This window comes from Devosia ginsengisoli (genome assembly GCF_024707105.1).
GTDB classification, from domain to species: Bacteria; Pseudomonadota; Alphaproteobacteria; order Rhizobiales; family Devosiaceae; genus Devosia; species Devosia ginsengisoli_A.
In genome coordinates this window covers 227,161-451,067 of the sequence record NZ_JANQAJ010000009.1, presented here as the reverse complement: position 1 = coordinate 451,067, position 223,907 = coordinate 227,161, and the positions used below count along the sequence as shown (strand labels likewise).

General features: G+C 63.3%; 217 protein-coding genes, 2 tRNA genes and 6 pseudogenes (2 of these 225 only partly in view). 114 read left to right on the top strand and 111 right to left on the bottom strand.

The features are described 5' to 3' along the window. A protein-coding gene (locus NVV79_RS12125; RefSeq protein ID WP_303989691.1) for a hypothetical protein crosses the window boundary here: on the bottom strand, positions 1-756 show its 5' portion. 405 nt of this gene lie to the left of the window's left edge; 756 of the gene's 1,161 nt are visible here — the first part of the coding sequence; its start codon is at positions 754-756; its stop codon lies beyond the left edge, outside the window. Positions 757-904: 148 nt separating this feature from the next. Between NVV79_RS12125 and NVV79_RS12120 the strand changes: the two genes are divergently transcribed. Next, positions 905-1,981 (top strand): acyltransferase, encoded by a 1,077-nt coding sequence (locus tag NVV79_RS12120; RefSeq protein WP_303989688.1) that lies wholly within the window; start codon positions 905-907, stop codon positions 1,979-1,981. Positions 1,982-2,052: 71 nt separating this feature from the next. On the opposite strand, the gene NVV79_RS12115 is transcribed toward NVV79_RS12120, so the two are convergent. Both NVV79_RS12115 and NVV79_RS12110 read right to left on the bottom strand, forming a co-directional pair. Further along, entirely contained in the window at positions 2,053-2,640 is a 588-nt protein-coding gene (locus NVV79_RS12115; RefSeq protein ID WP_303989685.1) for a hypothetical protein, read from the bottom strand. 227 nt (positions 2,641-2,867) lie between these two features. Further along, the gene (locus NVV79_RS12110; protein ID WP_303989683.1) at positions 2,868-3,395 is read right to left on the bottom strand and encodes a hypothetical protein; all 528 of its coding nucleotides are present in this window, start codon (positions 3,393-3,395) and stop codon (positions 2,868-2,870) included. Positions 3,396-3,632: 237 nt separating this feature from the next. On the opposite strand from NVV79_RS12110, the gene NVV79_RS12105 reads away from it, so the two are divergent. The 4 genes from NVV79_RS12105 to NVV79_RS12090 are packed head-to-tail and all read left to right on the top strand — an operon-like array spanning position 3,633 to position 7,244. Then, positions 3,633-4,574: an ATP-grasp domain-containing protein gene (locus NVV79_RS12105; protein ID WP_303989681.1), complete on the top strand. Its 942-nt coding sequence runs from the start codon at positions 3,633-3,635 to the stop codon at positions 4,572-4,574. Positions 4,575-4,577: 3 nt separating this feature from the next. Next, positions 4,578-5,621: an N-acetylneuraminate synthase family protein gene (locus tag NVV79_RS12100; protein WP_303989678.1), complete on the top strand. Its 1,044-nt coding sequence runs from the start codon at positions 4,578-4,580 to the stop codon at positions 5,619-5,621. Beyond that, positions 5,597-6,469 carry an NAD-dependent epimerase/dehydratase family protein gene (locus tag NVV79_RS12095; RefSeq protein WP_369684722.1) on the top strand — a complete coding sequence of 291 codons (873 nt, stop codon included), beginning with the start codon at positions 5,597-5,599 and terminating at the stop codon, positions 6,467-6,469. The genes NVV79_RS12100 and NVV79_RS12095 overlap by 25 nt, the downstream gene beginning before the upstream one ends. Next, positions 6,462-7,244: a 3'(2'),5'-bisphosphate nucleotidase CysQ gene (locus tag NVV79_RS12090; protein ID WP_303989676.1), complete on the top strand. Its 783-nt coding sequence runs from the start codon at positions 6,462-6,464 to the stop codon at positions 7,242-7,244. The genes NVV79_RS12095 and NVV79_RS12090 overlap by 8 nt, the downstream gene beginning before the upstream one ends. Positions 7,245-7,249: 5 nt before the next feature. On the opposite strand, the gene pseG is transcribed toward NVV79_RS12090, so the two are convergent. From pseG to NVV79_RS12025, 13 genes are all read right to left on the bottom strand, one after another. Next, the gene (gene pseG, locus NVV79_RS12085; protein ID WP_303989673.1) at positions 7,250-8,800 is read right to left on the bottom strand and encodes a UDP-2,4-diacetamido-2,4,6-trideoxy-beta-L-altropyranose hydrolase; all 1,551 of its coding nucleotides are present in this window, start codon (positions 8,798-8,800) and stop codon (positions 7,250-7,252) included. Further along, complete coding sequence (locus NVV79_RS12080; RefSeq protein WP_303989670.1) at positions 8,797-9,471, bottom strand: PIG-L deacetylase family protein; 675 nt, start codon at positions 9,469-9,471, stop codon at positions 8,797-8,799. Before NVV79_RS12080 ends, pseG begins: the two co-directional genes overlap by 4 nt. Next, positions 9,471-10,454, bottom strand: a complete 984-nt coding sequence (locus tag NVV79_RS12075; protein WP_303989667.1) for an aminotransferase class III-fold pyridoxal phosphate-dependent enzyme — start codon at positions 10,452-10,454, stop codon at positions 9,471-9,473. The genes NVV79_RS12080 and NVV79_RS12075 overlap by 1 nt, the downstream gene beginning before the upstream one ends. Further along, positions 10,403-11,500, bottom strand: coding sequence for an aminotransferase class III-fold pyridoxal phosphate-dependent enzyme (locus NVV79_RS12070; protein ID WP_303989663.1), 1,098 nt, complete (start codon positions 11,498-11,500; stop codon positions 10,403-10,405). The genes NVV79_RS12075 and NVV79_RS12070 overlap by 52 nt, the downstream gene beginning before the upstream one ends. Then, complete coding sequence (locus tag NVV79_RS12065) at positions 11,497-12,372, bottom strand: aldo/keto reductase (protein ID WP_303989659.1); 876 nt, start codon at positions 12,370-12,372, stop codon at positions 11,497-11,499. Before NVV79_RS12065 ends, NVV79_RS12070 begins: the two co-directional genes overlap by 4 nt. Next, positions 12,365-13,015, bottom strand: a complete 651-nt coding sequence (locus NVV79_RS12060; RefSeq protein ID WP_303989656.1) for a class I SAM-dependent methyltransferase — start codon at positions 13,013-13,015, stop codon at positions 12,365-12,367. Before NVV79_RS12060 ends, NVV79_RS12065 begins: the two co-directional genes overlap by 8 nt. Continuing rightward, the gene (gene pseC / locus NVV79_RS12055; RefSeq protein WP_303989653.1) at positions 13,012-14,157 is read right to left on the bottom strand and encodes a UDP-4-amino-4,6-dideoxy-N-acetyl-beta-L-altrosamine transaminase; all 1,146 of its coding nucleotides are present in this window, start codon (positions 14,155-14,157) and stop codon (positions 13,012-13,014) included. Before pseC ends, NVV79_RS12060 begins: the two co-directional genes overlap by 4 nt. Then, the gene (gene pseB, locus NVV79_RS12050; RefSeq protein WP_303989650.1) at positions 14,154-15,167 is read right to left on the bottom strand and encodes a UDP-N-acetylglucosamine 4,6-dehydratase (inverting); all 1,014 of its coding nucleotides are present in this window, start codon (positions 15,165-15,167) and stop codon (positions 14,154-14,156) included. The genes pseC and pseB overlap by 4 nt, the downstream gene beginning before the upstream one ends. 23 nt (positions 15,168-15,190) lie before the next feature. Beyond that, complete coding sequence (locus tag NVV79_RS12045; RefSeq protein ID WP_303989647.1) at positions 15,191-16,852, bottom strand: ABC transporter ATP-binding protein; 1,662 nt, start codon at positions 16,850-16,852, stop codon at positions 15,191-15,193. A gap of 83 nt (positions 16,853-16,935) precedes the next feature. Continuing rightward, positions 16,936-17,970: an NAD-dependent epimerase gene (locus tag NVV79_RS12040; RefSeq protein ID WP_303989645.1), complete on the bottom strand. Its 1,035-nt coding sequence runs from the start codon at positions 17,968-17,970 to the stop codon at positions 16,936-16,938. A gap of 1 nt (position 17,971) precedes the next feature. Next, positions 17,972-19,249 (bottom strand): Vi polysaccharide biosynthesis UDP-N-acetylglucosamine C-6 dehydrogenase TviB, encoded by a 1,278-nt coding sequence (tviB, locus tag NVV79_RS12035; protein ID WP_303989643.1) that lies wholly within the window; start codon positions 19,247-19,249, stop codon positions 17,972-17,974. A gap of 82 nt (positions 19,250-19,331) precedes the next feature. After that, on the bottom strand, positions 19,332-20,132 hold the full coding sequence (locus NVV79_RS12030; protein WP_303989640.1) for a hypothetical protein: 801 nt from the start codon (positions 20,130-20,132) through the stop codon (positions 19,332-19,334). A 183-nt stretch (positions 20,133-20,315) separates the two neighbouring features. Continuing rightward, entirely contained in the window at positions 20,316-21,710 is a 1,395-nt protein-coding gene (locus NVV79_RS12025) for an L-serine ammonia-lyase (RefSeq protein ID WP_303989638.1), read from the bottom strand. 151 nt (positions 21,711-21,861) lie between these two features. Here NVV79_RS12025 and NVV79_RS12020 point away from each other — a divergent pair, with 151 nt between their 5' ends. Further along, positions 21,862-22,479, top strand: a complete 618-nt coding sequence (locus NVV79_RS12020; RefSeq protein ID WP_303989636.1) for an alpha/beta hydrolase — start codon at positions 21,862-21,864, stop codon at positions 22,477-22,479. Here NVV79_RS12020 and NVV79_RS12015 read toward each other — a convergent pair. Then, positions 22,476-22,922 carry a hypothetical protein gene (locus NVV79_RS12015; protein ID WP_303989633.1) on the bottom strand — a complete coding sequence of 149 codons (447 nt, stop codon included), beginning with the start codon at positions 22,920-22,922 and terminating at the stop codon, positions 22,476-22,478. The two genes, NVV79_RS12020 and NVV79_RS12015, sit on opposite strands and share 4 nt — an antisense overlap. A gap of 131 nt (positions 22,923-23,053) precedes the next feature. On the opposite strand from NVV79_RS12015, the gene NVV79_RS12010 reads away from it, so the two are divergent. Beyond that, on the top strand, positions 23,054-24,823 hold the full coding sequence (locus tag NVV79_RS12010) for a diguanylate cyclase (RefSeq protein ID WP_303989631.1): 1,770 nt from the start codon (positions 23,054-23,056) through the stop codon (positions 24,821-24,823). Positions 24,824-24,877: 54 nt separating this feature from the next. Next, a complete protein-coding gene (locus NVV79_RS12005; protein WP_303989629.1) occupies positions 24,878-25,927 on the top strand; it encodes a DUF3298 domain-containing protein in 1,050 nt (349 codons plus the stop codon). Here NVV79_RS12005 and NVV79_RS12000 read toward each other — a convergent pair. The 3 genes from NVV79_RS12000 to NVV79_RS11990 are packed head-to-tail and all read right to left on the bottom strand — an operon-like array spanning position 25,921 to position 27,616. Beyond that, positions 25,921-26,223 carry a GNAT family N-acetyltransferase gene (locus NVV79_RS12000; RefSeq protein ID WP_303989627.1) on the bottom strand — a complete coding sequence of 101 codons (303 nt, stop codon included), beginning with the start codon at positions 26,221-26,223 and terminating at the stop codon, positions 25,921-25,923. The two genes, NVV79_RS12005 and NVV79_RS12000, sit on opposite strands and share 7 nt — an antisense overlap. 57 nt (positions 26,224-26,280) lie before the next feature. Beyond that, positions 26,281-26,847, bottom strand: coding sequence for a tetratricopeptide repeat protein (locus tag NVV79_RS11995; RefSeq protein ID WP_303989623.1), 567 nt, complete (start codon positions 26,845-26,847; stop codon positions 26,281-26,283). Positions 26,848-26,899: 52 nt separating this feature from the next. Next, positions 26,900-27,616 (bottom strand): DedA family protein, encoded by a 717-nt coding sequence (locus NVV79_RS11990; RefSeq protein WP_146290427.1) that lies wholly within the window; start codon positions 27,614-27,616, stop codon positions 26,900-26,902. A gap of 92 nt (positions 27,617-27,708) precedes the next feature. Between NVV79_RS11990 and NVV79_RS11985 the strand changes: the two genes are divergently transcribed. Then, complete coding sequence (locus tag NVV79_RS11985; protein WP_303990402.1) at positions 27,709-28,095, top strand: RidA family protein; 387 nt, start codon at positions 27,709-27,711, stop codon at positions 28,093-28,095. Here the strand turns inward: NVV79_RS11985 and NVV79_RS11980 are convergent. Further along, complete coding sequence (locus tag NVV79_RS11980; protein ID WP_303989617.1) at positions 28,092-28,532, bottom strand: VOC family protein; 441 nt, start codon at positions 28,530-28,532, stop codon at positions 28,092-28,094. The two genes, NVV79_RS11985 and NVV79_RS11980, sit on opposite strands and share 4 nt — an antisense overlap. Positions 28,533-28,914: 382 nt before the next feature. Between NVV79_RS11980 and NVV79_RS11975 the strand changes: the two genes are divergently transcribed. From NVV79_RS11975 to NVV79_RS11965, 3 genes are read left to right on the top strand one after another with little or no spacing between them, the layout of a single operon-like run. Then, complete coding sequence (locus NVV79_RS11975; protein ID WP_303989614.1) at positions 28,915-29,493, top strand: TetR/AcrR family transcriptional regulator; 579 nt, start codon at positions 28,915-28,917, stop codon at positions 29,491-29,493. Beyond that, positions 29,490-30,437 carry an FAD-dependent monooxygenase gene (locus NVV79_RS11970; protein ID WP_303989610.1) on the top strand — a complete coding sequence of 316 codons (948 nt, stop codon included), beginning with the start codon at positions 29,490-29,492 and terminating at the stop codon, positions 30,435-30,437. Before NVV79_RS11975 ends, NVV79_RS11970 begins: the two co-directional genes overlap by 4 nt. Next, on the top strand, positions 30,364-30,660 hold the full coding sequence (locus NVV79_RS11965) for an NAD(P)/FAD-dependent oxidoreductase (protein WP_303989608.1): 297 nt from the start codon (positions 30,364-30,366) through the stop codon (positions 30,658-30,660). Before NVV79_RS11970 ends, NVV79_RS11965 begins: the two co-directional genes overlap by 74 nt. Positions 30,661-30,744: 84 nt before the next feature. Here NVV79_RS11965 and NVV79_RS11960 read toward each other — a convergent pair whose 3' ends face one another. From NVV79_RS11960 to NVV79_RS11950, 3 genes are all read right to left on the bottom strand, one after another. Then, the gene (locus NVV79_RS11960) at positions 30,745-31,155 is read right to left on the bottom strand and encodes a DUF6634 family protein (RefSeq protein ID WP_146290423.1); all 411 of its coding nucleotides are present in this window, start codon (positions 31,153-31,155) and stop codon (positions 30,745-30,747) included. After that, entirely contained in the window at positions 31,152-33,020 is a 1,869-nt protein-coding gene (locus NVV79_RS11955; protein WP_303989603.1) for an AAA family ATPase, read from the bottom strand. The genes NVV79_RS11960 and NVV79_RS11955 overlap by 4 nt, the downstream gene beginning before the upstream one ends. A 127-nt stretch (positions 33,021-33,147) precedes the next feature. After that, positions 33,148-33,990, bottom strand: coding sequence for a hypothetical protein (locus NVV79_RS11950; protein ID WP_303989600.1), 843 nt, complete (start codon positions 33,988-33,990; stop codon positions 33,148-33,150). 722 nt (positions 33,991-34,712) lie between these two features. On the opposite strand from NVV79_RS11950, the gene NVV79_RS11945 reads away from it, so the two are divergent. From NVV79_RS11945 to NVV79_RS11935, 3 genes and pseudogenes are all read left to right on the top strand, one after another. Beyond that, positions 34,713-34,898 (top strand): NAD-binding protein, encoded by a 186-nt coding sequence (locus tag NVV79_RS11945; RefSeq protein ID WP_303989597.1) that lies wholly within the window; start codon positions 34,713-34,715, stop codon positions 34,896-34,898. Next, positions 34,838-34,969: a hypothetical protein gene (locus tag NVV79_RS11940; protein ID WP_303990418.1), complete on the top strand. Its 132-nt coding sequence runs from the start codon at positions 34,838-34,840 to the stop codon at positions 34,967-34,969. The genes NVV79_RS11945 and NVV79_RS11940 overlap by 61 nt, the downstream gene beginning before the upstream one ends. A gap of 268 nt (positions 34,970-35,237) precedes the next feature. After that, positions 35,238-35,818, top strand: a pseudogene (locus tag NVV79_RS11935) (histidine phosphatase family protein). A gap of 741 nt (positions 35,819-36,559) precedes the next feature. Here NVV79_RS11935 and NVV79_RS11930 read toward each other — a convergent pair. Both NVV79_RS11930 and NVV79_RS11925 read right to left on the bottom strand, forming a co-directional pair. Then, the gene (locus NVV79_RS11930) at positions 36,560-37,393 is read right to left on the bottom strand and encodes a hypothetical protein (protein ID WP_303989592.1); all 834 of its coding nucleotides are present in this window, start codon (positions 37,391-37,393) and stop codon (positions 36,560-36,562) included. Next, positions 37,390-37,860: a hypothetical protein gene (locus NVV79_RS11925; RefSeq protein ID WP_303989590.1), complete on the bottom strand. Its 471-nt coding sequence runs from the start codon at positions 37,858-37,860 to the stop codon at positions 37,390-37,392. Before NVV79_RS11925 ends, NVV79_RS11930 begins: the two co-directional genes overlap by 4 nt. Positions 37,861-37,960: 100 nt before the next feature. Between NVV79_RS11925 and NVV79_RS11920 the strand changes: the two genes are divergently transcribed. The 4 genes from NVV79_RS11920 (at position 37,961) to NVV79_RS11905 (ending at position 40,933) form a co-directional block, all read left to right on the top strand. Then, positions 37,961-38,938, top strand: coding sequence for a hypothetical protein (locus NVV79_RS11920; RefSeq protein WP_146290418.1), 978 nt, complete (start codon positions 37,961-37,963; stop codon positions 38,936-38,938). Positions 38,939-39,218: 280 nt separating this feature from the next. Next, entirely contained in the window at positions 39,219-39,779 is a 561-nt protein-coding gene (locus NVV79_RS11915) for a hypothetical protein (RefSeq protein ID WP_303989585.1), read from the top strand. Between the two features lie 11 nt (positions 39,780-39,790). Beyond that, on the top strand, positions 39,791-40,435 hold the full coding sequence (locus tag NVV79_RS11910; RefSeq protein WP_303989582.1) for a hypothetical protein: 645 nt from the start codon (positions 39,791-39,793) through the stop codon (positions 40,433-40,435). Between the two features lie 294 nt (positions 40,436-40,729). Continuing rightward, positions 40,730-40,933 (top strand): CsbD family protein, encoded by a 204-nt coding sequence (locus NVV79_RS11905; RefSeq protein ID WP_303989579.1) that lies wholly within the window; start codon positions 40,730-40,732, stop codon positions 40,931-40,933. A gap of 82 nt (positions 40,934-41,015) precedes the next feature. On the opposite strand, the gene NVV79_RS11900 is transcribed toward NVV79_RS11905, so the two are convergent. The 5 genes from NVV79_RS11900 to NVV79_RS11880 form a co-directional block, all read right to left on the bottom strand. Next, entirely contained in the window at positions 41,016-41,588 is a 573-nt protein-coding gene (locus tag NVV79_RS11900; protein WP_303989577.1) for a superoxide dismutase family protein, read from the bottom strand. A 198-nt stretch (positions 41,589-41,786) separates the two neighbouring features. Beyond that, positions 41,787-41,948, bottom strand: coding sequence for a hypothetical protein (locus NVV79_RS11895; protein WP_303989574.1), 162 nt, complete (start codon positions 41,946-41,948; stop codon positions 41,787-41,789). A gap of 315 nt (positions 41,949-42,263) precedes the next feature. Next, positions 42,264-43,964 carry a GMC family oxidoreductase gene (locus NVV79_RS11890; RefSeq protein ID WP_303989571.1) on the bottom strand — a complete coding sequence of 567 codons (1,701 nt, stop codon included), beginning with the start codon at positions 43,962-43,964 and terminating at the stop codon, positions 42,264-42,266. Beyond that, a complete protein-coding gene (locus tag NVV79_RS11885; RefSeq protein WP_303990399.1) occupies positions 43,961-44,635 on the bottom strand; it encodes an enolase C-terminal domain-like protein in 675 nt (224 codons plus the stop codon). The genes NVV79_RS11890 and NVV79_RS11885 overlap by 4 nt, the downstream gene beginning before the upstream one ends. After that, positions 44,541-45,173: a hypothetical protein gene (locus tag NVV79_RS11880; protein ID WP_303989568.1), complete on the bottom strand. Its 633-nt coding sequence runs from the start codon at positions 45,171-45,173 to the stop codon at positions 44,541-44,543. Before NVV79_RS11880 ends, NVV79_RS11885 begins: the two co-directional genes overlap by 95 nt. Positions 45,174-45,277: 104 nt before the next feature. Here NVV79_RS11880 and NVV79_RS11875 point away from each other — a divergent pair, with 104 nt between their 5' ends. From NVV79_RS11875 to NVV79_RS11825, 12 genes are all read left to right on the top strand, one after another. Continuing rightward, positions 45,278-45,958, top strand: a complete 681-nt coding sequence (locus NVV79_RS11875; protein ID WP_146291560.1) for a FadR/GntR family transcriptional regulator — start codon at positions 45,278-45,280, stop codon at positions 45,956-45,958. Positions 45,959-46,003: 45 nt separating this feature from the next. After that, on the top strand, positions 46,004-47,299 hold the full coding sequence (locus tag NVV79_RS11870; RefSeq protein ID WP_303989564.1) for a sugar ABC transporter substrate-binding protein: 1,296 nt from the start codon (positions 46,004-46,006) through the stop codon (positions 47,297-47,299). Between the two features lie 31 nt (positions 47,300-47,330). After that, on the top strand, positions 47,331-48,233 hold the full coding sequence (locus NVV79_RS11865; protein WP_303989561.1) for a carbohydrate ABC transporter permease: 903 nt from the start codon (positions 47,331-47,333) through the stop codon (positions 48,231-48,233). Continuing rightward, positions 48,230-49,051, top strand: a complete 822-nt coding sequence (locus NVV79_RS11860) for a carbohydrate ABC transporter permease (protein ID WP_303989558.1) — start codon at positions 48,230-48,232, stop codon at positions 49,049-49,051. Before NVV79_RS11865 ends, NVV79_RS11860 begins: the two co-directional genes overlap by 4 nt. 4 nt (positions 49,052-49,055) lie before the next feature. After that, on the top strand, positions 49,056-50,165 hold the full coding sequence (locus NVV79_RS11855; RefSeq protein WP_303989556.1) for an ABC transporter ATP-binding protein: 1,110 nt from the start codon (positions 49,056-49,058) through the stop codon (positions 50,163-50,165). Then, entirely contained in the window at positions 50,162-50,908 is a 747-nt protein-coding gene (locus NVV79_RS11850; protein ID WP_303989553.1) for an SDR family NAD(P)-dependent oxidoreductase, read from the top strand. The genes NVV79_RS11855 and NVV79_RS11850 overlap by 4 nt, the downstream gene beginning before the upstream one ends. A gap of 22 nt (positions 50,909-50,930) precedes the next feature. Beyond that, positions 50,931-51,347, top strand: a complete 417-nt coding sequence (locus NVV79_RS11845; RefSeq protein ID WP_303989551.1) for a heme-binding protein — start codon at positions 50,931-50,933, stop codon at positions 51,345-51,347. A gap of 150 nt (positions 51,348-51,497) precedes the next feature. After that, positions 51,498-51,704, top strand: coding sequence for an outer membrane protein (locus tag NVV79_RS11840; RefSeq protein WP_369684721.1), 207 nt, complete (start codon positions 51,498-51,500; stop codon positions 51,702-51,704). Between the two features lie 174 nt (positions 51,705-51,878). Next, entirely contained in the window at positions 51,879-52,115 is a 237-nt protein-coding gene (locus NVV79_RS11835) for a hypothetical protein (protein WP_303989549.1), read from the top strand. Between the two features lie 49 nt (positions 52,116-52,164). Beyond that, entirely contained in the window at positions 52,165-52,392 is a 228-nt protein-coding gene (locus tag NVV79_RS11830) for a hypothetical protein (protein WP_303989546.1), read from the top strand. A 307-nt stretch (positions 52,393-52,699) separates the two neighbouring features. Next, positions 52,700-53,053: a DUF982 domain-containing protein gene (locus NVV79_RS22635; RefSeq protein ID WP_369684720.1), complete on the top strand. Its 354-nt coding sequence runs from the start codon at positions 52,700-52,702 to the stop codon at positions 53,051-53,053. Positions 53,054-53,055: 2 nt separating this feature from the next. Further along, entirely contained in the window at positions 53,056-53,295 is a 240-nt protein-coding gene (locus NVV79_RS11825) for a hypothetical protein (RefSeq protein WP_303989543.1), read from the top strand. 327 nt (positions 53,296-53,622) lie between these two features. On the opposite strand, the gene NVV79_RS11820 is transcribed toward NVV79_RS11825, so the two are convergent. The 9 genes from NVV79_RS11820 to NVV79_RS11780 all read right to left on the bottom strand — a co-directional run bounded on the left by NVV79_RS11820 (position 53,623) and on the right by NVV79_RS11780 (position 63,301). After that, complete coding sequence (locus tag NVV79_RS11820; RefSeq protein WP_303989540.1) at positions 53,623-54,876, bottom strand: MFS transporter; 1,254 nt, start codon at positions 54,874-54,876, stop codon at positions 53,623-53,625. 170 nt (positions 54,877-55,046) lie between these two features. After that, on the bottom strand, positions 55,047-55,808 hold the full coding sequence (locus NVV79_RS11815; RefSeq protein ID WP_303989536.1) for an isochorismatase family protein: 762 nt from the start codon (positions 55,806-55,808) through the stop codon (positions 55,047-55,049). A gap of 1 nt (position 55,809) precedes the next feature. Then, entirely contained in the window at positions 55,810-57,072 is a 1,263-nt protein-coding gene (locus NVV79_RS11810) for an MFS transporter (protein ID WP_303989534.1), read from the bottom strand. After that, positions 57,062-58,777 carry an ABC transporter ATP-binding protein gene (locus NVV79_RS11805; protein WP_303989531.1) on the bottom strand — a complete coding sequence of 572 codons (1,716 nt, stop codon included), beginning with the start codon at positions 58,775-58,777 and terminating at the stop codon, positions 57,062-57,064. Before NVV79_RS11805 ends, NVV79_RS11810 begins: the two co-directional genes overlap by 11 nt. Next, the gene (locus tag NVV79_RS11800; RefSeq protein ID WP_303989527.1) at positions 58,774-59,055 is read right to left on the bottom strand and encodes an ATP-binding cassette domain-containing protein; all 282 of its coding nucleotides are present in this window, start codon (positions 59,053-59,055) and stop codon (positions 58,774-58,776) included. The genes NVV79_RS11805 and NVV79_RS11800 overlap by 4 nt, the downstream gene beginning before the upstream one ends. Before the next feature lie 28 nt (positions 59,056-59,083). Beyond that, entirely contained in the window at positions 59,084-59,971 is an 888-nt protein-coding gene (locus tag NVV79_RS11795) for an ABC transporter permease (protein WP_303989524.1), read from the bottom strand. A 14-nt stretch (positions 59,972-59,985) separates the two neighbouring features. Then, the gene (locus NVV79_RS11790; protein WP_303989521.1) at positions 59,986-60,933 is read right to left on the bottom strand and encodes an ABC transporter permease; all 948 of its coding nucleotides are present in this window, start codon (positions 60,931-60,933) and stop codon (positions 59,986-59,988) included. 20 nt (positions 60,934-60,953) lie between these two features. Then, positions 60,954-62,495 carry an ABC transporter substrate-binding protein gene (locus NVV79_RS11785; RefSeq protein WP_303989518.1) on the bottom strand — a complete coding sequence of 514 codons (1,542 nt, stop codon included), beginning with the start codon at positions 62,493-62,495 and terminating at the stop codon, positions 60,954-60,956. Positions 62,496-62,596: 101 nt separating this feature from the next. Continuing rightward, entirely contained in the window at positions 62,597-63,301 is a 705-nt protein-coding gene (locus NVV79_RS11780; protein ID WP_303989516.1) for an isochorismatase family protein, read from the bottom strand. A 192-nt stretch (positions 63,302-63,493) separates the two neighbouring features. On the opposite strand from NVV79_RS11780, the gene NVV79_RS11775 reads away from it, so the two are divergent. Beyond that, the gene (locus NVV79_RS11775; RefSeq protein ID WP_303989513.1) at positions 63,494-64,360 is read left to right on the top strand and encodes a LysR substrate-binding domain-containing protein; all 867 of its coding nucleotides are present in this window, start codon (positions 63,494-63,496) and stop codon (positions 64,358-64,360) included. 119 nt (positions 64,361-64,479) lie between these two features. Here the strand turns inward: NVV79_RS11775 and NVV79_RS11770 are convergent, their stop codons facing one another. The 3 genes from NVV79_RS11770 to NVV79_RS11760 all read right to left on the bottom strand — a co-directional run bounded on the left by NVV79_RS11770 (position 64,480) and on the right by NVV79_RS11760 (position 66,556). Further along, complete coding sequence (locus tag NVV79_RS11770) at positions 64,480-65,331, bottom strand: fumarylacetoacetate hydrolase family protein (protein WP_303989511.1); 852 nt, start codon at positions 65,329-65,331, stop codon at positions 64,480-64,482. A gap of 94 nt (positions 65,332-65,425) precedes the next feature. Beyond that, positions 65,426-65,857, bottom strand: coding sequence for an RbsD/FucU family protein (locus NVV79_RS11765; RefSeq protein ID WP_303989508.1), 432 nt, complete (start codon positions 65,855-65,857; stop codon positions 65,426-65,428). Positions 65,858-65,869: 12 nt separating this feature from the next. After that, complete coding sequence (locus tag NVV79_RS11760; protein WP_303989504.1) at positions 65,870-66,556, bottom strand: GntR family transcriptional regulator; 687 nt, start codon at positions 66,554-66,556, stop codon at positions 65,870-65,872. A gap of 202 nt (positions 66,557-66,758) precedes the next feature. On the opposite strand from NVV79_RS11760, the gene NVV79_RS11755 reads away from it, so the two are divergent. The 3 genes from NVV79_RS11755 (at position 66,759) to NVV79_RS22630 (ending at position 69,549) form a co-directional block, all read left to right on the top strand. After that, positions 66,759-68,297 (top strand): UxaA family hydrolase, encoded by a 1,539-nt coding sequence (locus NVV79_RS11755; RefSeq protein WP_303990393.1) that lies wholly within the window; start codon positions 66,759-66,761, stop codon positions 68,295-68,297. Next, on the top strand, positions 68,294-68,623 hold the full coding sequence (locus NVV79_RS11750; protein ID WP_303989503.1) for a TfoX/Sxy family protein: 330 nt from the start codon (positions 68,294-68,296) through the stop codon (positions 68,621-68,623). Before NVV79_RS11755 ends, NVV79_RS11750 begins: the two co-directional genes overlap by 4 nt. Before the next feature lie 164 nt (positions 68,624-68,787). Further along, positions 68,788-69,549, top strand: a complete 762-nt coding sequence (locus tag NVV79_RS22630; RefSeq protein WP_369684719.1) for an ArsR/SmtB family transcription factor — start codon at positions 68,788-68,790, stop codon at positions 69,547-69,549. Here NVV79_RS22630 and NVV79_RS11735 read toward each other — a convergent pair. Together NVV79_RS11735 and NVV79_RS11730 are read right to left on the bottom strand one after the other, a co-directional pair. After that, positions 69,531-70,157 carry a methyltransferase gene (locus tag NVV79_RS11735; RefSeq protein WP_303989499.1) on the bottom strand — a complete coding sequence of 209 codons (627 nt, stop codon included), beginning with the start codon at positions 70,155-70,157 and terminating at the stop codon, positions 69,531-69,533. The genes NVV79_RS22630 and NVV79_RS11735 overlap by 19 nt on opposite strands. Beyond that, positions 70,154-71,068 (bottom strand): SMP-30/gluconolactonase/LRE family protein, encoded by a 915-nt coding sequence (locus NVV79_RS11730; protein WP_303989496.1) that lies wholly within the window; start codon positions 71,066-71,068, stop codon positions 70,154-70,156. The genes NVV79_RS11735 and NVV79_RS11730 overlap by 4 nt, the downstream gene beginning before the upstream one ends. A gap of 225 nt (positions 71,069-71,293) precedes the next feature. On the opposite strand from NVV79_RS11730, the gene NVV79_RS11725 reads away from it, so the two are divergent. After that, positions 71,294-72,475: an alpha-hydroxy acid oxidase gene (locus NVV79_RS11725; protein ID WP_303989493.1), complete on the top strand. Its 1,182-nt coding sequence runs from the start codon at positions 71,294-71,296 to the stop codon at positions 72,473-72,475. A 4-nt stretch (positions 72,476-72,479) separates the two neighbouring features. On the opposite strand, the gene NVV79_RS11720 is transcribed toward NVV79_RS11725, so the two are convergent. From NVV79_RS11720 to NVV79_RS11700, 5 genes are all read right to left on the bottom strand, one after another. Beyond that, complete coding sequence (locus NVV79_RS11720; protein ID WP_303989490.1) at positions 72,480-73,283, bottom strand: anti-sigma factor; 804 nt, start codon at positions 73,281-73,283, stop codon at positions 72,480-72,482. Then, positions 73,280-73,786, bottom strand: a complete 507-nt coding sequence (locus NVV79_RS11715; RefSeq protein WP_303989488.1) for a sigma-70 family RNA polymerase sigma factor — start codon at positions 73,784-73,786, stop codon at positions 73,280-73,282. The genes NVV79_RS11720 and NVV79_RS11715 overlap by 4 nt, the downstream gene beginning before the upstream one ends. A gap of 15 nt (positions 73,787-73,801) precedes the next feature. Continuing rightward, positions 73,802-74,200: a hypothetical protein gene (locus tag NVV79_RS11710; RefSeq protein WP_303989485.1), complete on the bottom strand. Its 399-nt coding sequence runs from the start codon at positions 74,198-74,200 to the stop codon at positions 73,802-73,804. A 93-nt stretch (positions 74,201-74,293) separates the two neighbouring features. Next, positions 74,294-74,938 (bottom strand): response regulator transcription factor, encoded by a 645-nt coding sequence (locus tag NVV79_RS11705; protein WP_303989483.1) that lies wholly within the window; start codon positions 74,936-74,938, stop codon positions 74,294-74,296. Beyond that, the gene (locus NVV79_RS11700) at positions 74,935-76,317 is read right to left on the bottom strand and encodes a cache domain-containing protein (RefSeq protein WP_303989481.1); all 1,383 of its coding nucleotides are present in this window, start codon (positions 76,315-76,317) and stop codon (positions 74,935-74,937) included. Before NVV79_RS11700 ends, NVV79_RS11705 begins: the two co-directional genes overlap by 4 nt. Before the next feature lie 228 nt (positions 76,318-76,545). On the opposite strand from NVV79_RS11700, the gene NVV79_RS11695 reads away from it, so the two are divergent. Further along, positions 76,546-77,646: a TRAP transporter substrate-binding protein gene (locus NVV79_RS11695; RefSeq protein ID WP_303989477.1), complete on the top strand. Its 1,101-nt coding sequence runs from the start codon at positions 76,546-76,548 to the stop codon at positions 77,644-77,646. Between the two features lie 132 nt (positions 77,647-77,778). On the opposite strand, the gene NVV79_RS11690 is transcribed toward NVV79_RS11695, so the two are convergent. Beyond that, the gene (locus NVV79_RS11690) at positions 77,779-79,170 is read right to left on the bottom strand and encodes a TRAP transporter large permease subunit (protein WP_303989474.1); all 1,392 of its coding nucleotides are present in this window, start codon (positions 79,168-79,170) and stop codon (positions 77,779-77,781) included. Then, on the bottom strand, positions 79,170-79,733 hold the full coding sequence (locus NVV79_RS11685; protein WP_303989472.1) for a TRAP transporter small permease subunit: 564 nt from the start codon (positions 79,731-79,733) through the stop codon (positions 79,170-79,172). Before NVV79_RS11685 ends, NVV79_RS11690 begins: the two co-directional genes overlap by 1 nt. A 318-nt stretch (positions 79,734-80,051) precedes the next feature. Between NVV79_RS11685 and NVV79_RS11680 the strand changes: the two genes are divergently transcribed. After that, on the top strand, positions 80,052-81,029 hold the full coding sequence (locus NVV79_RS11680; protein ID WP_303989469.1) for a PfkB family carbohydrate kinase: 978 nt from the start codon (positions 80,052-80,054) through the stop codon (positions 81,027-81,029). A gap of 22 nt (positions 81,030-81,051) precedes the next feature. On the opposite strand, the gene NVV79_RS11675 is transcribed toward NVV79_RS11680, so the two are convergent. Continuing rightward, positions 81,052-82,641, bottom strand: a complete 1,590-nt coding sequence (locus NVV79_RS11675; protein ID WP_303989466.1) for an L-aspartate oxidase — start codon at positions 82,639-82,641, stop codon at positions 81,052-81,054. Between the two features lie 76 nt (positions 82,642-82,717). Here NVV79_RS11675 and NVV79_RS11670 point away from each other — a divergent pair, with 76 nt between their 5' ends. Continuing rightward, entirely contained in the window at positions 82,718-83,161 is a 444-nt protein-coding gene (locus NVV79_RS11670; RefSeq protein ID WP_303989464.1) for a hypothetical protein, read from the top strand. On the opposite strand, the gene nadA is transcribed toward NVV79_RS11670, so the two are convergent. Further along, on the bottom strand, positions 83,158-84,225 hold the full coding sequence (gene nadA / locus NVV79_RS11665; protein WP_303989463.1) for a quinolinate synthase NadA: 1,068 nt from the start codon (positions 84,223-84,225) through the stop codon (positions 83,158-83,160). The genes NVV79_RS11670 and nadA overlap by 4 nt on opposite strands. 126 nt (positions 84,226-84,351) lie before the next feature. On the opposite strand from nadA, the gene eda reads away from it, so the two are divergent. The 4 genes from eda (at position 84,352) to modB (ending at position 86,852) form a co-directional block, all read left to right on the top strand. Beyond that, a complete protein-coding gene (gene eda / locus NVV79_RS11660; protein ID WP_303989460.1) occupies positions 84,352-84,987 on the top strand; it encodes a bifunctional 4-hydroxy-2-oxoglutarate aldolase/2-dehydro-3-deoxy-phosphogluconate aldolase in 636 nt (211 codons plus the stop codon). Between the two features lie 6 nt (positions 84,988-84,993). Then, on the top strand, positions 84,994-85,362 hold the full coding sequence (locus NVV79_RS11655; protein WP_303989458.1) for a winged helix-turn-helix domain-containing protein: 369 nt from the start codon (positions 84,994-84,996) through the stop codon (positions 85,360-85,362). Positions 85,363-85,427: 65 nt separating this feature from the next. Continuing rightward, a complete protein-coding gene (gene modA / locus NVV79_RS11650) occupies positions 85,428-86,159 on the top strand; it encodes a molybdate ABC transporter substrate-binding protein (protein WP_303989456.1) in 732 nt (243 codons plus the stop codon). Between the two features lie 12 nt (positions 86,160-86,171). After that, entirely contained in the window at positions 86,172-86,852 is a 681-nt protein-coding gene (modB, locus tag NVV79_RS11645) for a molybdate ABC transporter permease subunit (protein WP_303989454.1), read from the top strand. Here the strand turns inward: modB and ligD are convergent. Next, positions 86,849-87,787 carry a non-homologous end-joining DNA ligase gene (gene ligD / locus NVV79_RS11640; RefSeq protein ID WP_303989451.1) on the bottom strand — a complete coding sequence of 313 codons (939 nt, stop codon included), beginning with the start codon at positions 87,785-87,787 and terminating at the stop codon, positions 86,849-86,851. The two genes, modB and ligD, sit on opposite strands and share 4 nt — an antisense overlap. A gap of 137 nt (positions 87,788-87,924) precedes the next feature. Here ligD and NVV79_RS11635 point away from each other — a divergent pair, with 137 nt between their 5' ends. The 3 genes from NVV79_RS11635 to NVV79_RS11625 all read left to right on the top strand — a co-directional run bounded on the left by NVV79_RS11635 (position 87,925) and on the right by NVV79_RS11625 (position 90,758). Further along, positions 87,925-88,917: an SPFH domain-containing protein gene (locus tag NVV79_RS11635; RefSeq protein ID WP_303989448.1), complete on the top strand. Its 993-nt coding sequence runs from the start codon at positions 87,925-87,927 to the stop codon at positions 88,915-88,917. A gap of 12 nt (positions 88,918-88,929) precedes the next feature. Further along, positions 88,930-89,379, top strand: coding sequence for an NfeD family protein (locus NVV79_RS11630; RefSeq protein ID WP_303989445.1), 450 nt, complete (start codon positions 88,930-88,932; stop codon positions 89,377-89,379). 98 nt (positions 89,380-89,477) lie between these two features. Next, positions 89,478-90,758, top strand: a complete 1,281-nt coding sequence (locus NVV79_RS11625) for an outer membrane beta-barrel protein (protein WP_303989442.1) — start codon at positions 89,478-89,480, stop codon at positions 90,756-90,758. Between the two features lie 18 nt (positions 90,759-90,776). Here the strand turns inward: NVV79_RS11625 and galU are convergent. Further along, positions 90,777-91,662, bottom strand: a pseudogene (galU, locus tag NVV79_RS11620) (UTP--glucose-1-phosphate uridylyltransferase GalU). A 94-nt stretch (positions 91,663-91,756) separates the two neighbouring features. Here galU and galE point away from each other — a divergent pair. The 4 genes from galE to NVV79_RS11600 all read left to right on the top strand — a co-directional run bounded on the left by galE (position 91,757) and on the right by NVV79_RS11600 (position 95,178). Continuing rightward, entirely contained in the window at positions 91,757-92,743 is a 987-nt protein-coding gene (galE, locus tag NVV79_RS11615; RefSeq protein ID WP_303989441.1) for a UDP-glucose 4-epimerase GalE, read from the top strand. A gap of 16 nt (positions 92,744-92,759) precedes the next feature. Beyond that, complete coding sequence (locus tag NVV79_RS11610; protein ID WP_303989439.1) at positions 92,760-93,968, top strand: lytic murein transglycosylase; 1,209 nt, start codon at positions 92,760-92,762, stop codon at positions 93,966-93,968. A 53-nt stretch (positions 93,969-94,021) separates the two neighbouring features. Continuing rightward, positions 94,022-94,528, top strand: a complete 507-nt coding sequence (locus NVV79_RS11605; protein ID WP_303989436.1) for a hypothetical protein — start codon at positions 94,022-94,024, stop codon at positions 94,526-94,528. Positions 94,529-94,626: 98 nt separating this feature from the next. Beyond that, positions 94,627-95,178 carry a hypothetical protein gene (locus tag NVV79_RS11600; protein WP_303989433.1) on the top strand — a complete coding sequence of 184 codons (552 nt, stop codon included), beginning with the start codon at positions 94,627-94,629 and terminating at the stop codon, positions 95,176-95,178. Positions 95,179-95,309: 131 nt separating this feature from the next. Here the strand turns inward: NVV79_RS11600 and hpt are convergent, their stop codons facing one another. The 7 genes from hpt to NVV79_RS11565 all read right to left on the bottom strand — a co-directional run bounded on the left by hpt (position 95,310) and on the right by NVV79_RS11565 (position 106,371). Further along, positions 95,310-95,849: a hypoxanthine phosphoribosyltransferase gene (hpt, locus tag NVV79_RS11595; protein WP_303989431.1), complete on the bottom strand. Its 540-nt coding sequence runs from the start codon at positions 95,847-95,849 to the stop codon at positions 95,310-95,312. Positions 95,850-96,009: 160 nt separating this feature from the next. Beyond that, positions 96,010-97,437, bottom strand: coding sequence for a glutamate synthase subunit beta (locus NVV79_RS11590; protein WP_303989428.1), 1,428 nt, complete (start codon positions 97,435-97,437; stop codon positions 96,010-96,012). 185 nt (positions 97,438-97,622) lie between these two features. Beyond that, positions 97,623-102,308 (bottom strand): glutamate synthase large subunit, encoded by a 4,686-nt coding sequence (gene gltB / locus NVV79_RS11585; protein WP_369684729.1) that lies wholly within the window; start codon positions 102,306-102,308, stop codon positions 97,623-97,625. 789 nt (positions 102,309-103,097) lie between these two features. Continuing rightward, positions 103,098-103,697 carry a class I SAM-dependent methyltransferase gene (locus NVV79_RS11580; protein WP_303989423.1) on the bottom strand — a complete coding sequence of 200 codons (600 nt, stop codon included), beginning with the start codon at positions 103,695-103,697 and terminating at the stop codon, positions 103,098-103,100. A gap of 64 nt (positions 103,698-103,761) precedes the next feature. Next, positions 103,762-104,823, bottom strand: a complete 1,062-nt coding sequence (locus NVV79_RS11575) for a hypothetical protein (RefSeq protein WP_303989420.1) — start codon at positions 104,821-104,823, stop codon at positions 103,762-103,764. A gap of 330 nt (positions 104,824-105,153) precedes the next feature. Next, positions 105,154-105,627: a DNA starvation/stationary phase protection protein Dps gene (dps, locus tag NVV79_RS11570; RefSeq protein WP_303989417.1), complete on the bottom strand. Its 474-nt coding sequence runs from the start codon at positions 105,625-105,627 to the stop codon at positions 105,154-105,156. Positions 105,628-105,912: 285 nt separating this feature from the next. Continuing rightward, positions 105,913-106,371, bottom strand: a complete 459-nt coding sequence (locus tag NVV79_RS11565) for an Hsp20 family protein (protein WP_303989414.1) — start codon at positions 106,369-106,371, stop codon at positions 105,913-105,915. Positions 106,372-106,590: 219 nt separating this feature from the next. Between NVV79_RS11565 and NVV79_RS11560 the strand changes: the two genes are divergently transcribed. After that, on the top strand, positions 106,591-107,073 hold the full coding sequence (locus NVV79_RS11560; protein ID WP_303989411.1) for a hypothetical protein: 483 nt from the start codon (positions 106,591-106,593) through the stop codon (positions 107,071-107,073). A 358-nt stretch (positions 107,074-107,431) separates the two neighbouring features. After that, positions 107,432-108,406: an alpha/beta fold hydrolase gene (locus NVV79_RS11555; protein ID WP_303989409.1), complete on the top strand. Its 975-nt coding sequence runs from the start codon at positions 107,432-107,434 to the stop codon at positions 108,404-108,406. Positions 108,407-108,595: 189 nt separating this feature from the next. On the opposite strand, the gene hisN is transcribed toward NVV79_RS11555, so the two are convergent. Further along, positions 108,596-109,384, bottom strand: coding sequence for a histidinol-phosphatase (gene hisN / locus NVV79_RS11550; protein WP_303989407.1), 789 nt, complete (start codon positions 109,382-109,384; stop codon positions 108,596-108,598). Between the two features lie 242 nt (positions 109,385-109,626). Beyond that, positions 109,627-110,523 carry an N-formylglutamate amidohydrolase gene (locus NVV79_RS11545; protein ID WP_303989405.1) on the bottom strand — a complete coding sequence of 299 codons (897 nt, stop codon included), beginning with the start codon at positions 110,521-110,523 and terminating at the stop codon, positions 109,627-109,629. A 250-nt stretch (positions 110,524-110,773) separates the two neighbouring features. On the opposite strand from NVV79_RS11545, the gene cpdR reads away from it, so the two are divergent. From cpdR to NVV79_RS11530, 3 genes are all read left to right on the top strand, one after another. Continuing rightward, a complete protein-coding gene (gene cpdR, locus NVV79_RS11540) occupies positions 110,774-111,133 on the top strand; it encodes a cell cycle two-component system response regulator CpdR (RefSeq protein ID WP_046105558.1) in 360 nt (119 codons plus the stop codon). A 224-nt stretch (positions 111,134-111,357) separates the two neighbouring features. Beyond that, positions 111,358-111,432: transfer RNA gene (locus NVV79_RS11535), tRNA-Val, on the top strand. A 30-nt stretch (positions 111,433-111,462) separates the two neighbouring features. Continuing rightward, positions 111,463-111,537, top strand: a tRNA-Val gene (locus NVV79_RS11530). A 158-nt stretch (positions 111,538-111,695) separates the two neighbouring features. On the opposite strand, the gene NVV79_RS11525 is transcribed toward NVV79_RS11530, so the two are convergent. After that, positions 111,696-112,484 carry a metallophosphoesterase gene (locus tag NVV79_RS11525; RefSeq protein WP_303989394.1) on the bottom strand — a complete coding sequence of 263 codons (789 nt, stop codon included), beginning with the start codon at positions 112,482-112,484 and terminating at the stop codon, positions 111,696-111,698. Between the two features lie 66 nt (positions 112,485-112,550). Then, complete coding sequence (locus NVV79_RS11520; RefSeq protein ID WP_303989392.1) at positions 112,551-112,952, bottom strand: helix-turn-helix domain-containing protein; 402 nt, start codon at positions 112,950-112,952, stop codon at positions 112,551-112,553. Positions 112,953-113,076: 124 nt separating this feature from the next. Between NVV79_RS11520 and NVV79_RS11515 the strand changes: the two genes are divergently transcribed. Continuing rightward, positions 113,077-113,670, top strand: coding sequence for an NADPH-dependent FMN reductase (locus NVV79_RS11515; protein WP_303989390.1), 594 nt, complete (start codon positions 113,077-113,079; stop codon positions 113,668-113,670). Positions 113,671-113,673: 3 nt separating this feature from the next. Here the strand turns inward: NVV79_RS11515 and NVV79_RS11510 are convergent, their stop codons facing one another. Then, positions 113,674-114,288: a pyridoxamine 5'-phosphate oxidase family protein gene (locus NVV79_RS11510; RefSeq protein WP_303989388.1), complete on the bottom strand. Its 615-nt coding sequence runs from the start codon at positions 114,286-114,288 to the stop codon at positions 113,674-113,676. 108 nt (positions 114,289-114,396) lie between these two features. On the opposite strand from NVV79_RS11510, the gene msrB reads away from it, so the two are divergent. After that, the gene (gene msrB, locus NVV79_RS11505; protein ID WP_303989386.1) at positions 114,397-114,801 is read left to right on the top strand and encodes a peptide-methionine (R)-S-oxide reductase MsrB; all 405 of its coding nucleotides are present in this window, start codon (positions 114,397-114,399) and stop codon (positions 114,799-114,801) included. Positions 114,802-114,821: 20 nt separating this feature from the next. Beyond that, positions 114,822-115,604, top strand: a complete 783-nt coding sequence (locus tag NVV79_RS11500; RefSeq protein ID WP_303990387.1) for a hydroxypyruvate isomerase family protein — start codon at positions 114,822-114,824, stop codon at positions 115,602-115,604. A gap of 36 nt (positions 115,605-115,640) precedes the next feature. Here the strand turns inward: NVV79_RS11500 and hrpB are convergent. After that, a pseudogene (gene hrpB / locus NVV79_RS11495) lies at positions 115,641-118,086 on the bottom strand (ATP-dependent helicase HrpB). 230 nt (positions 118,087-118,316) lie between these two features. Between hrpB and NVV79_RS11490 the strand changes: the two are divergent. After that, on the top strand, positions 118,317-119,180 hold the full coding sequence (locus tag NVV79_RS11490) for an aldose 1-epimerase family protein (RefSeq protein WP_303989383.1): 864 nt from the start codon (positions 118,317-118,319) through the stop codon (positions 119,178-119,180). Positions 119,181-119,282: 102 nt separating this feature from the next. Here the strand turns inward: NVV79_RS11490 and NVV79_RS11485 are convergent, their stop codons facing one another. Together NVV79_RS11485 and NVV79_RS11480 are read right to left on the bottom strand one after the other, a co-directional pair. Continuing rightward, positions 119,283-120,719 (bottom strand): sigma-54 dependent transcriptional regulator, encoded by a 1,437-nt coding sequence (locus NVV79_RS11485; RefSeq protein WP_303989381.1) that lies wholly within the window; start codon positions 120,717-120,719, stop codon positions 119,283-119,285. Then, complete coding sequence (locus tag NVV79_RS11480) at positions 120,716-122,701, bottom strand: ATP-binding protein (protein WP_303989379.1); 1,986 nt, start codon at positions 122,699-122,701, stop codon at positions 120,716-120,718. Before NVV79_RS11480 ends, NVV79_RS11485 begins: the two co-directional genes overlap by 4 nt. A 205-nt stretch (positions 122,702-122,906) precedes the next feature. Between NVV79_RS11480 and NVV79_RS11475 the strand changes: the two genes are divergently transcribed. From NVV79_RS11475 to NVV79_RS11465, 3 genes are all read left to right on the top strand, one after another. Then, positions 122,907-123,890, top strand: coding sequence for a tripartite tricarboxylate transporter substrate-binding protein (locus tag NVV79_RS11475; protein ID WP_303989377.1), 984 nt, complete (start codon positions 122,907-122,909; stop codon positions 123,888-123,890). Between the two features lie 202 nt (positions 123,891-124,092). Then, positions 124,093-124,554 (top strand): tripartite tricarboxylate transporter TctB family protein, encoded by a 462-nt coding sequence (locus NVV79_RS11470; RefSeq protein ID WP_303989375.1) that lies wholly within the window; start codon positions 124,093-124,095, stop codon positions 124,552-124,554. Between the two features lie 15 nt (positions 124,555-124,569). After that, a complete protein-coding gene (locus NVV79_RS11465) occupies positions 124,570-126,075 on the top strand; it encodes a tripartite tricarboxylate transporter permease (protein WP_303989373.1) in 1,506 nt (501 codons plus the stop codon). 149 nt (positions 126,076-126,224) lie between these two features. Here the strand turns inward: NVV79_RS11465 and NVV79_RS11460 are convergent, their stop codons facing one another. From NVV79_RS11460 to NVV79_RS11420, 9 genes are all read right to left on the bottom strand, one after another. After that, complete coding sequence (locus NVV79_RS11460) at positions 126,225-127,736, bottom strand: ATP-binding protein (RefSeq protein ID WP_303989371.1); 1,512 nt, start codon at positions 127,734-127,736, stop codon at positions 126,225-126,227. A gap of 257 nt (positions 127,737-127,993) precedes the next feature. Continuing rightward, a complete protein-coding gene (locus NVV79_RS11455) occupies positions 127,994-129,628 on the bottom strand; it encodes a hypothetical protein (RefSeq protein WP_303989369.1) in 1,635 nt (544 codons plus the stop codon). Positions 129,629-129,795: 167 nt separating this feature from the next. Continuing rightward, positions 129,796-130,869 (bottom strand): ABC transporter ATP-binding protein, encoded by a 1,074-nt coding sequence (locus NVV79_RS11450; RefSeq protein WP_303989367.1) that lies wholly within the window; start codon positions 130,867-130,869, stop codon positions 129,796-129,798. A 211-nt stretch (positions 130,870-131,080) separates the two neighbouring features. Continuing rightward, positions 131,081-132,004, bottom strand: coding sequence for a carbohydrate ABC transporter permease (locus tag NVV79_RS11445; RefSeq protein WP_303989365.1), 924 nt, complete (start codon positions 132,002-132,004; stop codon positions 131,081-131,083). Between the two features lie 163 nt (positions 132,005-132,167). Continuing rightward, positions 132,168-133,061 (bottom strand): carbohydrate ABC transporter permease, encoded by an 894-nt coding sequence (locus NVV79_RS11440; RefSeq protein ID WP_303989363.1) that lies wholly within the window; start codon positions 133,059-133,061, stop codon positions 132,168-132,170. Positions 133,062-133,188: 127 nt separating this feature from the next. Continuing rightward, positions 133,189-134,490, bottom strand: coding sequence for an ABC transporter substrate-binding protein (locus NVV79_RS11435; RefSeq protein WP_303989360.1), 1,302 nt, complete (start codon positions 134,488-134,490; stop codon positions 133,189-133,191). A gap of 179 nt (positions 134,491-134,669) precedes the next feature. Beyond that, positions 134,670-135,512 (bottom strand): phytanoyl-CoA dioxygenase family protein, encoded by an 843-nt coding sequence (locus NVV79_RS11430; protein WP_303989358.1) that lies wholly within the window; start codon positions 135,510-135,512, stop codon positions 134,670-134,672. A 585-nt stretch (positions 135,513-136,097) separates the two neighbouring features. Next, a complete protein-coding gene (locus NVV79_RS11425; protein ID WP_303989356.1) occupies positions 136,098-138,644 on the bottom strand; it encodes an ABC transporter permease in 2,547 nt (848 codons plus the stop codon). Continuing rightward, positions 138,644-139,312, bottom strand: coding sequence for an ABC transporter ATP-binding protein (locus NVV79_RS11420; RefSeq protein WP_303989353.1), 669 nt, complete (start codon positions 139,310-139,312; stop codon positions 138,644-138,646). Before NVV79_RS11420 ends, NVV79_RS11425 begins: the two co-directional genes overlap by 1 nt. A gap of 259 nt (positions 139,313-139,571) precedes the next feature. Here NVV79_RS11420 and NVV79_RS11415 point away from each other — a divergent pair, with 259 nt between their 5' ends. Then, entirely contained in the window at positions 139,572-140,045 is a 474-nt protein-coding gene (locus NVV79_RS11415; protein ID WP_303990384.1) for a heme-binding beta-barrel domain-containing protein, read from the top strand. 342 nt (positions 140,046-140,387) lie between these two features. Here NVV79_RS11415 and NVV79_RS11410 read toward each other — a convergent pair whose 3' ends face one another. Then, a complete protein-coding gene (locus tag NVV79_RS11410; protein WP_303989349.1) occupies positions 140,388-141,668 on the bottom strand; it encodes a Gfo/Idh/MocA family protein in 1,281 nt (426 codons plus the stop codon). A 226-nt stretch (positions 141,669-141,894) separates the two neighbouring features. Here NVV79_RS11410 and NVV79_RS11405 point away from each other — a divergent pair, with 226 nt between their 5' ends. After that, positions 141,895-142,557, top strand: a complete 663-nt coding sequence (locus NVV79_RS11405; protein ID WP_303989347.1) for a GntR family transcriptional regulator — start codon at positions 141,895-141,897, stop codon at positions 142,555-142,557. A 204-nt stretch (positions 142,558-142,761) separates the two neighbouring features. Here the strand turns inward: NVV79_RS11405 and NVV79_RS11400 are convergent, their stop codons facing one another. Beyond that, positions 142,762-143,346, bottom strand: a complete 585-nt coding sequence (locus tag NVV79_RS11400) for a TetR/AcrR family transcriptional regulator (RefSeq protein WP_303989344.1) — start codon at positions 143,344-143,346, stop codon at positions 142,762-142,764. A 79-nt stretch (positions 143,347-143,425) separates the two neighbouring features. Here NVV79_RS11400 and NVV79_RS11395 point away from each other — a divergent pair, with 79 nt between their 5' ends. Further along, entirely contained in the window at positions 143,426-143,836 is a 411-nt protein-coding gene (locus NVV79_RS11395; RefSeq protein WP_303989341.1) for a VOC family protein, read from the top strand. A gap of 82 nt (positions 143,837-143,918) precedes the next feature. Next, positions 143,919-145,043 (top strand): Gfo/Idh/MocA family protein, encoded by a 1,125-nt coding sequence (locus NVV79_RS11390; RefSeq protein ID WP_303989337.1) that lies wholly within the window; start codon positions 143,919-143,921, stop codon positions 145,041-145,043. Positions 145,044-145,194: 151 nt separating this feature from the next. Here NVV79_RS11390 and NVV79_RS11385 read toward each other — a convergent pair whose 3' ends face one another. After that, positions 145,195-145,797, bottom strand: coding sequence for a hypothetical protein (locus NVV79_RS11385; protein ID WP_303989335.1), 603 nt, complete (start codon positions 145,795-145,797; stop codon positions 145,195-145,197). Between the two features lie 114 nt (positions 145,798-145,911). Here NVV79_RS11385 and NVV79_RS11380 point away from each other — a divergent pair, with 114 nt between their 5' ends. The 4 genes and pseudogenes from NVV79_RS11380 (at position 145,912) to NVV79_RS11365 (ending at position 149,380) form a co-directional block, all read left to right on the top strand. Further along, positions 145,912-146,367, top strand: coding sequence for an Rrf2 family transcriptional regulator (locus tag NVV79_RS11380; RefSeq protein WP_303989332.1), 456 nt, complete (start codon positions 145,912-145,914; stop codon positions 146,365-146,367). After that, positions 146,360-147,251 (top strand): annotated as a pseudogene (locus tag NVV79_RS11375) (NAD(P)/FAD-dependent oxidoreductase). Before NVV79_RS11380 ends, NVV79_RS11375 begins: the two are co-directional and overlap by 8 nt. A 319-nt stretch (positions 147,252-147,570) precedes the next feature. After that, positions 147,571-148,551: an iron exporter MbfA gene (gene mbfA / locus NVV79_RS11370; protein WP_303989329.1), complete on the top strand. Its 981-nt coding sequence runs from the start codon at positions 147,571-147,573 to the stop codon at positions 148,549-148,551. Further along, on the top strand, positions 148,544-149,380 hold the full coding sequence (locus tag NVV79_RS11365; RefSeq protein ID WP_303989326.1) for an alpha/beta fold hydrolase: 837 nt from the start codon (positions 148,544-148,546) through the stop codon (positions 149,378-149,380). Before mbfA ends, NVV79_RS11365 begins: the two co-directional genes overlap by 8 nt. 3 nt (positions 149,381-149,383) lie before the next feature. Here NVV79_RS11365 and NVV79_RS11360 read toward each other — a convergent pair whose 3' ends face one another. After that, positions 149,384-150,313, bottom strand: coding sequence for a LysR family transcriptional regulator (locus tag NVV79_RS11360; protein ID WP_303989322.1), 930 nt, complete (start codon positions 150,311-150,313; stop codon positions 149,384-149,386). A 77-nt stretch (positions 150,314-150,390) separates the two neighbouring features. Then, positions 150,391-150,909, bottom strand: a complete 519-nt coding sequence (locus NVV79_RS11355; protein ID WP_303989320.1) for a DUF6622 family protein — start codon at positions 150,907-150,909, stop codon at positions 150,391-150,393. A 110-nt stretch (positions 150,910-151,019) separates the two neighbouring features. Between NVV79_RS11355 and NVV79_RS11350 the strand changes: the two genes are divergently transcribed. Next, positions 151,020-151,793 carry a LytTR family DNA-binding domain-containing protein gene (locus NVV79_RS11350; RefSeq protein ID WP_303989318.1) on the top strand — a complete coding sequence of 258 codons (774 nt, stop codon included), beginning with the start codon at positions 151,020-151,022 and terminating at the stop codon, positions 151,791-151,793. Here NVV79_RS11350 and NVV79_RS11345 read toward each other — a convergent pair. Further along, positions 151,790-152,830, bottom strand: a complete 1,041-nt coding sequence (locus NVV79_RS11345; protein WP_303989315.1) for a rhodanese-related sulfurtransferase — start codon at positions 152,828-152,830, stop codon at positions 151,790-151,792. The genes NVV79_RS11350 and NVV79_RS11345 overlap by 4 nt on opposite strands. Positions 152,831-152,891: 61 nt before the next feature. Here NVV79_RS11345 and NVV79_RS11340 point away from each other — a divergent pair, with 61 nt between their 5' ends. The 3 genes from NVV79_RS11340 (at position 152,892) to NVV79_RS11330 (ending at position 158,189) form a co-directional block, all read left to right on the top strand. After that, complete coding sequence (locus NVV79_RS11340; protein ID WP_303989312.1) at positions 152,892-153,929, top strand: aldo/keto reductase; 1,038 nt, start codon at positions 152,892-152,894, stop codon at positions 153,927-153,929. 177 nt (positions 153,930-154,106) lie between these two features. Continuing rightward, positions 154,107-155,081: an aldo/keto reductase gene (locus tag NVV79_RS11335; protein ID WP_303989309.1), complete on the top strand. Its 975-nt coding sequence runs from the start codon at positions 154,107-154,109 to the stop codon at positions 155,079-155,081. A 201-nt stretch (positions 155,082-155,282) separates the two neighbouring features. Then, complete coding sequence (locus tag NVV79_RS11330) at positions 155,283-158,189, top strand: insulinase family protein (protein WP_303989306.1); 2,907 nt, start codon at positions 155,283-155,285, stop codon at positions 158,187-158,189. A gap of 155 nt (positions 158,190-158,344) precedes the next feature. Here NVV79_RS11330 and NVV79_RS11325 read toward each other — a convergent pair whose 3' ends face one another. Continuing rightward, the gene (locus NVV79_RS11325) at positions 158,345-158,644 is read right to left on the bottom strand and encodes a hypothetical protein (RefSeq protein ID WP_303989303.1); all 300 of its coding nucleotides are present in this window, start codon (positions 158,642-158,644) and stop codon (positions 158,345-158,347) included. A 289-nt stretch (positions 158,645-158,933) separates the two neighbouring features. Here NVV79_RS11325 and NVV79_RS11320 point away from each other — a divergent pair, with 289 nt between their 5' ends. The 3 genes from NVV79_RS11320 (at position 158,934) to NVV79_RS11310 (ending at position 161,986) form a co-directional block, all read left to right on the top strand. Beyond that, positions 158,934-159,941: a ligase-associated DNA damage response exonuclease gene (locus NVV79_RS11320; protein WP_303989300.1), complete on the top strand. Its 1,008-nt coding sequence runs from the start codon at positions 158,934-158,936 to the stop codon at positions 159,939-159,941. Next, positions 159,938-161,515 (top strand): cisplatin damage response ATP-dependent DNA ligase, encoded by a 1,578-nt coding sequence (locus tag NVV79_RS11315; RefSeq protein WP_303989297.1) that lies wholly within the window; start codon positions 159,938-159,940, stop codon positions 161,513-161,515. Before NVV79_RS11320 ends, NVV79_RS11315 begins: the two co-directional genes overlap by 4 nt. 183 nt (positions 161,516-161,698) lie before the next feature. Next, complete coding sequence (locus tag NVV79_RS11310) at positions 161,699-161,986, top strand: UvrB/UvrC motif-containing protein (protein ID WP_303989294.1); 288 nt, start codon at positions 161,699-161,701, stop codon at positions 161,984-161,986. Here the strand turns inward: NVV79_RS11310 and NVV79_RS11305 are convergent, their stop codons facing one another. Genes NVV79_RS11305 through NVV79_RS11290 form a run of 4 tightly spaced genes read right to left on the bottom strand, consistent with a single transcriptional unit; the run spans position 161,987 to position 164,651 of the window. Continuing rightward, positions 161,987-162,250, bottom strand: a complete 264-nt coding sequence (locus NVV79_RS11305; RefSeq protein ID WP_303989292.1) for a Txe/YoeB family addiction module toxin — start codon at positions 162,248-162,250, stop codon at positions 161,987-161,989. Next, positions 162,247-162,501, bottom strand: a complete 255-nt coding sequence (locus NVV79_RS11300; RefSeq protein WP_303989290.1) for a type II toxin-antitoxin system Phd/YefM family antitoxin — start codon at positions 162,499-162,501, stop codon at positions 162,247-162,249. Before NVV79_RS11300 ends, NVV79_RS11305 begins: the two co-directional genes overlap by 4 nt. Positions 162,502-162,552: 51 nt before the next feature. Further along, on the bottom strand, positions 162,553-162,945 hold the full coding sequence (locus NVV79_RS11295) for a MerR family DNA-binding protein (protein WP_303989287.1): 393 nt from the start codon (positions 162,943-162,945) through the stop codon (positions 162,553-162,555). Next, complete coding sequence (locus NVV79_RS11290; protein ID WP_303989284.1) at positions 162,942-164,651, bottom strand: long-chain fatty acid--CoA ligase; 1,710 nt, start codon at positions 164,649-164,651, stop codon at positions 162,942-162,944. The genes NVV79_RS11295 and NVV79_RS11290 overlap by 4 nt, the downstream gene beginning before the upstream one ends. A gap of 496 nt (positions 164,652-165,147) precedes the next feature. Here NVV79_RS11290 and NVV79_RS11285 point away from each other — a divergent pair, with 496 nt between their 5' ends. The 9 genes from NVV79_RS11285 (at position 165,148) to NVV79_RS11245 (ending at position 177,019) form a co-directional block, all read left to right on the top strand. Beyond that, complete coding sequence (locus NVV79_RS11285) at positions 165,148-167,616, top strand: acyl-CoA dehydrogenase (protein ID WP_303989281.1); 2,469 nt, start codon at positions 165,148-165,150, stop codon at positions 167,614-167,616. A 172-nt stretch (positions 167,617-167,788) separates the two neighbouring features. Next, positions 167,789-169,750 carry a 3-hydroxyacyl-CoA dehydrogenase NAD-binding domain-containing protein gene (locus NVV79_RS11280; RefSeq protein ID WP_303989278.1) on the top strand — a complete coding sequence of 654 codons (1,962 nt, stop codon included), beginning with the start codon at positions 167,789-167,791 and terminating at the stop codon, positions 169,748-169,750. A gap of 1 nt (position 169,751) precedes the next feature. Then, positions 169,752-171,035: an acetyl-CoA C-acetyltransferase gene (locus NVV79_RS11275; protein WP_303989275.1), complete on the top strand. Its 1,284-nt coding sequence runs from the start codon at positions 169,752-169,754 to the stop codon at positions 171,033-171,035. Further along, positions 171,032-171,187 carry a hypothetical protein gene (locus NVV79_RS11270; protein ID WP_303989272.1) on the top strand — a complete coding sequence of 52 codons (156 nt, stop codon included), beginning with the start codon at positions 171,032-171,034 and terminating at the stop codon, positions 171,185-171,187. The genes NVV79_RS11275 and NVV79_RS11270 overlap by 4 nt, the downstream gene beginning before the upstream one ends. A gap of 262 nt (positions 171,188-171,449) precedes the next feature. Beyond that, positions 171,450-173,066 (top strand): peptide ABC transporter substrate-binding protein, encoded by a 1,617-nt coding sequence (locus NVV79_RS11265; protein WP_303989269.1) that lies wholly within the window; start codon positions 171,450-171,452, stop codon positions 173,064-173,066. Positions 173,067-173,171: 105 nt separating this feature from the next. Further along, on the top strand, positions 173,172-174,095 hold the full coding sequence (locus NVV79_RS11260) for an ABC transporter permease subunit (protein WP_056235791.1): 924 nt from the start codon (positions 173,172-173,174) through the stop codon (positions 174,093-174,095). Beyond that, positions 174,095-175,015, top strand: coding sequence for an ABC transporter permease (locus NVV79_RS11255; RefSeq protein WP_303989264.1), 921 nt, complete (start codon positions 174,095-174,097; stop codon positions 175,013-175,015). Before NVV79_RS11260 ends, NVV79_RS11255 begins: the two co-directional genes overlap by 1 nt. Before the next feature lies 1 nt (position 175,016). Beyond that, positions 175,017-176,000, top strand: a complete 984-nt coding sequence (locus tag NVV79_RS11250; protein WP_303989263.1) for an ABC transporter ATP-binding protein — start codon at positions 175,017-175,019, stop codon at positions 175,998-176,000. Continuing rightward, positions 176,000-177,019, top strand: a complete 1,020-nt coding sequence (locus tag NVV79_RS11245) for an ABC transporter ATP-binding protein (RefSeq protein WP_303989261.1) — start codon at positions 176,000-176,002, stop codon at positions 177,017-177,019. The genes NVV79_RS11250 and NVV79_RS11245 overlap by 1 nt, the downstream gene beginning before the upstream one ends. 158 nt (positions 177,020-177,177) lie before the next feature. Here NVV79_RS11245 and NVV79_RS11240 read toward each other — a convergent pair whose 3' ends face one another. Further along, a complete protein-coding gene (locus NVV79_RS11240; RefSeq protein ID WP_303989258.1) occupies positions 177,178-177,672 on the bottom strand; it encodes a PleD family two-component system response regulator in 495 nt (164 codons plus the stop codon). A 217-nt stretch (positions 177,673-177,889) separates the two neighbouring features. Between NVV79_RS11240 and ykgO the strand changes: the two genes are divergently transcribed. Then, positions 177,890-178,015: a type B 50S ribosomal protein L36 gene (ykgO, locus tag NVV79_RS11235; protein WP_035098668.1), complete on the top strand. Its 126-nt coding sequence runs from the start codon at positions 177,890-177,892 to the stop codon at positions 178,013-178,015. 103 nt (positions 178,016-178,118) lie between these two features. Here ykgO and NVV79_RS11230 read toward each other — a convergent pair whose 3' ends face one another. Beyond that, positions 178,119-179,063: a zinc-binding alcohol dehydrogenase family protein gene (locus NVV79_RS11230; protein WP_303989252.1), complete on the bottom strand. Its 945-nt coding sequence runs from the start codon at positions 179,061-179,063 to the stop codon at positions 178,119-178,121. 59 nt (positions 179,064-179,122) lie between these two features. Between NVV79_RS11230 and NVV79_RS11225 the strand changes: the two genes are divergently transcribed. Then, the gene (locus NVV79_RS11225; RefSeq protein WP_303989250.1) at positions 179,123-179,599 is read left to right on the top strand and encodes a MarR family winged helix-turn-helix transcriptional regulator; all 477 of its coding nucleotides are present in this window, start codon (positions 179,123-179,125) and stop codon (positions 179,597-179,599) included. A gap of 51 nt (positions 179,600-179,650) precedes the next feature. On the opposite strand, the gene pyk is transcribed toward NVV79_RS11225, so the two are convergent. Both pyk and NVV79_RS11215 read right to left on the bottom strand, forming a co-directional pair. Further along, on the bottom strand, positions 179,651-181,090 hold the full coding sequence (gene pyk / locus NVV79_RS11220) for a pyruvate kinase (protein WP_303989247.1): 1,440 nt from the start codon (positions 181,088-181,090) through the stop codon (positions 179,651-179,653). Continuing rightward, positions 181,087-181,656, bottom strand: a complete 570-nt coding sequence (locus NVV79_RS11215; protein WP_303989244.1) for a DUF1036 domain-containing protein — start codon at positions 181,654-181,656, stop codon at positions 181,087-181,089. The genes pyk and NVV79_RS11215 overlap by 4 nt, the downstream gene beginning before the upstream one ends. A 173-nt stretch (positions 181,657-181,829) precedes the next feature. On the opposite strand from NVV79_RS11215, the gene NVV79_RS11210 reads away from it, so the two are divergent. Next, complete coding sequence (locus NVV79_RS11210; protein WP_146290298.1) at positions 181,830-182,093, top strand: DUF2312 domain-containing protein; 264 nt, start codon at positions 181,830-181,832, stop codon at positions 182,091-182,093. Positions 182,094-182,228: 135 nt separating this feature from the next. Here the strand turns inward: NVV79_RS11210 and NVV79_RS11205 are convergent, their stop codons facing one another. Further along, on the bottom strand, positions 182,229-183,248 hold the full coding sequence (locus tag NVV79_RS11205) for an SIS domain-containing protein (RefSeq protein WP_303989240.1): 1,020 nt from the start codon (positions 183,246-183,248) through the stop codon (positions 182,229-182,231). A 12-nt stretch (positions 183,249-183,260) separates the two neighbouring features. Then, positions 183,261-184,166 carry an N-acetylglucosamine kinase gene (locus NVV79_RS11200; protein ID WP_303989237.1) on the bottom strand — a complete coding sequence of 302 codons (906 nt, stop codon included), beginning with the start codon at positions 184,164-184,166 and terminating at the stop codon, positions 183,261-183,263. Positions 184,167-184,410: 244 nt separating this feature from the next. Between NVV79_RS11200 and NVV79_RS11195 the strand changes: the two genes are divergently transcribed. From NVV79_RS11195 to NVV79_RS11170, 6 genes are read left to right on the top strand one after another with little or no spacing between them, the layout of a single operon-like run. Next, the gene (locus NVV79_RS11195; protein ID WP_303989234.1) at positions 184,411-185,349 is read left to right on the top strand and encodes an ABC transporter permease; all 939 of its coding nucleotides are present in this window, start codon (positions 184,411-184,413) and stop codon (positions 185,347-185,349) included. Then, positions 185,346-186,215, top strand: coding sequence for an ABC transporter permease (locus NVV79_RS11190; RefSeq protein ID WP_303989232.1), 870 nt, complete (start codon positions 185,346-185,348; stop codon positions 186,213-186,215). Before NVV79_RS11195 ends, NVV79_RS11190 begins: the two co-directional genes overlap by 4 nt. Next, positions 186,212-187,207 (top strand): ABC transporter ATP-binding protein, encoded by a 996-nt coding sequence (locus NVV79_RS11185; RefSeq protein ID WP_303989230.1) that lies wholly within the window; start codon positions 186,212-186,214, stop codon positions 187,205-187,207. The genes NVV79_RS11190 and NVV79_RS11185 overlap by 4 nt, the downstream gene beginning before the upstream one ends. After that, positions 187,207-188,199, top strand: a complete 993-nt coding sequence (locus NVV79_RS11180; RefSeq protein ID WP_303989229.1) for an ABC transporter ATP-binding protein — start codon at positions 187,207-187,209, stop codon at positions 188,197-188,199. Before NVV79_RS11185 ends, NVV79_RS11180 begins: the two co-directional genes overlap by 1 nt. 9 nt (positions 188,200-188,208) lie before the next feature. Beyond that, positions 188,209-189,324 (top strand): mandelate racemase/muconate lactonizing enzyme family protein, encoded by a 1,116-nt coding sequence (locus tag NVV79_RS11175; protein WP_303989227.1) that lies wholly within the window; start codon positions 188,209-188,211, stop codon positions 189,322-189,324. A 29-nt stretch (positions 189,325-189,353) separates the two neighbouring features. Then, a complete protein-coding gene (locus tag NVV79_RS11170) occupies positions 189,354-190,358 on the top strand; it encodes an aldo/keto reductase (protein ID WP_303989224.1) in 1,005 nt (334 codons plus the stop codon). A gap of 3 nt (positions 190,359-190,361) precedes the next feature. Here NVV79_RS11170 and NVV79_RS11165 read toward each other — a convergent pair whose 3' ends face one another. Further along, entirely contained in the window at positions 190,362-191,594 is a 1,233-nt protein-coding gene (locus NVV79_RS11165) for an ROK family transcriptional regulator (RefSeq protein ID WP_303989221.1), read from the bottom strand. 216 nt (positions 191,595-191,810) lie between these two features. On the opposite strand from NVV79_RS11165, the gene NVV79_RS11160 reads away from it, so the two are divergent. Continuing rightward, the gene (locus tag NVV79_RS11160) at positions 191,811-192,749 is read left to right on the top strand and encodes a LysR substrate-binding domain-containing protein (protein ID WP_303989218.1); all 939 of its coding nucleotides are present in this window, start codon (positions 191,811-191,813) and stop codon (positions 192,747-192,749) included. Here NVV79_RS11160 and NVV79_RS11155 read toward each other — a convergent pair. Together NVV79_RS11155 and NVV79_RS11150 are read right to left on the bottom strand one after the other, a co-directional pair. Then, a complete protein-coding gene (locus NVV79_RS11155) occupies positions 192,746-194,002 on the bottom strand; it encodes a D-amino acid dehydrogenase (protein ID WP_303989215.1) in 1,257 nt (418 codons plus the stop codon). The genes NVV79_RS11160 and NVV79_RS11155 overlap by 4 nt on opposite strands. A 36-nt stretch (positions 194,003-194,038) precedes the next feature. Further along, positions 194,039-194,521, bottom strand: coding sequence for a RidA family protein (locus NVV79_RS11150; protein ID WP_303989213.1), 483 nt, complete (start codon positions 194,519-194,521; stop codon positions 194,039-194,041). A gap of 315 nt (positions 194,522-194,836) precedes the next feature. Here NVV79_RS11150 and NVV79_RS11145 point away from each other — a divergent pair, with 315 nt between their 5' ends. The 5 genes and pseudogenes from NVV79_RS11145 (at position 194,837) to NVV79_RS11125 (ending at position 200,070) form a co-directional block, all read left to right on the top strand. Further along, positions 194,837-196,441, top strand: coding sequence for an ABC transporter substrate-binding protein (locus NVV79_RS11145; RefSeq protein ID WP_303989211.1), 1,605 nt, complete (start codon positions 194,837-194,839; stop codon positions 196,439-196,441). 58 nt (positions 196,442-196,499) lie between these two features. Beyond that, complete coding sequence (locus NVV79_RS11140; protein WP_303989208.1) at positions 196,500-196,919, top strand: VOC family protein; 420 nt, start codon at positions 196,500-196,502, stop codon at positions 196,917-196,919. Positions 196,920-196,999: 80 nt separating this feature from the next. Further along, positions 197,000-198,377, top strand: a pseudogene (locus NVV79_RS11135) (aminotransferase). Between the two features lie 3 nt (positions 198,378-198,380). Continuing rightward, positions 198,381-199,052, top strand: a complete 672-nt coding sequence (locus NVV79_RS11130; RefSeq protein ID WP_303989205.1) for an RraA family protein — start codon at positions 198,381-198,383, stop codon at positions 199,050-199,052. A gap of 13 nt (positions 199,053-199,065) precedes the next feature. Beyond that, positions 199,066-200,070 carry a phosphoglycerate dehydrogenase gene (locus NVV79_RS11125; protein ID WP_303989203.1) on the top strand — a complete coding sequence of 335 codons (1,005 nt, stop codon included), beginning with the start codon at positions 199,066-199,068 and terminating at the stop codon, positions 200,068-200,070. Between the two features lie 85 nt (positions 200,071-200,155). On the opposite strand, the gene NVV79_RS11120 is transcribed toward NVV79_RS11125, so the two are convergent. Continuing rightward, positions 200,156-200,926 (bottom strand): class II glutamine amidotransferase, encoded by a 771-nt coding sequence (locus NVV79_RS11120; protein WP_303989200.1) that lies wholly within the window; start codon positions 200,924-200,926, stop codon positions 200,156-200,158. 1 nt (position 200,927) lies between these two features. Next, positions 200,928-201,638, bottom strand: coding sequence for an aspartate/glutamate racemase family protein (locus NVV79_RS11115; protein WP_303989198.1), 711 nt, complete (start codon positions 201,636-201,638; stop codon positions 200,928-200,930). A 159-nt stretch (positions 201,639-201,797) separates the two neighbouring features. Between NVV79_RS11115 and NVV79_RS11110 the strand changes: the two genes are divergently transcribed. Both NVV79_RS11110 and NVV79_RS11105 read left to right on the top strand, forming a co-directional pair. Beyond that, positions 201,798-202,262, top strand: a complete 465-nt coding sequence (locus NVV79_RS11110; RefSeq protein ID WP_303989195.1) for an Lrp/AsnC family transcriptional regulator — start codon at positions 201,798-201,800, stop codon at positions 202,260-202,262. A gap of 7 nt (positions 202,263-202,269) precedes the next feature. Continuing rightward, positions 202,270-202,620 carry a hypothetical protein gene (locus NVV79_RS11105; protein WP_303989193.1) on the top strand — a complete coding sequence of 117 codons (351 nt, stop codon included), beginning with the start codon at positions 202,270-202,272 and terminating at the stop codon, positions 202,618-202,620. Here the strand turns inward: NVV79_RS11105 and dxs are convergent. The 5 genes from dxs to NVV79_RS11080 form a co-directional block, all read right to left on the bottom strand. Further along, positions 202,617-204,548 carry a 1-deoxy-D-xylulose-5-phosphate synthase gene (gene dxs, locus NVV79_RS11100; RefSeq protein ID WP_303989190.1) on the bottom strand — a complete coding sequence of 644 codons (1,932 nt, stop codon included), beginning with the start codon at positions 204,546-204,548 and terminating at the stop codon, positions 202,617-202,619. The genes NVV79_RS11105 and dxs overlap by 4 nt on opposite strands. 340 nt (positions 204,549-204,888) lie before the next feature. Next, complete coding sequence (locus NVV79_RS11095; RefSeq protein ID WP_303990381.1) at positions 204,889-206,502, bottom strand: DUF882 domain-containing protein; 1,614 nt, start codon at positions 206,500-206,502, stop codon at positions 204,889-204,891. A gap of 387 nt (positions 206,503-206,889) precedes the next feature. Continuing rightward, positions 206,890-208,452 (bottom strand): murein L,D-transpeptidase, encoded by a 1,563-nt coding sequence (locus NVV79_RS11090; RefSeq protein ID WP_303990379.1) that lies wholly within the window; start codon positions 208,450-208,452, stop codon positions 206,890-206,892. 314 nt (positions 208,453-208,766) lie between these two features. After that, entirely contained in the window at positions 208,767-209,018 is a 252-nt protein-coding gene (locus NVV79_RS11085; protein WP_303989187.1) for a hypothetical protein, read from the bottom strand. A 98-nt stretch (positions 209,019-209,116) separates the two neighbouring features. Then, on the bottom strand, positions 209,117-209,917 hold the full coding sequence (locus NVV79_RS11080) for an ABC transporter permease (protein WP_303989184.1): 801 nt from the start codon (positions 209,915-209,917) through the stop codon (positions 209,117-209,119). Here NVV79_RS11080 and NVV79_RS11075 point away from each other — a divergent pair. Beyond that, a complete protein-coding gene (locus tag NVV79_RS11075; protein WP_303989180.1) occupies positions 209,916-210,743 on the top strand; it encodes a hypothetical protein in 828 nt (275 codons plus the stop codon). The two genes, NVV79_RS11080 and NVV79_RS11075, sit on opposite strands and share 2 nt — an antisense overlap. Here NVV79_RS11075 and NVV79_RS11070 read toward each other — a convergent pair. Beyond that, complete coding sequence (locus NVV79_RS11070) at positions 210,710-211,711, bottom strand: ATP-binding cassette domain-containing protein (RefSeq protein WP_303989177.1); 1,002 nt, start codon at positions 211,709-211,711, stop codon at positions 210,710-210,712. The two genes, NVV79_RS11075 and NVV79_RS11070, sit on opposite strands and share 34 nt — an antisense overlap. Before the next feature lie 68 nt (positions 211,712-211,779). After that, a complete protein-coding gene (locus tag NVV79_RS11065) occupies positions 211,780-213,264 on the bottom strand; it encodes a sigma-54 dependent transcriptional regulator (protein ID WP_303989174.1) in 1,485 nt (494 codons plus the stop codon). Positions 213,265-213,467: 203 nt separating this feature from the next. Here NVV79_RS11065 and NVV79_RS11060 point away from each other — a divergent pair, with 203 nt between their 5' ends. The 6 genes and pseudogenes from NVV79_RS11060 (at position 213,468) to NVV79_RS11035 (ending at position 219,875) form a co-directional block, all read left to right on the top strand. Continuing rightward, a complete protein-coding gene (locus NVV79_RS11060; RefSeq protein ID WP_303989171.1) occupies positions 213,468-214,451 on the top strand; it encodes an ABC transporter substrate-binding protein in 984 nt (327 codons plus the stop codon). A 79-nt stretch (positions 214,452-214,530) separates the two neighbouring features. Next, positions 214,531-216,333, top strand: a complete 1,803-nt coding sequence (locus tag NVV79_RS11055) for a M3 family oligoendopeptidase (RefSeq protein WP_303989168.1) — start codon at positions 214,531-214,533, stop codon at positions 216,331-216,333. A gap of 51 nt (positions 216,334-216,384) precedes the next feature. Further along, positions 216,385-216,549: an aa3-type cytochrome c oxidase subunit IV gene (locus tag NVV79_RS11050; RefSeq protein ID WP_303989165.1), complete on the top strand. Its 165-nt coding sequence runs from the start codon at positions 216,385-216,387 to the stop codon at positions 216,547-216,549. Between the two features lie 64 nt (positions 216,550-216,613). Further along, positions 216,614-217,861 (top strand): annotated as a pseudogene (locus NVV79_RS11045) (Re/Si-specific NAD(P)(+) transhydrogenase subunit alpha); the annotation flags it as partial. 300 nt (positions 217,862-218,161) lie between these two features. Continuing rightward, entirely contained in the window at positions 218,162-218,464 is a 303-nt protein-coding gene (locus tag NVV79_RS11040) for a proton-translocating transhydrogenase family protein (RefSeq protein ID WP_146290263.1), read from the top strand. A gap of 7 nt (positions 218,465-218,471) precedes the next feature. Next, positions 218,472-219,875, top strand: coding sequence for an NAD(P)(+) transhydrogenase (Re/Si-specific) subunit beta (locus NVV79_RS11035; protein WP_303990377.1), 1,404 nt, complete (start codon positions 218,472-218,474; stop codon positions 219,873-219,875). A 454-nt stretch (positions 219,876-220,329) separates the two neighbouring features. Here NVV79_RS11035 and NVV79_RS11030 read toward each other — a convergent pair whose 3' ends face one another. Continuing rightward, positions 220,330-220,545 carry a SlyX family protein gene (locus tag NVV79_RS11030; protein WP_303989160.1) on the bottom strand — a complete coding sequence of 72 codons (216 nt, stop codon included), beginning with the start codon at positions 220,543-220,545 and terminating at the stop codon, positions 220,330-220,332. Between the two features lie 135 nt (positions 220,546-220,680). On the opposite strand from NVV79_RS11030, the gene NVV79_RS11025 reads away from it, so the two are divergent. From NVV79_RS11025 to NVV79_RS11015, 3 genes are all read left to right on the top strand, one after another. Continuing rightward, complete coding sequence (locus NVV79_RS11025) at positions 220,681-221,223, top strand: hypothetical protein (RefSeq protein WP_303989157.1); 543 nt, start codon at positions 220,681-220,683, stop codon at positions 221,221-221,223. A 70-nt stretch (positions 221,224-221,293) separates the two neighbouring features. Then, positions 221,294-221,932 carry a DsbA family oxidoreductase gene (locus tag NVV79_RS11020; protein WP_303989154.1) on the top strand — a complete coding sequence of 213 codons (639 nt, stop codon included), beginning with the start codon at positions 221,294-221,296 and terminating at the stop codon, positions 221,930-221,932. 50 nt (positions 221,933-221,982) lie between these two features. Further along, entirely contained in the window at positions 221,983-222,810 is an 828-nt protein-coding gene (locus tag NVV79_RS11015) for an alpha/beta hydrolase (RefSeq protein ID WP_303989150.1), read from the top strand. A gap of 121 nt (positions 222,811-222,931) precedes the next feature. Here the strand turns inward: NVV79_RS11015 and rpsU are convergent, their stop codons facing one another. Next, complete coding sequence (gene rpsU / locus NVV79_RS11010) at positions 222,932-223,204, bottom strand: 30S ribosomal protein S21 (RefSeq protein WP_303989147.1); 273 nt, start codon at positions 223,202-223,204, stop codon at positions 222,932-222,934. Positions 223,205-223,438: 234 nt separating this feature from the next. On the opposite strand from rpsU, the gene NVV79_RS11005 reads away from it, so the two are divergent. Continuing rightward, positions 223,439-223,907, top strand: partial view of an alpha/beta fold hydrolase gene (locus NVV79_RS11005; protein ID WP_303989145.1) — the 5' portion only. The gene runs 218 nt beyond the window's last position; the window shows 469 of its 687 coding nt (coding positions 1-469); the start codon lies at positions 223,439-223,441; its stop codon lies off the right edge, out of view.

Below are 223,907 nucleotides of genomic sequence, written 5' to 3'. Positions count from 1 at the left end.
GTCGCTCATGAAGCCCAGCATCTCCGAAACGGCGATGGTGCATGAGGCCTGCTTGCCGGCTCTTTGGATGAACCCGTCGAACACGTCGGACAACGCGCCGGTCCACCAGTAGATCACCACCCCGCCAAGCATGAAGACGCCTAGAAGAAACCCAAGGAATATCGCGCTTTTTTCCCGTATCGACTCACGCCAATACAGCCGGATAATCAGTTCGAAGAACGCGATACGGGCCAGAGGGGAGAATTTGTCGCCGTAGCAAAATGCGAGGACCATCAGGATGGACCACAGGATTGTCCTGTTGCGCGGGCTGATGCGAACCGCCAGGGAGATGACAAAGACCCAGCTTATGGCATTATCGAGTTGACGCAGGTCGGAGACGAATTCCAGATTGGCGAATTCATATCGGTTCAGGCCGGTAAATATCGGCGCGCCGTAGACGATCAGCGGCAGGCAGGTAACCACAACCAGCGCCGCGAAGATCATGTAGAGATGAATGGGCGAAACCTGAGACGGGGAGCGATCTTCGGGCTCGGCCGTGCCGACGGCCCGCGACAGCAGATAGATAACCCAGCAAGCGACGGCGAAGCTGAACAGCATATAGAGAATGGATGTGTCGCTTACCGTCGTGGCAATGTTGCTATTGCGCACGCCGAAACTGGCCACGATCAGGCCGATCAATCCAAAGATAGGATAAAACAGGATCGCGGTAAAATATTTGCCCATTCGCAGTCCTTGCTGCCTGGGCTTATAGCCCATCTTCGCGAATTTTCCTCGCAAATCACTAATAAGATTCGCGTTAAGGTGCGGCCTGCTGCGGCCTACACTGATTGAACTGGTGTGCCATGTATTGCCCCACGAGCCACCCTGTGGCAGTGAGGTTGTCTCTTAGCGTGTGAGGTCCGGTTTGGAAACCGAGCGTCTGAACAACTTTGCGCTCGTTCGGCTATTGCTCGCATTTGCAGTGATAGCGAGTCACACGCCGCTCTTGTTGACGGGCGATATCTCCAGCGAGCCTGGCCTGATGCTCTGGGGCACTCTGCGCCTCGGCCAGATGGCGGTGGACGGCTTTTTTCTGGTGAGTGGCTACCTCATTGCTCAGAGCTTCGAAAATTCCTCCACAATTGGTGTCTATCTCTGGAAGCGGGTTTTGCGAATTTATCCGGCGTTTCTTGTTGCCGCCGCATTCACCGTTGTCGTTGTGGCCCCCTTGGCCGGCGTCCCCTTCACCGAACCAGTGGAGTTCATCAGGCAGCTAGCTGGTGCGCTTGTTCTTTCACGGCCGGTGGCTGAAGGTGCCTTCCAGGGGGTCGGCTTTGGCGACCTCAACGCGCCGTTGTGGACCATCGCCTATGAATTTAGATGCTATGTACTTTTAGGGCTTATTGGGTATCTGGGACTACTTCGAAACACACGGTTCGTAGCGGCCGTCGCTGCGGTGTTTCTGGCTTTGACGGCCACCGGTCTCGTTCCTCGGATTGGTGTCCCGTATATCTCGATGCTGACCGGGGCACTCGACGACAACATACGGCTATGCGGTTATTTCCTCACCGGCACATCATTTTACCTATTCCGCCGTTCTATTGACTATTCACACGCCCTGGCGGCTGTCGCGGCGGTTGCGCTGTTTGGCTTGCTATTCGTGCCTTGGCTGGCGGACCCTGCTCTCGCTTTGTTGGGTGGGTACATTGTCTTTTGGTTCGCATTCAAGGCTCCGGTCCTCTGGCTGAGCACGAGGATACGAGAGGACCTGTCCTACGGCATCTATCTCTATGCCTGGCCGGTGCAATGTGTGCTGATCTACTATCACGTTGCCACCACCGAATGGGCGGTTACGTTGATCGCGACGCTCGGATCGGCCGTCCTTGCGTTGCTGAGTTGGCGACTGATAGAGAAGCCGGCGCTCTCTCTTAAGTCGTGGCGGCCGCAGGCGGCAACCCTGGCCGAGTCTTCCCCGGGCGAGAGCAAAAATGGCGGCCGATAATGCCGCCTGCCGATTGGCACCAAGGGCCTGACCGTGCTCGTTGACGAACACCCCTGGTGGCATGACGTGGTTCAGATGCGCACGTTCACCACGGCGTGCAATACCGCAATATCGGCTTGCGATAGATCCGCCCATTGAACGACCTTTACAGTCCGCTCGAAAATCGCTTCAAAAGTCGCAAATGGTTCGTAGGTAAGCGGTGCCCGGGCGGCATCCAGGGTCGACGTTCTCACCACGTTGGGAAGACTGGATATCCAATTATTGGCGAGAACGAGAACCGGGATTTTGCGAAAGAACATCTCGACCGCGACGGTTCCGGTCGTGGTAGCGATCAGGTTGTCCGTCGCCAGGTTCTCGTCGACTTCGCGCGTACGCGGCAGGAACCCCTCGGTCCGACGTTCCAAAGCGGCGTAGAACTCGTTGTTGCGCCAAGTCGCGCCGCGTAACAGCGCTCCGTCCCCTGGAAAGTTCAGTTGGATGGGATGCTCTTTGACGAAAACCGGCCGCCCGGTGCTGGACAATTCCTCCACACCCTCGATGAGGTCGTAATAGGGGTAGGCATCGGGAAGAGTAGTGCGTTCGGGTTGGAAGTTGAGCAGGAAGACGATGCTGTCCTTGATCGGAGACAGGCCGGGACCGTTTGCCTCGAGCCGCAACAAGACATGTCTCAGCGCGGCGGTTTTGACTATGGTCTTCGTCCAGAACGTCAGTCTGTCGATCAGGTTGCTATTCGAGATGTTGCGCGATAACCCGGCGCTTCCCGCAACATTGTCGCCGACAATGCTGGACTTTACGACATAGAGATAGGCCCTGACGATTTTCGAGAGATTGCGAAGCGGACCCTGCCCGACTTTTCTCAGGCCGTGATAGTTCTTGCGCAGGTCATTCAGCGAGGCAATCTTGCGTTGTTCAGGGGTGAACGAGAATGCTGGCAGACCGGGAATAGTCGTTGCGGAGCCTGGTTGCCGGCTATGGATGTCGCTGAAAATAAATGCTCGCTGGAAGTAACCGGTCTCATCGAAAAAAGAGTCTCGATGCCACGAGCCCTGGCACAGTGGTAAAGTGCAAATTCGTGCGGCATATGCGGCACGGTACGGAAGATGATGCGACGATAGGCTGAGCGGGCCAGCATCTGGTCTGCGTTGGCAAGGACCTGGCGTGCTATAGCTCGAACACTTTCGGTCTTGCCGGTGTAGCAACGCTGGAGGGACAGTTCGATTTCGCGGTGCGCGAGGTCGGGCAAATCGGGAGCAACGTCCTCCCCGGGCCGGTATAGGTCATGTTCGGGAAGAAAGGTTGCGGCCGGTCGCCGTGCCTTTACAACTATGTCCACATGCTTGGGCGCAAATTGGCGTCGCAGCTGTTCGGCCCACGCGGGAGGGTAGGTCAGCATCAGGACAGTTGGTTGAGACATTCGTGGTGTTCCTCGGACATGGTCCCTTCTGGTATAGGGCCTCTACGGTGAGGCAGTTAGCACCATCCGCGGCCGTGCAAAACAGCTCAATGGTGGCAATCTTGGTATGACTGTGGTTTGGGTCGTCGGACTTGCAAAATCAGACGAGATGCCTCACCTGTGCACCGATAGACCTGCTCGGTCGATCTGCGGCGGAGTGGCGTTTGTGGTTACTCCGCATATTCGGAGCGCGACCGTATGACCAGAATTCTGCTGACCGGTGGTGGCGGCGCAGGCAACGAGGCGCTCTGGACATTGTTGAGCCCCAAGTATGAGATTCACTTTGCGGACGCCGATCGCCTCGCCATTGATCCTTCGATTCCGGATAACCAGCGGCACGAAGTTCCATTGGCGAACGATCCACGATTTGTAGAGAGCTTGATAAGGCTCTGCAAAACCCTGGCGATTGATCTCCTGGTCCCTGGTGTGGATGAAGAACTGCCCGTGCTGGCAGCTAACCGCGATGAATTTCTGCCTGTTAGAATTATGTTGCCTGGTTTGGACTACATCGAGTCAATGCTGGACAAGCTCGAGATGGTCGCGGTCCTCCGCCAGAGAGGGGTGACTGTGCCCGCTTCGCGCTTGTTGACGGACGATCTGTCGGACTGGACTTTCCCAAGTATTTGCAAGCCGCGTACTGGCCGGGGCTCCCGCGATGTAAGCGTCCTGAACTCGATCAAGGAAGCCGAAGAGCTGATAGCCAGGCTCGGACTATCTGCGCGATCGATGATGGTGCAGGAAAAGATCGAGGGTACGGAATACACTGTCCAGATGTCGGCCGATGCGAACGGCGATCTGAGGGCAATTGTGCCGGTCAAGGTCGATATCAAGCGCGGAATTACGCTGCGGGCAATAACCAACAACGAACCGGCTGTAACATCCGCCTGTAGGGCGATCCATGAGGCCGTTCGCGCGGTGGGTTGCTATAATATTCAGCTCATGTTGACGCCAGACGGCAGAGCAATCCCGTTCGAAATCAATCCCCGGGTATCTACCACCCTATGCCTTGTTGTCGCGGCCGGCGTTGATCCGTTTTCGAACTACCTTGGCCAGGCAACTGCTGGCGAGCTGCAGACTTACAGACAAGGTTTGCGGCTGCGTCGACACTGGCGCAATCATTTCGACATAGTAAGGACCTAATGCATGAGTGGCGCAAAAAAGCTCAAGGTCGGCGGCCGGTTTATCGGAGACCAAGAACCCTGTTTCGTGATTGCCGAGATCGGGTCCAATCATAATCAGGACCTCGATCTGGCCTTCCGCATGATCGACGCTGCGGCCCGGTCGGGTGTCGATGCCGTCAAGTTCCAGACATTTCGTGCGGATAGCCACTATTCAAAGTTCACGCCTGGCTTCAGCTATCTCGACAATACCGACACGCATTCCCTGATCAAATCCCTTGAGCTGGACCGCTCCTGGCAGGGAAAGCTGAAGCAGCATGCCGAAGAGCACGAACTGGTCTTCTTTTCGTCCCCCTGTGATTCAGACGCGATAGCGGGATTGGCTGCTTTGGATGTTGACCTCTACAAGGTCGCATCCTTTGACATGACGGATCAGCGTCTTGTCGGAGAGCTTGCCGCGACGGGGAAGCCGCTGATCATGTCGACCGGCATGGCCACCTGGTCCGATATCCAGTTTGCGCTGGATGCGGCCATGGGGCGAGGCAATGACCAACTGGTCCTGCTGCAATGCACATCGCTCTATCCGGCGCCGGCGAACCTGAGCAACCTGCGCGCGATGGCGACGATGCGGCAGGCATTCGATGTGCTCGTGGGTTACTCGGATCACACGCTTGGCGATCACGTGGCGCTGGCCGCGGTGGCACTTGGCGCCTGCGTCATCGAGCGGCATTTCACGACGGACCGGTCCTTGCCCGGGCCTGACCATGTCTTCGCGATCGAACCGGACGAAATGTCCGAGATGATGAAGCGGCTGCGCGATATCGAAGCCGCCATGGGCGATGGGCTCAAAAATGGTCCTCGTGCCGAGGAAATGGAAATGGCGCAGAAGGGCCGGCGTAGCCTGCACGCGCTGGTGGATATTCCCGCAGGCACCGTCATTGACAGCTCGATGCTGACGATAAAGCGGCCCGGCCTGGGCATTCGCCCGAGCCTTGAGGCCGAAGTTGTGGGGCGCACCGCGAGAAGGGATATCATCGCGGATCAGTGGATCACGTGGGATATGCTTTGACGACAGTCGTTGTCACCGGTGCCGCCGGCTATCTCGGCGCGCATGTGGCCGATCTGCTCGATCGGCAAGGCTTCACCGCAATAAGAGTGGGGCGGTCTGCCGATTCAGACATCCGCTGCGATCTGCTTGAAAGCCGCGATTGCGAAGCCCTGGTGTCTCGCTATCCCGAAGCCGTGTTCGTCCATTGTGCGGCGGTGGTGCCGTCAGATAGCCGCGGCTATACAGACACGGTCGCCGCCGTCGCCAGCCTCGAAATGGTCAAGAACCTCGCACATGCCCGCCCGCGGCGCGTGGTGTTCCCTTCCTCGATGACGGTCTATCCCGCAGGCGTGGGCATGGCGCGTGAAACCGATGCGCGTACGCCTGACGGCGGGTATGCCTGGGGTAAGCTGGCCGCCGAGCAGGTGCTTCTCGACCAATTGGGAGACCGCACCACCATTCTGAGAATTCCGGGTCTTTTCGGGCCGCCACGCCGGAATGGACTGCTCTATAATGTTGCGCGGAATCTTGCGACGGGTCGGGCGCCGGAGCTTTCGACCACATTGCCGCAATGGTCGGCCATTCATGTCGAGGACGCCGCCGAGATTTGTGTCAGGGCGGCGTTGAGGCCGACAGTTGCCGCCGGTGTCATGAATGCGGGATACAGCGATGCCATGTCCATTCCCGATGCTGTGGAGCGGCTTTCGAGGATATTCGACAATGACGTATCGGTGAGTCCGGCGCCTGCATTTTCGTTCGACCTGACCCGGCTTGAGCGCGAGCTTGGGCCCTTGCGCGGTGATTTTCAAACCCGGCTTGAGCAGCTTGCCGGGTGGGTGAAGCGCGAGGTTGGGCAGCACGATGATTGACCATCTCCAAGGCATATTGCTGGAACTTGGGGTCAGGCTTCTCCGCTGGCGCGCCGAAGGCGCGGTCGAGGGTGTATGGCAAGGCACGCAGTTCAAGGCGGAAGCCGATCTGCGATCGCATGACTTCATCAGTGCCGGGCTGCTCAAGGCCTGGCCAGATATCCCGGTTGTCAGCGAAGAGGACGCCGCATCTCTGGTTCACCCCAGGCCGGATCGATACTGGCTGATCGATCCAATTGATGGCACGGCGAGTTTCTGCAACGGCTTCGATGGTTTCGTAACCCAGGCAGCGTTGATAAAGGACAAGAAGCCGGTTCTGAGCGTGGTGCACGCTCCTGCGCTTGGCCTGACCTATTGCGGCAGCGGCGATGGTGACGCGACCTGCAACGGACGCGTTCTCAGGTTGGAGCAAACTCCGCCGGCGCGTCCGGTTCTGATCGACAACTACCCCGAACCACGCGGCATTGCCCAGGCGCTGTTTCAGGGGCTGCCTTGCGGGGGCTATGTCGAGAGTGGGAGCCTCGGGCTGAAGATATGCCGGGTGGCAGACGGGACTGCCGATCTCTTTGTGAAAGATGTCGTCGTCAAGGACTGGGATCTGGCACCGGCCGATCTCATTCTTCGGCTTGCGGGCGGTGTGCTGACCACCTTGGCAGGCGAAGACATCCCCTATGCCGGCGATTACGCCCGACAGGGCATCGTCGCTGCCGCCAATACCGGCCTGGCCGTCCAGGTGGATCGATGGCTGAAGGATGCCGGGCCCTCCAGGGCTTGATGAACCTACGTCTGGTGGATCACGGCCCCCAGTTCACATTGAAACTGCAGAAGCTCGGCATCGGATTCGTGTTCGGAAAATCCCAGGCGGCGGAAAACGGCGGCCGAGGCCGGATTGGAGCGCTTCACACGTGCCCTCAGGACGGTGTCCGGCGGGAGCGGTAAATTGCGGGCGCCCAGCCGAATGAGTTCGCCCCCCCAGCCCCGGCCACGAACCAGGCGGTCCAGCGCGTAATCTATCCAGAGGCCGTCGTCCTGCCGATCGAACCGAACCTGCCCAACACCCACATCCGAGGCTTCCAGTACATACAGCCATGAGCCGGCAGCGCCCAGCTTTCCCGCAAACCACCGCAAATGGTCGTCCAGCGGAATTGCCGCGCTGTTGATTGCGTTGGCCCGGTTCGCCGTGTCATTGGCCCAACTGAAATAGTCGAGCATGTCATCGGCCCGGGCAGGCCTGCAGGAGAGTTTGCCGATCACGGTCGGCATCATGAATTCGGCAATGCGCGCGGTGCCAAGGCCATCGACCATTGCCTGTCCCTTCAGGGACTGTGTCTGCAGCCGCGCCGGGCTATCGAGCAATTCGCGCAATTGACTGCCGAAGGCTGTCGCGTCGAGGTCGTCCAGCCTCCCGGCATAGGTGATCAATCCGGCCGCCGCCAGTTCATTGCAGATGGCCTCCTGATTGGGTGCCAGGCTGATCACCACGGAGGGCAGCCCGACGCAGAACCGTTCCCAGGTCGCGCCGCCGCCGGCGCCGATGGCCAGGTTGGCAGCAACCATCAGATCGACAAGGCTAGGCAGGTTGCTGTGCAGCTCCGTGCCGGGCCGTCTGGCAACCAGCGCTTCGACCGCCTCCCGGTGTTCGTGATTGACGCCCAGAACGACATCGAGATGAAGATGCGAAAATTCCGGCCGGGCCAAAATAGATACCAGAAAGCCGGTCAGGTTCGTTCGGTCGGAGCCGCCGACAAAGACAAGAACGCGGTGAACGCCCGCTTCGCCAGCAAGCTTATGCCTGTGTTTGCTGGCAAAGACCCGTTGCAGAAGGGCATATCGCGGGCCGAGCCAAAGTGCACATTGGGGGGGCACGAGATCGGCATAACGCGCGTCCGGATCCTGGAAATAGTTCTGGTCCAGCACGGCGTCGCTCTGATGTGTCCGGTTCGCCAGGTCATCGATGGCCAGCAGCTTGGTCCCCGATGAGCGCACGAGCGTTTCCCAGCGAGCGTCGAGCCCATAATGGTCAACCACCACCCAGTCTGCGTTCCATTCGGAGATTGTCGCGAGGGTCTGCTCCGCGTCGACTGCCCAGCTTGCCCCGATCCATTGCGAATAGGCCGGTGCTTCTGCGGAAGGGGCAAGTGCTTCGAGCGGTAATAGCGTTACCGCGAATCCGTGTGCCTTGATGCGCTCGGCCAGATTGCCCGCGTGATCCCGGCAGACGAAGCGTATCCGCGCGCCTCGATCCGCAAGAGCCTGCGCCAATGCCAGGCTGCGCATCACGTGACCCGTGCCCATATCGAGGGAGGCATCGGCGCGAAAAACGATTTTCATGCGAGGTGGCGGCCCAGGACGAAGGCTTCGGCCGCGTCTACCCCTATCGTGGCTCCACGCCACCTGGCCAGTGCCGCGACGCCCTCCATTGACCTTGGATGAGGCCATGCCCGCATTTCCATGGCATAGGCGTCCAGCGCCGCCATCTTGGCTTCAAACGTCGCCGAGATATCTTCAAACCAGGTCGGCGCGAATGTCGGGGCCGAACCCGGAATTTGCCATTCGGTGCTGGAGGCGACCTCAAAGAACCGCAATGACTTGACGGGATGCCCCGCCTGCGGGCGACATGCTGCGGTGATCGCCTCATGAATGAGCCGATGGTCGACATTGACGTCTCCGGCATGGTGGGTCAGCACCAGGTCAGGCTGATATTCGTCAATGCGCTGCTCGACGGATTTGATGATGTCCAGCAGGGGGACGCTGTCCATGCGATTGTCGGGAAATGCCCCGAAACTCGGTGCGTTGGCGCCCAGAATGCGCAAGGCCGTTCTGGCGGCCTGCTGCCGCCGGATGAGTTCGGCGTCATCGACCTGGGCGCGGGAATAGACACCATCGGCCAGGAAAGCGACGTTCACGACGGCGCCTGTTCGTACATATTTGGCGATCGTGCCGCCGCATCCAAGCACCTCGTCATCGGGATGGGCGGCAATGACGAGGACATTTTGCGTCATCAGTTGAGCCTCGCGAAGCCGGCGTGAGCAATGGGTCCTTTTAGCAGTCCCGTCACGTCGCGGCCATTTTCGCACTCGGCAATCAGGCCGAATACCGGGTCCAAAGCCTCCAGAAAGGCCGCGAGGCGGGCCGGGGTATGCTCGGTGCTCACATATACGCTGTTGCCGGCCAGATACCCCTTGCCCAGCATCTCCTGGGTGATGAGCGTCTTGTAGGCCAGGGCATTCTTGCTCTGGATGGTGAAACCGGAAAGGGCCGGCAGTCCCCACAGATCGATCTGCAGCCCATGTCGTGTCGCCAGCTCGGTCCAGCCCTCCCGTATCTTCAGGCCGGTCGCCGTAATTGTATCCCAGGACGCCTCTCGTTCCATGACGTCGAGGGTCTTCAGGGCGGCGGTGGGGCCGATCCGTTCGGTCCAGAATGTGCTGGAGATAAACGTGGTCTGCGCCGCTTCCATGATCTCGCGCCTGCCGATGACCGCCGTAATGCCATAGCCATTACCCATGGCCTTTCCGAACAGGGCCATGTCCGGCTCGACACCGTATAGCTTGTGCAGGCCGCCAAATGTCTGGCGAAACCCCGAGGTGCATTCGTCAAAAATGAGGACGATGCCATGCTCGGTCGCCAGTTTGCGAACGCTCTCCAGGAAGCCCTCGGCAGGCCCCCGGTTGCGCGACACTTCCATCTTTATGACGCCGATATCATGCTCGGCAATGAGGCGTTCGAGCTGATCGAGCGCATTGTATTGAAATGGAAAAACCGATCCGCGGAGTTCCTGGGGCACTCCATTGGGCTCCAGCCCGGGCAGCAAATGGCCTGCGAGATTCTTGCCGTCGCTCAGGTTTGCGGCGAGATACCAGTCATGCCAGCCATGATAGCCGCAGATGGCGACCTTGTCGCGACCGGATGCTGCGCGGGCGATGCGGACGGCTATGGCATTGGCCTCTCCCCTGATCGGGCAAACCGCGCCATGTCCGCCCACGGATGCATCTCTACGAGCTTCTCGGCCAGATAGACTTCTTCCGGGCAATTGAGCGTGGACATGTTGCCTGCATCAACGGTTTGCCGCACTGCATCATCGACCTCCGGGTGGCCGTATCCGAGAATGTTGGTGCCGACGCCCATGATCGAAAAATCGATATAGGCGTTGTCGTCCAGGTCCCAGACCGTGCAACCCTTGGCCCTGCTGAAATAACTTGGCCACAGGTCGGGCAGGAACATTTCGGATCGCTTCGACAGCAGCATATTGCCACCGGGGATGACCCGTTTCGCCCGCGACCAGAGCTTTTGACCTTTGCCCATTTCAGTCCCCGAATTTCGTTTGAATTTCTGATTCGCCGCAAAAAGATCCGGCCTTGCCGAACTGAGTTTCAGCACGTCGGTCCAGCTAAAATCCAGTCGCGGGTGAAAATGCGCGAAAACCGACCGGACAACTGCCAGGTCTTCCACCTCGTCGACCGTCCAGCGGTTGCCGGACGCATCCGTCCCATTGGCGAAATTGGCGGTGCGAAACTGGCCGGACTGGCGCGTGTAGAGGGTGACATGCTCACGCTCCGGTCGCTCCCGTGCATCCTGCCAGGTCGCCTTGAGCGCGGCATATTTGAATGCCTCTACGTCGATCCCGTCCGGGAATGTCGGTGGCTGGACGTTGGAGGCGTAGTCGACCAGGTCGTCCCTGGCCAATCGGACTACGTCATCGACAACCTGCGGATCGACCAACGGACAGTCACCGGTGATCCTGACGATAATGTCGTCTTCCCGGGCATTGCCGACGGCCTGATAGAATCGATCCAGCACGTCATCTTCGCTGCCCTGGAACACGTCATGGCCGCGTTGGATCAGATGCGCGACCATCCCGTCGTTGTTCGGATTGTCCGACGTAGCAACCACGATACGATCGATCTCGCGCGACAGCGATAGTCGCGCCAGCAGCAGTTCGATCATGGGCTTCCCCTCGATCAACTGCATGACTTTGTTGGGGAACCGGGACGACCCCATTCGCGCCTGCACGACGGCGATGGTGCTCACAGACGACTCCAGTTGGAAGGTTCGATCAGATTCAGGTCGGTAGAGGACAGGTCGTCGGGGGCGCGCGTCAGCAAGGGCTTGGACGATGCGGCCAGGATTTCCTCAAAATGGGCCAGCGAGTTGACACCCACAACCACATTATCGACCGCTGCATGCCCAAGCACGAAACCAAGGCAGGCCTCGATCGGGGTCATTCGCGTCTCGTCCAGGAATTGCTGCCAGCGGGCCCATAACGCATCCCATCGGTTGAAACCGGATGGGCGCGACGTTGAGGACATCAGGAGCAGACCTTGCAGAAATGCCGAGCGCGTGTGGACGATGACCCCAGCTTCGTTCAATCGCGCCAACCAGCCGGTGTCCACCAGCCGCCGATCGAGGATGTTCAGCGGAGCCTGGATAATGTCGGGCGGATATGGCGCGAACAAGTGCTCGAGTTCGCCTGGATCATATATCGAATAGCCGATTTTTTTTACCAGACCGGCATTCTGGCAGTCCCGTAACGCCTCGTAGAGGGCGCGGCCGCGCTCGGCCCGCAATTGCGCCGGCTGGTGCAGGAGCAGGCCGTACAAGGCAGAAATATCCAGCCGCTTCAAAGACTGCTCGAGTTGGGAGCGCACCCAGTCGCCGATGTCGGAGATATCGGGCGGGACGCCCGGCATCTTGGAGATCACGTGGTGCGACTGCACGCCGATGCGGCCGAGGGTCTGTTCGCTCGTGCCATAGGCGATGGCGGTGTCGAGCGTATCCACGCCGACCGATTGAGCGGCGCGGACGATTGTTTTGGCCGCTTCGAAAGGGACAATTCCGCCTGCATTGGCGATGCCGTAATCCAGGCCAAACTGGACGGTGCCCAGGGCAAGTCGGCTAGTCATCTGAGGCCGGCGACTTGCGGATGACAGTCGTTGCCACCCATTCGGAACGATCATCGGTAAAATGATCCGACCCGTGATGCTGAACCGAACTTGCAAGGCAGGTATAGTCGGGATGCCAGTCAAACAGGCGCTTGTAGTCCATCTTGTGGGAAAAGATGCCTGGCTTGTGATGATAGGGCCGACGAACCGGCGCTGGGGAATAGAAATCCTGAATTACGATCCAGCCGCTGCGCTTGAGGACGCGATGTGCCTCCCCGGCTATCCTGAAGAGGTCGTCCACGTCACACAGGTAAAGGCAGAAGCCGAAGATGACGATATCGAATTGACCGTCTGCAAATGGCAGGGCGTCGGCGGTGCCCTGAACGGCCGGCACGCCCCGGCGGGAAGCCGCCTCCACGGCCTTGGCCGAAGGGTCGATGCCCGCAACCGTCATATGGAGGGTATTTTTGATCCAGGCGAGGCGCAAACCCTCGCCACAGCCGATCTCGAGGACGCTCAGCGGGGCCCGGCTGTCCCGCGCGATTGCCTGAATTTGTGCGGCAATCTGATCCTGGGTGGAGAAATCCTTGTTCTGGATGCCGGCATGGTTTCTGGCGAACCATGCATCACCCTCGGAGCCGAGAAAGACGTCCTTCTGTTTCATGACGCACGGACCGCGGCTTGAATCTCGCGGATCACGATGTCAACCTGATCGTCGGATATGGCTCCAAAGATCGGCAGCGATATTGCCCGGTCGTAATACCGTTCGCTGCGAGGGAATTGCCCGGTGCGGAACCCGAGCTTCCTGAAGTCCGGCTGGGTATGAACGGGGATGTAGTGGACATTCACGCCAATGCCGCGAGAGCGCATTCGCTCGAATACCGCGCGTCTGCGATCTACCTGCACGGTGTAGAGATGAAGCGCAGATGTGGTTCCTACATCCGGAGCGAGGTGCTCGATCGGTCCATCGACGAAGGCGGCATCGTAGCGCGCGCGCACCTTGTGACGGCGGGCCACCCACGCGTCGAGATGCGCCATCTGACTGACCCCCAGAGCCGCATGGAGTTCGCTCATCCGGTAGTTGTAGCCGAGGCAGGTTTGCTCGTAATACCAGGCGCCTTCGTCCTTGGCCTCCAGATCGTCGATGTCCCTGGTGACGCCATGCGAGCGGAACAGGCGCATTTTGCGCGCCAGCTCGGCAGACCTGGTCGTGGCCAGCCCGCCTTCCGCGGTGGTGATGATCTTGACCGGGTGGAAGCTGAAGACTGTGATATCGCTATAGCGGCAGTCGCCGACAATGGTGTCCCGATAGCGCGCGCCGATCGCATGGGACGCGTCTTCGACAATGGCGAAACCATATTGTTCGGAAAGCGCATGGATGCGCTCCATCTCGCATGGCGTGCCGGCGAAGTGGACGGGGATGACAACCTTGGGCAAGGTGCCGTTGCGCGCGGCAATTTCCAGCTTTTCGGCCAGCGCATCGGGACAGAGGTTGAGCGTGGCAGGGTCGATGTCCACGAAATCGACGGCTGCGCCGCAGTAGCGGGCGCAATTGGCGCTGGCGACGAATGTATTGGGGCTGGTCCATACCGTGTCGCCCGGCCCGACGCCCAGCGCTAGGCAGGCGATATGGAGCGCTGAAGTCGCACTGTTCACCGCCACCGCATGCTCAATGCCGCAATAGGCGGCAACGGAAGCCTCGAAGCGTGGTACCTGCGGCCCCTGAGTCAGAAAGTCCGACTTGAGGACCGAGACCACGGCGGCGACATCCGCATCGTCTATCCATTGCCGTCCATAGGGTATCATTCCGCGTGGGCCACCTTGTTGTAGGCAATGATCTCATCGACAGTGAGAAACTTGGCATTGGAGCTCGAATTATACTCGAAGCCCTGTGGAACGGGTGCGCCGTGTTCGCCTATCTTGTTGACGCCGAAGTTGTTCCCGCGCTCGGAATAGCTGATCGTGGGCGTGATGACGAAGTGATCGTCAAATTCCAGCGTGAGATGGGAGTCGTCGGCGGGGCACATCGTTTCGTGGATTTTTTCGCCTGGGCGGATACCCACGATCTCCTGGGGAAGGCCCGGGCCCATAGCCGTTGCCAGGTCCACGATCCGTACAGAGGGGATCTTTGGAACAAAGATCTCGCCGCCGCTCATGCGCTCGAAGTTCTTGAGCACAAAATCCACGCCCTGCTGCAAGGTGATCCAGAACCTGGTCATGCGGTCGTCGGTAATGGGCAGCGATTTCGCCTGCGCGTCGATCAACTTCTGGAAAAACGGCACGACTGAGCCGCGCGAACCAACGACGTTGCCATAACGAACGACAGCGAAACATGTCGGGCGGGATCCAGCCATATTATTGGCCGCGACGAACAGCTTGTCTGCAGCAAGCTTGGTTGCCCCATATAGATTGATCGGGTTTGCCGCCTTGTCGGTGGATAGCGCGATGACCTTGGCCACATTGTTGGCCAATGCCGCCTGGATGACGTTCTCGGCGCCATAGATGTTGGTCTTGATGCATTCCATCGGGTTGTATTCGGCCGCGGGCACCTGCTTGATGGCGGCCGCGTGGATAACGTAGTCGACCCCCTCCATCGCCATGGTCAGCCGATCGCGATCCCTGACATCGCCGATGAAATAGCGCATGCACGGATATTGGGTATCCGGAAACACCTGCGCCATCTCAAATTGCTTGAGTTCGTCCCGAGAGAATATGATCAGCTTTTTGGGCTTGTACCGGCTCAGTATCGTCTGGGTATATTTCTTGCCGAAGGAGCCGGTGCCGCCCGTGATCAAAACGGTCTTGTCGTCAAACATATCTGCTATTTCCTTGCGCGGTCTCAGCTGGCCCGGGTCACTTCGGCAAACGTGCCTCTTCTTACAACTCTTCCCTGATCCAGGCGAATGAGCTCGTCGCAATGTTCCACAGTGCTGAGTCTGTGGGCGATGATGATGATGGTCTTGGTGCCGTGCAGCGCCTCGATGGCCTCCATGACGCCACGCTCGGTGCCGGCATCCAGTGCGCTCGTCGCTTCGTCCAGAACCAGGACATGGGGGTCATGATACAAGGCGCGGGCAATTCCTATTCTCTGCAGCTGACCGCCGGAAAGACGGACACCGCGCTCGCCAAAGATCGTCTGCTTGCCCTCCGGCAGTCCGGCGACGAAGTCCTGCAACTGAGCGGCCGCCAGGGCCCGGTCGATAGCGGCTTCGTCGATATCCTCGTCGGCCAGCCCGAAGGCAATGTTCCGGCGCAGCGTATCGTCGGTAAGGTAGATTGATTGGGCCACATAGCCAATCTGGTTCTGCCAGCCGCGCAGGTTCTCGCGGATGTCCTTGCCGTCGAGCAAAACCTGTCCCTCGGTCGGGGAGAGCAGGCCGAGCATGATGTCGACCAGCGTGCTCTTGCCGGAGCCGCTTTCGCCCACCAGGCCCACCGAGGTTCCCTTCCTGATGGTCAGATTGATATCGTGTACGGCGGTGCGCGCGGCGCCGGTATAGGTGTAGCTGATATCCTTCACGGTCAGGTCGGACTCGATGGGGTTGGCTATGGCTTTCGCTGCCCTGGTGGAGGGTTGGAGTTCCGACATTTCACGATGCAGAACGGCGACCACCGGCAGAGAAAACCTCAAACGCTGGATGCTGCCAAGCACCCGGTTGGCAATGGGCATTACGCGAAAAGCGGCGGCGCCGAACAGCCCAACCGTCGGAATGAGCGATTCGATGGAGCGTCCCTGCGCCAGCATGGTCAGGATGAGCACGGCAATTCCCGTGACGGCCAGGGATTCCAGGAACAGTCTCGGCACTGATTGCAGCACATGTTCCATATGGCCATAGCGAGCCACCTGGACATTGTGCACGTCGTAGCTTCTCAGGAATTCATCTTCGCGCCCGAGCAGGATGACGTCCTTGGCGCCACCAAGGCCTTGCTGCAGGTGCTGGATGCGCTGGCCGTCATGGTACAGACGTTCCTGTCCCCAGGATATGAGGCGCGAGCGAAATGCGAGGTAGAAGACCGCCCCGGACCCGCCGAGCACCAGGATGACGACGAGGGCGCCCAGTGGCTCGACCAGGAGCAGGAGCAACGATACGCCCACAAGCACCAGGCCTTCGGTCGCAAGGGTCATCATCGGCAGCAGCGTTCGGACCGTGAACTGCATGACCTCGCCCGTCGCATTGCGAATGAGCTCCGCCGAGTTCCGCGCGAGGTGGAAGGTATAGGGCTGGTTGAGATAGCCGGCGAAAAGCTTGCGGGACAGATCCGCCTGCACATCAAAAACGAACTTGGCCTGCCACCAGGCGAGGAAGGCCAGATAGAGGTTCTTGAAGATGTATACCGCGATGAGCAGCGACAGGCCCCAGGTGATGAGCACGATCGGGGTCGGTTCTCCGACATAGTCAAGGAACGGCTGGAGCGCGGGGTATTTTGACCCCACGTCGGGTTCGGTCATCAGGGCAAGCGCCGGGATGAAGAGGCCGATGCCTGCGGTTTCAAGCAACATCCCGATAAGCATGAAAAACAGCATCGCCGCCAGGGGACGACGGCGTTCAGGGCCAAGCAGATCGAGTATTTGTCGCAAGGATTTCATACGCTGTAGAACTCGCGGAACCAGCTCACGAAACGGGCGACGCCCACCTCCACCGATGTGGCGGGCTTGTAGTCGACGGCATTCTGAAGGCTGCTGGTGTCCGAATAGGTGTCGGGGACGTCGCCGGGCTGAAGCGGGAGCAGGTTGCGCACCGCCTTTAGGCCCAGTGAACGCTCGAGCGCCGAGATATACTCCGACAATGGCGTGGGATCGCTGTTGCCGATGTTGAATATGCGGAACGGCGCATAGCTCGTTGCCGGGTCGGGGTCGGCCGCGTTCCAATCCGGATCGGGTGCTGCGATCTGATCGCTGGCGCGGATGATGCCCTCGACAATATCGTCGACATAGGTGAAATCGCGCGTGTGGTTGCCGTAGTTGAATACGTCGATCGGCTTTCCCTCGATGATGTTCCTGGCAAACAGGAAAAGCGCCATGTCCGGCCGGCCCCATGGTCCGTATACGGTGAAGAAACGCAGCCCGGTCGTCGGCAGGTTGAACAGATGGCTGTAGCTATGGGCCATCAGTTCGTTGGCCCGCTTGGTGGCCGCGTAAAATTGCAGGGGATGATCCACGCCCCTATGCTCCGAGAAGGGCATATTGGTATTGGCCCCATAGACGCTGCTCGTGCTGGCATAGGTGAAATGAGGCACCGCGTTGTGTCGGCACGCCTCAAGGACATTGGTAAAGGCGGTAATATTGCTGTCGATATAGGCCTGCGGATTGACGAGGCTATAGCGAACACCCGCCTGGGCAGCCAGATGCACCACCCTGGCAAAGCGATGCTGCTGAAAACATGACCTGACGGTATCGGCCTCGGCCAGGTTCGCTTCAATGAAGGTATAGCTGGCACCGGTCTGCCTGGCTGTGTCCTCCAGCATCTGCAGGCGCCTGCGCTTGATGCCCGGATCATAGTAATCATTGACGACATCGATGCCGACGACATCGTCACCGCGCTCCAGCAGGCGTTTTGCCAAATGGAAGCCGATGAAGCCCGCATTGCCGGTGACCAGGGTTTTCTGGGCGGTGCTCATGTCACAAGCGCCCGTCGGAGGCGTCGCGCGGCAGGATGGCCTTCACGTCGAAGATGACCGCCCCGTCACGCCCCAGGGACCGGATTCCGGCCTCCCCCCAGGCGAGAAACTGTTCATGGCCAACGGCAATGACGATCGCATCATAATCCTGGCTGGCAGGACGATCGGCGAGGCACCTGATGCCATATTCATGGAAGGCTTCGTCCACATCCACCCATGGATCGTAGATGTCGACCTTCATGTTGAAGGCGCTCAGGGATTTCACCATGTCCGCGACCTTGGTATTCCGGACGTCGGGGCAGTTTTCCTTGAATGAGAAGCCGAGCACTAGAACCTTGGCATTCAGGACCTGGCCGCCCTTGTTCAGCATCAGCTTGACCACGCGCTCGGCAACATGATCGCCAATGCTGTCGTTGATGCGGCGGCCGGCCAGGATCACCTCGGGATGGTATCCGTATTGCTGCGCCTTGTGCGTAAGGTAGTAGGGGTCGACGCCGATGCAGTGTCCGCCTACCAGTCCCGGCCGGAAGGGCAGGAAGTTCCACTTCGTCCCGGCCGCATTCAAGACGTCCATGGTGTCGATGTTCATTCGATCGAAAATGAACGAAAGCTCGTTCATAAGCGCAATGTTGACGTCGCGCTGGATATTCTCGATGACTTTTGCAGCCTCGGCCACCCGGATGGAGGGGGCCTTGTAGGTGCCCGCGGTAATGATCCGGGCGTAGAGGGCATCCACGAAGTCCGCGATTTCCGGCGTGGAGCCCGATGTCACCTTCCTGATCGTGGTCAGCCTGTGCTGCTTGTCGCCAGGGTTGATGCGCTCCGGGCTATAGCCGACGAAAAAGTCCTTGTTGAATTCAAGGCCGGATACCGCCGCCAGAACCGGTACACAATCCTCCTCGGTCGCTCCGGGATAGACCGTCGACTCGAAAATGACCACATCGCCTTTTCCCAGAACGCGCCCGACCGTTTCGCTGGCCCGCTTCAGCAAGGACAGGTCCGGGCGCTTGAATTCATCCACCGGGGTCGGCACCGAAACGATATAGACGTTGCAGTCTTCGATATCCTCGAGCCGACTGGAGAAGGTCAGATTGGCGGCCGCAGCAATCTCCTCGGACGAAACCTCAAGAGTACTGTCCATACCGGCGCGAAGCGATTGAATCCGCTTTTCGTTGATATCGAACCCGATTACGGGTCCCACCTTGCCGAACTCGACAGCGAGCGGCAGGCCAACATAGCCGAGGCCGATCAAGGCAATTTTGGCGTCGCTTGGATTCAAGATTCAGTCCTTCGAGGCTTGCTGGAGAAATTGTCCGCCAGGTTGGGCGAAGCCATATCAGTCTTCGATGCTTGATGGGCGTCTAACTTCCGCGCGGTCCCCGAAATCCGGGCAGGGCGGCACGAATGGCGCGCAGTTTTTCCGTATTCTCCGGCCTTGTGGCGATTGTCGCCATCCAGGACCAGAAAAGAGCCAGCGTGATGAATGCTGCGGCGCTGGCACATCCGACAAAAAGCGTGATCAGGATATGGGATCTTGTGCCGGGAGGCCTGGGGACTTGGGGCGCCTCGGTAACCACTGCTGCGCCGATCGGAACGGAAGTCTCCGCCTTGGTGGTGGAAGGCTCTGTCAGGATGTAACTGAACGCATCTACGAGAGCCCGGATAACAGGGTCATTTTCAGCACCACTCCTGTCGACCGTCGCCAGGGCGATTTCCAGTTTTTCCAGAATGATGTCGCGCTTGCTGCGATTGTCATCCGGCGCCATGGCGGCTTCGCGAACCAATCCATCCACCAACGCGCTGAGTAAGCCGACCGCCCGCTCGGGGTCGGCATTCTGCAGTTCAAGTCTATAGATCTGCTCCGGCTCGGGGATAATCCTGAGCGCGGCCGCGTCAGCGATGTCCGCCGCGTCCGGCTCGACATTAGCGTCTGTCGTGAGCAGGTTCCGGATTCCGGCTGGTTCGGCAAGATGGGCAATCGCCTGCGGTTCGGCCATCACCTTTGCAGATGCGGTTGGGACTGGCCGTGGTTGGGCGTAGATAAGCGCAGCGGTTGCAGCCATGCAGAGCAGCGGGCCAAAAACAATCAGCTTCCAGCTTTTGGCGAGGATAAGAACGATCTCGAGAAAATCGCCATTCAGCACAGTTCTGTTATTTGGCATCGAGCGTTCTCAATGGCTTGTCGCAATATGCTGCCGGTAATCAGGCCTTGCCGAGGCGCCAGGTCGGCAAGGTCCCTGTAGGTCGAGTCCTGCAGACAATCAAGTTGGATCGTGGGGCAGGTATCGTCGCAAAGCAACGAATTTGTGGCCATCTCAGCTCATACAGTGGACGCTGCCCGTTCCTCAACACGCCACCACATTCACCGCCAGCCCTGCCAGGCTCGTTTCCTTATACCGCTCGCTCATGTCCAGTCCCGTCTGCCGCATGGTTTCGATGCACGCATCCAGCGGCACGGCGTGGGTGCCGTTGCCCTTCAGAGCCAGGGAGGCGGCGGTGACGGCTTTTACGGCGCCGAAGGCGTTGCGTTCGATGCAGGGGATCTGGACCAGGCCGCCGACGGGGTCGCAGGTCATGCCGAGATGGTGTTCGAGGGCGATTTCGGCGGCGTTTTCCACCTGGGCGGGGGTGCCGCCCATGATGGCGCAGAGGCCGGCTGCGGCCATGGCCGAGGCGGAGCCGACTTCGCCCTGGCAGCCCACTTCGGCGCCGGAAATGGAGGCATTGTGCTTGATGATGCCGCCCACGGCGGCCGCGGTCAGCAGGTAGTCGCGGATCGCCTCGCGCCCGGCGGCGGCGTTGAATTTGAGGAAATATTTCATGACTGCCGGGATGACCCCGGCGGCGCCATTGGTCGGGGCGGTGACGACGCGGCCGCCGGCGGCATTCTCCTCGTTGACGGCCATGGCGTAGAGGCTCAGCCAGTCATTGGCCATGAGCGGGCTGAGCTCGTTCCGCTGCCATTGCGCGTCGAGCTGGTGGAAGATGGCTCGAGCGCGGCGCTTGACGTTGAGGCCGCCGGGCATGATGCCCTCCTGGCTGATGCCTCTGACGATGCAGGCATCCATCACGGTCCAGATTTCATCGATGCCGCGATCCAGTGCCAGGCGGCTGCGCGTGGCTTGCTCATTGGCGCGCTTCATGCCGGCGATGGACAGCCCCGATGAGGCGGCCATATCAAGCATGCTTTTCGCGTCGGCAAAGGGATAGGGCACGTCGGCCTGATGTGGCGAGGCGTCCTTGAGCGCTTCGAGCTCCTCGGCGCTGACCACGAAGCCCCCGCCGATGGAATAATAGGCCCGACGCAGCAGCAATTGCCCATCGGTGTCGTAGGCGGCGAATTGCAAGCCGTTGGGGTGGCCGGGCAGGGCGTTGCGCTTGTCGAAGACCAGGTCGACCGCCGGGCGGAAACGGTAGGGCTGGTGCCCTGATGGATGTACCATGCCGCGGGTTTCGACGCCTGATATGATGGCGTCCATGGCGTCGGGATCGACGGTCTTTGGGTCTTCGCCGCAGAGGCCGAGGATGACGGCGCGGCCGCTGCCATGGCCGATGCCGGTAAAGGCGAGCGAACCGTGCAGGCTGGCGGTCAGCGCGGCGGGGCGGGCATTGGCGGCGTGGGGCCAGGACCCGTCCTTGAGCTCGTCAAGGAAACGCCTTGCGGCGGTCATCGGCCCCATTGTGTGGGAGCTGGATGGCCCGATGCCGATCTTGAAGACGTCGAAAATCGAAAGAAACATGGACCCATTGTGCAATGAAAGCGGCCGGCCAGCAATCGGCTGCCGGGGCTTATTGTTTCGCATACGGCAACAGTGCGTGGCGGGTCCGGCGGTTGCGCCGATCGGGCCGGCGGCCGATATGGAAGCCAACGGCATTTGAGGAGTTCCGGCCATGGCCGACTATCACTATCGCGAAGGCAAGGGCGCCACGACGCAGGCGCCGCTGTTCCTGGTGTTCCACGGCACCGGGGGCGACGAGAACCAGTTTTTCGACCTGGCGGGACAATTGCTGCCCGGCGCCCGGGTGGTCGCACCGCGCGGCGATGTCAGCGAGGGCGGGGCGTTGCGCTATTTCCGGCGCACCGGCGAGGGCGTCTATGACATGGACGATCTGGCTTTGCGCGTCGCGCAGATGGTGGCCTTTGTCGAGGCGCGCAAGGCCGAGGGCAATGCGGCGCAGGTGGTGGGGCTGGGCTATTCCAATGGCGCCAATATCCTGGCGGCCGTGCAGTTCGCGGCGCCCGGCCTGTTCGATGCCAGCGTGCTGATGCATCCGCTGATCCCGTTCAGCCCGCCCAAGGTGGATTTTGCCGGCAAGCGCGTGCTGATCACGGCGGGCCAGCGCGACCCGATGGCCCCGGCGGCGATGACGCAGGGGTTGAGCGACTATTTTGCCGGGCAGGGGGCCGAAACGAAACTGTTCTGGCATCCGGGCGGGCATGAATTGCGGCAAGAGGAACTGCGCGAGACGCAGGCTTTCCTCAGCGGGCTGGCGGTAATCCGCGCCTAAACGAGCCCGTGATCCTGCATCGCCTGCTGCTCGTCGGGGGTGACATAGCCGAAAATCCTGGGCGTGCCGTCGGCTATGGTGACGAAGTAGAAATTGGTGAAGGTCACGTGGCCGCTCTGGCCGGCCTTGTTGGTATAGGCGAAATCCCAGTCGATATCGGCGACCGCGTGGCAATGGTCGAGCTCGATGATCTTCAGCCCCTTGATCGTCATATGCTTGCCGCCCACCGCGCGGTAGCGGGCGAAGCCCTTGGGGATCATTTCGCGGAAGCTGTTGTCGTTGGCCCCGCCGATGACGCCCCTTGGGCTCGATTCGACGAAGAAGGGGGCGAAGGCGTTGACGATGCCGTTGACGTCCTCCAGGGGCGGGTCCTGCAGGGCGTCGTCGCTGCGTTTGGCATAGGCGTCGAACAGGGCGCGAATCTTGGTTTCGAGCTTGGTCATGCCGATCTCCTCTTTCGACCAACGTATAGACCCGGCCCCGGGTTCATCCGGGCAGTGGCAGCACTTTCTTAACGAACTCTAGAGGGGTGCGGGCTAACAGTGTGGAACAGTCTCCCAAGGGACTGATCCTGATGCAAGCGAGGCGCCAAATCAGCGGGCTTCGAGACACCATTGCCAGCAGCCTGCGCATTCGCGTGCTGATCCTGGTGCTGCTCGGCTTTGCCGCGGTGGCGGCGCCGGCCTATATGGCGTTCAACTGGATCGTGGCCTCCACCGTCGTGCAGCTCGGCACATTGTTTGCCGAAAAGCAGATTCTCTACGATCGCTATCGGGGCCTCGAAGCGCTGATGCGCGAGGTGTCGCTGGCCGAGACGCTGGCCGGGTCGCAATCGATCCGCGACTGGGCCAATGACGAAGCCAATCCCGATCTCAAGCGCCGCGGCATTGCCGAACTCGAGCATTTCCGCCAGTCCTTCGCCGATCACAGCTATTTCTTCACCATCGGCGCCTCGGGCAATTACTATTTCAACGACGCCGCCAATTCCTATGCCGGCGACCAGTTTCGTTACACGGTCAGCGCCGACAATCCGCGCGATGCCTGGTATTATTCCACCGTGGCGCTGGGCGAGGGCTGCCACCTCAATGTTGATAACGACACCAATCTGCGCGTCACCAAGGTGTGGATGAACTGCGTCATCCGCGAGGGCCGGCGGGTGCTGGGCATATTGGGCACCGGGATCGATCTCACCAGCTTCATCCAGGAAGTGGTCAACATTCCCCAAGTCGGGGTGACTTCGATGTTCGTCGACCGGCAGGGCGCGGTGCAGGCGCATCGTGACCAGGACATGGTGGACCTGCGCAGCCTCACCGCGGAAATGAGCGCCAAGCGCACGGTGTTCTCGCTGCTGGACAAGCCGGAAGACGAAGGGGCCTTACGCGAATTGATGGATCAGGTGGCCGGCGGCGAGGCGGTGGCCCTGTCGCGCTTCATGAGCATAGGCGGCAAGCAGACGCTGGTCGGCATCGGCTATCTCGACAAGCTCGGCTGGTTCAATGTCACGCTGATGGATATCGACGCCATCATCGACAAAAGGCTCTTCCTGCCCATCGGGCTGCTGCTGGCTGGTGTGATGGGGCTGGTGGCGGCCATCATGGTGCTGGTGTTCAAGCGGGCCGTGCTGTACCGGCTAAAGCGGCTCGAAGAGGTGGTTCATAGCGCGCGGCGGGGCGAATATGGCCCGGCGCTGGCAATGGCCGATGACCGGCAGGACGAGGTGGGGCGGCTGTCGACGGCCTTTACCGAAATGGCCGTGGCGGTGAGCGACAATACGCGGCTGCTCGAAGCACGGGTGCGGGCGCGCACCGAGGCGCTCGAAACCCTGGCCTCGCGCGATGCGCAGACCGGCATCGCCAACCGGCGCGGCTTCGTCACCGCCTTTGAGGCCGCGACGGGGCGGCGGCATGGCCTGCTGCTGATCGATATCGACCGCTTCAAGACCATCAACGATACGTTCGGTCATGCCGCGGGCGATGCGGTGATCACGGAAATCTCCCGTCGCATTGTCGCCTGCGTCGGCGAGGGGCATGTCTGCGCCCGCTGGGGCGGCGACGAATTCATCGTGTTGCTGCATGACAGCGCGCCGCAGTTGTTGCGGGCCAATGCTTTCGGGGTCATGGCCGCTATCAGCGATCGGCCGGTGGCACTGCCCGATGGCCGTTCGGCCGCGGTGACCGTCAGCGTCGGCGCCAGCCTGGTCGAGCCAGGCGACAGTATCGAGACCGTCACCGAAATGGCCGATGCGGCGCTCTACATGGCCAAAGGTGAGGGGCGCAATCGCGTCATGATCTTCGATCCGCCCGATGCTGCCAAGCCATCCCGCGCCGCGCAACCGACGGGTTGACGCTGCCTCCGGCGCCTGCCAGCGTCGGGGTCAGTTCCCAGTCGAGGTTGTGCCATGTCCTCTTTCCGCCTTGTGCTGCCAGCGATGTTGCTGGCTATTGCCGCCATTCCGGCCAGCGCCGCCAGCTTCGATTGCAGCAAGGCCGCGACGCCGTTCGAGCATGCCATTTGCGACATGCCCGACCTGTCGGCGGCTGATGACCTGCTGGCCAAGAGCTTCGCCACGGCGACGGGCGGGCTGACCAAGCAGGCGGTGGGGCTGATGCGGGCCGACCAGCGCAACTGGCTCGACTATGCCCAGCGCGCCTGCACCGATGACGCGGAAGTGCTGACGAGCGGCCGGTACGATGACAATGGGGCCTCGTGCCTTGTCGAAAAATTCAATACGCGCAGCCGCGCGCTGGAGCAGAGCCGGATGATTTCCGGGCACCGCTTCTTCCTGCAGTCGGCCTATGCGGTGCTGCCCGACCCGAACGAGGCGGACAATCCCGATTCCTACTGGAAGGTGGCGAGCCACGAGGCGGTCATGCCACAGCTCGACAGCGACGATCCGCTGGCGGAGGCGTTCAACCGCTTCGTCGCCGAAATGGGGGGCAACAAGTCCGATATTCTGTCGCTCGCCGGCGGTGGCGATATCGATGAAGTTGACGCGTCCTCGGATACGAGCGTCATCATCAAGGTCAAGGAGCTGGGTGGCAACAATCGCATCACCATGGATGTGAGCACCTACTGGTATGGTCACGGCGCGGCGCATGGCAACTGGAGCATCAGCTACCTGCATTACCTGACCGAGCAGGATCGCGGCCTCATCGCCTCGGACATCTTTGCCGGCGACGACTGGGCCAGCACGCTGGTCGATGCCGCCTGGGCCGAGCTGCAGGCCGAGCATGCGGAATGGCTACAGGTGGAGACGGCAGGCGATATTGCCGAAATCGTGGTCGAGCCCAGCCGCTGGGATCTGTCCAACGACCATGGACTGATCATCCAGTTCCAGCCCTATGAAGTATCGGCCTATGCCTATGGCGCGCCGACCATCACCATTCCATGGGACAAGCTCGACGCCATCAAGGCCGAAACGCAGGACGAGGTGCGCTACGGCTATTGAGCGGCGCGCAGGTCGGCCCATTCGGGGTGGCGGCGGAACTGGGCGACGACATAGGAGCAGACGGGCACGATCTTGAAGCCCTGCTCGCGGGCGTCGGCTATGGCCTTGTTGACCAGCTTGGCAGCAATGCCGCGCCTCTCATATTCCGGTGGTACGCCGGTATGGTCGACGGTGATCGTGCCATCGGCTGCCTTGCGGAAAGTCATTTCCGCCTCATAGCCGGGGGCGAGATGGATGACGTAGCGGCCGCGCGTGGCGCCGTCTTCGCGCAGCACGGTGAGTTCGGTGTCGGTCATGGTGGTTCCAGATGCTTTGTCCCGCCAGTGTGACGACTACGGCGGGCCTCTGCAAGGTCAGATAGGTATGGCGTCCAGCTCGGGGAAGAGGGCGCGCTCGCCGAGGAAGGGGTGGATGTCCAGTGCATCGGTGATCGCCTTGAGGGCCAGGTCGCGCCGGTCGCGCTGGAGATAGATGAGCGCCCGGCCCGCAAGCGCGCCGAAATGGCGCGGTTCCAACTGCAGCGTCTTTTCGATGTCGGCCAGCGACTGGTCGTAATTGCCGAGCAGGAAATGCACGGTGGCCCGCTGGTTCCAGCCTTCGGCATAGTCAGGGTAGTCGGTCACCAGTGCGTCAAGCAGGCCAACTGCGCCGCTCAGGTCGGACATGCCGAGGCGCAGCAGCACCAAGGACATGCGCTCGGCCAAAGCCGGATCATCGGGTTGGGTCCACAGAGTCCAGATTTCGCCGGTGATGCGCTGGGCTGTGGCGGGATCGGGGGGCGATTTGAGCATGGCAAATAGTTCGTCGAGCTGCTGCGCCTGGCTCTGGGCCTGGGCTGGCACGACCCAAAAACTTGTCGAGACCGGCCCGGCAAGGGCGGCCAGCATGGCTCCGAAGAGGACAATGCGGCGGGGTTTCATGGGCGTGAACCTACGCCCATTGCAGCCCGCCGCAAGGCATTTCGCTTGCGTCCTAGTGGGTCGATTCCTGGGCGCCCCAGCGCGCCTGGATCGAGCGGCCCAGCCCACCCAGCCAGGGCGCGCAGAACAGCAGGATGCGGCGGTGGTAATGCACCAGGATGAACAGGCCCGCCAGGATCAGCGTGCCGACCACGATCACCAGTTCCAGCGACAGGCCGATCGACTTGAGCCAGGCGGTCAGCAGCATGCCGGGCAGGATATGAGCGGCGGCCCAGACGAAGGCCGAGGTGACGTTGATGATGGTGAAATGGCCATAGCGCATGCCCATGATGCCGGCGACGCCGGGGATCACGGCTTTCACGCCGGGAATGAAGCGGCCGATGAATACTGCCTTGCCGCCATGGCGTTCGAAGAACACCTCACCCCGCGCGATCAGCGGCTTGTGGTTCTTGAAGGGCCACACCTCCTTGATGGAATCCTTGAGGAAATGGCCGATCGTATAGGAGATGGCGTCGCCGATAATGGCGCCGATGACCGCGGCGAAATAGACTTCCCAGAAGGGCAGGCGGCCTTCGGCGATGATGCCGCCAGCCATCAGCAGGACCGGGGTCGAGGGTACGAACAGGCCGAGGATGAACACCGCCTCACCAATGGCCACGGCGAAGATGAACCAGAAGGTCAGCCAGAAGTTGCCGGAAATGGCGTCGAGAAAGCTCTCGAGATAGGTGGAGACGGTGTGGAAGATGTCGAACATGTGCACCCGTGTCATTGCGCGGTGCGCAACGCCCACCGAAGATTGACTTATCGCCGCCAAGAAGGCGACGCTCAAGCACTATCACGCCGGAGTGTCTTATGAGTGACATGGTTTATCATATGATCTCGGGCGGCCCGCGCGCGGTCGCCCCGTTTTCCCATGCCGTCGAGGTCGATGGCTGGGTCTTCATTACCGGGCAGATGCCGACCGATCCGGCGGCGCCCGAGGCGCCCCTGCCCGATGGCATCGCGGCACAGACGCGGCGGGTGGTCGACAATCTCAGGATCGTGCTCAATGGCATCGGGCTGGGGCTGGAGCATGTCACCATGGCCCGCATCTATCTGACGCAGTTCGAGCGCGATTATGCCGCGCTCAATGCGCTGTGGCCGAGTTTCTTCGAGCCGGGAAAGCTGCCGGCGCGGACCACGGTGGGCGTCACGGCACTGGCCGTGGGTGCGCTGGTCGAGATCGACCTGGTGGCCAAACGGCCTTAGCCGCCCATTTCCTGGGCGAGGCCGATCAGCAGGCCGCCAGGCCCGCGGATGTAGCAGAGACGATAGACGCCTTGATAATCGACGACGTCGCCGGCGAGCTCGGCGCCGCGCTTGCGGAGCCTTTCAAGCGTCGCGTCGATATCGTCCACGGTGAACATGACGCGGAGATAGCCCAGGGCGTTGACCGGGGCCGTGCGGTGATCGGCGACAACGGCGGGCCTGATGAAGCGCGAGAGTTCGAGCCGGCTGTGGCCATCCGGCGTGCGCATCATGGCGATCTCGACATGCTGGTCGCCGAGGCCCGTGACGCGTCCGGCCCATTCCCCTTCAACCGTGGCTCGACCTTCCAGCTCGAGGCCGAGTTCGAGAAAGAAATCGATCGTCTCGTCGAGGTCGTCGACGACGATCCCCATATTGTCCATCCGCTTGAGCGCCATGCTTCCGATCTCCAGGGTGTCGCTGTAACCTACAGGCTGAAGCGGGGCCTCACAACGGATGGTGGTGGGGGCAACCCTCTCCCCTTGTGGGAGAGGGTGGAAATCCGCGTTCAGCGGATTTCCGGGTGAGGGGGCTGCGCTATCCCGTGCTTTGATGCCTGCTGATCACTCCGCGCCCCCTCATCCGCCCTTCGGGCACCTTCTCCCACGAGGGGAGAAGGCAAGGCGCGGACATGCCGTTGCCCGCCCGTCCTGCCCACTCGCCGTGACGTTCGGATGGGGTCTGTCGGTATGGGCTAAGCATCCACACCCACAAAAATCACCATCAAGGATTGCTGACCGATCGGTTGGTCAGTATAGTATCGTCGTGGAGAAGGTATCGATGCCCAAAGCTGGAAAGCGCGACGAGATCATTGCGGCGGCCATGCGGCTCCTGGCGCGCGAGGGGGCGGCCGGGCTGACGGCGGCCAGCCTGGCGCGGGAGGCCGGGGTCAGCAAGGCCAATGTGTTCCACCATTTCGAAACACTCAATGCCGTGGTGCTGGCGGCTTTCGAAGTCTTTCTGCTGGGCATGGACAATATGCGGCCGCAGCCCGGCACCGAGCTGCGCGATTGGCTTTTGGCGCTGGGCGCCGAGACGGTGGCGCAGATGGATGACGATCCGGCGCTGGCCGGCGCCTATTTCGCCTTTGCCGCCCGGGCGCAGAGCGATCCCGACCTGCGCCAGCGCCTGGCGGGCATGGTCGGGGCAGCAGAAGCGCTTTTTGCCGAAGCCCTCGAATTGCTGGCGCCGGAGCGTTTCACCCCGCACGAGCGGAGCAGGCTTGCCGCGCTCATCCTCATCACCGGCGATGGTCTTGCCCTGCATCGGCAACTCTTTCCGAAGCGGCGCGACAGCCAAGTGGCTGCTTGGGCCGCTTTTGTCGATTCCATCGCCCCGGAAGAAAGCGAAACATCATGAAAGCCATTATTTCCGGCGCCGGCATTGCCGGCCTGTCCACCGCCATCGCCCTTGGCCGCGCCGGGTGGGCTGTGACCCTGCTCGAAAAGGCCGCCAGCCTGCGGGCCGGCGGCTATATGCTGGATTTCTTCGGTCCCGGCTATGAGGCGGCCGACGATCTGGGGGGCATCGCCGCCCTCAAGGCGCATGCACGCGGCGTCGACAAGGTCGATTTCGTCAACGGCACGGGTCGCATTGGCTCGCAGATGGATTACGAGCAAATCGGCGCGGCGGCCGGCGGCAAGCTGTTCCCCATCTTGCGCGGCGATATCGAGCAGATTTTGCACGATGCGCTGCCCGATAGTGCCGTGGTTCGATATGCCAGCGAGATCACGTCCCTCAACAACAGCGACAAGGGTGTCGGGGTTGTCCTGGCCGATGGCGGCAGTCTCGAGGCCGACCTACTGGTTGGCGCCGATGGCATTCATTCGGCGGTGCGTCACCTGGTCTTCGGGCCGGAAGAGCGCTTCCTGCGCTATCTGGGCTTCCACACCGCCGCCTATTTCTTCGACAGCCCTGCAGTGGCCGACATGCTGGCGGGCGATTTCAAGATGATGGCGATCAAGGACCGGATGGTGGGCCTCTATGAGGTCGATCCGGGCCGTATCATGGCCTTTTTCGTTATCCGCGACGATGGCCGCGCGCCTGAACGATCCGCTGCCGCGGCTCAAGGCCGCCTTTGGCGATCTCGGCTGGGTGTTGCCGGAAACCCTGGCAGCGGCGCCAGGCCCCGAGGATATCTATTACGACGTGGTGGCGCAGGTGGAGATGGCACATTGGCAGAGCCAGCGCACGGTTCTGGTCGGCGATGCGGCCTATGCGGTGTCGCTGATGGCCGGGCAGGGCGCGTCACTGGCGCTGGCCGGTGGCCGCGCGCTGGGGCAGGTGCTCGATGGCGCTGTTGATATCGAGGCGGCTTTGGCGCGGTTCGAGCAGGGATTGCGGCCGCTGGCGCTGGAAAACCAACGGGCGGGGCGGCGCATGGCCAAGTGGTTCGTGCCGGCCACCCCCTTCCATGCCGCCATCCGCGACACATCCGTCAATATCATGACCTGGCCGCCGCTATCGGGCCTGCTGAACCGGTTCTTCTCGTTCAGCTCAAAGGGCTTTTCACTGTCCTCGCATTAACGGGGAAGGCGCGTGTTTTCCTGTTGGTATGCGCCTACGCCCAAGCGCTCCTAATCGAGCAGGTTGCTCCAGGTGCGGCCGGTTTCATCGTCTCCGGGCGGCTGGCCCGCCCGGCTCGATGCGATAGAAGCGTGATGCGGTTCTCGCCCATGTCCATGATCTGGCCTCGATGGCGACGAGGACGGATGTCGTGCAGAAGGCGCCGCTTTGGATTGTCGGATGTCCGGTGACGATGCCGGACAGATAGGTGCCGCCAGGCGTGAGGCTACCGGCGAAGGACCAGGATGAGAGAAGCGGCGCCTGGGCGAGGTCCTGGGGCGTTGGCCGCCAGCCCTGCTTGAGGCGCTCGATGTCGGCGATGGCCCGGGACAGCTTTTCGACAAGGGGGAGGTGGTGTTGGGTCCGGGGGATGGCATCGGGGTCGATGAGCGCACCGAGATCGAGCAAAGCGAGGCCGTCGGGATAGTGAAGGTCGAACTCGGGCAAGGGGGTCATGGCTGTGGCTCCGTTGGGTCTGTGACGTCAAAAGGTTCGAGGATGACGTGGATGCGGTCGGCATCCAGATGGCGCTCGGCCAGCAAGGTTGCGGCAAGGGCGGCAATGGGCTCGGCAAGGGTGGAGACCAGGTCGGTGGCCCGCTGCTGCAGGCGGGCCAGGTCGGCATCGATGGCGGCGGTCAGGGTGGGATCGCGGGCGCAGCGCTGGGCGATGGTCTCGCCGGGCATGCTGAGGGGCAGGGCGTGCAGACCCCATCTTGTATAGCCAAGGCCGATGAGGGTGAGCGCCCGCTCCAGGTCGTCGGCGGCGCCGGCGCAGAGACCGGGACCGGCCAGCCGATCCATCGCGCGTCCGCCCAGCAGGATGGTCACCTCGGCTTCGAGGTCGGCCAAAGTGGCGGGCCGGTCAAGGGCAGCGATGAGGGTGTGGCCGATCCGATCGCCGTCCCGAATTAGGCTCATGCTGATGAGGTGGCGGCCCAGGTGCAGCGCCAGTACGGCATGGGCGGCCTCGTGGCGGGCTGTCACGGCCAGCGCGGCGCCGTCGCCGTCGCGGGTATCGGGACCCTGCGGCATGGCTTTCCACAGATCGGCAAGGTCAGGTGAATGCCGGGTGAGGGTGGCGGCGCTGCAGGCGGCGCTGACGATATCGGCGATGCGAGCGGGTGTGCGGCCGATCAGCGCGCGGACCAGTGGCGCCAGGGCGGCATCGGAGAGTTTCAGGGCCGGCGCCTGCCGTTCCAGATGATGACGCAACAGGGCCCCGATGTCGTCGGCGCGGGTGGGGGGCTCGATCAGGATATGGTGCCCGAGGCGACCGGGCCGGACGATGGCCTGGTCCACATGGGACAGCAGGTTGGTGGTTGCGACCAGCAGCACGGCTGCGCCGGAGGCATTGAGGCGATCGATGGCGAGGAGCAGCCCGTCCACGAGATTGGTCCAATAGGCCTGGTACTCTCGCTGGGCGGAGCGGGCGCTGATGGCATCGACCTCATCGAGAACCCCGATGGCCGGTGCGCTGGCGATCAGACGGTCGATAAAGCCGTTCACGCCGGAGAGGACGGTGTTGAGATGGCCGTCGCTGCCGCTGAAGAAGCCGGGAATGCTGGCCTCGAGTATCGGCACGCCGGCCTTGGCGGCTGCTGCGCGGGCCAGCAGCGACTTGCCGGTGCCGGGCATGCCGTGCAGTACGGTATGGCGCAGCAGGGAGGCGTTCGCCGTTCCCGCCCGGATGGCGGCAAAGGCGCTGACGACCCCGCTTGCCCAATCCCTGGCCGCCACCCCGACAATGGGCAGGGCCAGCAGGTCCGGATCGGGATGATGGATGCCGGCCTCGGCCTGGCGGCGCGCCATGTGACGCAGGCGGGTGACGCATTGGGCGGCGGTGGTATCGGGCCGGATGGCGGCGGCAATCTCGAACAGGCCCAGTCCGGCATGATCGGTGGGACGCAGCCGGCGGGGGACGCGGCCGGTGCTCCCGGCGATGACCTGGCCCAGTAGGGCAGTGGTGATGGACGCCAGGGACAGTACCTCGTCGGCGGCCAGCCGGATCACCGGGGGCAGCAGCTCAGGATCATGGGTGAGCCAGAGCGATGATGGACCCGCTTCGAGATAGAGGCTGGCCAGGCGGTCGGCATCGTCCCGATCGCGCCTGATAATGCTGAGCGGGCGCACCTCGGGCAGGAACTGCTCGGCCGCCTCGTGCAGCGGTGTGAGCCAGGCTTTGTCGGGCACGCGAATGATCAGCACGCGGTGGCTATGGCCGGCGAGATCAATCAGGCGGTCGGGTCCAAGGGTTGCCTCGAGCAGGGCGATGCCGAGCCGTCGCAGGGCGGATGGAGTGGAGTTGGAAGGAGCGGTCATCGGACTGCCTGAAGAGGAGGGGTATTGATTGGTCTCGGTGACATGCCGTGGTTCGAGCACGGCAGGTTCATAGGGCGAGTGGCATGCTGGTGAGGCGAACGAACAAGGCGTCGCCGCGCAAGCCCTGCTAGGGCACCTCGGTCATCCAATGCCAGCGCGCCTCCGACGCCGCGCGGTTCCCCAGGCAATAGACCGCGATGGCGTCGAGCGAGACGAAGCCGATCGGCTGCTGCAGCCAATAGATGCCGTTCTCCTGGGCCAGCAGTAGGCCGGAATGGCTGTCTTCCAGCAACCGGCCGGCGCGCTCGGCGTCTCCGCCCGCCGCCAGGTCGATGCAGGAGCCCGGGAGCAGGACATAACCGCTCACCACCTCCACGACGCGAATATGCAGGTCGCCTTCGAGCCTGAGGGGGGATGCCGCGATTGGATTGTAGGCGGCCAGGGCGGCGGCGGCCGCAGTATCGGCGGCTGCGAGTGCGCCGGCTTCCAGTTGCTCGGGCGATGCCTTGGTTGGCAGGATACCCTCGTTATGGAGGCGGCGCAGTGCCATGCCCACCATGATGCGGAGCGCGGCATAGTCGGACGGTCCGACCGCGGCGCCGGCAGGGCGGGGCCCCAGGATCGGCATGGCGGCAGGACCACTCAGCGTCTGGTGGGCGATGCGGCGTGCCGCGGCCGCCTGAGCGATCGTGAGCGCGGGTGCACCGGTGATCAGGATGAAGCGGTTGATCATATAGCGCTCGATACGCCCTTCGATCACGGCAGGATCCGCATCGGGGCCGCAGGGGGCGAGCAGCCAGTTGCCATCGACGCTGGCGATCAGGGCAAAGCCCGGAGAGGCCGACAAGAGGGTGGCACGGTGCTGGGGCCATTTGGCGGTGAGCCGTTCGACGACGGGCTCGAACGGCAAATGCTCGAGGGGATGGGCAGGCAGATCCGATGGCGCCAGGGGCGCATGGGCATGGGACATGAAAAACTCCTCCGGCGGGGCCGGACATGACGGGAAACCAATGGGGGTAGGGGCGAGGCGCCGGGTACATGGCGAGGAACAGCGCCCCGCCGGGTCGGTCAGGACCGCCGCGCGCCCGGAGCGCCGACGCAGATCCAGGCCGCGGCCTGGACGGTGGTCACCCGATCGGAGTTGGGATTACCCCCGAAACTGTGTTCGGGGCCTTGCAGGCGCAGGTGCGCCGCCGGTACATGGACATAGCCATCGTACACTCCTGTTCTAGCAGGGTTGCGTTGGTCAGGCCGGCCTGCTGCGTCAACAGCGGGTCGGTCGCCTTGCGGCGGCCCCGGTCCGACATCGATTCGGCAGTGCGAATCGACACAGCTAGGCTCCACTGGATCCCCGATCCAATCAACCCCGCCCGGAACAAATAGTAAACAAGGGTTAACGGGCGCTCTGGGCGGGTGGCCGGCTGCGCCGGAATTGACGGAAGCGACAAAACTGACAAAAGCCCCGCATCTGTCCAGCTCGAACATTTCCGTACCCATAAGCCTGAAACCTGAGGACTTGCTTTGATGCCAACTGGCCCGTCTGGATGGCGGAACGTGGCGACTTGCCGCCGAAAAACTATTCCTCAATCTGGGCACGCATCCCAACATCCCGCCAATTCCGGGTCTCGACGAGGCTGAACCGCCTACCCATATCGAGGCACTCGACTGGATCGCCTGCCAGGCCATCTGATTGTGATTGGCGGGGGGTATGTCGGCCTCGAACTCGCCCAGGCCTATCGGCGCTTCGGCAGCCGCGTAACGGCCATCGATCATGGCGTCCGGCTGTTGCGCGCAAAGACGCCGATGTTTCACAGGCGGTGGCCATCCTGGAGGCGGACGGCATCGAGGTGTTGTTGTCCGCCGATGTCAAGCAGGTGACGGGACGGTCGGGTGAAGTGATGGCAGTGGTGCAGGCCGCCATGCTCGGACAACTGCCTTACACTGCGTGATGCCATTCTCGCCGATCCGACGATGGCCGAGGGCTTAAACACGCTGTTTGGCAGCCTGCCTTCCACCGGCGCGTGATGATGCCGGATGGAGGAGTGACGGAGTGTATCCGTAGCAAACGTTATCGCCCTATAACGGCGAGCGCCAGTCACTCTCATTTTGCCCCTCTGTACCTGGCGTTCAAATGTAGATGTTTCTCAATTTTTCGCTGTAGATAGTCAATTGCCGGCACGGCGGCCAAGAGCAAGGTGCGGAACAGGTATTTTGATCATGGGTCAGGTGATTTATCTCGTGCGACATGGTCAGACAGTCTGGAACACACTGGGGCGACTGCAGGGCCTGCAGAATTCCCCCTTACGGAATATGGGCTGGGGCAGGTCGACCGGATGGGGCAAGTGCTGCTCAACGCACTCGAAGGCAGGGACGAACCCCTGCAGTGTCATGTCAGCCCGCTGGAACGAGCGCAGGTTACGGCATCACGCCTGCTCGCGAACATGTCCCAGATGAGCCTCAAGACCGACGATCGGCTGGCTGAGGTCAGCTTCGGCTCCTGGGACGGGATGACAGCATACGAGATTAGCATTGAATACCCAGGTGCGCTGGACGGTGCAGAGGCCTTTGACTGGTTCTTCAGAGCTCCCGATGGCGAGAGCTTCGAGGGTGCGAGCGCCCGGCTTGGAGCCTGGCTGAAGTCGGTTTCCGGTTCCACTATAGCCGTATCGCACGGGGTCGCAGGTCGCGTGCTCATGGGAGTTTATCTTGGAGTGCCGCGTCACGAGGCGCTGCGGCTTGCGGTGCCCGATGGCGGGCTGGCCTGCCTTGCGGACGGGAAAGTCACGTTCCTGAGCTGATGACTCGGGACCGTGGCCGAGGCTGCGCACATGCCATATTTGCCGACGCAATTAACGGAAAGGCCGCAGACCTCTACGCCACCTTCGGCTTCACCGCGCTGACTGACCGGTCGAATACCGGCGCAGCGCCTTTTATCGGGGGAGTCGCAATAGCAGCGGGTTCATGAATCAATCTGCTGTCTGTTCGACCGCCGTTTCAGCGTTGTCTTGCCTGTGAAATCCAGTGCCAGAAGCGCCTGGCATCCTCTCTGATTGACCTGGAGATCCGCTTCGACAAGCGTCTGGCGCGCCGCCTCCAGTAGGTATCCAGCACCCGATGGCGCCAGAAGCAGACGTGGATAGCGATCAACCGCCAAGGCGATAGCCGGAGCAGAAGTCGCTCAAGCTCGACATCATGGCCTGACCGCAGCGGTCTCGAACGATTGATACGCATTATGGCGCGGCGGGTGGCGCCTCGCCACCGGGTATTAACCTGTCTGATCGAGGCCGAAGACAGCTTGGGATAGCGCCTTGCAAACTTCTTCCCGCCCTGCTGTTCAGCAAGCCAGGCGAGCGCGGCATCGTCACTGCGCTCAAGCCTGCGCCGCATTGCCCGGAAAAGGTCGTCAAGTTCCGTTTCGGACAGATATCCGGCAGCGGATGCCAGGCCATTCATCCATCTGTAGTGGCCCGCTTCCATGTGAGAAGTCGCCCAGCGTACCCAGCGACGGGAAATGGGCGGTCGGGCCGGTGCGCCGAGCCTTACCCGCCCGGCGCCAATTCCAAAGGGGCAATGGCGCTTTCAAAAGCCGAAACCAATTGCTGCGCCCCTTCGGAAATAAGGCCAGAGACCAGGCGGTCGTGACCGGACGCTTCCACGATATATTTGAGGGTCTCCTCGCTGTCGGGATCGGCAATCTCGCTGAGCGGGCGTTCCAGACGTTCGAGGCCGGCAGCGATCTCCTCACCAAGCGCCGGCAGATGGATAACACCATGGCGGGCCAACTTGATTGCATCGAAGAACGGATGGTCCTTGGGCAACAATGCGAGATCGTCGGGATCGCAGACCGGCACCGGCACGACGAAATGATCGGGCATCACCGCATGAAGTTCCTCGATCATGGTGACGGCACCGAGCGCGGAATCGTGGATAGGGCGCATCGGAACGGCAAACATGGCGTGAATTCCCCGGTTGGCCAGCCACTTGTTGAACCGGCCGGCGTTCAGGATCGAGCCGATGCGCTCCGAGCCCTGAGCCGAGGCGTCGAGCAAGACAACGCGGCGGGGGTGGTCGGGAAGCGACAAAAGGGCGTCGCTCAACGGCGAGTGATTGTGGAGATCGATCGACGTCTTGCCGCGCATGATCTGCGAGGCCTTGGCGAGATCGATCCGTACCGTCGGCGCAAAGCACTCGAGCAGGTGGTGGATGTCGTGCTGGAGAACGACCAGCTCAAATCCGCCATCAGCAAACTCGTTTGCCGCAATACGCGATACCGTTGTCTTTGCGGATTTCTTGGGGCTTACCGTCACAAAAAAGCCGATACGGGTGCCAGCAGGGATAGAAAGGGTGGGAAAAGGATAACTCATGATGCTCACTCAAATTGTCCAAGTCGTTTGCTGATATCGGCACCCTGGCGAATGCGGGCCCGTCGCGCGCGGCGCTCATCGGGGGGATCGCCCATCTGCGGCGGCTTGGGCGGGTGAATCTTTGTTTCCGCATGCACCGGAGCCGCGATGGAAACCGCAGGAGCCGGTTCAGGCGCGATGGCACGTGCGGCGTCAAGCCCAAGGCGCTGGTTGCGCAGGGTCGTCCTCGAATAAAGCTGGATCAGCGTCTTCTTCTCTGCCACTCCGAGCGGCGCAACATCGACCGGCACATTGGCGCTGGGGTTCAGGTAGACGGCAACCACCCGCGGCGCGATCCATGACCAGGGAACCCGGCGCACCAGAAGCGGCGCAATCACCAACCGGCACTCATTGAGAAAGCTCGTGAGCGACACGGGTCCGCCCACAGCATCCCAGCGCGACTTAAGCGCCTCGATAAAACGGCGATGATGGTCCAAGTCAATCATCAATTTGAGTGATAATGAAATTTCATTAGCGTCATTGTGTGATGGACACCCCGACTTGTCAACAGCGTGCAGTTCGTGCAGCTAAATCGGCATGGAACGTATTCGAAAATGGGCAGTCCTGGGCCGTCTGGCCGCCATAGTGCGGTCACGCCAACCGGATGATGCTAGGCTGGCATTCGAAGCCGATCTGGCGGCGCGGCTCGGACTGTCGCGGGGCGCATTGCGCAATTATGCGGACGCCGTCAAACTGGTTCGCGACATCCCCGAGCACGGACTCAGAACGCTTCTTTTTCGCTCAAGCGCCGTCGCGGCCAGTACAACAGCACGCTGGTTTCGCCGCGACCCCGATGCTGTCCATGACTATCTGCGAAATGGGCTTGCCGGGAATCCACCCAGGATCGTCGATGACCGGGCGCTGCTCAGGGCCGCGCGTGTAGCAAGGCCAACTCCGGTCCCATCGGTGCGGCATAGGTGGATGCCGTCACCCCCCAACGTTGCCGTCCAGCTCAAAGCCGTGGTTGAAGCGCCCCGCCTCGCATGGCGAAACGAAATCATCCGCTCCGTTCCCCAAATCATTGACCGTCCCCGCGATGACCGGTTTGCTCTGGCGGATACCCGCGATCCCCTTTCGAGATTTCTCGGCCTTACCTGCGCGGTTGTTGTCAAAGCCAGCAAAGCGGATAACGGCGATGCCAGCCTCCTTTTGACGGTCCGCGACCAGTCGATGGTTATCGGGTTTATCGAGATCGACCAGATGGTCACCTTGGAGCGCTACAGGACCGAGGCCCGACCGATCTGGACGCGCGCCATTGCGGCAAATGTCTATTTTGGCGGCCTCGTTGTTCTCGTGCTGCCCTCGTCAGCCGCGCGGCGACATATGTTGTCCCGGATTCCTATCGCGGGGGCCGATTGGATCAACCATCCCCAGGCTTCCGTTCCGCGCCGCGACAGGGACCACCCCTGCCGCAGCCGACCGGTCATTGCCCGCTTCGGGGAGCGCGCGATCATGATCTCAACGCGCCGCTCGCTGCTCGGTGACATCTTCGACGAGGCACCATCCCTTGGCTAACCCGGGTGACCAGTTTGGAAAAATCGCGGAACCTGACGGGAGCTTGTTGATCAGATGGTGGCAGGTTGTTGGTCGGATGTAGATCAAATGTCGATCATCAAGCGTTCACTCCTTCTGGAGCCCTTTGGCTTGTTGACCATCTGTCGATCAGGTGTTGATCACCTGATGATCAAACGGTGATCCGAGAGGCCAAAAGCCCTTGGCTGGATGGAACATAAATTCATGGAGTAATGCGACTTTGCATGATACATTCGTGGAGTAATGCAATTGACAGATCGACATGCCGCGCCACCACTTGCCGCCCTCAGGGCCCGCTGCCCCCGATACGATAGAAGATCATCTGCGCATCGGCCGTCGCTGGCTTGCCGATGCCATGATGCTCTTTCCTGATGCCCTGCCCGAAGATGCCCTTGCCGCCGTTCAGCGACAGAGCGGACCGCTCGCGCGCCGGTCGATCCCCCGCTATCGCGCCGATCTCCGCTATGCTCTTGCCGAGGAAATGGAGGCCGCCGGGCGGGGCGCCAGCTTCCCGACGGCCTGGGAAAAGGTCGATGCCGCACTTACGGCGCGAAAGGCAACAATCCCCAAAGAGAAGCGACGCACGTCGGCCAAAAAGGTGGTCGATGCCGCAGACGCCGAAGCAAGGGCGCTATTTTACGAACTCAAGCGCCATGGACTCAAATACGAAAATCGAATTCGATACTTGCCGCGCTCTTTGTCCTCGTGGCGGGGCATAGCGGATTCCGGCCCATCGAACTGCGGGGCGCAACATTCGACGGAGCATGGCTCACCCTTCCCAATGCCAAGAAGCGCCCGGGCCAGACGCCGACCCGCAAGCTGAATCTATCCGAGATGCACGAGGACGTCCGAGCTGGCGTCGACCTGCTCCTGCGCATGATCGACCATGATCTGAGCAAGCGCGAATTCGCCAAATGGCAGAAATGCCTGGCCGGGCAGCTCGAGCGCGCCTGCGAACGTATCGGCACTCGTGTCCTCTCGCTCTATAGCTTTCGTCACGTGGCGATTGCCTCCTGGGCCGCGGCGGGACTGTCTCCCCCGGAAATCGCGCTCCTGTGCGGGCACTTGTCGGTGCGCACCGCCCACACCCATTACGCGCGTGCCGGCGTCGGCCACAAACGCAAGGCTGTAGCCCGTGCGGTTGTCGTGCCGCAAAATGAGCCCGTTCCGCCTGCAGGCAAGCTTGGGTACGAAAGAGCGCCGAAAATGTTGTCCCCGGACCCTACCAACCCGGCGGCACCAGATCAGGAGCCAGGCTTTGTAATTGAGGACATGCCCGAACCGGTTTTCAAGCGTGATACGAGCCGTCCTGCACTATCGGCCAAAGAGGTGCGCCGCCATCTTGACGGCTTAGTTGATCCCCGGGATCCCAAGGAGATTGCAGCCAATATTGCGCGTGCGCAACGCCAGCGCGAGGCCAGGAATGCCGCCCATCGCGTTGACGACGATCGCGACGGGCCAGCATCAAAGAGCGATTGAGGTCTATACCAATTGACCCCAGTTTTGCCGGCTAGCGGTGGAGAGCTAACGCGGTGGTAGCTCAAACCCCTGTGGCGGCCGCGACTGCCGGGGAAGCGGATATTTGTATCGAGAATCCTGTTCGGTAAGGCGGTCTGGCGTGATGGCCCCCGTGGGAACTGGAGGCCAAAGAGCAGTTCGAGCACGCGTTCCGCCTGTCTTCACGAAATGTGCCAGCATGTCGGATGGCTCGCCATGGACGGAACGGCACCCAATTTTAGGCGTTGTCCACTCACACAATGAGAGGAGACCATTATGGACTGGAATCGCGTCGAAGGTAGCTGGAAGCAGATGGCGGGCAAGGTGAAGGAGCAATGGGGCAAGCTCACGGATGACGACATCGCCCAGATCAACGGCAATCGCGAGCAACTCGAAGGCAAGATTCAGGAACGCTACGGCAAGGCCAAAGATGACGTCAGGAAGGATGTTGACGACTGGTATAGCCGTCAGAACTGGTGATATTCGTACATATGTATAACACAAAGGCCCGACGTAATGCCGGGCCTTGTGCGGGTAAGGACAATGCCCAACGCCGCGACAGTTACAAGGCGGCGGGGGCTCCGATGACCGCGCAGGCGATGCGGTCGCCCGAATTGCCGGATGGGTCTGTCACCATGTCGTCAGGGCCAGCGTGCACAACCAGCGCCGTACCATCTGCATCGAAAACATAGGCTGGATCGCCTTCGGTCAATGAGATCATGTCGGTTGTGAGATCAACGGCTACGGTTCCATCTTCGGCCGCCGTGACATTGGGCAAATCTCCCGAGTGCGGGCCTTGCGGATTTTCCAGTCCATGCTGGTGATCGGTCGGATTGAAATGATCGCCTGCCGATTCAAAGGCGCTGCCCGGATCGCAATCGCCCGTCGCGTGAAAATGGAAGCCGTGTTCGCCAGCGGAAATGCCCATGAGATGGCCTTCTATGGTGACGCCGCCATCGCCTCGGGTCAGCGTCACGCTACCGACTTGGGCGCCGTCGCTGTCAATGAAGCTGGCGGTGGCGTCCTGAGCATGCGTGGGCATTGCCAGAACGAAGATGGCGGCTGGCGCCAGAACAGTCGTGATTTTCATAAGATGATGCTCCTTGATCGGATTAGGACGCTGAATGCACAACATCGGAGGGATGGCCACCGTTCCCCGGGGCGCGGTAGGACCCTTACGGCCCCCTGCATGCAGGCGCTTTCGTCGCTGCAGACGCCTCCGCCATGTTCAAGTGGCGATCCATTGCAGCCAGCAAAGACGTCGCAGCGGCATTCGCGATCAATACGAATTACTCAAGATCTCAGGCTCTCGGTAGCTCAACAGAACCCCTTCTCAGTCCAGTGTATGTGTCGCCTTGTAATGCAGAAATCCGGCTACCGCTGCTCCTGCCGCTATGCAAACCGCGATGCCGATCGCCGTATTCCCCGCCATGTATCCAATGGCGCTTCCTATAACGACGCCGCCGAGGATTCCCCAGATGAGATTGCTGGCCATGCCTCGTCCTCACTAAAGATGTTTGTCCCATTGTTCAGGGCCTTAACGAGGTTCGGTCGTCAATTGCCCTTCTGCATCAGTAACGCCTGCGCCGGCGATGGGTTCGGGAGTTTGCGATTCATTCTGATTCCCAAGACGCATTTGCCGTCAGCGCAACGTGTCGGGTGGCAGCGAATTCAATCGGCAACGTCTGCGACACGGTTTCATTGTCCATGATGGAGGACAATGCCATGGCCGGCCCTGAAGCTGCGTCAACTGGCTTGCCGTAGCAGACGATTCTATGGCGGCGTGTCGAACCACTCATGGGGCGTTCAGTTAGTGGCTCGGGATGGCCAGAAGGCCATCGGCTAATTTTTCTGCCAGCATGATGGTGGGGAGATTGGTATTGGCGCGGGGCACTCTCACCATGCTCGAGGCGTCGATGACATGCAGGTTCTCCATGCCATGCACCAGCCCCGTTCGCTCGTCCGTAACGGCGGCGGGGTCATCGGCCCGGCCCATGCGACAGGTGCAGGACGGGTGCCAGCCCACCACCGTATGCTTGTGCACCAGCGCGGTCATGGCGTCATCGTCGCGGAGGGCCAGGCTCAGGTCGTCACCGGCGGCAAACAGGCGGTCGATCACCATGTCCCGCAACTTGGATGGTCCATCGGTGAGCAAAGCCGGCACCATGGTGGCGGCCCAGTTGCGAAGATTGACGTCTCCCACCAGCTTTGCCATGGCGCCATGCGTTGCGGCGAACGGATGCGCAGCAGCAGCCTGCAGCGCTTCGGTCGCGTAGAACGCTACCATCTTGCGCACTGCGACTTTCATGCGCTCCAGGTCGCGCGCGTCGGACAGCATTTCGAGCCGCATGTCCGGCTGACCGTTCGGATTGGCCGGATCGAGCCGGATGTAGCCCTGCGAATAGGGCTTGTTGATCCAACTGAACAGCGAGCCGATGCGCAGCCCGACCGGATGCCAGGCGGATTTTGCGACGACGACCATGAACATGTCGCTCGGCCCGCAATCGGCCAGTTCGGACGAAAAGCGCAATCCCGACTGGACATGGCGACGCGGAACCGCCCCCATACGCGATCCCCGGCGGATCCAGGACGACATGGCGATGGAGGGGTGCTCCTGCAGGTTCCGGCCAACGCCCTGCAGATCGTGCAGAACCGGAACCCCTGCTGCCCGGAGTTCATCGGCCGGACCGATGCCGGCGCGCAGCAGGAATACCGGCGAGCGCGTCGCGCCGGCCGACAGGATCACCCGGCGCGCCATTACATGCTCCTTCCCGACCCTGGCCCCGACGACCCGACGGCCATCCATCAGCAATTCATCCACGACGCTGTCGGTCCTGATGGTGAGATTGGACCGCGCGCGCGTCGCCGCGTCGAGATAGCCCATGGCCGCGGAAATCCGCTGCTGGCGATTTGTGGTCAGTGAAAGCGGGAACCAGCCATCTTCGAACACGCTGTTCTGGTCGCCGATATTTTGATAGCCCTCCGCCGAAAAGGCTGCTGCCGCCGCCCGGGTGAAACCGGGCCACTGGCTTTCGGGTACCCGGCTGATGGCGATGGGGCCATCGCGCCCATGCAGGAGACCGTCATAATCCATGTCGGTTTCGAGCTTGCGGAAATAGGGCAGCACGCTTTGCCAGTCCCATCCCTCGGCGCCCAGTTCCGCCCATTCGTCATAGTCCACCGGCAGGCCGCGATTGCCGATCTCGCCATTGATGCTCGAGCCCCCACCAATCAGCCGCGGCTGAGCATAGGCCTTCAGGGGCGGCCGGTCCGGGTCATTATGCGGGACGGGCAGCAGATGCGCCTTGAGATCCTGCCACTGATAGGACGGGTTGAACGCTGCCCGATAGGGATAGACGTCGCGGATCTCGTCAGGCTCCTGCCCCGGCTTATGGTCGACACCAGCCTCAATCAGCAGTACACGATTGGCGCTGCTGGCCGACAGGCGATTGGCGAGCACGCAGCCGGCGGAACCGCCGCCCACGATGACGAAATCATAGCCCGATGTCACGGCCGGTCACCCCTAAGCGTGAACTCCTGGAAAGCCGTGCGATTGGCGAGGATATAATCCCAGTCATAGTCGACGCCGAGGCCCGGACCATCAGGCACCGGCATGCAACCATCGGCGCCGATATCCTCGAGTGCATCGCTATAGCCCGGGCCGAAGACCGGCGGCACGGGATTGGCGACGCCTGGCGCGACGAGGGACAGCTCGTACCAACTCGAATTGCGCATCGAGGCCATGCAATGGCGTTGCGCCGGGCCGGCGGCGTGAATTTCGCAATCGAGCCCAAAGGCCTCGGCCAGATGCGCGGTCTTCATCGTGCCGGTAATGCCCATGTCGTAGTCGGGATCGACGCGGATATAATCGGTGGCGCGTTCGCCTATCCAGGCCGCCTTGCCCTCCAGCCCGCGCACATGCTCGGTCAGCATGAGCGGCGTGCGGATGTTCTCCTTGAGCTGGCGGGCAGCATGGGGCGACCAGCCGGCGTCCATGAACGGATCTTCGAACCAGAGATAGCCGCCCTCGTCGCAGGCCCGGCCGACATAGATGGCGTCGGCGAAGGTCTGCAATTCGCTGGCCGCGTCATACATCAGCGCCATGCGGTCGCCGACGCGCCTGGCACAGAGCAGGAGATTGGCCGCCTCTTCCTTGGGGTCGCCTTCCCCCCAGCCGTGGATCTTGTATCCCTTGTAGCCGAGCGGCGAGGCACTCTTCGGCGAAGTCTGCATAGGCCTCGATGGAATCGAGAATGCCGTGCCGGCCGCCATTGAGCGTGCTGGCATAGGTCGGCAGGCGTTGACGATAGCCACCCAGCAGCCGCCATATCGGCCGTCCGACAGCCTTGCCGGCCAGGTCCCACAGCGCGATATCCAGCGCCGAATGGCCGATGGCCATATAGTGACGGTGAAAGCGCTTGAGCTTGTTGTAGATGGCTTCGCGCTCTTCGGCGTCCTCGCCCAGGATCTGGCTGGCCAGCGCCTTGACCTGGCCCACCATGGCGCCGTTCTTGCCGCTATGGACGCTACAATATTCTCCCCGTGCGCCGTCCTGAGTCTCGATCACCACGGCAAAGGCGGAGAGGCGGCTCTGCTCGCCCTTCATCACGCAGCGATTGCCACTCTCATCCATGCCCAGACCGTCCACGGTATAGCCGAATTCGTGGATTTCCACCTTGGCGATGCGCGAGCCGGGCCGTGCCCCAATGATTCTTTTCATTTCATCCCTTAGAATTTCTCGCTTGCAAAGAGCCAAGCTGTCTGACAGAACAATTCTAGTCAGACAACAATCTGCCCGTCAACGGATATTGGTGTCGAGGAAACATGGAAGCCGAAAGTCGCAGTGAAAGTGCCTATCGCCAGCTGGTCGCCTTCATGGGGCAACTGGATGATGGACAGCGCCTGCCCGCCGAATCCGACTTTGTCGATATGTTCGGCCTGTCGCGCGCCAGCATAAGGGAAGCGCTGGCGCGCCTGCGCGCCGAAGGCCAGGTGCGTTCCCGCAAGGGGTCCGGCAGCTATGCCGTGCACAATGGCTCGCCGGAAATGATGCGCCTTTCGGCCATCGAAACCATGCGCGACCTGGCCGAATGGCACGAGGTCCGCCTGGCGCTCGAAAGCGAAGTGGCCGCCCTTGCCGCCGACCGCCGTACCGACGCGGACCTGGCCAACCTGCAAAAGGCCCAGGCCGACCTGATCGTCCAGCTCGCCAGCAACCACGCCGACAAGGAAGACGTCGCCTTCCATTCGGCCCTGGCGGCCTGCGCACATAGCCCAAAGCTCAGTGACGCGCTGGGGAGGCTCACCTCGCACATCTTCAAGTGGAGCAGCCTGTCGGCAGAGCGCGGCTTTCTCACCCTGGCCGAGCGCCGGGAACTGATTTCACTCGAGCATGGCGGCATCGTCGATGCCGTGGCGGCCCGCGACGCAGACCGCGCCCGGGCCGAAATCCGGCGGCATCTGCTCAATGGACGCTCACGAGTCCTGAGCACGCTCGAGCGTTAGACCCCGGGAGAAACCGGGAAAATTCAAGCAATGGAGGAACTTGGAATGAGTATCGGTAAACTGGACCGCCGCACGGTCCTGAAACTGGGAGCGGCATCCGCGCTGCTGCCCGCCCTGAGCGGCATCGCCCTGGCCCAGGGCCAAAGCGGCACCATCCGCATCTGGACTTTTCTCAGTGCCGAAGGCCAGTCGCCGCGCGAAGTCGTGCTGCGCGAACTGATCGAGAAATTCACCGCGGCCAATCCGGGCGTATCGGTGGTCGTCGAGGCCCAGCCCTTCCAGGAACTCGAAACCAAGTTCGTCGCTGCCTCGGCCCAGAACCGGGCGCCCGACATCATCTGGATGCGTGACACCTTTCTCGATCTGGTCAATCAGCGCGGCGCGCTCGCCAACCTCGATGACGAATTGTCCGCCGGGTTCCAGAGCGATGTCATTCCCGATCTCTACCCGGTCTTCGCCGAAAAGTCGGTCATGGATGGCGTTCGCACCTCACTGCCTCTCTGGCCCTCGCCCGCACAAATCCTCTTCTATCGCAAGGACGCTCTCGCCGAAATCGGGCTCGATGCGCCGCCCCTGACCTGGGAAGAATTCATTCCCGTCGCCGGCAAGTTGACCAGTGGCGACCGTCTCGGTTTCGGCCTGCCGACCAATGACAACAGCGTCTCGGCCTTCATCAACATGATGACCGGTTTCGGTCCGGGCATTTTTGACGCGGCGACCGGCCAGTTCGATGTGACCGGCCCGGAAGCTGTCGAAACCGCCAATGTTGTCCGACAGCTTGTTGCCGCCGGCGCCCTGTCCTCCACCCTGCTGAACGCCATGGGCGACGATATCCAGGATCAGTTTGCCGCTGGCCGCTTCGCCATCGTCCAGGCTTTCGCGCCGCGTTTCGCCCAATACAAGTCGATTGCGGCGGCCTATGACCCCAATGACCTGGCGGTTTCGGCCTGGCCGGCCTTTGGTGATCGGCCCCCTGCCGTGCTGCTCGGGCCCTATTGGACAGTGGGTGTTTCGGCAAAATCCGAAAACAAGGCCGCCGCCACCGCCTTTGTGGAAGCGCTCTATACGCCGGAAGCCTCGATGCAATGGGCCGAAGTTGCCGGGCTCGTGCCCGATCGCCGCTCGGTGCAATCCGATCCTTTCTTCAGCACGCCCGAAGCCGAGTCCATTGCCGTGTTCAATGCGCTGCTCGACGCACCGGGGGCCCTGACCTTCCCGCCCAAGCTGCCCGATATCACCAAGGTCTTCCCGATCATGAACACCGCGCTTCAGGAACTGATCGGCACCGACGAGGACGTGGGCGCCATCCTCGAACGCGCCAAGGCAACGCTGGGTTGGTAATACGATGACGACGACGGCCATTGAGACTTCGGTGGATTCTTCCCGCGCCCTGCACTCAGTGGCCCGCAAGACCAAAATCGTGGGGTCGGCACTTGTCGGCCCCGCACTCATCCTCGTGGTGGCGATCAATGTGCTGCCGGCCTTTTATGGCTTCTATCTCAGCCTCCGGCAGGTCTTCTTCTTCGCCGATGAAGGCTATGTCGGGCTGCAGAACTATGTCGACCTGTTCCGCGACCCCTTTGCCTGGCAGGCGATCGGCCGCTCGCTGGTCTTCACCTTCGGCTCTCTGGCCATCGCCGTCCCTCTGGCGCTGGTTTCGGCCATGGGCATTCGCCGCCTCGGCAACTGGGGCAGCATCCTGCTCACCGTCCTGCTCGTGCCGTGGGCGATGAGCCCGATCGTCGTGGCCCTGCTGTGGAAATGGATCCTGGTGCCCTCGCCCGGCGGGCTTGTCGGCGCCATATTCGCAGCCTCCGGCGTGCCGCCTCAGGATCTCTTGACCGATCCAGTCCTCGCCATGCCGACGCTGATCCTCATCGGGGTGTGGCGCAATTTCGCCTTTGCCGCGATCATCCTCACCGGCGGCCTCGGGCAGATCCCGCGCGATCTCTACAAGGCCGCTGCCGTGGACGGACTGGGCGCCTGGGAAGCGTTCCGCAAGATCACGCTGCCGCTGCTGGCGCCATCGCTGCTGATCGTCATCTCCATGCTGACCATCAGCTATTTCAACGAGGTCCAGACCATTATCGGGCTGACCGGCGGCGGCCCGATCCGGCAGACCACGACCCTTGGCTATCTCCTCTACCACACTGGTTTCGTGGAGCTCGATCAGGGGCGCGGCAACGCCATCGCCATCGTCATGTTCATGATCAACATGCTGCTCATCGCCCTCTACATCAAAATCCTGGGCAAGCAGCCGGGAGCTGCCGCATGAAAACCGGAACCCGAACCTGGCTGGTGCTGGGGTGCCTGCTCGCCGCACTGGTCGCTCTCGGCCCCATCGTCTGGGCGTTTTCGACCTCGCTCAAGCCGACCAACCGCATCTTCCAGGTGCCGCCCGAGCTCATCCCCTCGGTGTCGACGCTGGACCATTATGCCCGCCTTATTTCCGAAGGCGTGCACTGGGCCTTCCTCAATAGCGGTCTCTATGCCGTCATGGCGGTGCTGGTGGCACTGACCCTCGGCACCGTGGCCGGCTATTCGCTGGCGCGCTACCCGATCCCGGGCAAGCAACTTGTTCTGGTCCTCTTCGTGGGGGCCATGGCGGTGCCCGGCTTCGCCGTGCTGCTGCCCACCCAGTTGCTCTTCGTCAATATGGGTCTTTACAACACCTACATCGCGCTGCCCCTGCTCTATGCCGGCCATATCCTGCCCTTCGCGGTGTGGGTGACACGCTCGCATTTCAGCACCATTCCGCGCGAACTCGAACAGGCGGCGCAGATCGACGGCTACTCCCGTTTCGAGGCCGTGTGGAAGGTCGTGCTGCCCGGCGCCAAGCCGGCGCTGCTGGCCGCCGCGACCTTCGGCTTCCTGCACTCCTGGAACGACTATGTCACCGCGACCACCATGGTCGACACGCCGGGCCTGCGCACCCTGCCGGTGGCACTGATCTTCTTCCAGGGTTTCCATGGCCGGGACTGGGGCGCGCTGATGGCTGGCGTCATCATCGCCACGATACCGCCCGTCGTCATGTTCCTCCTGTTCCGCAAATATCTCATCGGCGGCTTCGCTGATGGTTCTGTGAAAGGCTAATTCGGTGAACGCAGAGTTCCGCAAAGCATCGACGGCCCAATCGGTCCGCTTCATCAATGTCGGCAAGAGCTACGGCAATGTCCGGGCTGTTTCGGACGTCAATATTGCCATCGAGCCCGGCCAGTTCGTCACTCTGCTGGGGCCTTCGGGCTGCGGCAAGAGCACGACGCTCAACATGATCGCCGGTCTGGAAATGCCCACCGAGGGCCAGATCCTGATCGGGGATCGCGACGTGACCACCGTTAAGCCGGCCGACCGCGACATCGCCATGGTGTTCCAATCCTACGCGCTCTATCCGCACCTGACGCTCTATGAAAACATCGCGTTTCCGATGCGGGCGCGCCGCCGTCGCACGCCCGAAACCGAGGTGGACAACAAGGTTCGCAACGCCGCGCGCATGCTTGGCCTCGAAGCCATGCTCAGCCGCTTCCCGCGCGAAATTTCCGGCGGTCAGCGTCAGCGCGTGGCGCTCGGCCGCGCCATGGTGCGCACGCCGACCGTTTACCTGCTCGATGAGCCACTCTCCAATCTCGACCAGCAATTGCGCGTCCAGATGCGTTCGGAACTCAAGGACCTGCATCAGCGCCTCGGCGCAACCATGCTCTATGTCACCCACGACCAGAGCGAGGCCATGACCCTTTCCGACCTCATCGTCGTCATGTCGGCGGGCCGCATCGAACAGGTCGGCACCCCGCGTGAGCTCTATGACCGTCCCGCCAATCTGTTTGTGGCGCGGTTCCTGGGCGAGCCGGGCATGAACATCCTCGATGGCGAGCGCGTCGCCGATCGGCTCGTCGGCGCCGGTTTTTCCCTGCCGCTTTCCACCACCGTCGTCGCCTCCGAGAAGCGGCTCTCGGTGGGGCTGCGGCCCGAAGACATCGAAGATGACCCGTCCAACGACGCGCCGATCAAGGGAACGGTCCGAACCGTTGAATTTCTCGGCTCGCGCAGCCTGGTCCGCATCGACGTGGGCGATGCACTGGTTTCGGCCTTCCTCCCCGCAACGGTGGAACTGGTCGCCGGCCAGGCGGTCGGGTTGCGTCCGGCCGACACGAACAAGACCCGCTTCTTCGACACGCAGTCGGGCCTGGCGGTTGAGGAGACAGTGAAATGAACCAGATCGATCTCAACGGCGAAGTGGCCGTCATCACCGGCGGCGCGCAGGGGCTGGGCTTTGCGATGGCCCAGCGCATTCTCCAGTCGGGCGCCAGGGTAAGCCTGTGGGACCGCGATGGCGACACCCTGGCCCAGGCCGTCGCCGCGCTCGGCGCTGGCACCTCGAGCCAGACGGTGGACATCACCGATCTCGATGGTCTCGTCGCGGCTCATGCACGGGTGGAGGCGGACATCGGCCCGGTCTCGATCCTGGTCAATTCGGCCGGTGTCGCCGGCAGCAATGGGAGCCTCGATCAATATGATCCGGACGAATGGCGGCGCGTGGTCGAGATCAATCTCAACGGCACCTTCTACGTCAACAGGGCCGTCGTCCCCTCGATGAAGGCGCGTAACTACGGACGCATCGTCAATATCGCCTCGGTAGCCGGCAAGGAGGGCAATCCCAATCTATCCGCCTATTCTGCCGCCAAGGCGGGCGTAATCGGCCTGACAAAATCGCTGGGCAAGGAACTGGCCGGCTTCGACATCGCCGTCAATGCCATCACTCCGGCAACCGCCAAGACCCGTATCCTCGAAACCCTCACCGAGGAGTTCATCCAATATATGCTGACGCGGATTCCGCGCGGTCGTTTCCTCGAAGTGGACGAGGCCGCTTCGATGGTCGCCTGGTTGGTGTCACGAGAGAACAGCTTTACCACGGCCTCGGTGTTCGATCTCTCGGGCGGCCGGTGCACCTATTGATGAGCAGCGACTAGGTCAGAAAATGGAACTTCGCACCGCTTTCGCCCTGATCGAGGCGACCTTCGAAGAAGGACGCCGTCGCAATGCACGCCCTTTGTCGGCGATGGTGCTCGATCCGGGCGGGCATCAGATCGCCGGCGCCCGCGAGGATGGTGCGGGCTTTGCCCGCCTCGCCCTTGCGCAAGGAAAGGCTTGGGGCTCACTGGGCCTCGGTTTCGGATCGCGCGTGTTGTCCGAAAAGGCACCGCAGGCGCCTGAATTCTTCGCCGCCGCCGCCAGCCTTTTCGAGGGCAGACTGCTGCCGGCGCCGGGCGGCTTGCTCCTGCTGTCCGATGGCAAGCTGGTCGGTGCGCTCGGCGTTTCGGGCGATACCGGCGACACGGACGAAGCCTGCGCCATTTTCGCAGCGAGCCAGCTTAGTCTTGAGTATGATCGGTAGAACCAGGCACTATTTCTGGTGACACCGGGCAGGTAAGCATGTCCCTCGCACCAGCTGCAAGGATCGCAATTCGATGGCGGCGCCGCCTTCGGGCGGACCTCTCCCAGCCTTGGAGCAGCCATTGGTGGCATCGGACTCGACCTGGATGAAGTGAACCGCACCGGTTACACAATCGGCGCCGGTCTGGAGTATCGCGTTACGGAGAATATCTCCATCCAGACAGAATACTCCTACACCGATCTTGGCAGCAATTCCGTTGGTTATGCAGCAGGTGGCGGCGGTATTCCTGCCGGCACTGCCATCGATGAGGAAGTGAAATTCCACGCGGTGAAGACTGGCGTGAATTTCCGCTTCTAAGACAAGGACTGCACTCCTTGCCAACGGCTCCAGCTTACTGCTGGAGCCGTTTCTTTTGCCGTCATTCAGCTCGGCAAGGGCATGGCCCCACCCATGAAGTCTTGGCCGCAAAATGGAATGAGATAGACTCTCCGGGTAGGAGAGCGCATCCTGCAGGCCTTGCGGGAGGCCACCATGCAGGAAAAAAGCATCGTTCGAGAACTTGAAGTCTCCGACGGTTTAGAGGCCCATAAGGCCAGCTATTACGTTGAAAATGGCGTGCTGCATGCATGGATCGGCGAGAAGATGATTAGCCTGACCATGGGCGTCGATGCATCGGATGAGGCGGTCCGCCGGCTTTTGGTGGGGCATATCCAGACCAAGGCCTGGCGGCAGCGGTTCGCAGACCGATGGGCCGGAAGATTACGCTGAAACCTTTGTTGCGCCCCAGGCTTATCCCAGCACCAATGGAGGATCGACAATGACCTATGAGGACCAAGCTGAATTCGGACAGCGGCAGATGTATGCCAGGTTCATGGGGGCGTTTTCGCTGGCCATGGGCGCGCTATGGATTTTGGGCGTGCTCATCATGCTCACAGCGGCCTACAAGGGATCGACCATGAGCGATGCGGCCGTGGCGACCGTCGACACGAGCGCGCCTGCAGCGGCCACGGGCGCCACGCTGCCTGCAGAGGCACCCGCGCAATAATCATGCCTCTATAGCTGTCAGAACAGGTTCTGAGGTTCCAGCCATGAGTGAGGCATTGCCCGCAAGGTAGCGACGCGTGTCGCGCCGGTCATGGGTGGGAGCCCAGGCATTCCGGAGAGCCGGCGGTCATAGGCGTGTACCTATTTCGTCATCACGACGACGGATGGCAAATTGATAGGGCGGCGACCCCGGCTGATGAAAGTCGGGTTTCGCGCAAGCCAAACCCTTGAATTACTTTATATTTGACCCATATGTATTTCACGGGTCAGTCCGCACTTCTACATTTTCAAATATTTTGGAGCTTCTGATGGGATTAAAACCATTCATGCGGCCTATTTTTCTTCGTATGGACGCAAGTCCATCGGGGAAATACGAGGTGCGCAACGTCGCCGAAGCGATTCAGTATCTGGAATATTTCTGGTCCGCCCCCCGAACAGTCGATTACAAACGAGCCAAAGCCATTTGCCGGAGCGCGCTGGACCACCTCGTGTCGGCCGAGTCCGCGCGTCACTACGTGATAGCTGCAGCGGAGCGCGCCGGTATTCTGGATCGCTCCGCCAACCGAGCCACCGCGCTGATCGTGCCTACGCCCCCCATAGCGGCGCGGGCCTGGGCTCGCGCCACCCCAACGAGCTCCCTCACCCCCTCGCATAGGATATGAACATGACCGTCAATTATTCCGACGCCGCCGAACTCTTCCCCGGCAAGAACACGAAAAAGTCCAGCCAGATTGGATACAGGCGCTTCAGCTCGGTGGCCGAAGCAGTTCGCTTCGCCGTCGAGGACATGCCCGCGATTTTGCTCCGAGGCGCATTCCTGCAAGTGGACGAGAGACGGTTCGATGGCTCGCAAATTCGTAGCCTCTACAATGCCGAGAACTTTCCGCTTACTCGTGCTGCATAGGACCGAGCATGTCGGCCTGGCGAACTGCTCGACAATCCAGCTTGGTTCTCGTTAGCCGGAGCATTGGCGCATTTGGCAAGGGCGAAGAGTTGGCGTGCCGGCTTCTGCCTGAAGTCTCTCCATTCGCAGGGGTCAACGCGCCGACGCCAGCGAGCCTTGCTGCCTTGGGTGACGCATTTCCTCCGACTGAACCCGGCGGGCGCTCTGCATGAGAACGCTCGCGATGGATCTGAAGGCTGTCGCCGCTATCGGGCCTGCTGAACCGGTTCTTCTCGTTCAGCTCAAAGAGCTTTTCGCTGGCTTCGCGTTGACCCTTGAATCGCCTGGTTAAGCCTTCAGCGACCGCAGCCGCGGCATCCAGAACCAGAGGATGACGGCGAAGATCACGACGACCATGGCCATCGCGGCCATGGCGAGGCGTGGGCCGACCGCGGCGGAGAGAAGGGCCATGGTCGCCGTTCCCATGGGCATCAGGCCTCGGGTCATGAACAGCGAGGAGAGAACGCGGCCACGATAGGCATCGTCCACCGTCAGTTGCAGGATGGTGTTGTTGGACGAGTTGTAGGCAATGTGCATGGCCCCGGCGGTGAAGAGCGCTGGGATGGCCCAGTAAATGTTGGGTGCGGCGGCAAAGAGGATTAGCGCCAGTGCGAAGCAGGCCATGAAGATCAGCATGGTGGAGCCGTGCCGCGCATCGCGCTGCAGGTAGCTTGCCAGCAGACCGCCGCAGATCGAGCCTGCTGCAGCCAAAGCTGTCATGAAACCCAGCCCGCTGGCCCCGGTATCGAAGACCTGGGCGGCAAAGACGGCGAGGAACTGCATGTAGGGCTGGCAGAAAAAAGTCGGTACCAGGGCCACCGCCACGAGCATCAACAACACGGGCTCGCTCTTCATGTAGGTGAAGCCGCCCACCAGGCTCGCCAGCAGGGATTCGGATTTGCGCTCCACCTTCTGGTCAGGCAGGTCAAGCATCAGTAGCATGACCATGACGGCGCTGAAGCTCAGGGCATTGACGACGAAGCAGGCGGTGATGCCCAGGGTGGCAATGATCGCTGCCGAGGCGAGCGGCCCGATGATCTTGGCCATGTTGATGGTGATCGAATTGATCGATACGGCGCTCGCCATGGCTTCGCGAGGCACCAGTTGATAGACCAGCGAGTGTCGCGCCGGCAGGTTGAAGGCGACGATGAGCCCGCGGCAGGTGGCCAGCGCCATGATCAGCCAGACCGAAGCGCCGAAAAAGGCCACGGTACAGGCCAGCCCGATCGCCACCATCATGGCCAGGAACTGGGTGCAGATCAGCATGGTGCGCCGGTTGACCCGGTCCGCGATGACGCCGCCGAACAGGGCGAAGAGCATGATGGGCAGGCCACGGCCGAGATTGACCAGCCCGAGCATGACCGGGTCGTTGGTAGTGGAGATGACCAGCCAGTTGAGCGCGATCTGGTCCAACCAGTCGCCAACGAAGGAAATGGCGTTGCCACCCCAGAACAGCCGATAGTTGCGATAGCGAAGGGCGGCGAAGGTGCCGGGGTGAGGCGCCTGTTCGCTGCTGTTGATAGGGGCGTCGGAAACGGTCATCTGGCCTTGCTGCTGTTGATCTGCGGACAAGGCGACCTATTCGACCGCCGACCTTGTCATGGCACCGGCATCGAGATGGGCGTGAACTTCGTCCACCTGCCTGACGTCGGTATATTTGTGGCGCAGGCGAAGGGAAAGACCCCGCCCGGAGGCGAGGCGGTGGGGCAGGTTTATTCGGCCGCTGCCAGCGCGGTCATGCCGTGGCCCGAGGGCAGGTCGAACAGGCCCTGCGGGACGGTGTTGAGATAGTCGATCACCTCGTCGCTGGGACGCACATTGGCATATTTGGCATGCATGTCGAAGAGGTTGACGGCGTGGCTCACCTGGGTGCGGTCGAAGCAGCCATCTTCCACCACGGTGCAGCGGAAATTGAGCGAGAAGGCGTCGAGTACGGTGGCCCGTACGCAACCCGACGTCGTGGTACCGGTGACGATCAGGCTGTCGCAGCCGAGCAGTTGCAGATAGGACGCCAGCGGCGTGCCGGCAAAGCCCGAGGGTTTTTGCTTGAGCACGACGAGGTCGCGCGGGCCGGGGGCGATGTCATCGACAATGGCATTGCCGTCACGACCGTCCGCCTCGAGCAGCGGGGCTTCGGCGCGGCGCTTGGATTTCCAACTCCACGACCCCGAGTCCCAGTTGTCGGCACGGCGCATGCCGGTAGTGTAGATCACAGGAATGCCCTTGTCCCTGCAGAGCCCGATCAGCTTCTGCAGCACCGGCATGGCTTCCCAGGCGTCTTCGCCGCAGGAGGTGCGCCACTTCTTGATGCTTTCGAGGATTGGCCGGGGCTCCTCGTCGCAGAAGGCATAATTGACGTCGATGATGATGAGGGCGGGCCGTGCGCCCCAGTCGGCCAGGCCGCCGAAGCCGGATGCGGCCAGCACATCCTTGTCGCGGTCGGTCAGGAACTTGTCCCAGATACGTTCAGTCATGTCAGTCCTCCTGAGGTGGGGTGGGGATAGTGGGGGGCGTTGCGGCATGGGAAGGGCCGCTGCGCGCCATGTGGCTGGCATAGGCGGAAAAGCCGAACATGGTGGCGACCAGCACGGTGCCGCCGGCAAAGAAGGCGGCCGTCAGGCCGATGAAGCTGCCGAGGATGCCGAAAACGGCAGGGCTCACCGTCTGGGAGAAGCGGTTGACCAGCAGGCGCAGCCCCATGAGCTTGCCGCGCTGGTCCTCGCCCACCGCGTCCACCATGATCATGAGGCTGACCGGCAGGTTGACGCCGGTGGCCGCGCCCAGCAGGAAAATCAGGGCATAGGTCAGCACGATATTGGGTGCCACGACTGGGGTCAGGACCACGCAGAAGGATGCGATGAACCCGGCGCCCGCCAGGATGCGTTCGAGCGAGAACCGTCGCATCAGCCAGTTGACGATCAGCCGGCTCAGCATTCCGGCCAGGCCCTGCCATGACAGGATGGCGGCGATCTGGAAGGCGGAATAGCCGTATTGATCCAGGAACAGCGGCAGGAAGCCCATATAGAGCGCCTGGATATACATGATGACGAAAGTGCCGACCAAGCCGAACTGCACGGGCCGGTGGGCGGTGAGATCGATGCCGTGTCGATAGCTGGCAGAATAGCCGCTGAGCGAGAGGATGGAGCGGATTTCGCCCTGTGCGGGAGTGGGATGCGGATAGCGCCGGGCGAACCAGGCCAGAACGAGCATGAACAGGGCGGTGGCGATGGCCGAGACGATGAAGGTCGCGCGATAGCCTTCGGCGGGCACGGCGAAGAAGGAGGAGATCACGCCGCCGATCAGCGGTCCGACCATGCCCCCGCCGGACATCCACATCGAATAGGTGGTGATGGCCTTGTTCCGCGTCTCCCGGTCGCCATTCGACACCAGGACCTGCAAGGCGGAGGCCATGATGATGATGGCGCCGCCCATGAAGAGCTGGGAAAGCGCCAGGACCGGCACGGTCGTGGCAAAGATGGTGTTGACGAGCGAGATCAGCAGCAGGACCGATCCCCATTGCAGCATCCGCACCGGCCCCATGCTGTCGATGAGCTGGCCCGACGGCATGGCGATCACGATGGGCAACAGTGCCCGCAGGGTCACGATGAGGCCGATCTCGAGTGTCGAGGCGCCCATCTCCGACGCATAGAGGGTGAAGAAGGGGTTCGCCATGCCGGTGATGGCGAAGAACAGGCCGCCGCCGACAATCCCGAAACGCGCGTAGGAACTAGTTTGCATAGTGACAGGCCGCCTCTCTGGTACCGGAATAGGCCTGCAAGATGGGCTTTTCGGCGCGGCAGTAGTCGGTCGCCTTGGGGCAGCGCGAGGCAAAGGCGCAACCGGGCGGCAGGTTGAGCGGGCTGGGCAATTCTCCCGAAAGCGGATTCTTGACGCGCGCTTCCTCGGCAACCGGGTCGGGTACCGGCACGGCGGCGATCAGTGCCTGGGTATAGGGATGGCTGGGGTGGCGGAAAATCTCGTCGGCGGGGCCGTATTCCACCACCTCGCCCAGATACATGACCGCGATCTTGTCGGAGATGTAGCTGACCGTGAGCAGGTCGTGGGAGATGAAGACGAAGCTGACCCGCAACTGGCGCTTGAGATCGACCATCAGGTTGATGATCTGGGCGCGCACCGAAACGTCCAGCGCCGATGTCGGTTCGTCCGCCACTACCACGGAGGGTTTGATCGCGAGTGCCCGGGCGATCGCCACACGCTGCTTCTGCCCGCCAGAAAGCTGGCTGGGGTATCGTTGCGCGTAGCTCTCGTCGAGTCCTACCTGTGACAGCAGCTCGTTGACCCGCTCGGCTCGTGCGGCCCGATTGCCCCAGCCGGTCACGACCAGGGGCTCCTGGATGATGTCGAACAGGGTCATCTTGGGATTGAACGAAGACGACGGATCCTGGAACACCATCTGGGCCATGCCATCGACATAGATGTCGCCTGATGTGACCGGGTCGAGCCCGAGCAGCAGGCGGGCGACAGTGCTCTTGCCGCAGCCCGATTCCCCGACAATACCGAGCGTCTCGCCCTCACGTATGTTGAGCGAGATGCCGTTGACGGCCCGGACCGTGGGCGGCTTGCGCCAGGGTGTCAGGCTGCGTCCGACAAAGTGCTTGTGCAGGTTGAACACCTCAACCACCACCCGGTCGTCACTGTTGCGGACCATCGGAGGAATGGTTTCGGCGTCGCTATGGCGGGCCTCGCCCAGGCCCTCGGGCAGGAAACAGGCCGCACGGTGGCCGGGGCCGCGGGCACTGAGTTCGGGCGTATCCTTGAAACAATGCTCATGCGCCGCGGCGCAGCGGTCCTTGAAGGCACAGCCGACCAGGGGCAGCTTCATGTCGGGCGGAAAACCCGGAATCTGGGTCAGCTTGCGGCGCTCAGGCTGGTTGACGGGCGGAATGGTGTCGAGCAGGCTCTGGGTATAGGGATGGCAGGGATGGGCGAAGATGTCCTTGACCGGACCGAATTCCACCAGCTTGCCGGCATACATCACGCCCACCTTGTGCGCGAAGCGGGCGACCAGCCCCAGGTCGTGGGTGATGAAGATCATCGCCGCACCGGTTTCGACAGTCAGTTCCCTGAGCAGCTCGACGATCTGGGCCTGGATGGTGACGTCCAGCGCCGTTGTCGGCTCGTCGGCAATCAACAGCTTGGGTCGGCACGACAGGGCCATCGCGATCATCACGCGCTGGCGCATGCCGCCCGACATTTCGAACGGATAGGCATCGATCCGGCGCCCGGCATCGGGAATGCCCACGCGGTCGAGCCAGCCAATGGCCTCGGCGCGGGCCGTTTCCTGGTTCATCTGCAGATGCCGCATGATGGGCGGCACCATCTGGTCGGCGATCCGCATCACCGGATCGAGCGAGGACATGGGATCCTGGAAGATGGTGCCGACCTCGCGGCCGCGGATCCGGTTGAGCTGGCGTTCGCTCATACGGTTGAGGTCGCGGCCGGCCAGGTTGATCTGGCCCCCACAACCTTGCCCGGGTAGGCCAGCAGGCGCAGCAGCGACATGGCCATGGCGCTCTTGCCGGAGCCGGATTCGCCCACGATGGCGATACGCTCGCCGGGGTCGATATTGAAGGATACGCCATTGACCGCCTTCACCGTGCCGCTGTCGGTGACGAAATGGGTGTGCAGGTCCCGCACTTCCAGCAGCGCCCCGGCGGTGGGGGTAGCGTCCTCAGTCTTGATGGCGCCCGGATAATTCATGTTTTTGCTCCGTCTGGAAACTGAACGGTCATTTGCGGGAACGGGGGTCGAGCACCTGACGGATGCCGTCCGACAGGAAATGCAGGCCGATGGCGATCAGCAGGATCACCACGCCGGGCAGGGTGGAAATCCACCAGGCCTGTTCGAGATAGGACTGGCCATCCCGGATCAGGTTACCCAGCGAAGGCTCGGGCGGCATGATGCCGAGGCCGAGGAAGCTGAGACCGGCCTCCACCAGGATGGCATTGGCCGCGGCAATGGAGGCGGCCACCAGCAGTGGTGCGATGGTGTTCGGCACGATGTGGCGGGTCATCAGCCAGAACTGGCTGGCTTTGACCGTGCGCGCCGCATCGATATAGGCCCGCGTGCGCAGGGTCAGCACCAGCGAGCGCTGCAAGCGGATGAAGCGCGGCACGTCCGACAGCGAAATCGCCAGCACCACCGGCAGCATGCCGGTTCCCATCACCGAAACGAGGCCAATGGCCAGCAGCAGCGAGGGAAACGCCAGGAAAATATCGGTGATGGCCATTGTCACCCGGTCAACGACGCCGCCGAAAAAGCCGGAAAGCGTGCCCATGACCAGGCCGACCGCCAGCGCCAGCATGGCTACGGCGAAACCGACGAACATGGAAATCTGCACGCCGGCCAGGGTGCGGCTCAAGAGGTCGCGGCCCATCCGGTCCGTGCCGAACAGATGTTCGATGGACGGCGGCTGCATCATGGCGCGCAGGTTGGTATCCAGCGGCCCGGGCAGCGGCAGCACCGAGCGGAAGATGGTAAGGAAGATGATGGGCATCAGGATGGCGAGGGCAAGCTGGACCCGGCTATTGGACACCAGGCGCAGAAGACCCTGGATCGGGAGACTGCTCACATCCAGCGGACGGCGGGTGGGCAGCGCGACGATTTCCTGTGTCATGGCAGGGTCTCCAGCTAGAACTGCACGCGTGGGTCGAAGAGGCGATAGACCAGGTCTGTCGCGAAATTGATGACCACGAAGATCAGCGCATAGAAAAGGATGAGGGTCTGGACCATCTGGTAGTCCCGGCTGTTGATGCCGCCCACCAGCAGGTTGCCGATACCGGGCAGGGTGAAGATGAATTCGACGATCACCGTGCCGTTGAGCAGGTTGCCGAAGCTGAGGCCGATCACCGTAACGATGGGCAAAGCGGCATTCTTGAGGGCGTGGCGGAACAGCACGCGCAGTTCCGACCAACCCATGGAACGGGCGGTGCGCACATAATCCTCGCTCAGCACCTCGAGCACCGAGGTACGGGTGATCCGCGCCATGGTGGCGATCTGTGCCATGGAGAGCACGAGCACTGGCAGGGCGACGCGGCGCAGCATCTGGACCGGGTCGTCTATATTCACGGTGCCGCTGGCGGGGAACCAGCCCAGGGCCAGGGAGAAAATCAGCAGGCAGACCAGCGATGTCCAGAAGGACGGCATCAGGTCGAGCACCATGGCGACGCCGGTAATCGCATTGTCCAGCATCCTGTGGCCCTTGTGCGCCATGTAGGCGGCCAGCGTGCCGAGCGGGATGGCGATGAGGACGGTGAGGAAGATGGTGCCGAGGGCAATGGAAACCGTCACCGGCAGGGCATCGAGGATGAGCTGGATGATGGGCAGCCTGGTGGTGACGGTATTGCCGAAATCGAGTACCGCCAGGCCGCCCAGATAATGCAGGTACTGGAGCAGAAGGGGCTCGGTGAGTCCCATCTGTTCGCGCATCTTGTCGAGCGCAGCGCCCGCCAGGTTGTCACCGGCCATGGCCGAAATCGGGTCACCCGGTATCATGCGCATGGTGAAGAAGACGAGGGTGACGACGCCCAATACGGTTACGAAGAGTTGGGCTAGGCGTTTGAGGCTGTAGGTCAGCATGGCGGGCGCTCGCTTTCAGGCTATTCTTCGATGTCCACGTCCCAGAAGTTGACCTGCGCCAGGTAATTGATATTGACGCCATCAACGTTCTGCTTGCTCGGCCAGAAGACATTGCTCGCAGTGGCCGGGATGTAGGGCAGTTCGGTCATGGCGATCTGCTGCACCTTGGCGTAGAGCTCCAGCCGCTTGTCGGGGTCGGGTTCGGCCTGGGCTGCCTCCAGGGCGCTGGTCATCTCCGGATTGTCGTAGCGTGCGCCGTTGAGACCGCCAGGCGCCTTGTTGGCCGGGTGCAGATAGCTGAACAGAATCATGTCCGGATTGACCGCCGGCAGCAGGCGGCCGGCCATCATGAAGTCACCGGAATTGCGACGCTGATTGAAGGTCGGCGTGTCGACCAGTTCCAGTTCCATATTGATGCCGACCTGGCTGAGATAGTCGATCTCGAACTGCTGCTGCTCCGTCACGCCCTGGGCGGACGTGCCCAGCACCTTGAGGGTGAAGCCATCGGCATAGCCCGCCTCGGCCAGTAGCGCCCGGGCTTTTTCCGGGTCGTATTCGTATTTCGGGGCGGCTTCGGAATAGACGTCCATCCAGGGCAGCAGGATGGAATAGGCCGGCGCCTGCAGCGAGGGCGCCAAAGCTGCGGTGATCGCCGGATAGTCAATGGCATAGGCGATGGCCTGGCGCACCCGCACGTCGCCCAGGATCGGGTCGGTCAGGTTCGGCACCTTGATCGAGACAGCATAGTTGTCGACGTGGTTCATCTTGAAGCCTTCGGCTTCGAGCGTCTGCAACTGCTCTTCCTTGCTCTGGCGCATCAGCAGGTCGATCTCACCATTGCGCAGCGCGATGGCGGCGGTGGCGTCGTCCTTGATGATGTGGAAATCGAGCGTCTCGATGGGAGCGGGGCCCTTGTAATAGTCCTCGTGCCGCTTGAGCACGATCTGCGAGTTCACATCGATCGATTCCAGGTAATAGGGTCCGGTGCCGACCGGTTGCCAGCGCACCTGGTCGCCCGCTGCCTCGACGGCTTCCTTCTTGACGATCTGGCCCTGGTGATAATTGGCCACGGTATGCAGGAAATTGCCGTTCGGCGCGCTGAGCTTGATCACAACCGTATAGGGATCGGGCGCTTCGATGCTTTCGATGCCGGCCAGTTCGGCGGCGTAGGGAGATGCCGTGTCCGGGTCAAGAATGCGGTTGAAGCTGTAGAGCACGTCTTCGGCGGTGAACTCGCCATAGCCCTTCTGCCACTGCACGCCCTGGCGCAGGTGGAAGGTCCAGGTGATGTTGTCCGAGGTTTCCCAGGACTCCGCGAGGTCCGGGATGATTTCGCCGGTAACGCCGTCATAGCTCGTCAGCCCGCTGAAGATGTTGAAGGCGATGTTTTCGTTTTCGATGCGGAAGATATTGGACGGATCGAATCCTGCGGGATCGTCATAGAAGCGGACGATAAGGGTCTTTTCCTGGGCAAGGGCGAGGGATGGTGCCGCCACCGAGGTTCCGATCAGCATGGAACCGGCGACAAAAGCAGTCAGCCAGGATCTACGATTGATTCTCATTATTGGCATCCCTGATGCGCGGCCCGTTTCGGGGGAGGAGTAGCCGCGTCTTGTTGGGGGGGCGGGTGGAGCCTGCGCGAAGTCCGCGCAGGCACGCAGCGTCAGCCAGCCTTGCGCATCGGTTCGGCCAGGCCTTCGAAATAGGATTTGGCCATGTCCAGCGAGACGACGTCGGCATATTTGTGGTGCATGTCGTAGAGGTTCATGAAGTGCGAAGCCTCGGTGCGGTCGAAGACGCATTCCTTGACCACACCCATGCGGAAGCGGTGGGTGGCGCCATCGACCACAGTGGCCCGCACGCAGCCCGACGTCGTCTCGCCACAGACGATCACCGTATCCACGCCCAGCGCCTGCAGATGGAAGGCGAGCGGGGTGCCCTGGAAGCCGGACGGTGCTGCCTTCTCGATTACCAGCTCGCCGGCGATCGGTTTGACCTCGTCCACGATCTGCTGGCCCCTCTCGACCATTTCCTGCGGCATGGTGGATTTGGGGCGGCTGCGGCGGCCCCAATGGGCGACGCCGGTATGCAGCCCCTTGACGTGAATCACCGGGATGCCCGACTGGCGGGCGACGGCGAGCAATTCGGCCGTCTTGTCCACGGCGTCCCAGCCTTCCAGGCCGGTCGAGCCGCGCCAGGTCTTCATCGATTCAAAGATGTCTTCGCGCTTGAGGCCGAGGACGGAGTAGTAGATGTCGATAAGCACCAGGGCGGGCTTGTCGCCGAAGCCGTTCAGCTCCTTCTTGCCCCACAGTTCGGTGTGCTTCGTGTCGCGCTCGGACAGGTAGGGTTCCCAACCAAATTCCATTCGTCAAACTCCCATGTTGCAGTTTTCGTCATGGCGTAAGGCTCGATGCGGGATCGGGGATGGCGCCGGCCGGTCGGCGGCTCGCAACGCGTTTGCCTAATTTTGCATCAACCTGTGCTAATGCTAAGAATTTCGGCAGGAATGAGTCAAATTACACTTTTCATCACTTTGCATTAGCAATACTAATGCGTCATGCGCGTCCCCTCGCTCCACCTGTTAAGGGCCTTTTCGGAGGCTGCCCGGCTGGGTAGTTTCTCCCGTGCGGCGGCCTCTCTGAATGTCACCCAGTCGGCAGTCAGCCAGCAAATTCGACAATTGGAACAAGAGGTTGGCACCGACTTGTTTCAACGCGAAGGGCGCCGGATCATGCTCACCGATTTCGGGCGGGTTTATCTGAGGCTGGTCAGCGGACCGATTGCGGCGCTGGAGGAAGGGCATACGACGCTTCGCGCCATGACGGGCCGCTCCTCCATCGTGCTGCATCTGTCGCGATCGTTCGGATCGCAATGGATGGCGCCCCGACTGGCCGATTTCGGACGTCGTCACCCCGATATTTCGGTCACCGGCATGTTCCTCAATCCCGGTGACAATCCGACGAGCAATAGCGGGGATGCCTACATCACCTCAACGCGTCGGCCGGACGAGCAGGCCGAGTTCATTCTCGAACCCCTGTTCGCCACCACGTTGTGCCCGGTTGCCGCCTCGTCATTGGGGCCGGTCGACGTATCGCGGCTGGATGACTATCCCATCATCCACACGTTGCGGCGGCACGATGACTGGCGCACCTGGTGCATGATCGCCGACGTGCCGGTGGTCTCTCGCGACAAGGGGTGGTCGTTCGAAAGTTCGAGCATGTCCTACAGCGCGGCCCTCAACGGCTTGGGCATCGTCATGGCCGAACTGGAATTCGTGGCCGAGGACCTGAAGCATGGGCGATTGCAGCAGGTATCGCCGATCACCGCGCCTTCAGGTCACCACTTCCACATTGCCTATACACGCGGCCGCTACGCCCGACCCGCCCTACGCAAATTCCGGGAATGGCTCCAGGGCCAGTTATAGGAACTGAGCTCCTGCGGTGGTGATTCTTCGGCGCTGCGCCGCTCACTTGCAGGTCTGCTTTGCGCCGGCCGCGTATCAGTGGGCCCTCTCCCGCAAGGGGAGAGGGAAAAGCGGCAGGTTCAGGCGCTGTAGGCCTTCACATTCTGGGTCTGCTCGCCCATGCCCTCGATGCCCAGGCGCATGACATTGCCCGGCTTGAGCCAGACCGGCTCGGGCTTGATGCCCATGCCGACGCCCGGCGGGGTGCCGGTGGAAATGATGTCGCCCGGCTGCAGGCTCATGAACTGGCTCACATAGCTCACTACATGCGCCACTCCGAAGATCATCGTCTTCGTCGAGCCGTTCTGGTAGCGCTTGCCGTCGACGTCGAGCCACATCTTGAGGTTCTGCGGATCGGCGACTTCATCCTTGGTCACCAGCCAGGGGCCGATGGGCCCGAATGTGTCGCTGCCCTTGCCCTTATCCCAGGTGCCGCCGCGTTCGGTCTGGAAATGGCGCTCGGAGACGTCGTTGACCACGCAATAGCCGGCGACATGGTCCATGGCATCGGCCTCGTCGACATAGCGGGCCTCCTTGCCGATGATGACGCCCAGCTCGACTTCCCAGTCCGGCTTGATGGAATTCTTGGGAATGATCACGTCGTCATCGGGGCCGATAATGGCGCTGGTGGCCTTCATGAAGATGATCGGCTCGGCCGGAATGGCGGCGCCGGTTTCGGCGGCATGGTCGGCATAGTTGAGGCCGATGCAGATGAACTTGCCGACATTGGCCACGCAGGGGCCGATGCGCTGGCCGGCATCGAGCCTGGGCAGCACGCCGATATCGGTGGCGCGGATCTTGGCCAGGCCTTCCGGTGTCAGCGTCTGGCCGCCGATATCGCCGACAATGCCGCTGAGATCGCGGATCGAACCGTCTTCGGCCAGGATGGCAGGCTTTTCTGCGCCCTTGGCGCCAATGCGGAGCAGTTTCATGAAAGGGTTTCCTGTTGGCTTCGGACAAGGTCCTAACCGCTAACATGTTAGTCTGTCGAGGGCGACCTTGGTCCAATCGGTTCGCCCGGTGGATTTATGCGGGCCGGATGACGCCCTTCTTGAGCAGGATATTGCCATAGAGCCGCCGCTCGCCGGTCTGGACGATGGCATAGCCATGGCTCACCCGCTCGTAGAAGGCGAAGCGTTCCAGCGAGGCGAGGCCGATTTTCGGCTCATGCTTTTTCACGATGGTTTCGAACGCGTCCATCACCGGCTCGCGCTTGTCCGCATCGCCCACCACCTGCATGCAGAAGGCGGCGTCGTCGACGAAATCGTCGAGCGGCATCAGCGTCAGGATGGCGTCGAGCACGTCAGTGGCGCTCACCCCGTCGAGCCGCACCAGGGCAGGGCCGGCCGCATCGGCCGGGTAATTGGCATCGACAATGGCGATTTCGTCGCCATGGCCCATGGCCCGCAAGATGCCGAGCAGGTCGGGGCCGAGGATCGGCGGGATGTTCTTGAGCATTTCTGGCGGCTCCTAGCCGAAGGGGAATGAATCGCTGTCGCTGCCCAGCGTCGCGCCGTCGGCAAACAGTTCCGGATGTTCGCGGGCAAAGGCGAAAAGCTCCACCATGACCGCATCGATATGGGCGCGGATGGCGCGGGCGGCCTGCGCCTGGTCCTGCGCCAGGATGCCGTCGAAAATGGCCAGGTGCTCGGCAATGGTCAGCGCCAGCCGACGCGGGGTGATGATCATGCGGCGCGCCCGGTCGAGATTGGCGCGGGCCGAATCGATGATGGTCTTGATCTTGGTGAAGCCCATCGAGCGGTAGATGATGTCGTGGAATTCGACGTCGATCTGGTGGAAGGTTTCCGCGTCGTCGCGCTCGGCGGCTTCGCGCTGGGCGGCGATATTGGCCTTGAGCGCCTCGATCAGGCTCGGGTCGTGGCTGCCGATCAGCACGCGCAGTGCCTCCGATTCGAGGCCCTTGCGGATCAGCATATATTCGCGCACATCGGCCAGCCGCACCAGCGACACGGTGGAGCCGCGCTGCGGCGCGATATCCACCAGCCCCTCGATCTGCAGGCGCGCCAGCGCCTCGCTCACCGGAAAGCGGGAAACGCCCAGTTCGGCGCAGATCAGCGACTTGTCGATGGCGCTGCCCGGCGGCAAAGCCAGGGTGACGATGGCATGGCGGATGGCATTGGTCACTTCAGCCGTCACGTTTCCCCGCGCCAGCGCGGCAGGTCGTGTCAGAAATGAGTAGCGACTTGTATGGTTGTTCATGCTAACATGTTAGTTAGTGAAGAGGTGCTTTACAACGCCCGTCGCTGCCATTGCGGGCGCAATCTGGCGGCAAACGGCTCCGGCGTAAAGCGCAGTTGAGACCAGAGTCACGAAAGTCCCCCGATCCATGACCGAAACCATGACCCGCCCCCAGGGCCGCACCCTGCTGCTGAACGCGGAAGACAATATCGGGGTGGCGCTGGCCAATCTCGAAATCGGCACCGAAACGCCGCAGGGCGTGACCATTGTCCGCCGTGTGCCGCGCGGGCACAAATTCGCGGTCAAGCCGATCCGTGCCGGCGAGGCGGTCATCAAGTTCGGCCAGATCATCGGCTTCGCCAAGGAGGCCATTCCGGCCGGCGACTGGGTGCATGAGCACAATTGCGGCATGGGCGGCGCCGATGGCTCGTTGACCCACGACTATGCCTTTGCCCAAGGCGCCATTGCGCCCGACATGGTGCCGGTGGACCAGCGCGCCACGTTCCAGGGCTATCGCCGCGCCAATGGCAAGGTGGGCACCCGCAATTATATCGGCATCCTGACCTCGGTGAACTGCTCGGCCACCGTCGCCAAGTTCATGGCCGAGGAGATCAACCGCTCCGGCATCCTGGCCGATTATCCCGATATCGACGGCGTCATTCCCTTCGTGCATGGCACCGGCTGCGCCATGGATATCCAGGGCGAGGGTTACCAGATCTTCCGCCGCACCCAGTGGGGCTATACTGCCAATCCCAATCTCGGGGCGGCCTTGCTGGTGGGGCTGGGCTGCGAGGCGTTCCAGATCGGCAAGATGAAGGAAAGCTATGGGCTCACCGAGACCGACACGTTCCAGACCATGACGATCCAGGAGATCGGCGGCACGCGCAAGATGATCGATTGGGGTGTCGAGCGCATCAAGGAAATGCTGCCCATCGCCGCCCGCGCCCGGCGCGAAACGGTGGACGCGTCCGAACTGACGCTGGCTTTGCAATGCGGCGGCTCGGACGGCTATTCGGGCATTACGGCCAATCCGGCCCTGGGCGTGGCAGCAGACATTCTCGTGCGTCAGGGTGGCACGGCCATCCTGTCGGAAACCCCGGAAATCTACGGTGCCGAGCATCTGCTGACCCGCCGCGCCGTCTCCCGCGAAGTGGGTGAAAAGCTCATCAGCCGCATCAAGTGGTGGGAGGATTACACCCAGCGCAACCATGGCGAGATGAACAACAATCCCTCCCCCGGCAACAAGCTGGGCGGGCTGACCACCATTCTCGAAAAGTCGCTCGGCGCGGCGGCCAAGGGCGGCACGACGCCGCTCACTGCGGTTTATGAATATGCCGAGCCGGTGACCGAAAAGGGCTTCGTCTTCATGGACACGCCCGGCTTCGATCCGGTCTCGGCGACGGGGCAGGTGGCCGGCGGCGCCAATATCCTGGCCTTCACCACCGGGCGCGGTTCGGCCTATGGCTGCAAGCCGGTGCCGTCGATCAAGCTCGCCACCAATTCGGACATGTATGCCCGCATGACCGAGGACATGGACATCAATTGCGGCGATATCGTCGAGGGTGTTTCCATCGAGGCCAAGGGGCAGGAAATCTTCGACCTGCTGCTGCGCATCGCGTCGGGCGAGCGGACCAAGTCGGAAAATCTGGGCTATGGCGACAATGAATTCGTGCCGTGGCAGGTCGGGGCGGTGATGTGAGCAGCCAGCAGAAGACGGTCGACTATATTCTCGAGCAGAGCGCTGCCGCCGGCACGATGACGGCGAAGAAGATGTTCGGCGAATATGGCCTCTATTGTGACGGCAAGGTCATGGCTTTTGTCTGCGACGACCAACTGTTCATCAAGCCCACCGAAGCGGGCCGCGCCTATCTGGGCGCGGTGACCGAGGCGCCGGCCTATCCGGGCTCGAAGATGTATTTCCTCATCGACGGCGACCGCTGGGACGATGCGGACTGGCTGGCCGGGCTGGTCAAGGTGACGGCGGATGACCTGCCGGCGCCCAAGCCGAAGAAGGCGAAGACCTAAGCGGAGCCGCGCAGTGAAGCGGGCAACATTGGTGCCCCATCCCCGATCTGTTCCTCCCCCTATCAGGGGGAGGCTAGGAAGGGGTATCCACAAAAAAACCCGCAGTCGAACAACATGCAACAATTTCATTGCCTATGTTGACATGCAACATATTGGTTGCATAAATGGCCGCTATGGATGATGTCTTCAAAGCCCTTGCCGACCCGACCCGCCGCGATCTGCTCGATCGCCTGCTGGCGGCCGACGGGCAGACGCTGAACCAGCTTTGCACCGGCCTTGCCATGACGCGGCAGGCGGCCAGCCGACACCTGGCGGTGCTCGAAGGGGCAAACCTGGTCGTGGCGACCTGGAAGGGCCGGGAAAAGCTGCATCACCTCAATCGCGTGCCCCTGCAGCAGGTCTATGACCGCTGGATCGGCCATTACCATCAACCGCGCCTTGTCGCCCTGACCGGGCTCAAGCAGGCGCTGGAGAGCCAGACCATGTCCGATAACGAGTTCGTCTATTCCATCTATATCGATGCTTCTGCCGAGCGCATCTGGGAGGCGCTGACCCAGGGTGAATTCACCCGCCAATACTGGTCCGGGCGCGAGCTGCGTTCGTCCTGGGCGGTCGGCGCGCCGCTGGAAATCGTCACCGAGGACGGCACGCCGGAAGTGACCGGCAAGATCCTCGAAGCCGTGCCGCATAGCCGGCTGAGCTATACGTGGTTTTCGATCGGCCTCGACCGCGAAAGCAATGTCCTGTTCGAGCTCAAGCCCTTTGCCGGCTCGGTGCAACTGACCATAACCCATTGGCCGCTGCCGGCGGATTCGCGAGCCCGCGAGGGTTGGGTGGCTATTCTCTCCAGCCTTAAGAGCCTGCTCGAAACCGGAAAGCCTCTCGAAGCCACCAGGTCGTGGCCGCGTCAGGCCCGCAGCGCATAGACTGTGCCGGTGCGATCGGTGGCGACGCGGGCATCGCCCACGTCGCCCACTGCATAGGAGGCGATGGGCTCCAGCCGGTCCAGCGGCAGGTCCCGCCGTTGGGGATCGCCGACCAATATGTCGATCCCCGCCGCCTGGCAGCGCTGTAGAAACGGCAGCATCAGCTTTCCCACCTGGGGGTTGTAGAACACGTCGCCCGCCGCGATGAGGTCGAAGCCATCAGGCGCATCGCCTGCAACGTCCACCTCGATCAGCGGCAGCGATACGCTGTTGGCTTCTGCGTTCAGCGCAATGGCTGCCCGTCCATTCGGATCGATTTCCGCCGCGCTGGCCGTGGCGCCGGCTTTGGCCGCGGCGATGCCGACCAGCCCCGATCCCGCACCCAGATCGAGCACGCGCCTACCGGCCGCAACTTCCGGGTGTGCCGAAAAATGTCGCGCCAGCGCCAGCCCGCCGGCCCATTGATATGCCCAATAGGGCGCCGCATCGTCCGGCGTCGCCAGCCGCGACAGCCGGCTGCCGGGATGGGCGGTATAGAGCCGGATGTCGGGCAGCGACGGCACCGGCTCGAGCCGCAGATTGGCGCGAATGAAGTCGGCCGGGTTCAAGGCGTCTGCAGACCTGTCGTGCTGACATAAGTCGCCATCACATATTGGCTGCAGGTGATGAAGAGCCGGTTCCTGCGAGGGCCGCCGAATACGACATTGCTCGTTTTGGCGCCGGTCCTGATCCGCCCCAGCAGCGCACCGGCGGGGTTGTAGACATTCACCCCCAGCCCGGCGCTGGTCCAGACATTGCCCTCGATATCGAGCCGGAAGCCGTCGGGCAGGCCGGAATCGATATTGGCGAAGACCTTGGGATTGGTCAGTCGGCTGCCCTCGACATTGAACTGGCGGATATGCGCCGGCCAGTCCGGGTCATGGCTCTGACCGGTATCGGAGACATAGAGCATGGATTCATCGGGCGAGAAGGCCAGTCCGTTGGGCTTGGCGAAGTCGTCGGCGACAACGGTCAGCGAGCCATCGGCGGGGTCGAAGCGATAGACAAAGCACCCGTCCTGCTCCTGGTCCGACTTGTAGCCCTCATAATCGGAAAGGATGCCGTAGCTGGGATCGGTGAACCAGATCGTGCCATCCGATTTGACCACGACATCATTGGGGGAATTCAGCCTCTTGCCCTGATGGCGATCGACCAGCGTGGTCACCGTGCCGTCCCATTCGGTGCGCAACACGGCGCGGGCGCCATGCGAGCAGGAGACCAGCCGTCCCTGCCGGTCGCGGGTATTGCCGTTGACGTAGTTGGACGGCGTGCGGAAGGCGGTGACGCCGAGGTCGGGCACCCATTTGAGCATGCGATTGTTGGGAATGTCGCTCCAGACGAGGAAATTGCCATCGCCGAACCACACCGGCCCTTCGGCCCAGCGGCAGCCGTCATAAAGCACTTCGAGCGCGGCTATGCCGATGGTGAGGTCGTAGAATTTCTTGTCGATGAATTCGAGTGCGTCGCCACCAATGGCCATGATGCGTCTCCCGGTCGGCAGCATTTGAGGGGAAGGAAGGAGGGGATGCAAGCGCGTGCGAGCGCCGTCCGCGATAGGGGCGCGCGGAATCCGCACTTGGCCCGCGTCAATGTTAACAGTCCGCTAGCATTAAGAGGCATAGTGCGACGCGATTTCGCGCGATGCCGTGCAGCCATTGACGACTAACATGTTAGTTGTTAGGGCAGGACGACACCGGAGCTCGACATGGCCGCCCTCGACAAGATTCTCACTGTGGACGAGATGAAGACCAAGGCGCGCCGCAGCGTGCCCAAGATGTTCTTCGAATATGCCGATAGCGGCAGCTATACCGAAGGCACCTACCGGGAAAACGAGAGCGATTTCAACAAGATCAAGCTCAGGCAGAAGGTGGCGGTCAATCTCGAGGGCCGCAATCTCAAGACCGAAATGCTGGGCAAGCAGATCACCATGCCGGTGGCCATCGCGCCGGCGGCGACTGGCGGCATGCAGGTGGCCGATGGAGAGATCAAGGCGGCCAGGGCGGCCGAGAAGTACGGCATTCCCTTTACGCTCTCGACCATGGCGGTCTGCTCCATCGAGGATATTGCCGAAAATACGACGGCACCCTTCTGGTTCCAGCTCTATGTCATGCGCGACCGCGGCTTCATCGAGCGGCTGATCGACCGGGCCAAGGCGGCCAAGTGCTCGGCTCTGGTGCTGACCATGGACCTGCAGATCCTCGGCCAGCGCCACAAGGATATCCATAACGGCCTTTCGACGCCGCCCAAGTTCAATGCCTATTCCGTCTGGCAGATGATGCAGCATCCGCTATGGTGCGCGCGCATGCTGGGCACGAAACGCCATACCTTCCGCAACATTGTCGGCCATGTCGGCGGCGACCACGACCTGGCCTCGCTGTCGGCCTGGACCTCCAGCCAGTTCGATCCCACGCTCAACTGGGCCGATATTGCCTGGGTCAAGAAGCGCTTCGGCGGACCCGTCATCGTCAAAGGCGTGCTCGACCCCGACGACGCGCAAGCGGCCATCGACAATGGCGCCGATGCCATCATCGTTTCCAACCATGGCGGCCGCCAGCTAGACGGTGCGCCGTCGACCATCCGCGTGCTGCCCGAAATCGTCGACGCCGTCGGCCACAAGACCGAGGTCTATCTCGATAGCGGCATTCGCTCGGGGCAGGATGTGCTCAAGGCCATGGCCTATGGCGCCAAGGGCACCTTTATCGGAAGGCCCATGCTCTACGGGCTCGGCGCCGGCGGCGAAGCGGGCGTGACCCGCGTGCTCGACATCATCGCCAGGGAACTCGATACGACCATGGCCCTGTGTGGCGAGCGCGACATTCTCAATGTCGGCCTGCACAACATCTATTCCAACGACATTCCCAGGCGGAATGCACCTGTGGCCAAATAGCGGACTAGCCCCGATAAGGCCTTCCCGCGCCGAAGTCGCCCTCGGTCAGCTGGCGGTAGACCGAGCCGGCAACGGCCCTCATCTGCTCCTCGGGCAGGGTGCCGACCACCGTGCAGGTGATGCGGGCATTGGCCCAGTAGAAGGCCTCGGCGCCTTCATAGCTGGCGAACTGGTAAGCCGGCGCGCCATCGGCCAGGGCCGATGTCACGTAGATGGTGATGCGCTGCTTGATGGTATTCTCATACATCAACTGCGCCGCGCGCCCGCCGGCATATTCGGTGCCCGGCAGCAGGCGCCCACCGACCAGGGTGAAGCCTTCAGTCCCGAGATCGGGCATGCCGAGCGTGGTATCGAGCCGATTGGAGAGCCAGGTCGAGAGATGTTCGCTGTCATCGGCGCCGACTTCGACGGCATGGCGGTTTTCGGCGACATAGACGGCATGGGCATGGATCGCATCGGCGATCAGCGTGGCGCTGATGGGCTGCGCATCGAATAGCGGACGGGCGAACCAGCCAGCGCCGAGGCCGAGGCCGACCAGCACGATGGCAGCGGCAGCCCAGCCCCAGTTGCGGCTGCGGCGGCGCGCCATTTCGGCGGCCAGGCGACGCGGCTTGAGCCGGGCCGGCACGGTTTCGGCACCAACAGGACCGAACAGGGTCCGGATCGCGTCACTCTGGCGCTGCAGCAGCGCGACGTCGGCAGCCGCATCGGGATTGGCGGCCAGAAAGGCTTCCATGGCGGCGCGCTCGGGTTCGGGCAGCTGCCCGTCGGCATAGGCCATCAATTGGTCGCGGGTGATCTCGCTCATTTGACGGTCCTCAAATGCGGTTCGGCCGGGGCGCCGGTCAGGGCCCGCAGGGCGGTGCGGGCGCGGCCAAGCCGGCTCATCAGCGTGCCCAGGGGAATATCGAGGATGTCGGCGGCCTCCTTGTAGGCAAGGCCTTCGAGGGCAACGAGCAGCAAGGCTTCCTTTTGCTCCAGTGGCAGTGTGTCGATGGCGCGGGCCATTTCGGCCAGCGCGATATGCCCCGGCTGGGCAGCCGGGGTCGAGAGTTCGGGAACCATGTCGATATCCACGGTCTCGCCACGCCGATGCGATGCGCGCAGGGCGTTGCGGTGCAGGTTGAGCAGGATCGTGAACAGCCAGGCGCGGACCGGTCCGGTGGGCCGGAACAGGCCGCGTCTGGAAATGGCGCGTTCGAGGCAATCCTGCACGAGATCGTCGGCCAGGTCGGCATTGCGCGTCAGGGCCCTGGCATAGCGCCGGAGGGCTGGGACGCAGGTTTCGAGCTGGTCGAGGAAATCGTTCAAGTCCGCTCCTGCGGATTATTCGATGGCAAGATGCCAGACGCCGCCGACGCCGTCGCCGGAAATGTCGCCGGGTGCCGCATCCTCATACCAGTAATAGAGCGGCCAGCCCTTATAGGCCCACATGGTCGAGCCGTCGTCGCGGGTGACGAGGGTGAAGTCGCCTTCGGCTGCTGCACCGGCATCGGCGATCAGCGGGGGCCATTTCGCAGCGCAGTCGTCGTTGCAGACGCTCTTGCCGTCGCCATTGGTGTCCTTGTCGAACGTGTAGAGGGTCATACCATTGGCATCGGTCAGCACCATCTTGCCGCCGATATCGGTGGATTTGACCGCCCCGCCGAGATAGTCGGCGGCAAAGGCGGATGTAGCCAGAAGCGCGAGAGCCGTGGCACCGGCCAGAATCGAACGGAACTTCATGGGATGTCTCCCTCCATGTTGCGGGACCGTCATTGCGGTCCTCGACAGGAGAAACACCGGCGGAGCCGGAATAATCCCGATGGAGGCAAAAATTCAGTCGTCGGCCATCAGCCCGTGGTCGATGACATAGCGGGTGAGGCCCGCAGTCGTGGCGATGCCGAGCTTCTTCTTGATGTTCTTGCGGTGGGTCTCGACGGTGCGCACCGAAATGTCGAGTTCGCCAGCCACATCCTTGTTGGACCCGCCCTGGGCGAGCAACAGCAGCACGGCCTGTTCGCGCGTGGTCAGCGGCACGACCGCGCTCTGCTTCTGCCCCTTTTCGAGCAGGGCCTCGGTGACGCCGGAGGAGAAATAGGAACCGTTGGCGGCCACCGCTTCGATGGCCGAGATGATCTCGCCGGGCGGCACGTCCTTGAGCAGATAGCCGGCTGCGCCATGCAGTACCGCCGTCGAGATATATTCCCGGCTGTCATGCATGGAGAGCATCAGCAGCCGCGTTCGCGGCAGCCGCTCCCGGAACAGCTCGATGGCGTCGAGACCGCTGATCTCGGGCAGGTTGATGTCCATCAGCACGACGTGCGGATTTTCCTCCTCGGCCAGCGCCAGGGCGGCGAGGGCCGAGCGGACGGCGCCGACCACCTTTATATGATCGAAGGTTTCCACCACGGCACGAATGCCCTCAAGCACCAGCGGGTGGTCGTCGCAGATCAGGACCTTGATGGGGGAGGGGGCAATCATGCGGGAACGGGGTCGGGCTTCTGGTTGATATAGGTGGATTTGGGCAGGCGGGCCTTGAGCGTCGTGCCCTCCGCCGTGGTGCGTACGTCCAGCGAACCGCCGAAATGCTCCATGCGCTCCTGCATGTTGCGCAGGCCCAGGCCCCGGCTGCTCCTGCCGGCGGGCAGCTGGGCAAAACCCTGGCCATCGTCCTCGATCAGCATTTGCGGGCCATTGCCGGCGCTGGTGATGATGATGCTGACGCGGGTGGCATTGGCGTGGCGCTCGATATTGGTCAGCGCCTCCTGCGCCACGCGGTAGAGCGCCGTGCGCGCCTCGGGCAGGATCATGTTCTTGAAGGCCACCGACTTGAGTTCGACATCGATGCCGGTGCGCTCGGCAAAGCTGTTGGTCAGCGCTTCAAGCGCCGCGGTGAGGCCGAGATCGTCCAGCATGCCGGGCCGCAGATCGTGGGAGATGCGGCGCACTTCCTTGATGGCGTCATTGAGCCCGCGCGCGCCGCGCTCGATGACAGCGGCTGCATCGGGGGCGCCGGAACGCACCTTGGTGGCGGCCAGGTCGAGCATGTAGCGGGCGCCCACCATGGTCTGGGAAATGCCGTCATGCAGCTCGCGGGCGATGCGGGCACGCTCCTCTTCCTGCGTGTCGACGACGCGCTGGGTCAGTTCCTTGAGCTTGCTGTCGGCCAGGCGTCGCTCGCGCAGGGTGATGAGGAAGCTGGCGAGAAAGACCGCGAAGACGATGGGTACGGTAATGGCCGCCACGATGATGAAAGTCGTGTTGATATGACTGCGCAGGTCGTCCTCGGCGGCGGCGGTCTGGGCGAAGACGTCGTCCAGATAGACACCGGTGCCGAGCATCCAGCGCCATTTGTCGAGCCCGACTGCCCAGGAGAGCTTGTCGGCGATCTCGCCCGTCGATGGCTTCTCCCACTTGTACTGGTGCAGTCCGCCGCCTTCCTTGGCGCGTTCGATCAGGTTGTAGATGACGCGATTGCCGTCCGGATCGGTCATGTTCAGCCAGTTCTGGCCGTGGCGGAAGGCCTGGCGGGGATGGACGATGTTCACCCCGTCATAGTCATAGGCGAAGAAGTAGCCGTCCGGGCCATAGTCGAGTTCGGAGAGGATGCCCTGCACTTCCAGCTTGGCCGCCTCGTCATCGGCATCGGCACCCTGATAGATATCGGCAATGGCCGAGACCGCCATATTGGTCAGGTTGAGCAGCTCGTTTTCCTTGGCCCGGAGCAGGTTGCGCTCGAAGGTGGCGATGCTCGCCCGCGCCAATTGGGTGGATTGGCTGGTCACCAGCGCGGTAATGGCAAGGATGGCCAGCACCAGCGGCAGCACGGACAGCGCCAGGATTTTCTGTCTGAGATTCATGCTCGCGAGGCTCCCCCACCTCTTGAGGCCAATCTAGCACGTCCAATGATAGCTGTTCTGCGTATTAGTGGGTAGGCCGACGATCAGATCGCTATCCGCCCGATCTGCCCGTACTGGACAGGGGCCGCGGGGGGATTAGTCTGTCGCCGGCGGCCCTCGTGCCAGGTCTGGCGACGGTGGCAAGTCAAAAATCGGCGGCACCAATGCCGCATCCTGTTGGGAGGAATTATGAAAAGACGCGAGTTCTTCAAGACGGCCTCGGTTGCCACGATCGGCGCCGCCGCTGCGACTACGCTGGCCGCGCCGGCCATTGCGCAGGGCAATATCAATTGGCGTATGGTCACCACCTGGCCCAAGAACTTCCCTGGCCTGGGCGTGGGCGCACAGCGCCTGGCCGATCGCATCACCGCTGCCTCGGGTGGCCGCCTCACCATCCAGGTCTTTGCGGCTGGCGAAATGGTGCCGGGCCTGCAGGCGCTCGACGCCGTTATCGACGGCTCGGCCGAAATGAGCCATGGCGCTGCCTATTACTGGCAGAACAAGAGCCAGGGCCTCAACTTCTTTACCGGCGTGCCCTATGGCATGACCAGCCGCGAACTGACCGGCTGGGTCCGCCATATGGGTGGTCAGGAAATCTGGGACGAAATCTACGACCAGTTCGGCGTGCAGGGGTTCCTGTCGGGCGATACTGGCACCCAGGCCGGCGGCTGGTTCAAGAACGAGCTGACCGGTGTCGCCGATGTCCAGGGCCTGCGCTTCCGCACGCCGGGCATGGGCGGGCAGGTCTGGGCCAAGCTGGGTGCCTCGGTGACCAACCTCGCTGCCGGCGAAATCTTTGCCGCATTGCAGTCGGGTACGCTGGACGCCGCCGAATTCGTCGGCCCCTATAACGATCTGGCGCTGGGCTTCTACCAGATCGCCAAGAATTACTACTTCCCCAGCTTCATCGAACCTGGCCTGGCCACCGAACTCGTGGTCGACAAGGCCAAGTATCAGGAACTGCCGGCGGACTTGCAGGCCCTGGTCAAGGATGTCTGCCAGGCCGAATACGACAATGTAGCGGCTGACTTCGCCGCCAACGACCCGCGCGCCCTGCAAGCGCTGGTCAGCGAGCATGGCGTGCAGATCAAGCAGTTCCCCGAGGAAATCCTCGAGGCCGGTGCCAAGGCTGCCAGCGAAGTTCTCGCCGAGCTCCGCGAAGGTGGCGATGCCCTCACCAAGAAGACGGCCGAGAGCTTCGTCGCGGCCTTCAACGTGGTGCGCCAGAAGACCGACGGCACCGACTCGCTGTTCCTGGCGGCCCGCGAGAAATACTTCACGCTGAGCTGATCCCGCATAGTGCCAGAACTTGAAAGGCCCCGTCGCGTCGGCGATGGGGCCTTTCCTTGTGGATGGCGACAGCCGCAAAAAGGGCCCGGATGGCAATGCCATCCGGGCCCTTTGTAGTTCACCGTACCTGCCTCAGTGGTAGATCAGATCGGGCAGCCAGGTGATGAGCTGCGGGAAGATGAACAGGATGATCAGTCCCGTCAGTTGCAGGATCACGAAGGGCACGACGCCCCGATAGATCATGCCTGTCGTCACGCGGGCCGGGGCTACGCCGCGCAGGTAGAACAGCGAGAAGCCGAAGGGTGGGGTCAGGAAGCTGGTCTGCAGGTTCACGCCCACCATCACGCCCAGCCAGATCGGATCGACACCCAGGGCCAGCAGTACCGGCGCGGTGATGGGGATCACGATGAAGATGATCTCGAACGTGTCCAGGATGAAGCCGAGCAGGAACATGATGAACATCACGATGATCGTGGCGCCGATCGCCCCGCCCGGCATGGACGAGAGGAATTCATGAACCAGGTTGTCGCCGCCCATGGTGCGGAAGACGATGGAGAAGACCGCGGCACCGAACAGGATGATAAACACCATCGAGGTGATGGTGGCCGTCGAAATCACCGCCTGACGCAGGATGGTGAGGCCCAGCTTCCCGCGCAGGGCGGCCAGGATCATCGCACCGACCGAACCCACGGATGCGGCCTCGGTAGGGGTGGCAATACCGGCCAGGATCGAACCGAGCACGGCCACGATCAGTAGCAGAGGCGGCACGAGGGCAACGAAAACCTCGCGCATGAGGCCGGCCTTCTCGGCCTCCGGTACGGGTGTCGCCGGGCAGGATTTGGGGTCGGTTATCGCCTTGAAGATTACCCAGGCGGCATACAGCGCGACCAGCAGCAGGCCGGGAATGATGGCGCCGGCGAACAGCGCGCCTACCGAGACCGGTTCGGGCGCGAAATTGCCTTGCTCCATCTGCACCTGGGCATTGATACCCGAGAGCATGTCGCCCATGAAAATGAGGACGGTAGAGGGAGGGATGATCTGGCCCAGCGTGCCGGAGGCGCAGATGACGCCGGTGGCCAGCTTGGGATCATAGCCGGCGCGCAGCATGGCGGGCAGGGAGATGAGCCCCATGGTGACCACGGTAGCGCCGACCACACCGGTCGAGGCGGCGAGCAGTGCACCCACCACGATAACCGAAAGACCCAGGCCTCCGCGCAGATTGCCGAAGAGCTTGCCCATGGTGAGCAGCAATTGTTCGGCGATGCCGGATCGCTCCAGCATCACACCCATGAAGATAAAAAGCGGCACGGCCACCAGCACTTCATTGGTCATCATGCCGATATAGCGACCGACCAGTGAGCCGTAGTTTGAGGGGTCATAGACACCCAGGAACCAGCCGACGAGGCCAAAAATCAGGGCCGTGCCAGCCAGGGAAAAGGCGACGGGGAAGCCCAGCATGAGCACGCCGATAACGCCAACGAACATGAGGCCGGAGAGAAGTTCGCCAATGAGAACAGGATCCATCAGTGCGCTTCCTTGGCGTCGTTGGCGCCATAGCGCAGGTTATCGGGCAGCAGGTCCTCGCGGTTGGTCAGCGCTAGGATAGCGCGCGCACCCATGGCCAGACCCTGCAGGCCGACCAGCGCGCAGAACAGGATGATGAAGCCCTTGAGCACGAAGAGCCCCGGCATGCCGCCGAAATTGGCGGAGCCCTCTTGATAGCTCCACGAGCGCGCCACCGCGGGCCAGGCGTAGTGAAACACGACATAGATGAAGGGCAGCAGGAAGAAAGCGACGCCGAACAGGTCTGCCATGGCCTTCTTTCGCACCGGTGCGGGGCGGTAGAAAATGTCGACACGTACATGGTCGTCGCGCATCAGCGCGAAGCCAGCGACACCGGTGAACATGGCGCCACCCAGCCAGACATAGAGGTCCTGCATCCACAATGTGGATGAGTTGAAAACATAGCGCTCCACGACAACCGCGAAGCAGACCAGCACGCATCCGAGCGCCAGCCATGACAGCACTTCGCCGACGATGCGGTTCAGACCGCTGATCGTGCGGACAAGCAAAGCAAGGGCTTGCATATCATCCTCCCCTCTCCCCGCCGGGATGTTTCCCGGCATTCTTGAGCCGTTTGACGGCATCAGGCGATCAGGTGAACACGGCTGGTTAACCATCGCAAGATGCGTCCGACATATAGCCGACCGATATGGGAAAGGCGCTTGCGCCACAACGGTGCGCCTGGGAGGAAGTGGAGCCGAGCCCGTAATAGTGGGTAGGCAAGAGGATCGCGCCCGCCGGCTGGGCATATGCTCACGCCGCTGGTGACAGGCCCGGCAAAAATGCTATGTCGCTGCCGGTTGCGCCTCGGTGGCACAGCATTCGCCGGGGAGGGCATCTGCATGTTCGTGGTTGGTGGGGAAAGCCTGATCGATCTCAAGGCCGAAGTGGCGCTGCCCGATGGTGCGCTGATCGGTCGTGACGGCGAGAACCAGATCGTGATGACGGCCCATCCGGGCGGCTCGCCCTATAATTGCGCCATCGCTCTGGCCAAACTCGGCAATCCCACCGGCTTTCTATGCCCCATCTCGGCCGATGCGTTCGGCGACTACTTGCTCGGGCCGCTCGGCGAGGCCGGCGTCAAGCCCCTGCTGAGCGAGCGCGTCAAGGACTATACCACGCTGGCCGTGATCAATTTCGATGCCAATCGCAATGCCCGCTATGGCTTCTACCGCTCCGCCGACGGCGCGATCGAAGCGGAAAAAGGCATCGCGGCTTTGCCCGAACAACTCGACCTCTACCAGATCGGCGGCTTCTGCCCGATCAAGCCGGACGAGGCAGCCATCTGGCTCGATATCGTCAAGGCGGCCATCGCCAAGGGCGCGACGATTTCCATCGACCCCAATGTGCGGCCGAGCCTGGTGGACGATTTCGCCGGCTACAAGGCCCGGCTCGCTACCTTCCTCGACCTGGCCCATGTGGTGAAGGTGTCGGAGGAAGACCTCGATGCGCTCGACAGCACCAGGAGCATCGAGCAGCATGTGGCGGACCTGCTGGCGCGACCCAATTGCCAGCTCGTGGTGGTGACCCTGGGCGAGAAAGGTTCGCGGGCTTTCACCAAAGCTGGCAAGGCGCAGGCAGCGATTTATGCACCGCCAGTTTTCGGCGACACGGTGGGGGCGGGCGACAGCCTCATGGCAGGCATCCTCTCGTGGCTGCATGAGCGCGGGCTGCTCAAGCCCGGCAAGCTCGACGGGCTGGGCGATGGCGCCCTATCCGACATGCTGCGTTTCGGCGCCGTCGTGGCGGGTATCAATTGCGGTCGCAAGGGCTGCAAGCCACCGACCCGCGCCGAGGTCGACGCCGTACTCGGAAAGTAACCCGGGTTTCCGCGCCGGGCGGTCAGGCGCTGGCGCGGATCGCCAGCGCTTCCTCCAGCGCCATCGTGGTGTGGTGTTCCCAGTGCTGGTCATCCGTCTCCGGGTAATCCGTGCGGAAATGGCCGCCGCGGCTTTCGGTGCGCTTGAGTGCGGCAGCGGCGACCAGAGTGGCCGATGTGGTCATGTTGAGATAGGCGCTGGTGACCTGTTCGGCGGTGGCTTCCAGGTGAGCAATGCCACGCAGGGCCTGTCGCAGGCCTTCGGCATTGCGCTCGACGCCCACCAGGTCCGTCATGATGCGGCGCAAATCCTGCACCGCTACGGTTCCGCGCAGCACATCCTCGGCTTTCTGGCCTTCGATTTCGTCCCATTCGATGCCCATGAATGGCGCGAGTTCGCGGGACGGCTCCAGTCCGCCAATGTCTTCGGCGATGCGGGCGCCGTAGACCGTGGCTTCGAGCAGCGAGTTGGAGGCCAGGCGATTGGCGCCATGCAGGCCGGTGCAACTGGCTTCGCCGCAGACCCAGAGGCCGGGCAGGGACGAGCGGCCCCGCTCATCGACCTTGACGCCGCCCATGTGGAAATGGGCGGCCGGAGTGACTGGGATCAGGCCGGTCACCGGGTCGATGCCCGCGTCGCGGCAATATTTGGAAACGGTCGGGAAGCGGGTGAGGATGGCCTCACCCAGCACCTGCCGCGTATCGAGGAACACTTTCCGCCCGGCCTGTATCTGCCGGAAATTGGCGCGGGCGACGACATCGCGCGGGGCCAGCTCGGCATCGGGGTGGATGGCGGGCATGAAACGCTCGCCAAGGTCATTGACCAGGATGGCCCCCTCGCCGCGCAGGGCCTCGGTCGCCAGTGGCGCCGGGTCGGCGCCGGTGGCGATTGCCGTGGGGTGGAACTGCACGAATTCGGCATCGGCGATCAGCGCGCCCGCCCGCGCCGCCAGGCCCATGGCGTGGCCGCGTACGCCGGGCGGATTGGTGGTGACGGCATAGAGCCCGCCCAGGCCGCCTGCCGCCAGCACGGTGGCACGGGCGCGGATGAAGACCGGTTCGGAATAGCGATCGCCCAGCCGGCGGCAGAACACACCGACAATGCGGCCATTGTCACGGGCAAGGCTGAGGGCGGTGATGCCTTCCACCACGCGGATGGAGGGCGTGCGGCGCACCTCGGCGATGATGGCTTGCATGATGGCCCAGCCGGCGCGGTCGCCTTCGACCTTGACGATGCGATTGGCGGAATGGGCGGCTTCGCGGCCCAGTTCGTAATGGCCGAAATCGTCGCGGTCGAAGGGGGTGCCCCAGCGGGCCAGGTCCTCGATGCGGGCGGCAGCTTCGGCGGTGACGCTTTCGGCCGTGCCATGGTCGACAATGCCGGCGCCGGCCATTTCGGTATCGAGGGCGTGGGCATGGCTGCTGTCGCCTTCGCCCACCGCCGCTGCCACGCCGCCCTGCGCCCAGGCCGAGGAGGCGCCGGTGCCCAGCGGCTTGGGCGACAATACGGTCACGGGGCGCGGCGCCAGTTTGAGCGCGGTGAACAGGCCGGCCAGCCCCGCGCCCACGATCAGGGCGCCATCGGCATTGAGGGTGTTTTCGAAGGTGGTCACTGGCCGCTCCGGAGTGTTTTCAGACTTGGTAATTGTCCGTAAGGTTCTGCACGTAACAAGACCGGGACCCTGCATTATGGCAAGCGCGAATGGCGATGGCTTCGGCGACAATCCGCAAGGCGGGTTTGCCACGGGTGCGTCGCTCGATGTCTATGAAGCCGTCTATCGGCTGGTGATGACCGCCTATGGCTATCGCTGCGCTTTGACCGGCGAGCAGTTTGCGCCCGATATCGGGCTGGTGCATCCGCATCTGGAAGTGGTGGCGATCCGGCCACGCGAAGCCGGCGGGCCACTGGCGATCGACAACTACCTGGCGCTCGAAGAGCATGCGGCACGGGCCTTCAGGGCGGGCCTCTTCATCGTCGAGGACGACTATCGCGTCGTGATCCGCAATCCCGGAGCTTTCCATCCGGGCCTGCGCCCGCATGCGGATGGGCGCCTGCTGGTGCCCACCGAGCAGCTGTTCCGGCCCAATCCGGCTTACCTGGCTTTTCACCGCGCAATGCCGCCGGGCACCTAGTCGCCCTTCCGGCTCATCTCGATCATCCGTTCCACCGCCAGCCGGCCGGGCGGAATGATGTCCTCGGGAACCGTGACTTCTTCGGTCATGGTGTGGAGGCTCCACAGCACGTTTTCGAGGTTGATGCGCTTCATATGCGGGCAGATGTTGCAGCCGCGCAGGAAGTCGACGCCCGTGGTTTCGCTGGCGACATTGTCCGACATCGAGCATTCGGTGACCATGACGACGCGTGGTGGCTTGGTGGTCTTGACCCAGTCGATCATCGCCGCGGTCGAGCCGGCGAAATCCACCGCGTCGATCACTTCGGGCGGGCATTCGGGGTGAGCGATGATCTTGGCCGTGGGATAGGCGTGGCGCAATTCCGAGATATCTTCAGCCGTGAAGGTCTCGTGCACTTCGCAGGCACCGGCCCAGGTGATGACCTTCTTGCCGGTCTTCTTGGCGGTGTTCTGCGCCAGATACTGGTCGGGGATCATGATGACCGTGTCGCCTTCGACGCGATTGACGATATCGAGCGCGTTGGACGAGGTGCAGCAGACATCGGTCACCGCTTTGACGGCGGCCGAGGTGTTCACATAGGTCACAACGGGCACGCCGGGATATTTCGCCTTCATCATCAGCACGTCATCGGCCGTGATGGAGGAGGCGAGCGAGCAGCCGGCGCGGCTGTCGGGGATGAGCACGGTCTTGTCGGGGTTCAGGAGCTTGGATGTCTCGGCCATGAAATGCACGCCGCATTGCACGATCACCTGCTGCTTGACCTTGGTCGCCTCGATGGCAAGCTGCAGGCTGTCGCCGACAATGTCGGCCACGCCGTGATAGATCTGCGGCGTCTGGTAATTATGGGCGAGGATGACCGCATCCTTCTCCTTCTTCAACCGGTTGATCTCGAAGATCAGTGGGGCATAGAAGGGCCATTCGATCTCGGGAATCTTGTCGCGGACACGGTCGAACACCTTTGAGGTGGCGCGTTCCACGGCTTTGGAGAATTTGAGGTCGAAGTGATCGGCGAGGATGGCGCGCGCCTCATCAAGGGGCGTCACCGCGTTGATCGTCTGCACCATGGACTGGCCCTCCCCGAAGTCGAGGCGGAACCTAGGGATTTTTTGCCGCCATTTCAATGAACGGGGTTGCGGTAAATTTACCGCCGACCTAACCCTTGCCCCAGACAGCACCGACGAGGACAGATCATGCCACAGGACGCCGCCGCCATCCGCTCCATCCTCTCGCTTGCCCCGGTCGTGCCGGTGATCATCCTCGATGACGTGAGCCAGGCGCGGCCGCTGGCCGAGGCGCTGGTCGCAGGCGGCTTGCCGATCCTCGAAGTGACCTTGCGCACGCCCAATGCGCTCAAGGTCATGGAAGAGATGGGCAAGGTGACGGGCGCCATTGTCGGCTCAGGTACGGTGCGCAATGGCCTCCATATGAAGCAGTCGGTCGATGCCGGCTGCCGCTTCATGGTGTCGCCGGGCATTTCACCCCGCATTCTCGATGCCGCCGACGATATCGGCATTCCGCTGCTGCCCGGCATTGCCACGCCGAGCGAAGCCATGACGGCGGCCGAGCGCGGCTACAGCTACCTCAAATTCTTCCCGGCCGAAGCCAATGGCGGCGCACCGGTGCTCAAGGCGTTCGCGTCGCCGCTGGCGGATATCACCTTCTGCCCGACGGGCGGCATTGATCCTGCCAAGGCCAAGGTCTATCTCGGCCTGCCCAATGTCATCTGCGTTGGTGGCTCGTGGATCATGCCATCAGATGCGCTGGCCGCCAATGACTGGGGCCGCATCGAGGCACTGGCGCGCGAGGCCTCCGCGTTGCGGGGTTAGTCCGACATGGCCGGTATCCCCGAGTATGGCCTCACCCATCTCAGGGTTACCCTGAGCGAGGCCGCCTATATTGGGCCCGGCCGGGCGGATCTGCTTGAGCTCATCGACAGCACCGGCTCCATTTCGGCGGCCGGCAAGGCCATGGGCATGAGCTACAAGCGGGCTTGGGGGCTGGTGCAGGCACTCAACGAGGGTTTCGGGCAGGTGTTGGTCGAATCCAGCCGGGGCGGTGCCAGCCAGGGCGGGGCACAGCTCACCGAGGCCGGGCGTTTCGTGCTCGCTCGCTATCGTTCCATGCAGGACAAGACACGGCAGGCCATAGCCGAAGACGTTACGGCTTTGCGCCGGAAGTTCGATATGTCCGAACGGAAATAACGCTTGCCTGTGCGTTGCGGCTAGGCGAAAACCGGTATGGATTTCAAACCATATCGGAGCTGTTGATGAACCGCATGATCCTGGGCGCGCTGGCCGGCCTGCTGCTTTCCACCGCCGCACATGCCGAGAGCGTCAGTGTCGCCGTGGCGGCAAATTTCACCAATGTTGCCGAGGAACTGGCGCCGCTGTTCAAGGCCGAGACCGGTCATGATGTAACTTATAGTTTCGGCGCCACCGGCCAGCTCTATACCCAGATCACGCAGGGTGCGCCTTTCGAGGTATTCCTGGCTGCCGACGATGTGCGCCCCACGCAGGCCGTAGCGGAAGGTTTCGGCGTGGAGGGCAGCGTCTTTACCTATGCCATCGGGGCGCTGGCGCTTTACAGCACGTCGCTCGACCTTGCCGATGGCAAGGCCGTGCTCGAGGCTGGTGCTTTCGACAAGATCGCTATCGCCGATCCGGCCACCGCCCCTTATGGACAGGCGGCCACCGAGACTATTGCCGCTCTCGGCCTCACCGAAGCCATCACCCCCAAACTGGTGACCGGGGAGAACATTACCCAAACGCTGCAATTCGTCGAAAGCGGCAATGCCGAACTCGGCTTCGTTGCCGCCAGCCAGGTGATTGGCAAGTCTGGAGTCTGGATCGTGCCCGCCGACCTGTTCGAGCCGATCCGCCAGGATGCGGTGCTGCTCAAGACCGGCGAAGCCAACCCCGCGGCCACGGCCTATGTGGATTTCCTCAAAAGCGATACGGCAATCGAGGTGATAGAAGCGGCGGGTTACATCGTCGAGTAAACGGATAGCGGGATGAGTTTTGCCGACATCTGGACACCGGTCAGCCTGACGCTGACTCTGGCCGCGATCAACACACTCATCCTGCTGGTCATTGGCACGCCGATCGGCTGGTGGCTGGCGCGCAGCAAAAGCCGCTACCGCGAACTGGTGGGGGCGGTAGTGGCCATGCCACTGGTGCTACCACCTACCGTGCTGGGCTTTTACCTGCTGCTGGCACTCGGCCCCAATGGGCCGGGCGGCTGGATTGCCGGCTTGTGGGGGGCGCGCACGCTGGCCTTTTCCTTCACCGGACTGGTCATTGGTTCGTTCTTTTATTCGCTGCCGTTCATGGTGCAGCCTTTGCGCAACGGCTTTGCCGCCATCGGCAATGATCCACTGGAAGTGGCATCGAGCCTGGGCGCCAGCAATTGGCAGCGTTTTTGGCGCGTGGCGCTGCCACTGGCACGGCCGGGCTATATCACCGGCGCGGTGATGACCTTTGCCCATACGGTGGGCGAGTTCGGCGTGGTGCTGATGATCGGTGGCAATATTCCGGGCCAGACCAAGGTGATCGCCATCGCGCTCTACGATTATGTCGAGCGCCTGCAATGGGGCGAGGCGCATGTGATCGCGCTGGGCATGGTGATCTTCGCCTTCGTCGTCATCGCGGTGACGCTGACCATCGACCGACGGGTGAATGTGCCGATGCCCTAGCTCGCGGGCGAGGCCACGGCGCTCCACATGGCCTTGGTGATCGACTGGGTGGTGGAGGCGTAATACTTCCACGGGTCAGGTTGCTTCGCCCGCTTCACGGCGTCGGCCAGGCTGAACTGGTTGGCGGCCTTGACCGTCTCCAGTTCGTCCCAACTGACCGGTACCGCGACCGGAGCGCCCTCGCGCGAACGGGTGGACCACGGGGCGATAGCGGTCGAGCCGCGCTCATTGCGCAGATAATCGATGAAGAGCTTGCCCTTACGGCTGGCCTTGCGCGAATTGGCAGTGAATCGGTCGGGGAATTTGTCGGCCAGGCGCTGGGCAAAGGTCTTGCAGAAGCTCTTGACCTCGGGCCATTCGGTGGTCGGCTTCAGCGGCGCTATGACATGGATGCCCTTGCCGCCGGTAACGAGAGCATAGCTTTCCAGCGCCCAGGCGGCGAGTTCGGTGCGGATATCCAGGGCGGCGGCGCGGACATGGGCGAAGTCCATACCTTCATCGGGGTCGATATCGAAGACCACGCGTTCGGGCTTTTCGATATCGTCGAACCGCGCGCCCCAGACGTGCCATTCGAGCACATTCATCTGCGTGCCGGCGATGAGTCCGGCCAGGTCCTTGACGTAGAAATAGTTGTCGGTGCTGCCGTCCTTCTCGGTGATGGGGGATGAGGCCATGGCATCGGGAAAACCACCGGTATCGTGCTTCTGGAAGAAGCAGAATTTCGAGCGACCCTGCGGGCAGCGCAGCAGGCTCAGCGGACGGTTCTCGATATAGGGCAGCATGCGTTCGGCCACCGCGGCGTAATAGGCGACGAGATCGGCCTTGGTGACGCCCTGGCCGGGATAGACGACACGGTCGGGACTGGTGAGCTTGATGCCGGCGGCTTCGGCGGCGGCGATGCCGGCCTTGGGATCGAGTGGCTTTGGCTGGGTCAACACAGGTCTCCTGCCGGGTGGTGGGCGCCCTATCGCCCGCATGCTCAACGACGCGCAGTGTTCGGCGTTCCAACGCGTTGCGCTGTCCTCCTGGCGACCCTACACTCAGGCCCATGAAGTCCAAGGGAGAATCAGCGATGGAACTATTCGATGGCTTCGCGCTCGACGGGCTCAGCATCACGCTGATCGGCCTGGGTATCCTCGCGCTCCTGGTGCTGTTTGCCGGCGCCAAGACGGTGCCGCAAGGCTATAATTTCACGGTGGAACGCTTCGGCAAATATACCCGCACGCTCAAGCCAGGCCTCAACCTGATCGTGCCGTTCATCGATGGCATCGGCAAGCGGATCAACGTCATGGAGCAGGTGCTCGACGTGCCGCACCAGGAGGTGATCACAAGGGACAACGCCTCGATAACCGCCAATGGCGTGACCTTCTACCAGATCCTCGATGCGGCGGCGGCGGCCTATGAAGTGTCCAATCTGGAGAATGCCATCCTCAACCTCACCATGACCAATATCCGTACGGTGATGGGCTCGATGGACCTCGATGAACTGCTGAGCCATCGCGACGAGATCAACGAGCGCTTGCTGCGCGTGGTCGATACGGCCGTGTCGCCGTGGGGCGTCAAGATCACCCGCATCGAAATCAAGGATATCGACCCGCCCAAGGATCTGGTGGATTCGATGGGTCGCCAGATGAAGGCGGAACGCGAGAAAAGGGCGACCATCCTCGAAGCAGAGGGTCGGCGACAGTCGGCCATCCTGCAGGCGGAAGGCGCCAAGCAGGCGCAGGTGCTGGAGGCCGAAGGCCGCCGGGAAGCCGCGTTCCGCGATGCCGAGGCACGCGAGCGTTCGGCCGAGGCCGAGGCCAAGGCCACCCAGATGGTGAGCGACGCCATCGCTTCGGGCAGCGTGCAGGCCATCAACTACTTCGTGGCCAATAACTATATCGAGGCCCTGGGCAAGATCGCCACTTCGCCCAACCAGAAGGTGTTGATGCTGCCGGTCGAGGCGGCCAGCGTCATCGGTTCGATCGGCGGCATTGCCGAAATCGCCCGCGAGACATTCGGGGGTGGAGCGCCATCGACGCCCGTGCGACCGGGCCGGCCGCCATCGGCGGGTCAGCCCTAAAAGGAGCCATCCATGCAGGTCATCGACTTCATCGCGGCCAACGGACCCTGGGCCTGGATCGTGGCGGGGCTGGTCCTGTTGGCGCTGGAACTGGTGGTGCCGGGCGGATTCCTGCTGTGGATGGGCATTTCGGGTATCGTCACCGGGCTTGTCGTGCTGTTCCAGCCTATCGGCTGGCCGCTGCAATGGCTGATCTTCGGCGTGTTGTCGCTGGTCACGATCGCAATCTGGGTGCGCTGGACGCGCAGCCGGCCCGCCGCGACCGACCGGCCCTACCTCAACCGCCGCGCTGACCAGTTCATCGGCCAGGAGGCCGTGCTCGAACAGCCGATCCAGCAAGGTTTCGGCCGCGTCGTGCTGGGCGATACGGTGTGGCGCGTCTCGGGTGCCGATATGCCGGCCGGACAGCGCGTGCGCATCGTCGGCAATGAAGGCGCCGTGCTTAAGGTCGAGGCGGCCTGATCGTCACCGAGGCAAGGCTTCATTAACCATAAGATGGAAGGATCGCTGCCAGGTTCGGGCGGTGCGCCGCGGGCCGATTTTGGTTGGCGGAGAGCATCTTGCCCTTGTGGTGGCGGCAGACAGCGGGACTTGCAGGCGCCACGGCGCTCTGCGCGCTGTGCCTTGCCGCGCCTGTTCTGGCGCAGACGAAAGGCGATGGCGCAGGCACGGATAACGAGCGCCTGTTGCCCAATGTCTATCCGGCCGACCCGGTGTTAAGCAACGGCGGGTGGCTGCGCGAGCCCTATGATCCGTTCTTCGATGTGGATTGGTCGGTGGCTTTGCGCGGCAGCTATACCAAGACCACGTCAGGCGAACGTTTCGATATTCTGGTCGTGCCCACCGTCGGGCTTGAGCATATCGGCAGCCGCTCGGCGGTCAATTTCGATGCCGGTGCGGAAATCGTGCGGCCCAGCGGCGATGGCAAGATCGATGTCGGCGCGTTGCGGCTGGGACTGCAAACCGGCTACGATCTGGACAGCGTCACGCGGCTTACCGCCAATGGCAACCTGTCGCTGACCCGCGCCACGCCCGGCACGCCGGGGCTGGCCGACAATATCGCCATCGCCCCACAGACGATCAGCGGCGGGTTCGATGCCGGCATCACAAGGCAATTCGGCAAGTTCAATATTGGTGTGACCGGGGCGGCGCAGCGCCATGTCTATGGCGAAACGACGCTGACCACGGGCGCGTTGATCGACAATTCGGACCAGAATTACTGGGCGCTCGATTCCGGCTTGCGCGTCGGCTTCCAGGTGACGCCGATTTTCGAGGTGTTCGGGCGGGCAGGGCTCGGGCGCGACATTTTCGACCGGCCCTCGGCGGCGCTGCTGGCCTATCCCAACGCCACTGACATCACGCTGGAGGGCGGGGTGACTGGCCGCTGGAACGATGTTCTCGAAATCACGGCATCGACCGGCGTCGGCCTGCGGCGCTTCGACGCCGCCGGGCTCGACGAGGTGGTTACCCAGCTTTATGGTGCCCAGGTCAGCTTCACGCCCGATCCGACCTGGCGCATGACGGCCGGCTTTGCGACGACCGTGGCCCCGCCCGGTCCCGATGCCGGCGGCACGACGCGGGTGGATTACACGGCCAATGCCGAGGTTGCCTATACGGTCAATTCCTGGCTGGCGCTGCGGGCGCTGGCCGATTGGAACAGTGCGCGTTTTGCCGGCAGCACCAATACCGAAACCGGCTACGGATTGGGCGCAGGCGCCGACTACAAGGTCAATGCCCACACGGCCGTTTCGGCCGATTACGGTTATGATCACTCCGAAAGCAGCACCAATGGCATGCAGGATGCGCATCGGGTGACCGTCGGGGTCACGCTCACCCGTTAGGATTCCCGGGCCAAAGCCCTAAAGGTGATCTTCCAGATCCAGCTTGCGCAATTCCCTCACGAAGCCGTCGCGGATGTCGTCGCGATCCAGCGCATAGACGACATTGGCCGTCAGGAACCCGATCTTGGAGCCGCAATCGAAGCTCTGGCCGACATATTTGACGCCGGTGAAGCGCTGGTTGTGCATCAGCGTCTGCATGGCGTCGGTGAGTTGGATTTCTCCACCCGCGCCGCGCTGCTGGTTGGCCAGCAGGCCGAAGATTTCGGGCTGCAGGATATAGCGGCCGGAAATGATGAGGTTGGACGGAGCCTCTTCGCGCTTGGGCTTTTCCACCATGTCGGTGACTTCGAAGCTGTTGTCGGCGCCCGCGCCACGCTTGATCACGCCATAGGACGAGACCTCGCTTTCGGGCACTTCCTCGACGGCGATGACATTGCCGCCGGTTTGCTCATAGGCGTCCATCATCTGTTTCAGCACGCCCGGTTCGCCCTTGAACAGCATGTCGGGCAGCAGGAGGGCGAAGGGGCTGTCGCCGACGATGTCGCGGGCGCACCATACGGCGTGGCCGAGGCCGAGCGGCTCCTGCTGGCGAGTAAAGCTGGTGCGGCCGGCCGAGGGCAGGTCCTTGCGCAATTCGTCGAGCGCCTGGGTCTTGCCGCGGCTTTCCAGCGTGGTTTCCAGCTCGAACTGGCGGTCGAAATGGTCCTCGATCACGCCCTTGTTGCGGCCGGTGACAAAGACGAAATGTTCGATTCCGCGCTTCGCGCGCCTCATCGACCGCATACTGGATCAGGGGGCGATCGACTACGGTCAGCATTTCCTTGGGCAGGGCCTTGGTGGCCGGCAGGAACCGGGTTCCGAGACCGGCGACGGGAAACACAGCCGTTCTGACGCGCTTGGGCAAATCATGCACTCCATTCGAGGATCGACGTAAAACTATCTCAATCTGTCTAGAATATCATCAAGGCGAATAAGCGGTTGAAATACGGAGTTAATCCATGGCGGTTCTGGTAACCGGCGGCGCGGGCTATATCGGTAGCCACATGGTGCTGAACCTGACCGATGCCGGCGAAAAGGTCGTCGTGCTCGACAATCTGGTGACCGGGTTCGACTGGGCCATTGACGGGCGCGCCATTTTCGAGCCCGGCAATGCCGGCGATATCGACCATGTGCGCGGGCTGATCGACAAGCATGGCATTACCGAGATCGTGCATTTCGCCGGCTCGATCGTGGTGCCGGAATCGGTCACCGATCCGCTGAAATATTACGGCAACAACACAGCCACGTCGCGCAACCTGATCGAGGCCGCGATCAAGGGCGGAGTGAAGCATTTCATCTTTTCCTCGACCGCCGCGGTCTATGGCATGACAGGGCTGGCGCCTGTGGTCGAGACCACACCGCTCAACCCGATGTCGCCCTATGGCCGCTCCAAGCTGATGACCGAATGGATGCTGGCCGATGTCGCGGCGGCCCATCCCATGACCTATGGGGTGCTGCGTTATTTCAACGTGGCGGGGGCCGATCCGGGCAAGCGTAGCGGGCAATCGACGCCTTTGGCGACGCATCTGATCAAGGTGGCGTGCCAGACGGCTTTGGGGCAGCGGGACAAGATGGATATCTTCGGGACAGATTACGAAACGCCCGACGGGACCTGTATCCGCGACTATATCCATGTGACCGACCTGATCGCCGCCCATGCGCTGCTGCTCAAGCATCTGCGCGGGGGCGGGGAGAGCACGACGCTCAATTGTGCCTATGGGCAGGGCTATTCGGTGCGGCAGGTGGTGGAGACCGTGCGGTCGGTGTCGGGCGTCGATTTCCGGGCCGATGAAGGACCGCGGCGGGCGGGCGATCCGGCCTCGATCACGGCGACGGGCGAAAAGGTGCGGAAGTTGCTCGGCTGGGTGCCGCAGCATGACGACCTGACCGAGATCGTTGAATCGGCCTATTGGTGGGAACGCCACCTGATGACGCGGAACCGGTAAGCGGAAAGGGCAGGACATGAAGCGGCTGATTGCGCTCTTCTTCGTCCTGCTGACTGCCGCTCCGGCCGTTGGCCAACCCGTTGAGAGCTTTGACAGCTTCATCGCCAATTTCCGCAGCAAGGCGTTGGCCGCGGGGGTGAGCGGGGCGGTCTATGACGCGGCCATGGGCGGGCTGACGCCCGATCCGCGGGTGCCGGACCTGGTGACGACGCAGCCCGAATTCACCACGCCGGTCTGGGACTATATCGAGGGCCGTGTCACGGCCGGCCGCATCGAGCGCGGCAAGACGGCGATTGCCCGCAATTCGGCGCTGTTCACCGCGGTCGGCCAGACCTATGGCGTCGATCCCTATATCCTGGGCGCCATCTGGGGCATGGAGACCGATTATGGCGCGGTGCTTGATAATGACGGGCTGATCCGGCCCATCGTTCGGTCGCTGGCGACGCTGGTGCATCAGCGGCGCACGCGGCTGGTGGAGGATGAGGCCGACCTCATCGCGGCCCTGCTGCTGGTGCAAAAGGGACCGCTCGATGCGCAATCGCTGGTCGGCTCCTGGGCCGGGGCCATCGGGCACCTGCAGGTCAATCCGTCCAATGTGGTGGCGCATGGCACGGACGGGGACGGCGATGGGCGGGTGGACCTGCATCATTCGCTGGGCGATGCGCTGGCGACCTCTGCGCGGTTCCTGCGGGCGCTGGGCTATCAGCCGGGTATGGACTGGGGCATGGAAGTCGTGGTGCCGGATGGCTTCGATTACCTGCTGGCGACCCGGACGGAATTGCGGCCGGTCTCGTTCTTTGCCGAGCGGGGCATTGCGCGGGTGGCGGGGCGGCAGTTCGCCGATCCGAACCTGCCGGTCTTTCTCTATGTGCCGGCTGGCAAGGACGGTCCTAAATTCCTGATGACGCAGAATTATCTGGTGCTCAAGGGCTACAATTTCTCCGACAGCTACGCCATGAGCGTGGCGCATATGACCGACCGGCTGAAGGGAGGCGGGGCCTTTGTCGACGACTGGCCGCGCAATACCGCTTTTCCCGATCTGGCGCAGCGGCAGGCGATCCAGCAGGCGCTGTCGCGGCTGGGGCTCTATGACGGGATCATCGACGGAAGGCTGGGGCCCATCAGCCAGGAGGCCTATGCCCGCTTCCAGGCGAGCCAGGGGCAGGTGGCCGATGGCTTCATCACGCGGGCATCCTATGAGGCGCTGGCGGCAGCGGCGCGGTAACATGATGGGGACGCCGATGGCGTTGCCATAGCGGGTTTGCTAGAGGATTGGGAATGATCCGCCTGGTTGTGGCATTGCTGGTCGGCATGCTCGTCTTCATCGACGTGGCGCCCGCCCTTGCCCAGAGCGATGGCACGATCGTGGTGGCGCAGGAGCAGCGGCGGCGGACACTGTTCGACTTGCTGTTCGGTGAGCCGGAACCGGCGCCGGCCCCGGTGCAGCAGGCGCCGCGTCCGGCGGCAGCCGCCCCTGCGGCAGCCTTGCCGCCGCCCAAGCCACAGGTGGAAAAGGCGCCAGACGCCACGCGGCTGGCGGTGTTCGGGGATTCCCTGGCCATCGACCTCAGCAAAGCGCTGGAGCGGTTCTATGCGGAAGACCCCAATCTGGTCGTGGTCAACCAGGGGGTCAGCTCGTCGGGCTTCGTGCGGTTCGACTATTTCGACTGGGACAAGGCGATCACCGAGCAGATCGCGGCCGACAGTTTCGACCTGGCGGTGGTGATCATCGGCATCAATGACCGGCAGGAGATCACGACGAGTGGGGGAGCTTCGCGCCGCTGACCGAACAGTGGACCGCTGCCTATCAAGGCCGGATCACCGCCTTTCTCGGCAAGCTGCGGGCGGCGCGCAAGCCGGTGATCTGGGTGGGCCTGCCGCCCATGTCGAAGAGCGAGTATTCGGCTGCGATCAGCCAGATCAGCAATATCCAGCGGCTGGCCAGCTTTTCGGGCGGCGCGGAATTCCTTGATATCTATGAGAGATTTCTAGGCGAGGACGGCAAATATTCGTCCTATGGGCCTGACGTGAACGGGCAGAATGCGCGCATGCGCAAGGATGACGGCATCCACTTTTCCTCGGCCGGCTCGGACAAGCTGGCCTTCTATCTGAGCCAGACCATCAGGGCGTTCTATCGCGGTGGCGGTGTCACCATGGCGGTGGCCGATCCGCTGCTGGGCACCGATGCGGCGGCGATGTTGCGGCCACCCTATCAGGGGCTGGGGGCGGCGCGGCTGCTGGAAGTGGCAGGCGCTGTCATCCCGATCAGCCGGGTGCCGGCGCGGGCTACGGACCTGGTGACGGCGGCGAGCGCGCCAGCCACGGCGCCCTTCACGCTCGAGCAACTGGTGTCGGCGCCGGTGGGGCGGGCCGATGCGTTCGGCGTGGGGATCGATCCGGCGGCCGGCGCGGTGGAGAATGACGGCGGACGGTGATCCGCGGCGAACGCCTATTATGCCGCTCCCATTGTCGATGGGGATAAGTTTTTGGCTTTGCCCGGATACCCCCGCCGTTCCTCCCCCTGATAGGGGGAGGAACGGCGCGGTGGATGGGGCGCGAGGAGTGCTCAGTCGGTGAAGCGGACGGCGCCGATATGGGGGAGGTTGCGGTTGCGCTGGGCGTAGTCGATGCCGTAGCCGACGACGAATTTGTCGGGAATGTCGAAGCCGACCCAGCGGGCGGTGACGTCGGTCTCGCGGCGGCTCGGCTTGTTGAGCAAAGCGCAGACTTCCATGCGGCGGGGATGACGGGTCTCGAGGATTTCGAGGACGTGCTTGAGGGTATAGCCGGTGTCGACAATGTCTTCGACGACAAGCACGTCGCGGCCGGCGATCTCGCCGCGCAAGTCCTTGAGGATGCGGACTTCCCGACTGGATTCGGTGGAGTTGCCGTAAGAAGAGGCTTCGAGGAAATCGACTTCGACGGGCAGGTCGAGCTCGCGGACCAGGTCGGCGATGAAGATGAAGGAACCGCGCAGCAGGCCGACGACGACCAGCTTGTCGGTATCGGCATAATGGGTGGATATCTCCCGGGCGAGGGCTTCCACGCGGGCGGCGATGGCCTTGGCCGAGATCAGTTCATCGACGGTGTAAGGCTTCTGGGTCATGCGCGATTCCGGTTAGCAGAGGGGTCGAATACGCTAACAGACTGTTAGCATCGACGGGGCGGAAGCGGGAATGATTCCTGTGGGGATACCCCCTCCTAACCTCCCCCTGATAGGGGGAGGAATCCGTGTGGTGATCGTGGCGTGATCGTGCCCTGCGTTCCTATCGCGGCAAATCCGTCTTGCCCATCAGGTCGTAGTCGATCGAGCGGGCGGCCTGGCGGCCTTCGCGGATGGCCCAGACAACGAGGGACTGGCCGCGGCGCATGTCGCCGGCGGCGTAGACCTTGGGGACGGTCGTCTTGTAGCTCATCGTGTCGGCGAAGAGATTGCCGCGCTTGTCGAGCTGGGCGCCCAGTTGCTCCAGCATGCCCTCGTGGATCGGGTGGGCGAAGCCGATGGCCAGCAGCACGATGTCGGCCTTGATGACGAATTCGGTACCGGGAATGGGCTGGCGCTTGCGGTCGACGCGGGCGCATTCGACGCCCGTGACCTGGCCCTTGGCATTGCCGATGATCTTCATCGTGCCGGCAGCGAATTCGCGGATGGCGCCTTCGGCCTGCGACGAGGAGGTGCGCATCTTGACCGCCCAGTTGGGCCAGTTGGTCAGCTTGTTTTCCAGTTCCGGCGGCATGGGGCGCACGTCGAGCTGGGTGACGGCGATGGCGCCCTGGCGGAAGCTGGTGCCGACGCAGTCCGACGCGGTATCGCCGCCGCCGACCACGACGACATGCTTGCCCGCGGCGGTGAGCTGGACTTCGGACGACACATCCTCGCCGCCGAGGCGGCGGTTCTGCTGCACGAGGAAGGGCATGGCGAAGTGGACGCCGTTGAGGTCGGTGCCCTCGCTATCGACATCGCGCGGCTTTTCCGAACCGCCACAGAGCAGTACGGCATCGTGCCGGGCCTGCAGGTCGGACAGGGGCCGGGTGACGCCGATATTCTCGTTGTAGTGGAAGGTGACGCCTTCGGCTTCCATCTGGGTGACGCGGAAGTCGATATGCTGCTTTTCCATCTTGAAGTCAGGGATGCCGTAGCGCATCAGGCCGCCGGCCTTGGGCTCGCGCTCATAGACATGTACGTCATGGCCGGCGCGGGCCAGTTGCTGGGCCGCCGACATGCCTGCCGGCCCCGAGCCGACAATGGCGACGGACTTGCCGGTCTTGCTCGCTGATATCTGCGGCTTGATCCAGCCATTGCGGATGGCGCGGTCGGCGATGGCCTGTTCGACCGTCTTGATGGCGACCGGGATGTCTTCCAGGTTCAGCGTGCAGGCTTCCTCGCAAGGGGCGGGGCAGATACGGCCGGTGAATTCGGGGAAGTTGTTGGTGGAGTGGAGGTTGCGGGCAGCCTCCTCCCAGTCGCCGTTATAGACGAGGTCGTTCCAATCCGGAATCTGGTTGTTGACCGGGCAGCCGGTATCGCCGTGGCAGAAGGGAATGCCGCAATCCATGCAGCGTGCCGCCTGGTCGACGATGCGGCCTTCGCTCATCGGAATGGTGAATTCGCCGAAATGACGGATGCGATCGGAGGCCGGCTCGTACCGGGGCTCTTCGCGGTCGATCTCGAGAAAGCCTGTTACCTTACCCATTTGTCGTGCCCCTAACTGCTGCACTTGCGGTGGTCAGACCGCCATTTATTCCGATCACCACGTCATCCCCGCGAAAGCGGGGACCTCTGTTTCGCTTCTGGTTTGGTCAACAGAGGTTCCCGCTTTCGCGGGAATGACCCGGTGGGTTTTGGCCTCCCCAGCAAGGGGAGGTGAAGATTGAGGCGTTACTCCGCCGCCGCCATGCCCATGCCGCCTGCCGCCCGTTTCTTTTCCATTTCCTGGATGGCGCGGCGGTATTCGACCGGCATCACCTTGACGAATTTCGGGCGCATCTCGACCCAGTTGTCGAGGATGAAGCGGGCGCGGTCCGAGCCGGTATAGTGCAGGTGGTTGGAGATGAGCTGGTGCAGGCGTTCATCGTCGTGGCGGGTCATGTCGCCGGATATGTCGACGCGGCCATGCCATTCCAGATCCCCGCCATGATGGTGGAGCTGCCGCATGAGGGCTTCTTCCTCGGCGACGGGTTCGAGATCGACCATGGCCAGGTTGCAGCGCTGGCGGAAGGTTTCGTCCTCGTCCAGCACATAGGCCACACCGCCACTCATGCCGGCAGCGAAGTTGCGGCCGGTGGGGCCGATGACGACCACGACACCGCCGGTCATGTATTCGCAGCCATGATCGCCGGTGCCTTCGACCACGGCGATGGCGCCGGAATTGCGGACGGCAAAGCGTTCGCCGGCCACACCGCGGAAGTAGCATTCGCCCGCAATGGCGCCATAGAGCACGGTATTGCCGACGATGATCGACTTCGATGGATCGAAGCTGACCTTGTCGGAGGGACGGACGACGATGCGGCCGCCGCTGAGGCCCTTGCCGACATAGTCATTGGCATCACCCACCATGTCGATGGAAATGCCGCGGGCGAGGAAGGCGCCGAAGGCCTGGCCGGCCGTGCCTGATAGTTTGATCGAAATGGTGTCCTCGGGCAGACCCTCATGGCCATACTGCCTGGCCACGGCGCCCGACAGCATGGCGCCGGTCGAGCGGTCGCGGCTGCGGATGGGCAGCTCGATCTGTACGGGCTGGCCGCTGGTCAGCGCCGGCTGGGCCAGCTCGATCAACTGGCGATCGAGCACGGCCTCGAGGTGATGGTCCTGCGCCTCGGAGTGGTAGAGCGTATCGCCGCCGAGCGCTTCGGGCTTGTGGAACAGCTTGGTGAAGTCGATGCCTTCGCTCTTCCAGTATTCGGCGAGGTGCTTCTGGTCGAGCAGGTCCGAGCGGCCGATGAGGTCGCGCAGGTTGCGGGCGCCAAGTTCGGCCATCAGGCCGCGCAGCTCTTCGGCGATGAAGAAGAAGTAGTTGATGACGTGTTCGGGCGTGCCCTTGAAGCGCTTGCGCAAAACCGGGTCCTGGGTGGCGACGCCAACCGGGCAGGTATTGAGGTGGCACTTGCGCATCATGATGCAGCCGGCCGCGATCAGCGGCGCGGTGGAGAAGCCGAATTCGTCGGCGCCGAGCAGGGCGCCGATCAGCACGTCGCGGCCGGTCTTGAGACCGCCATCGACCTGGAGGATGACGCGGGAGCGCAGGCGATTCAGCACCAGGGTCTGGTGGGTTTCGGCCAGGCCGATTTCCCAGGGGCCGCCGGCATGCTTGAGCGAGGTGAGCGGAGACGCGCCCGTGCCGCCATCATAGCCCGAGACGGTGATGTGATCGGCGCGGGCCTTGGCGACGCCGGCCGCCACCGTGCCGACACCGACTTCGGAGACCAGCTTGACCGAGATATCGGCCTGCTCGTTGACGTTCTTGAGGTCGTAGATGAGCTGGGCGAGGTCTTCGATGGAATAGATGTCGTGATGCGGCGGCGGGCTGATGAGGCCCACGCCCGGCGTGGAATGGCGCGTCTTGGCGACGATCCAGTCGACCTTGTGGCCGGGCAATTGGCCGCCCTCGCCGGGCTTGGCGCCCTGCGCGACCTTGATCTGGAGCTGGTCGGCATTGACCAGATATTCGGTGGTGACGCCGAAGCGGCCGGAGGCGACCTGCTTGATGGCGCTGCGCAGGGGATTGCGCGAGCCATCGGGCAGGGGCTTGTAGCGGTCGGGTTCCTCGCCGCCTTCGCCGGTATTGGACTTGCCGCCGATGCGGTTCATCGCCTGGGCGAGAGTGGTGTGGGCTTCGCGCGAGATCGAGCCGAAGGACATGGCGCCGGTGACGAAGCGGCGGACGATATCGGCGGCCGGTTCGACTTCCTCCAGCGGCACGGCTTCGCCGAGCGGGCGGATATCGAAGAGGTTGCGGATGGCGAGGTAGCCGTTTTCGCCGGAATTCACCCGGGCGGCGAAGCTGTTATAGCGGTCCTGCGCGGTTTCGGCATTCTCGTCCTTGGTGCGGACGGCATGCTGCAGATCGGCCACGGCATCGGGGCTCCAGGCGTGCTTTTCGCCGCGGATGCGATAGGCATAGTCGCCGCCGACATCGAGCGCCTTGCGCAAAACGGCATCGTCGCCGAAGGCCAAAGCGTGGCGGCGCACGGTTTCCTGGGCGACTTCCTTGAGACCGACGCCCTCGATAGTGGTGGCGGTGCCGAAGAAGTACTTGTTGACGAATTCCGTGCTGAGGCCCACGGCGTCGAAAATCTGCGCGCCGCAATAGGACTGGTAGGTCGAAATGCCCATCTTGGACATGACCTTGAGCAGGCCCTTGCCGACCGACTTGATATAGCGGTGCACGACTTCGGCGGCATCCACCTCGTCGGGGAATTCACCTTCGGCATGGAGCGCGGAGAGCACTTCGAAGGCCAGATAGGGATTGATGGCTTCGGCGCCATAGCCGGCCAGCATGGCGAAGTGGTGCATTTCGCGAGCTTCGCCGGTCTCCATCACGAGGCCCGTCGAGGTGCGCAACCCCTTGCGGATCAGATGGTGATGCACGGCGGCGAGGGCCAGCAGGGTGGGGATATCGAGCCGGTCGGCGGCGATGCGCCGGTCAGAGAGAATGATGATGTTGTATTCGCCGCGGACGGCCGCCTCGGCCTCCTGGCAGATGGCATCGATAGCCGCTTCCATGCCCACCGCGCCCATATCGGCAGGGTAGGTGATGTCGATGGTCCTGGTCTTGAACTGGTTGTCCGCCATGTCACCGATGGCGCGGATCTTTTCGAGATCCTCGTTGGTGAGAATGGGCTGGCGCACTTCGAGGCGCTTCTCGCGGCTGACGCCTTCGAGGTCGAAGATATTGGGACGCGGGCCGATGAAGGAGACCAGGCTCATCACCGATTCCTCGCGGATCGGGTCGATGGGCGGATTGGTGACCTGGGCGAAGTTCTGCTTGAAATAGGTGTAGAGGAGCTTGGACTTCTGGCTCAGGGCGGAAATGGGCGTATCGGTGCCCATGGAGCCGACGGCTTCCTGGCCGGTCGTGGCCATGGGCGTCATCAGCAGCTTGATGTCTTCCTGGGTATAGCCGAAGGCCTGCATGCGATCGAGCAGCGCATCTGTCGGCTCGGGAGCCTTGGGCGGCACGGCGGGCAGGTCTTCGAGCACGATCTGGCTGCGGGCGAGCCATTCGGCATAAGGGTTCTTCGTGGCGAGCGTCCGCTTGATCTCCTCGTCGGAGATGATGCGGCCTTCCTCGAGGTCGAGCAGCAGCATGCGGCCCGGCTGCAGGCGCCAGCGCTCGACAATGTCCTCGTCGGGAATGTCGAGCACGCCGGATTCCGAAGCGAGGACGACGTGGCCTTCCTTCGTCACCAGATAGCGGGCGGGGCGCAGGCCGTTGCGGTCGAGCGTGGCGACGACATAGCGGCCGTCCGACAGCGACATGGCGGCGGGGCCGTCCCACGGTTCCATGAGGGCGGCGTGATATTCGTAGAAGGCGCGGCGCTGCTCATCCATCAGCGGATTGCCGGCCCAGGCCTCGGGGATCAGCATCATGGCCGCATGGGGCAGCGAATAGCCGCCGCGCACGAGGAATTCGAGCGCGTTGTCGAAGCAGGCGGTATCGGACTGGCCTTCATAGGAAATGGGCCAGATCTTGGTGATGTCGTCGCCGAAGAGCGGCGAGGAAACCGAAGCCTGGCGGGCGGCCATCCAGTTGACGTTGCCCCTTATGGTGTTGATTTCACCATTGTGGGTGGTCATGCGGTAGGGATGGGCCAGCTTCCAGGAGGGGAAGGTGTTGGTCGAGAAGCGCTGGTGAACCAGAGCGATGGCGCTCTCGAAATCGGGATCGCCGAGATCGGGATAGAAGGGGCCGAGCTGGTAGGCCAGGAACATGCCCTTGTAGACGATGGTGCGGGCGGACATGGAGACGACGTAAAAGCCGTTGTCGCCGTCGGATTCCGGGACGTCCCGATAGACGGTGTTGGAGATGACCTTGCGCACGATAAGCAGGCGACGCTCGAATTCATCGAGCGTTAGGCCTTCGGGGCGGGCGATGACCATCTGTTCGATGACCGGCTGGGTGGCGATGACGCCTTCGCTCAGCTTGCTGTTATCGGTGGGTACGACGCGCTCGCCGAGCAGGGTCAGGCCTTCGCGCTCGAGGCAGCCACGGACCACCGCGGCCACCCGGTCGCGCAGGCCCGGCGTGTTGGGATAGAATAGCTGCGCCACGGCATAGTGGTGCTTTTCCGGCAAAGCGAAGGGCAGGACCTTCTTGAAGAAGGCGTGCGGGGTCTGCACCAGGATGCCGGCGCCGTCGCCCATCAGCGGATCGGCGCCCACGGCACCGCGGTGTTCGAGGTTCTCGAGGATTTCGAGACCCTTTTCGACCACTTCGTGGCTGGGCTTGTTCTTGATATTGGCGATCATGCCGATGCCGCAGGCATCGTGCTCGTTGGCCGGATCGTAGAGACCCTGCGCCGCGGGACGGCCTGACGGCACGACGCGGCGGCCGTTCTCGATCAAGGTTTTGCGATTGGCGGTCTTCGTCGTGACGGGGTTCTGGGATCCGTTCCGCGCGTGTGCCATGGCATGTTCCTCGTTCGCTGGTCGTGCCCGTTACCGGGCCTTGTCGCTATGTCGTGTGCATCCTGATGGTGCCGGCGTGCGGCGGACTGGATGCGTTTCGTTCCTCTGTGGGCGCATTGTTCAGGCGGGTCGTACTATAGAGTACGGCTCGGAAGCGCAACGCGTCCATGCGTGGGGAGTGGCGCTGCATCCAAATGGCCACTCAATTCGGGCCGGTCGTCGTTTTTCGCATGATGCCGGCCTGCAAGCCAGGGTCTGCTCCGGTTCGGCGTCACGTAGCAGTCTACGCTTCGCTCCGGTTCTGGCAAACCCTGCCTTTCGGCGCGGCCTGAAGCGAATTCCTTCGGACCGTCTCAACCCCGCCTATCCGTTTCCGCTCATGCAGAGCGGGCCAGCCGGACCAGCGTGCGCGCTGGCCGCGGAGAGCGGGGCGACGCGTCAGATAGGACAGGTGTGCTGCCCTAACGCCGGCACATTTGCATAATTCAAAACTGCGAGCAAGCGCCAAAGCTGGACTTTGTGAAAAATCTATAGGAAAGGCGATATTTCACTATAGGATTTGTAGGAGTTTTGGCGACTAAATCGGCTATTTCGCCTAAATTGTGAGCACTATGAATAGTTTTTGAGCAAAATCCCTATTTTGAGCGGGATTTCGGTTGGTTTGCCTATTTTGATCTGAGTGCATCTGTAGGACTTTGATGCGTGCTGAGTCGCGAAAGCGCCGCATCAGTCGCGGCGGGCGAGGAAGTGGAAGAGGTGCCAGTGCTTGGCGGTGCCGTTGAGGGTCTGGCTGTTGGGGTCGTCTTCTTCGCGGAAGCTGAGCAGGGTGAGCGGGGCGAGGAGGGCTTCGGCCGCGGCGCGGGTGTGGAAGGTCATGCCTGATGTACCGACCCAGTCGTCGCGATCGCCGAAGAGCTGGCCGGTGATAATGGCGCCGGGCTTCAGCGCGGCGAGGATGGCGGCAAAGACCCGGTCGAACCGGTCGGGCCGGATGAAGGGCAGGGCATATTGGGCGTTGAGCAGGTCATAGGCCGCCGGCGGGAAGGCGAAATCCTCGAAGCGGGAGATGACATAGGCGAAGCGGTCGGGCGGAAGCGTATCAGCGATCTGCTGTGCGATGGGTTCGCCGTCGAGCGCGGTGACATGGGCGAAGCCGGCGCCGAGCAGGTGGATGGTATCGTTGAGGGCGCCGGCGCCGATATCGAGCGCCGCCTCACGGCCGGACGCACGGGTAACGGCTTCGACAAGCAGCGGTCGCGGCGGGCGGCCGGCGGCGCGTTCGGCATATTTGTACCAGCCTTCGAAATTGTCGGCGAACTTGGCCATGGCCCGGCTCCTTATGGCTGCCGGGCCAGCGTGGCGGATCGGACGGGCCGAGGCAAGCGGTCGATCAGGGCGTGACCACATCGACCTCGTTGCCCGCCATATCGTAGGCGACGCGGCCGCCGGTCCAGCCGTCGGAGAGTTCGGCGCGCACTTCGACGACGAGGCGATCATCTTCCGGCGTCATGAACAGGACGGAGCGGGAGATGGTGTAGCGGAAGACGCTCATGCCGGGCATGCCCATGCGCGCGATGGTGCGCTGTTCCAGGTCGGCCAGCCTGTCGGGGTCGAGCGCGGCAATGTCGGACAGGGTGAAGGCGCGGTCCAGCGTGGGGCCGAACGGGTTGGCCATGCCCATCATCATCGAATCCTGTCGCCTTATGGAATCGGCCGTGACGTAGATTTCGACGAGCTGGCCGGGATTGCGCGGGTCCTCCATCTGCACCAGCGCCTTGCTGTCATCGATGAGGATTTCGGCATAGCGCGCATTGGGGCCGAATTCCGCGCCGAGGCGGGCCAAAGTGGCCGCCACGGTGGCCGGGGCGAGCCAGGGGCCGGCTTCGACCTGCTGGCTTGCGGGCGAGATGACATCGAGCACCTGGGCATTGGCGGTGAGCAGGACCGAGCCGGTTTCGCCGCCGGAGCGGGCGAAATGCACCTCCCAGAGCGGAATGAGCTTCTTGCTGGTGCGGGTGGTCGGCATGGTGCCTTCGATCTCGGTGATCTGCGCTTCGGGCAAGGCGAAAGCGGCGATGGCCGCGCGCTTGACGGCGGGGAGGCGATCGAACGGCAGATCGGCGAGGGGGAAGGGCTCGGTGTCGCCCATGCCCATGGCGGTGAAATTGGGCATGCTGATGCCCTGGCGCACGCTCACGCCATCCCAGGAATAGTCGGTGGTCTGTTCGGGATCGGCGGCGTGGTCGGCGGTGATGAAGATGCTGTCCGCATCGATGGTGATGTCGTGGACCAGGGCAGCGCCGATCTCGTCGGCCAGGGCCTGCTGCGCGGCGGCCATGGGCCAGGTGTCGGTGGCGAGAAAATCGGCGGCGCGGGCGGCCGGCATCGCGGCGAGCAGCGCGGCGGACAGAATGAGGCAGGCAGGGCGTAGGCGAGGAAGAGGCAAGGACATGGCAAGTCTCCCGGAACGCGGACCTATTATGGCGCAAGACTGGGAGAAATGCACTGACCGGCGCATGAACAGGACGTTCAGATGCGCGAGAGGATGGAGCCGTTGGCCCTGTGCGCGTGGCCCCGCCCCACTCTTCCCTTCTCCCCTTGTGGGAGAAGGTGCCCGAAGGGCGGATGAGGGGCAGTAGACATTGAAGCATGGGATGACGCAGACCCCTCTCCCGGAAATCCGCTGGACGCGGATTTCCACCCTCTCCCACGAGGGGAGAGGGCAAGCCTGCCCATGCCTCCGAAGTCAACGCTCCCTCGGGTGGGCCCGCTGTTCCTGACGCTATTCGAGGTGGGACTTGATGAACCAGAGGTTCTTGTCGAGGTCGCGCGAAAAGGCGGTGAGGATGTCGGCGGCATCGGCATCGCCGGCCTCGTCGGTGGCGTCGATATCTTCGCGGACCTGGTTGGCCAGGGCGGCGAAGCGCTCGGCCAGGGCCGCGAGATGGTCGGGGACCTTCCTGAGATCGGTGGGATAGGGCGCGAGGGCGGTGGCCTTGGCGACGACCTGGCTGGTGCCCAGGGCGATGCCGTCGAGCTGGGCGACGCGCTCGGCGATGATATCGACATGGGTATCGATGGTGGCGCGCATGGGATCGAGCATTTCATGCACGGCGATAAAATTGGGGCCCTTGAGGTTCCAATGCGCCTGCTTGGTGATGAGGGCCAGATCGATCGCATCGGCCAGACGGGCGTTCAGGATGTCGATGACGGCCGACTTGGCATTGGCTTTGAGGGCGATGGAAGGGGTTTTCATGGGGAGTCCTTTGACGCTGGGTGGTTTTGGGACTCAACTTGCAGGGACGAGGGAGGTTCCGTTGGTGGGGCTGTTTGCCTGAAAGCGGGTACCCCCTCCTAGCCTTCCCCTGACAGGGGGAGGAACCGATCGAGCTTGTGGCACCGTTTTGCCCCAACCACTGCGCGGCTCCTCCCCTATTAGGGGAGGTTGGGAGGGGGTGCTCCACAAGCAAAAGGCGCAGCCCTTGCGGACTGCGCCTCTATCGTCACCGGGAGGTGTCGGTCGACGCGGAAGGCCGCGCGACTAGTTTACCGACTTGTCTTCGATGGTCGGCTGGGTGCCGGCACTGATCTGGATGGAACGCGGCTTCTTGCTTTCGGGCAGTTCGCGCTTCAGTTCCAGATGCAGCAGGCCGTTTTCGAGGCTGGCGCCCTGAACCTCGACATAGTCGGCAAGCTGGAAGCGCAGCTCGAAGGCGCGCTCGGCAATGCCGCGATGGAGGAATTCACGGGTTTTGTCGCCGCTCTCGGCGGGCTTGGCGCCCTTCACGACCAGGTTGTTCTCCTTGGTCTCGATGGCAATGTCGCCATTGGCAAAGCCGGCGACGGCAATCGAGATGCGGTAGGCATCATCGCCGGTGCGCTCGATATTGTAGGGCGGGTAGGTCTTGGCTTCCTGCCCGACAAGGGTATCGAGGCGGTTGAAGACGCGGTCGAAACCGACGGTGGAGCGATAGAAGGGGGAAAAATCGATGGTCTGCATGGTCACATTCTCCTGTGAGCAACGTGGATGTCCCGGTGGTCTCGGCCGAAGCTCCCTGTCGCAGGCGAGCGGTTTTCGAGGTCGGGGTTCCCGGCAATTCCGGCGAACGCATGAAATATGGGGGATGGATTTGCCGGTTCAAGGGGACAATTTCGCCCCATGCGGAACCTATTATGGGCGTTTGTCGTCACAACTCGACAGGCAACCGGGAAAAGTCTCATGAAACCATTCGCTCCGCTGCTGGCGCTCGCGCTCCTCGCGCCCGTGTCCGCTTACGCCCAACCCGCTCCGATCTGGGGCGGGCATTATAATATGGGGGTATTCGCTGCCGGGGGCGGCAGCGCGGCCGATGGCCATGTCAGCCTGGAATGTTCGGGCGATGGGCTTGCGGATGCCGGCGCCTTCTTTCTGCAACTGGAGCCGGCCGCCGCGATCGAGGCTTTCGCCGATGCGCCGCCGCAGCTCGATTTCATCGTCGATGGGGAAATCTTCACGGTGCCGGTCACCGCCGAGAACGGCGCTGTGTTCTTCTACCGGTCCGAACCTGACGATGACGCGCTGACCCTCGCGCTGATCGAAAAGCTGCGCCGCGGCCGCACCCTGACCGTATCGGCGCCCGAACTCGACATTGCCAGGATTTCGCTGCGCGGATCGAGCGAGGCGTTGATCTATGTCCAGCAATGCGTGGCCGGGAATGACTGAGGCAGGCAGAGGCCGGCTCTGGATGAACCGAATATGAACGGACGAGTCCGGTCGAGTTCAGGCTGGGGCGGCTAGAAGGGGGCATGTGTTGAGGGAGACCTCGTCACAACCCCAATGCGGCCCATCACCCGCCCCCGCATGGGCCGCAACAAGGAAGCCAGCATCCTCCGGGATGCTGGTTTTCTTTTTCTGCATCAATCTTCGCAGTCCGCCGGTCTGCAAATGGCTGTCTCTTGCGCTTCCGGTGCTCACGTACTCATGTACGCTGCGCTCCGGGTCTCAGAGCCAGCCATTTTCGACTCGGCGGGCCTGCGAATCTCGATACAGAAAATAGTGCCTACCTCACGAAGGGCCACCCATGAACGCCGTCGTCGATCCCAATGGACCCAGCCTGGTCAATATCCCGTCCAATCCCATGCCCGAAGGTGGACGGGTGGGCTTTTTCCGGACGGCTGACAATGTGCAGTTGCGCTATGCGACCTGGCCCAAGTCGGAAGGGGCGCATCGGGGGACGATCTGTCTGGTGCAGGGGCGCACCGAATTCATCGAGAAATATTTCGAGACCGTGGCCGACTTCCGCCGGCGCGGCTTTGCCGTGGCCACGTTCGACTGGCGCGGGCAGGGCGGCTCGGACCGGCTGATCGGCAATCGCAAACTGGGCTATGTCGACCGGTTCGAGGATTACTGGACCGACCTGCGCAGCTTTCATGGCGATATCCTGCTGCCGGATTGTCCGCCGCCTTATTATCTCGTCGGCCATTCGATGGGCGGGCTGGCCTCGCTCTTTGCCGGGATCAACGATCGGATGATGTTCGATCGGGTGTTTCTCTCAGCGCCCATGTTGGCGCTGGACCGGCAGCCATTGAGCATGAAGGGCATGGCACGGGTCTGCGAGACGCTGAGCTTTTTCGGGTTGGGGCAGATGCCGGTGGGACGCAAGGCGGACAAGCCGGTGTCGGAGGCGAGCTTTCCGGGCAATCCGCTGACGGGGGACCTGATCCGCTATATGCGGTCGGTCGATGTGATCAGGGAGCGACCGGATCTCGAAATCGGCGTGCCGACCGTGCGCTGGGCGGCATCGGCCTTCGGGGCCATGGCCGAGGCGGCGGAGGACAATTTCCCCGCCCGCATCAATGTGCCGCTGCTGATGCTGGCGGCAGCGCGGGACGAGGTGGTGTCGGCGCCGGCCATCGAGCAATTGGGGCTGCGCCTGCGCACCGGGCGGCATGTGGTGATTGCCGGGGCGCGGCACGAACTGTTCATGGAGAGCGATGCGATCCGCGGACAGGTGTTTGCGGCGTTTGACGCGTTTATTACGGAGCAGTCTTCTTGAGCTGATTTCTCAGTCGTCTCCCTCCCCCTTGTGGGGAGGGATCAAGGGTGGGGGTGGGGCCACGCACACCGCGTTTGCGGAACCATACCCCCACCCTGCTCGATAAACGGACTTAGCAAGGGCTAAGTCCTATCTCGCTTCCCTCCCCACAAGGGGGAGGGTGGACGACTGCGCGTTCGGGTACCTACCTTACGAGGCGTTGACCAGCGCCAGCGCCTTTTCCAGCAGTTCGGGCGTCGCAGCGGCCACCACGTTACCGCCGCCAGTGGGTTCGCTGCCGTCCCAGCAGGCGATGGCGCCGCCGGCTTCGCGGATGATGGGGACCAGGGCGGCGATGTCATAGGTGTTGAGATAGGGCTCGACCACGAGGTCGGCGTGGCCGGCGGCCAATAGGGCATAGCCGTAGCAATCCATGCCGAAGCGCTGCAGGCGCGTGGCGGATTCGATGGCCCGCCATTTGCCGGCCAGTTCGGGCGTGTTGAACAGGGAAGGGGTGGTGGTGAAAACGCGGGCGGGGGGCAAGTCGATCTGGCCGCTGGTGCGGATGGGCGTGGTGGTGTCGCCGCGGCGATAGGTGGCGCGGCCGGGCACGGCGAGGAAGGTTTCGCCGATAAAGGGCTGGCTCATGATGCCTGATATGGCCACGCCATTGTGGGCGAAGCCGATCAGCGTGCCCCAGACGGGGGCGCCGGAAATGAAGGCGCGGGTGCCGTCGACCGGGTCGATGATCCAGGTGTCATTGCTGTCGCCGGAGCTGCCCCATTCCTCGCCGACAATGGCGTGGTCGGGGAAGGCTTCGGCAATGACGGCGCGGATGACGGTTTCGGCGCCGCGATCGGCCTCGGTGACGGGGTCGAAGCCCACGGTGAACTTGTTGTCGATGGCGAGGGGGGTGCGGAAGAGGGGGAGCGTGTGGGCTGCGGCGGCTTTCGCGGCGGCGAGGAGGGTGGCTTCGATTTTGGCGAGATCGAGGGTCATGGGCGGGGTCCGTGCCACGACCTCGTGGTTCGACGAGCTCACCATGAGGTCTACTGAGGGATGGGCGTAACTAGCACAGGGTGGTGCGGGGGACGTGAGTCTTTTCTGGATACCCCCTCCTAGCCTCCCCCTGATAGGGGGAGGAACAGATCGGGGATTTGGCACTATATTGCCCCAGCCACAGTGCGGCTCCTCCCCCTATCAGGGGGAGGTTAGGAGGGGGGGTATCCAACAAGGAAAATCTATTCCGCCGCTTCCTTGTCGATGGCGGGGGTGCTGCCGACCAGTGACACCAGATCCAGCCCGATCAGGGCGAAGATCAGGCGTTCGACCAAAGCGCGGACGGCGTCGAAGCCGTCATTGCGGGCCAGGGTGACCTCGTTCATGTAGAGGTGGCGGCTGATCTCGATCTGGAGGGCGTGCACGCCGTGTTGCGGGCGGCCATAGGTGCGGGTGGCAAAGCCCCCGGCATAGGGGCGGTTGCGGGCGACCTTGAGGCCGGCGCTGGCGAATATGGTTTCGGCCAGATCGACCAGGCCCGGAGCGCAGGTGGTGCCGTAGCGATCGCCCAGGACGATATCGGGCGCGGCCTTGTCATTGGAGCGGGTAATGCGCGGCATGGAATGGCAGTCGATCAGCAGGGCCACGCCGAAGGCGGATATGGCTTCGCTGAGCAGCTTCTGCAAAGCCGCGTGATAGGGGTGGTAAATGCCCTCGATGCGCATCCGTGCATCCTCGAGCGTCAGCCTGTCGCGATAGATGGGCTTGTTCTCGGCCACGACGCGGGCCAGCGTGCCCAGGCCGGCGGCGACGCGGGGCGAAGTGGTGTTGAAGCGCTCGGACAGGGGCTCCACGAACATGGTGGGGTCGAGTTCCCAGGGTTCGCGGTTCACATCGAGATAGGCACGGGGGAAATGCGCGCGCAGCATGGGGGCGCCGAGATGGGGCGCGCGGGCGAAAAGTTCATCGACCCAGGCATCCTCGGACTGGCGGATCGAGAGGTGATCGAGCCTGGTCATGGCGAGGAAGCGCTCGGGATAGACCCGGCCGGAATGGGGCGAATTGAACACCAAAGGTGTGACCAGCCGGCGGGGCCGGATGGTTTCGAATGCCGGCTGATCCCAATAGTCGGACCGCACGATGCCTCCCCAAACAGGCGCCTTGCCAACGACGCCGCACTGATTTGCCTTTGCAGTGTCGCCCTTTGCGCCCGGCTTGTCCAGATTGTCGCAAAATTGCTGATGGGAACGGGTTGCGATTGCATGGAGGCAAACTTCGCTTAAACATCGCGCTATATAGTCCGACTCACAGCGCGGCATGCGTCGCGCTCCTGCGTCCGCGCCGGATGGAGCGATCCGGCAGCGCAAGTTGAATGCCCGGAGACCCCTGATGAAGCGAATCCTGCTCGCGGAAGACGATAACGACATGCGCCAGTTCCTGACGCGTGCGCTCAAGAATGCGGGCTACGAGGTCGTGTCGTTCGATAACGGGCTTTCGGCCTATGAGCGCCTGCGCGAGGAACCGTTCTCGCTGCTGCTCAGCGATATCGTGATGCCGGAAATGGACGGGATCGAGCTGGCGCGGCGCGCCACCGAGCTCGATCCGGACCTCAAGGTGATGTTCATCACCGGCTTTGCCGCCGTGGCGCTGAACCCCGATAGCGACGCGCCCAAGGATGCCTCGGTGTTGTCAAAGCCGTTTCATCTCAAGGACCTGGTCAACGAGGTCGAGCGGCTGCTGGCGGCCTGACCGATACTCATCCCCACCCACGGTGGTGGGGCGAGTTTCCACATGGTCTTAGAACGCCGATCCCGCCATTGGAGCGTAGCTCTCATGGCCTTCGCCGCCCAAATTGCTCCACAGGCGCAATTTGTCCCTGCGGGCGGCGTCGAAGCCTCTTGACCCCAAACCGGGTTTTATGGTCTATCCGCGCCACTGGACGGGCCCAAGCGGCTCTTCCATCCCGGAGAGATGGGCGTATAGCTCAGCGGGAGAGCACCTCGTTGACATCGAGGGGGTCACAAGTTCGATCCTTGTTACGCCCACCATCTCTCTAGTAGACTTTCGCCAATGGCGACGGGAGTATAGCTCAGCGGGAGAGCATTCGCTTCACACGCGAAGGGTCACAAGTTCAATCCTTGTTACTCCCACCATTTGCCTTCGCTTCCGGTGAAGGCGGTCTGCAAATACCTATTCCCTCCGCTTCCGGTGCTCACGTGCCGAACGCACGCTGCGCGCCGGTTCTCGGGAACGGGCATTTTCGCCTCGGCCTGACCCGAAATATGGGCAAATGGTGCCTGCCGGGGGATCGTCAGTCTTCCAGGAAAATCTCTGTATTGCCGTCGATATAGTCGTCGAAGAGGACGGTGGTGCTGTCCTGGTCGGCGATGACGAAGGCGAGCTGGCCGGGGCCGGTGAGGCGGCGCATGGGGATGTGGGGCTGGTCGACGCTGCAGGAATAGTGATTGCCTGACAGGGTGGTGAAGGGCAGGCCGCGCCAGGTGGCGGTCGAGGTCAGGTGGACATGGCCGGCAATGACCTGGCGGATATCGGGATGGGTCTTGAGCGCGTCGATGAAGGCGGCCGGCTCGAGAATACGGATATTGTCCGATTCGATATGGAGGGCGTTGGCATTGTGATGGAGGATCACGATGACGGGGCGGTCCATGGCCTCGGCCAGACGCGCATGCAGCCAGGAAATCTGGGTTTCGGTAAGAATGCCATCGACGCGGCCGGGCTCGGAGGAATCGAGCAGGATGATGCGATAGCCCTTGATATCGATGACCTTGTCGACCTTGCCGGTCTCGGCGACGAAACCATTGCCGAAAACCGCGAGGAATGACGCGCGGTCATCGTGATTGCCCAGGGTGATATGCACCGGGATGGGCAGGCGGGCGATGATGGCTTGCAGGCGCTGATAGGCGGCTGGCTGGCCCAGATCGGCCAGGTCGCCGGCCAGCACGCAGAAATCGACATGATCGTAGCGGGCGATGACGGCTTCGACCGCCTGTTCCAGCCTCGCGCCGGTATCGAGCGTGACCGACAATTCGCCCTCGGGCATGACATGCAGGTCGCTCAGCACCACGAATTTCAGGGTCATCATTGCCTCTCAGACTGGTTGAGTGGTTCTCCTAGAGGCGGCGCATGAAAGGCCTGTGACGGCCAGTCAGGCCGCGTTGCGCCGGGCGGCGTAACGCTCGCGCGCTTCGGCCACGCGTTCGCCATTGCGGACCGTCCAGTCGCTGATCGCGGCCAGCGGGCCCTGCAATTCGCGGCCCATGGCGGAGAGTTCATAATCGACGCGGGGCGGAATGATCGGCGTCACGGTGCGGTGCACGATGCCATCTTCTTCCAGCTCGCGCAGCGTCTGGGTCAGCATTTTCTGGGAGATGCCCTCGACATGGCGCTGGAGCTCGGAAAACCGCATCGGACCGCGCAGCAGCGCCATGATGATGTAGAGCGACCACTTCCCGCTGATCCGGCCCAGGACCTCGATCATGGGCACGGCTGCCCGGGTGCATTCGGCAAAGGTCTCGGGTGGTTTCGTGCGGGTGCGTAGGGTTTCCATCTGGTGCCTCAGGTGAGGAAAAAGTGCGGTCTTGCGGACGTGTCGATAGTCACGAATATAGCGTCAGTTACGTTCAGTTACCAGCGTTCGAAACGATCCTCACTTAATAAAAGAGACTGACACCATGAGCAAACCGCGTATCGGCATCATCATTTCCACCACGCGTGAAGGCCGCTTCGGCGAGCGGGCCGCGCGCTGGGTGGCCGAACTGGCCGCCAGCCGCAATGATATCGAGACCGAAATCGTCGACCTGCGCGACTATCCGCTGCCATTCTTCGATTCGGTCAGTTCGCCGCGCTTTGCGCCCATCGACACGCCGGAAGCCAGGAAATGGGCGGGCAAGCTGGCCGAGCTCGACGGCTATGTCTTCGTCACCGCCGAATACAACCATTCGGTGTCGGGCGTGCTCAAGAATGCGCTCGATTTCGTGTTTGCCGAGCCGGCGCGCAAGCCGGCCGCCTTTGTCGGCTATGGTGCGGTCGGTGGCGCCCGGGCCGTCGAGCAGTTGCGGCTGATCGCGGTGGAGCTGAGCATGGCGCCGCTGAACCGGGCGGTGCATATCAACATGGAGCCCTTCAAGGGCATGCTGATGGAGGGAAAGGACTTTGCCGACTATCCCTATCTGGCGCCGACGGTCGACACGATGCTGGAGGAACTGGCCTGGTATGCCCAGACGCTGAAGGCAGGCCGGGATGCCGCGGAACTGAAGGCGGCGTAGTCGCTACCACATGGTCTGGCGGGCCCGCTCGGGCCAGGCCTGATCATAGGCTTCACCACCCACCTCGCCAGCCGTCATGCTGGCGAGGATTTCGCCGGGCGTGGGCAGGGTCTTGGGATCAATGTGGCGGGCCGGGTTCCAGAGCTCGGAACGCACGATGGCGCGGGCGCACTGGAAATAGAGCTCGTCTATTTTCAGGACGATGACCGAGCGCGGCGGCTTGTCGTCGACGGCAAAGCTCGCCAGCAGGTCCGAGTCCACGCTGAGATGGGCCTGGCCCTGGGCTCGGAAGGTGGTGCCGCTGCCGGGCAGCAGGAAGAGGAAGGCGCAGCGCGGGTCGCGCACGATATTGCGCAGGGAATCGATGCGGTTATTGCCGCGCCGGTCGGGCATCATCAGGGTTGCATCGTCATGGATGCGCACGAAGCCGGGGCGGTCGCCGCGGGGCGAGCAATCCACGCCTTCGGGGCCGACAGTGGCCAGGGCGGCGAAGGGGCTGGCTTCGATCAGGCGCCGGTAATGCGGCGTCATGCGATGGGCGACCTTGGTGGTCGAGGCGGCGACGGGAGCGGGCGTGTAGAGCGCTTCGAGCTGCTCCAGCGAGGAAACAATGGACATGGTGGGCCTTTGGAGGCTTCAGCCCGATATGAAGCAACGGGCGCTATGGGCTGAACGTAACTGATCCTATATTCCATGCGAATAGAAGTGCGACAAAGGAGTAAATCCATGGACACCCATGCCTTCAAGGTGACCCATAGCGATGCCGAATGGCGCGCGAAGCTGACGCCGGAACAGTATCAGGTGATGCGCAATCACGGGACGGAGCGTCCCGGCTCGTGCGCGCTGCTGCATGAGAAGCGGCAGGGCACATTTGCCTGCGCCGGTTGCGATACGCCGCTGTTTCAGTCGACGCTGAAATTCGAGAGCGGCACCGGCTGGCCGAGCTTCAACGACCCGCTGCCCGGCGCGGTGGAGACGACCACCGACAAGAGCTTCGGCATGGTGCGGACGGAAGTGCATTGCGCCACCTGCGGCAGCCATCTGGGACATGTCTTCCCCGACGGTCCGCCGCCGACGGGGCTGCGCTACTGCATCAATGGCGTGGCACTGAATTTCACGCCCGCGGCGTGAGGTTTTCGGCCAATCTTTCCATGCTCTATCCCGAGCATGGTTTTCTCGACCGGTTCGACGCCGCGGCGGCCGATGGCTTCCGCGGCGTCGAATATATTGCGCCCTATGACTACCCGGCCGAGGCGATTGTCGAGCGGTTGCGGCGGCTGGGGCTGGAGCAGGTCCTGTTCAATTCGCCCACCGGCGACTGGGCGGCCGGAGACCGGGGCATGGCCTGTGTGCCCGGGCGGCAGGAGGAATTCGCCGCGGGTATCGAGCAGGCGATCAGCTATGCGCGGGCGCTGGACTGCCGGCTTGTGCATGTGATGGCCGGGGTGGTGCCTGATGATGTGGCGCCCGAGGCTGCGGCGGCGGTGCTGGCGGGCAACCTGCGCCATGCGGCCGAGCGGCTGGGGCAGCATGGCATCGTGGCGCTGATCGAGCCGATCAATGCGGTGGACATGCCGGGCTATGCCCTGGGCACGCTGGATGCGGCCGAGGCCATGCTGGCGGCGGTGGCGCATGACAATCTCTACCTGCAATACGATTTCTACCACATGGCGATGACCGGCGTGGCGCTGACGGAGAATTTTGCCCGGCTGCTGCCACGGATCGGACATGTACAGGTGGCCGATGCGCCGGGGCGGGGTGAGCCGGGGACGGGGCAGGTGGATTATGCGGCGGTGTTCGCTGCTGTCTCGGCATCCGGATATGGCGGATGGATCGGGGCGGAATATCGGCCGGTTGCGGGGACCAGTGAGGGGCTGGGGTGGATGCGCGGGCTGGTGGTGCCACGCCCTCGTGGTTCGACAGGCTCACCATGAGGGCTACTGAAGCCCGCATCATGCGGGCTATTGGCGCTAGGTTCCTCTTGGCTTGGCGCGGGCCGTGGCTGCGGCGGTGATGGGGTCGTCGGGCCAGAAGTGACGGGGGTAGCGGCCCTTCAAATCCTTGGCGACATCCTTCCAGCTGCCGCGCCAGAAGCCGGGCAGGTCGCGCGTGGTCTGGATGGGGCGATGGGCCGGGGAGAGCAGGATGAGCAGGAGCGGCACCTTGCCGCCAGCCACGGACGGGTGGCGGTCGAGGCCGAAGAGTTCCTGCACGCGGACTTCCAGCGCCGGGCCGTTTTCGGCGGCGTAGTCGATGGGCAGGTGGCTGCCCGAGGGCGCGGCGAAATGGCTGGGCAGGAGCCGGTCGATTCCCTGGCGCTGGGACCAGGGCAGAGCCACGTCGAGGGCATTGCCGAGATGGGCGGCGGTGATGGCGGCGAGGCGGGTTTCGCCGAGAATATGCGGTGCCAGCCAGGCGGGATCGGCGGCGAGGGCGGCGTCGGACAGGTCGGGCCAGGCATCGCCGACGGTTTCGCGGAGATAGAGGGCGCGGGCGCGGAGGGCCCTTGCTCCTTGCTCCAGGGCAGCGCATCGGGGCGGCGCAGGGCGGCCTGGGCCAGCAGGGTTGCAGCCTGTTCGAGATCGGAGACGGCGACGGGTTCGTCGGCCAGGCGCAGGGCGCCCAGCTGGCGCTGGCGGCGGGCGCGGATGCTGGCCGAGGCGGGGTCGAAGGCCAGTGTGGTCGTTTCGGTGATGCGGTGGGCGAAGAGGGTTTCGAGCGTGTCGCGGTCGAGCGCAGCGGCGGCGCGAATGCGGGACGTGGCGGCGGCGCCCGTCAAGTCGGTGACGACGAGGAAGGGCGAGGCGGCGAGGGCGTCGGTTTCCTCGAGGCTGGCCTGGCGGCCATTGGCGAGGCGAAATTTGCCGCGCGGACCGGCGGCCTGGGCAACGCGATCGGGATAGGCGCGGGCGAGATGGTGGCCGGCGGGCAGGTTGCCGCCCTTGCCACCCCCGGCGAGACCGGCCCAGCGCTTTGCCAGGTTGCGGGCATCTTCGGCGCGCTTGCTGCGGTCGGCGCGAAAGCGGTCGAGGCGGTGGGCGAGGTCGGTGCCCTCGCCACCCAGGCCGCGTTCGGTGATGAGGACGGCGAGAGCGGCGGCGGTGAGGGCGTCGTCTTCGGCGGCAGCGGCGACGACCATATGGGCGAGGCGGGGATGGAGCGGCAGGCGGGCCAGGGCCTTGCCTTCGGGCGTAATGCGGCTGGCGGCATCGAGCGCATCGAGGGATTTGAGCAGGGTTATCGCCTCGGCCCAGGCGGGGGCGGGCGGGAGATCGAGGAAGGGCAAAGCCGACGGGTCGGTGATGCCCCAGCTTGCGAGATCCAGCGCGAAGCCGGCGAGATCGGCGGCTGACATTTCGGGCGTATCGAAGGGGTCGAGCGCTGATGTCTGCCCCTCATTCCACAGGCGGATGGCGACGCCGGGGCTGGTACGGCCGGCGCGGCCGCGGCGCTGGTCGGCGCCGGCGCGGGGAGACGCGGCGGGTCTGCAATGTGGTGAGGCCGGTATCGGGCTCATAGACCGGGACGCGGCGAAAGCCGGAATCGACCACGATGCGGACGCCGTCGATGGTGAGAGAGGTTTCGGCAATGGAGGTGGCGAGCACCACCTTGCGACGGCCGGGCTCGGCGGGACGGATGGCGCGGTCCTGCTCCGATGGCGTGAGCTGGCCGTAGAGCGGGGCGATATCCACATTGGCGGGTACACGGGCGGCGAGGCGCTCGGCGACACGGGTGATTTCGCCCTGGCCGGGGAGGAAGACGAGGGCCGAGCCTTCGTAGTCGCGCAGGGCCGTGAGGGTGGCTGAGGTGACCTGGTCTTCGAGGCGTTGCAGGGGATCGGGTTCACGGTGGATGGTTTCGACCGGGAAGGCGCGGCCCTGGCTTTCGATGACGGGAGCGTCGTGCAGCAGGCGGGCGACGTGAGCGCCGTCGATAGTGGCGGACATGACCAGGACGCGGAGATCGGGGCGGAGCGCGGCTGCGTCGAGGGTGAGGGCGAGGCCGAGATCGCCGTCGAGGCTGCGTTCGTGGAATTCGTCGAAGAGGACGGCGGCAATGCCGGTCAATTCTGGATCGTCCAGCAGCATGCGGGTGAAGACGCCTTCGGTGACCACCTCGATGCGGGTGCGGGCAGAGACGCGGGAATCCATGCGGACGCGGTAGCCGACGGTCTGGCCGACATCTTCGCCAAGCAGGCGCGCCATCTGGGCGGCGGCCGCACGGGCGGCGAGGCGGCGCGGTTCGAGCATGATGATGCGGCCATCCTGACGCCAGGGGGCGGCGAGGAGGGCGAGGGGGGACGCGGGTGGTCTTGCCGGCACCGGGCGGGGCGACGAGGACGGCATAGGGGCCGGCGGCCAGCGCGGATTGCAGGGCCGGCAGGGCGTCGTCGATGGGGAGCGGCGGCAGGGACATGCGAAGGTCTTGAAGTATCCGTTGCCTGTGGGCAAGAGGAACAGCAGCGAGTTTGCGGAACCATACCCCCACCCTGCTCGATTCAACGGACTTAGCTTAGGCTAAGTCCTATCTCGCTTCCCTCCCCACAAGGGGGAGGGGTGGGGTCGGTAGATGTGGCATGATGTTGCCAACATACGAGGCTGTTCTCTCCTTCTTGGGTTAGGGTAGGGCGATTCAGGGAGCATTCCATGACCAATCTTCGCATCGGCAATGAGCAAGTGACTGTCGAGGTGTCCCCGCTGGGCGCCGAGATGCAGTCGATCGTGACCGGCGATGGGCAGGACTGGTTGTGGGAGGGCGATGCGGCGTTCTGGGGCGGACGGTCGCCGGTGCTGTTTCCGATCGTGGGCAAGGCGCCGGACGATCATGTGCGGATCGAGGGTTTTCGCTATCCGATGGGGCAGCATGGCTTTGCCCGGCGCAGCGAATTTACGCTGGTGGAGAGCGGGGCGGATTTCTGCCGGTTCGCGCTGCGGGCGGGGCAGGCGAGCCACTCGATCTTTCCGTTCGATTTCCTGCTGGAACTGGAGCATCGCGTCACGGGGCGCGGGGTGAGTGTCACGGCGGAGGTGACCAATCGGGATCATCGGCCGATGCCGTTCGGCATCGGGTTTCATCCGGCTTTCGTGTGGCCACTGCCTGATTGCGAGGGGCTGGAGCATCGCGTGGTGCTGGACAATGGCGGTGAGCCGGAGCTGGTGCGGTTATCGGGTGGACTGGTGAAGCCGGAGCGGCAGCCCTCGCCGTTCACGGCCGGGGAGCTGGTGCTGAACCATGACCTGTTCGCTGATGATGCCATGCTGTTTCCCGAAGGGGCCGGGGCCGGGCTGACCTATGCGGCGGGGGAGAGGGCGGTGCGCTTTACCTGGGAGAATTTGCCGAATTTCGCGATCTGGTCGAAGGCGGGGGCGGGATTCGTGTGTCTTGAGCCGTGGCATGGGATGGCGGCTGAGGTGGGCGGCAGCGATGCGCTGGAGGAGCGGCCTTATGGGGAGGTGCTGGGGCCGGGGGCGACGGGGCGGTATTCGTTCAAGGTGGAGCTGGTGGGGTAGGCCGTTCTTCCTTCTCCCCTTGCGGGAGAAGGTGCCCGAAGGTCGGATGAGGGGGCTACTGTGCTATCCGCCCACATCGAAGCATGGGGGGGCGCAGACCCCTCACCCGTAATTTCTTCTGAACGAAGAAATTACCCCCTCTCCCGCAAGGGGCGAGGGGTGGTCCGGTGGGTGGGGCGCTTCGGTGCTTATCGCCGCACGCCCAGCCGCGCCATTTTCTCGCTTAGTGTTCGCCGTGGCACCTGCAATGCATCCACCACTGCCGCGATGGAATCGCCATGTCTCGCCAGTTCGGCTTCGATGACGTGGCGTTCGTAGGCGGCGAGGCGGTCGGCGAGGCTGGCTGACGAGGGGAGGGGGCTTGGTCCTGGGGCCGAGTATGGCGTCGAGGGAGCGGCCGGTGGCGTCGAGGCCCAGGGCGAAGCGGTCGGCGGCGGCCTTGAGTTCGCGGACATTACCCGGCCAGGTGTGGACGAGCAGGGCGTTGATGTCGGCGGGGTGCAACTGGGGTGCGGGCTTGTTGAAGCGCTGGGCGGCCAGGCCCAGGAAATGGTGGAACAGCAGCACGCTGTCCTCGCCGCGGTCGCGCAGGGGGGCGAGCTGGATGGTGGCGAGGTTGAGCCGGTAATAGAGATCGGCGCGGAAGCGGCCAGCCTCGCTTTCGGCGGCGAGATCGACCTTGGAGGCGGCGACGATCTGCAGGTCGAGCGGGATCTGCTTGTTGGAGCCGACGCGCTCGACCACGCGCTCCTGGATGACGCGGAGCACCTTGGCCTGGGCCAGCAGAGGCATGGATTCGATTTCATCGAGCAGGAGCGTGCCGCCATTGGCGAATTCGAACTTGCCGACGCGTTGGCCGGAGGCGCCGGTAAAGGCGCCGGCCTCGTGGCCGAAGAGCTCGGATTCGATCAGCTCGGCCGGGATGGCGGCGCAGTTGACGGCGACAAAGGGGCCTTTTGATCGGGGCGAGAAATCGTGGAGGCACCGGGCGACGACTTCCTTGCCGGTGCCGGTTTCGCCCAGGATGATGACATCGGTGGGAATGGAGGCCAGTTCGCGCACGGCGCGGCGCAAATCCTCCATGACCTGGGAGGAGCCGACCAAGCGGGTGGCGAGCTCGGCTTCGCCGCCATCGAGCCTGCGGCGCAGGTCGGCGACTTCGCGCTTGAGGCCGGCCTGTTCGGCGGCACGGCGCAGGGTCTTGACCAACTGGTCCGGTACATAAGGCTTTTGCAGGAAATCGAAGGCGCCTGATCGCATGGCTTCCACCGCCATGGGCACGTCGCCATGGCCGGTGATGAGGATGACTTCGCTGGCCAAAGCGCGCTCGTGTACGGTGCGCAGCAGGTCGAGGCCGGAAAGGCCCGGCATGCGGACATCTGACAGGATGACCTGGGGATGGATATCGTCGAGCATGACCAGGGCTTCGGTGGCGCTTGACGCGACATGGGTCGTAAAGCCCGACAGGCGCAGCCATTGGTCGAGGGCGGTGCGCACCATTTCCTCGTCATCGACGATGAGAACGCTCGGAGTGGTCATTGCTTTGATCTTTGCGTGATTGTGGTTTCGACCACGACGTCATTCCCGCGAAGGCGGGAATCCATTGTTGTATCGGACTGGGAGCCGAAGAGTGGATTCCCGCCTTCGCGGGAATGACGCGGTGGTTGGGGGGATGGTGAGGAGCCCGGCGCAGCGTGGGCAAGCGGCAGGCGCACGGTAAAAGTGCTGCCCTTGCCGGGACGGCTGTCGACGGTGATGGCGCCGCCGATATCGCGGACGAGGCCGTAGGAGATGGAGAGGCCGAGGCCGAGGCCCCGCCCGGCCTCCTTGGTGGAATAGAAGGGGTCGAACAGGTTGGAGAGTTCGGCCGCGGCAATGCCCGAGCCGGTGTCGGATACGGCGATTTCGACGGTGCCGGTCGCCTTGACGACTCCGATGGAGAGCACGCGAACGGGGCTGTGCTCCATGGCGTCGGCGGCATTGGCGATGAGGTTGATCAGCACCTGTTCGAGATGCACGGGATTGCCCGAGACCAGGATGGCGCGCGGGCGGCGATATTCGACGTCGATGCCGAAGGCCCGCAACTTGTGATCGACCAGATCGAGGGCATTGGCGATGACCGTGGCGAGGTCGGCCCGCATTTCGACGCGCGTCTCCTTGCGGGCGAAGGTCTTGAGGTGGCTCGTCAGGGCCGAGAGGCGGTCGACCACCTTGTCCATGGTGGAGAGGATGGCCGTGACTTCGGCATCGTCCTGGCGGCTGGCGATGAGCTTGGCGCTGGCGAGATGGGTGGTGAGTGCGGCGACGGGTTGGCTGACCTCATGGGCGACGCCGGCCAGGGCCTGGCCGAGGCTGGCCATCTTGGCGGCCTGCACCAGGCCGTGCTGGGCTTCGCGCTCGGCCTTTTCGGCTCGGATGCGCTCGGCGATTTCCTCGCGCAGGGCCTCGTTGGCGATATGGAGGTCTTCGGTGCGTTCGGCGACGCGCTGTTCGAGCCGTTCATGATCGGCCAGGCGCTGGGCGACGATGCGCTGGCGCTGCACCAGCAGCACGATGATGAGCAGCAGGGCCGCGGCGCCCAGGCCAGCGGCGGCGGCGGCCGTCCAGGCGACGCCATAGAGCGGAGTGAGCGGGGTGAAGGACAGCAGTTCCCAGCCATGCTTGGGCAGGCGCAGTTCCTGCAGCACGAAATAGCCCGAGGTCTCGGGATCACTGCCCGCCAACAGCGCGAATTCGGCGCCGCGGGAGAACCAGCGGTCGGTGATGATGCCGGCATTGTCGACGCCGTTTTCGCCATAGCGCAACTGGCTGGAAATGGCTTCGACGCGCGAGCGGGGAATGGTCTGTAGCGGCCGGTAGCGCCAGTCGGGGCGGGTGGAGAGGATCACCACATCGTTGAGATCGACAATGCCGATGAGCTCGCCCGAGCGCCACCAGGTGGCTTCGATCTCGCCCAGATTGATCTTGGTGACGGCCACGCCCAGGGGGCCATCGGGGCCATCCACGCGCTGGGAGAGGAAATAGCCGGGCACGCTGGTGGAAATGCCGAAGGCATAGAATTGCGCCCGGCCGAGCCGCATGGCGTCGGCGAAATAGGGGCGGAAGGAATAGTTGGTGCCGACCAGGCTGGTCAGCGTCCACCAGTTGCTGGCGGCGACCACCGCGCCATCGTCCTCCATGAGGAAGATCTCGCCGGCGCCGGCGGTTTCGTTGAGCTTGGAGAGGAAGCCGTTGGCCTCCTCGACGGCAGCCGGATCGTCTGGATTGGTCAGCGCCGCGCGGGTTTCGCGGGCCTGGGAGATGGCCACGGGCAGGTAGTGGAAGCGCTCGATGATGGCCTCCAGCGTGCGCTCGAACAGCGCGAGGCGCCGCTGGGCCTGTTCGCGGGTATCGAGAATGGTGGCGTTGAGGGTCATCTCGAAGGAGGCCCATGCCACGAGCAGCACGACGAGCAGGCCGATGCCCGCGGCGGTCAGGTGGCGCCGGCCGAACCAGTTCCGCAGGGGCGTTCTTATCGTCACAGGCGCCTTTCCCGGCCACGACAAGGCCATTGGCAAGAAATTGCCGATGGCCGACGGTGCGATGAGCAAGTTCTTGCCCAAACGCTTAGCATGGTCGCGGAAAATAGCATATCAGCCTTGCGTATGGTGCGTGGCACGCAGTTTGCATCACAGGTTCGACCCGGCCGAGAAGCCGGGGTCTAAGCAATATGGGAGGACAGACTCAATGAAGAGCTTCGTTAAAATCCTGGCTGCGGGCCTTGTGGCCGGTTCGGCGCTGACTGCGGCAGTGGCCGTGGCGCAGGACTACCCGAACCAGCCGGTGACCATTGTGGTGCCGTTCGCGGCCGGCGGCCCCACCGATACGGTGACGCGCCTGGTGGCGGCCGCGATGAGCGAGGATCTGGGCCAGCAGGTCGTGGTGCAGAATGTGGGCGGCGCCGGCGGCACGCTGGGCGCTGGCCAGGTGGCTGCGGCCAATCCGGACGGCTATACGCTGCTGCTGCACCATATTGGCATGTCGACCGCCCCGGCGCTCTATGCCAGCCTGCCCTTCGATCCGATCACCGACTTCGCCCCGATCGGGCTGGTGACCGAAGTGCCGATGACGATCGTGGCGCGCCGGGACTTCGAGCCGGCGACGCTGGAAGACCTCATCGCCTATGTGAAGAAGAATGGCGAGGACATAACCTATGCCAATGCCGGCATCGGTGCGGCCAGCCAGCTCTGCGGCCTGCTGTTCATGGATGCGCTGGATACCAAGATGACCGAAGTGCCCTATCAGGGTACCGGCCCGGCCATGACGGATCTGCTGGGCAGCCAGATCGACATGATGTGCGACCAGACCACCAATACGACGAGCCAGATCCTGGCCGGCGAGATCAAGGCCTATGCCGTGACCACGCCCGAACGCATCGCCGTGCTGCCCGACGTGCCGACCATGGCCGAGGGTGGCGTGGAGAATTTCGAGCTGGGCATCTGGCACGGGCTCTATGCCCCGGCCGGCACCGACCAGGCCATCATCGACAAGCTGACCCAGTCGCTGCAGAAGGCGCTGGCCGACGAGATGGTGGGCAACAGCTTTGCCGAACTGGGCACCTATCCGGTGCAGGCTTCCGATGCGACCCCTGCCGCGCTGGCGCAGAAGCTCGAAGGCCAGATCGCCCTCTGGGCCGAAGTGATCGCGGCCGCCGGCGTCGAGGCGCAGTAGGCGGGTAGCCTGACCCCGGCCGGCTTTGGCCGGGGTATGCGCTTGGTCAACTACCGCTGTCCCAACCGACACTCTCCCCTTGCGGAGAGGGGTCGAGGGGGGTGTCTGGTTCCGGTATCGGGCCTGCCGACACTCCTCCCAGCCTCCCCCGTCGAGGGGGAGGTGCCGTCCGGTGGGTATGGCGATATCGAGGAAGAATATGATGGCAGTCAATGCTTCGCGGAACGACTTTGCCTCGGGAGCAATCTTCGTCGCCCTGGGCGGCTATTTTGCGCTCGAGGCCATGAAATACGACTTCGGCACGCCGTTCCGCATGGGGCCGGGCTTCATGCCCGTCGTGCTGGGCGGCGTCCTGGTGGCGCTGGGCGTGGCCGTGGCGGCCAAGGGCATCGGCAAGCCGGATGCCGAGGCACCTCCGGCCTGGCCGTGGCGCGGCATCGTATTGGTGCTGGGCACGATCCTGTTCTTTGCCGCGACCATACGCGGGCTGGGCTTCATTCCCGTGGTGCTGATTTCCGGGCTGGCGACGGCGCTTTCGAGCAGCCGCAACTCGCTGCTCTCGTCGCTGGTGATCAGCGTGGGACTGTGCGTGCTGTGCATGTTGATCTTCGTGGTCGGACTGGGGCTGCTGGTGCCCTGGGTCGGTCCGTGGCTGCGCTTCTAGGCCGGGAGACCATAGATGGACCTCATATCCTCTCTCGCTCTCGGCTTTTCGGTCGCGCTCGATCCGGTCAATATCCTTTACTGTTTCATCGGCGTGCTGCTGGGCACGCTGGTGGGCGTGCTGCCCGGCATCGGGCCGACGGCCACCATCGCCATGCTGCTACCCATCACCTTTTCGCTCAATGCGGAAACGGCGCTGATCATGCTGGCAGGCATCTATTACGGCGCCCAGTACGGCGGCTCGACCACCGCCATCCTGATCAACCTGCCTGGGGAAAGTTCTTCGGCGGTCACGGCCATCGACGGCTACCAGATGGCCCGCAAGGGCCGCGCCGGCGCGGCTTTGGCCACGGCGGCCATCGGCTCGTTCTTCGCCGGTTCGGTAGCGACGCTGCTACTGGCCTTCTTCGCTCCGCCGCTGGCGCGGGCGGCGCTCAATTTCGGGGCGCCGGAATATTTCTCGCTGATCGTGCTGGGCCTGCTGGTCTCCATTGCGCTGGCGCATGGTTCCATCCTCAAGGCGCTGGGCATGATCGTGCTCGGACTGCTGCTGGGCATGGTGGGCCAGGATATCTATACCGGCACGCCGCGCTTCACCTTCGGGGTGCGCGAATTGTTCGGGGGCCTCAACTTCGTGGCCGTGGCGGTGGGCGTGTTCGGTATCGCCGAAATCCTGCGCAATCTCGAAAACGAGAAGGAGCGCGAAGTTGGGGTCAAGGCGGTGACCAACCTCTGGCTCACCAGGGATGACGTCAAGCGCATCGTCATGCCCATCCTGCGCGGTACAGGGCTCGGCTCGATCCTCGGCATCCTGCCGGGCGGGGGACATATCCTTTCGTCCTTTGCCTCCTATTCGGTGGAAAAGCGGCTCTCCAAAACGCCCGAAGAGTTCGGGCAGGGGGCCATCGAGGGCGTCGCCGGACCGGAATCGGCCAATAATGCGGCGGCACAGACCAGCTTCATTCCGCTGATGACGCTGGGCATTCCGGCCCATCCCGTGATGGCGCTGATGATCGGGGCGTTCATCCTGCAGGGCATCACGCCCGGCCCCAATGTCATCAATGAACAGCCGGCCCTGTTCTGGGGCATCATTGCCTCGATGTGGGTGGGCAACCTGCTGCTGGTCATCCTCAACCTGCCGCTGGTGGGGCTGTGGGTGAAAATGCTCTCCATCCCCTATCGCGTGCTGTTTCCGGCCATCGTGCTGTTCGCGTGCATCGGGACATTCTCGATCAACCAGAACATCTACGACATCTATGCGATCGCCTTCTTCGGCATCCTCGGCTACCTGCTGATCCGCTTCGGCTGCGAGCCGGCACCGCTGTTGCTGGGCTTCGTGCTGGGGCCGCTGCTGGAAGAGCATCTGCGGCGGGCGATGATCATTTCGCGCGGCGATCCGATGATCTTCCTGCACCGCCCGATTTCGGCGACGCTGCTGGGCCTGGCCCTGTTGGCGGTGCTGATCGCGGTGCTGCCGAGCATCAGGCGGAAGCGCGCGGAAGTGTTTGTCGAGGACGATTGATTTCTCCGCACCGTCCCACACAATCGCCACCCTCGGGCTCGACCCGAGGGTGTTTCACTTTGTGCGTTCGGTAAGTGCAGAGCCCTCGGGTCAGGCCCGAGGGTGACGGCTGGTGGGTGGGGAGATGGCGCCACGCCATCCCGGCAGGATCATTCTGCCGCGCCGCGTTCTTCCACCAGGGCATCGGGGCCGTTGGGGTCGCCGGGGGCGGTTTCGGCTGATAGGTCGGGGAAGGCGACGACGCGGTTGTTGCGGAAATCGAGGCGCACGACCAGCAGGCCGCGTTCCTCGAACCAGGTCAAAAGGCGCCGGGCGCGGCTGGCCGAATGGGTGCCATAGAGGCGAGCCAAGGTGGCGTCGGAAGGGCAGGGGGCTGACGTGAGCGCGGCCTGGGCGAGGACGAGGAAGACGCCCTGCACGTCGTCGGTGAGGGTTTCGGAGAGCGACAGGGCCTGTTGCCAGCCGTCGGACTGGGCGACCTCGGTATCGGGGGCGACGCGGGCGACGGCGAGGCGACGTTTGAAGGCCGGTAGAGCGGGCGGCTCGCCGGGGACGCGGCGGATGCGGCAGCGGACCAGGAAATCCTGATAGAGCACGGCGACGGTGCGGAAGCTGGCATCGGGGTCGCCGAGCAGTTCGGCCATGATGGCGTCGATCTGGCGGTCGCGCTCGGCTTCGTCGATCTCGGGAAAGAGGGTCTGTGGGGTCTCTTCGGCCGGCGGGCGGGCGCGGGAAAGCTGGGCCAGCAGCTCATTGGTCGAAGGGGGCGGAGGCGGCGCCGGGCGGCGGGTGACGGGGCGGGCCTGTTCTTCGGCCGAGGCGGAAAAGATCAGCTCGGCGGCATCTTCAGGGGCTTCCGGCAGGGGCGTCAGCTTGGGACTGGTGGAGCGGGCCGAGGTTTCGACCGGGCCGATGGTGACCGGTAGCGGGCGGCGGGAAATGGCGGGGCCGAGGGCGACGAAGTGGCCGCGGGCGAGGTCGCGGAACTGCTCGGCCTGGCGCTTTTCCATGCCGAGAAGATCGGCGGCCCGGGCCATGTCGATATCGAGAAAAGTGCGGCCCATCAGGAAGTTACTGGCTTCGGCCGCAACGTTCTTGGCCAGCTTGGCGAGGCGCTGGGTGGCGATGACGCCGGCGAGGCCCCGCTTGCGGCCGCGGCACATGAGGTTGGTCATGGCGCCGAGCGACAATTTGCGTGCTTCGTCAGACACTTCGCCGGCCACCGATGGGGCGAAGAGCTGAGCTTCGTCGACGACGACGAGGACGGGATACCAATAGTCGCGGTCGGCATCGAACATGCCGCCGAGGAAAGCGGCGGCGGCGCGCATTTGTTGTTCTACATCAAGGCCTTCAAGGTTGAGCACGACCGAGACACGATGCTGGCGGACGCGGGCGGCGATGCGGGTCAGCTCGGCCTCGGTGCGGGTGGCGTCCACGACCGTGTGGCCGTAACGCTCTGACAGCGTTGTGAAATCGCCCTCGGGATCGATGATGCATTGCTGCACCCAGGGGGCGGATTGTTCGAGCAGGCGCCGCAGGAGATGCGACTTGCCGGAGCCCGAATTGCCCTGAACCAGGAGACGGGTGGCCAGCAGCTCCTCGAGATCGAGCGTGGCGGGCGCGGCGCCCGTCGTTGCGCCCATGTCGATTGCTACCTTCATCGGGTCTCCGATTGGCGGGTTTCGTCCCGGTCAATCGGGAGTCACGCGAGGGTCGAATTGGTTAGCAGACTGTTAGCACTGACGGAGGCGATTCGTGAAAGGCGTGGTGGTGTGAACCGGGTGTTTCAGTCGACTCCCTCTCCCTTTTGGGGAGGGATCGAGGGTGGGGGTGTCACACGCACCAGACTCGCGGAGAGAACCCCCACCCGGCCCCTTCGGGGCCACCCTCCCCACAAGGGGGAGGGAGGGGCTCCACTCTAGCCATAGCTTGGTGTCACCAAACTGGATTCGCGGGTGCTTGTGAGGGTGCCGTTTTGCAGCGTCACGACTTCGTTGGGGCCGATGGAGATCGGGATTGGGCCAGTAGGCGTTTCGATCGTGCCCGTCACTGATCGGGCGACCATGCCGATGAGGCTGTGCAGGTTGCCTTCGCGGGTGGCGACGAGGCGGGTGCCGTGGGGGAAGGTGAAGCGCTTTTCGCCGTCGCGGTAGATGGTGGCTGATATGCCGTCGTTGAGCAGCTCGAATGTGTGGCTGTCGACCTTGCGGCGATAGGCGGTGTGGTGGTCCTGGTATCTGTGGATGACTTCGCGGGGGACGAGGCCGGTGAACCAGAGCGTGCCGTCGGGGCGGGGGAGGATGCCGCAGAGGCGTTCGACCATGTCGAGGAGGCACAGGATCGCGGGGGAATAGCTTTCGGTGTAGCCGGGCGCGCCGGTGAAGGGGCTCAGGGTCTGGGGGAAGGTGTCCATGGCGAAGAGGGCGGCGAGGATCGGCATCTGCGCCCAGGTCAGTTCGACATGGCGGCCATGGTGCTCGAAGGCGTGGGCGGCGCGGATGATGGAGAGGAAATTGGACGGGCCGGACCAGGAGTTCTGGCCGAAATTGGGGTCGAAGCGCGGATCGTCCAGGGCGACTGACGTGAAGGGGTATTTGGCGAAGAATTTCGAAGTGTTCAGCAGGTAGCGGCTGAGGGCCTCGGCGAAGAAGGCGTCGTCGCCGATCTCGCAGGCGAGGACGCGGAGCAGGACATCGGCCTGGACGCGGACCAGATTGCCGTTGCGGTCGCGGTCGTAGAAGAAATGGTCGTCCGGGTCGTAGCAGTGGGCGAACAGGGCCTTGAGGCTCGACTGGGCCTTGTCGCGCCAGGGCTGGGGGTCTTCGCCCAGTTCGGCGGCGATGCGGGCGAGGTAGAGGCGCTGGCAGATGACATTGGCCGTGAGGTCCGGCGCGATGAAGGGCAGGACGGGGCTATCAGGGTCGCAGCGGGTCGGGTCATTGCCGAAGGGGCTGTCGGGGACGTGCCAGAAGCGGGCGGAAAGGTCGTGGCCGGTATCGTAGGTGCAGAAGGCCTCGACGGCGCCGGTGCCGCGCGTATCGCGGTATTGGGCCAGCCAGGCGTCGTAGCGGGCCATGGCGGCGTATAGGCGGGCGAGGAAGGTGCGGTCGCCGTTTAGGCAGTAGTGGTTCCAGACGGAGCGGGCGAGGGGGGTGACGAGCTGGATCTGGGCGAAGGCGGGGCCGGTCTGGGTGATCTTGTAGGGGATGAGGCCGTCTTCGCGCTGGTGGGTGGCGAAGGCGGCATAGGTTTCGGCGGCGATCGAGGGCAGGAAGCGGGCCATCAGCTCGGTATTGATGGTGCCGGTGCTTTCGAGCCAGCAGCCGTGATAGACGCCGCCTTCATGCAGGATGGGGCCGGTGACGTCGGTGGGCTTGATGCAGTCGAGGAGTTCGCTGACAGCCTGGTCGTAGCGGGCTTCTAGGCGGGGGGTGGAGGACGCGAAGGCGACGTCGGCGGACTGCCACTCAGCCAAAGCGGGGTGGTCGCGGCCGAGGCGGGTGGCGAGGTTGGTGGTGCGGAGGCGGGTGAGGAGGTCGGGCTGGCTGATCATGATTTATGTGTTCTCGGCGCGTTCAAACCCCCACCCTCATTCCCTCCCCACAAAGGGGAGGGAAGCCTGGCCGGTGGACGGGGCTACATTGGACCACTGGCGTTTGGCGTGCGCCTCCCTCCCCATGATGGGGAGGGAATGAGGGTGGGGTGACGGGAGCCACGGAATTACGCCTCGCCCGTCTTGGCGAGGCGCTGGCCTTCGGCGTCGAAATAGTGGGCGTCGTCGGGGTGGAGCGAGACGGTGAGTTTTTCGGCGTTCTGGTGGGTGGACTTGCCGGGGGCCTTGACCAGGATTGTCTGGCCGGTGTCGAGGCGGAGGTAGATGAAGACTTCCGAGCCGAGATATTCGACCAGGGTGATGGTGCCGGAGACGGTGAGGGGGCCCGAGGCGTCGATGGTGAGCTGTTCGGGGCGGAGGCCGATGGTGAGGGGGCCGGTGGCGGTGACGCCTGGGGGCAGCGTGATGCTGCCGAGGCCGGTTATGTCGGCCTTGCCATCGGCGGCGCTGGCCGTGAGCAGGTTCATGCGGGGGGAGCCGATGAAGCTGGCGACGAAGAGATTGCGCGGAAAGTTGTAGAGCTCGAAGGGGGTGCCGACCTGTTCGACATTGCCCTTGTTGAGCACGACGATGCGGGTCGCCATGGTCATGGCCTCGATCTGGTCGTGGGTGACGTAGATCATGGTGGTGCCGAGGCGCTGGTAGAGGCCGGCGAGTTCGACGCGCATCTGGACGCGGAGTTCGGCATCGAGATTGGAAAGCGGTTCGTCAAAGAGGAAAAGCTGGGGCTCGCGCACGATGGCGCGGCCGATGGCGACGCGCTGCTTCTGGCCACCGGAGAGCTGGCGCGGCTTGCGCTCCAGCAGTTCCTCGATCTGCAGGATGCGGGCGGCGTCGGCGACGCGGCGGGCGATTTCATCCTTGGGCATGCGGAGATTGCCCAGGCCGAAGGCGAGGTTCTTGCGCACGCTCATATGGGGGTAGAGCGCGTAGCTCTGGAAGACCATGGAGAGGTTGCGCTGGGAGGCGGGCAGGTCGTTCACGATGCGGTCGCCGATGGAAATGGTGCCGTCGGTGATGTCTTCGAGGCCGGCAATCATGCGGAGCAGGGTGGACTTGCCGCAGCCGGAGGGGCCGACCAGGACGAGGAATTCGCCGGAGCGGACGTCGAGATCGATACCGTGGATGACCTCGAAGCCGGAATAGGCCTTGCGGACTTCGCTGAGGGTGACTGAGGCCATTTCTACTCCGGTCGAACGTGCATTAGTGACACGACCTCGTCCTTCGACAGGCTCAGGATGAGGTCTACTGGGACATGGTGAGCTTGTCGTACCACGAGGGCGTGGCGAGATCGCAGACCCCTCATCCGCCCTTCGGGCACCCCGGATCGCGTCCGGGGCAGGCTCTTCTCCCGCAAGGGGAGAAGGGGGGCTCGGTGGTTGGGGCGCCTGCTCATTTCAGCCCGCTCATGGCTATGCCGCGGATGATGAGGCGCTGGAAGATGATGAAGAAGAGGAAGATGGGCAGGATGGAGAGGATCGACATGGCGAACATGGGGCCATACTGGCTGGCGCCGTCCTGGCTGAGGAACATGCGCAGGGCCAGGGGGACGGTATAGTCCTCGACCTTGTTTAGGTAGACGAGCGGGCCAAGGAAATCCTCCCAGGTCCAGATGAAGCTGAAGATGGCTGCCGTGGCCATGGCCGGCAGGCTCAAGGGCATGATGATGGCCCAGTAGATCTTGAAGGGCGAGCAGCCGTCGATCATGGCCGCTTCATCGAGTTCGCGGGGGAGCTGGCGGAAGAACTGGATCATGAGGAAAATGAAGAAGGCCTCGCCGGCGAGGAATTTGGGTACGATCAGGGGCAGGTAGGTGTTGACCCAGCCCAGGTTGAGGAAGAGCAGATATTGGGGGATGAGGACGACGTGGTAGGGCACCATCAGCGTCATCATCATCAGGGCGAACCAGATATTCTTGCCGGTAAATTCGAGGCGGGCAAAGGCATAGCCCGCGAAGGAGCAGGAGATGACATTGCCGATGACCGAGAGCACGGTCACCAGCGTCGAGTTGAGGAAGAAGCGGGTGAAACTGACCGAGAGGGCATTCCAGCCCTGGCCGTAATTGTCCCAATCGAAGGTCTGGGGCCAGAGCGAGAGGCTGCCGAAAATCTGGTTGTCGGGCTTGAAGGAGGCCGAGATCATCCAGATCAGCGGGTAGATCATGATGAGGGACGTCAGGATCAGGAAGATGTGCTTGAGGAGGCCGGCGCGTTTGGCGCGGCGGGCGCGAGCCTCGCGGTAGGCCCGGGCAAGGGCGGCGGTGTCGGTTGAGGCCGGCCTGGCGGCGATGGTGGTGGTGACGGGGTTTTCGGTCATTGGATGTCCCCATCGGTCCGGTGCGTGGGACTCACCCCCACCCTTGATCCCTCCCCACAAGGGGGAGGGAGACGATGAACACGGGCGTCAGCGCTGGCGCCTCCCTCCCCTTGATGGGGAGGGATTGAGGGTGGGGTGACGGGAGCCACAGAAGTCATCGTCATCACCCCCGCTCGTTTTCGTAGTGGACCCAGTATTTGCTGGTCCAGAAGGCGATGGCGGTGAAGGCGGCGATGATCAGGAGCAGCACCCAGGCGAGGGCGGAAGCGTAGCCCATGCGGAGATAGGAGAAGGCTTCGTCGTAGAGATAGACGGTGAAGAAGAGCAGGCTGTCGAGCGGGGCGCCGCTGCCGCCGGAAATGATGAAGGCGCCGGAGAAGCTCTTGAAGGCCTCGATCATCTGCAGGACCAGATTGAAGAAGATGACCGGGGCGAGCAGGGGCACGGTGATGGCGAAGAATTTGCGCACCGGGCCGGCCGCGTCGATCTCGGCGGCCTCGTAGAGTTCCTGCGGAATGGCGCGCAGGCCGGCGAGGAAGATCAGCATGGGCGAGCCGAACTGCCAGACCGCAAGGACGATGAGGGTCCAGAGCGAATATTTGGGATCGGCCAGCCAATAGGGGCCATCGAGACCGACAAGGCGCAGGGCGGAATTGACCACGCCGTCATAATTGAAGAGCTGGCGCCAGAGGATGGCGACGGCGATGGAGCCGCCCAGGATGGAAGGCAGGTAGAACAGGGCCCGATACCAGCCGATGGCGCGGATGCCCTTGTCGAGCGCCATGGCGACGCCGAGGGCGAAGATGAGCTTTGCCGGCACAGAGATGACGACGAAGGAGAAGGTGACCTGCAGGGCCTTCTTGAAGCGGTCGTCGAACTCGAACATGTAGATATAGTTGTCGAGGCCGATCCACTGGGGCGGACGGACGATGTTGTATTTGGTGAAGCTCAGCCAGAGCGAGGCCAGGATGGGGCCGATGGCGAGCAGGAAGAAGCCGATGAGCCAGGGCGCCAGGAAAGCATAGCCGGCGAAATTGCGTCGGAAGAATTTTTCCATGGCGTAAGGCCCTTCAGTAGTCCTCATGGTGAGCCTGTCGAACCATGAGGACGTGGCTGGATGGTGCCACGACCTCGTCCTTCGACAGGCTCAGGATGAGGTCTGTTGAGACCTCATCCGAAGTGTGTCAGGCCCGGGCCAAAATCGCCTTGGCCTGGGCCAGGAAGTCGGTGGCGACTTCGGGGATGGATTTTTCGCCCAGCAGGACGGACACCGCGACGCGCTCGAAGGTCTGTTCGACTTCGTTGCTGCCACTGGGGGGCGGGGGATCGAGAGGCGCCGTCTTGCCCTGGATGCCGGCGAAGAACTCGACCGAGAGGGCTTCGGCAGGCGAGAGGTTGGGCTGCAGGGCCTCGCGGACATCGACCTGGCTGGGAATGCCGCGTTCGAGGCCGAGAATGGCCGTGATGTCGAGGTCGTTGACGAAGGCGCTCATATAGGCGGTGGCGGCTTCGGGATCGACGCTGTCGCGGGTGAGGCAGATGAACTGGCTCGGCTGGACGATCGAGCCGGGGACCATGGCCGGCGTATTGGGGTACATGGCGACGCCGAGCGTGTCCTCCATCAGGCCCTGGGCGCCGACGAGCTGGTTGCTCCAAAGGTAGGACATGGCGGACTTGCCGGTGACGACGCCGAGCTGGCTGAGATCGGCCACGCCGGCCAGGCCCGCGGATTCCGGTCCCGGAGGGGTGGCGCCGGCATCGCGGATGGTCTGCCAGATGGACCAGTATTCCTCGACGATTTCCTGGGTGGCGCCATAGGTGCCGTCCGGGTTGAACATCTTGACGCCCTTCTGGGCGATGAAGTCGGAGAAGTTCTGGTAATCGGCGGTGTTGTCGTCGGTGCCGGGGACGCCGGTGGCTTCCTTGACCTGGGCGCCGATGCGGGCGAGGTCGTCATAGGTATAGCCATAGGGGTCGAAATCCTCGCCGGGGACGATGCCGGCTGCCTCGAAGAGGCGGGAATTGTAGATGGCCATGTGGGAATTGGCGCCGATGGAGAGGGCATAGAACTTGCCGTCCACGGTGCCGGCATCAATGGCCGACTGGTCGATCTTGCTGATATCGAGGCTGTTGCCGACATAGTCGTCGAGCGGGACGACGGCGCCATTGGCGATATATTCGAATAGCACGCCATAGCCCTGCTGGATCACGTCGGGCATGTTGCCGCCGGCGATCTGGGTGGTCAGCTTGGTGAAATAATCGTCAAAGCCGAGGGTTTCGCCTGACACGACCGTGCCGGGATTCTTGGAATTATAGAGGTCGATGACGGCGAAGGTGCGCCTGTCGCGCTCCGGGTTGCCCCACCAGAAGTGGCGGACCTGCTTGTCCTGGCCGAAGGCCTGGGGGCCGAGGGCCGAAAGCACGGCGACGGAGCCGGCGGCGGCGCCCGCCTTGGTCATGAAGGTTCTGCGATTCAGTCTGCTCATATGGTGTCCTCCCTGTTGAGCATTGCTGGCAGTGCTGCGGTTCCCTCCCCCTGCGCTGCCGACTTACGTACCTCTTTGCCTCCCGAAGGCTGATATCAGTGGCCGCGCCGGACCCGGGAGAGATGCCTGGAGACTGCCCGGCGCGGCAGCCTGCGGAGTGACAGGCTATGGGTTATCAGTCATGCGTTGGCCACCATGGGTGGCTGGTGCGGCATGACGATCTGGCGCTGGCGGGGCGTCAGCCGGGCGAGCAGTTCGGGGCTGGGCACGAAGCGGTGGCGGAAATAGCCCCAGCTCGGGCCGTAGCGATAGACGGTCATGCGGCGCTCGCCCGGATTCACGCGGCGGGCGGCGCCATGCATGATGGCATCGACGAAAATCAGTGCATCGCCGGCCTTGAGATGGACTTCCACGGCGCCGACCACACCATCGACCGAAGTCTGTTCGTCGCGCTTGTCGAGGGCGACGGTCTGGGGGTGGCGCAGGTTGGATTTGTGGCTGCCGGGAATGACCATGGTGGCGCCATCGCCGGGGCCGATATCGTTCAGCGCGATGAGGACATTGACCTGGCCGCAATGGAACTTGCCGGCATGGAAGCGGTATTGCGTGCGGATGGTGCCCATATGGCCGCCGGAATGCAGCCGCAGGGCCTGGCCGGGACCGCGAATGGTGGCGAAACATTCGTCGATGAAGGCAGGGCCGTGATGGCCGTCGAAATTCTCGGGGTCGTCGGCGCCGATGAAGTGGACGGCCTTGGCGAACCAGGAGGGGTGGTCGATCATCTTTTCCCAGACGGTGCCGGCTTCGTACATCTGCTGTAGCATGATGCCTTCCTGGCGGGCAGGATCGTTATGCAGGTAGACATGGCCGCGGAATTCACTGCCGACGAAGTCCTTGCAATCATCCAGGGTGGCGTTGCAGGCGGCGAGTTCTTCGGCGGAAAGGGCATTGGGGACGACGAGATAGCCGTTCAGATCGAACAGATAGCGTTCCATATCCGTGCATGGCTGCTGGTCGTTCATATTCGCCTCCCGCGTGCCCGGTTTCCGGGTCATCGTGCGGAGAAGCTGGGGTGAGGGTGAAGACCGTCCCGCCAACCGCGACCGCACGGTTGAGATCGATTTTGCGGGTCTCTCAGAAGGTCGATACGAGCATCGGTCCGTTGGTTGAACGGTCAGACCGAAGACATACCGCGTAGCTCACGCTTGACCACATACCCTGGCTGGGCCCGCGGGCCCATGACGTGTCTCCGGCCGATCCTGGGGGATTGTTCCCGCTCAGATGGCGCAAGATTGGCAAGCGCGGGGAGCGGCGTCAATCATAAAATTTGGGATGCGGAAATAATGATGGATGGGCAAGGGGTTAGGATGGAGGTTCTTCCATACAAGACGGAATTTGTTAGGGTTTTGGGATGATGAGCGCTGAAGCTGCAGTCGTCTCCCTCCCCTTGTGGGGAGGGATCAAGGGTGGGGGTGGTCTCTCAACCAGTGCGTATGTGGAGAGATACCCCCACCCTGCTCGATTCAACGGACTTAGCAAACGCTAAGTCCTATCTCGCTTCCCTCCCCACAAAGGGGGAGGGTGGGTTCCACTCTTGTGGAACCATCCTACAAATCCCGGAGCAGTCTCGCCGGTCGGGCCGAAGCCGCGCGCAAAATGGTCAGGGCGCCGAGCAGGGCGGTGATGGCTATGGCGACAGCCATGACGACGAGGAGGGCGTCGAGGTTGAGGGTGAAGTCGACATTGAGCATGACCATGCTGACCAGCCAGCCGAGGCCAATGCCGAGGAGGATGGCGGGGATGGCGGCGAGGAAGGCCAGGATCAGATATTGCGTGAAGGCGGTGGCCATGAGCTCGAAGCGGGTGGCGCCGAGGACCTTTGATATGACGGTATCGGCCTCGCGCTGACGGCGGCCGGTGGAGAGGCTGCCGACGAGGACGAGCAGGCCATTGCCGACGGCAAGGCCGCCGACCAGGACGGCGGCGAAGGAGAGCTGGCTCAGTGCGTCGGTGATCTGCTTGAGGGTATCGCCGATGGCGATGAAACGCAGGTCGGGGAAGTCGGCGGCGAGCTGGCGTTCGACGGCCTCCTCGCGGCCGGGTGCGGCCGTGACGGCGGCGAAGAGCGTGGTCGGATAGCTCTCGATGACGCCGGGGGAAAAGGTGGCGAGGAAGTCGATGCCGCCCTGCCAGGAGTAATCGCGGAAGGAGGCGATCGTGGTGGCGACCTCTTCGCCGAAAATGGTGAAGGTCAAGGTGTCGCCGAGATCGACGCCGAGGCCGGAGCGCAGGCTCTGGTGCAGGGAGACGAGGCCCGGGCCGGCATAGTCCGATGGCCACCATTCACCCGAGGTGACGCGGGAGGAGGCGGGCAGCTCGGCGCGGAAGGTGAGGGGCACTTCGCCGGCCAGCAGGAAAGTGGCTTCGGGGCCGTTGGTGCGGACGGTTTCGGCGGGCTGGCCGGCAATTTCGGTCAGGGCGCCGCGCAGCATGGGGGTGGCGACGAAGCGGACAATATCGGTGCCTTCGCCGGCAATGGCGGCGAGGGACTCGACTTCGTCCGGGAAGAGGTCGGAGGCGACCAGGGTCGGCACGTCGAAGGCCGAGGCGCCGAGGAATTCCTGGCGCAGATTGGCCTGCAGGACGAGGACGACGACGAGCATGGCCAGCGCCATGCCAGCCGAGACGACGACCGAAGCGGCATTCTGGCCGGAGCCGGAAATGGCGCGCAGAGCATGGCGCGGAATGCGGGCGCGCGGCTCGGGCAGGCGGGCGAGCGCGAGCTGGATGGCGCGGATGAAGAGTTGAAAGACCACGGCGGCGGCGGCGGCGGCGAGGCCGAAGGCGGCGACCAGCACGGCATCCCCGGTCATGAGCCAGGCGAGGAGGAAGAAGGCCAGGGCGGCGGCGATGAGCGGGACGACCTGCCAGGAGAGGAGGAGCGCGGCCCAATCGACCGGCGGGGCAGACAGGCCCTTGGAGCGGAACAGCAGGACCGGGCGAATGGTCTGGGCCTGCTGCAAAGGCAGATAGGCAAAGGCGAAGGCGGTGACGAGGCCTGCCGCAGCGGCCACGGCGAGGGCTTGGACATGGATGGTGGCGGCGAGGTCGATGCCCACGGCGCGGCCGATAATGGGCAGGACGGCGAAGGCCGCGCCGCCCCCGATGACGAGGCCAATGCCGACGCCGACCGCGGCGAGGGCGGCGACCTGGGCGAAGAAGTGGATGAAAATGCGCCCTCTCGTGGCGCCCATGGAGCGCAGGATGGCGATGACGCTGGCGCGCTCGGCGATATAGGCCTGCATGCCGGTCCAGACGCTGACCCCACCGATGAGCAGCGAGCCGAGGCCGACAATGACCAGGAAGCGCATGAAGAGATCGTAGTAGCGCACCATGTCGCCTAGCCCATCGCGGGCGGAGCGGACGGTCCAGCCGCTATCAGCGAAACCGGATTCGAGCGCGGCCTTGCCGGCTTCGGCATCCCGGTCATTGAGCAGGAGCTTGTAGCGGAACCAGGTGCCGAGGCCCGGCAAAGGCGAGGTGCGGTCGGAGACGGCGGCGAAGCCCTGGTCGGTGACCAGCGCGGTGAGGCCGAGGCGGAAGCCGCGCACCGGGCCGTCGGGCAGTTTGGTCAAGGTGCCGCGCACCTCGAAATCGGTGCCACCGAGGCGGAAGCTGTCGCCGATGGCGAGGCCAAGCTGATCGAGCAGGATGGGATCGAGCAAGGCGCCAGGCATATCGTCACTGGTGGCGAGGCGGTCGTAGAGCGAAGCACCGTCCGGCAGTTGCGGGCTCAGGACGCGGCCGAGCAGGGGGTAGGTGGGGCCGATGGCGGAAAGATCAACAAAGGCGTCGCCGGCGGGGGATTCGGCGCGCAGATTGGTATCCACAATGGTCGAGATGGTGCCGAAACCGGCCATGGTGGCCAGTTCGTCCGATGTGGCGAGGCGGTCGGCGCGGGAGAGTTCGACATCGCCGCCCATCAGTTCGGCAGCGCCGTCATCGATGGCGCGGGTGATGCTCGATCCGACGGAATTGACGCCCGAGATCAGCGCGGTACCGACGGCGAGGCACACCACGAGCAGCAGGAAGCGGCGCAGGTCGCCGCGCATATCGAGCAGGCCGATGCGGACGGCGCCCCAGAAGGCGCCCATCACTTTTGCCCCGTCGTTTCGGTCAATTCACCGGCTGTCATGGTGAAGACGCGGTCGGCGCGGGCGGCAAGGGCCGGGTCGTGGGTGATAAGCAGGACGGCGGTGCCCTGCTTGCGGGCGAGGTCGAACATCAGTTCGACGACGAGGGCGCCGGTCTTCTGGTCGAGATTGCCGGTGGGTTCGTCGGCCAGCAGGAGCGGCGGATTGGCGACCATGGCGCGGGCGAGGCCGACGCGCTGCTGCTCGCCACCCGACAAAGCCGAGGGGCGATGATCGAGCCGGTCGGCCAGGCCCACGGCGGCGAGGGCGGCGGCGGCCTTTTCACGGATCTGCGCCTGGGTGAGTTCGGGCGCGGCGATTTCAAGCGCGAGGCCCACATTGTCATGCGCGGCCAGCGAGGGAATGAGGTGGAAGCTCTGGAAGACGATGCCCAGCGTCTTGCGGCGGAAGCGGGCCAGGTCGTCTTCGTTGAGGGTGCCCAGCTCGGCGCCATTGACCGTGACCGTGCCTGACGTGGCGCGTTCGAGCCCCGCCAGCAGCATGAGCAGCGATGTCTTGCCGCTGCCCGAGGGGCCGACAATGGCGACGACCTCAGCCGGCGCGACGCGCAGGCTGACGCCCTTGAGGATGTGGAGCGGACGGCCGGCGACCTCCAGGCTATAGGTCACGTCCCTTGCATCAATGATCGGTGCGTCCGTAGTCACCCAGTCCCCCTTTTGGCGTCGATGAGCCCGACTGCCCATTGGCCGTGATTTGTAACGCCCAGTCAGTAGCGAAATCGTAACAACTGCGTCAGATGTGTCAGATTTCTATTGGCTTCGATATCTCTGCACTGGCAGACATAAACAGAATCTGATGTCACGGGGCAGCAGGAGGGTGCTTTTTGCGATGAAGACGTGGTGGGGAATAGGCGTCGTATTGTTGTCGATGTCATTCGGGGGGCTGGCGCCGGCACAGGCGGCCGGAGAAGTGGCCTTGCTCGAATCCTATATCGGCAACTGGCAGGGCGAGGGCGCGCTGGTGGGCGGGGACAGGCCCGAGCCGTTCCGCTGCCGACTGACCATCGCCAAGGGCAACCAGGCCAAGGTGAACTATACCGGGCGCTGCGCGCTGGTGAATGCGACGCTCTCGATCAGCGGCACCATCGCCTATAACGAGGACGCGAAGCGCTACGAGGCGGCGATGAGCTCCAATGCCGGGTTTACCGGGTTGGCCATCGGGCAGCAGCGGGCGGGGCAGATCAGCTTCGACCTCAAGGAACAGCAGAAGGACCGCGGCGGCAGCGATGTGCGCATCGGTTCGCGGATCTTGCTGGTCAACGGCAATATTACCGTGGACTTCGAGGTGGAGTTCAACAATTCGGGCAATGTGCTGACGGCGTCGGTGCCGTTCGCGCAGTAGGGGCTTCCGAGACTTTCGAGTGTGTGGCCCCACCACACCCTCGGTCCCTCCCCATCATGGGGAGGGAGGCGCATGGGCGCATTTCGAGTTTCATTCGATATCATCCTGCGCTGAGCGCCCTCCCTTCTCCCCTCGTGGAAGAAGGTGCCCGAAGGGCGGATGAGGAGGCGCCGAGTTTCCTGCCTGCATTGAATCATAGGTGAGCGCAGCCCCTTCGCCCGGAAATCCGCTGAACGCGAATTTCCACCCTCTCCCACGAGGGGAGAGGGGCAGAGGGCTCATGCATTCAACACTCCCCTTGTGGATGGGGAGACGTTTTGTGGGCGGGGTAAGTGTAGAGCCCTACAGCTTGACCAGCGTCTTCACATCCACCGGCAGGCCGGTGGCGAAGGACTGGTTGGCGGCGATGCCGGTCAGGATGGAGAGGGCGCCGTCGCGGTGGTTGGCGCCGTAGCCGGGGCGCGGGGTGGCGTTGCCGAAGATTTCCTCGAGCATGATCTTGTCGCCGCCGCCATGGCCGCCTTCGCCGGCCTTGATCGGGACGACGCGCGCTTCGCCATGCAGGGGGAAGTGATAGAGATCGACGCCCTTGGCGGCGCCTTCGGCTGTCGAGGTGGAGCCGGCATTGATGTAGGAGGTCTCGCGCACCATCAGTTCGAGCCGGCCGCCGGTGCCGTTGATGGCGACGTTGAAGCCTTCCCAGGGGGCATAGGCATAGAGCGAATAGGTCATGACCGCCTTGTTGCGGTAGCGGACCATGACATTCATCGTATCCTCGATGGAAATGCCGTCGCCGAAGACGTTCTGGTCGCGCTGGTAGCCGTCTTCCTTTTCGCCGTCCCAGTAGAGGCCCTTCTGCACGGGGTTGGCGGTCAGGTCGATGGCGAAGTGGTCGTTCTTGGCGGCCTCGACGCCGGTGGTACGCGTATAGGGCGTGAAGACGCCGCGCTCCTCGGCATTGGCGCGGCCGTAGAATTTGAGGTCGCCCATGGCGAAGACCGTGTCGGGCTGGCTGCCGAGCCAGAAATTGACCAGGTCGAAATGGTGCGTGGACTTGTGGACCATGAGGCCGCCGGAATTGCGCTTGTCGCGGTGCCAGCGGCGGAAATAGTCGGCGCCGTGGCGGGTATCGAGCAGCCATTCGAAATGCACCGAGGTGGGGGTGCCGATGGCGCCTGACGCGACAAGCTCGCGCAGGGCGGAATTGTGCGGGGCGTAGCGGTAATTGAAGGTGACGCGGACCTGCTTGCCGGTGCGTTCGACGGCGTCGAGGATGGCCTGGCACTTTTCGGGATCGGTGGTCATCGGCTTTTCGGTGATGACGTCGCAACCGGCTTCGAGCGCGGCAATGATGTATTTGTGATGCGTGCGATCGATGGAGGTGACGATGACCGTGTCGGGTTTCGTTTCGGCAATCATGGCGGCGAAATCGGCGGCCTTGTAGGTCGGGACCGGCTGGCCGGACAGTTCCTGCTCGATGACCCGGTTGGTGTAGTCCATGCGCACCTGATTGGTGTCGCAGAGCGCGACGAGACGGGAATGTTCACGATGCGGCCCCAGGATGGCCTGATAGAACATCCGTGCCCGACCCCCTGTTCCCACGAGCGCGTAGGTCTTGGCCATTCGATCTTTCTCCGGTCTCGATGCAATAGCGCGCCCATGGACGAGCGCCGAGAATGCATCTACCATACAAGATTAGCGGAAGGCACTATTTTCTTTCGGTCACCGCATCAAGGGGTGGCGGCCGGGGCTTCCGGGGCAGATTCCTGTGGAAGTTGGCAAACTACAGGATCAGTCGAACAGATATCCGGCACATGGTCGGGGAGGGGAATCAGGAGAAGTGGCCAGCGTGCTCGAAGCGAGTGAGGAGACCATGGCGCTGCGCGTCGTCGGCGCGCTGCGCGACGATATCGTGACCATGGCGCTGAAGCCCGGCGACGTGATTTCCGAGAGCGATATTGCCGGCCGCTATGGCGTGTCGCGGCAGCCCGTGCGCGAGGCCTTCATCCGGCTGGCGCAGCAGGGATTGCTGCTGATCCGGCCCAAGCGGGCCACGGTGGTCAAGAAAATCTCGCCCGAGGGCGTGCGGCAGAGCCGGTTCATCCGGGAGAGCATCGAGGTCGAGATCATCCGCCGGGTGGCGAGCCATCCGGGCGAGGCCAAGGCGGTGCTGGGCGAACTCATTGCCGAGCAGGAAGCGGCGTCGAATGCCAATGACAGCCGGCGCTTCCATACGCTGGACGAGCTGTTCCACCGCACGCTGGCGCGGCTGGCGGGGGTGGAATATGCGTGGCAACTGATCGACGACCACAAGATGCAGCTCGACCGGGTGCGCTACCTGACGCTGGGCGTGTCGTCGTCGCAGGTGGCGATCAGCGAGCACAAGGCGATTGCCGCGGCGGTGGCTGATGGCGATGTGGCGGGTGCGGAGGCGGCGATGCGGAGCCATCTGGCGCGGGCCGAAGTGTTGCTGACGCAGACGATCGACGATCATCCCGATTATTTCGAATAGGTGATGCCGACGTAAGGGCGATGCCGTTGCTTCCCGTAGGTGAGGCTTGCCTCGGTTCTGTGGCTCCCGTCACCCCACCCTCAATCCCTCCCCATCGAGGGGAGGAAGGCGCCGGCTGAAGCGCTGGTGTTCATCGTCTCCCTCCCCCTTGTGGGGAGGGATCAAGGGTGGGGGTGGGCCGAACGCGCCGGCGATAGGTGCACGCTAGGCCCTCAACCCTTCCACCATGGCGGCCATCGCCTGCTGGAATTCTGCCTGTCGCTCCACCGGAGCCAGTGCGGCGCGGTCGAAGAGGGCGCCGAAGAGTTGCGCCAGGGGCTCGACGGGGAGGCGGCGGATGGCGCCGGCATCCATGGCGTCGCGCAGGCCGCAGACCAGGGTTTCCAAGCCATGGCGCGCGTCGATCTCGTCCAAAGCGGCGCGGCCGAGCACGGCGGGGGCATCTACCAGCAGGATGCGGCGCCGGCCCTCGTCGCGCATGGCGGCGAAAAAGGCGTTGCCGCCAGCCAGCAGGGCGGCAACCGGATCGGTCGGCATGGCGTCGCCGGCGGCTTCGATGCCCTGGGCTACGGCGGCGTGTTCGGCCTCGACCACAGCGGCGAAGAGGGCCGTCTTGTCGGCGAAGTGGTGGTAGAGCGCGCCGCGCGTCACCCCGGCCGCGGCCACGATATCGGGCGTGCCGGTTTCGGCAAAACCGCGCTCGGCAAAGAGCTTTCGCGCTGCCGTCAGGAGCAGGCCCCGCGTCTCGGCGCGACGCTCGGCCTGGGTTCGTCTCGATTCTACTTGCATACATACAGCCTGTATGTTAATTCAAGATACATACATGCAGTTTGTATCTTGAATGTGAGCGCGAAACAAGGAGTTTCCCATGCAGACCAGCAGCCTTTATCCCCTCATCCAGGTCGGTGACGTCGAGGCCACGGCCCGGTTCTACGAAACCATTCTGGGCTTCACCCGCATCTTTTCGAGCGACTGGTATGTGCAGTTGCGCGCCGCCTCGGAGCATCCGTTCGAGATTGCGCTGATCCACCAGGACCACGACTCGATTCCGGAGGCGGCGCGCGGCCCCAGCCGGAATGTGATCCTGAGTTTTTATGTGGAGGATGCCGCGGCCGAATATGCCCGGCTTTCGGGTGGGACGCTGGCCATTGCCCAGCCCTTACGCGACGAAGTCTTCGGCCAGCGCCACTTCATTGCCAGCGATCCCAATGGCATCCTGCTCGACATCATCACGCCGATCGAGCCCGATCCGGCATGGTTGGCGGCAAATTCTGCGTGATCCAAATAAATTGGCCTGACCGGCTGGTGCGGCGCGATTCTCCTCGCTAGTTTGCAGTACGTACGTCAGGGAGGATCGCGCTGTGACCACCAAGCGCCTCGGTGTCGGCTTCATCGGCACCGGCAACATTTCGTCGGCCTATCTCAGGGCCATGCTGGGCCACGAGGCCATGGCCGGCTTCCCCGTTCTCGATATCAAGGGCCTGGCCGATATGCGCCCCGAGGCTGCGCAGGCGCGGGCCGGTGAATTCGGACTCCAGGCCATGAGCATCGACGAGATGCTTGGCAGTTCCGAGATCCAGCTCATCGTCAACCTGACCATTCCGCGGGCGCATGTCGATGTGGGGCTCAAGGCGCTGGCCGCGGGCAAGCATGTCTATTCCGAAAAGCCGCTCGGCATCACCTATGCCGAAGGGCGCAAGCTGCTCGATGCCGCCAACAAGGCGGGCCTGCGCATCGGCTCGGCGCCCGATACGTTCCTGGGCGGATCGCACCAGCAGGCGCGGGCGGTGGTGGATAGCGGCGTGCTCGGGCAGTTGGTCGGTGGCACCGGCTTCTTCCAGTGCCCCGGCCATGAAGCCTGGCACCCCGATCCGGCCTTCTACTATGATATCGGGGGCGGGCCGGTGCTCGATATGGGGCCCTATTACATCACCGACCTCGTGAACCTGCTCGGGCCGGTGGCGCGCGTTTCGGCCATGAGTTCGCGGCTGCGCAACCAGCGCCCGGTATTGTCCGAGCCCAAGAAGGGGCAGGTGATGGATGTGCATGTCGATACCCATGCCACCGCTTCGCTGGGCTTTGCCAATGGCGCCATCGTGCAGGTCACGCTGTCATTCGATGTGCCGGCGCACAAGCATGTGCCGCTCGAACTCTATGGCACCGAAGCCAGCCTGATCGTGCCCGATCCGAACTTCTTCGGCGGGGATGTGGAAATCCGCAAGCGCGGCAAGGACGAGGAATGGACCAAGGTTGAGGTGACCCAGCCCTATGCGGATGGCAATTACCGCTCGCTCGGGGTGGCCGACATGGCGCAGGGCATTCTCGACAATCGGCCGCACCGCGCCAATGGCGATCTGGCGCTGCATGTGCTCGAGGTGATGGAGGCGTTTGCCACGGCTTCGGCCGAGGGGCGGACCGTGGATATCAAGACGCCGGTGACGCGGCCGGAGCCGCTGGCGACGTCATTGCGGGATGGGCGGATTTAGGGTTTTCGTTGGATACCCCCTCTAGCCTCCCCCTGATAGGGGAGGAACAGATCGGGGGCTTGGCGCGATGTTGCCCTGCCCCTGCGCAGGACCCCTCATCCGCCCTTCGGGCACCTTCTCCCGCAAGGGGAGAAGGGAAGAAAGAGATGCCTCACCACCGCCAGGAGAGGCCGGCGGCGTCTTCGGAGTTCATGTGGAGGGTGACTTCGACGTCGCGGGTTTCGTCGTGGACGCCATCGACATATTGGCGCTGCAGCAGGGTGATCTGCTCGTAGTCGGGGTCGGAGCGCAGGTAGAGGTAATCGAAGCAGTTCTGGATGTCGCCGGCGCGGATGGCGTAGATGTCGGATTTGAGGTCCCAGAGCAGGCGGCCGTCGATGGTGCTGCCATCGCTGCGGCGCGTGGCGCGGACGCTGGGCACCCAGTCGTGATCGGTTTCGCAGATATAGCGGTCGTCCTCGAATACGCCCTGGTCGGTGAAGACGATATTGGTATCGGCATCCCAGGCATTGCCGATTTCGAAAGTGGCGCCGGTATCGGTGACGTCGAGATAGATGTCGGTCCAGGCGCAGGTGTGGTCCTGGTTGAGGTAGCACCATTGCGCGCTGGAGCGCATCAGCGTGGCGACGTCATTGATAGCGACGAGCTTGCCGGATTTGTGCCGGTCGATGATGGCCTGGGTATCGGCGTCGAAGGCCAAGGCGGCCGAGCCGGTTGCCATTGTGATCAGCATGGCAGCAAGCAGCGTCTTCATATTCATCCTCCCGGTCGACCGCAGATGGGGCCAACATAGCATCCCGTCCGTGCGGCGAAAGCGCGAAGCAGGATCAGGGTTGACAAGCTCGAGCAATGTAACAATAAAAGTTACATGAAACGTTCCAGCCGCCTTTCGCTCGCCCTTCATGCGCTCGTCCATCTGCACAAGCAGCCGGAGGAGGCGATCACATCAACCACCCTTGCCCAATGCCTGATGACCAATCCGGTCGTGGTGCGCCGGGTGCTGGGCACATTGCGCGAGGCCGGCATCGTCGCGGCCAGCAAGGGACATGATGGCGGCTGGCGCCTGTTGCGGCCCGCCGCCGAGATCAGCCTGCGCCAGGTCTATGCCGCCATGGGGGAGAGCCTGCTGATCCGCACCGAAAGCGATCCGGGCGATATCCAGTGTGGCATCGTCCGCACGGTCAATTCGGTGATGGGCGACTTCCTGGCCGATGCCGAAGCGCTGCTGGCGGCGCGGCTGGAGCGGGTGTCGCTCGACGATATCGCGCGGCAGGCCACGCCCAATCCCCTTCATCCACATCACGGAGCCCATCATCATGGATGACGTCATCATCATCGGCGGCAGCTTTGCCGGCCTGGCCGGTGCCTTGCAGCTCGGCCGCGCCCGGCGCAAGGTCACGGTGCTCGATACCGGATTGCCGCGTAATCGCTTTGCCGGGCATTCGCATGGCCTGCTCGGGCATGACCACAAGCCGCCGCTGGACATCCTGGCGCAGGCGCGCCAGCAGTTGGCGCGCTATCCCACGGTCAAGCTGGTCAAGGCCCGAGCCGACAGCGTCAGCGGGGCGCTGGACGATTTTTCGGTACTGACTGATGACGGGGAAAGCCTCGGGGCGCGTCGCCTGCTGCTCAGCTATGGGGTGAGCGACCAGATGCCCGACATACCGGGCTTTGCCGAATGCTGGGGCAAGTCCATCGTGCCGTGCCCCTATTGCGACGGGTTCGAAGTGGCGGGGCAGCATTGGGGGGCTGGTCTATGGCGGGCCGCAGAGTCTGCATGCGGTGTCGCTGTTTCATGACTGGACCGACCGGCTGACGCTGTTTGCCGATGGGCATGAGATTTCCGCCGACGAGCGGGCGGACCTGGCGCGCCGCAATGTGCCTGTTGTCGATGGCAGGATCAGCGAAATTGCCCATGTGGAGGGGCGGCTTTCCAGCGTCAATCTCGATACGGGCAGGGCCGTGGCGGTGGATGTGTTGTTTGCCCGTCCACGTAACCGGCCCTCGGCGAACCTCCATGAGGCTCTGGGGCTGGAGGTGGTGGATACGCCTGTCGGCATTGCGCTCAAGGTGGATGACCGACGCGAGACCAGCGTGAAGGGCATTTATGCGGCGGGAGACCTGGCCAATCCGATGGCGTCGGTGACGCTGGCGAGTTCGCATGGGGCGATGGCGGCGATCTTTGCACAGCAGTCGATGCTGGTTTAGTTGCCTTCCTCCTCCTCGCGGAGCGTGTGACTTTGGATGCATGAGGCGGTCCGACCCTCTCCCCTTGTGGGAGAGGGTGGAAATCCGCGTTCAGCGGATTTCCGGGTGAGGGGGCTGCGCTCTGTCATGCTTCAACGCCAGCGGATAACTCGGCGCCCCCTCATCCGCCCTTTCGGGCACCTTCTCCCACGAGGGGAGAAGGGAAAGAGCCCGGACATCCGGCTGGGGTTCGCCAACCCCTTCTTGCATCACGCACTCTTGCCAACACATTAGAATGGTTCTAATAATTGTTTAGAACCATTCCAAAGTGTGAAGCGCCATGTTTTCTCTCCGCCCCGATGCCCGCCGCGCCTTTTCTTCCCTGTCCGAGCGGGAAATCCTGTCGCTGGCGGTGGCGGCCGAGGAGGAGGATGGGCGCATCTATTCCGAATTTGCCACGCGGCTGGCCGAGACCTATCCCGGCTCGGCGGCCTTATTCGAAGCCATGGCGGCCGAGGAGGACGAGCATCGGCGGCGGCTGCTCGATCTTTATGTCGAGCGTTTTGGCAAGCGGCTGGTGCCCATTCGGCGCGAGCATGTGCGCGGTTTCGTGCCGCGCAAGCCGCTGTGGCTGATGAAGACGCTGACGCTCGAAGCGGTGCGCCAGCAGGTGTGGGAGATGGAGGAGGGGGCCTATCGCTTCTATATGGAAGCGGCCAAGCAGGCCACCGATGCCGGTATCCGCAAGCTGCTCGGTGACCTCGCGGCGCAGGAGCGCAAGCATGCCGATGCCGCCGACAAGATCGATGCCAGGGTGCTTGGGGCCGAGGGGCGTGACAGCGAATCCACCGAGGCGCATCGGCAATTCGTGCTGACCTATGTGCAGCCGGGGCTGGCCGGGCTGATGGATGGTTCGGTGTCGACGCTGGCCCCGGTATTTGCCGCGGCCTTTGCCACGGGCGATACGCACCAGACATTCCTGGTCGGGCTCGCCGCGGCGATCGGCGCCGGCATTTCCATGGGCTTTACCGAAGCGGCTTCCGACGACGGCAAGCTGACCGGGCGCGGCTCGCCCATCAAGCGGGGACTGGCCGCCGGCATCATGACGGCGATTGGCGGGCTGGGCCATGCGCTGCCCTATCTCATCGCCGACTTCACCACCGCCACCACGGTTGCCATCGCCATTGTTCTCGTGGAACTGTGGGCCATTGCCTTTATCCAGAACCGCTACATGCAGACGCCATTCTGGCGGGCCGTGTTGCAGGTGGTGCTGGGGGGCTCACTGGTTTTCGCGGCGGGAATTCTCATCGGCAATGCATGATCTTCAGGGCGCGTCCGGGACGCAGCACCGTTTCGCAGCGGGTGACGGCACCAGCCTGGCCTATCGGGCATTCGGCGAGCGCGGCGCTCCGGTAGTGGTGCTGTGTCATGGACTGGGCGCCAATGGCCGCCAGTTCCTGGCCGATGCGGCTTTCTTCGCCGGCCAGGGTTTTCGGGTGCTGGTGCCGGACCTGCGGGGGCACGGATTGTCGGCGGCGCCGACGGGGTATCCCGCGGAGGGGTTCACTATTGCCGTGATGGCTGATGATCTGGTGGCGCTGCTCGATCATGCCGGGGCCGAGCGCGTGCATTGGGTGGGCAATTCGCTGGGCGGCATCCTGGCGCTGCATATGCTCGCGGACCATGGCGCGCGCTTTGCCACGTTCAGCACCTTCGGCACGTCCTGGTCGCTCGACCTGCCGGCCATATCCGGTCCGGCCGTGACGCTGCTCTATCGGCTGTTCGGGGCCAGCCTGCTGGCGCGGATGACGGCGGCGGGCACGACGCGAAATAGCCCCGCCCGGCCGCTGGTGGCCGATATGCTGGCCGGTTTCGATCCGAAGGTGGGGAGGGTCATCTCCGATCAGGTGCGCCGCTACGATTTCACTGCCAATGCGCTGGCTTTTGTCGGACCCATGCTGGTGCTGGTGGGTGGGCGTGACAGCGCGGTCAATCGCCGGCTGCGGCCGACGCTGGCGCGGGTCGGGTCGCGGCCGAATCTGAGCGTGGTCGAATTGCCCGAAGGCGGACATATGGCCAATCTGGACGCCACCGACGCGTTGCGGGCCGCGCTGCTGCAATTCTGGGCGGCCAATCCGGCAATCTCGTAGCCGTCAGGCGGCGCCCTTGAGCGCCTCCAGTCGGTTGTCCACGATCACGCCGACGCTTTCGCATTCGCGGGCGATCTCGGCGACGAAAGCGGCCAGCATGGGTCGTTCAAGCGCGGCCGGGGAGCGCACGACCATGGCGGTGTCGCGGTGCAGCGGTTCGAAATCGACCGGGGCGATTTCCACCAGCCGGCCGGCCTTCACGTCGTCGGCCACGGCGGAATTGACGAAGAAACCCAGGCCCTGGCCCTTGATGGCCAGACGCCGCGCCGGGCCGGTGGGCAGTTCGACGCTGGTTTTGGCCAGGCGCACCAGGGCGGCGGCCGTTTCGGGCTCGGCCTGCCACCAGCGCAGCGAAATCACCCGCGGCACCAGCGCCAGCACTTCGTCGATGCTGGGCTGGACAGATAGCTGCGCCGCGATTTCGGGGGCTACGACGAGCGGCACGCGCTCGCGCATGATGACCAGCGGCACCAGATCGACCACGAGCGGGTCGATATTGGGCCAGCAGAGGATGCCCATTTCGACGTCGCGTTCATGCAGCATGGCGGCGATCTGGGACTGGCGGCCCTCGCTCACCACGACATCGACGCCGGGATACTGTTCCTGGAAGCGCAGCAGCGGTTCGGTGATCAGCGGCGAGACCAGGCTGCGCAGCGAGGCGATGGCGATGCGGCCGCGCTCCACCCGCCGCAGGGCCTCGCGGCCCTCCTGCGCCGTGCCGATGATGCGCCGGGCAAAGGGCAGGAAGGTCATGCCCTGGTCGGTCAGTGAGAGCGTGCGGCCGCGCCGAAACAGGGATACGCCGAGCAGGTTTTCCAGCGCCCTGATCCGCATCGAGGCCGTGGCCTGCGTGATGTTCAGATAGGCGGCCGCACGGGTGAAGCTCTGCTCCCGCACGATGCGGTCAAAGGTGCGAAGCTGGTCGAGGTCCATCGGTTTGGCTTATGATGCTAGGCAAATTCACGGAGGAATTTCAGCCTAGCATCGACAATTGCAATGGGGAAGGCCGCTTACGCCGCCAGGGGCGCCGGCGCCAGCATTACGCGCAGGCGCAGCACGGTGCGGGTAACCAGCATGGCGGTATTGAAGGCCGAAAAGGCGCCCATGACGACCAGGAATGGGGCGCTGGCGGCCAAAGCGGGCGCCATGATGCCGGCGACGATGCGGATATAGCGGGTCGCGAACACCACGAGAATGACGAAGAGCGTCGTCCATTCGCCCGGCAGCCTGATGCGGCCATTGCCCAGGTTGATGGCCGGGTTGCGATGCTCCAGCGCCAGTCCGGCGGCAATGCCGGCCAGCACGCCCAGCATCAGGCCCGCCAGAATGGCGGTCGACAGGCCCGAACTCAGCACCGACCACAGCGTCAGGCACAACAGCACGCCCGGCATCAGCAGCAGGCGGGTAAGTCCCGCATCGCGCGGAACCGTGCTGCCCAGTCCGCGCCAGATGAGGAACAGCAGGATGAGCCAGACCCAGAAGGGGGTATTGGCGAGGATCTGGGCGAGGGTGGCGAAAAGATTGGTCATGAAGGGCTTCCTTTGTTATGGCCGCCAGTCGTGGCGGGCTTGCCGGAAGCCGGTGTGGCGCTATGCTCGCGCCGCCTCAAACGACAATGCGCCAAAGGACGGTTGCCTACGTGAACGGATCGCCCCTGCATTCTGCGCTGCGTGACATGCAGGCCAGCCTCACCTCGCCGCGCGTATTGACCGGCATGGCCGCCGCCAGCCTGGTTCTGGGCGTGTCGGGACCCTTTGAAACCATGAGCCAGTTCGACCTGCCGGGGCGGCTGCTCTACTGGCTGGCAATCGTCGTGCCGAGCTATGTCGGCAGCCGCGCCGTCGCCCGCGTGACGCTCGATCTGCTGGCCGGCCGCGTCGCCGCGCTGCCCCAGCGCATCGTCATCGCCACGCTGGCGGCCAGCATCCCGTCCTGGCTCGTGGTCTATGGCGTCGTCCTTTTCGCTTCAGGCGGCATGCCCGTGCCCCCGCAGCGTATCTGGCTCTATTGCCTGGTCGTCGCCGGCGCGATCGTGGTCATGACCGTGGTCATGAAACGCACCGCGCCCGCTCCCGAAGCCGCTGCGCCGCCGCCGGCGCCGCCAGCCGTGCTCGAACGCGTGCCCCATCCGCAGCGCGGCAAGCTGCTCCACCTGTCGGTATCCGACCACTATGTCGATGTGGTCACCGACCGTGGCCACGCTTTGGTGCTGATGCGCCTGTCCGATGCCATTCGCGAAACCGGCGCGGTGCCGGGCCTGCAGATACACCGGGCCCATTGGGTGGCGCTGGATGCCGTGCGGCAGGTTCATCGCGGCAATGGCAAGGTGGCACTCGAACTGACCAATGGCACGCGCCTGCCGGTCAGCCGCAGTTTCATGCCGGCGGCCCGGCAGGCCGGGCTGGTGGTCTAGTCTTTGCGAGCGCGCTCGCGGTCGGCCGTGCGGCGGGCCAGCTTGGCTGCCTTGTTGCGGGCCGCGATGTCGCTGGCAGCATCGCCCAGATGCGCCTCGCCGCGCCGGGCCGCCAGTTCCATCTGTCTGGCGCGCTCCACGGCGGCACGACGTCTGGCCCCGTCTTCGGCGCAATGGGGGCAACTGATGCCTTCGACATAATCAGGGGCGGCGCGGTCGGCTGATGTCAGCGGGTGGCGGCAGGCGCGGCACAGGGTGGCGTCGCCTTCGGCCAGGCCATGGGTGACCGAGACGCGCTCGTCGAAGACGAAGCATTCGCCGCTGAAGCGGCTTTCGCTTTCCGGCACGGTTTCGAGATATTTGAGAATGCCGCCCTTGAGGTGGAAGACTTCCTCGAAACCCTGGCTGAGCAGGTAGCTCGATGCCTTTTCGCAGCGGATGCCGCCGGTGCAGAACATGGCGACCTTCCTGTCCCTGACAGGGTCGAGATGGGTGGCCACGTAATCCTTGAATTCGGTGAAGTTCTTGGTCGCCGGGTCCAGCGCGCGCTGGAAGGTGCCCAGGCCGACTTCATAGTCGTTGCGGGTATCGACCAGTACCACGTCGTTGCGGGTGATGAGGCTGTTCCAGTCCCCGGGCTCGACATAGGTGCCGACTGTCTTGGCCGGGTTGGCCTCGGGTGCGCGCAGGGTGACGATTTCGGGCTTGAGCCGCACTTTCATGCGCAGGAAAGGCATGGTGCTTGCGGTGGAATATTTGACTTCCGCGCCGGCGAGGCGACCGGCGAACAGCGCGCCCGACAACAGCATGCCGGCCAGTGCGTCGATGGCCTCCGCGGTGCCCGCTACCGTGCCGTTGATGCCTTCGGGCGCCAGGATCAGCGTGCCCTTGATGTCGCGGGCGCAGCAGAATTGGGCCAGCACCGGCCGGATGGCTTCGGCGTCGGGCAGGTCGGCGAATTTATAGATTGCCATCACCTTGTATGGCTGGATGGCTTGGGGCAGATTAGCGTTCATATCGCGCGTCGGTTTCGTCATCGGCCCGCTCATATCATTGCCCGCCCACCGGGCCAAATCGAGAAATCGTTGGGAGACCACCATGACCTATCGGGCCGATACGGCGCGCTATGACACGATGCAATACCGGCGCTCGGGCCAGTCCGGCCTCAAGCTGCCAGTCATCAGCCTAGGCCTGTGGCAGAATTTCGGCGGGACGCGCGACTATCCCAGCGCCATGGAAATCCTCGGCTATGCCTTCGACCAGGGCATTACCCATTTCGATCTCGCCAACAATTACGGGCCGCCGGCGGGTTCGTCGGAAGAGCTGTTCGGCCAGGTCATGGCGCGCGATTTCCGCCCCTATCGCGATGAGCTGATCGTTTCCACCAAGGCCGGCTACAATATGTGGCCGGGGCCCTATGGCGAATTCGGCAGCCGCAAATATGTGCTGGCCAGCCTCGACCAGAGCCTGAGGCGGATGGGGCTCGACTATGTCGATATCTTCTATTCGCACCGCTACGATCCCGAAACGCCGCTCGAGGAAACCATGGGGGCGCTGGCCCATGCGGTGCGATCAGGCAAGGCGCTCTATGTCGGCATTTCAAGCTATCCGCAAGCCGAGACGCGTGAGGCCCATCGCATCCTCAAGGAAATGGGCGTGGCGACCACGATCCATCAGCCCAGCTATTCGATGATCAACCGCTGGATCGAGAACGACCATACGATCGATGCCTGCGGGGAATTGGGCATTGGGATGATCGCCTTTTCGCCGCTGGCGCAGGGCGTGCTGTCGGGCAAGTATAATTCGGGCGACAGATTGGGCACGCGCGGGGAAAATCCCAATGGCTCGCTGCGCGCCAGCCATATCGAGCCGCGCGTGCTCGCCGCCGTCGACAGGCTGGGCGACATCGCCCATAGCCGTGGCCAGACCATGGTGCAGCTTGCGCTGTCCTGGGTGCTGCGGCGACCGGAAATGACCTCGGCACTGATCGGGGTGCGCAATCTCGACCAGCTCAAGGACAATCTGGGCGTGCTCAACAATCTGAGCCTGTCGGAGGAGGAAATCGCCGCTATCGACGAAGCGACGAAGGATGGCCAGATGGAACTGCATCCGCGCCCCACCGGTTGGCTGCGCTAAGGACCAGTCGGCATTCAGCTGATGCTGGCCTGCAAATTGCCGGTTCTCTGCGCTTCCGGTCCTCACGTACTGATGTACGCTCCGGTCCGGTTCTCGAGAAACAGCATTTTCGGCTCAGCCTGAGCTGAATGTCGACCGGTCCTCGGTGGATAGGTGGTGCGGCATAAGGAGAACAAGATGAAGACGCGGTTGCTGGGCAAGACGGGTTATGAGGTCAGCGAAATCGGGCTGGGCTGCTGGCAGCTTGGCGGGGATTTCGGGCCGGTGGGGGACGAGACGGCGGGGGCCATTCTCGATGCGGCCAATGCGGCGGGCGTCAATTTCTGGGATACGGCCGATGTCTATGGCGGGGGGCTGAGCGAAAGCCGGATCGGCGCGCATGCCAAGGGGCCCGGCGTGCATGTGGCGACCAAGCTGGGGCGGGGCAGCGGACTGTTTCCCGACAAATATTCCAAGGACGGCATTCGCGCGAGCCTCAAGGGATCGGCCGATCGGCTGGGCGTGGCGGCGCTGGACCTGGCGCAACTGCATTGCGTGCCGCGGGCCGTGCTGGAGGATGGGGCCATCTTCGGGTGGATGGATGAGCTCAAGGCGGAGGGGCTGGTGCGGCATTGGGGTGCCAGTGTCGAGACGATCGACGAGGGGCTGATCTGCCTGGAGCAGGCGGGCTGCGCGACCCTCCAGATCATCTTCAACCTGTTCCGGCAGGATGCGGCCAAGGAACTGCTGCCGAAGGCGGCGGAGAAGAATGTGGGCATCATCGTGCGGCTGCCGCTGGCGAGTGGGCTGCTGAGTGGGAAATTCGACAAGACGACTCGGTTCGAGGCGTCGGACCACCGCAATTACAATGCCGATGGCCAGGCTTTTTCGGTGGGCGAGACGTTTTCGGGCATCCGCTTCGAGCGTGGCGTGGAGCTGGTGGCCGAATTGCGCGGGCTGGCGCCCGAGGCGCTGCCGATGAGCCAGTTCGCACTGCGGTGGATACTGGATCATCCGCAGGTAAGCACTGTCATTGCCGGGGTGAGCAAGCCGGAGCAACTGGCGGACAATGTGGCGGCCAGCGAACACAAGAGCCTGTTCCCGGCGCTGATGGGGCAGTTGGGGGAATGGTATGAGAAGGAAGTGAAGCCGGAGATCAGGGGCGGTGTCTAGAATGCCCGACCTCGTGGTTCGAGGCTCGCGAAGAGCTCGCACCTCACCATGAGGTCTCAAAACACGCTGTGGCTCCAGTAGCCCTCATGGTGAGGTGCGCCCGCTTGGGCGCCTCGAACCACGAGGGCGTGACGCCCCTAGCGCATTGCGCCTGCCATCCCTACCTTGTCCTGAACAACAAGAACCCGCCCGAGTAGTCCCATGTCCCATCCCGCTTTCGAACTCATCCGTGACGAACAGATCGCGGAGGTGAACAGCCAGGTGCTGCTCTATCGACATCGGAAGACCGGGGCGGAAGTGCTCAGTCTCGTCAATGACGATGAGAACAAGGTGTTCGGCATCACCTTCAAGACGCCGCCGGAGGATTCGACGGGCGTTGCGCATATTCTCGAGCATTCGGTGCTGTGCGGGAGCCGGAAATATCCGGTGAAGAAGCCGTTCGTGGAGCTGATCAAGGGGAGCCTCAACACCTTCCTCAATGCCATGACCTTTCCGGACAAGACGGCCTATCCGGTGGCCAGCCAGAATCTCAAGGACTTCTACAACCTGGTGGATGTGTATCTGGACGCGGTGTTCTTTCCGCTGATCAGCGAAGACACGTTCCGGCAGGAAGGGTGGCACTACGAGCTGGAGGATGCGGGCTCGCCGCTGGTCTACAAGGGCGTGGTGTTCAACGAGATGAAGGGCGTGTTTTCGTCGCCCGACGCTGTCATGCGCGATATTTCGCAGCGCTCGCTTTATCCGGATGTGACCTATGGCAAGAGCTCGGGGGGCGATCCGAAGGTCATTCCCGCGCTGAGCTACCAGCAGTTCAAGCGCTTCCATCAGACCTATTATCATCCGTCCAATACGCGGGCCTTCTTCTCCGGCGATGACGATGCGGGGCAGCGGCTGGCGATACTGGACGAGTATTTCTCGCAGTTCGAGCGGGCGCCTGTGGATGCGGAGGTCAAGCTGCAGCCGCGGTTCAATGCGCCGCGGCAGGTGGTGGCGACTTATGCCGGGACCAAGGATGCGGGCAAGGCGCGGGACGGGATGGTGTCGGTCAACTGGATGATCGATCCGCCCGCGGACCGGACCGAGGCGCTGAGCCACGGCATGCTGAGCTACCTGCTGGCGGGCAATCCGGCGGCGCCTTTGCGCAAGGCGCTGACCGAGAGCGGGCTGGGCGAGGGCATGACGGGCGGCGGGATCGGCAACGGGCTGCGGCAGCCGATGGCGAGCTTTGGCATGAAGGGCATCGACCCCCAGGATGCCGGGAAGGTCGAGGCGCTGATCCTGTCGACGCTGGAAGAGATTGCCAGCAAGGGTTTTGTGCCCGAGCAGCTCGAGGCAGCGGCCAATACGTTCGAGTTTTCGCTGCGCGAGAACAATACCGGGTCCTATCCACGCGGCATGGTCTACATGTTCAACGCGCTGGGGACGTGGCTGCATGAGGGCGACCCCCTGGGGCAGCTCAAGTTCGAGGACGCGCTCGCCGACCTCAAGGAGAAGGCCGGCAAGGGGCATTTCACCAGCGAAATCCGGCGGCTGTTCCTCGACAACACGCACCGTACGACGGTGACGCTCAGCGCCGACCCGGAGCAGGGCGCGCGGGAGGCGGCGAAGGAAGCCGAGATTCTGGCCGGCGTGCGAGCGGGGCTGGATGAGACGGCGCTGCAGGCCGTTGTGGCCGAGACGGACAGGCTCAAGGCGTTGCAGGAAGAGGTGGACGACCCGGCGCTGCTGGCCAAGATTCCGACGCTTGGTCTGGGCGACCTGCCGCGCGAGAGCAAGACGGTGCCGATCGAGATCGGCCGGATGGGCGCGGCGCGGCTGTTCTACCATGACCTGCCGACGCTGGGGATCGTCTATCTCGACCTGGGCTTCGACCTGCATGTGCTGGACAAGGACCTGCTGCCCTATCTGCCGCTGTTCGGGCGGGCGCTGCTGCAGACGGGGACGAGCAAGGAAGATTTCGTGAGCCTGACGCAGCGCATCGGGCGCGCGACGGGCGGCATTGCGCAGCATCGGGGCCTGTCGGCGCGGCAGGGCAGCGATGGCAGCGCGGCGTGGTTCTTCCTGTCGGGCAAGGCGGTGCCGGATAGAGTCGAGGAAATGCTCGCCATCATGGGCGATGTGCTGCTCGATGCGCGATTGGATAACCGGGCGCGGTTCAAGCAGATGGCGCTGGAGGAAAAGGCGGGCTTCGAGGCGCGGCTGGTGCCGGGTGGTAATGCTATCGTCAATACGCGGCTCAATGCCGGGCTGACCGAGGCGAGCTGGATCGCCGAGCAGTTGGGTGGGGTGAGCTATCTCAATTTCCTGCGTGAGCTGGTGCAGCGGGTGGAGAGCGATTGGGACAGTGTCGAAGCGGCGCTGAAGCGCATTCGCGATACGCTGTTCAATCGTGGGCGCATGGTGGTGAATGTCACAGCCGATGGGACGCTGTGGGAGCGGGCGAAGGGCGAGATCGAGGGATTCCTCGGGCGGCTGCCGGATGGGGACTTTGCCTTTGCCGACTGGGCCATCGATTATGCGCCGAAGTCGGAGGGGCTGATCATTCCGGCGCAGGTCAATTATGTGGGCAAGGGAGCCAACCTGCGGGCGCTGGGTTTCGAAATGACCGGCGCTTCGGCAGTGGTGCTGAAATTCCTCAACACGACCTATCTGTGGGACAAGGTGCGGGTGCAGGGCGGGGCCTATGGCGGGTCGAGCCGGTTCGACCTGACGAGCGGGAATTTCAGCTTTTTGAGCTATCGCGATCCGAACCTGCTCAAGACGCTGGACGCCTATGACGGGGCGAGCAAGGCGCTCAATGCCGGGATCGGGGAGAATGACCTGACGCGCTCGATTATCGGGGTGATCGGGGATGTGGACGGGTATGAATTCCCCGATGCCAAGGGCTATTCCTCGATGTGGCGGCAACTGACCGGGACGACGGATGCGATCCGCCAACAGCGACGTGACGAGATTTTGGGGACATCGGTGGCTGACTTCAAGCGCATGGCTGAGGCGGTGGATGCCGTGGCACGGCATGGGTATGTCGTGGTGCTGGGCGGGGAAGCGGCGATATCGGCGGCCAACGAGAAGCGGCCGGGATTGCTGGAGGTGAGCAAGGTGATGTGAGGCTGGCTCCTGCGCCTCCCTCCCCCTTGTGGGGAGGGATCGAGGGTGGGGGTGTCAGCGCACCGAGTCTGCGGAGAGATACCCCACCCGACCCCTTCGGGGTCACCCTCCCCACAAGGGGGAGGCAGACGCCGACTGATGGTGTGGCGCCTGGTTCAGGCCGTCTTATCGATAACCTTGCCGGTATCGGTCGACGCCTGCAGGGCTTCCATCATGCGGCGCTTGATTTCGCCCTCGACGACCTGACGGTCTTCGGGGGACATGGCGGCGATGTCCTCTTCGCTCATCTTCATGTCTTCGAGGATCTTGTCGCGCAGGCGTTCGAGGGGCGACTTTTTGGCGATTTCGAGGAATTCTTCCTCGGCGCTTTGGGGCCTGAGCTTGCTGGTGGCATCGGGGCCGAGCAGGTTGCCCAGCGGGAAGGAGCGCATATTGGCGGAAACGGAGAAGGACATGGGCGCCTCGGCAATAAACTGCCGCTGGTCATCCAATTTTCATGCCATTGCCACGGGGCCGGATTTGCGGAATTTTCCGGGCTGCTGACAGGGACTGACGCTGCCGGCAGGCAGTTTGTGCCGGCTCGAACCTGCCCACTCAGGACGCTCGAAGCATAGGATGACGCAGAACCCCTCACCCTCGAAAATCCTCTGGACGAGGATTTTCTATCCCTCTCCCACAAGGGGAGAGGGGGAATATGGCGGCTCCGGTGTGAACCTGTCCTGAGCAATTGCGTTAGGGAATGCCATGGCCAGTCCTATCCTTGACCGTAACCTGCATATCCGCGCCATCGACGCTTATATCGACCCGTCCGTGCCGCGGGAGCGGGCGATCATTACGCATGGGCATGCCGATCATGCGCGGAGTGGCCACAAGGCGGTGCTGGCGACGCCGGACACGATCGCCATCATGAAGGTGCGCTATGGCGAGGATTGCGCCGGCAGTTTCGAAGCGCTGGATTTTGGCGTGCCATATCGCATCGACGATGTGACCATCACCTTTTATCCAGCCGGGCATATATTGGGTTCGGCGCAGGTGCTGGTGGAGCAGGGCGGGCAGAGGGTGGTCGTGACCGGCGACTATAAGCGGCTCGCTGATCGCACGGCGCAACCGTATGAGCTCGTGGAATGCGACCTGCTGGTGACCGAGGCGACGTTCGGGCTGCCGGTGTTTCAGCATCCGCACCCCAGCGTGGAGATTGCCCGGCTGCTGAAATCGGTGGCGGACCAGCCCGAGCGGAGCCATCTGGTGGGGTGCTATGCGCTGGGGAAGGCGCAAAGGGTGATCGCGCTGCTGCGGGATGCGGGGTGGGACGCGCCGATCTATCTGCATGGGGCGATGCTGCGGCTGTGTGCGCTATATGAGGAATTGGGGGTTCCGCTGGGCGCGTTGCGGCCGGCGCTGGATGTACCCAAGGCGGAACTGGCGGGGCAGATCGTCATCGCGCCGCCTTCGGCGATCCGCGACCGCTGGAGCCGGCGGTTTCCCGATCCGGTAACGTGCCAGGCCTCGGGCTGGATGAGTGTGAAGCAACGCGCCAGGCAGGCGCTGGTGGAATTGCCGCTGGTGATTTCGGACCATTGCGACTGGGGCGAATTGCAGCAGACCATCCATGAGACCAAAGCCGAGACCGTGTGGGTGACGCATGGGCGGGAGGATGCGCTGGTCTACTGGTGCCGGTCTCAAGGACTCCAAGCCGAGCCGCTCAATATCCAGGGCTTCGAGGACGATGGCGGGGAGGGCGAGGCGGAATGAAGCGCTTTGCCCAATTGCTGGAACTGCTGGCGCTGACGCCGTCGCGGACGCGCAAGCTGACGGCGCTGACGCAGTATTTCCGCGAGGTGCCGGACCCGGATCGCGGCTATGCGCTGGCGGTGCTCACCGGGGCGCTGAGCTTCCGCAATGTGAAGCCGGCTTTGCTCAAGGAGACGGTGTTGCGTGAGGTGGACGAGACGCTGTTCGCCATGAGCTACGACTATGTCGGCGACCTGGGTGAGACGATTGCGCTGATCTGGCCGCATCACGGGCAGCAGGGGGATTTGCCCTCACTGACGGAACTGATCGAGCTGTTCAACACGACATCCAAGTCGGACTTGCCGAAGCTGATTGCGGCCTTGCTGACGCAGGCCGGGATCAACGAGCGCTGGGCGCTGGTGAAGCTGGCAACGGGGGCGCTGCGGATCGGGGTTTCGGCGCGGCTGGCCAAGACGGCGCTGGCGGAAATGAGCGGGGTTGACGTGCAGGAGATCGAGGAGGTGTGGCATGGGCTCAAGGTGCCGTATCTCGATCTGTTCGCCTGGCTGGGTGGCAAGGCGGGGCGACCGGATATCGACCAGTCGGCGCGGTTTCATCCGCTGATGCTGAGCAATCCCATCGACGAGGAGAAGGATCTGGCGCGGCTCGATCCGCGGGATTTTGCGGCGGAGTGGAAGTGGGACGGGATACGGGTGCAACTGGTGCTGGGCGGGGGCACGGTGTCGCTGTTTTCGCGCACGGGGGATGATATCGCACCGGCCTTCCCTGACATTGTCGAGAATGTGCATGGGCTGGGCGTGCTGGATGGCGAATTGCTGGTGGGTCGGGATTTCGAGGCGGGTTCGTTCAACGATTTGCAGCAGCGGCTGAACAGACGCGTGGCGAGCGCCAAGCATCTGAAGGAGTCGCCGGCCTTTATCCGGGTCTATGACATGCTGTTCGATGGGCGCGAGGATATAAGGGCGCTTGAATGGACCGAGCGGCGGGCGCGCCTGGAAGCGTGGTTCGTGGGCAATCCGCAGAGCCGGCTCGATCTGTCGGAAGTGCTGCCGTTTGCGGACTGGGACGACCTAGCGCGGCAGCGGCGGCAGGGGGCGGACGAGCATGGTCATGAAGGGGTGATGATAAAACTCAGGACCTCGCCCTATGTGCCGGGACGGCCCAAGGGCTACTGGTTCAAGTGGAAGCGGGACCCCAATGTGGTCGATGCCGTGCTGATGTATGCGCAAAGGGGGCATGGCAAACGGTCGAGCTTCTATTCGGATTACACGTTCGGCGTGTGGAAGGGGAATGAGATCGTGCCCATCGGGAAGGCCTATTTCGGCTTTACCGACGAGGAGCTGAAGCTGCTCGACAAGTGGATCAGGGCCAATACGGTGCAGGCCTTCGGGCCGGTGCGCGAGGTGAAGAAGGAACTGGTGTTCGAGGTGGCTTTCGACTCGGCGCAGGAGAGTACGCGGCATAAGTCCGGGGTGGCACTGCGGTTTCCGCGGATCAATCGGATACGCTGGGACAAGCCGGCAAGCGAGGCGGCGACGCTTGAGGATATGATGGTGTTTATAGGGGCGACTTAGCCACCGAAGATGCAGTCGTCTCCCTCCCCTTGTGGGGAGGGATCAAGGGTGGGGAGTCACGGGCACTGTGTTTGCGGAACCATACCCCCACCCTGCTCGATTCAACGGACTTAGCAAGCTAAGTCCTATCTCGCTTCCCTCCCCACAAGGGGGAGGGTGGGTCCTGTGAATGCGGAGAGTATGATGTCATCACGATCCATTCATGAGCGCCTGGTGTTGCTGGAAAAGCAGATGCAGGCGGCGGCGGAGGCAATGGATTTCGAGGCGGCGACCGCGTTGCGCAACGAGATGGCGCGGATCAAGGGGGAGGCGCCGATACAGGAAGGCGATCCCGATACGGTGACGGTCAGCCAGCCGCCGCCGGGGGCGATGGGGCTGGGGACACAGGTGCCGGTGCGGCAGCCGCCCAAGGGCTGGGTGAAGCCGAAGAAGCCGGATCTGATGACGAAGAATGTGAAGGGGCGGAAATAATCAGCGGCGCTCGTAGTGGAAGCGGCACTGATTGATCCAGAGCACATCGCCTTCGAGCCGATAGACCAGGCGGTGTTCCTTGCTGATGCGGCGCGACCACCAACCCTTGTGATTACCCTTCAGCGGCTCCGGTTTTCCCAGGCCCGAAAATGGTGAGCGCCGACAGTCCTTGATGAGGGTGTTGAGCTTTCCGAACAGATCGGGGTCATTGGCTTGCCAATATTGGTAGTCTTCCCAGCCCGGCTCGGTGAAGAGCAGCTTCATTCCGGCCAGTCGGCCGCAATGCCGCGCCCGGCTTCAAAATCCGCATTGCCCCGAGCCAGACGCTCTGCATTTGCCTGGGTGCTCGAGAGGTGGAGGGTTTCCTTCCAGGATTCGAACTCTGCCAGGGACACGACAACGACAGGCTCCTTGCCGCCGGTCCTGGTAACGATCAGCGGCTCCATATCGGTCACGACGGCATCGATATCGGCGGCGATATTCTTGCGAAAGTCGGAAATGGATTTGGCACGCATGGGTTATCTCCTTGCCAGACTACGTACGCTCTTGCGTACAAGAATTCAAGGCTACCCCGCCTTGTCCAGGCGCTCGTCGGCCAATTTCCGGATTTCCTTCAGTTCAGCGATGGTGGTCTGCAAATCCTGGAGCTGGGCTTCGAGGGAGGCGAGGCGTTCGTCGACCTTGGCGGTGAGGAGGTGGACCTGCTGGCTGCGGTTGGCGTCGTAGAGGCTGAGATAGTCGGAGATGTCGCGCAGCGAGAAGCCGAGGCGCTTGCCGCGCAGGATGAGGATCAGGCGAGCCCGATCCCTTCTGCGGAAGATGCGGGTGGCGCCGACGCGTTCGGGGGCGAGCAGGCCCTTGGCTTCGTAGAAGCGGATGGCGCGGGTCGAGATGCCGAACTCCCTGGCGAGATCGGCAATGGCGAACAGGTCGCGGTTTTCGGGCACGGGACGGTTCACTTCCTGGCTCTCGTCTGGGCGTATTCCTCACGCAGCTCTTTCTTGGAGAGCTTGCCGATGAGGGTCTTGGGGAGGGCATCCTTGAAGATGATTTCCCTGGGCATTTCGATCTTGTTGAGGCGCTCGGCAACAAATTTCTTCAAAATGTCCTCGGTGGACGAATGGCCGGCCTTGAGCTTGACATAGGCCACGGGCGCCTCGCCGCGATATTCGTCGGGTACGCCGATGACATTGGTTTCCTCGACGGCATCATGGGTCATCAAGGCTTCCTCGATGGTGCGGGGATAGACGTTGAAGCCCGAGCAGATGATGAGGTCCTTGATGCGATCGACCAGGAAGACATAGCCCTCCTCGTCCATGTGGCCGACATCGCCGGTGCGCAGCCAGCCATCCATGAAAGCGTCGCGGGTCGCATCCGGATCGTCATAATAGCCGACCATGACCTGGGCGCCCTTGACCTGCAATTCGCCATCCTCGCCTGTCCCGACCGGCTTGCCGCTATCGACGTCGACGAAGCGGATATCAGTGGCGGGGAGGGGCTGGCCGATCGACATGTCCTTGTTCACGCCGTGGAACTGGCCGCAGCAGACCACCGGGGAGGCCTCGGTCAGCCCGTAGCCCTCGATCAACTGCGCGCTCGATTTCTTGCCGAAAGCCACGCGCAATTCGCCGGGCAGGGCGGCGCCGCCGGAGACGATCAGCTCGATGCTGTCGAGCTGCTCGCGGGTCACGGTGTCATTATTGGCGAGGGCCGAGATCAGGGTCGGCACGGCGGGCATGAGATTGGGCTTGGCGCGCACCAGCAAAGCGAGGAAGCCTTTGAGCTCGAAGCGGGGCAGCATGTAGACCACCATGCCCGAGCGCAGGGGCATGTTGAGGCAGGTCGTCATGGCGAAGATGTGGAAGAAGGGCAGGACGGCGATGGCCTTGTTGCCCGGCTTGAACATGGTGGTGAACCACTTGGCCGACTGATCGGCATTGGCCGCGATATTGGCGTGGGTGAGCAGGGCGCCCTTGGGAATGCCGGTGGTGCCGCCAGTATATTGCTGGACGGCGATATCGTGCTGGGGATCGATGACCACGGCATCGGGCGTCTCGTTGCGGTCGATCATGTCGTGGAACCAGGTGATCCGGTCGCGGATCGGGGAGGCGTTGAGCCGGGCCAGGTCCTTCCGCTTGGCCACGGAGAAGAGGATTTTCTTCAGCAAAGGCAGCGCATCGGGGAAATGGCAGACCACGACGGAGCTGACATGGCCGGCCGCGACCAGCTTTTCGGCCTTTTCGTAGATCTGCTGCAGATCCAGCGTGATCATGATGTCGGCACCGGCATTGGAGGTGATGTGGCCAAGCTCGGGGACGGTATAGAGCGGGTTGCAATTGACCACGGTGCCGCCGGCGCGGAGCACGCCGTAATAGGCGATGGGGTAGAAAGGCGTATTGGGCAGCATCAGCGCGACCCTGGAGCCCTTCTTGACGCCGAACTGGTGCTGCAGGGCGCCGGCAAAGGCGATGATCTTTTTGGCGAGATCGCCGAAGGTGGTGGTGCCGCCCAGGAAATCGAGGGCGATGGCGGAGGGGGTCTTGGCGCAGGCGGCGAGGACCTGTTCATGCATGGGCCGCGTATCGACCTCGATATCCCAGACCATGCCTTCGGGATAGTTGGCTATCCAGGGACGGAGCGGGGCGGCGGTATCGGTCGTCGTCATGGCTATGGTTCCTCCGGAATGTGCCGATTCTGGCACGGGCTTTGGCGCCCATTTGTGTGACGAATATTTCATGGCTTTACGTTAGCGTCAAACGGCTGCCCGAGCCTGTGGATCGGTTGGGGGTTGGACGTATGGGGCAGGGGAGCGGTGCTGCGGAATTCGCAGTCGTCTCCCTCCCCCTGTGGGGAGGGATCAAGGGTGGGGGGTGAGTCAAGCACACTGGACTCGCGGGGAGATACCCCCACCTGACCCCTTCGGGGCCACCCTCCCCACAAGGGGGAGGGAGACGCCCGCTGATGGATTGGAGCGGAAGACGTAATCGGCATTTAGTTGACGTATACGTAAACCTTGCTAGACTGGCCTCAACAATCAGGGCCGGTCGCGCTATGATCCCGGTGCGACGGGCCGATCGGCCGAACGATTCGGCGAGGTCTGACGTTCCGGGGATTGAGTTGCTCGGCCCTGCTGGCGCGAGCGACGCCATGGAGGGCATGTCGTGATCTTTGCGCTTATCGCCATCAGCCTCGTCGTCTTCGCCGTTCTGGCCATGCGGGAAAGTCCGCTATGGCAGTGGGGGTTGGCCGTATTGGCCATCGGCCTGTTGTCGGGGCTGGGCTTTCCCGAGAGCGGGATGGCCTATGGGCTGGGGGCGGGCAGCTTTGTGCTGCTGGTCATCGGCGCGGTTCTGCTGTTGCTGAGCGTCGCCGTCATCCGCAAGCCGCTGCTGATCACGCCCATCTACGGGGCGGTCAAATCCATATTGCCGCGCGTGAGCCGCACCGAGCAGGAAGCGCTCGATGCCGGGACGGTGGGCTGGGATGCGGAGCTGTTTTCCGGGCGGCCGGACTGGAGCAAGCTCACCGCCATCCGCCCGCTGACGCTGAGCGCGGAGGAGCAGGCGTTTCTCGATGGCCCGACCGAAGAGGTCTGCGCCATGATCGACGACTGGGACACGCGCAACAATCGCGCCGATCTCAGCCCCGAGGTCTGGCAGTTCCTCAAGGACAAGGGTTTCCTCGGCATGCTGATCGCCAAGGAACATGGCGGGCTGGGCTTTGGTGCGCAGGCGCAGTCGATGATCGTTTCCAAGATTGCCAGCCGCTCGGTGGCGGCGGGGATCACGGTGATGGTGCCCAATTCGCTCGGGCCCGGTGAGTTGCTGGAAAAATATGGCACGGCCGAACAGAAGGAAAAGTATCTCGGCCGGCTGGCCAAAGGGCTGGAAGTGCCGTGCTTCGCGCTGACCGGTGTGCATTCGGGGTCGGATGCTGGCGGGATGCGCGATATCGGCGTGGTCACCAAGGGGACGCATCAGGGCAAGGAGGTGCTGGGTGTGCGCCTCTCCTGGGACAAGCGCTATATCACGCTGGCGCCGATCGCCACGCTGGTGGGGCTGGCCTTCGTGCTCAAGGACCCGGACAATTTGCTCGGCAAGGGCGAGAATATCGGCATCACGCTGGCTCTGGTGCCGCATGACCATCCGGGCGTCGAGATCGGCCGCCGGCATTTTCCGGCGCGACAGGCTTTCATGAACGGACCGACCAGCGGCACGGACGTGTTCATTCCGATGGAATTCCTGATCGGGGGCACCGACTATGCCGGGCAGGGCTGGCGCATGCTGATGGAGTGCCTCTCCACCGGGCGCGCCATTTCACTGCCGGCTATCGGTTCCATTTCGATCAAGCAGAGCCTGCGGGTCACCTCGGCCTATGCGCGGGTGCGGCGGCAGTTCGGCATTCCGGTCGGTATCATGGAGGGCGTGGCCGAACCGCTCGGCGAGATGGTCAAGCGCGCCTATACCTATGAGGCGGCACGGCGGCTGACGGCATCAATGGTGGATGAAGGCCAGCGGCCGGCGGTGATTTCGGCTCTGCTGAAATATCGCACGACCGAAGCGATGCGCGACAGCGTGGATGATGCTTTCGACATTCATGGTGGCCGGGCCATCCAGGACGGGCCGGGCAATTACCTGTTCGGCGGCTATATGGCGACGCCGGTGGCCATCACGGTGGAAGGCGCCAATATATTGACGCGCACGCTGATGACCTTTGCCCAAGGCGTGCTGCGGGCGCATCCGTTCCTCTACAAGGAAATCGAGGCGGCGCAGAATGCGGATCGCAAGGCGGGGCTCGACCAGTTCGATGACGCGTTTGGCGGCCACACGAAATTCATGCTGCGCAATATCGTGGCCAGCTTCCTGCATGGTCTGACCAATGGCGCCTTTGCCTCGACGCCGAACCAGGGGGTGATGGCCGGCTGGTATCGGAAGCTCCATCGCTATGCGCAGGCCTTTGCGCTCACGGCCGACTGGACCACGGTGTTCCTGGGCGGGCAGCTCAAGCGCAAGCAGAAGATTTCCGGCCGCATGGCCGATATTTTGAGCGACCTCTATCTCATGTCGGCGACCCTGCGCCGCTTCGAGGACGAAGGGCAGATTGCCGAGGACAAGCCGCTGGTCGACGCCATCATGGCGGACCGGATCGCGGCCATTGAAGCAACCTTTGGCGAAGTGTTCGCCAATTTCCCCAATGCGCTGTTCGCCTGGGCCATGCGGGTGTTGTGCTTTCCGCTGGGGCGGCATGCCAAGCCGGCTTCGGACCGGGTGAACTATCGCTTTGTACGAGCGGTACTGCGGCCGGGCGCTTTCCGCGACAGGCTGACGACGGGGACCTATGTGTCCATGGACCCCGATGACGTCACGGGCGTGCTGGAAGATGCCTTCATCAAGGTGACCGAAGCGGAAGAGGTGGAAGCCAAGTTCGTCAAGGCGGCACGCAAGGGCGTGATCGAGAGGCGGCTGGATCGGGATGCGATCGACGATGCCGTGGCGGCGGGTGTGCTAAATGGGAATGAGGCCGGAATCATGCGGGCGGCGGATGAGGCGACCGACCGGGCCGTGGCAGTGAACGATTTCGCCATGGATGAGTTGGCTGCAGAGGGAAAGCACAAGGCGGCGGCGGAGTAGGGGCCACGCCCTCGTGGTTCGAGGCGCGCGAAGAGTTCGCACCGCACCATGAGGGCTACTTTGAGATCGAAGAGCTCCGATGGGGCTTTGAAACGGTGCTCCCAGTAGCCCTCATGGTGAGGCGGGAGCGCAGCGACCCTCGAACCACGGGGGCGTGGCGAGAGGAGCAAACATGATCCAGCCGCAGATGCCCGAGACCAGGAACTGGCGTTTCCACCGCGATGTGGAGAATCTGGGCTGGCTCACCATGGATACGCCCGATGCGCCGGTGAATACGCTGAGCCGGCAGGCGATCATGGAGCTCGAACAACTCGTGGAGCGGTTCGAGGAACTGGCGCAGACCGGGGAGCTTGATGGTGTGATCCTGCTATCGGGCAAGGATAGCGGTTTCATTGCCGGGGCCGATGTTTCCGAATTCGATGCGATGAGCGACTTTTCGGTGCTGCCGGAGGCGCTGAAGCGGACGCATGCGCTGTTCGCGCGGATCGAGGCGCTGAAGATACCTGTGGTTGCAGGGATACACGGCTTCTGCCTGGGCGGCGGGCTCGAACTGGCACTGGCCTGCCACTATCGGGTGGCGGTCAATGACGACAAGACGCGTATCGGTTTTCCGGAAGTCAATCTTGGCATCTTTCCCGGCTTTGGCGGCACGGGCCGGTCGATCCGCCAGGCGGGGCCGGTCGATGCGATGCAGATCATGCTGACCGGGCGCATGCTCAAGGCCGGGGCGGCCAAGGGCATGAACCTGGTCGACAAGCTGGTGCGGCACCGCGACATGTTGCGCTGGGAAGCGCGCAAGGCGGTGTTGCAGAAGCGCAAGGCGGTGGGCGCGGCGCCGTTCCAGAAGCTCATGGCGATGGGGCCGTTGCGCAGCTATGTGGTCGGCAAGATGCGCGACCAGGCGGGCAAGAAGGCGCGGAGGGAGCATTACCCGGCGCCGTTTGCACTGATCGACCTGTTCGAAAAGCATGGCGACGACTGGCAGGCGATGATCCGCGGCGAGATCGACGCTTTCGTGCCGCTGATGGGGAGCGATACGGCGACCAATCTGCGGCGGGTGTTCTTTGCTTCCGAGGCGTTGAAGAAGCAGGGCACCAAGGGCGCTAAATTCGCGCGGGTGCATGTGATCGGCGCGGGCGTGATGGGCGGGGATATCGCCGCGTGGTGCGCCTTGCGCGGCATGAGCGTGACGCTGCAGGATCTCGACATGGAGCGCATCCAGCCGGCGCTGGATCGCGGCAAGAAGCTGTTCAAGAAGCGGCTGAAGAAGAAGCATGAGGTCGATGCCGCGGTACTGCGGCTGGAGGCCGACCCCGAGGGCAAGGGCGTCAGCCGGGCCGATGTGATCATCGAGGCGGTGGTGGAAAAGCTCGAGGTCAAGCAATCGATCTTCGGGGGGCTGGAAGACAGGCTGAAGCCGGGGGCGATCCTCGCGACCAATACATCATCGATCGAGCTGGAGCGGATCGCGGAGAAGCTGATGGCGCCGGAGCGGCTGATTGGGCTGCATTTCTTCAACCCGGTGGCGCAATTGCCGCTGGTCGAGGTGATCCGGTCGAGTTTCAACACCGATGCGGAAATCGGCAAGGGCGCGGCGTTTGCGCTGGCTATCGGCAAGAGCCCGGTGGTGGTGAAATCGGCGCCGGGGTTTTTGGTGAACCGGGTGCTGATGCCTTACATGCTGGGCGCGGTGCAGCGGGTCGAGCGGGGCGAGAGCAAGGAATTGCTCGATGCCGCCGCCGTGGCCTTCGGCATGCCGATGGGGCCGATCGAATTGATGGATACCGTTGGCCTCGATGTCGGCATGTCGGTGGCGACCGAGCTGGGCCATGCCGTGCCGGCCGAGAGCAAGTTTGCCGGGCTGGTGAGCGCGGGCAAGCTGGGCCGCAAGAGCGGCGAGGGCTTCTACAAATGGGTCGACGGCAAGGCGCAGAAGGGCGAGACGCCCGCGCATGCCGACCTGGCCGGGCTGGGGCGGGAACTGGTGAAGCCGCTGGTCGACATGACCGAAGTGGTGGTGGAAGAGGGCGTGGTTGCCAATGACGGGCTGGCCGATATCGGGGTGATCCTGGGGACGGGCTTTGCGCCATTCCTGGGTGGGCCGCTCAAGGCAAGAAAAGACGGGAAAGCGTAAGATGACTGAACTTCGCAAGGTTGCCATTGTCGGTTCGGCACGCATTCCGTTTGCGCGGGGCAATACGGCTTATGTCGCGGAAACCAATCTCTCCCTGCTGGGTACGGTGCTGGCGGGGCTGGCCGATAAATATGGGCTTAGGGGTGAGAAGGTGGATGAGGTGATGGCGGGGGCCGTCATCAACCACTCCAGGGATTTCAACCTGGCGCGCGAGGCGTTGCTGGATGCCGGGCTGTCGCCGCGCACGCCGGGGACGACGATGCAGATTGCCTGCGGGACGAGCCTGCAGGCGGCGCTGACGCTGGCGGCCAAGATTGCCGCGGGCGAAATCGACAGCGGCATTGCCGCCGGCTCGGACACGGTGAGCGACAGCCCGATCGTCTTCGGCAACAAGTTCCAGCACCGGCTGCTCGATGTGAACAAGGCGCGCAGCACAGGCGAGAAGTTTGGGGCGTTCAAGGGCTTTTCGTTCGGGGAACTGACGCCGGTGGCGCCCTCGGTCAACGAGCCGCGCACCGGGCTTTCCATGGGCCAGCATTGCGAATTGATGGCGCGCGAATGGGGCATTACCCGGCAGGCGCAGGACGAGCTGGCGGTGGCGAGCCATCGCAATGCGGCCAAAGCCTATGACGAGGGGTTCCACGACGACCTGCTGGTGCAATGCGCGGGGCTGGTGCGGGACAATAATGTGCGGGCCGATGCCAATATCGAGAAGATGGCGACGCTGAAGCCGGCTTTCGACAAGTCGAGCGGCCATGGCACGCTGACGGCGGGCAATTCGACGCCGCTGACCGACGGGGCCTCGGCGGTGCTGCTGGCCAGCGAGGAATGGGCGAAGGCGCGGGGACTGCCGGTGCTGGCCTATCTCACCACCGGGCGGGTGGCGGGCAATGACTTCGCGCATGGCGAGGGACTGTTGATGGCGCCGACCATCGCGGTCAGCGAGATGCTTGATCGCCACAATCTGGGCTTTGCCGATATCGACTATTTCGAGCTGCATGAGGCGTTTGCGGCGCAGGTGCTGTGCACGCTCAAGGCGTGGGAGGACCCGGCCTATTGCAAGACGGTGTTGGGACGCGATCAGGTGCTGGGACCGGTCGACCCGGCGAGGCTCAACGTCAAGGGATCGAGCCTGGCCTATGGGCATCCGTTTGCTGCGACCGGTGCGCGCATCCTGGGGCTGACGGCCAAGATGCTCTCGACGGAGCCGGGAAAACGCGCTTTGCTGAGCGTCTGTACTGCCGGCGGCATGGGTGTCGCTGCATTGGTTGAAAGCGCTGCATGAGCGACAATGTCGTCAAATTCCGCCCGATCGAGAAGAAACCGGATCCCAACAAGCCCAAGCCCGGCATGCCGGGCTGGTTGCCCTGGGTGGTGCTGATCGCCGCTGCGGTGGCGATCACGGCCGTGCAACGGGCTGGCTGGTTCGGCGGCTGAATTAGCACGCTGTTCCGCGGATCGTGATCGGGGTGCAAAGCCATTCCGGGTTTTTTGGTGTGCACAGTGTGTTAATAATCCGGCCAGCCTTGACGCTTAGGTCAATCTTTTGCTTGTCAGTGGACGGAATTGCGTAATACCGTCCAGCAATCTTGACCGGGGGATAAAAAATCCGCCGGCCGCAAGAGCTTTTGAACTCCGCGGCGCCTACGACCGCGGGAAAAAGACGATTTCGGGAATTCCACAAGGAGATGGGACAGACATGAAAATCACGCAAACCCTGACCGCGGTAGCGACCGCCGGCGCCCTGGCGCTGCTGATGAGCAGCACCGCTTCGGCCGTAACGCTCAACATGATGAACGGCTCTGAGCCCGGTTCCATCGATCCGCATCAGGCGTCGGGCGACTGGGAAAACCGCATCATCGGCGACTATATCGAAGGCCTGATGACGGAAGACGCCAATGCCGAGGCCGTTCCCGGCCAGGCCGAAAGCTACACCATCTCCGACGACGGCCTGGTCTATACCTTCACCCTGCGTGACGGCATCCAGTGGTCTGACGGCACCCCGGTGACGGCTGGCGACTTCGTGTTCGCCTTCCAGCGCCTGTTCGATCCCAAGACCGCTTCGGACTATGCCTATCTGCAGTTCCCGATCCTCAACGGTTCGGAAATCGCCGAAGGCACCGTGACCGATTTCAGCGAGCTGGGCGTCAAGGCGCTCGACGACAAGACCGTCGAAATCACCCTCGAAGGCCCCACCCCCTTCTTCCTGCAGGCGCTGACCCACTACACCGCCTATCCCGTGCCGAAGCACGTGATCGACGCGGTCGGCAGCGACTGGACCAAGGTCGAGAACATCGTTTCGAACGGCCCCTACACCCCCACCGAGTGGGTGCCGGGCAGCTACATCAAGTCGGTCAAGTCCGAGACCTACTGGGATGCCGCCAATGTCCAGATCGACGAAGTGAACTACTTCGTGCAGGACGACCTGGCCGCCGCCCTCTCGCGCTACCGCGCCGGTGAATATGACATCCTGACCGACATTCCGTCGGACCAGGCCGACTGGATCAAGGAAAACCTGCCGGGCCAGGACTATTTCGCCCCGTTCCTGGGCATCTACTACTACGTGATCAACCAGGAAAAGGCGCCCTTCGACAATGCCGACGTGCGCAAGGCCCTGTCGATGGCGATCAACCGCGACGTGATCGGCCCCGACGTGCTGGGCACCGGCGAATTGCCGGCCTATGGCTGGGTGCCGGAAGGTACCGCCAACTATGAAGGCGTCGAGCCCTACCAGCCCGAATGGATCGGCCTCTCCTATGAAGAGCGCGTGGCGGAAGCCAAGTCGATCATGGAAGGCCTGGGCTATACCTCGGCTTCTCCGCTGGCCGTGCAGCTCAAGTACAACACCAATGACAACCACCAGCGCATCGCCGTGGCGATCTCGTCCATGTGGGAGCAGATTGGCGTGAAGACCGAGCTGTTCAACTCCGAAACCGCGGTTCACTACGACGCCCTGCGCGCCGGTGACTTCGATGTCGGTCGTGCCGGCTGGCTGCTGGACTATTCGGACCCGTCCAACACGCTCGACCTGCTGCGCACCGGCATCATGCAGGACGGCGCGATGAACTGGGGCAACAACTACGGCCGCTACTCGAACGAAGAGTTCGACGCGCTGATGGACCAGGCCACGACCGAGCAGGACCTGGCCGCTCGCGCCACTCTGCTGGGCCAGGCCGAGACGATTGCGATGGATGAAACCGCCGCATTCCCGATCTACTGGTACATCGCCCAGAACGTGGTCAGCCCGACGGTTACCGGCTTCGTCAGCAATGCGTCGGACATTCACCGTACGCGCTGGCTGTCCAAGTCCGAGTAATCGCCTAGAACCGGCGGCGTCGCCCCTTGGGAGGGGCGGCGCCGTATTTTATCCACCTGACGGCGCATGCGCTGGCGATGGGGTGGATGTGAAAGGTCCGAATCCATGTTTGGATATGTGACGCGGCGCGTGCTGTCGGCGATTCCGATAGCGCTGATTGCCGTTACTGCCTGTTTCTTCATTCTGCGGCTGGCGCCCGGCGGTCCCTTCGACGGTGAACGCGCGCTGCCTCCCGTGACGCTGGCTAACCTGCGGGCGCATTACAATCTCGACCTGCCGCTGATCCAGCAATATTTCATCTATGTCGGACGGCTGCTGCAGGGCGATTTCGGCCCCTCGATGGTCTATAACGACTTCACCGTGGCCGAGATGATCTGGATCGGCCTGCCCTTCACGCTGATGCTGGGCTTTTCGGCCTTCATCATCGGTACGGTCGTCGGCCTCGTCGCCGGCGCGCTTTCCGCCGTCAACCAGAACAAGTGGCCGGATTACATGCTGGTCTTCCTGGTGATGATCGGCCTGGTGGTGCCCAACTTCCTGATGGCTGCCCTCATGCAGCTGGTGTTCGGCGTCTATCTCGACTGGTTCCCGGCCGGCGGCTGGCGGAACGGCTCGATCGCCCATCTGGTGCTGCCGGTCACGGTGCTGGTGCTGCCCCATGCCGGACGCACGGCGCGGCTGATGCGCGGCTCGATGATCGAAGTGCTGGGCACCAATTACGTGCGCACCGCCAAATCCAAGGGCCTCGGCCAGCGGTTGATCCTGGCGCGGCATGCCATCAAGCCGGCTTTGCTGCCGGTGGTGAGCTATCTCGGGCCGGGGCTGAGCTACCTGCTCACCGGCTCGCTGGTGGTGGAACAGGTGTTCGCCCTGCCGGGGATCGGCAAGTATTTCATCGGCGCCGCGCTCAACCGTGACTATGGCCTCGTGCTGGGGACGACCATTCTCTACATGTTCATCATCCTGGCGGTGAACCTGCTGGTCGACATTCTCTATGCCTGGCTCGACCCGAAGGTGAGGTACCGCTGATGGCCGGCATTACTGGCAAGGACGCGGTGCTCACCGAGTATGCGCGCAAGCTCGAAACCCTCGACGCCCCCAAGGGCCGCTCGCTGACCCAGGACGCCATGCGGCGCCTGGTGCGCAACAAGGCGGCGCTGGTCTCGATCTTCGTCGTGCTCTTCATCGTCCTGTTCGCATTCGTGGGGCCGTATTTCCTGCCCTGGACCTATGACAAGATCGACTGGAGCGGCATCCGCAAGCCGCCCAATTTCGAGGCCGGCCACTTTGCCGGCACCGACCAGAACGGCCGCGACATGCTGGCCCGCATCATGCAGGGCACGCAGATGAGCCTGATCGTGGCCGGCGTGGCGACGCTGGTCTCGGTGTTCATCGGGGTGTGTTACGGGGCCATTGCCGGCTATTTTGGCGGCAAGGTCGATGCGGTCATGATGCGCTTCGTCGATATCATGTATGCGCTCCCGTATATCCTCTTCGTGATCATTCTGGTGGTGATCTTCGGGCGCAATCCGGTGCTGCTCTTCGTGGGTATCGGGTGCCTGGAATGGCTGACCATGGCGCGTATCGTGCGCGGGCAGACGCTCTCCATCAAGGAGCGCGAATTCGTCGAGGCGGCCAAGGCCGGCGGCGCCAAGCCCTGGACCATCATCTTCCGGCATATCGTGCCCAATCTCACAGGCCCCGTGGTGATCTATGCCACGCTGACCATTCCGGAAATCATTCTGACCGAGAGCTTCCTGTCCTATCTGGGCCTGGGCGTGCAGGAGCCGCAGACATCGCTCGGCACGCTGATCAGCTTCGGCTCGCCCGTGGCCGAGACGCTGCCCTGGATGCTGATCGGCCCCGCCGTGGTGCTGGTGAGCCTGCTGCTGTGCCTCACCTATATCGGCGACGGGTTGCGCGACGCTCTCGACCCCAAGGATCGCTGACATGAAAGAAGTCCTCAAAGTCGAAGACATGTCGGTCACGTTCGAGCTGCATCAGAGCGAAGTGCATGCCGTGCGGGACATGAATTTTTCCCTCGCCGAGGGCGAGACGCTGGCCGTGGTGGGTGAATCGGGCTCGGGCAAGAGCCAGGCCTTCCTCGCCATTATGGGCCTGCTGGCCAAGAATGGTCGGGCCGGTGGCCGGGCCATGATGGGCGACATCAACCTGATCGGCATGCCGGCGGGGCAGTTGGACAAGCATCGCGGCAAGGATATCGCGATGATTTTCCAGGACCCGATGACCAGCCTCAACCCCACGCTGAAAGTGCGGACGCAACTGGCGGAAGTGCTGGTCAAGCATCGCGACTTCGACAAGCAGAAGGCGACGGCGGCGGCCATCGAGATGCTGGAGCGGGTGGGTATCCCCGAACCGGTGAAGCGCGCCAATGCCTATCCGCACGAGCTTTCGGGCGGCATGCGGCAGCGCGTGATGATCGCCATGGCCTTGCTGTGCCAACCCAAGATCCTGATCGCGGACGAGCCGACCACGGCGCTGGACGTGACCGTGCAGGCGCAGATGCTCGATCTGTTCAAGACGCTGACCGAGGATTTCGGCACGTCGCTGGTGCTGATCACCCATGACCTGGGCGTGGTGGCTGGTGTGGCCGACCGGATGATGGTGATGTATGGCGGGCGCGCGGTGGAGAAGGGGACGGTCGACGACCTGTTCTATGATCCGCGCCACCCCTATACGCTGGGCCTGCTGCATTCGACGCCGCATATCGCGCATCGCGCGGCGCGGCTCGACCCGATCCAGGGGCTGCCGCCGAGCCTGGAACACCTGCCCAAGGGCTGTTCGTTCAATCCGCGTTGCGCCTTCGCGTTCGACCGGTGCCTGGTCGAGCGGCCGCCGCTGACCGAGACCGGCAATGGCCGCGAAAAGGCCTGTTTCTATGAGGGTCCGATGGCCTATGGAAAGGTCGCCTGATGGACCAGACCCCGATCAACCTGCTCGAGATCAAGGACCTCAAGAAGACGTTCTCGCTGACCGGCGGCCTGTTCAGCCGGCGGCTGACGCTGACGGCGCTCGAGAATATCAACTTCAACATCCGCCAGGGCGAGACGCTGGGCATTGTGGGCGAAAGCGGCTGCGGCAAGTCCACGCTGGGCCGCTGCATCCTGCAATTGCTTGCTCCCGACGAGGGGCAGGTGCTGTGGCTGGGGCAGGACCTGACCAGGCTGCCGGCCGAGGAGATGCGGCAGCGCCGCGCCGACCTGCAGATCATCTTCCAGGACCCGCTGGCTTCGCTCAATCCGCGCATGACTGTCGGCGAGATCATCGCCGATCCGCTGCGCACCTTGCGGCCGGAACTGAACAAGGACGAGCGTCGCGCCCGCGTGCTCAAGACCATGGAAGCGGTGGGCTTGCTGCCCGAAATGATCAATCGCTATCCGCACGAATTTTCGGGCGGGCAGGCGCAGCGCATCGGCATTGCCCGGGCGCTGATCACCGAACCCAAGCTCATCGTCTGCGACGAGCCGGTTTCGGCGCTTGACGTGTCGATTCAGGCGCAGATCCTGAACCTGCTGGCCGAGCTCAAGGACGAATTCGGGCTGACGCTGATCTTCATCTCGCACAATCTGAGCGTGGTGCGGCATGTGTCGGACCGCATCCTGGTGCTCTATCTGGGGCGGATCGTGGAGCTGGCCACGGGAGACGAAATCTACGAACAGCCCAGGCATCCCTATACGCGGGCGCTGCTGACGGCGGTGCCGATTCCCGACCCCAAGCTGGCGCGACAACGCAATATCGACGCGCTCAAGGGGGAAATCCCCTCGCCGATCAATCCGCCTTCGGGCTGCACGTTCCGCACGCGCTGCCGCTTCGCCAAGCCCTTCTGTGCCGAGACGCGGCCGCCGCTGGAGACGATCGAGGATGGGCGACTGGTGGCCTGCCACCGCTGGCGCGAGATCGAAGTGCCGGAAGAGGCGGTGCTGGGGGAATAGGACGGAAAGGCCCGCTTTGGCGGGCCTTTTGTTTTGGTGGGGTACCCCCTCCTAGCCTCCCCCTGATAGGGGGAGGAACAGATCGAGCTTGTGGCATGATCTAGCCAATCCACTGAGTGGTTTCCTCCCCTATCAGGGGGGTCAGGAGGGGGTATCCGCTAACTTGCCTTGCCGGCTTCGCGCCGGTCCTCACCGACATCCACGGTCCGACGGCGGCGGTCGGGGCCTTTATATTGCTCGACTTCGATGAAGGAGCGGGGATTGGTTTCGATGCTGGTGAGGCGGGCGAGCAGGTGGTTGGCGGCGAAGGGCTTGCGCAGGAATTCGGTGACGCCGGCGTCGCGGGCCTCGGCGATGCGCTTGGCGTCGGGCAGGGCGCTCATCATGATGATGGGCACAAGCCGGTTCTGGCAATCGGTGTTGGCGCGGAGCTTGCGGGTAAAGGCGACGCTATCCATGCCGTCGAGCGCATCATCGATGATGAGCACGTCGAAGACGCGGCGCTTGAGCTCGGTCATGGCCTTGCTGGCGTCATAGGCCTCGCGGATGTCCTTGCGGCCCAGGCTGCGCAGCATGACGGCGACAAGCGCGGCCATGTTCTGGCTGTGATCGGCGATCAGGACGCCGCGCTTGGTGATTTCCTCGTTGGCCATGCGGTTTCGCTTTGTGCGCTATTTAACAGGGACTACAGTAACTTAGCTTTCGCTACAGGACGTTAATCGCCGCGGTGCGATCCCGGCGCGGGAAAGCGGTGCGGGACCGCAAATTCCCGCCCCCTTGCGCGTTGACAGGCCGAGGCAATTTCCATATGTATGCCCCCAAGTTTCCGGGCGCGCAGGCGCCCATTTTGTTTGACTGAGGATACAAGAGATGAAGATCCGCAACTCGCTGAAGGCGCTGATGACTCGCCACCGCGCGAACAAGCTCGTCCGCCGTCGCGGCCGGGTTTACATCATCAACAAGGTGGACAAGCGCTACAAGGCTCGCCAGGGCTGAGCGCAATCCAGCATCGAATTGATAAAAGCCCGCGCAAGCGGGCTTTTGTTTTCCGGCAGTTGGTTCTGGTACGTCGTCGCCCTGATGCGTGGCAGCGCTTGTGTCAGATAGTGAACACGATGCGCCTGCCGTCGTCCGGGGCATTCCAGACCTGATCGAGCTGGGCCAGGGGCGCGGACCTGGTCGCCATGGTGAAGCCAGCGGTGGCGGCGGCCTGCAGCAATTCGGCCACCGAGGCGATGAGGCTGTCCAGCGGAATGCCGCCCAGCCCGCTGCCCATCAGCGTGATGGACGATGAGCGAAGCACGGCGCTCGGCAGCGTTATGCCCGGTCCGCTGATCGAACCGACCTGGACGAAGCGGATCGGCACGCCCTCGATGCCGGCCCGGGCAGCCGCCATCAACAGGCGTTCCGCGCTCTGCCCCCACAGATAGTCGATGACGACATCCACGCCATTGGCGAATGCGGATTGAAAGCGCTGTTCCAGGGCATCCTGGTCCTGGGTGAGCTGGATGGTTTCGTCGGCACCGAGCGACTGCAACGCCTCGGCATTGCGGGCGGTGGCAATGACCTTGCCGGCGCCGAGATGGCGGGCGACCTGCACAGCGAGGCGGCCGGACGTGCCGGTGGCGCCATTGATCAGCACGGTTTCGCCCGGCTTGAATCCGGCGCGCAGCCGGAGGGCGGCCCAGGACGATACGCCGGGATTGGCAATGGCGGCTGCGAGGACATCATCCAGCGCGTCGGGAATTGTCACGCACTGGCCGATGGGCACGACGGTAGCTTCGGCCATGCTGCCATAGGGCTGGCGCGAGCCAAAGAAGAGGACCCGGCGCCCGCCATCGAGCCGGCCAACGCCATCGACGCCCGCAATGAAGGGGTAGGTGCCCGGGGCGCTGTAGTGCTTGCCGGCGGCCCGACCCCTGACGACCGGACTGAGCGCGGCGGCGATGATTGTTACGCGTTCTTCACCCGCTTGCGCTTCGGGCGGCGGGAAATCTCCATAGATCGGCGCCTGACCGGCGCCTAGTACGATTGCGGCTTTCATCGCGGGGCTTTCTCAATATGTTATTATGTGTAATATGCACATAAATAGGGCTATCAAACATGTCAAGAGAAAGTGTGCAAAATACACATATCAAAAGTCAGTTGCGGCAGTTGCACGGGGCTTTGCTCGATATTGTCAGCGTGATGAATCGGCCGCAGCGCGACGATGCACTTATCCATGCGGCCGGCATAAAGCTGGATCGGGCGCTGTTTCCGTTGCTGGTGGGCATCGGTCGCCTGGGCCCGGTGGGCGTCGTGGACCTGGCCGACAGGGTCGGGCGGGACTACACCACGGTCAGCCGGCAGATCGGCAAGCTCGAAATGCTGGGACTGGTGTTGCGGCAGGAAAGCGCTACAGACCGGCGCGTGAAGGAGGCTGTGGTGAGCGCCCAGGGCCGGGCAATGCTCGATGCCCTCGATGCGGCGCGTGAGCGCATGGGCAGCGTCGTGTTCCAGAATTGGCCGGAAGAGGACCTCGCCGAACTGGTCCGGCTGATGCGCAAATTTGCCGATACGCTGCTGGCAGAAGCGGATTGAAGCAAAAGACCCGCCGAAGCGGGCCTTCCATATTCCGTCTTGCCGGCTAGCTCAGCTCGAGCCGGCGCCGTCCTGGCGGACGAAGGCGATGCGCAGCATGTTGGTGGCGCCGGGCGTGCCCAGGGGAATGCCGGCGGTGATGGCGATGCGGTCGCCGGGGCGGGCAAAGCCTTCCTGATAGGCAATGACGCAGGCGCGATCGACCATGTCTTCCAGCGACACGGCATCCTCGGTCTGCACGCAATGGACGCCCCAGACCACCGACATGCGGCGAATGGTGCGCATATTGGGCGAAAGCACGATGATGGGCTTGCTGGGCCGCTCGCGGGCGGCGCGGATGCCGGTGGAGCCGGAGGCGGTATAGGTGACGATGGCAGCCAGATCGAGCGTTTCGGCGACCTGGCGCGTCGCCGCCGAAATGGCGTCGGCGGCGGTGGCTTCGGGCTCGGTCTGGGCAGCGCGGATGATGCCACGGTAATTGGCATCGCCCTCGACGGCCACGGCCACCTTGTTCATGGTCGAAACGGCTTCCACGGGATACTGGCCGGAGGCAGATTCGGCCGAGAGCATGATGGCGTCGGCGCCTTCGAACACGGCAATGGAGACGTCGGAGACTTCGGCGCGGGTGGGGACCGGGGCCGAGATCATCGATTCCAGCATCTGTGTGGCGACGACCACCGGCTTGCCGTAGCGGCGGCACATACGGATCATGCGCTTCTGCAGGCCCGGCACGGTTTCGAGCGGCAGTTCGACGCCCAGATCGCCGCGGGCGACCATGATGGCGTCGCAGAGCTTGACGATTTCCTCGAGGCGATCGATGGCCTGGGGTTTTTCGATCTTGGCCATGACGCCGGCGCGTCCCTGCACGATCTTGCGGACATCGATGATGTCTTCGGGGCGTTGCACGAAGGAGAGGGCAATCCAGTCGGCGTCGACGGCAAGGCCCGCGAGCAGGTCGGCGTGATCCTTTTCGGTCAGCGCGCCGGTGGGCAGGAGCGTATCGGGCAGGGAGACGCCCTTCTTGTCGGAGAGGCGGCCACCATAGATGACTTCGGTCTCGATGGCGCCATTGCCGACCTTGGTGGCCTTGAGGGCCAGCTTGCCGTCGTCGAGCAGCAGGCGGTCGCCGACCGAGACATTCTCGATGATTTCGGGATGGGGCAGGTAGACGCGATCAGGCGTGCCGGGCATGTCGGCATTGCTGTCGAGGGTGAATTTCTGCCCGGCGACCAGGTTGATGGCGCCGTCGGCGAACTTCCAGACGCGGAGCTTGGGACCCTGCAGGTCGACCAGTACGCCCAGGGGATGGTTGAGACGCTTTTCGACAGTGCGGATGCGCTCGACGGTCTGCTTGAGCAGGTCGTGGCTGGCATGGCTCATATTGATGCGGAACACGTCCGCGCCGGCCCTGGCCAGTTCCTCGATCATCTTTTCTTCGTGGCTGGCGGGCCCGAGGGTGGCGATGATCTTCGCGCGTCGCATGCGTCTCATTGCGTGTCCGTTTCCTGCGTATCTATGTCGTCCTGCGGGACATCGATCGTGACGTCATCGGGATCGACAAGGAATGTGGGGTCTTCGAGGTCTTCGCTGGCATCAGGACCGACAATGGCGGGACCATCGGCGTTCTCGGTAAGCTGCAAGGTCCAGTCGGTGCGGTTCTGGGTATCGATTTCAAAGAAACCGGTGCGCTCATAACCGCGGGCGAGGCAATCCTCAACCCCGAATATTGTGAAGGTTTCGTCACGCGTGCACATGAAGACCGAGCCGTCCCAGGCGCCGCCGCCAATATCGTCCACCGCGTAGATGTAATAGAAGCGTCTTTCCAGGTCTCCCTGGTAGAGGGTGCGGCAATCACCGGGCGGGGTGGCCCACCAGCCTTCGCTCATCCAGCCGCGCTCGGCGCGATAGCCGAGCGAGACCGAAACCAGGTTGCTGGTTTCGTTGCAGATGCGCAGATCGGCATGAGCAGGCGTGGCGAAAAAGGCGAGGCTTGCGAGCATCGCGCCGATCAGGGTCATGCCGAGACGGGGGATATGCAATGTGGTGCCAGCAAACATCGGAAAAACGTGCCTTCTTTGAGCCCATGGTGACGCATTGGTCAATGGCAAAAGGGGCGATTTGACGGAATTGCGGCCATGCAGCGACGCAGCGATGTGGATTGACCCATAAAGGGGTTGAACCGGGCTTCGCGGTGCGATTGAACGGGGCCACGAAACCAAAAGGAAGTGCCATGGCCGTCGAAGACAGCGTTGCCCAGGATCAGCTCAGGGCGTTCATCGAACGTATCGAGCGCATGGAAGAAGAAAAGGCCGCCATCGCCGCCGATATCAAGGAAATCTACGCCGAAGCCAAGGGCAACGGTTTCGACACCAAGATCCTGCGCAAGATCGTGACCATCCGCAAGCAGGATGCCAATGAGCGCATGGAGCAGGAAGCCCTGCTGGAACTCTACATGTCGGCACTGGGCATGGTGGCCGCCCCGCCCGAGGATTGAGGTGATGCCGGCCGGGAGTCGGCGCGCTCAACCTTGACGCAGCGCGTGTGACTCCAGCCGCCTTCAGTACTCGACCCTACCTGTCGGCTTGCTGCCGGCCGGGTGTCGGGCCGTCATAGTTGGGGCGGCCTTTTACTATGCCGGTTTTGGTTGTTCGGCACGGCGCTTGGTGTCGGACTGCGGATATCTGAAGCGCGTGTCGGTCAGACCGGCAGCATCCTGCATCTCGGCGACAATCATCTGGATGGCCACGATGGTGGCGACTGCGCGGGCAATGGGATTGGCGACTGCCGGCAACTGCATGTGGGTGGCTCCCGAAGGGACGGGCGGCTGGCTGGTCAGCAGAATGCTGGTGCAGCCAAAAGCGGCGGCCTCGGCGGCAATCCGGGGTTCATCGCCATCGCCCAGCGCGATAAGGCCGGTGCGATTGTCCTGCGATTCCATAGGACCGTGCAGATAGTTGCGGACTTCCCACGCAAAGGCCGGCAGTCGTACCGCCTCGCGGATCAGGATGGCGCCTTCACCTGCCGTTGCCAGTTCAAGTCCGCCGCCTACCAGATCGATGGCGCTGCAATCGGCAAGGCGCCGGGCTGCCTGAATCGACGGCTCGACATTGTCGTGCAGCAGGCCGGCGATCGTCCGGGGCAGGGTGGTCAGTTCGGACGGGATGCCGGTGCCTGACAGGGCATGCGCCAACAGGGCGATGGCCAGTAGCATGCCAGTATAGCCTGTGGAGCTGGCGCCATTGTCCGCACCACTTTCGGTGGCGATCATGATATCGGCCTGTCGGGCCAACGGATTGTCTGCCGCACGACAGAGTGCCAGTCGGGGCAGGCCGGCGCTGAGCGTTGCGGCATCAAGAATTTCGGCGCTTTCGCCGGAGGCCGACATCAGCATGATGCCGCGATAGAAGTCACCCGCACTGGTATCAAGTTCAGCGGGATACAGCGCGTGGGCCGAAATGCCGGCCTGACGCAGATATTGCGCCCCGGCCAGCGCGACCTGATAACTGGCGCCGATACCCACGAGCGCCAGCGGCCCCTGGCGGAATGACGCCAGCCTGGAGTCGTTGGCCAGCTCGGAGAGAGTGGAGAGGCAGGTGGCGAGACTCTCCGGCTGGCGGGCGACTGCAGCGCGGTAGCCAATGCGTTCCATGATGTCCTCGGATCAGTGAATTGGATCGGTCGTTGTCAGGCGACGGGCGAGGGCCAATGCCCCCTGCACCGGAGCGGCCTGCAACAGAAGGGTGTGGCTTGAGGGATTGCGTGTCGCCATGGCGGTGCGAAAGGCCTGCATGAGGCGCGGTTGCTGGGCGATCACTCCGCCGCCGGCCACGACATGAGTCGCATCGGCCCCACGCTCGATGAGGATGGAGACCAGGCTGGCCAAGGCATCCCCGGCGCGGTCGATGACGGCGCTGGCCACGGCAGATCCGGCCTCGGCGGCCTCGAACACCACCGGTGCATGCCGGCCCCAGGCCACGCCGTCACCCATTTCATGCAGGCGTCGGCCCAACTTGATCGGATCTTCCAATCCCAAAGCGGCGAGCAGCATGGGGATAAGGGGGTCGTTGTGCTGCCCGTGATCCAGCGCCGACCGAACTGCGCGCGCGGCGTCGCGGACCAGGGTCGGCGCGCTGCCCTCGTCGCCCAATAGCCAGCCCCAACCGCCCGCGGCCAGCATCCGGCCATCGGCGGAGCGGGCCACTGCGATGGATCCGGTTCCCGAGACGACGCCGATTCCATTGCTGAATCCGGCAGCGGGGACCAGCAGTTCACAGTCGTTGACCACCAGAACCGGACAGACAATTTTGTCGGAAACCGCGTCCTGCATCTGGCGGCAGTGCAAATCCGTGTCGCAGCCATGGGCGCCGATGGCCAAGGCGGCTGGAGCCTGACCGGCGCAGAGGATGGCGACCATATCGGCCAATGCGGTCGCATTGGCCGCCAAGTCGGTGCTGCGCCAGTCGGCTGTCTGCAAAATGCGTTCGGCCAGAAGATGGCTGCCATGCGCCGCGACGAGATGGGTTTTGGTGCCACCGATATCAACGCCAACGACAAGCTGGTTATTCATCAGGCGTCCTGTTCGGCCCAATGCGGGCTAATAGTCTGCGGCCAGTCGGCCTTATCGTTGAATTTCAGGAGCACCTTAGCGAGCTCTCCTGTTGATCGCAAGTTAGTTCGGAATTTTGCCGAACTAACTAGCCAGCGCTTAGAAACTATGATTTGGTAGCGGCGTCAAGGCTTGATGGAAAGCGACTTGCTGGCCTGCTGCGGACACGGATAAGGCTGACCCCCAGAAGGGAAACGGGTGTGACATGCTGAGACTGATCATGGGGCGGGTTCTGGACGCTGTACCCACCATTTTGCTGATCTTGACGCTGGTGTTTGTCGCCTTGCGCCTATTGCCGGGTGACCCGGCCCGCGTCGCCCTGGGCGACTATGCCACCCAGGAGCAACTGGCGTTGTTCCGGCAGCAAATGGGCCTCGACCTGCCGCTGTGGCAGCAATATTTCGTCTTCCTGTGGGATATGGTGCGCTTCGATTTCGGTCGTTCACTGACCTCCCAAACCCTGGTGTCCGAGCTGATCGGGCGGAACCTGCCCTATACTATCGAGCTGACCTTGAGCGCAGTTGCCCTTGGGGTTCTGGCGGGGATTCCGATGGGTGTTCTCGCCGCGGTCAAACGACGCAAACTGGCCGATTCCGGGGTGCGGGTATTTTCTCTGGTCGGCTATGCCATTCCGGATTTCTATCTCGGAGCGGTGCTGTTGATCGTGTTCTCGCTCAATCTGGGCTGGTTCCCGATCAATGGTGCCGGGACCGATCTGTTGAGCCGCCTGCATCACCTCGTCCTGCCGGCGGTCACGTTGGCCTGTATCAAGGCCGCATTCGTCGCCCGGCTGACGCGGACGTCGCTGCTCGAGGTGCTGGGCAAGGACTATGTCCGCACCGCCCGTGCCAAGGGTGCCCGCGAACCGCGCGCCATTTATCGTCACGGCCTTCGCAACGCCATGATGCCGATTGCCACCGGCATCGGCCTCAGCCTGTTGGCCACCCTGTCGGGTTCGGTGGCGATCGAGCTCGTCTTCAACCGTCCCGGCATCGGCGAAATGCTGATCAGCGCCATCGCGCGCCGGGACTATCCCGTCATTCAAGGGGGTGTCGCCGTGTTTGCCTTTCTCGTGCTGCTGGTAAACCTGCTGGTGGACCTGGCCTATGTCGTCATCGATCCGCGGGTGAGGGTAAGCCGATGAGCGAGGTTGTCCAAGTGGCCAGCGAGCCACCCCGCCGCGCGGTGATGCGCGAACTGCTTTCTGGCAATGCCACGGTGCTGGGGTCCGGGCTAGTCGTCGTGCTGATGGTGCTGATCGCGCTGTTTGCGCCTCTGCTGGCGCCGATGGACCCGTTGACCCAGAGCGTGTTCAAGATCAACCAATATCCGTCCGCCGAGAACTGGCTGGGAACCGACCAATTTGGTCGGGACGTGTTGTCGCGCCTGATTTACGGCTCGCGCAACTCGCTGGTGGTCGGGCTGGTCTCGCCGATCATTGCGGCGCTGATCGGTACTACCCTGGGCGTAGTGGCCGGGTACTATGGCGGCATTGTCGATCGGCTGCTGACCCGGCTCAACGACGCCATGCTGTCGTTTCCCGAACTGCTCCTGGCTATCATGATCGCCTCGGTCCTTGGGGGCGGCTTCTGGAATGTGGTCGGCGTTATCGCCCTGGCCTTCATTCCCAGCTTCGCCCGTGTGGCGCGCGCCTCCACTCTATCCGTGGTGCAGGAAGCCTATGTCGAGGCGTCGGTCGCAGTGGGGCTGAGTTCACCGCGCATCATCATTCGCCACGTGCTGCCTAATATCGCCGCACCCATCCTGGTGTTGCTGACGCTCTGGGTGGCTTCGGCCATCCGGCTGGAAGCCTCGCTGAGCTTTCTCGGCCTGGGCACGCAGGCTCCGGAGCCCAGTTGGGGCAACATTATCCGCGATTCCCTCAACAACATCTTTGGCTCGCCCTGGCCAATCATTGGCGCCGGCCTGCTCATCACCGTGGTCGTGCTGTCATTCAATGTGCTGGGTGACGCGCTGCGCGACGCGCTCGATCCGGAGACGCAATCGTGACCCCGCTGCTCAAAATCGATGACCTGGCGGTGGACTTCATCAGCAGGGGGCAGGTTACCCGCGTGGTCGATGGGGTCAGTTTCACGGTGAATGCTGGCGAGGCGGTTGGTCTGGTCGGTGAGTCGGGCTCGGGCAAGTCCCTGACCTCGCTGGCTGTCCTGCGCCTCATCCCCGTGCCGCCGGGCCATATTGCGCGCGGCCGCATCGAGCTCGATGGCGTCGACCTGCTGCAACTGCCTATCGACCAAATGCCTGAAATCCGAGGTCGCAAGATCTCGATGATCTTTCAGGAGCCGATGAGTTCGCTGAATCCGGTGATGACCGTGGGCGATCAGGTGGGCGAGGCCATCCTGTTGCATCAGCGCATGTCGAGGGAAGAGCGACGGGCACGGGTCGTCCAACTGTTGAAGATGGTAGGAATTCCCGATGCCGAGGCGCGCCTGCGGGCCTATCCCCACCAGTTTTCCGGGGGAATGCGCCAGCGGGTGATGATCGCAATGGCGCTGGCCTGCGAACCACGACTGCTGATTGCCGACGAGCCGACCACGGCGCTGGATGTGACCATTCAGGCGCAGGTGCTTGGGGTGATGAACACCATCCGCCAAGAGACCGGCACGGCCATCCTGCTGATTTCGCACGATCTGAGCGTGATTGCCGAGGTCTGCGATCGGATCGTCGTCATGTATGCGGGCCGGGTGGTTGAGACCGGTCCAGTGGCCGCCATCTTTGATGCGCCGGCTCACCCTTATACCGATGGTCTGCTGCGCTCGATCGTGCGGGCCGGACATGAGGCGCGCCGCCTCTATCAGATTCCGGGATCGGTGCCGCCGGCCGGCACGATCAAGGCGGGCTGTCCGTTCGAGCCGCGCTGTGCGCGCAAGGTCTCGCGCTGTGCGGTGGAGATGCCGCCAATGTTCGACCACGGCTCGGGGCATGGTGCGGCCTGCTGGGTTACGGCGCCCGCCAATGCGTCCGATGGGGAGGTCCGGTGATGGCCGAAAATTTGCTGCGGGCCGAAGGCCTGGGAAAGACTTTTGGCGGTGGGCGACGGTTTGGCAAGGAGGTGCCCGGCGTCCGCGCCGTCGATGATGTCTCCTTCGACATAGCACGTGGGGAAACGCTGGCCGTTGTCGGCGAAAGCGGGTGCGGCAAGTCTACACTGGGACGCCTGCTGCTGCGCCTTATCGAGCCGACCAGCGGCACAGTTCAGCTCGACGGAATTGATATCACGGCCTTGCCACGCCACAAGTTGCGCGCGGTCCGGGCCAAGGCGCAGATCATTTTTCAGGATCCTTATGGCTCGCTGAGCCCGCGGCGGCGCGTCGGAGATATCGTTGGTGAGCCGCTCGAATTGTTCGAGCCCGGCCTTACCGGCGCGCAACGGCGCGAGCGCGTCGCCGGCCTGCTGGAGCAGGTCGGGCTCTCGGCGTCGATAATGGACAAATATCCCCGTCAGTTTTCCGGGGGGCAGCGCCAGCGCATCGGCATTGCCCGGGCTATCGCGCTCAATCCCGCCTTCATCGTCGCCGACGAGCCGGTTTCGGCACTCGACGTTTCCGTGCAGGCGCAAATCGTCAATCTGCTGCAGGACTTGCAGGAGCAGCACGGCTTTTCCTATTTTTTCGTGGCGCATGATCTGGCGGTCGTGCGCCATTTCGCCGACCGGGTCATGGTGATGTATCTCGGACGCGTGGTCGAGATCGGCCCCAAGCGGGCCGTCTACGATACACCGCACCATCCCTATACGCAGGCGCTGCTATCGGCTGCGCCACAACCCGATCCGCACCGCAAGGCGCGAGCCATTGTGCTCAAGGGCGACGTGCCGAGTCCGCTCCGCGTACCCCCCGGTTGCCATTTTCATACGCGATGCCCGTTGGCACAGCCGGTGTGCCGCGTGGAGAGACCGGCCTTGCGCCAGATCGCCGAGGGTCATCAGGCCGCCTGCCACTTTGCCGCCCCCAATCCCATTCCTCTTGTGTCCTGAGCGTCAGCCATGAAAATCACTGCGATCGAAACTTTCCAGCTGGAGTGGCAGGAGCCGGGGCAAGGGGTGCGCAGCGCCTTCATCCGCGTTCAGGGCGAGGATGGCCTGTTTGGCCTGGGCGAAGTCTCGCCGATGCAAGGCGGGCTGGCGTCGCTCACCGTTATCGCCAATGACATGATTTCCGACCTTGTGGGCCATCATGTGCTCGACCACGCCGTGTTGCTGGATCGCCTGCTGCACAAATGCATCAAGCTTGGTCCGGAAGGCGTGGTGACCGGTGCTATTGCCGGGCTGGACATTGCACTGTGGGATCTCAAGGGCAAGCTGCTGGGCCTGCCTGTTTACAAACTGCTGGGCGGCGCCTGGCAGGATCGGTTGCCCTGCTATGCCTCAATGGGCGGCGGCGCGGCCAAGAGCGCCGAATGGCTGGTCGAACACGCCGTGCGGCGGATCAAATCGGAACGTCCGGCGGCACTCAAATTGCGCCGTGATGGCGACCGGACCCGCCAGGATCTGGATATTGCCGGCGATATTGCCAAGGCCCGCGCCGTGCGCGAGGCGGTCGGCGATGACTTCCCGTTGGCGTTCGATGCCAACAACGGTTACTCGTTCGGCGCTGCCATCCGGGTAGGGCGGGCGCTGGAAGAGCTGGGCTATATCTGGTTCGAAGAGCCGTTGCAGCATTACAACGTGGCGGCGACGGGCGAGCTGGCGCGCCGGCTCGACATCACGGTTTCGGCGGGCGAACAGACTTATACGTTGCAAGGCGTCAAGGATCTGATCGAAGCCGGCGTCCGCATGGTGCAGCCTGACATCATCAAGATGGGAGGCATTACCGGCCTGATGCAATGCCAAGCAATCGCTGCCGCGCATGGCGTCGAACTGGTGCCGCACCAGACTCAGCCCAGCATTGGCCACATGGCCAATGTCCATATGCTGTCTACCATCATGCTGCGCTCCAAGCCCATCGAGTTGTGCGATGGCTGGGAACGCGCCGATTCAGTTTTCCGCAACCCCTCGCGGCCAGTGGATGGCCACTTCATCCTGCCGACAGCGCCGGGATTGGGGCTTGAATTCGACGCCGCCGAAATGGCGCGTCGTAGCATTCCAGTGCGGGCACAATAGTCCCGCGTCTAACAAAGAGGAGCAGCAAAATGGACTATCGTCAGTTGGGCCGCAGTGGCCTGCGTGTGTCGGAATTATGCCTAGGCACGATGATGTTTGGCAATCAGACCAGCGAACAGGATGCCATCGAAATCATCGCAGCCGCCAAGGATAGCGGCGTGAACTTCATCGACAGCGCCGACGTCTATAATGGCGGGGCTGCCGAGCAGATCGCCGGCAAGGCGATCAAGGCCAATCGCAGTGACTGGGTGCTGTGCTCCAAGATGGGCAATAATCTGGGTGGCAATCCCAACAGCCGGGGGCTGTCGCGCCATTGGGTGCTCGAGGGTACTGAAGCCTGCCTCAAGCGCCTCGATACCGACTATCTCGACGTGCTGTGCCTGCATCGGGAAGACCGCGACGTGCCGCTGGAAGAAACCATGCTGGCCGTCGCCACCCTGGTGCGCGAAGGCAAGGTCCGCTATTTCGGCCTCTCCAACTTCCGGCCCTGGCGCGCCGCCATTATCTGCAAGATGTGCGATGATCTGGGGATCGACCGGCCGGTAATGTTCCAGCCGCAATACAACATGCTCAACCGTACCGCCGAGTATGATCTCATTCCGCTCGCGCTGCATTATGGCGTTGGCCTGGTACCCTACAGCCCATTGGCGCGTGGCGTGCTCACCGGCAAGTATAGGCCCGGTGTCGAGCCAGATCCGGATAGCCGTGCCGGCCGCAAGGACGCGCGCATGCTGGCGACCGAATGGCGCGAGGAATCGCTGCGCATCGCCGAGGACGTCGCCGCCTATGCAGACAAACGGCAGACAAATTCGGTCACGCTCGCAACGCAGTGGGTGCTGGCCAATGCCTCGGTCTCCTCGGTCATCGCGGGCCCACGGACGCTGCAGCAATGGCAGGGCTATGTTCAGGCGCTGGATTACGACTATACCGCGCAGGACGAAGCAACGCTGAGCGCCATGGTGCCGGCCGGGCACGACTCCACCCCGGGCTATATTGATCCGGCTTACCCTGTAGAAGGTCGCGTGGTCCGCTAAGCGTCAGCTCCTGCGCTGCCGGGTTGTCGGCAGCACAATTGCCGTAGTGGGATCGCCAGTCAGTTGGGCAAGCCCGTACTGGCTGGCGATGCGCATGGCGCCTAGTGCAGTGGCATCGTCGCCGAGCGTGCCGACGGTGATATCGCTCGGCCAGGTCAGCTCGCGCACCACGCGACTGACCTCGCCAACCAGCATTGGATTTTGCCCCACGCCACCACCCAGGACGATACGACCTGGATCGAACATGCCGATGCACGCGGCCATCAACCTGCCAATGTCGCGGGCATGCCTGTCCACCCATGAGCGTGCGGTCTCCGAGCCCGCGGCGGCCAGCTCAAACAGCTCCCGAGCGCTTGGTGGCGGTGCGCCGGCATCCGCCGGCCAGCCTGCGGCAACACGCGCCATGAAGGCGGTAGCGCCCAGATAGTGCTCCAATGCCTCCCGCGTCGGAACCTCGCTCTCCGACCAAGGAAAGGGGATGCGCCCCACCTCACCGGCAAAGCCACCGGCACCGCGGAACAGCTTGCCACCGATAACCAGTCCGAGGCCGATGCGAACCCCCACCTGCAGGTAGGCAAAGACATCGGCCTCGCGTGCCGCGCCAAAGCGATGTTCGGCAATGGCGGCGCAATTGACGTTGTTTTCCAGAATGATCGGCGCCCGCAGCCGCTTGCGCATTGCAGACAAGACGTCCTGCAGCGGGGCCAGCGTGTCTTTCAGCCGGTGCTCGGAAATACTGAGAGGCACAGCGACGGCAATGGCGCGCAACGGGCCGGGATGGCGTCGCGCTTTCGGCGTCACCTGCCGCATCACCTCGTCAACTACGCCGGTCAGCCTATCGTTGGCGGCAATGTCGGCGGCCGCGATAGGGTGCGTCGAGGCGCCCAAGCGCTCGTCATCGAGACCATAGGCGAGGGCCCTTACCTGGGTCGCACCGATATCGACGCCCACGACATAGCCCGCGCCGGGGCCAAGACCATATATTTGTGCCGATCGGCCGGTCGCACCCTTGTGGACACCCTTGGCGGCGACCAGCCGAAGCGCGTCCAGTTCGGCGACCGCCGCCGACATGGTGGGTTTGGACAGTGCCAGCAGTGCCCCCAGTTGCGGGCGGGTGACCGAGCCATATTCGGCAATGGTACGCAGCACGGCTCTGGCGCTCTCGGTCAGCGGCGGCGAGGCCTCCTTGGTCGGAGTTTTCATCGTCCGCTGTTCGTCGATTGCGCGGCGCAGCATGCGCTTCTCCATCAGTCCGTTCGGCGCACCATAGCCAGATTTAGGGGCAACTCAACCACCCCGGGGGAGACTGCGGTGCGGCCGGAATATCCAGCAAGACAGGAACAATGTCTTGTCAGGTAACGACAAATCGCGCAATCTGGTTTAGTTAGGTATTTTTACAAACTATACCCGTGACTGCGGGGCGGCGGAAAGCCCCGGCAGATCGGAGCGGCCATGGCCAACAAGCTGACGCACCGCCATATCGAGGTTATTCGAAGCGTGATGCTGACTGGCTCCGCTACCGGTGCCGCCTCGAGCCTGCATGTTACCCAGCCGGCGGTCAGCCATGTTCTCCGCGATATCGATGGGCTGCTGCAATTTCCGTTGTTTGACCGCCAGCAGGGGCGGTTGGTACCCACGGCGCGTGCCAACATACTGTTTGCTGAAATCCAGCGTGCTTTTGTCGGTCTGGACCGGATCAATGATGTCTGCCTGCAACTGCGGGACGAGCCGGAGGCGATCATTTCGGTGGCGCTGCTGCCGGTATTCGCCGTCGCTGTGCTGCCCCGGGTAATCGCGCGCTATCACGAGCAGATCGACCACAGCTATTTCCGGGTTGCGGCTGCCAGCAACGAGCAGGTGCTGGGACAGGTGTCGTCCCGCCAGGCAGATATCGGCTTTGCACTGACAACCACAGATGTTCCGGGCGTCAGCCGTGTGGTGTTGCGGAGATTCGATGCCTATTGCCTGCTACCGGCGCGCCATCCGTTGGCTGGCCAGACTGTGGTGCATGTCAATGAATTGGATGGGTTCGACATGATCAGCGTGCCACGGGCCGACAGGCTGGTCGATCCTGCCGCTGCGGTATTTGCCCAACACGGCGTCCAGCAGCGGCAGGTGATCAAATGCCCCAGTGCCATGGCGGCATGCGCCATGGTCGAGGAGGGGCTGGGTTTCGCTATTCTCGATCCGATTGCGGCCCACCCGTTCCGCCGCTCCGGCATCTGGTTTGCCCGGCTTGAACCGGCAGTCAGTTTCGAGTTTTGTGCCTATTGGACCGAGGGCCATGCGCCGGGTTTCAACCGCGAGCGGCTGGTTCAGTTTGCCCGCGAGCGCTGCGCGGAAATTGCCGACGCGCTGCTACCACCGGCACCCGACTTTCTGCCAGCCTAGAAATAGCGGCGTTCGGGAGCATAAAGCCCGGGGTCGATCTCCGGCGTCCGGTTGCCGATCAACTCGCAGATGAGCCGCGCCGATCCGCAGGACAGCGACCAGCCCAATGTGCCGTGACCCGAATTGATCAGCAGGTTATCCAGCCTGGTTCGTCCGACCACCGGCACGCCATCGGGCGTCATCGGTCGTAATCCTGACCAGTGCATGGCGTCTGCCGCACCGGGGCAGAAAGGAAACATTTCCAGCAGCCCATCCAGCAGGATTTTGCCCCGGTCTGCGTCCAATGTCGTCGAGTGGCCGGCAAATTCGGCGGTGCCGGCAATCCGCAGCCGGTTGCCGAGGCGTGAGAAGCCCATTTTGCGAGAGGCATCGATCAACGAAATGGTGGGAGCGCCGTCCCAACCATCGACTGAGACCGTGGCTGAATAGCCTTTCACGGGATAGATCGGTAAATCGATGCCGACCTGGCGGCTCAACAGCGGAGAGTAGCTGCCGAGACACATCACGTAGCGATCTGCCTGCAGGCGGCCTTTGTCGGTCACCACGCCGGTGATCGACCGGCCGTTCGAGGTGATGGATTCTATGCGGGTTTGGTAGTCGAAGGTTACGCCGAGCCGCAGGGCCGCGGTGGCAAGGGCCTGCGTAAAACTCAGGCAGTCGCCGGTGCGGTCCGCTTCGGCATAGATGCCGCCGGAAATTTGGTGGCGTTGATGAGTGAGCGCCGGCTCAAGGGCTATGCAGGCTTCGGCGTCGACGGCGTGTTTGCGCATGCCGGCCGCGTTCTCGACCGCGACATGGGCCGCAGCGGCGTCAAAGGCCTGCTGACTTTTATGCACCACCAATATGCCCTTCCGGAGCTGGTCAAACTCCAGGCGCTCGTCGGCGACAATGCGGTCGAGTTCGCGGATGCTCGACATCGCCAGATGGTGCAGTGAAATCGCGTTGTGCGTCCAGCGGGCCTGCGTGCAATTGAGCAGGAATTGCGGCCCCCAGCGCCAGAGACCGGGGATGGCAGATAGCCGGAGCATAAGCGGAGCATCCCTGCGCCCGAACCATTTCAGCAAGTTGGTCGGCACGCCCGGCGCGCTCCAGGGGCCCCCGCCGTGAGCGACGAGCTGGCTGCCATTGGCAAAGCTGGTTTCAAGACCGGCCGCCGCCTGCCGCTCGACAACCCTGACCGTGTGACCTTCCTGCGCGAGGCAATAGGCCGTGGCTACGCCGACAATGCCGGCGCCCAATACGATGATGTCCATGTCTGTCATCCTTGCGGAGGTGAAGCCGCAACTGCCTCAGTCAATCGGGCTGCTGATGCCGATATGGGCCTGGGCGACGATCTCGATGAGGCCGCCTGGAATCAGATTGCCCGCAACCAGTGAGGCTCTGTTGGGGTAGGGGCTCTTGAAGTAGCCAGCATATACCTCGTTCATGGCTTTGAAATTGCTGGCATCGGTCAGATACACCTGAATTTGCACGACATCGTCGATGCTTCCCCCGGCGGCCTCGAGCGCGCGTTTCAGATTGTCCAGCGTGACCTTGGTCTGCTCGGCTATGCCGCCCTTGGCGCAGGTCCCGTCGGGCAGGCAGGCCCATTGAACGGTATACAGGATGCCGTCTGCCTCGATGGCCCAATCGGAGGGAACTTTTGAATCGGGAAGTCCGAATTGTATCTTCTTTTTCATTTGCCGCTCGCTGTGCTGATTTCGATAGGGAGTACGGGGCTGGCGGCCATGCCGACAAATGAGATTTTCTAATGCCGCATCGAACAAACTCATGTGACAGCTATCGCGGCGCTGTGGTTTGATCCGGGCCGGACAGTCGGCAAATGACGACCGCGTCACTGGTGTGAAGCAGGGTGTGGCAAGCTCTTGATTGGAGCGTTTTCCGCTCGCTTTGGCTATGCCATAACTTACTGAATTAGTTAGATAATAATGCCAAAATGACTGATATCTAACTTAGTTCGGAATTTTTACAAACTAACTAGCCAGCCGCATTGAAATGTGATTTCCTGTGATTGGGATCGTAGCGGTCCACCGGGATAGAGGGGGCGGCGCCATGCGCGCTGCATGGAGAGGAAGGAAGGTATGACTATGGGTACTTCACGTCGCGAATTTCTGCTGATGTCGTCAGCGGCAGGGCTGGCCGCCAGCTTCGGCCTGGCACCCTACAAGGTGCTGGCTCAGGACAGCGGGAGGATTGTTCTGGCCACTGCCGCGCGAGCGCCGGTCACGCTCGATCCGTATCGTTCAGCCAGCACGACGGGAGATACATGGGCGATCTATCATCTGTATTCGTCGCTGGTTGGTCCCGCAGATGGTGCTTTCGGGCTGACGCCAGACGACTTCCTGCCGCTATTGGCCGAGAGCTACGACACTTCGGCCGACGCCATGACCTGGACCTATCGGCTGCGTCACGGGGTGCAGTTCCACAAGGGTTATGGCGAGCTGACCGCCGAAGACGTGCTGTTCACCTTCGGGCGGATTCTCGACCCGGAAATCATCGTGCCGGACAAGGTTTTGTTTGCGGTCATCGACAGCGTCGAAGCGCCCGATCCGTACACGGTGGTATTCACGCTCAAGCAGCCGGACCCGCTGTTCAATGCCATTATTTCCAAGACCACTGGCGTCATCCTGTCGCGCAAGGCCTATGAGGAGAAGGGCGAGGCGTATAATTTCGATCCGATCGGCACAGGTCCGTATCAGCTCGAAAGCGTCAGCGACACCGACGGCGTCGTGCTGGTCGCCAATCCCGACTATTTCGGCGAGAAGCCGGCCACCGAGCGTCTGCACATCACCTATGTTGCCGATACCACGGCGCGGACGCTGGCCTTCGCTTCCGGCCAGGTCGATATGATGGAAGGCGTGCGGGCGCCGGGTTGGGTCGACACTATGCTGCAGCGCGACCCGAATACCGTGTTCGATACCACCGAGCCGGGGGCTTCGGTCTTCCTGTTCCTCAATCTGACGCGCAAACCACTTGACGATCTGCGCATTCGCCAGGCGTTCCGCTACGCGATCAATAACGAGCAGATCGCCGCGGCCTATCAGGGCATTGCCACACCGATGGTGGGGATCACCGCACCACCCTTCCCGGGCGCCGTGCACCGCGAAACCCTGCCCGAGGAGCTGCGTTACGACTACGATCCGGAGCGGGCCAGGGCGCTGGTTGCCGAGGCGGGCTTCCCTGACGGCGTCACCATCCCCTGTTACACCAGCCAGCGCGAAGATTACGCCGCCATCATGCTGATGATTCAGGAGCAGCTCCGCGCCGCCAATATTCATCTCGACCTGAGCATCATCGATCACTCGACCATGCATGCCCAGAACGCCCAGGATATGAACGCGCTGACGCTCTATATCACCAGCTTGCCGCCGGTGCCGACGCGCGCATTTGTCAGCCACCTGGTGTCGGCATCCGACGTCAAGCCCACGGGCGATGGCGGCGTGAACTACGCGCATTACGGTGTCGCCATCCCCGGGGTCGACGACCTGATCGACAAGGCCATGGTGGAGGCAAATTTCGAAACCCAGGTGGCGCTGGTCGAAGAGGCGGAGCGTCGAGTTCTTACCGATTTGCCGATGCTTGGCATTGTCACCCTGTCCGCCATCCTGGCGCGCAATCCAAGGGTTGATCTCGGTTACGACCTGCATTCGGGCTATGCCTACTGGTCGCTCGCCAAGGCCCGCCGGGTTTAAATTTCGGTGCCTGGGCCAGAGGCGTCCGGGCACTTTCCATAACGCTGAGGAAAACGCCATGAAGTACTGGCACGCCATGCTGCGCATCTCAAATGTCGAGGACAGCCTGCGATTTTTCTGTGAGGGCCTCGGTCTGGTCGAGACACGTCGCCAGGAGGTTGAGGCGGGGCGCTACACCAATATTTTCGTCAATACGCCGGGCGATACCTCCGCCCAGATCGAGCTGACCTATAACTGGGACCCGCAGGACTATCCGGGTGGGCGCAATTTCGGTCATTTGGCGTTCTGGGTCGATGATGTCTACGCCATCTGCCAGCACCTGACGGAAATGGGCTACACCATCAACCGGCCGCCGCGCGACGGCTACATGGCCTTTGTCCGTTCACCCGATGGCATCTCGATCGAGCTGCTACAGCGCGGCGAGCGTCTTGCGCCCCAGGAGCCCTGGGCATCGCAGCCAAATACCGGCTCCTGGTAGCCGCCGGCCAATCCACCAATATCGCCGATCCTTGCAGCCCCGCCCCGCGGGAACGGGATCGCTTGTCTCGGAGACTCCTGATGTCCAGCACTTTGAACTCACTTGCCAGCCGCGCCAAGGCCGCTGTTCTGCTCCCCTATTCCGATCCGCTGACCGAGGTGGATCCACTCGTCATGGAGCGTGGCGAGGGCATTCGGGTGTGGGATAGCGAAGGGCGCAGCTATATCGACGCGATGGCCGGTCTGTGGTGCGCCTCGCTGGGTTTCAACAACGAACGGCTGGCCCGCGCTGCCCATGATCAGATGGTGTCCCTGCCGTATTATCACGGGTTCACCGGCAAGGCGCATGTGCCGATGATCGAGCTGGCCGAGAAGCTGCTGGCAATGGCGCCGGTGCCGATGAGCAAGGTGTTCTTCGCCAATTCCGGTTCGGAGGCGAATGACACGGCAATCAAGCTGATCTGGTACTACAACAACGGTCGTGGCAAACCGGAAAAGAAGAAGATCATCGGCCGGCTTCGCGGCTATCACGGCATCACCCTGGCAACCACATCAGTGACCGGGCAAGTGGTAAACCACACCTCGTTTGACGTGCCGTTGAATGATCGTTTTTTGCATGTGCAGACCCCCGATTTTTATCACAACGGCCTAGGGGGAAAGCGAGGAAGACTATGCCTCGCGCTGTGCCGCCGAGCTGGAAGAACTGATCCTGCAGCAGGGACCCGACACGGTTGCGGCCATGTTCATGGAGCCCATTTTCGGTGGTGGCGGGCTGATCGTGCCGCCGCGCAGCTATTACGAAAAAATCCAGGCCGTGCTGCGCAAGTATGACGTGCTGGTGGTGGCCGACGAGGTGATCTGTGGCTTTGGTCGCACGGGCAATGTCTGGGGCTCGACTACCATGGGCATCCAGCCGGATTTGCTGACCTGCGCCAAGGCGCTGACTTCGGGCTATCTGCCGCTCAGCGCCTTGATGATCTCGCAGACCGTTGTCGACGGCATCGCCGCCGAGGCGCACCGGATCGGCGTTCTGGGACATGGCTTCACCTATTCCGGTCACCCGGTACCGGTTGCGGTGGCGCTGGAAACGCTGCGCATCTACGACGAAATGGACATCATCTCCCATGTGCGCACGGTTGGTGCGCACCTGTTCGAGCAACTCAATGCCCGGGTCGGGAGCCACCGGCTCGTCGGGCAGGTTCGTGGTGCGGGCTTGTTGGCCGGTTTTGAGATTGTCGCTGACAAGGCCAGCCACGGCAATTTCGCACCGGCGCGCAAGGTCGGCCCCACCATGGTCAATCTCTGCCAGAAGCAGGGTCTGATTGTCCGTGCCTGCCCCAACGATACCATCGTCATGTCGCCACCGCTCATCATCATCGAAAGCGAGGTTGATCAGGTGGTTGACAAGTTTGTCGTCGCGCTCGACGAGCTGGAAACGACGGCCGCAATCAAGGACTGATCCATGACCATACCATTGCGCATTCTGCCGTCCTTGCCGCCAGCGCCGGCAGAGCTGATCGAGGGCTTCCGGCAAATTCCGGTGGCCAATATCAGCGACAACATGAACCGGCTGTTTGCCGCCGGGGCAGCGCTACGGCCCTTCCATGACGGCACCGTGATGTGCGGCACGGCGCTCACCGTCCGTACACGGCCGGGTGACAATCTGCTGGTCCACAAGGCCCTGGACATGGCGCGGAAAGGCGATGTGATCGTCGTCGAGGCGGGGGGCGACCTCACCAACGCGATCATCGGCGAAATCATGCTGCGTTACGCCGCAAGCCGGGGTGTGGCGGGGTTCGTGATCGACGGGGCGATCCGCGATCTCGAGGCCGTGCAAGCAGGCAACCTGCCGGTATTTGCCGGCGGGGTCAGCCATCGTGGCCCCTACAAGGACGGTCCCGGCGAGATCAATGTGCCGGTGGCGATTGGGCAGACGGTGGTCGAACCGGGCAGCATCGTCGTTGGCGATGCCGATGGGGTAGTGGCCATTCCACCTGTGCTCGCCGAGGCGGTGCTCGTAGCGGCGCGGCGCCATAACGCCATGGAGCGCGATATCTTCAAGGCCATAGCCGATGACCGCTTCGACCGCAGTTGGGTGGATGCCACCCTGCGTTCGCGTGGTTTCATCGCATAGAAGGGAAACTGCCATGGCCGCCAAATGGCGTGTGCTGGTCACGACGCGGTTCTTCGATGACGAGGCCGTCGCGTGGCTGGAGGCGAATGACTGTATTGTGGAGCGGGCAGGGCTGCAGCCCGAACAGGCCGATGGCCATCTGGGGCCGGATGAGCTGGGTCCCATCCTGACGGAAACCGACGCCTGGATCGTCGGTGCAGCACGGGTTACGCGGGAGGTCTTGGCCCGGTCGCCGCGTCTCAAGATCATTGCCCGTCGCGGTGTCGGCTATGACCTAGTCGATATTGCTGCAGCCAAGGAACTGGGCAAGGTGGTCACCATCGCGCCCGGCGGGAACGAACCGGCGGTGGCCGATCACGCCATCGCGCTGATGCTCTCGGTTGGCATACGTAGCCCGCAGTATCAGGCCCGCATGAGGGAGGGGGACTGGCGCGCCGTTCCCGGCCTGGAACTCAACGGCAAAACCATCGGCCTGATCGGTTTTGGCCGCATCGGGCGACTGGTCGCGCATCGCCTGGCCGGCTTTGATGCGCGTATCCTGGTCCATGACCCGCTCCTCGACGCCGATACGGCGCGCCAGTTCGGGGTTGAGGCGGTCGGGCTGGACGCGTTGCTGGCCCAGTCCGATTTCATCAGCCTGCATGTGCCGGTCGGTGTGGCCACCCGCAATCTGATCGGCACAGCGCAACTGGCAATGATGAAACCCACCGCCATTCTGGTGAATACCGCCCGGGGTGCCCTGATTGACGAGCAGGCCCTGCTTGAGGCGCTGGATGCGGGCCAGCTCTGGGGTGCCGGGCTCGATGTCTTTGCCGGCGAGGCGGGTAGCGATCCACGGACCCTGGCGCTGGTACGCCATCCGCATGTGGTGGCGACGCCTCATATTGCGGGTAGCAGCCGCGAGGCTCTGGTTCGCACCAATCTCATTGCTGCCCGCTGCATCCACGATCTGCTGGAAGGGCGTGCGCCGTCGGTCGGACAGATTGTGGCAGATGGCCGTGAGCACGGTCGCGGTTAGTGGGCGATAGGCCTGAACGTTGCAGACTGCTGCAGCGCTAGCGGTCGGCTTTTTGCGTCGACGGCATCGGCCGGGATATCGGCGGTCAGGCCACCACGAAATCGTTGAACGACACATCGCCGTGGGCGGCGGTCATGACGCTGCCTGGTGGGACCGGGTGCCAGGTATCGCTGGTGTCGCCGAAGGGTTCGGAGGCGATGGCGATGCCGGTATCGAGCTGCCGCCAATAAAGCGAGGGCGGGTGGTCGTCGCTGGCCCAGCGGATGGCGATGAGGCTGTCGCCGTCGGCCAGGATGGTAGTGAAGCGCAAGGGCAGGGGAATCGCATTGGCGTGCATCATGCGGGTGCAGACGGCCAGCGTGCGGGCGAGGGCCGTGACCGGGTCGGCGTCGAGACCGTGGCCGAGGGCGGCGAGGAAGAGGGCTTCGCTGTCGCCATTGCCGCGGCGGCGGGCATAGAGATCGTCGGGGATCATGGCTTCGACGGAGCGGCGGATGCGCTCATAGCCGCCGATCTGGCCATTATGCATGAAGAGGTGCCGGCCGACGGCGAAGGGATGGCAATTGGCCATGGACACTTCGCCCGAGGTGGCCGAGCGCACATGGGCGAGAAACATGGGCGCCTCGACCTGATGGGAGAGCGAGGCCAGATTGGCATCGGACCAGGCCGGCAGAGTGCCGCGATAGACGCCCGGCTCGGCGCGGGCGCCATACCAGCCGACACCACAGCCATCGCCATTGACCAGGGTCTTGGCCTCGCGGGCGGCGAGGGACTGGCTGACCAGCGAGGAGGCGGGCTCGATCAGCAGCGTATCGAGAAAGACCGGTTCGCCGACATAGGCCAGGAAGCGGCACATTTCAGGCGGCGCGCTCCATGTCGTCGCTGAGGGCGAAACGGACGGCGGCATCGGCATGGATGGCCGTGGAATCGTAGCCCGGCAAAGGCAGGGTGTCGGGATCGACCAGCAGCGAGATTTCGGTGCAGCCGAGGATGACCGAGTCGATGCCCTGGCTGCGGGCCGCCTCAATGATGGCGAGGTAGCGGGCACGGGAGGCGTCGCGGACCTGGCCCTGGCAGAGTTCGTTGAAGATGACGTCATGCACCACGCCGCGATCCTCGTTTTGGGGGGTGACGACGTCCAGCCCGTGGCGGGCCATGCGCTCGGTATAGAAGCCGTGCTCCATGGTGTAGCGGGTGGCGAGCAGCAAGGGCTTGCGGCGACCATCGGCGCGCAGGGCGCGGGCGGTTTCATCGATGATGTCGATGAGGGGCACGCCGCTCATGGCGGCGACGGGATCGGCAACCAGATGCATGGTATTGGTGCAGATGAGCACGCAGGCGGCGCCTGAACGGGCCAGGCCGGCGCCGGCTTCGCCGAGCAGCTTTCCTGCATCGTCCCAGCGGCCGGCCTTCTGCAATTCGACGACATTGACGAAATCGAGCGAGCGCATGGCAATTTCGGCGGAATGGAGACCGCCGCGCTGGCGGCGCACTGCCTCGTTGATGAGGCGATAATAGGTGGCGGTGGATTCCCAGCTCATGCCGCCGATCAGGCCGATGGTCTTCATCAAGATTCTCCTGTGCTGAAGACCAGTGTGCTGCAAGTCGTATGCAAGCGGCGTGCGAAATTGTGTTTCGTGTGGTTTCTGGCTGCAATTCGGCGGCGCAGTTTTGGTTAGCCATGCGTCTGGATTGCGCGATGATAAAAAATCATGCAGAAATAACTCATGCTTGACGAGCGCGACCGCAAAATCCTCGACCTGATGCAGGCCAATGCCGAGATGGCGGTGAACGATGTCGCCGATGCGGTGGCGCTATCGGCATCGGCCTGTTCGCGGCGGATCGCGCGGCTGCGCGAGGAGGGCTATATCGCTCGCAGCGTGGCGGTGCTGGACCGCAGGAAGGTGGGGCTGCCGACGACGGTTTTCGTCATCGTGCGGACAGGCAAGCATGAGGCGGGGTGGCTGGACGAGTTCCACGCTGCGGTAAGCACCATTCCTGAAATCGTCGAGGTGCACCGGCTGACCGGCAATTTCGACTATATCCTCAAGCTCGTGCTGCCCAATGTGGAGCATTATGACGTGATCTATCGCCAGCTTGTCAGGCGGGTCGAGCTGTTCGACATGTCGGCCTATATCTCGATGGAGACGGTGAAGTTGGCGACGGGCGTGCCGACGCATTACGTGGAGTAGCGAGCCGATGTCGAAGACATATCTTGCCGTATCATACCTTATCGGCATCGCTTTCCTGGCCGGCGCTGCATGGCTTGCCTGGGAATGGCACTGGGCGATCAAGGTGCCGCTGCTGGCCTATCTGGCGCTGGCGACGATGGTGTTTCCCCTGGCGCGCCTGCCCGCAGACCTGGTGGTCCATTCGGTGGCCATGTGGTCGCCAGTGGAAATCTATGGGGTGATCGTCTGGCTGGCGCTGGCGGTCTTCTATTTCGTGGTCTGGGCGTTGGCCGTGCTGTTCGCACCGATCGGTGCGATCATGCATTTCGCGGCCCGGAAAGCACGGGCGGCCGATGCTCCAGCGGGCGAACAGCCCTAGCTGATCGCGCTCAGGGCCTTGGCCATGGCCGCCTCGTCGTAACCCAGCGTGGTGAGGGCGGTGGCGACGATGCCTGACCGGTCGAGGCCGGCATCGGCATACATGTCGGCCTGGCTGGCATGTTCGACGAAACGATCGGGGATCATCAGCGGGCGGAAGCGCAGCTTGCCGTCCAGCAGTCCGTTGCTGGCGAGGAAAGTGGCGACATGGCTGCCGAAGCCGCCGATGGAGCTCTCTTCGGTGGTCAGCAGTACGTCATGCGTAGCGGCCAGTTTGGCGATCAATTCCTCGTCGAGGGGCTTGAGGAAACGGGCATCTGCCACGGTAGGGTTGAGGCCCAGGGCGGCCAGCTTGTCGGCGGCGGCGAGGACTTCGCCCAGGCGCGTGCCGTAGCTGAGGATGGCGATAGTGGCGCCCTGCCTCACGATGCGGCCCTTGCCGATGGCGAGTTTTTCGCCGCGGGCGGGCATGTCGACGCCCATGCCGTCGCCGCGCGGATAGCGGAAGGCGATGGGGCCGTCGTCGTAGGCGGCAGCGGTGGCCACCATGTGGCGCAGTTCGGCCTCGTCCGATGCGGCCATCTGCACGATGCCGGGAATGGCGCCAAGATAGGCGGCGTCGTAATTGCCAGCATGGGTGGGGCCGTCGGCGCCGACATAGCCGGCGCGGTCGATGGCGAAGCGCACCGGCAGGTGCTGGATGGCCACGTCATGCACGACCTGGTCATAGGCGCGCTGCAGGAAGGTCGAATAGATGGCGCAGAAGGGGCGCATGCCCTCGCTGGCCATGCCGGCCGCGAAGGTCACGGCATGCTGTTCGGCAATGCCGACATCGAAGATGCGTGTGGGGTGGATTTCGGCGAATTTGTCGAGGCCGGTGCCCGAGGGCATGGCGGCCGTGATGGCGACGATGCGCGGATCGTCATTGGCTTCCTGGATCAGCGTTTCGGCGAAGACGGACGTGTAGGACGGCGCGTTGGAGGCGGGCTTGGCCTGGGCGCCGGTGATGACGTTGAACTTGGAAACGCCGTGATATTTGTCGGCGGAATGCTCGGCGGGGGCGTAGCCCTTGCCCTTCTGGGTGACCAGATGGACGAGGATCGGGCCTTCGGCGGCATCGCGGACATTGTCGAGAATGGGCAGCAGGTTTTCCAGATCGTGCCCGTCGACCGGGCCGACATAATAGAAGCCCAGCTCCTCGAACAGCGTGCCGCCGGTGAAGAAGGAGCGCGCGAATTCCTCGGTTTTTCTTGCTGGTTCATGCAGGAAAGAGGGCAGCTTGCTGACGACATTCTTGGCCGCCTCGCGGGTGCCGCGATAGACGGGGCCAGAGACGAGGCGGGCGAGATAGGTGCGCAGTGCGCCGGTGGGCGGGGCGATGGACATGTCATTGTCGTTGAGGACGACGATGAGGCGGGCATCCATGGCGCCGGCATTGTTCATGGCCTCATAGGCCATGCCGGCCGACATGGCGCCATCGCCGATGACGGCGACGACATTGCACGGCTTGTCCTGCAACTGGCTGGCAACGGCCATGCCGAGGCCAGCGGAAATCGAGGTGGAGGAATGGCCGGCGCCGAAGGGATCGTATTCGCTCTCGGCGCGGCGGGTGAAGCCGGAAAGGCCATGCTTCTGGCGCAGGGTGCGGATGCGGTCGCGGCGGCCGGTCAGGATCTTGTGGGGATAGGCCTGGTGGCCGACATCCCAGATGATGCGATCATGCGGGGTGTCGAAGACGGCATGGAGCGCGACGGTGAGTTCCACCACGCCGAGGCCCGCGCCGAGATGGCCGCCGGTGACCGAGACGGCGTCGATCATCTCCGCGCGCAGCTCGTCAGCCAGTTGCCGCAGGTTTTCGCGCGGCATGGCGCGCAGATCGGCAGGCGACTGGACAGTATCGAGCAGGGGCGTGGAGAGCTTGTCGGCCAAGCGAGCGGTCCTTTGCCAAACGGCGGGGAGCGGAAGCCGCCCCATTTCTACTATGTTGCGCCTCCGAACCGGAAAACCGCTAACGCACTTTTCCTGGAAGCGCTTCTATCAATTCTTTAGGCCGCAGGCCTGTGGTTTGCAACAATACCACCTGCGCCAAACTGCGGCAGGGGAGTGCTAGGAGTGCAAGGGGACTGAATTGAGGCGGGTGTTCAGTCGCCTCATGGTGAGCTTGTCGAACCATGGGGCGTGGCACGACAGCTCCACTCATCCGACCTCGTGGTTCGCCCTTCGGCAGGCTCAGGAGGCTCACCATGAGGTCTCAGGGATATGCGGCTCGTCAGTTCGAAGCCAGGGCCACGGGGCGGGCGGTGACGAAGCGGGTGTGGGACAGGCCGGTGGGGAAGTCGCCGACGCCCATGACGGTGACGTAGCGGCCCATTTCGGCGGTGGGGTCGAAATCGGCCTCGTCGTGATCCCAGACGTTGGCGAAGTGGGACGAGGTCATCGCCGCGGGGGTGATGAAGACTTCGGCAATATGCTCGAGATCGGGGGCGATCAGGTCGGGACTGCGCATGGCGCCGGGTTCGGGACGCCTGGCGATATGCTCGGCCAAAGCGGCGGCGACGGGCTCATTCTGCTGGGCGGCGCCAAAGGTGCCGCTGAACAGGCCCACCAGATCGCCACCGAGTGAGGCGGTGCGCAGGCCAGTGGCCGCGGTGAGCGGGGGCAGGATGGCGGGGCGCGCGGCCGGTGTTTGCGGCGTTACCATGGCCGTGGTTTCGCGCTGGATGATCATTTCGAGGGCGCGCTGCGCCTCGGGGTCCGGCGCAGTCGCGGGCAGATAGGCGGTCATGGTTGCCGGCTGGTCGGTCATGATGAGCCGCGGCTGCGGCACCGGCGCGGTCAGGGCGGCCAGCGCAGTGACGGCGTCGTTGGCGGGCAGGGCGGCGGCAGTTGCCAGTTGCAAGGCCTCGGATTTCTGGACCGGCAGGGGGGCAATATCGGCCGTCGCCAGTTCGGATGGATCGAGCGGGGCGCTGCCCTCGGTCGAGAAGGGAATGGCGCCCATGGCCGGGGCGGCCGCGACATCGACCGAAGCGGCCGCGCCGCCCAGCGAGGCGGGGCGCAGTGCCGGGACGGGCGCGACCTGCGGAGTGGCGGGCTGCGGCGCGACGGCGGCGACCTGCATCGGGGCGGGTGCGGCGGCGCTGGCGGAAGGCTGATTGCCATTGCCGCCGAAGAACAGGTCCATCAGCGTGCGGCCGCTGCCGCCGCTTTCGGCAACCTGGGTGCCCGACGAGGAGCTGCCATTGCACGGATAGGCGTGGCATTTCTTCCACTCGGCCAGGGCGATCTGATAGCCCTCCTGCGACAGCGGCTTGCCATCGGTGGGGACGTGCATGGTCTTGCCGTCGGGGAAGATTTCCTTGAGCTGGGCGCGGGTCATGCGCGGCCAGGCGCGGACCGAGCCGGTATCGAGGTGAACGAACGGGCTGCCCGAAGTGGGGTAGTAGCCGACGCCGCCGACCTGCTTTTTCATCGCGGTGGCGCGGAGCCGGGCCAGGGGCACGCCGGGAATGAAGAAATCCATCGCCGTGCCGCGCATATGCTGGGAATTGTCGGCGACGCCGGAGGATGTGGCGGCGAGCATGGCGTTGGTGGCGGGCGAGCGATAGGCCGAGACCACGTTGACCGGCTGGCTGGCGCCGACCTCCTGGTAGACTTCCCAGATCAGGTCGAACAGGCGCGGGTCCATCTTGGCGGGCTCGTTGCGGCGCCAGTCGCGCAGGAACTGATTGAGCTCGTTGAGGCCCGACTGGACATATTGCCCGTTGCGCTTGAAGACGATGCGGGCCGTCTCCTTGGTGTGGGTGTAATAGAGATAGAGCGCGCGCTCGGAGGCGGCCGCGGCCGGCACGATGGCCTGCGGCAGGATAACGGTGATGCTCATAAGGGCGGCAACGAAAAGCCGCACGATATGGTGCCGTATCAAAAGGTAAGTCCCCGTCACGCCAAACTCTGCCCGGTAATTGCCAGTTGTCGTCGGACGTTAGCGCGAAAAATCGTCGAATTGATTAACGCTAACGAGATCACAACCACATGGAGCCGGACCCCTCACGCATATGTTATTACGGGCAAAAGCGGGCGCAACCAAGGCGAAATTGTAAACGTGACGTTAAGGGGGCGCTGGCCCGATGCCTTGGGTATCCATGGTGTCATTCCGGCGCAGGCCGGAATCCAGCCTGAGATGACTGGGCCTGCCGTAGCGCGGAAAGATGTCAGGATGGACCCGGCCTTCGCCGGGGTGACATCGGAAGGTGTGGAGACGTGTGCCCCGTCAGGGGGACAGTTCGTCCACGACGGGTTCGGCGTCGGCGATGATTTCGCGGGCGAGTGCGGGCTTGTCGAGGCCCATGGCCGATATCAGCTTGGCATTGTGGCCATAGACGTCGCCGAAGGAGCGCAGCGCGCCGTCGGCTTCGACGCGGATGGTGAAATAGGCGATGTGGACCGGGATCTGGTGTTCCGGATTCACCCAGCGTTCGGAGGGGCCGAACATGGCTTCGAGCGAGGCGCGCGAGATATTGGGCTCGTTGGCCATCAGCGCCTCGGCGAATTCCATCGGGTTCTGCACGCGCACGCAGCCATGGCTATAGGCGCGGAAGGACCGGGCGAACAGCGACTTGGACGGCGTGTCGTGGAGATAGACGTCGTGCTTGTTGGGGAACAGGAACTTGATCTGCCCAAGGGCATTGCCCGGACCGGGGCGCTGGCGCACGCGGAACGGGAAATTGGAGGTGGAGACCTGGGTCCAGTCGACCTGCCAGGGGCTGACCGGCGTGCCGTTATAGAGCAGGTCCATATTCTGGTTGTCGATATAGCCGGGATTGCGCAGCACGGCGGGCGCAACCTCGCCCTTGATGATGGATGACGGCACGTTCCAATAGGGGTTCACCACGATGTGGCGGATATTGTCCGAGAAGATCGGCGTCTGGTTCTTGGTGGTGCCGACGACGACGCGGGTGGTGTATTCCTCGCGCCCGTCCCTGACGATGGACAGGCGGAATTCGGGAATGTTGACCATGACATTGAATTTGCCGAGTTCGCGCGGCATCCAGCGCCAGCGCTCCATATTGGCAAGGATATCGGCACGGGTGACCGGCACGCCACCATTGAGCGCGGCCAGGGTGGCCGGGCCCATGACACCGTCGACATCGAGATCGAGCGTGGCCTGGAAAGCCTTGATCGCATCGACCAGCACATCGTCATAGACGAGGCCATCGGTGGCCGGCACGTCGAGGCGGGCACGCAGCAGGGGGACGCGCGGATCGCTCATGCCGGGGCGCAGGGTGGGGCCCTCGGCGATGGGCGTCGGCCGCTCCAAGCTGGCATCGTCGAACGTGGCGAGCGCGGCCTTGAGCGCCAGGAATTCGGGATGGGTCGGCTCGAGCGCGGTCAGGACGGCGACCGGATCGGCACTGGTGGCGAGTTGGACCAGCAGGGACGCGGTATCGAGCGGCTTGGGCGCAATGTCGAGATTCTGGCTGACCGATTGCGGCTTGATGCGGCCATTGTAGATATGGTCGGCATAGCGCAAAGCGGCGCCGGAAAAGGCGGTTTCGAGCGCGGCCATCTTGATCGGATCGCCCTTGGCGCCGGCCGGGTCGAGATCGGGCGTCAGGTAATCTGAGGGGCGCAGGCCTTCGCTGGCGGCATTTTCGAAGAGCTTGAGGATTTTACGGGCGGGTTCGGAGAACACCACCTCGCCATTGGCGGCTTCGTCGAGCCAGATGGGTTCAAAATGACGGCTGCCATAGAAGAAATAGAGCTTCTGGGCTTCGTTGTAGGCGGCGCTGTCACGCGAGGCGCTGTAATAGACGGCGCCGAGGCCGGATTTGATGGTCTGGGCCAGGGGGTCTGGGGCGGCGCGATGATGACCGGGCCGGCAGCAAGACCGGCGACATCCTGCGCCAGGGCGGGCAATGCGCTACCAGCGCCGAGAAGGGCGGCGACCAGGCAGACCAGGATCTTGTTCATCTGAGCTCCATGCACGGCAACGCTGTAGCGGCCTCTCCACCACGTCAATTGCACCAGACTCGGCGGGCCGCACCGCACTAAAATGCAATACTCTGCAAACCTTAACGGGAGCAATCGCTCGCAAAGTTGTGAGCAGATTTTGTGGTGTGGCTGCAACGGCCGGATTGCTCCGGGTGATCAGAAAAAGCGGGAGCGGGGGATGGTCAGCCAGGGGAGGAGGCGGAAGGGGCGGGTGCGATAGATGACGCGGACGCCATGGGCATCGGGTTCGAAGCGGGATGTGCCGATGACGGGAATGCGGACCTCGTCGCGGCGGACCGAATTACCGACGCGATAGGCGATGCGCACGACGAGCGTGTCGTGTTCATGTTCCAGATCGACCTGCTTGTGCATCTGCGGGTCGATCCTGAACTGATAGCTGGATTGCATGGGGCCCCTCCCACGGAATGGCGCGCAAGATCGGTCGGGTCCGCAGCGATCACAATTGGGACAAGTCCCATAAGGGAAAATGCGTAGTTCCGGGCGATCTAGCCGCCGGCGCCCTGGTAGCGGCTGAGCGCGTAGCGCCAGTGGGCGATGGCGATCAGGACGAGGACAGGGCCGGCCAGCAGGGCGACAGGCGCGGCGAAATCGCCGAGCAGCGGCACGGGCTTGCCGAGCAGCACGGCCACCGGCACGGCGCTGATATAGGCCAGCGGCACCACAGTCAGCATCACGACCTGAATGCCTGATGGAAAGATGTTGAGGGGATAGCGCGTCAGTTCCCAGAAGCCGAAGAAGATGGAGAACAGGTGGTTGGAGCGCACCCAGATCAGGGCGGTGGCGCCGATCATGGTGATGACTGATCCGGTGACCATGGTGGCGCTCAACAGGCTGAAGACGAAGAAGAGCGCGGTGCCGACCGACCAGTTCACCTGCGCGGCGATGAGCGCCCAGACCAGCACGGGAATGGCCAGGATGATGTGGCCGGCATAGCCGATATTGAGGCCGGAAAAGATCAGGTAGGCCCAGGTGTTGATGGGCTTGGTGAGCAGGGTGTCGATAGTGCCCAGGCGCACCAGTTCCTCGAGGTCGCGCAATTGGGTGAAGCTCACCGAGGCGCCCATGGCATAGGCGAGGAGCTGGAAGGAAAACAGCAAAGCCAGTTCGGGCCAGTTCCAGCCGCCGAGCAACTGGAACTTCTGCAGCAGGATCCAGATGGTTAGGAGCACTGCGCCATAGGAAACGATCTGCGCCAGCCGGTCGAGCCAGAAGGCGCCGCGATATTCCATCTGCGACTTGACGAACATCTGGACCAGCAATGGCAGGATGGAGAGGCGATGCAGCATGGTCAGCCCCCTGCACGGTGATGCGGGAAGAGGCGCGATGCCAGAGCATGGCCAGCGCCGCAGCGAGCAGGGCGGTCCAGACGAGGCCGAGGCCGAAATAGAGCAGGGTCTGGCCGACATCCAGACGGCCCAGCCAGACCGCCGAGGGATAGTAAACCAGCCAGGCCAAAGGCTGGTGGCTGGCAATGGCGCCAAATGGTTCGGGGAAGAACCAGAAGGGCACGAGCAAGCCGGACAGCAGGGCAATCAGGCTTTGCAGCAACCATTCCAGCGAGAAGACGGTCATCAGCCAGAAAGCCAGCACGCCGAAAATGGCGGCGCAGAAGAAGTGGATGAGGAAGGCCAGCGCACAGAAGGGCAGGAACATCACGGCGTGAAACAGGCTGGCCGGCGGCTGCATGCCATAGATCAGCGCCACGACTACTATGGTGGGAATGACGGCGAGCAGGAACGTGTAGGCCGACATGCCGGCTTCCACCGCCAGCAGGTAAAGCGGGTAGTGGACCGGCTTGAGCAGCCAGACCGCGACATCGCCGGTATTGAGGGCCGTGCCGACGGCTCGCACGATGCGGTCATAGCGCGTGGCGCCCATGACCACGCCACCCAGCAAGGCATAGGTGATCATGTCGGTGATGCTGATGCCGTCGACCGAGGTGACACCGGCATAGACGGCGAGCCAGATGGCGACGCGGGCAAAGACCTGCACCAGCTTGCCGAAAATATTGGCCCAGACCTCGTTGCGATAGGCGAGGCTGGTGAGGAAGCCGCTGCGGGCAAAGGCGGCATAGGCGGTCATGAGACGGCCGCGGCCGCATTGCGGCGCTGATAGAAGGTGCGGATCACCTCCTCGATGTCGGGCTCGTGCAGGGCGACATCCTTGAGGCCGCGATCGCCGCCGACTTCGCCCAGGACCTGCACCAGCGACACGTCCTCGCGCTCGAGCAGGTAATGCTTGCGCAGGCCTTCATCCGATGTGAGCGTGGCGGTCGACAGCGGGAGCGGGCCGGGATCGGCGGAAAATTCTAGGGTCAGGCGGCGGGCCGAGCCGAGCGCGGCGCGCAGGCGGCGCAGTTCGCCATCGAAGATCAGCCGGCTGTGATCGACCATGATCAGGCGCGGGCAGATGGTCTCGATATCCTGCAGGTCATGGGTGGTGAGGATAATGGTGACGCCGCGCTCGCGGTTGATCTCGGCAAGGAATTTGCGCACCGCATCCTTGGCGACGACATCGAGGCCGATGGTCGGTTCGTCGAGGAACAGGATCTTGGGATCATGCAGCAGCGACATGACGATCTCGGCCCGCATGCGCTGGCCGAGGCTGAGCTGGCGGACGGCACGGTCGAGGAAGGGCGTCAGATCGAGCAGGGTGCTGAAGCGCTTGAGATTGTCGGCGTAGCGGGCTTCGGGAATGTCGTAGATGCGCTGGTGCAGGGTGAAGCTGTCGATGACGGGCAGATCCCACCAGAGCTGGCTGCGCTGGCCGAAGACGACGCCGATCTCGCGCGCATTGGCCATGCGCTCGAGATGCGGTGTGCGGCCGAGCACGGAGAGCGTGCCGGCTGACGGCACCAGGATGCCGGTCATCATCTTGATCATGGTGGATTTCCCGGCGCCATTGGGGCCGAGATAGCCGACGGCTTCGCCGGCAGCGATATCGAAGCCGATATCGGAAACGGCGGAGACTTCGGTATATTCCGATGTCACCAGCGTCTGGAAGGCGCCCAGCAGGCCGGGAAACCTCTTGTGTTGCCGGAAGCGCTTGGAAACGCCCCGAGCCTCGATCAACGCTGTCATGACTGAGCTCCTGCCCCGGGCCGAACAGTAGCCGATTCGTCAGCGATGGCAGATGGATGACGGGGCGCTCAGGCCGCGTCGTTGATCAGTTCCTCGGCGAGGCCATATTCGTGCAGCTTGCGGTAAAGCGTGGAGCGGCCGATCTTGAGGGCTCTCGCGACGCGCGACATGCGGCCGCCGTGATGGGCGATGGCGAAGACGATGGCGGCGCGCTCGATTTCGGCAAGAGCGGCGACTTCGCCTGTCGGGGCGAGGAAGCGATCGGGGGCGGGCGTTGCTTCCACCATGGTGCGCTGGCGGGCCGGTGCGGTGTCGATATGAACGGGACCGGCAGGGACCGGAACCTGTTCGATGGCCTTGATGGCGCTCTCGCGGCCGGCCGATTGGGCGACGATCTGTGGGAAATCGACGGATTCGAGGAAGGCGCCGTCGGTGAGGACGATGGCGCGATAGACGGCGTTTTCGAGCTGGCGGACATTGCCCGGCCAGTCATAGGCCATGAGCAGGTCGAGGGCAGTAGGCGAGATTCCGAGCACGCGTTTGCCGGCCTCGGCCGAGAAGCGGGCGATGAACATGGTGACCAAAGCCGGCACGTCTTCCATGCGCTCGCGCAGAGGCGGGACATAGATGGGGAAGACGTTGAGACGATAGTAGAGGTCTTCGCGGAATTCGCCGGATTTGGCGAGGTTGAGCAGGCGGCGATTGGTGGCGGAGATGACGCGGACATTGACGCGTTCGGGCTTGCTCGCCCCGACCGGCTCGATCTCGCCTTCCTGCAGGGCGCGCAGGAGCTTGACCTGGGTGTCGGGCGGCAATTCGCCGACCTCGTCAAGGAACAGCGTGCCGTTATGGGCTTCGGCGAACTTGCCGGGCTGGTCAGCGATAGCGCCGGTAAAGGCACCCTTCTTGTGACCGAAGAGGACGGACTCGACGAGATTGGGCGGGATGGCGCCGCAATTGACCGTGACGAAAGGCTTGCCGGCGCGATCGCCCGAGCCCTGGATGATGCGGGCGACGAGTTCCTTGCCGACGCCGGTTTCGCCTTCGATCAGCACGGGAATGGTGGATTTGCCGGCCTTGGCGCAGAGGGTCAGCACGCGGCCCATGGCGGGAGCCTTGGCGATCATGTCGTTGACCGTGAAGGTGCCGGTGCGGCGGGCGCGTTCGGAGCGGATGGCGGCTTCGAGCGCATCGAGCTTCATGGCATTGCGCAGCGAGATGACGAGGCGCTCGGGGGCGACGGGCTTGACGAAATAGTCGGCGGCGCCGTTGCGCATGGCCGAGATGACGGTTTCGAGCGAGGCATTGGCGGTCTGGATGATGACCGGGGTGGTGAGGCCTTCGCGGCGCATGGCATCCATCACGCCCATGCCGTCGAGATCGGGCATGATCAGATCGAGGATCATGGCGCCGATATTGCGGTCTTCGCGCAGGATGGACAGCGCCTGTTCGCCGCCAGTGGCGGTCAGCGGCTTGAAGCCGGCGCGGTTGGCGACCTCGGCGGTGAGACGCAACTGAACCGGATCATCATCCACAATGAGAACACGCGTCATGCCAACTCCGGTCTTTTTGCTGCGGCATCGAATCGTGTGCCGTTTTGGGAGAAGGATGCCGGGGGGGGTGTTAAGGGGGAATTAATCATAAGGAATTGGCGGCAGGAAAGCTGGCGGCGGATATAACTTGATACGGTGGATCATATTATATATCGGCATCGAGACGGGAGCTGGAGGCAGCGCCACCATTGATGGAGAATTCGATGTCATTGCTTCGCCGAATGACCGTATTGATCGCCGTGCTGGGAAGCATGGGGGGCGCAATCGCCCAGGAGTTTCCGCAGGTCTTCGAGCACCGGTTCGGATCGACCACGCTGGAGACCAGGCCGGAGCGCGTGGTCACGCTGACATTCAGCGGTCAGGACCATTATCTCGCAGTGGGCGTCACGCCGGTCGGCACGCGCGACTGGTATGGCGATTTTCCGTTCGCCGCCTGGCCGTGGGCGCAGGACGCGCTGGGCGACGGCCAGCCGGTGCTGTTCAAGGACATTGTCTATGAGCAGATTGCGGCGCTGGAGCCCGATGTCATCGAGGGGATCGGCTCGGGCATGACGCAGGAACAGTATACGGAGCTGTCCAAGATCGCGCCGACCATCGCAGCCGAAGCGCAATATACCGATTACAGCACGCCCTGGGCCGTGCGGGCGCGCACGATCGGCCGCATTGTCGGGGAGGCGGACAAGGCCGATGCCATCGTTTCGGCACTGGAGCAGCGCTTTGCCGATGTGGCGGCCAGCCATCCCGACTGGGCCGGTATGGAAGCGGCGGTGGCATTCAACGTCACCGAGTTCGGCGTCTATCACTCTATCGACACGCGGGCGCAGATTCTCGGCCAGCTCGGCTTCAAGACGCCGGCGGCGATCGACGCGGCAGGCGAACCCGATGCATTCTGGGTGCCGCTGTCGGAAGAGCAGATGGCATTGCTGGACACCGACCTGGTGGTATGGATCGTCGGGGCGGGCGACCCGGCCAGGATCGCTGATATGCCGATGCGCGACCACCTGGACGCGGCCCGGCAGGGCCGCGAGGTGGTGGCGGATTTCCCGCTTTCGGGCGCGTTCTCCTTCGCGACGCCGCTGAGCCTCAACTATATGCTCGACCGGCTGGTGCCGCTGATCGAAGTGGCGGTGGACGGCGATCCCGCCACCGTGGTGGAGACGAGTCGCGAGGCGGGCCTGCTGGACTGACGAATTGACAGGATCGTCCTTCACAGGGCGATCCCCACTGGCTAAGGTCCGCCGCACTTGACCAGCCGGAGACTCGCCGATGACCGCCACTGCCCAGAAAGGCCATAACCAGCTCGGCAATCTGCCGGTATGGGATCTCGACGATCTCTACCCCGGCAAGGACAGCCCGGAATTCAAGGCGGGACTGGACGAGGCCAGGGCGCTCGCGACGAAGTTCGAGGCGGACTACAAGGGCAAGCTGGTCGACCTGACCAGGGCCGGCAAGCTGATCGAAGCGATCAAGGACAGCGAGACGCTGGGCGACCTGAGCGGCCGCATTGGCTCGTTTGCCTTCCTGCAATATGCGCAGAAATCGACCGACCCGGACCGTGCCAAGTTCATGGGCGACACCAATGAGGCGCTGACCAACCTGTCCACCAAAGTGCTGTTCTTCGAACTGGAGCTGAACCGGATCGAGGATGCGGACCTGGAAGCAGCCTTCGCCAAGGATGCCGAGCTGGCGCGCTATCGCACCTGGTTTGCCGAATTGCGCAAGGCCAAGTCCTATCAGCTCGACGACAAGCTGGAGGAACTGTTCCACGACAAGTCGGTGACATCATATTCGGCCTGGAACCGGCTGTTCGACGAGACGCTGTCGAGCCTCGAATTCGAGGTGGATGGCGAGACGCTCAATATGGAATCGACGCTGCATCTGCTCAGCGAAAAGGATGAGAAGAAACGCGAAAGCGCCTTTAGGGCATTGGGCAAGACGCTGGCCGAGAATAGCCGGCTCTTCACCCACATCACCAATGTGCTGGCCAAGGACAAGGAAATCTCGGACCGCTGGCGTGGCTATGAGGACATTGCCGATTCCAGGCACATGGCCAATTCGGTGGAGCGCGAAGTGGTCGATGCGCTGCAGAAGGCGGTGGAAGAGGCCTATCCGCGGCTCAGCCATCGCTACTACAAGATGAAGGCCAAGTGGTTCGGCAAGGACAAGCTCAATGCCTGGGACCGCAATGCGCCGCTGCCGACCAGCGACGAGCGGACCTGGGACTGGGACAGCGCGGTTTCGACCGTGATGGAGGCTTATGGCAAGTTCTCGCCCAAGCTGGCGGAAGTGGCCGCGCCCTTCTTCCACTCCGGCTGGATCGATGCACCGACCGGGGATGGCAAGCTGTCGGGCGCCTTTGCGCATCCGACCGTGCCGAGCGCCCATCCCTATCTCATGCTCAACTATCTCGGGCGGTCGCGCGATATCATGACGCTGGCGCATGAGCTGGGCCATGGCGTGCATCAGCGGCTGGCGGCCGACCAGGGGCCGATCCTGGCCAATACGCCGTTGACGCTGGCCGAAACCGCGAGCGTGTTCGGGGAGATGCTGACCTTCCGGCACCTGCTCAACAATACCACCGACCCCAAGCAGCGCTTCGCCCTGTTGTCGAGCAAGGTGGAGGATATGCTCAATACCGTGGTGCGGCAGATTGCCTTTTACTCGTTCGAGCGGCGGGTGCACACGGCGCGCCGGCACGGGGAGCTCAGGACCGAGGAAATCAACCAGATCTGGCTCGATGTGCAGAAGGAATCGCTGGGCGACGCCATCATTGCCAATGAGGGCTATGACATCTTCTGGGCCTATATTCCCCACTTCATCCACTCGCCCTTCTATGTCTATGCCTATGCCTTCGGCGACTGCCTTGTGAACTCGCTCTACGCACAGTATGAGAAGTCCAGTGAGGGCTTTGCGGAGCGCTATTTCGAGCTGCTCAAGGCCGGCGGGAGCAAGCACCATTCCGAACTGCTGAAGCCGTTCGGGCTGGACGCCAAGGACCCGCAATTCTGGTCGCTGGGTCTGTCGATGATCGAAGGGTTGATTGACGAACTGGAAGCGACCGCTCCCTGAGGCCGACTTTCGGCTGACAGACTTTGTGCGAATGGACTTATTGAGGACGACATGGCCAAAACCCGCCCCGAACATCATTCCGAGCTACAGGTTGAATCGCCGATGGATTACGCCCAGCACGAGGCGACCTACAATGGCTTCCTGACTGCGATCAAGTGGACGATCATCGTTGCGGCGGTATCGACGATCATCCTCTATTTCCTCGTCAATCCCTGATCGCGCAGCGCATACAGGCAGCTAAATCGAGCCTGTCCGTCGGGCAGGCGGGCAGGAGACTTTCATGAAAATTGCGATCGTCCGCGAGCGTTTCGAAGGAGAGAACCGCGTTGCGGCAACTCCCGAAACGGTGGGCAAGCTGATTGCGCTGGGCGCCAGCGTTGCGGTGGAGAAAGGCGCGGGCCTGGGCTCGCGCATTCTCGACAAGGATTATTCCGAAGCCGGCGCGACCATTGCGGCCAGTGCCGATGCGGCGCTCAAGGGCGCCGATGTGGTGCTGACGGTGCGCCGCCCGACGGCGGCCTCGCTCGGTGGCGTCGCCAAGGGCGCATTGGTGATCGGCGCGCTCGACCCCTATGGCAATGACAAGGATGTGGCTGCTCTGGCCAAGGCCGGGGTCACTGCCGTTTCCATGGAATTCATGCCGCGCATCACGCGTGCGCAGGTGATGGATATCCTCTCCTCGCAGGCAAACCTGGCCGGTTATCAGGGCGTCGTCGAAGCGGCGGCCGAATTCGACCGCGCGCTGCCGATGATGATGACGGCGGCCGGCACGGTGCGTCCCGCCAAGGCGTTCGTCATGGGCGCGGGCGTGGCGGGGCTGCAGGCTATCGCGACGGCCAAGCGTCTGGGCGCGGTGGTGTCTGCCACCGACGTGCGGCCGGCTGCCAAGGAACAGGTCGAGTCGCTGGGCGGCAAGTTCATCGCCGTCGAGGACGAGGAATTCAGGCAGGCGGAAACCGCCGGCGGCTATGCCAAGCAGATGAGCGCGGAATACCAGGCCAAGCAGGCCGAACTGACCGCCACCCATATTGCCAAGCAGGACATCGTCATCACCACCGCGCTGATCCCGGGGCGTCCGGCGCCGCGGCTGATCACCAAGGCGATGGTGGAATCGATGGCGCCGGGTTCTGTCATCGTCGATCTCGCCGCCGAGCGCGGCGGCAATGTCGAATTGACCGTGCCGGGCAAGGTGATCGAGCATAACGGCGTCAAGATCATCGGTTATACCAATGTGCAGGGTCGCATCCCGACCACCGCCAGCCAGCTCTATGCGCGCAACCTGCTCGCCTTCCTCACCACGCTGATCGACGCCAAGGAAAAGAAGCTCGCCATCAACTGGGATGACGAGCTGGTCAAGGCGACCGTGCTGACGCGCGACGGCAAGGTGGTGCATCCGAACTTCGCGGCGCCCGCTCCGGCGGAAGCCAAGCTGGCTGCCGTAGCCAAACCTGCGCCCAAGGCGCCGGCCAAGATTGTCGAAGCCAAGCCGGCTCCGGCCAAGACCGGGACGACTGGCAAGGCCGCACCGGCCAAGAAGCCGGCGTCCAAGAAGGCCGTGGCCCCCGCCATGGCCGATGCGCCGAAGAAGGCCGAGCCGGGTGTGGAGCAGTCCATTCCGGCTGCTGCGAAGGCACCGGCCCCCGCCAAGCGCGCCGCGACCAAGAAGGCAGCAGCGGTGATCGATGCGGCGGCTGCCGCGGCTCCGGCTGCGGCCAAGAAGCCGCCCGCCAGGAAGCCCGCTGCGCCCAAACCTGCCGTAGCCAAGCCGGCAGCAGCCAGCAAACCTGCTGCCGCCAAGAAGCCCGCCGCACCCAAGGGAGCCAAGTAAATGGAAGCGATCGACCCCTTCACTTTCCGCCTCGCCATTTTCGTGCTGGCGATCTTCGTGGGCTATTTCGTGGTCTGGTCGGTGACCCCGGCGCTGCATACCCCGCTGATGAGCGTGACCAACGCGATTTCCTCGGTGATCGTGGTGGGCGCGCTGCTGGCCGTGGGTGTGCATCTGGCCGCCGATGGCAACTGGGTCTCGAAGCTCTTCGGCTTCATCGCCCTGGTCTTTGCCAGTGTGAACATCTTTGGCGGGTTCCTCGTCACCCAGCGCATGCTGGCCATGTACAAGAAGAAGGGTTGAGCCGATGATTTCTGCAGATATTGCAGCCCTTCTCTATCTCGTTTCGGGCGTGCTGTTCATCCTGGCTTTGCGCGGGCTTTCGAGCCCCAGCTCGTCGCGCCAGGGCAATATGTTCGGCATGGTGGGCATGGGCATCGCCATTCTCACCACCCTGGCCGTGGCGGCGCCGAGCGACTGGATCAGTTGGGCGCTGATCGTCGGCGGCATTGCCCTTGGCGGCGGCATCGGCGCCTATATGGCCCGCACCGTCAAGATGACCGACATGCCCCAACTGGTGGCGGCATTCCACTCGCTCGTGGGCCTGGCTGCCGTGTTCGTGGCGGCGGCGGCGCTCTATGCGCCGGAAGCCTTCGGCATCGGCACGCCGGGGCATATCCATGCACAGGCGCTGGTCGAAATGTCGATCGGCGTGGCCATCGGCGCCTTCACCTTCACCGGCTCGGTCATCGCCTTCGCCAAGCTCAACGGCAATATGAGCGGCAAGCCGATCATCCTGCCGGCGCGCCATGCCATCCATATCGTCATGGGCGTGGCCATCGTGCTCTTGGTCTGGGCCTTCACCACCTCGGCTGACCCGTGGCTGTTCTGGGCCATCACCATTCTTGCCCTCGTGCTGGGCGGGCTGATGATCATCCCGATCGGCGGCGCGGACATGCCGGTCGTGGTCTCGATGCTCAACTCCTATTCGGGCTGGGCGGCGGCGGGCATCGGCTTCACGCTGGGCAATACGGCGCTGATCATCACCGGCGCTCTAGTGGGCTCTTCGGGTGCGATTCTGAGCTACATCATGTGCAAGGCGATGAATCGCAGCTTCATCTCAGTGATCCTGGGCGGGTTCGGTGGCGATAGCGCCGCTGCCGCTGGCGCCGCCGAGGATGACCGTCCGGTCAAGCAGGGCGCGGCGGAAGACGCGGCGTTCCTGATGAAGAATGCCGGCAAGGTCATCATCGTGCCGGGTTACGGCATGGCGGTGGCACAGGCGCAGCATGCTTTGCGCGAAATGGCCGACCTGCTCAAGGCCGAAGGCGTGACGGTGAAGTATGCCATCCATCCAGTGGCGGGCCGCATGCCGGGGCATATGAACGTGCTGCTGGCGGAAGCCAATGTGCCCTATGACGAAGTGTTCGAGCTGGAGGATATCAATTCCGAATTCGCCCAGTCCGACGTCGCCTTTGTCATCGGCGCCAACGACGTGACCAACCCCTCGGCCAAGACTGACAAGACCTCGCCGATCTATGGCATGCCGGTGCTGAACGTCGAGGATGCCGGTACGGTGCTGTTCATCAAGCGCGGCATGGCGGCCGGTTATGCGGGCGTGCAGAACGAATTGTTCTACCGCGACAACACGATGATGCTGTTCGGCGATGCCAAGAAGATGACCGAGGACATCGTCAAGGCGCTGGGGCACTAGCGCGGATGGGAGCTACCAAGGCCGAACGCTTCGACTGGAAGCTGAGACTTCTGTATCTGATCCCCGCGCTCATAGTGGGTGCGTTATCTGTCCAGCAGTTTGTTCCAATAGAAGGCCTTGGTGGCTCTCCATTGATGGGGCTTTGGGGGCTAGTCGGAGCCTGCGCGGCTGCCGTATTTCGAGAAGTCTATCGGACGTTGAAGAAGCTCCGCGAAACACCTGGGGAGGAAAAGGTGCTAGCGGAGAAGACCAAGCTCCTAGCAGCTACTGTAAATGTGCTGGCCGTTGTGTGCATTGGTGCTGCGCTAGCGGAGCCGCTCAGGGGAATCCACCGCTCTCCCCATTGACCGTGGCACTCTTTTTCTTGGCAGCGTTTGCACACATCGGCGCCCAGCGGTTCCTAACATTGCTGCCAGAAACCTAAGCTCCTTTATTGGCCGCAACCGCGGCGCCCTCAATAATGCGGCGGCGGGGGCTCGGTGGCCGGGTCGGCGATGTGGACGCCTGACCGAACCTGCTCTTCCATCTGCTCCAGCTTGCGGGTCAGCAGGTCGATCTGGCGCCATTGCGCGGTGATGGTGGCGTTGAGGTCCTCGATGGTCTGGTCCTGGAAGGCGATACGGGTTTCCAGTGCCTCGAGGCGAGCGGCCAGGTCGGGCATTATGGGCATGACAGGCTCCATTTTCGGCCGGTTCTAGCGCAAGGCGGCGGCAAAGCACAGTGTCCCGCTTGTTGACGTTAACGGAACCCTTTTGCCGTTTGCGCTGTTGCTCTGGAAGGCAATGGCAAGAACGGGAGCCAGAAAATGGCGACCATTACAGCAGTTTCAAAATCTCCCTTCGCGATCCTTGACGTGGATCGGCAGAACGGACTCGGGCTGGTGCTGAGTGCGGCTATGCCGCTGGCGGTGTTTGTCATTGCCAATGGCATTGCCGAACTCAACGGCCTGCTGCCACTGTTCTTTTCGCCGCTGGGCCTGCCCGGCTGGATGGGCGCGGTGCTGCATCTGGGCTGCCTGCCGCTGTTCGGCGTGGCCCGCTGGATGGTGGCTGGGCGTGGGCTGGCCGGACAGCGCGCCGGCTGGTGGATCGTGGCGCTGATGGCCGGCATGATCGGCTTCCCCTTCGTGGTCGCGCCGCTTGATTCGATGACGCTGAGCATGGTGGCCTTTGCCCTGCTGATCCTGGGGCTTGGCGCGATGATCCGCGCTGGCAATGTGGAGCCCAGGGCCGCCATGATGATGGCGCCGGGCATGGCCTGGATGGGGTTCAGCGCCTTTGTTGGCCTGAGTTTCGCGGCTGCCTGGTCGCCGCCCTTCGCCGTGACCAACAGCCATACCGGCGGATAGGTTACCTCCGCGTGCGTTCTTGCGATGGCCGCCATTCCGCGCCATGTGAGAGGCAACAAAGGATGTGACCATGGCCAAGCTGCTCAAGATCGATGTGTTTACCGATGTCGTGTGCCCCTGGTGCCTGGTCGGGTCGGCGCGACTCGACAAGGCCATCGCTGACCTGCCCGACGATGTCGAAGTCGTGGTGGAGAACCACCCCTTCTACCTCGATCCCAATACGCCGGCCGAGGGCGTTGTGGTGGCCGACATGCTGCGCGAGAAGTATGGCAAGGAGCCCAGCGAAATGTGGGCGCGCGTCGAAGGCGAGGCCAAGAAAGCCGGGGTCGATCTCGACCTGAGCCAGCAGCCGCGCATGTTCCCGACCAAGAAGGCGCATACGATCACGCGGCTGGCCAAGCCGCTGGGCATTCAGCATGAATTGGCCAATGCCATCGCCAATGCCTATTTCCTCGAACACCGCCAGATCAACGACGACAATGTGCTGGCCGACATTGCGGTGGAATATGGCTTTGACCGCGGCGACGCGCTCGACGCGATGAATGACGAGAACGAATTGGCCATTACCGAACAATTGGCCAATGACGCGGCGGCGCAGGGCATTCGCGGCGTGCCGTTCTTCGTATTCGGTGAGAAATACGCCCTGTCGGGCGCGCAGCCGGATGAAGTGTTCGAGCGGGCGCTGCAGCAGACGATCAGCGAGTTGTAGGGCGGCGGTATAGGCGCTAACGGCAATTGGTGTAGGCTCGGGGCGAATCCTTGCCCGAGGTCCGTGCCGTGAAGCTCCTGCGCCGTATCCTGCTTGCTCTCGTGATCCTGCTTGTCGTCGCCTATGCCGGCGTCGTCGGCTACATGTATTTCAACCAGCGCGCGTTGCAGTATGACGCGCAGGGCGAGATCACCGACCTGGCCGATACGACGCTCAGCGGAGCCGAGGATATTGCGGTGCCATCTGACGATGGCGTGGTCCATGGCTGGTACCAGGCGCCACAGGCAGGCAAGCCTGTCATCGTCTATTACAAGGGCAATTCGGGCAGTTTCAGCGCCGAGCATGAGCGCTTCGAGCAGTTCGTGGCGGACGGCTATGGCTTCGTGGCCTTCGACTATCGCGGCTTTCCCGCCTCGCCGGGCAGCATCAGCCAGCAGGGCATTCTGGATGATGCCACCACCATGTTCGACTGGGCGGCGGACAAGGGCTTCCCGCTGGTCATCTGGGGGCGCTCGCTCGGTTCGGGGCCGAGCACCTATGTCGCCAGTGTGCGCGATGCCGAGGCGCTGTTGCTCGAAACGCCGTTCCTGTCGGCGGTGACGGTGGCCGGGGAGCGTTATCCCTACCTGCCGGTGGGGCTGGTCATGCAGGACCAGTTTCCGGTGAACCAGTGGATAGCAGATGTCACCGAGGCGGTGCTGGTGGCGCATGGTACGGGTGATGTGACCATCGATGTGAGCAATGGCGAGCGCGTCTATGCGCTGGCGCCCAACAAGGACGAATTGTGGATCGAGCCGGGGGCTGGGCATAGCGATCTGTGGGATCGCGGGATCTGGAGCCATGCCGAGCCGTTCTTCGAGCGGGCGATAGCAGACTGACGGAATTGGTTAGCAGACTGTTAGCATTGACGCGCAGCTCGCGTGAATCCAGCCAGCCTATAAGCCAAACAAAAACGCCGCCCCGAAGGACGGCGTTTTTAAAACTGATGGCAGCCGGCGCTTAGGTGCGCGGAGTGGCAGCCGCGGGACGACCGGCCTGGCCGGGACGCGCGGTCGTCGTCGGGGCGGGCAGACCGCCTTCGCGCTGGGCGCGCTTGCGAGCCAGCTTGCGGGCGCGGCGAACGGCCTCGGCCTTCTGGCGAGCCTTCTTCTCGGAGGGCTTCTCGTAGTAGTTGCGCAGCTTCATCTCGCGGAAGACGCCTTCGCGCTGCAGCTTTTTCTTCAGCGCGCGCAGCGCCTGGTCAACGTTATTATCGCGAACGACTACTTGCAAAGGTCAACCGCCCTTTCGAAGCTTAGACATGTGGGTTTGGATGATAGCGCCGGAGCCAAAAAGCGCCGTCGCCGACCAGCAGGGCCGGTCACCGTGGGCCGCTCTATAGCCCAGCTGTGCGGGCTTGTCCACTGTGCCGATGAGAAAAACCGCGGATTTGGCCTGCGCGGCCTTGCTCTTGGGCGCGTCGAGCGGAACAGTCGAGCCCGATGATTTTGCCACCGGGAGACCGACATGACAAGTGAACTGCTGCTGCTGCCGGGGCTGATCTGCGACGAGCGGCTGTGGCGCGACGTGATCGCGGGACTGGACGCCCGCTCCACGGTCGCCGACCTGACGCAGGACGATTCCATCGCGGACATGGCGGCGCGGGTGCTGGCGGCGGCGCCGGCCCGATTCGCGCTGGCGGGGCTCTCGATGGGCGGTTATGTGGCGTTCGAGATCATGCGGCAGGCGCCGGAGCGGGTGACGCATCTGGCGCTGCTCGATACGTCGGCGCGCGCCGATGACGAGGCACGCAAGGAGACGCGGCGCAAGGGCATCGAGATGGTGGGGCAGGGCAAGTTCATCGGCGTGTCGCGCGGGCTGCTGGGCAGCCTGGTTGCGCCGCAGCATATGGGGACTGATGTGGCCAGGGACGTGCAGGCCATGTCGGAGCGGGTGGGGCAGGCGGCCTATCTGCGCCAGCAGGTGGCGATCATGA

Bases quoted from the DNA above. Each gene is read 5' to 3' on its own strand.
- NVV79_RS12110 (WP_303989683.1), bottom strand. From the start codon at position 3,395: ATGTCTCAACCAACTGTCCTGATGCTGACCTACCCTCCCGCGTGGGCC.
- NVV79_RS12105 (WP_303989681.1), top strand. From the start codon at position 3,633: ATGACCAGAATTCTGCTGACCGGTGGTGGCGGCGCAGGCAACGAGGCG.
- NVV79_RS12100 (WP_303989678.1), top strand. From the start codon at position 4,578: ATGAGTGGCGCAAAAAAGCTCAAGGTCGGCGGCCGGTTTATCGGAGAC.
- NVV79_RS12090 (WP_303989676.1), top strand. From the start codon at position 6,462: ATGATTGACCATCTCCAAGGCATATTGCTGGAACTTGGGGTCAGGCTT.
- pseG (WP_303989673.1), bottom strand. From the start codon at position 8,800: ATGAAAATCGTTTTTCGCGCCGATGCCTCCCTCGATATGGGCACGGGT.
- NVV79_RS12080 (WP_303989670.1), bottom strand. From the start codon at position 9,471: ATGACGCAAAATGTCCTCGTCATTGCCGCCCATCCCGATGACGAGGTG.
- NVV79_RS12065 (WP_303989659.1), bottom strand. From the start codon at position 12,372: ATGACTAGCCGACTTGCCCTGGGCACCGTCCAGTTTGGCCTGGATTAC.
- NVV79_RS12060 (WP_303989656.1), bottom strand. From the start codon at position 13,015: ATGAAACAGAAGGACGTCTTTCTCGGCTCCGAGGGTGATGCATGGTTC.
- pseC (WP_303989653.1), bottom strand. From the start codon at position 14,157: ATGATACCCTATGGACGGCAATGGATAGACGATGCGGATGTCGCCGCC.
- pseB (WP_303989650.1), bottom strand. From the start codon at position 15,167: ATGTTTGACGACAAGACCGTTTTGATCACGGGCGGCACCGGCTCCTTC.
- NVV79_RS12045 (WP_303989647.1), bottom strand. From the start codon at position 16,852: ATGTTGCTTGAAACCGCAGGCATCGGCCTCTTCATCCCGGCGCTTGCC.
- NVV79_RS12040 (WP_303989645.1), bottom strand. From the start codon at position 17,970: ATGAGCACCGCCCAGAAAACCCTGGTCACCGGCAATGCGGGCTTCATC.
- NVV79_RS12030 (WP_303989640.1), bottom strand. From the start codon at position 20,132: ATGCCAAATAACAGAACTGTGCTGAATGGCGATTTTCTCGAGATCGTT.
- NVV79_RS12025 (WP_303989638.1), bottom strand. From the start codon at position 21,710: ATGTTTCTTTCGATTTTCGACGTCTTCAAGATCGGCATCGGGCCATCC.
- NVV79_RS12020 (WP_303989636.1), top strand. From the start codon at position 21,862: ATGGCCGACTATCACTATCGCGAAGGCAAGGGCGCCACGACGCAGGCG.
- NVV79_RS12015 (WP_303989633.1), bottom strand. From the start codon at position 22,922: ATGACCAAGCTCGAAACCAAGATTCGCGCCCTGTTCGACGCCTATGCC.
- NVV79_RS12010 (WP_303989631.1), top strand. From the start codon at position 23,054: ATGCAAGCGAGGCGCCAAATCAGCGGGCTTCGAGACACCATTGCCAGC.
- NVV79_RS12005 (WP_303989629.1), top strand. From the start codon at position 24,878: ATGTCCTCTTTCCGCCTTGTGCTGCCAGCGATGTTGCTGGCTATTGCC.
- NVV79_RS12000 (WP_303989627.1), bottom strand. From the start codon at position 26,223: ATGACCGACACCGAACTCACCGTGCTGCGCGAAGACGGCGCCACGCGC.
- NVV79_RS11995 (WP_303989623.1), bottom strand. From the start codon at position 26,847: ATGAAACCCCGCCGCATTGTCCTCTTCGGAGCCATGCTGGCCGCCCTT.
- NVV79_RS11990 (WP_146290427.1), bottom strand. From the start codon at position 27,616: ATGACACGGGTGCACATGTTCGACATCTTCCACACCGTCTCCACCTAT.
- NVV79_RS11985 (WP_303990402.1), top strand. From the start codon at position 27,709: ATGGTTTATCATATGATCTCGGGCGGCCCGCGCGCGGTCGCCCCGTTT.
- NVV79_RS11980 (WP_303989617.1), bottom strand. From the start codon at position 28,532: ATGGCGCTCAAGCGGATGGACAATATGGGGATCGTCGTCGACGACCTC.
- NVV79_RS11975 (WP_303989614.1), top strand. From the start codon at position 28,915: ATGCCCAAAGCTGGAAAGCGCGACGAGATCATTGCGGCGGCCATGCGG.
- NVV79_RS11970 (WP_303989610.1), top strand. From the start codon at position 29,490: ATGAAAGCCATTATTTCCGGCGCCGGCATTGCCGGCCTGTCCACCGCC.
- NVV79_RS11965 (WP_303989608.1), top strand. From the start codon at position 30,364: ATGGCCGGGCAGGGCGCGTCACTGGCGCTGGCCGGTGGCCGCGCGCTG.
- NVV79_RS11960 (WP_146290423.1), bottom strand. From the start codon at position 31,155: ATGACCCCCTTGCCCGAGTTCGACCTTCACTATCCCGACGGCCTCGCT.
- NVV79_RS11955 (WP_303989603.1), bottom strand. From the start codon at position 33,020: ATGACCGCTCCTTCCAACTCCACTCCATCCGCCCTGCGACGGCTCGGC.
- NVV79_RS11950 (WP_303989600.1), bottom strand. From the start codon at position 33,990: ATGTCCCATGCCCATGCGCCCCTGGCGCCATCGGATCTGCCTGCCCAT.
- NVV79_RS11920 (WP_146290418.1), top strand. From the start codon at position 37,961: ATGGAACGTATTCGAAAATGGGCAGTCCTGGGCCGTCTGGCCGCCATA.
- NVV79_RS11915 (WP_303989585.1), top strand. From the start codon at position 39,219: ATGCCGCGCCACCACTTGCCGCCCTCAGGGCCCGCTGCCCCCGATACG.
- NVV79_RS11910 (WP_303989582.1), top strand. From the start codon at position 39,791: ATGCACGAGGACGTCCGAGCTGGCGTCGACCTGCTCCTGCGCATGATC.
- NVV79_RS11905 (WP_303989579.1), top strand. From the start codon at position 40,730: ATGGACTGGAATCGCGTCGAAGGTAGCTGGAAGCAGATGGCGGGCAAG.
- NVV79_RS11900 (WP_303989577.1), bottom strand. From the start codon at position 41,588: ATGTTGTGCATTCAGCGTCCTAATCCGATCAAGGAGCATCATCTTATG.
- NVV79_RS11895 (WP_303989574.1), bottom strand. From the start codon at position 41,948: ATGGCCAGCAATCTCATCTGGGGAATCCTCGGCGGCGTCGTTATAGGA.
- NVV79_RS11880 (WP_303989568.1), bottom strand. From the start codon at position 45,173: ATGAAAAGAATCATTGGGGCACGGCCCGGCTCGCGCATCGCCAAGGTG.
- NVV79_RS11875 (WP_146291560.1), top strand. From the start codon at position 45,278: ATGGAAGCCGAAAGTCGCAGTGAAAGTGCCTATCGCCAGCTGGTCGCC.
- NVV79_RS11870 (WP_303989564.1), top strand. From the start codon at position 46,004: ATGAGTATCGGTAAACTGGACCGCCGCACGGTCCTGAAACTGGGAGCG.
- NVV79_RS11860 (WP_303989558.1), top strand. From the start codon at position 48,230: ATGAAAACCGGAACCCGAACCTGGCTGGTGCTGGGGTGCCTGCTCGCC.
- NVV79_RS11850 (WP_303989553.1), top strand. From the start codon at position 50,162: ATGAACCAGATCGATCTCAACGGCGAAGTGGCCGTCATCACCGGCGGC.
- NVV79_RS11845 (WP_303989551.1), top strand. From the start codon at position 50,931: ATGGAACTTCGCACCGCTTTCGCCCTGATCGAGGCGACCTTCGAAGAA.
- NVV79_RS11835 (WP_303989549.1), top strand. From the start codon at position 51,879: ATGCAGGAAAAAAGCATCGTTCGAGAACTTGAAGTCTCCGACGGTTTA.
- NVV79_RS11830 (WP_303989546.1), top strand. From the start codon at position 52,165: ATGACCTATGAGGACCAAGCTGAATTCGGACAGCGGCAGATGTATGCC.
- NVV79_RS22635 (WP_369684720.1), top strand. From the start codon at position 52,700: ATGGGATTAAAACCATTCATGCGGCCTATTTTTCTTCGTATGGACGCA.
- NVV79_RS11825 (WP_303989543.1), top strand. From the start codon at position 53,056: ATGACCGTCAATTATTCCGACGCCGCCGAACTCTTCCCCGGCAAGAAC.
- NVV79_RS11820 (WP_303989540.1), bottom strand. From the start codon at position 54,876: ATGACCGTTTCCGACGCCCCTATCAACAGCAGCGAACAGGCGCCTCAC.
- NVV79_RS11815 (WP_303989536.1), bottom strand. From the start codon at position 55,808: ATGACTGAACGTATCTGGGACAAGTTCCTGACCGACCGCGACAAGGAT.
- NVV79_RS11810 (WP_303989534.1), bottom strand. From the start codon at position 57,072: ATGCAAACTAGTTCCTACGCGCGTTTCGGGATTGTCGGCGGCGGCCTG.
- NVV79_RS11805 (WP_303989531.1), bottom strand. From the start codon at position 58,777: ATGAGCGAACGCCAGCTCAACCGGATCCGCGGCCGCGAGGTCGGCACC.
- NVV79_RS11800 (WP_303989527.1), bottom strand. From the start codon at position 59,055: ATGAATTATCCGGGCGCCATCAAGACTGAGGACGCTACCCCCACCGCC.
- NVV79_RS11795 (WP_303989524.1), bottom strand. From the start codon at position 59,971: ATGACACAGGAAATCGTCGCGCTGCCCACCCGCCGTCCGCTGGATGTG.
- NVV79_RS11790 (WP_303989521.1), bottom strand. From the start codon at position 60,933: ATGCTGACCTACAGCCTCAAACGCCTAGCCCAACTCTTCGTAACCGTA.
- NVV79_RS11785 (WP_303989518.1), bottom strand. From the start codon at position 62,495: ATGAGAATCAATCGTAGATCCTGGCTGACTGCTTTTGTCGCCGGTTCC.
- NVV79_RS11780 (WP_303989516.1), bottom strand. From the start codon at position 63,301: ATGGAATTTGGTTGGGAACCCTACCTGTCCGAGCGCGACACGAAGCAC.
- NVV79_RS11775 (WP_303989513.1), top strand. From the start codon at position 63,494: ATGCGCGTCCCCTCGCTCCACCTGTTAAGGGCCTTTTCGGAGGCTGCC.
- NVV79_RS11770 (WP_303989511.1), bottom strand. From the start codon at position 65,331: ATGAAACTGCTCCGCATTGGCGCCAAGGGCGCAGAAAAGCCTGCCATC.
- NVV79_RS11765 (WP_303989508.1), bottom strand. From the start codon at position 65,857: ATGCTCAAGAACATCCCGCCGATCCTCGGCCCCGACCTGCTCGGCATC.
- NVV79_RS11755 (WP_303990393.1), top strand. From the start codon at position 66,759: ATGACCCGCCCCCAGGGCCGCACCCTGCTGCTGAACGCGGAAGACAAT.
- NVV79_RS22630 (WP_369684719.1), top strand. From the start codon at position 68,788: ATGGCCGCTATGGATGATGTCTTCAAAGCCCTTGCCGACCCGACCCGC.
- NVV79_RS11730 (WP_303989496.1), bottom strand. From the start codon at position 71,068: ATGGCCATTGGTGGCGACGCACTCGAATTCATCGACAAGAAATTCTAC.
- NVV79_RS11725 (WP_303989493.1), top strand. From the start codon at position 71,294: ATGGCCGCCCTCGACAAGATTCTCACTGTGGACGAGATGAAGACCAAG.
- NVV79_RS11720 (WP_303989490.1), bottom strand. From the start codon at position 73,283: ATGAGCGAGATCACCCGCGACCAATTGATGGCCTATGCCGACGGGCAG.
- NVV79_RS11710 (WP_303989485.1), bottom strand. From the start codon at position 74,200: ATGAAGTTCCGTTCGATTCTGGCCGGTGCCACGGCTCTCGCGCTTCTG.
- NVV79_RS11705 (WP_303989483.1), bottom strand. From the start codon at position 74,938: ATGATTGCCCCCTCCCCCATCAAGGTCCTGATCTGCGACGACCACCCG.
- NVV79_RS11700 (WP_303989481.1), bottom strand. From the start codon at position 76,317: ATGAATCTCAGACAGAAAATCCTGGCGCTGTCCGTGCTGCCGCTGGTG.
- NVV79_RS11695 (WP_303989477.1), top strand. From the start codon at position 76,546: ATGAAAAGACGCGAGTTCTTCAAGACGGCCTCGGTTGCCACGATCGGC.
- NVV79_RS11690 (WP_303989474.1), bottom strand. From the start codon at position 79,170: ATGGATCCTGTTCTCATTGGCGAACTTCTCTCCGGCCTCATGTTCGTT.
- NVV79_RS11685 (WP_303989472.1), bottom strand. From the start codon at position 79,733: ATGCAAGCCCTTGCTTTGCTTGTCCGCACGATCAGCGGTCTGAACCGC.
- NVV79_RS11680 (WP_303989469.1), top strand. From the start codon at position 80,052: ATGTTCGTGGTTGGTGGGGAAAGCCTGATCGATCTCAAGGCCGAAGTG.
- NVV79_RS11670 (WP_303989464.1), top strand. From the start codon at position 82,718: ATGGCAAGCGCGAATGGCGATGGCTTCGGCGACAATCCGCAAGGCGGG.
- nadA (WP_303989463.1), bottom strand. From the start codon at position 84,225: ATGGTGCAGACGATCAACGCGGTGACGCCCCTTGATGAGGCGCGCGCC.
- eda (WP_303989460.1), top strand. From the start codon at position 84,352: ATGCCACAGGACGCCGCCGCCATCCGCTCCATCCTCTCGCTTGCCCCG.
- NVV79_RS11655 (WP_303989458.1), top strand. From the start codon at position 84,994: ATGGCCGGTATCCCCGAGTATGGCCTCACCCATCTCAGGGTTACCCTG.
- modA (WP_303989456.1), top strand. From the start codon at position 85,428: ATGAACCGCATGATCCTGGGCGCGCTGGCCGGCCTGCTGCTTTCCACC.
- modB (WP_303989454.1), top strand. From the start codon at position 86,172: ATGAGTTTTGCCGACATCTGGACACCGGTCAGCCTGACGCTGACTCTG.
- NVV79_RS11635 (WP_303989448.1), top strand. From the start codon at position 87,925: ATGGAACTATTCGATGGCTTCGCGCTCGACGGGCTCAGCATCACGCTG.
- NVV79_RS11630 (WP_303989445.1), top strand. From the start codon at position 88,930: ATGCAGGTCATCGACTTCATCGCGGCCAACGGACCCTGGGCCTGGATC.
- galE (WP_303989441.1), top strand. From the start codon at position 91,757: ATGGCGGTTCTGGTAACCGGCGGCGCGGGCTATATCGGTAGCCACATG.
- NVV79_RS11610 (WP_303989439.1), top strand. From the start codon at position 92,760: ATGAAGCGGCTGATTGCGCTCTTCTTCGTCCTGCTGACTGCCGCTCCG.
- NVV79_RS11605 (WP_303989436.1), top strand. From the start codon at position 94,022: ATGATCCGCCTGGTTGTGGCATTGCTGGTCGGCATGCTCGTCTTCATC.
- NVV79_RS11600 (WP_303989433.1), top strand. From the start codon at position 94,627: ATGTCGAAGAGCGAGTATTCGGCTGCGATCAGCCAGATCAGCAATATC.
- hpt (WP_303989431.1), bottom strand. From the start codon at position 95,849: ATGACCCAGAAGCCTTACACCGTCGATGAACTGATCTCGGCCAAGGCC.
- NVV79_RS11590 (WP_303989428.1), bottom strand. From the start codon at position 97,437: ATGGGTAAGGTAACAGGCTTTCTCGAGATCGACCGCGAAGAGCCCCGG.
- NVV79_RS11580 (WP_303989423.1), bottom strand. From the start codon at position 103,697: ATGGCCAAGTTCGCCGACAATTTCGAAGGCTGGTACAAATATGCCGAA.
- NVV79_RS11575 (WP_303989420.1), bottom strand. From the start codon at position 104,823: ATGTCCTTGCCTCTTCCTCGCCTACGCCCTGCCTGCCTCATTCTGTCC.
- dps (WP_303989417.1), bottom strand. From the start codon at position 105,627: ATGAAAACCCCTTCCATCGCCCTCAAAGCCAATGCCAAGTCGGCCGTC.
- NVV79_RS11565 (WP_303989414.1), bottom strand. From the start codon at position 106,371: ATGCAGACCATCGATTTTTCCCCCTTCTATCGCTCCACCGTCGGTTTC.
- NVV79_RS11560 (WP_303989411.1), top strand. From the start codon at position 106,591: ATGAAACCATTCGCTCCGCTGCTGGCGCTCGCGCTCCTCGCGCCCGTG.
- NVV79_RS11555 (WP_303989409.1), top strand. From the start codon at position 107,432: ATGAACGCCGTCGTCGATCCCAATGGACCCAGCCTGGTCAATATCCCG.
- hisN (WP_303989407.1), bottom strand. From the start codon at position 109,384: ATGACCCTCGATCTCGCCAAAATCGAAGCCACCCTCCTCGCCGCCGCG.
- cpdR (WP_046105558.1), top strand. From the start codon at position 110,774: ATGAAGCGAATCCTGCTCGCGGAAGACGATAACGACATGCGCCAGTTC.
- NVV79_RS11525 (WP_303989394.1), bottom strand. From the start codon at position 112,484: ATGACCCTGAAATTCGTGGTGCTGAGCGACCTGCATGTCATGCCCGAG.
- NVV79_RS11520 (WP_303989392.1), bottom strand. From the start codon at position 112,952: ATGGAAACCCTACGCACCCGCACGAAACCACCCGAGACCTTTGCCGAA.
- NVV79_RS11515 (WP_303989390.1), top strand. From the start codon at position 113,077: ATGAGCAAACCGCGTATCGGCATCATCATTTCCACCACGCGTGAAGGC.
- NVV79_RS11510 (WP_303989388.1), bottom strand. From the start codon at position 114,288: ATGTCCATTGTTTCCTCGCTGGAGCAGCTCGAAGCGCTCTACACGCCC.
- msrB (WP_303989386.1), top strand. From the start codon at position 114,397: ATGGACACCCATGCCTTCAAGGTGACCCATAGCGATGCCGAATGGCGC.
- NVV79_RS11500 (WP_303990387.1), top strand. From the start codon at position 114,822: ATGCTCTATCCCGAGCATGGTTTTCTCGACCGGTTCGACGCCGCGGCG.
- NVV79_RS11490 (WP_303989383.1), top strand. From the start codon at position 118,317: ATGACCAATCTTCGCATCGGCAATGAGCAAGTGACTGTCGAGGTGTCC.
- NVV79_RS11485 (WP_303989381.1), bottom strand. From the start codon at position 120,719: ATGACCACTCCGAGCGTTCTCATCGTCGATGACGAGGAAATGGTGCGC.
- NVV79_RS11475 (WP_303989377.1), top strand. From the start codon at position 122,907: ATGAAGAGCTTCGTTAAAATCCTGGCTGCGGGCCTTGTGGCCGGTTCG.
- NVV79_RS11470 (WP_303989375.1), top strand. From the start codon at position 124,093: ATGGCAGTCAATGCTTCGCGGAACGACTTTGCCTCGGGAGCAATCTTC.
- NVV79_RS11465 (WP_303989373.1), top strand. From the start codon at position 124,570: ATGGACCTCATATCCTCTCTCGCTCTCGGCTTTTCGGTCGCGCTCGAT.
- NVV79_RS11460 (WP_303989371.1), bottom strand. From the start codon at position 127,736: ATGAAGGTAGCAATCGACATGGGCGCAACGACGGGCGCCGCGCCCGCC.
- NVV79_RS11455 (WP_303989369.1), bottom strand. From the start codon at position 129,628: ATGATCAGCCAGCCCGACCTCCTCACCCGCCTCCGCACCACCAACCTC.
- NVV79_RS11450 (WP_303989367.1), bottom strand. From the start codon at position 130,869: ATGGCCTCAGTCACCCTCAGCGAAGTCCGCAAGGCCTATTCCGGCTTC.
- NVV79_RS11445 (WP_303989365.1), bottom strand. From the start codon at position 132,004: ATGACCGAAAACCCCGTCACCACCACCATCGCCGCCAGGCCGGCCTCA.
- NVV79_RS11440 (WP_303989363.1), bottom strand. From the start codon at position 133,061: ATGGAAAAATTCTTCCGACGCAATTTCGCCGGCTATGCTTTCCTGGCG.
- NVV79_RS11435 (WP_303989360.1), bottom strand. From the start codon at position 134,490: ATGAGCAGACTGAATCGCAGAACCTTCATGACCAAGGCGGGCGCCGCC.
- NVV79_RS11430 (WP_303989358.1), bottom strand. From the start codon at position 135,512: ATGAACGACCAGCAGCCATGCACGGATATGGAACGCTATCTGTTCGAT.
- NVV79_RS11425 (WP_303989356.1), bottom strand. From the start codon at position 138,644: ATGGGCGCCTTCTGGGGCGCCGTCCGCATCGGCCTGCTCGATATGCGC.
- NVV79_RS11415 (WP_303990384.1), top strand. From the start codon at position 139,572: ATGTCATTCGGGGGGCTGGCGCCGGCACAGGCGGCCGGAGAAGTGGCC.
- NVV79_RS11410 (WP_303989349.1), bottom strand. From the start codon at position 141,668: ATGGCCAAGACCTACGCGCTCGTGGGAACAGGGGGTCGGGCACGGATG.
- NVV79_RS11400 (WP_303989344.1), bottom strand. From the start codon at position 143,346: ATGCAAGTAGAATCGAGACGAACCCAGGCCGAGCGTCGCGCCGAGACG.
- NVV79_RS11395 (WP_303989341.1), top strand. From the start codon at position 143,426: ATGCAGACCAGCAGCCTTTATCCCCTCATCCAGGTCGGTGACGTCGAG.
- NVV79_RS11385 (WP_303989335.1), bottom strand. From the start codon at position 145,797: ATGAAGACGCTGCTTGCTGCCATGCTGATCACAATGGCAACCGGCTCG.
- NVV79_RS11380 (WP_303989332.1), top strand. From the start codon at position 145,912: ATGAAACGTTCCAGCCGCCTTTCGCTCGCCCTTCATGCGCTCGTCCAT.
- mbfA (WP_303989329.1), top strand. From the start codon at position 147,571: ATGTTTTCTCTCCGCCCCGATGCCCGCCGCGCCTTTTCTTCCCTGTCC.
- NVV79_RS11365 (WP_303989326.1), top strand. From the start codon at position 148,544: ATGCATGATCTTCAGGGCGCGTCCGGGACGCAGCACCGTTTCGCAGCG.
- NVV79_RS11360 (WP_303989322.1), bottom strand. From the start codon at position 150,313: ATGGACCTCGACCAGCTTCGCACCTTTGACCGCATCGTGCGGGAGCAG.
- NVV79_RS11355 (WP_303989320.1), bottom strand. From the start codon at position 150,909: ATGACCAATCTTTTCGCCACCCTCGCCCAGATCCTCGCCAATACCCCC.
- NVV79_RS11345 (WP_303989315.1), bottom strand. From the start codon at position 152,830: ATGACGAAACCGACGCGCGATATGAACGCTAATCTGCCCCAAGCCATC.
- NVV79_RS11340 (WP_303989312.1), top strand. From the start codon at position 152,892: ATGACCTATCGGGCCGATACGGCGCGCTATGACACGATGCAATACCGG.
- NVV79_RS11335 (WP_303989309.1), top strand. From the start codon at position 154,107: ATGAAGACGCGGTTGCTGGGCAAGACGGGTTATGAGGTCAGCGAAATC.
- NVV79_RS11330 (WP_303989306.1), top strand. From the start codon at position 155,283: ATGTCCCATCCCGCTTTCGAACTCATCCGTGACGAACAGATCGCGGAG.
- NVV79_RS11325 (WP_303989303.1), bottom strand. From the start codon at position 158,644: ATGTCCTTCTCCGTTTCCGCCAATATGCGCTCCTTCCCGCTGGGCAAC.
- NVV79_RS11320 (WP_303989300.1), top strand. From the start codon at position 158,934: ATGGCCAGTCCTATCCTTGACCGTAACCTGCATATCCGCGCCATCGAC.
- NVV79_RS11315 (WP_303989297.1), top strand. From the start codon at position 159,938: ATGAAGCGCTTTGCCCAATTGCTGGAACTGCTGGCGCTGACGCCGTCG.
- NVV79_RS11310 (WP_303989294.1), top strand. From the start codon at position 161,699: ATGTCATCACGATCCATTCATGAGCGCCTGGTGTTGCTGGAAAAGCAG.
- NVV79_RS11305 (WP_303989292.1), bottom strand. From the start codon at position 162,250: ATGAAGCTGCTCTTCACCGAGCCGGGCTGGGAAGACTACCAATATTGG.
- NVV79_RS11300 (WP_303989290.1), bottom strand. From the start codon at position 162,501: ATGCGTGCCAAATCCATTTCCGACTTTCGCAAGAATATCGCCGCCGAT.
- NVV79_RS11290 (WP_303989284.1), bottom strand. From the start codon at position 164,651: ATGACGACGACCGATACCGCCGCCCCGCTCCGTCCCTGGATAGCCAAC.
- NVV79_RS11280 (WP_303989278.1), top strand. From the start codon at position 167,789: ATGATCCAGCCGCAGATGCCCGAGACCAGGAACTGGCGTTTCCACCGC.
- NVV79_RS11275 (WP_303989275.1), top strand. From the start codon at position 169,752: ATGACTGAACTTCGCAAGGTTGCCATTGTCGGTTCGGCACGCATTCCG.
- NVV79_RS11270 (WP_303989272.1), top strand. From the start codon at position 171,032: ATGAGCGACAATGTCGTCAAATTCCGCCCGATCGAGAAGAAACCGGAT.
- NVV79_RS11265 (WP_303989269.1), top strand. From the start codon at position 171,450: ATGAAAATCACGCAAACCCTGACCGCGGTAGCGACCGCCGGCGCCCTG.
- NVV79_RS11260 (WP_056235791.1), top strand. From the start codon at position 173,172: ATGTTTGGATATGTGACGCGGCGCGTGCTGTCGGCGATTCCGATAGCG.
- NVV79_RS11255 (WP_303989264.1), top strand. From the start codon at position 174,095: ATGGCCGGCATTACTGGCAAGGACGCGGTGCTCACCGAGTATGCGCGC.
- NVV79_RS11250 (WP_303989263.1), top strand. From the start codon at position 175,017: ATGAAAGAAGTCCTCAAAGTCGAAGACATGTCGGTCACGTTCGAGCTG.
- NVV79_RS11245 (WP_303989261.1), top strand. From the start codon at position 176,000: ATGGACCAGACCCCGATCAACCTGCTCGAGATCAAGGACCTCAAGAAG.
- NVV79_RS11240 (WP_303989258.1), bottom strand. From the start codon at position 177,672: ATGGCCAACGAGGAAATCACCAAGCGCGGCGTCCTGATCGCCGATCAC.
- ykgO (WP_035098668.1), top strand. From the start codon at position 177,890: ATGAAGATCCGCAACTCGCTGAAGGCGCTGATGACTCGCCACCGCGCG.
- NVV79_RS11230 (WP_303989252.1), bottom strand. From the start codon at position 179,063: ATGAAAGCCGCAATCGTACTAGGCGCCGGTCAGGCGCCGATCTATGGA.
- NVV79_RS11225 (WP_303989250.1), top strand. From the start codon at position 179,123: ATGTCAAGAGAAAGTGTGCAAAATACACATATCAAAAGTCAGTTGCGG.
- pyk (WP_303989247.1), bottom strand. From the start codon at position 181,090: ATGAGACGCATGCGACGCGCGAAGATCATCGCCACCCTCGGGCCCGCC.
- NVV79_RS11215 (WP_303989244.1), bottom strand. From the start codon at position 181,656: ATGTTTGCTGGCACCACATTGCATATCCCCCGTCTCGGCATGACCCTG.
- NVV79_RS11210 (WP_146290298.1), top strand. From the start codon at position 181,830: ATGGCCGTCGAAGACAGCGTTGCCCAGGATCAGCTCAGGGCGTTCATC.
- NVV79_RS11205 (WP_303989240.1), bottom strand. From the start codon at position 183,248: ATGGAACGCATTGGCTACCGCGCTGCAGTCGCCCGCCAGCCGGAGAGT.
- NVV79_RS11200 (WP_303989237.1), bottom strand. From the start codon at position 184,166: ATGAATAACCAGCTTGTCGTTGGCGTTGATATCGGTGGCACCAAAACC.
- NVV79_RS11195 (WP_303989234.1), top strand. From the start codon at position 184,411: ATGCTGAGACTGATCATGGGGCGGGTTCTGGACGCTGTACCCACCATT.
- NVV79_RS11190 (WP_303989232.1), top strand. From the start codon at position 185,346: ATGAGCGAGGTTGTCCAAGTGGCCAGCGAGCCACCCCGCCGCGCGGTG.
- NVV79_RS11180 (WP_303989229.1), top strand. From the start codon at position 187,207: ATGGCCGAAAATTTGCTGCGGGCCGAAGGCCTGGGAAAGACTTTTGGC.
- NVV79_RS11175 (WP_303989227.1), top strand. From the start codon at position 188,209: ATGAAAATCACTGCGATCGAAACTTTCCAGCTGGAGTGGCAGGAGCCG.
- NVV79_RS11170 (WP_303989224.1), top strand. From the start codon at position 189,354: ATGGACTATCGTCAGTTGGGCCGCAGTGGCCTGCGTGTGTCGGAATTA.
- NVV79_RS11165 (WP_303989221.1), bottom strand. From the start codon at position 191,594: ATGCTGCGCCGCGCAATCGACGAACAGCGGACGATGAAAACTCCGACC.
- NVV79_RS11160 (WP_303989218.1), top strand. From the start codon at position 191,811: ATGGCCAACAAGCTGACGCACCGCCATATCGAGGTTATTCGAAGCGTG.
- NVV79_RS11155 (WP_303989215.1), bottom strand. From the start codon at position 194,002: ATGGACATCATCGTATTGGGCGCCGGCATTGTCGGCGTAGCCACGGCC.
- NVV79_RS11150 (WP_303989213.1), bottom strand. From the start codon at position 194,521: ATGAGTTTGTTCGATGCGGCATTAGAAAATCTCATTTGTCGGCATGGC.
- NVV79_RS11145 (WP_303989211.1), top strand. From the start codon at position 194,837: ATGGGTACTTCACGTCGCGAATTTCTGCTGATGTCGTCAGCGGCAGGG.
- NVV79_RS11140 (WP_303989208.1), top strand. From the start codon at position 196,500: ATGAAGTACTGGCACGCCATGCTGCGCATCTCAAATGTCGAGGACAGC.
- NVV79_RS11130 (WP_303989205.1), top strand. From the start codon at position 198,381: ATGACCATACCATTGCGCATTCTGCCGTCCTTGCCGCCAGCGCCGGCA.
- NVV79_RS11125 (WP_303989203.1), top strand. From the start codon at position 199,066: ATGGCCGCCAAATGGCGTGTGCTGGTCACGACGCGGTTCTTCGATGAC.
- NVV79_RS11120 (WP_303989200.1), bottom strand. From the start codon at position 200,926: ATGTGCCGCTTCCTGGCCTATGTCGGCGAACCGGTCTTTCTCGATACG.
- NVV79_RS11115 (WP_303989198.1), bottom strand. From the start codon at position 201,638: ATGAAGACCATCGGCCTGATCGGCGGCATGAGCTGGGAATCCACCGCC.
- NVV79_RS11110 (WP_303989195.1), top strand. From the start codon at position 201,798: ATGCTTGACGAGCGCGACCGCAAAATCCTCGACCTGATGCAGGCCAAT.
- NVV79_RS11105 (WP_303989193.1), top strand. From the start codon at position 202,270: ATGTCGAAGACATATCTTGCCGTATCATACCTTATCGGCATCGCTTTC.
- NVV79_RS11095 (WP_303990381.1), bottom strand. From the start codon at position 206,502: ATGAGCATCACCGTTATCCTGCCGCAGGCCATCGTGCCGGCCGCGGCC.
- NVV79_RS11085 (WP_303989187.1), bottom strand. From the start codon at position 209,018: ATGCAATCCAGCTATCAGTTCAGGATCGACCCGCAGATGCACAAGCAG.
- NVV79_RS11075 (WP_303989180.1), top strand. From the start codon at position 209,916: ATGGTCAGCCCCCTGCACGGTGATGCGGGAAGAGGCGCGATGCCAGAG.
- NVV79_RS11080 (WP_303989184.1), bottom strand. From the start codon at position 209,917: ATGCTGCATCGCCTCTCCATCCTGCCATTGCTGGTCCAGATGTTCGTC.
- NVV79_RS11070 (WP_303989177.1), bottom strand. From the start codon at position 211,711: ATGACAGCGTTGATCGAGGCTCGGGGCGTTTCCAAGCGCTTCCGGCAA.
- NVV79_RS11065 (WP_303989174.1), bottom strand. From the start codon at position 213,264: ATGACGCGTGTTCTCATTGTGGATGATGATCCGGTTCAGTTGCGTCTC.
- NVV79_RS11060 (WP_303989171.1), top strand. From the start codon at position 213,468: ATGTCATTGCTTCGCCGAATGACCGTATTGATCGCCGTGCTGGGAAGC.
- NVV79_RS11055 (WP_303989168.1), top strand. From the start codon at position 214,531: ATGACCGCCACTGCCCAGAAAGGCCATAACCAGCTCGGCAATCTGCCG.
- NVV79_RS11050 (WP_303989165.1), top strand. From the start codon at position 216,385: ATGGCCAAAACCCGCCCCGAACATCATTCCGAGCTACAGGTTGAATCG.
- NVV79_RS11040 (WP_146290263.1), top strand. From the start codon at position 218,162: ATGGAAGCGATCGACCCCTTCACTTTCCGCCTCGCCATTTTCGTGCTG.
- NVV79_RS11030 (WP_303989160.1), bottom strand. From the start codon at position 220,545: ATGCCCATAATGCCCGACCTGGCCGCTCGCCTCGAGGCACTGGAAACC.
- NVV79_RS11025 (WP_303989157.1), top strand. From the start codon at position 220,681: ATGGCGACCATTACAGCAGTTTCAAAATCTCCCTTCGCGATCCTTGAC.
- NVV79_RS11020 (WP_303989154.1), top strand. From the start codon at position 221,294: ATGGCCAAGCTGCTCAAGATCGATGTGTTTACCGATGTCGTGTGCCCC.